The sequence below is a fragment of the Streptomyces sp. NPDC087428 genome, assembly GCF_044744085.1.
Lineage (GTDB): Bacteria > Actinomycetota > Actinomycetes > Streptomycetales > Streptomycetaceae > Streptomyces.
The window spans coordinates 1-194,841 of the sequence record NZ_JBIUXR010000018.1; the positions used below are offsets into that span (position 1 = coordinate 1).

The following is a 194,841-nucleotide window of genomic DNA, read 5'->3' on the forward strand; positions in this document are numbered from 1 at the left end:
TCCGTCAGGAGCGCGGCATGCGGGCGCCCGGTCTCGGCGGTGTCGACGGGCGCCTGGCCGCCGCAGTGGCCGGGCTGCTGTCGAACATGCCGTGGATCGCGATGTCCTGGTCGGAGTCCGGCACGTTCGCCCGAGAGATGCGCGAGCTCACGAAGTCGGTCCGCTCGATCATCGCCCCGGACCCCGCTGTCGACCGGGGCACGCGTATCGGGCACTGCCCGGCGATGGATTCGTCCGGAACGCTGTGCGGTGCGGTGTTGTGGCTGCCCCGTGGTGAGAAGGCGCTGCGGTGCGAGTGGTGCGACACCTGTTACCCGCCCTACGTCTGGGGCCAGTTGAAGGCGTGGATGGCCGAGGACGCCCAGGGGTGTGATGCAGCGTGACATGCGTGTCGCCACCCCCCTTGACGCTTGTCGCCACCCCTGGTTACAGTTGTGGAGCAGGGGCCGCTTCCGGTACTAGGAGGGACGTGACTACGTGGAGAGAGCGCCATGACGAAGCCGTCCGTAAGCAGGAAGCCGCACAGCAGGCCTACCGGGAAGCGACCGACGAACGGGCCCAAGCCCTGATCGACGGCGAAACCGAACTCGGCAGCCAGGCAGCTGTAGCGAGAGAACTCGGGGTCACCCGAGCCGGAATCAGCAGGGCAATCAACGCCCTGAAGCAGAAACGGGTGTAGCTACACCCCCACAACTGAATACGGCCCAAGGCTGGGACGGGAATCCCAGCCAAGGGCCTGACCGAACTCCCTGATTCGACCAAGGAGACGGCTATGGCCGAGTTTGCCATGCCCGCGGCCACCACCGCGATGACCCCCGCGCAGCAGCTCAACGAGCGCTTCGCCACCATCTACGCCACCCACCTGCCGCGCATCACCGCGCTCGTCGGCAGCCGCATCATCAACGCCGAGGACAAGCACCTCACCGACGACCTCACCGCCGAAGCATTCACCCAGGTGTGGCTCCACCTCCACAAATGCGAGGCCACCACCGACGCCAAGGTCTTCAGCTGGGTCGCCACCATCGCCCGCCGCACCGTGGCCCACCACTTCCGCACCAAGAAGAACCTCATGGAGCGGCCCACCGACCTCGGCACCTGGCAGTACGCCAACCGCCCCCTGGACGCCGCCGGCGCCTACTACACCCCGTCCGCCAGCGGCTTCCGCACCGCCGCCATCAGCAACGGCGACTCCGACCCGGACATGGACGAGGCCCTGCGCCGCGCCCGCCAGAACGGCGGCGCCCAGTGAACGACCTCCGCGCCCTCCTCGACGCCGTCCTCGACGCGATCGACATCCCCTCCCCGACGGACGCCGCCGACCTGAACCAGTTCCGAGCCCTCCTCGACCGGCGGGCTGGCCTGGCCGTCATCACCGCCCGCGCCGTACTCGCCGAGCCCCCGGCCGACATCCAGTGGAACGTCGACTACCTCCGCCGCGTGCTGGCCGAGCACCCGCCCACCGGATACCGGCACCACGGACACACGGGGGCCGGCCGATGAGTGACGACCGCCCGACCGTGGCCCCGGAGCCCCGCCGTAACGCGGACGGTACGACGACCGTCACCACCCTGGACGCTGGCGACATTCGGCTGGTCTGCCCGCCCTGGTGTGTGGTGCAGCACGGCTACCGGCACGCGCCGGCGAAGTCGGAGATCACCCACCGGGGCGACTCGGAGTGGGCCCTGGCCGACACCCCCGAGCACGGCCCGACAAGCCTCGTCGAGGTGAGCCTGGTGCAGTGGCCGTTCAGCGACCGTACCCAGGTGTTCCTGGAGGTCGAGACGGACGACGGGCATCAGGAATTCGGCCCGACCGGTTCACGCCGGATCGCCGCCGCCCTCCGCACCCACGCCAACCAGATCGATGCCATGGCCGACCGGCTCATCAACATCCGGGCCGGTGACGACCAGTGAAGAAGGACCCGCTCCTGTGGGGAGCCCTGATTGCTGTCCTCGTCGTCCTGGCCTCCGCCGAGTACGACCTGGCCCGCGCCTGCGGCTTCGGCACCTACGTCGCCGCCGGCGTCCCCGGCGCCCTCGACATCTATGCGGTCAAGGCGCTGCGGGCGAAGCGGGACGTGACCGCCGCAGTCATCGCCCTGATCCTGGTGAACGCCGCCAGCCACCTGGTGAGCTCCGGCATCCTCCCGGTGTCGTGGCCGCTCGTTGTCGCCGTGTCCGCGATTGCCCCGCTCGTCCTGTGGCGCGTCCACCGGCTCAGTGAGGCACCGACCGTGGCAGAGACGGCCACGGTTGGTGAGCCGGAGCCGACGTCGGCCGAGGTGGATGACTACCTGGCCGAGCCGCCCGCACCGCAGCGGTACGGCGACCCGGTGGTCATCCGACCGACACCCGAGGTGGTACCCGACGGGGCCGAATTCCTCCCGATCGTCGCCCCCGACGTGACCACCACGGTGACCATCGAACGCGTCCCGGACCCACCCGCACAGGTGGTCACCCGGCCCGCGATCGAGACCGACTGGAAGATGCTCGACTGGTCATCTCTCGACACCGTCGATGACCACCACCGCCCGGCCGAACTGACCAGCATCCTGGCCGCCGCCGAGCCCCGCCAGGTGGTCACCGTCCCGGTCACCATCACCCCCACTGAGCTGCGGCGACAGGCCCGCAAGCTCAACCGGGAAGTGGTCACCGCCACGAACAAGCCGGTGACCATCGAGAGGCTCCGCGAGGAATACGGGCTGTCCCGCCGCGAAGCGACCGAGCTCCGCCGCGACATCGTCGGAAGCGGGCGGGCATGAGCGACCTCGAAAAGGCTGCGCAGGACGCCATCAACGCCGCCGCGAACTCGGAGCAGCTGGCCCTCATCACCGCCGTCCTGAAAGCGCAGCAGCTGGCCCAGCAGCCGGTCACCCCGCCGGCGCCCGTCGCGGCATCCCCCGGGGGTGCCGCGAAGTGGATCGGGATCGGGATCGGCGGGTCCGCGCTCCTCCTGGCGGTCGCCGTGTCCGCCATCGCAATCGCGATCTCCGCAGTGGCCCTGACCGTCTGTGTGCTGGTCCTGCGCTCGGTGTGGCAGGACGTCCGCCGGAAGGGCTGAACGGCTGCCCGCGGCGCCCGGAGTGAGACCGGGCGCCAAGGAGAGCCGGGACAGCCCCGGCCACAACCGAGAGGAACCGCCGCCATGAGCGCCCCCACCCCGCAGGAGATCGGCATCCACGCCCTGGCCAAGGCCGTGGAGTACGCCGACAAGGCCGACCTCTACGCCAACGCCACCTACAGCAGCGTCCAGCAGAACGCCGCACACATCGCGATCTACGGAGACCTGGCCACGGTCTACGCCGACATCGCCAAGGCCGCCGCACTCACCGCCGACAACGCCTGACCCGAGAGGAGAACACGATGCACGTCTACACCCCGGCCGAGAAGCGCACCCGCCGCAAGCTGGTCCGCGACGGCTCCCGTATGGCGCTGGCCGGCCTGAACCCCGAGGCCTCCAAGGAACGCCGCATCGACCGCATCGACGCCGCGGCCGCCGAGCGTGGGCAGCGGGAGCTCAACGCCCTGTACTCGGTGCGGGAGACGGACCGCCAGGCGGTCGCCGCCGCCAAGGCCGCGATGCGCACCGCGGCCCAGGAGGACCGGGCCGCCGCACGGCAGCGGGTCCGCGACGCCGAGCAGCAGCTGCGCCGGTCCGAAAAGGCCGTCGACAAGGCCGACCGCCAGTAGCTACACCACGGGGCGGCCGCACACCGGCCAAGGAAGTCCGGCCGCCCCGTGCCACCCGCCACTCTTCGAGCAGCAGGAGACACCAGCATGACGGACAGCACCGTTCGGCCGCTCAACGGGCACACCCTCACCAAGCTGACCCCCATTCCACCAGAAGCCCTCGACACCCATACTGACCAGGCGTTTCCGTCGTTCACCGAAGAGGGCACCGGCGGCCCCGCCCCGATCGCCCCGGCCGGGGAGCAGGTCAAACCGCCCGTGCCGCGTCTTCATGTGCGGACCGGGCGGGCCATCGGACAGCTGGCCCAACACGACCGCACCATCGCTGCGGGGCGCCTGGCCGTCCGCCACGGCGGGTACCTCGTCGGTGGGGCCCGCATCGTCACCCGCCGGGCATGGGACGGGCGCAGCGCAGCCCGGTACGAGCGGATGATCCGCGCCGCTGAAGCCGCGGGGAACCTCGATGAGGCCAAGGAGTGGGAGGAGCGCGGCCAGCAGTTCCGTGCCCAACGGCACCGTCGCCGCATGGAGCTCCTGACGTCCCCGCAGCACATCGCGAAGAGCGCCCTGTCCGGTACCGCCGTTGGCGCTGGCCTGCTCCTCGGCACAGGGGCGGCCCTGGCCGTCGCCAACGGTGACGTCGGTGACGTCCTGGTCCCGACCCTGTTCCTCATCGACACGATCCGGTGGGCCGTCATCATCGGCACCGTGGTCTGGGGCGTGGCGTCCATGCTCCTGCCGTGGGCGGTCCTCGGTGCCCTGTGGAGCGTCGGCCGGCACTCCCGGACCGCCCCCGACTGGGCACTTCCCGCGCATCAGCGGAGCAGCGACGGAACCGCGATCACCCCGTCCATCGTGGTCACCGCCATGCGGGACCTCGGTGTCGCCCCGCTGAAGAAGGCCATCAAGGAGATGGGCGACGTCGGCGCGCAGATGCTGTCCCCGATCACGATCGCCGGATGCGGTGTCGAAGTCGACGTTCACCTGCCGTCCGGGGTGTCCACCGAGGAGATCCAGAACCGGCGCAGGAAGCTCGCCGAGAACCTCAACCGGCACGAGCACGAGGTGTTCATCACCATCCCGCCGTCGCCGCGGACCGTGCGCCTGTGGATTGCCGAATCGGGCGCCCTGGACGAGCCGATCGGCCCGTCGCCGCTGGTCACCGACCCGGACACCACCGCCAACTACAAGACCGGGCGGGCCCCGTGGGGGCAGGACCTGCGCGGCGACGCCGCCCTGGTCAGCCTCTACCAGCGGATGATGCTGATCACCGGCCTGTCCAACCAGGGCAAGACCGCCTCACTCCGAGCGCTCGCCCTGTGGCTTGCGTTCGATCCCACAGTCGAGTTCCGCATCGCGGACCTCAAGGGCATTGGTGACTGGGGGATGTTCGAGGACCTGGCCGCCGTCCTCATCGAGGGCCCGACCGACGAGCACGTCATCGCGGCCACCGAGATGGTTGAGGGCGCGGTGCGGGAGATGAACCTGCGTCTGACCAACCCCGGCGGGCCCTGGCGGCCCTTGGTCGTCGTCGTCGACGAAGCACAGGTCGCATACGGGTCCGCTGCAGTCGGCGAAGACAAGATCCCATATGGCGGCGCGAGGAACACCTCCCGCTACTTCCGTGCCATCAAGGCCATTCACGACCAGGGCCGCGCAGTCGACGTCACCACGTGGGAGGGCACCCAGGACCCGACGAACGAGAACCTGCCGAAGCGGACCCGAGAGGGCAACCACATCCGCGGCTCCCTCGTCCTGGGCACCGAGTCGCAGGCGCGTATGGCTGTGGGTGACGCAGCCGTTGACGGCGGGGCGGCCCCGCACAAGCTTCGGCAGGGCCTGGACAAGGGCACCCTGGTCATCGCCGGGGACGGGCTCAAGCTCGCGGCGGGCCAGTCGTCCATCACCGTGCGCACCCACTTCATCGACGGCGACGCGGCGCAGGACATCGCCGACCGGGCGAAGGCCCACCGGGCCGCGGTCACCACGCGCGGTGCGGTATTCGCGCCGGCCGCGCCGGTTGACTGCCTTACCGACATCGTCAGCGTCATTGGCGACGAGCCGCGCATGAGGACGCAGGAGGTTCTCCAGGGCCTGGCCGAGCTGAACCCGGAGGCGTACAAGGGCTGGTCGTTCACCGACCTCAAGCAGTATCTGGAGCCGCTCGGGGCCGAGCCGTACAAGACGGACGGCAAGATGCACGTGAGCAAGGAGCGCCTCCTGTCCGCCCTCCTGAAGCGCTCGGCGGACGCCGACGAGTAGAGGGAGGCCGCCTGAGGGAAGGGAGTTCTCCCTTCCGACCTCCCTGCCCCCTGGAACCGGCCTTGATCAGCGAAAACGCGATCTTAGGGAGGCAGGGAGGTGGTGTGCCCCCGACGCTGCCGAGAAGGCCCTCAGCGCCACTCTGGGGGCCCTCCGCATCCCTCCCTGCACTCGCGCGCGGCAGACTGGTTCCATGCAGCCTGAGCCGCTCCTCGTCGACATCTACGCCGCCGCCGCGTACACCGGCATCAAGCCTGGCACCCTCCGCGTCCGCCTCCACCGTGGGACGCTCACCCACCACGGCCACGACCGCGCCGGCCGCACCCTCATCGACCTCAACGAAGTCGCGCCACACCTCATGGTCAACGCAGCTTGACCAGCACGATCACCCGGTGTAACACTTCAGGGGCGTTCGGCATGCCCGCACGCACCAGACATACGTAGACCCCGACCTATCCCCTCCGGTCGGGGTCTTCGCCGTACAGCCACTCGGAGCGCGGGTGCGACAGCCTGATCTGCGAATCGGACACAAACGCGTCCAATAGGTTCCGGAAGTCATCCATGCGTTGATCTACCTCACGCTTCAACGCAGCGGCGTTCCCAGGCCCCCCAGCTCTTGCAACCGCCCAAGGCCACGAGGCATCCACGACCTTGGACAATGCGATGCGGACATCCGTCACCGCGTCCGCTTCCGAGGCCGAGACCCGCAGTCGAAGCACGTTCTCCTGAAAGACGCAGGCCTTCACTCCCTCGGTCAATGCGCCCATAGCTTCCTCTCGGGTGCCATACCCGAACTCGCGCAGATGCCGTGCCTCCCGACGGCCCGCATCAAGCAGGGCGACGAACTGCGCAATCAGCATGCGAGTCTGATTGAACTCCGCCACGACGGCTGCATACGCATCGACCTTGGCTTGCCAGATCGCCTCGTTCCGCTGCCCCGTCAACTGGAGCTTCACTCCGTCGACTGTGGCCTTCGCCTGCAGGCGGCCCGCCAGGTACCCCGCTGCCGCGCCAACCAACGCGCTGGCCGCTCCAATGCCTGCAGCCCAAACGGCTGCATCCCCCTGATCCATGCCGCCGCATTCTGCCAGTCTCAAGGCCCGTGACGGCGACCGGCATTCACTTGTTCCACATACGTGCCACACTTCCCCTTCACAGCCATCCTGGGGGGACCATGCGCACCACCACCACAGCCGTAATCGCGGCCGGCCTTCTCCTCACCACGCTCACCGCATGCAGCGGCAGCGACGACGACAAGGTCGCCAACAAACCCAGCAAGGTGCCCACCTTGTCCGCAGCAGACCGTGAAGCCGCGCGGGAAGCCGCTGGCCTCCCGCCGAAGCCCAACGCCACCGTGACCGCCGCGTACATCAAGGCCCTCGACGCCATCGACACGGACATCGTCCACGGCAAGACCGAGAAGGCCGTCGACCGCGGACTGAACACCTGCAGCTCGGTGAAGAGTTCACCCAAGGACCAGGCCAAGCTGATCGACCTGACGAACCAGCGGTTCACCAGCCCCACCCACCCGAACGGGCACGGCGCAGCAACGGCCGGGAAGATCCTGAAGGTCGTCCGCAAGAATCTCTGCCCCGACTTCTGACATGCGCATCCGGAGCGGCATAGCAGCAGTCGCTGTCACACTCGCGTTGGTCAGCTGCGGCGGCAACACCCCCGAAGAACCGGCGCCCCCCTACACGGTTTCTGAACGAACAGACTCAGATGCCTACGTGGACATTGAGGTGACCATCGACGTCAGGCGAAGGCTGCGCGATGTGTTCGACCAAGTCCTTGCCGACAACCCTGGCGAGGGTGGCTACTTCATCACCATGAAGTGCGGTGCTGACGGGCCGAACCACGGGCAGGCTCTTGCCTTTGGCCGGATGGCAGAGGACGCGGCGGGCGCCTCTGCGACAGGACTGCTGTCGGAAGGTATGTATCGCTTCGATCCGGTTCGTGGCGCAAGCTGCCCGTAACACGCCTCTCCCGAGCCCGGCCAGCACCAAGCAGGCCGGGCTCACGCATGCCCAGGAGGCGCACGTGAGCAGCACCTACCGCATCCTGTGCATGTCCCACGACCCGGCGACCGCCCACGGCGAGTGGAACAGGCCAGAGGATGCCGAAGCCGCCCTCGCAGCCGGTATTGACGGGCACCCGCACTGCGACCTTCTGGTCGGCCGCTACTCCTACCCCCTGGTAGAGGTTGGCTGCCCGCCTACCCGCGATCAGCCCGCCAAGCTCACCTGCGGCCACAACGCCACCATCTGGGTAGACGCTGGGTGGCTTCGCCTACTGGCCGTTGCCCAGCAGTCCAGTGATGCAGCAGTACAGGCTGCCACCAAGGGGCTGGGGTTGTGCTGGCCCATGAAGCGCATCCGCCGACTCGGTGATGAGCTCGGTGTCCCCAGGAGCTGACCATGCCCACACGTAAGGCCATGCAGGTCTGTCCAACGCCGGGGTGCCCCACCCTCATCCCCAGCGGCAGATGCCCCCCATGCCAGGCCCAGGCCACCCAGGCCCGCCCCGCATCCCGCAACGCAGGACGAGGCACACGCTGGATCAACGCCAGCACCACATACCTGCGCGATCACCCGTACTGCGAATGCGAACGGTGCGTCGCCCTGCCACCCCTGCAACGGGACCGGGCAACCGAGGTTGACCACATCGACGGGCTCGGACCGCTCGGACCACGCGGCTACGACCCGGCCAACTGGCAGGCGATGAGCAAACGGCATCACAGCGCGAAAACCGCACGAGAAACGTTCGGCCACTGACATCGACGTCACGCTGAGCGACACCGACCCAGGGGGGTGACCCCTCCGACCTGGGGGTTCCCAGACGCGGGGGAGGGCGCTCGAAGGTGCGCAGGGTTCAAAGGGTTCCAGTTGTCACGCAATGTGACGGCCGTCGGTGCTGCGCAACGCAGTGCGGAAGGAGATCGACATGCCCCGTGGTGGAGCTCGTGCAGTGTCCGGGCCGGCGCCGGATCCGCGGTCGCTGAAGAGCGCGGTGTCCATGGACAAGGGCGGATGGCGGACGCTGCCGGCCGAGGGCCGAGTCGGTGACCCGCCCGAGTGGCCGCTGACCGCACCGGCTGATCGTGAGCTGGACCTGTGGGACGACCTGTGGAAGAAGCCGCAGGCGGTGGTCTGGGAGGACATGGATCAGGCGTTGGAGGTGGCGCTGTTCGTGCGGACGTTGGCCGAGGCCGAGCGGGCGGACGCGCGCGTGGACGTGAAGAAGATGGTCCGGTCGTACCTGGACAGCCTCGGGTTGAGCGTGGCGGGCATGAACCGGAACCGGTGGAAGATCGCCCCGGCGATCGAGGAGCCAGCCGCCGCGGCGGCTCCTGCCGCGGCTCCGGTCCGGCGCCCGTCGGCCCGTGACCGGCTGAGGGTCGTGCCCAGTGGCGAAGGCGCCTGACGTCGGGGCCGAGTTCGTTGTCGACTTCCCCACCATGTGGATCGTGCCGGACTGGATCGAGGCGCATTGCCCGGTCCCGGACGGGTTCCGTGCCGGTGAGGACATGGAGCTGTACCCGTGGCAGTTGTGGTGCACGGTCAACCACTACCGCGTGAAGCCTGCGGCCACCGTCGGGCAGCTGGCGCCCGCGTTCCGGTACCGGCGGTCGCAGGTTGTGGCGCCGCAGAAGACGGGCAAGGGGCCGTGGTCGGCGACGATCGTTCTGGCAGAGGCGGCTGGCCCCGCCGTGTTCAACGGCTGGGCCAAGGGCGGGGAGCGGTACCGATGCTCTGACCACGGGTGCGGCTGCGGCTGGTGGTACGACTACCAGCCCGGCGAGCCGATGGGCGTCCCGTGGCCGACACCCCTGATCCAGCTGACCGCCACGTCCGAGGACCAGGTGGCGAACGTCTACCGGCCGCTGCGGTCGATGGTGAAGCGCGGCCCGCTGTCCGGGCTGATGCAGTCGGGCGAGGAGTTCACGCGGGTCGGTGACGACGGGCGTATCGACGTCGTCACGTCGTCGGCGCTGTCCCGTCTCGGTAACCCGATCGTCTTCGCCATGCAGGACGAGACTGGCCTGTACAACACGGCGAACAAGCTCCGGCGGGTGGCTGAGACACAGCGTCGTGGCGCGGCAGGCATGGGTGGCCGGTCGATGGAGACGACGAACGGGTGGGATCCGTCGGAGGATTCGGTGGCGCAGTCGACGTCCGAGGCGAAGGCGCGCGACATCTTCCGGTACCACCCGCAGGCTCCGCGGTCGCTGTCCTACGGCGACAAGCGGCAGCGCCGGAAGATCCACACCATCGTGTACGCCGGGTCGTCGCACGTCGACCTGGACGCGATCGAGGCCGAGGCCGCCGAGATCATGGAGAAGGACCCGGCGCAGGCCGAACGGTTCTTCGGGAACCGGTGCGTAGCGGGTAGCGCCGCGTGGCTGGACGGTGCGAAGTGGGCGGCCAAGGCGGCGCCGCGACGCATCAGGCCAGCGACACGGATTGTCCTCGGGTTCGACGGATCCGACTCGGATGACTGGACCGCGATCCGCGCAGAGACGATGGACGGTTACCAGTTCACGCCGCTGTACGGGCCGGATGATGCCCCGACGATCTGGAACCCGGCCGGCACCGGCGGACAGGTCCCGCGCGCCGAGGTGCGGGCAGCCATGGAGCAGGTGTTCCGCCGGTACGACGTGGTCCGCCTGTACGCGGATCCGCCGTACTGGGATACCGAGATCGACGACTGGGTCGACGAGTTCGGCGAGGAGCGGGTGATCCGGTGGCACACCCGGCGCATCGTCCAGATGCATGCCGCGTGCGAGCGCCTGAAGACCGACGTGATCAAGCAGGACGGAACGTTCCGGCACGACGGGTGCGAGATCACGCAGTCCCACATCGAGAACACCCGAGCGAAGGCACGCCCGATGGACCGGTACGTGCTGCGGAAGGCCAGCGACGTTCAGAAGATCGACGCCACGATCCCCAGCATCCTCGCCCATGAGGCGCTGGGCGACGTGATCGCGGCGGGCCTGGCCGAGCGCCAGGTGTCCTACTACTACGGCAGCTGAGGGAGGGCCCATGGCTACGGAGGGGCAGGCTCTCCAGCTGGTCGCGAAACTGGAGAACGAGCTGATCCGGCGGCGCGGCGACATCGACCGGCACAACAACTACTACCGCGGCGAGCAGCGGCTGAAGTTCGCGTCGGCCGAGTTCGCGAAGTTCCACGGCCACCGGTACAAGGACTTCTCCGACAACTGGACGCAGGTGGTGGCTGATTCCCCGGTGGAGCGGCTGACCGTCACTGGGTTCCAGGCCGACGGTGAACTGTCCGCTGACAGGGGCCTGTGGAAGGTGTGGCAGGTCAACGGCCTCGACGCCGATAGCCAGCTCGGGTTCCTCGGCGCAGTGACCGGGGCGCGCTCCTTCGTGCTGGTGTGGGGCAACCCTGACGACGAAGACACGCCGGTGGTCACGTTCGAGGACGCGTCCCAGTCGATTGTCGCCTACGAGCCCGGCTCTCGCCGTCTGCGCCGAGCAGCGCTGAAGCGGTGGCAGGACGGCAACCAGGACTACGCCACCCTCTACCTGAAGACCGAAGTGTGGAAGTTCTGCCGGCCGCTGGCGCAGCAGGACAAGTCCCCGCAGATGGCTGATGTCGATGAGGAGATGGACAGCTGGACGCCGCGGGATACGGGCGACGAGCCGAACCCGCAGCCGAACCCCATGGGCGTGGTGCCGATGGTGGAGCTCCCGAACAAGCCGATGCTGGTCGACGAGCCGATCTCGGACGTGGCCGGGGTGACGTCGATGCAGGACGCCATCAACCTGTTGTGGGCGCAGCTGTTCACCGCGTCCGACTACGCGTCGTTCCCGCAGCGTGTAGTCCTCGGCGCAGAGCGGCCGATGATCCCCAAGTTCAACTCGGACGGGGTGGTCGTCGGGCAGATTCCGATGGACCTCGACAAGTTCCAGGTCGACCGCACCGCGTGGATCACCGGCAAGGACGCCAAGATTGCCGAGTGGCAGGCCGCGAACCTGGCCGCGTACACCGAGATCATTGAGGTCGCCGTTGGTCACCTTGCCGCCCAGACCCGGACCCCACAGCACTACCTGATCGGGAAAATGGCGAACCTGTCCGCCGACGCGCTGCTTGCCGCGGAGACCGGGTTGGTGCAGCGGGTCGACGAAAAGAAATTGTGGTTCGGGCAGGGCCTGCGCGAGGTGGCTCGGCTGATTCTCCTGGCGCAGGGCAAGGAGGCAGAGGCCGACGCGATGCGGTCCGGCCGGGTGCTGTGGGCCGACTCGGAGTCGCGCTCGCACGCGCAGATGGCCGACGCGCTGCTGAAGCTCAAGCAGCTCGGGTTCCCGTTCGAGTGGCTGGCCCTGCGGTACGGGCTCACCCCGACCGAGGTCGGCGACGTCCTCAAGCAGCGCGAGCGGGAGATCGAGATGGACCCCGTCTCGGAGATCACCCGGCAACTCACGACCGGCGCCGCGCCCCTTCCCCAGCCCGGGGCCGAGGTGGAGCCCGAGCCTGAAGCCGAGGCTGCGGCGTGAGCCCGACCGCGTCCGCAGTCGCGCACGCCACCGCCCGCATCCGCCTCGCAGCGGCTGCCGCACGCGCGGCACGGGGTGCGTGGCGGAAGGTCGACCGGGACAACCCGGTGCCGTCCTGGGTCGCGCTCCTCGGCCCCGTCATCGCGGCGGTGGCCGGTGCGCAACTGGCGGCGGGGCAGGCTACCGAGCCGTGGCTGCTGCGGCTGCTCGGTCAGGACCCTGACCAGGCCGCGTCAGACCGCCTGGACCCGCTGTCGCTGGCCGGTATCACTGGGGACGGGACCCCGCTCGTTCAGGCGTTGCAGGTTCCGATGTGGACGGTGATGCGCCTCCTTGGCCAGGGCGTCCCGATTGCGCAGGCGATGGCGTCCGGGAACGCGCTCCTCGACCTCATGGTCCGTACCGCGGTCGCGGATGCGGGCCGTGCGGCGGACCAGGTCGGCATGGTCTCCCGCCCCGGGGTCACCTCGTACATCCGGGTGGTGGAGGCCGGGGCGTGCTCGCGGTGCATCGTCCTGGCGGGCAGGGAGTACGGAACGTCGTCCGGGTTCGCCCGGCATCCGCGCTGTCACTGCGGCATGGAGCCTGTGACGCGCGAGCACACACCGAAGGCGCAGGATCCGCAGCGGGTGTACGACGACATGTCGGCCGCCCAGCGGAAGAGCGCGTTCGGTGAGGCCGCGGTGAAAGCGATCGATGAGGGCGCCGACATCGGCATGGTCGTGAACGCCCGCCGCGGGATGGCCGCCGCCACCGTGTTCGGTCGGCAGGTGCAGGCCACGACCGAGAGCACCACGAAGCGCGGCCTCGCCGCCAAAGGGCTCCCCAAGGGATCACCCCGGCTGATGCCCGAGGAGATTTTCCGGCAGACCAGCGACCGCGACCACCAGATTCGGCTGTTGCGCCTGTACGGCTACCTGTTCTGACTGACCCGCTCGCGCGCAACGCGCGGGCCCGCCCCCGCAACGGGAGACACCCATGAACCGCAGCACCCTGCCTCGCCATGCCCGCGCACACACGTCCGGCTGGGCCCACCCCTACGCCGACCCGTTCACCCTGTACGCCGACGGTGGCGGCGAGGACGGGGACGAGGGCGACGAGCAGCCCGACGACAGCGGCGACGGGGATGACGCGGAGGAGAAGCCCGACGGCGAGGAGCCGGACGACGACGCAGGCGACGAACCGGATGGCGCCGACGCCCTCGGCGACAAGGGCAAGCGTGCCCTGGACTCCATGAAGGCCAAGCTGAAGACGGAGCGCGAGCGCCGTCGGACGGCCGAGGCCAAGCTGCAGGAGAAGCCGGCCGGGGACGGCGACGCTGACCAGATCCAGGCCAAGGCCGATGCCGCAGCAACTGCGCGCGCCAACACCCGGATCCTGCGGTCCGAGGTGCGGGCCGCGGCGGCCGGGAAGCTCATCAACCCCAAGGACGCCCTGGTCCACCTTGACCTCGATCAGTTCGAGGTCGACGAGGACGGCCAGGTCGACGAGGACGAGATCGCCGACGCGATCGAGGACCTCGTGAAGGAACGGCCCTACCTGGCAGCCGCAACGGCGAAGAGGTTCCAGGGCACTGGCGACGGCGGCGCAGCGCGCAAGGCGGGCCGGCCGAAGCAGCTCACCCGAGCAGACCTCAAAACCATGTCCGCCGAGGCGATCGACAAGGCCCGTGAAGACGGCCGGCTCGACGACCTCATGGACGGCAAGTAACCAGGAGGAATCCCCATGTCCGTGCGGAACTTCGTTCCCGAAATCTGGTCCTCGCGACTGCTCGTCGCGGTCCGGAAGAACCTCATCTACGCGGGCCCGACCGTCGTGAACCGCGACTACGAGGGCGACATCAGCGAAGCGGGTGACACCGTCCGCATCACTTCGGTGTCCCGGCCGGCCGTCGGTACCTACGTGCCCGGCACCACCGTCATCACGCCGGAGAAGCTCACCACCGGGCAGCGCACCCTCGTCGTCGACCAGTCGAAGTACTGGGCGTTCAGCATCGACGACGTGGACGCGCGGCAGGCCAAGGGCGGCCTGGTCCCGCAGGCGATGTCCGAGGCTGCCTACGCGCTCGCGGACACCGTCGACCAGTACGTGGCCGGGATGTACACGCAGATCCAGACCGGCAACTTCCTGAACGTGCAGGGCTCGCCCATCGACACGTACACCACGCCGACGGATGCCTACGACAAGGTCCTTGTGCCGCTGCGGACCCGGCTCACGCGGGCGAACGTTCCGACGGCGGGCCGGTACGCGATCGTGTCCGCCGAGTTCTACGCCTCGCTGCTCCTCGACTCCCGGTTCATCAAGGTGAACGAGTCGGGCACCAGCGACGGCCTGCGCAACGGCATGGTCGGCCGCGCGGCCGGGTTCGACATCTACGAGTCGAACAACATCCCCAACCCGACCGGCGACACGCAGGTGGTCACCGCCGGGACGAACGCCGCGATCACGTTCGCCGAGCAGATCAACAAGACCGAGGCCTACCGCCCCGAGTCCTCGTTCTCCGACGCGGTGAAGGGCCTCGCCCTGTACGGCGCGAAGCTCGTCCGCCCGGACCACATGGCCGCCGCGTTCATCAACCCGACCGCCTGACCGAGGAGCCTGACTCATGGCAACCACACAGATCCCCTACTCCAACCTCGTGCCGAACGGGAACCTTGCCCAGCCCGCCGGTACCACGACAGTCGCCGCTCCGACGAACAACATGCAGATCAGCAACGCATTCCCGGAACTCACGGTGCTCCGCGTTGTGAACACTGGCGCGGAGCAGGACATCACTATCAAGGCCGGGGACATGCCGCCCGCGCTCGCGGCCGGGCAGGGCGACCTCGTCGTCACTGTCGCCGCGACGACCGGCGTGCAGCTCATCGGCCCGTTCGAGTCGGGCCGGTTCGTCCAGTCCGACGGGTCGATGCTCATCGAGGCCGAGACGACCGGCGCCACGATCGCCGCACTCCGAGTTCCGAGGAACACCTGACATGGCCGAGACGATCCACGTCCGCGGCGAGGGCGGGCACATCTTCGCGATGGACCTGCCCCTGCCCGAAGGCATCACAGACCGGTACGAGCGGGGCCTGCTCGTCCGCGTAAACGCCGACGGCTCCCCATATGCGGGCGCTCCTGCGGGCGGCCAGGAAGAGGACGGCACCACGCCGTCGAACGGCTCCGCTCTGACGGACGGCCGAACACCGCGCCCTGCGGTGAACGACACCAAGGCCGAGTGGATCGCCTACGTCGTGGGGCGCGGCCTGCTGCCCGCCGAGGACGCGGGCGCGCTCACGAAGGCCGACCTGATCGATCTGGTAGGTGCCTGATGGCGCTGGGCCGCTACACCGAGGTGGCCCGCGCGGCGAACGGTGACCTCATCCGTGCGGGTGAGGTCACCGTGCACGCCGCGGGCACGACCGATCTGGCGGAGCTGTGGCAGGACGACGCAGGGACCGTGCCGGCCCCGAACCCGGGGCTCACAGATCTGGCGTCCGGGGCGTGGTCGGCGGTGGCCGAGGCCGGCCTCTACGACCTCACGTACCCGGGCGGGCGGACCGTCCACAACGTCCCGATCGCCGCTGCCGCGTCCGGCGGTGCGGTGGTCGCGTGGGACGACATCACCGACAAGCCCACCACCTTCGCCCCGACGATCGGCGCGACCGCGTCGACCGCGGTCGCGGGCAACGACGCAAGGCTGACGGCCGGCCCTGCGGGCACAGCCACGGTCCGGGCCATCGGCTCGACCGCGACCACCGCGGCGGCGGGCAACCACACCCACACCGGGCTCCTCACCGGGTCGGCGGCCGCGGTCAACAACTCCGTGGCCACGGACGCCGCCGGGGTCGTGACCGACTTCAACGCCTTGCTGGCGGCGCTGCGCACGCGCGGCATCATCACCGGGGCCTGACCAGAAGGGGGCACGCTGTGGCGCTCGATCCGCTCGCAACTTTGGCCGACCTGGCCGCGCTTGGCATGACCGTCGAAGGCGACGAGACCACGATCGCTGAGCGATGTCTCGCCGTCGCCTCGGCCGCGGTCCGGGAGGCGGCCGGGTCCCCGATCTCCGAGACGACATCCACCGTGATCCTGGAGGGCGAGGCGGACCAGCGGCTGCGGCTGCCCGGTCCACCGATCCAGTCCGTTGCCGCGGTCGCCATCGACGGCGCGACGGCCACGGACTGGCGGCTGCGCACGGAACGGCTGTGGCGGTTCGCCGGGTGGACCGCCGCCGACGGCCCGTCCGAGGTGGAAGTTACCTACACGCACGGCCTGCCCGAGGCGCCGGACGACATCGTCGACCTGGTGTGCAGGATGGTGGCCGCCGCCATGACCGCGTACCGGTCGGAGGACGACGGGGCGGGGCTCGCCGCGGGCAACGTCACCTCGGAGCGGATCGGTGACTACGCCGTCACCTACGGCAGCAACGGACTCATCACCGAGATGGAGCTGCCGGACTACCTGCGCGAGCGCCTGGCCGCCCGGTTCGGTGGCGGCGCCGGTCTGGTCCGGTCGCGGTGAGGGGCCCGGGGCGGTTCCTGAACCGGCGGCTGAAGGTGTGGCGGCCGACGACCGTGCCGGACGGGTACGGCGGGCAGGAGACCACTCTGGTGCAGCAGCCCGGCACCGTCCGCGCCAAGGTCGACCAGCCGTCCAACGCCGATCAGCTGCTCGCCCAGCAGGCCGGGAGCAGGCACGACCACACCGTGTACCTCCTGCCGTCCGCCGACGTGCGCCGCGGCGACGAGCTACGCGGCACGGACCGGCTCGGCCAGGCCCAGACGCTGCGGGTCCTGGCCGTGGTGCAGCCGTCCACTCCCGTGTACTCCAAGGCCCCGTGCCAACTCATTCAGAAGGAGGGCGGGGCATGAGCAATACCGTCCCGGAGCGGCGGCCCCTGCCGGCTGATGCGCTGGAGTGCAGACAGAACGCCGAGCAGGCACTGACCGAACCGGCGCCCCTGAGCGCTTGCGCGTGGGCGCTCCTCGCAATCGCTGCCGAGCTCGGAGAGATCCGACGCTCGGTCAAGAAGTAGTCGTGGCCCGCCGAAGCCCGCGCCGAGGCGGAACCCGTCGCAGCGGAATGCAGGTCAGCATCGAGGGCCTGGACGAACTGCGCGACCAGCTCAACAACCTCGGCACCGAGGCGCGTGCCGCGTGCTTTCGGGCGCTGAAGGCCTCGGCCGAGGCCATCGTCGACGACGTGCAGCGGCACGTCCGGGTCAACACCGGGAACCTGAAACGGGACATCAACGCCCGTTACCAGAACAACAAGCTGGTCGCCGAGATCGGGTGGTGGCAGCACGATGATGACTACGCCAAGGAGCAGGAGTTCGGGACCCGCCGCATCCCGGCGAACCCGACGTTGCTGCCCGCCCTGGAACGCGAACGCCGGCACCTGGCCGACCGGATCCGAGCCGAGGTGAGGAGGACCATGCCGTGAGCACACCGCCCGCCCCGATGCTTCCTGTGCAGGGCGCCATCGATGCGCGGCTGCGCGGGGACACCGAGCTGATGGGCATGGTCGACGGCCTGTACGACTACGTTCCCGAGACCTGCCAGTACCCGTTCATCGTGACGGGCGAGGCCCTGGAAACCCCCGACGACCGGCACGGCAGTTTCGGCCGGCAGACCGTGGTGACGCTGCACGTGTGGTCGCAGTACCGCGGCTACGCGCAGGCGCTGCGAATCGGCGCCCGCGTCACGGCCCTGCTCGATCACCAGCCGCTCACCGTGCCAGGGCTCGCCCACATCGTGACCCGTTACGAGTTCGCCCAGACGCTCACCGACCCCGAGCCGCCCGGCGACATTCGGCATCTGGTGCTGCGGTACCGGGTCGTCACCGAGAAGCCGTAACCCTTCCCCACCCCGCCCCGTGCCGCCATGGCCGGGGCCTCTTTCATGCCAGGAGGCAGTCATGGCCGGTATCGACGGCTTCGGAACAGTGCTCAAGCGCGGCGACGGCGAGGAGCCGGAGGTGTTCACCGCCATCGCGAACCTGACCAACGTGGATGACGGTGGCCGGACCCGGACCACGATCGACGTCACCGCGCATGACTCCCCGAACCAGTACATGGAGTTCGTGGGCGGGCTGATCGACCCGGGCGAGGTGACCGTCGATATCAACTACGACCCGGCGGTCCACGACGTGCTTGAGGCCGACCTCGAAGACACGGACCCGAGGAACTACCAGATCGTGTTCCCCGATACCGCCGAGACGACGTTCAGCTTCGCGGCCGTCATGACTGGGTTCTCCAAGTCGGCGCCCTACGACGACAAGCTGTCCGGCTCGCTGACCTTCAAGGTCTCCGGCAAGCCCACCATCGCCTAGAAACGGATCATCCATGGCACTGCTCAGCAAGGACCAGATCAACGCCGCGGACGACCGTTTGTGGGAAGACGTGCCCGTGCCCGAGTGGGGCGGGGACGTGCGGGTGCTCGGCATGTCCGGCACCGACCGCAACGCCTACCAGTCCAGCATGGTCGTCATCGGTACGAACGGGAAACCCCAGCGCGTCAACCTGAACGACCAACTCGCCAAGCTCGTCGGTAAGTGCCTGGTCGGTGAGGACTTCCAGCGCCTCTACTCCGACAAGGAGGTGGCCGCGCTCGGGCGGAAGAACGGCGCTGTCCTGGACCGCCTCGCGGACGTCGCCAAGCGCCTGTCCGGACTCAACGACAAGGCCGTAGAGGACGCAGCGGGAAACTCCGAAGCGCACCCGAGCGGCGCTTCTACTTCCGACTAGCGGCCCACCTCGGCGCCCGCTCGGTGCGCCACATGCTCGCGGACATCACCTCGGCCGAAATCACTGAGTGGATGGCCTACGAGCAGATCAGTGGCCCCCTCGGCCCCGAACGGTCCGACGTCCTGTCCTCGATCCTCGCGGCCACCGTCGCGAACACTGCCCGCGGCAAGGGGCAGCGCGCGAAAGAGCCCGGCGACTTCCTGCCCAAGTGGGACCAGGGCGCTGCGGCCAAGGGCGGGGACTGGGAACAGATGCTCACCACCGTCAAGTCGCTGACCCGGCGACTACACGGCAACGACCTGACGGAAGGGAGCAGCCGTGACGCTTGAGGAGCTCCTCGTCTCGGTCGGCATCAACACCGACGACCTGACCAGCGGCGCCCAAGGCGCCGCCGACGACGTCGAATCCAGCCTCGGCGGAATCAAGGGCGCGGCAGCCGGCGCGGCAGTCGGTGGCCTCTTCGCAATGGGGCTGTCCAACGCCGTGGATGCCACAGCTGCCAACACGAAGCTGAAGAATCAACTCGGCCTCACCGAAGCCGAGGCCGAGCGTGCCGGCGGTGTCGCTGGTGACGTGTTCAGCGCCGGGTTCGGTGACTCGATCGATGGCGTCAACGAGGCACTGGGTGCGGTGACGTCGAACATTGGCGGCCTCGGTGAAGCAACCGACGCCGAACTGGACCAGATGACCAAGAGCGCTCTGGCGCTGGCCGACACGTTCGAGTTCGACGTGGGCGAGTCGACGCAGGCGGTTGGCACGCTGATCAAGACCGGGATGGTCAAGGACGGTATGGAGGCGTTCGATCTCCTGACCGCGGCAGCGCAGAAGCTCCCGCCGAAGCTGCGCGAGGAAGTCCCCGCGATGATCTCGGAGTACGGAGAGTTCTTCGACCAGCTCGGGTTTACCGGTCCGGAGATGATGGGCCTGCTCGCCCAGGCGGCGCAGGACCCGACGTTTCAGCTCGACAAGCTCGGTGACGCGGTCAAGGAATTCACCCTCCAGATGGCCGACACAGCCAAGGTCAAGGACCCGCTGAAACAGCTTGGGTTGAATGTCAAGGACATTCAGAAGCTGATGAACACCGGTCACGGAACCAAGGCGTTCGACCAGGTCACCACCGCGCTCAAGGGCGTGGAGAGCCAGACCAAGCGCACCTCGATTCAGGCCGCCCTGTTCGGTGGGCCGGGCGAGGACATGGGGAACAGCCTGCTGAATCTGGACGCCACCGGGGCGGCTGCGGCCACCGGGCTGGACAAGGCGGCCGGTGCAGCGAAGGGCGTCACCGACAGTGTGGCCGCATCCAAGTCGATGGACAGCATCATGCGGACCCTGGCCACGACGATCGGCGAGATGCTCGCCCCCGCGCTGAAGATCCTGGCCGACTTCATGAAGGAGAACCCCGAGCTGATCAAGATCTTGGCGCCGATCCTGCTCGCGCTGGCCGCCGCGATCGGCATTGCGGTGGTCGCTCAGTGGGCGTGGAACACAGCCCTGTGGGCGTTCCCCGGCACGTGGATCATCGCCGGAATCATCGCCCTGATCGCCGTAATCGTGCTGATCATCGTCTACTGGGACGAGATCGCCACCGCCACCGGCGAGGCCTGGGACTGGATTACCGGCAAACTCGGCGACGCGTGGGGCTGGATCACCGATCACGTCAGCCAGACCTGGGGCTGGGTCACTGGCGTAACCGGCGACGCCTGGGACTGGGTGACCGGCAAGGTCTCCGATGGTGTGGACACCGTGATGGAGCAGATCTATCTCCTGAGCAGAATCCCCGGCCAGGTCGCGGGCTGGCTGGGCCAGCTCGTCACGTGGGTATCGGGGCTCCCTGGACGGATCGCCCGCGCCGCGTCGGGCATGTGGGACAGCATCGTCAGCAACTTCAAGGGCGCAATCAACTCCCTGATCAGCATGTGGAACGGGCTCTCGTTCACCCTCGGCGGCGGCAACTTCATGGGCGTCGACATCCCGCAGGTGACCCTCTCCACCCCCGATATTCCGTACCTCGCGGCCGGTGGCGTCACGACCGGCCCGACGCTCGCCATGATCGGTGAGGGCAATGAGGACGAAGTCGTGGCCCCGCTGTCGAAGCTGGACGGCATGCTGCGCGGCGTCGCGAACTCCGTCCGCAACACGGGCGGACAGTCACGCGAGCCCCTCGCGATCGAAGTGGTCGGCGCTGACTCAGAGTTCGTCGACTTCTTCAAGAGCATCGTCCGCAACAAGGCTGGCGGATCCGTCGTCCGCCTCGGAGAGGGGTAACCCATGCCGAGCCTGCCACCGCCACGCGTCACCGAGCTCTACTACAACGGGGCGTGGCACGACATCAGCAGCAGCATGCGGGAGTCGGACCCGGTCGCGATCACGCGGGGTGCCACCGCGCTCGGGACCCGGGCCGACCCCACCGCCGCCACCGCCACTCTCGACAACCGGTCCGGGAACTACAGCCCCCGCAACCCGCTCTCCAGCCTGTACGGCCTGATCGGGCGCAACACGCCGTGGCGGTTCTCCGTCATCGCGGGCGGCCCCTACCTGTACCTGCCGCCCACCGGCACGTACACCGTGGCCACCCCCGACACATCCGCCCTCGACATCCTCGGCGACATCGACGTCCGGATGGATGTTGCCCTCGATGTCTGGGACGACCCGCAGCTGCTGGCCGCCCGGTATGCCACCGGCGGGAATCTCGGCTGGGCGCTGGAACTCGGCCCCGACGGCAACCTGTTCCTCACGTGGTCCCCCACCGGGGCCGCCGCACAGCAGCGGTACACGAAGTCGACGTCAGTGGTGCCGGCCACGGCCGGGCAGCGGGTGCGGGTGCGGGCCGCCCTCGATGTAGACAACGGTGCGGGCGGGTGCACGACCACGTTCTACGTGGCGTTCGGCAACGGGCCCTGGGTCGTGCTCGGTACGCCCGTCGTGAGCTCCGGGACCACGTCGCTGTTCGCCGCGTCGGCGCCGCTGCAGCTGGGTGACAGCGACATCACACTGACCCCGGACGGGGCATCCGGACTTCCGCGAGCGAAGGGACGCGTCTACGGGCTGCAGGTGCACGCCGGAATCGGCGGGGTGCTCCGCACCAACGTCGTCCCCGCCCAGCAGGCCACAGCCGGGACCCGGACGTTCACGGACGGCACCGGCGCCCTCTGGACTCTGACCGGCGCAGCATCCCTGTCCAACCGGACGGTGCGGATGGAGGGCGAGATCCCGGCGTGGCCGCCCTCGCGGGACCTGTCCGGCGCGGATGCCACCGTGCAGATCGCCCCTGCCGGAATCATGCGCCGCCTCGGGTCCGGGAACCGGCCGCTCGACAGCGCGCTGCGCCGCTACATCATCGGCAACGCCCCGCTGGAGTGCTGGCCGCTCACGGACGGCGAGCAGGCCACCCAGGGCTCGCCCCTGCTCGCGTCGCCGCCGGCCATCTCGATCGGGGACCCCGCCCCGCAGTGGGCAAAGGGCACCGTCGCCTCCTGGATCGAACCGACCCTGCGGTTCCCCGCCGGGGCCAGCACTCAGATCGAAGCCCGCCCCCGGGTGCAGGGCGCTACGGCCAGCTGGTCAGTGGACTTCGTCCGATCCGGGCTCGGCGGATTCGAGGCCGTGACCGTCATCGACAGCGGCAGCGGCACCAACGCTGATCCGTCCACCCTGTGGCAGCTCGTCCTCCTGGCTGGCCTGAACCAGATCACCGTCGTGCGCACCGTCCAGCTGACTGACACGTCATCGGTCACCACGTTGGGGACGATCGCGGCGCCCGGCATCTTCGACGCCCAGCCGCACCACATCCGCCTGTCCACCGTGGCGGGCAGCAGCCTCACCGCGTGGACCGTCTACATCGACGGAGTGATAGCGGACGCCGGGGCCGAGTCCGGCATCGGACGACCCGTGGGGCTGATCGGCTACGCCTGCGACCTGGGCACCGACAACCCGTCCCCCGAAGTGTCCCTCGGCTACCTCACGTACTGGGGCGACACCGCCCCGAACGCGTCGGACATGTACACCGCCATGATGGGATTCCCGGGCGAGACTGCCGGCGCCCGCGCGCTGCGCCTGTCCGCCGAGAACGGTGTGCCTGTCTCGCTCATGGGGGTTGCCGGCGAGTCCACCGCACTCGGGACGCAGGAGCCGCAGCGGTACCTGGAGTCGCTCGACACAATCGCCGCTGCGGACCTCGGGCTGATGCTGGAGCAGCGGGACGCACGGGCGCTCGTCTACCGGGCCCGGACCACCCTGTACAACCAGGACCCCACCCTCACCCTCGACTTCGCGAACGGGGAGATCTCAGCTCCGTTCGCGCCGATCGACGACGACAAGCTGACCGAGAACGACGTCACGGTCACCAGGACGGGCGGGGCGTCCGCGAACGCGGTGTCCACGGACGGGCCTCTGTCCGTGGACGCGATCGGCCGGTACGACGTCGCCCCGGAACTGTCCCTCGCGGCGGACACCCAGACGACGCAACAGGCGTACTGGCGGATGCACGTCGGGACATACGACGGCCTGCGGTACACGAAGATCACCGTGGACCTGGGCAACCCCCGCGGTTACGCGCTCGTCAACGACGTCCTGGCCGTCGACGTCGGCGACCTGATCCGCCTGCAGAACCTGCCTGCGGACCAGCAGCCCGGCGACGTCGATCTCCTCGTCACCGGATACGACGAGGAGATCGGCGCCACCGCCTGGACGATCACGTACACGTGCGTCCCTGCCGGGCCGTGGACTGTCGGCGTGGTGGCAGACCGCGCCCTTGGGCGGGCCGATACAGCCGGGTCCGTTCTGGGGTCGGCCGTCACTTCGACAGCAACATCCCTGGCCGTGACCACAACCACGGGACCCCGCTGGATCAGCACGGCTGAATGGCCGGCCGACTTTCCATTCGACGTGACGTGCGGCGGGGAGGTCATGACCGTGACCGACGTGACCGGCCAGCGCGGCGACAGGTTCGAGCGCAGCGTCACGGGCGGGTGGGGAACCGCCACGTCCGGGCAGGCCTGGACAACCACCGGCGGGTCCAGCTCCGACTACTCGGTGCAGGGGGGCTGACCATGGCGGACCTCTACGCAAACTACGCCGCCTTGGCCGCCGTTGAGGTGGAAGGCGTCGGCTACTCCCGGACCGCAGTCGCCCCGGCCGGGGCCACGTGGTCGTCCATCGCGATCCACGGCGGCGGCATCGAGACCGGGTCCGGAGAAATGGCCCGCGAAGTTGCCCAGGCCGGGGCCCGGATGGCCTACTACGAATTCCAGGGCCTGAAGACGTCCGGGAACGGCGACCTACACATCACGAGTACGAACTTCGACGAGCCGACCGCGGTTGCCCTGGTCACCGCGACGAAGCGCTGCCTGTCCTTCCACGGCTTCGTCGGCACCGACGGCGTACCCGAGACGGCCCTCGGCGGCCTCGATACCGGGCTCGTCGCCTCGCTCACGGCCAGTCTCACCGCGGCCGGGTTCCGGGTCATCACGACCCCGTCAGAGATCGGCGGCACCGACCCGGCGAACATCTGCAACCGGACCAGCAGCGGCGCCGGCGTGCAGCTGGAGATGTCCCGAGCCCTGCGAGACAGCTTCTTCCCTGGGGCAAACACGCGCCCGATCCGGGACGCAGGCCTGCGCACCGAGGCGTTCCACAGGTACGCGGCCGCGGTCCGCGCCGCGTACCTGGGGCGCGGCCTGATGAGCATCGGCAGTACCAACGTGTCCCGCTGGGCGCTGCTCCCGTCCCCCGCGGCGAACGTCGACTTCACCGCGTCCGTCGCCACCGACCAGCTCGCCACCGGCGGCGGGCATTTCCCCTCGCTCGTCGCGCGGTGGGCCGACGCCTCCAACTGCTATCTGGCTCGGCTCGAATTCTCACCAACGCAGACGGTGATCCTGACCCTGCGCAAGAGGCTCGCGGGATCCGAGACGCTGCTGGCGCAGTACACGACGGGCCTAACACACGCCGCTGGCCGCCGCTTCCGCGTGCGGATGCAGCTGGCCGGAACCACGCTCCGGGCGAACGTCTGGCAGGACGGCACCGCCGAACCTGCGGGCTGGCAGCTGGAGACCACGGACACCTCGCTCACGGCGGCCGGATCGATCGGGATGCGCGGCATCCTCTCCACCGCGAACACCAACACCCCGCCCGTCACCGTGTCGTGGGGGGACTTCACCACCCGCGGCAACGCCCAGACGTTCACCACGACCCGGTCCGTCAACGGCACCACCAAACCGCATACGGCGGGCACGGCCGTGCGGCTCGCCCGCCCCAGCATCGTCGCCCTGTAGGAGGCACACATGCCCACTGCCTGGCTGGCAGGAATGATCATCAGCGCTGACCGGCTGCTCGGAGATTTCCGGGACTGGGAGAACCTGCCGATCAAATCGCCCGCATCCGACGGCACGCCCGGCCAGTCTCTGCACAGGATCAAGCGGCACCCGGACGGTCAGGTGGAAATCCAGCTCGACGTCTCGGTGAGCACGTCAACGAGCGCTTCGATTGCCACGCTCCCGACGTGGGCCCGGCCATCGAGCGGAACGCGCCGCAACGCCACGGCGCTGAACAGCAGCAACGCCGCCTTCAACGCGCACATCGACCTCACCGCGGCCGGTGACGTGAACCTGTTCGCCGTCACGACCAACATGTCGAGCATCACGTGGGTGGCCCTGCACACCACATACACCCCGTAACCCACCACCCCCCTGCCCCGCGCCGCCATGGCCGGGGCTTTCTCATGCCCTGGAGGGCTCGATGGCCACACCCCTATCCGCCGACACTTTTCTCGCTGCCCTGCTGGCCGAAGGGTGCACCGTTGCCCAGGTCGGTGACTGGCGCACCCACAACCGCAACCACACGGGCCCCTGGGGGCCGGTCAACGGCGTGATGATCCACCACACCGTCACCAAGGGCACAGCCGCCACCGTGCGCATCGTCCGCGACGGATACACCGCGCTGCCCGGCCCGCTGTGCCACGGCATGATCGCGAAGGACGGCCGGGTGCACCTCGTCGGCTACGGCCGGGCGAACCATGCCGGCCTCGGCGACCCCGACGTCCTGGCCGCAGTCGTCGCTGAACGGCCCGTACCCACGGACAACGAGGCCACTGTCGACGGCAACCGGCACTTCTACGGCTTCGAGTGCGAGAACCTCGGGGACGGCAAGGACCCCTGGCCCGAGGCGCAACTGCTCGCGATCGAGCAGGTCTCGGCTGCAATCTGCCGGGCGCACGGCTGGGACGCGGCCTCCGTGATCCGGCATCTCGACTGGCAGCCCGGGAAAGTCGACCCGCGCGGGATCGACTGGACGAAGATGCGCACCCGCATCGACACGCGCCTCGGCACGAAGACGCCGACCCGGCCGCCTGCCTCGGCGCCGAGTAAGCCGGTAGTCGACCTGTCCCAGCTCGTCGCCGCCGCCCGCTCCAACCCGAGCGCGGCCGGCACCCCAGTCACGTACTCCGGGGTCCGGACCGTGGAGGCCGCTCTCGTCAACGCCGGGCTGCTCTCCAAGAAGTTCAGCGACGGGCATTTCGGCACAACCACCGTTACCGCCTACGCCGCGTGGCAGCGGTCCAAGGCCGGCGGAAACTACCGGGGCCAGGCCGCCGACGGCATCCCCGGCAAGGCATCACTCACCGCCCTGGGCCGTGCCCACGGCTTCACCGTGAAGGACTGACCCATGACGAAGCAGCTGCTCCTCGACAGCGCCGAGCGCGCGGGCTGGACCGGCGTCCAGGCCGCGCTCGGCGTCGCCATCACCGACCTCGCCAACATCCCCGTGTGGTGGGCCGCACCCATCGGCCTCGCCCTCGCCGCCGCGAAGGGTTGGGCTGCCGGTCACCTCGGCCGGGCGGGCACCGCGTCCACGTTGCCCGCGGCCGCCGACCCGGCGTCGCACCCGACGGGTATCTGAGCTGCCCACCGAGCACCACGGGAGTACGTATGGACGCTGCCATGGCCGCCGCGCTGTCTGCTGTGCTGGCCGCGCTGTTCACTGCGACAGCGGCCGCATACGGCTCCCGAGGTGCGGCCAGGGCGACCCGGGAGGGCGGAGTCATCACCGGATACGACAGCCTCACCGAGCGGTTGGTGAAGGAGCGGGACAAGGCAGAGCTGGACCAGTCGACAGCTGAAGCGAAGGTCGCTGCGCTGGAGCTGGAAGTGTCACGGCTGAAGCTGCTCGTGACGCAGCTCGGGGGGACGCCATGACACGGACAGCACGTTTGCTGTACCGGCGCCGCCGCGGCCTCTGGGTCACGGCGGCGCTCCTGTTCCTGGGCGGCGGGCTCGCGATCGCGTTCCTGCAGATCGACAAGGCGGAGTCGCGCGGGGATCAGCTGGCTGCCGAGGCGGACCGGCGGGGTGCCGCGGTCACCACGCTGGCGACGGATGTGCGGACGCTGCGCGCGCAGGTCCAGGCGCGCGGCGGGACCCCGGCGGCCCCGGACCCGGGCGACGCGGTGGAGGATCTGCCGGCGCGGGCCGAGGTGCCGGTGCCGATCCCAGGCCCGCCGGGGCCGCGCGGGAAGACCGGTGCGCGGGGCGGCCGCGGCGCGACCGGTGCGGCGGCCACCCCGGGCCCGTCCGGCGCGAGCGGCCGCGCGGGAACGGACTCTTCAATTCCGGGGCCCGTTGGCCCCGCAGGTCCTGCGGGCGCGGCGGGCCCGGCGGGCGAGCAGGGCCCGGCCGGACAGCCCGGTACCGCGGGCAAGGACGGCGCGAACGGCCGCGACGGCGCGGATGGCCAGACGTGCCCGGCCGGGTACAGCCTCCAGCCGTCGCCGTCGGATCCGGATGCGCTGGTCTGCCGGCGCGACGGGGCACCGAGCGTTCCAGCCCCGACCACGTCCCCGGCCGCGTATGCCCTGCTCGACCGCCGCCGCACGTGACCCACAACGCCCCGCCCGGCTACGGCCGGGTGGGGCTACTTCTTTTTGCCCGCTCGGATGATCTGGTCCACGCGGGCGGTGGAGAGGCCTCCGAGCAGCTGGCCGACCTGGGCAAAGGTGCGGCCTTCCTTGAGGGTGGTGACGGCGTCGCTGCGGATGGCCGTGATGTCCTGGCTGAGGTCGGGTAGGGCGGCGAGGATCTGCCGGGCAGCTGCTTCGCGGGCGATCGGGTCGCTGATTGAGGCGAGCTCGGTGGTGAGGGCGTCGCGGGTGGCCGCGAGGAGCTGGGTGATGCGCTCGGGGTCGCTGGTCATGGGATCAGAGTAGGTCTCCGCGCCCTCATCACTGCCCCGGCTACGGCCGGCGGCAGGGGGCGCATTCGTGTGTACGGGGTACCCAGCGGATGCGCTCTTGACTGCGATCCGCGGCCGCGCGAGTGTCTGTGGAATCCTGTGCAATCCACGCGGAGGGAACGTCATGGCCCTGCACTTCCTAGGAATCGACCCCGACAGCCCGGTCGACGAATCGCCGACCATTTGGCTGGACGACGCGACCGGCGACCTGATCATTCAGTCCTACGTCGCCGACGGCAGCACCGTCGATCAGGCGAAAGAAGTCGGCTCGATCCCCGGGCACTCCACCGACATCCCGCCCGGCGAGACGATCATCCGGCTGCCCGCGAAGATGCGGCAGTTCCTCCCCCACTCGAACGGAGACAGCAGCGGTGCAACCCCCCGCACGTGAGGCGCTCGCGCGCGCACAACGGAGCGCCGTACACCTGGAGATGCGCGACGGCTATGCCCTCGACGACCCCGGGTTCATCGCGTGGCAGCGCGGGCAGAGGCTCGACCTCGCCGACCGGGCGTCGTGGTGGGGGCCGTGGCACGACCACGTGCAGGAGGCGACCGCCCGGGGCGTCACGGTCCGTCGGGCCCGGATCATCTCAGAGCCGGTCACTGACTATGTGCGGTACGAGCACGATCTGACGCCGACCAACATTGCCGCTGGCGAAGAGGTGCGATGGCTGCCGCGGAGGCAGACGACCGATCTCGCGCTGCCCGGTACGGACTTCTGGGTGTTCGACGACGAACTCGTACTGTTCCACCACTTTGGGGGTGCCGGCGCTCTCGCCGAGGACGGGCGCGAGTACACCGCGGATCCTGCTCGGGCGAAGCTCTGCACCGAGGCGTTCGAGTCCGTGTGGCGGCGGGCGATCCCGCATGCGGAGTACGACCCTGCCTGATGGCTGTCTCATCATCGAGCGTTCAGAACGCCCGACGGGTTCTCGCCGACCGGCTCGCCGAGATCCGTCGGGACGCTGAACTATCCGGCAAGGAACTCGCCGCGCGCCTTGGGTGGTATCCCTCGAAGGTCAGCCGGATTGAGCACGCCCGCACCGCCCCGTCTGCAGACGACGTCCGTGTGTGGTGCGAGGCATGCGACGCGGCCGACCAGGCCGGCGACTTGGTTCGCTCGCTGCGCGCGGTCGAGGGCATGTTCGTAGAGTGGCGCCGCGTGGAGCGCGACGGACTGCGGCAGGCGCAGGTCGCTGTCCGGCCGCTGTTCGAGCGCACGTCGCGGTTCCGCGCCTACTCATCATGGTTCGTGCCTGGCCTGATACAGAACCGCGCCTACACCGAGGCCGTACTGCGGGCGGTGCAGCAGCGCCGCGTCGCAGTCGATGATGTCGACGCGGCAGTCGCTGCTCGGGTCGAGCGACAGCGGGTGTTGCACGAGCCCGGCAAGGTGTTCGCGTTCCTCCTTGAAGAGTCCGTGCTGCGTTCGGGGATCGGCGGCCGCGACGTCATGGTCGGGCAGCTCGGCCACCTGATCGCCACGGGCGCGCAGCCGAACATCAGCCTCGGCGTCATCCCCGCACGGCCGGACCGTACCCGCATGCCCGTCGAGGGGTTTTGGATCTTCGACTCGTCGCAGGTGTCCGTCGAGCTCGTGTCAGGACACCTCACGATCTCGCAGGCGCACGAGGTGAGTCAGTACGCCGCGACCTTCGCCGAGCTGTCCGATCACGCTGTATACGGAGCCGAGGCGCGGTCGGTCATCATGGACGCTCTTCAGCAGCTCGGCTGAATCCGTAGAATCTCGCAGAATCGGCTACCCCCCGAGCAGCCCGGATTTCTATCGTCACCGACATGCCCACACGCGCACGAAACCCGGTCTCAGCGGGCGCCCGCTGGCTCGCGCGATGCTCGCAGTCGGAGAGCACCGTTCGCGCGGCCTGGATGTCCGGTGATTTCGCGATCATCCCGAGCGGAATCGCGTGGCTCGTTGCCGAGGTACCGCTGCCGCCGAGCGTGGACGCGATGCAGCGGATCCGTTCCGAAGAGCTCGGCCCCGTGCTCGCGCACCCGCTGCGCAACGTGGCGTGGTGGCTCGTGCCACTGGACGGCGCCGAGCTGCTGCATCACGTCAGGCAGTTGACGCTCTATCCGGCCGGGTGGCCGCTGTGCTGCCCGCCCGTTCAACGCCCCGCGGCGGGCAGGGTATGGCTGGAGAAGCCCGACGGATCCGGCCGACTCACGGATCCGACTGCGCTCGGCTTGGCCCTGGATCCGGGCGGCTCGCTGAAGTTGCCTGCCGAGGCGTTCTGTTGACCGCCATTGAGGCTCGCCGCGAGGTGCCTGCGTTCGATGAGCTGTCCGCACAGCAGCAGCGAGGTGTTCGGTGCGTCTGGTGCAACTGCCAGTTATCCAACGGATCTGCTGTCGACCTCGGCACACGCACGATCGATCTCGACGGATGCGCGGCCCGTTGGTTCCCCCGCTGCTGCCCAACCTGCTGGAGGACCCGCACGTGATCACGCTGACGAAGTGGCCATCCACCGCCGACACCGCCTACCGGACATGGCTCGGCCACACCCTTGCCTGTGCCGGGTGCCGGGCTGGCGCCGCCTGCCCCACCTCTGTTCGTCTCGGCCGGGCATGGCGGGAGACCCGCTGATGAGCCCCCGCTCGGTGATGCGGTTCGTGGAGTGGACGATCGGCGCCCCTCGCGGTGAGGCCCCGCAGACCACCATCGTGATCCGCTGCCTCGGCCCCGGCTGCGGCGAGGAGTCCGAGCCGAGCACCTCGCACATCACCCCGGACACCTGGGCGCTGAAGCACGCCGGGCGGACCGGCCACACCGAGTACGAAGAGGTGGCCCGCTGCCGCCTCGTCGCCACACCGAAGGAGGCCCGGTGATCTGCGACCGGTGCGGCCAGCTGATGCGTCCGAACGAAGCCGAAGGCATCGAAATCTACGCAGCCACAGGGGCCGGGGGCACGATCTACGTCCACCGCGAACTGTGCACCAAATCGCGGTCGCACCCGCCGTCGTACCCGGAGCGCCGTCCCGCCCGCTGATCTCCCGCTCGCACCCGGGGCCGGCGGCGGCCGGGGTGCGGGCGGGCAACTGCGCGTCGACCACCAGCGCGGTCGGCGCTCCCTCATGCCCGATTCGTCCGCCAGCCTTGGATTCAAAGGCTGCACCCACCCCGCACCTTCGCCCCTTTTCGGACCCGCAAACGTGCAGATCAGGGGCATGGGCGTGCGTCTCGCACGTCCACCTCAGCGCGGTTTCCAGTAGAGGTGTCCTAAGCCATGTTCCGGGTTCCCGGCTCCCGTGCCTCCGCTGATGAGATAGGAGACCCGGGCCTCCACCAGCGCCCGCAGCACCCGGTCACCACCTGGCGGTACGGTCCCCGCCGCAACCAGCTCGCCCAGCGAGAAGGCCTTGGGCCGGACCACCCGCAACGACAGGCAGGTCGATCCGACCGACACCGGTGGCAGCACGGCGTGCATCCGGGTCCCGTCCGGAAGCCGCGCGTCCACCCAGGGCCTGGCATCGTCCAGCCGCCGTCCCGCCACGGCGGCGAGCCGCTGCGCGAGCCTGCGCACCGCCGCCGCGTCGGCGAAGGTCACTCCGGTGAGTTCGAGTCCGCGGCCTCGGTCCACCCACACCCGGTCGGGCGCGGACACCAGAACGTCGGTGACCGCCGGGTCCGCGAGCAGCGGCTCCAGCACACCGGTCCCGATCAGTTCCCCACGCAACTCATCTGCGGCACACAGCACTTCGGCATCCCCGAGCAGTCGCCCCTGCGCCCGCAGCGCGGCCGCGACTCCGGCCGGGGTCGGCGCCGTTCCGCTCTGCGCCAGCCGCTGCCGGACGGCGTCGAGCAGCGCCTCGGTCATGAGACACCTCCGGCGGCCGGGCCTCCGGCGCCCTCACCGGCGAGCGCCCGGTCCCAGAAGGCCGAGCAGAACCTGGCAAGCGGTCCGCGAGCACTGCCACCGGGTGGCTCACCCGTGTCCTGCTCGGCCAGCAGGCCTAGATCCAAGGGGAGTTCACCGGCCAGCGGAAGCCCCATGGCATGCGCCACCCATTGTTCGTCGAGGCCGGACGCGTACGGCCCGCGCGCCACGACCCGCAGGTCGTCGAGCACCATCCCCGCCATCGACGCCACGCGTTTCGCGGCCGCGACCGCCCGCAGCTCCCCAGGTACCACCACAAGCCCGAGGTCCATCTGCGCAAGGGCCTCGGCCACCGCCTCGTCCACACGGCGCGGCAGATCGACGACCACTACGCCGCCGAGCCTCCGCGCGGCGGCCAGGACCGCCTGCATGGCCTGCGGCGGGATGACCACCCAGTCGTCACGGCCCCAGCTGAGCACGCGCAGCCCGTGCAGCGCGGGCAGCGACTCCTCCAGCGCGCCACCACCGACCCGCCCCTTGGAATGGGCGAAATCAGGCCACCTCATGCCCTCCGCCCGTTCGCCACCGAGCAGTACATCGATGCCGCCGCCCAGCGGGTCGCCGTCGATCAGCATCGTCCGCCGCCCGATCCGCGCGGCGGTCACCGCGAGTGCGCAGGCCAGCGTGGAAGCACCGGCGCCACCGCGGCCGCCGATCACTCCGACGGTGAGGGCCGGCCTACCGACGCCTTCCGTCGCGTTGGCGATCTGATCGACGAGCCAGTTCTCCGAGTCGGGCAGCCGCAGCACGTACTCGGCTCCGATCTCGACGGCCCGGCGCCAGACGTCGGGCGCGTCCTGGTCGCGCCCGACGAGCATCACGCCCCGCCTGCGAGCCGCTCCGCGGCACCTCGGCGCCGCATCGTCCCCGACGAGAACCATGGGTGCCCGCTCCCAGCCCCCTCGCCGGTCCGGCAGTGTGTGATGGACCTCGGGCTCCGCGCCGGCGGCCGCACACAGCCTCAGCAGATCGTCGAGCAGATCCACATCCTCGGTGACGATCAACGGCCCGCCCCGGTGCGGCCCGACGGCCTGCAAACGATCCCGTGCGCTGGATTCAGCCACGACCTCAGCCCCCTTCTTCACTCACCTTCACCGCGGATCGCGGCGATCTCGGAGCGATCCGAGAACGGTGATTCCGGAACCCGCAGACTTCACGGGTGGAATCACGGTGCAGTGCTTCAGGAAATCGTGTGGATCTTGCTCAAAAACTGTGGACAACTCCAGCGTTGTGAATATCCCCGTAGCTCAAACCGGCGACATTCGGAGAGCAGCCCTTCCGTCACGCACCGTGACGGGGCATGCTGAAGTGAGTTCAGCGCAGACATGGGCCATCACGGCCGAGAAGGAGGAGAAATGCGTGATCCCCGAGCGACAGGAACGCGTCCGGACATGCGACGACCCCCGCCGGGGGGGAGAGCGGGGGTCGTCCCCACGGCCGACTCGGGGGGGAGGAGCCGGACCGGGTTAGCACGGTCGCGAACGATCCGTGACTTCCATGGTGTACCCGAGCACCTTCTCAGGCAAACCCACGCGCCGGGGTTTACGCCGAATGGCGGGCCCCTATGCTCTGCCTTGTGGAAAACTGCTTCTTGCCGCGCACAGCAGCCTTCTTTGACCTGGACAAGACGGTCATTGCGAAGTCTTCGACACTGACCTTCAGCAAGTCCTTCTACCAAGGCGGTCTGATCAACCGCCGTGCCGTACTGCGCACCGCGTACGCACAGTTCGTGTTCCTTGCCGGGGGCGCAGATCACGACCAGATGGAGCGGATGCGCGAGTATCTCTCCGCGCTCTGCAAAGGCTGGAACGTCCAGCAGGTGAAGGAAATCGTCGCCGAGACCCTGCACGACCTGATCGACCCGATCATCTACGACGAAGCGGCGACGCTCATCGAGGAACATCACACCGCGGGACGCGACGTGGTCATCGTCTCGACCTCCGGCGCCGAAGTCGTCGAACCGATCGGCGAGCTGCTCGGCGCCGACCGTGTCGTCGCCACGCGCATGGTCGTCGGTGCCGACGGCTGCTTCACCGGCGAGGTGGAGTACTACGCGTACGGGCCGACGAAGGCGGAGGCCATCAAGGCTCTCGCCGTGTCCGAGGGCTACGACCTCGCACGCTGCTACGCCTACAGCGATTCCGCGACCGATGTGCCGATGCTGGAGGCCGTCGGCCATCCGCACGCGGTCAATCCGGACCGCGCCCTACGCCGCGAGGCGACTCTCAGGGAGTGGCCGATTCTCGTCTTCGACCGCCCCGTCCGACTCAAGCAGCGATTGCCCGCCTTCTCGCTGCCACCACGCCCGGCGCTCATGGCCGCGGCGGCGGTGGGAGCGGCCGCCCTCACCGCCGGACTCGTCTGGTACACCGCTCGCCGACGCACCGCCGCGACGTCCACGTGACACAGCCCTCCGCAGGCGCACCGCACCCCGAATTCCCGGCGCACCCAATTGAACCAACTCGTCCGTAATTGAACCCAAAAGTAAAGAAGTGCCGCCAGCACTACCGCTCACCCGACCCCTGGAGTACAAAGGACTCAACGGCCCGCGAGACCAAGGACATCCGTGAGGATGACCAGTAACGCAGAGAAGGCCCCACGGACCGCGCATGAAAGCCGGGCACCCACGCGACGTCGACCCGTCGATTACGGGCCAGCCGCACCAGGAACGGGCGAAGCACCCGACCTGATGGGCACATATCGAGGACGCTTGGTAACCGGGTGGACATGCCAGCGGCGGTACCGAGGACGGTACCGCCGCAACCCTTTTCACCAGGCACTACCACCCGGAGCCGGAACCACCGAGAACGTCCTGGCGTTCCGCTCGTTACGCGGCGCCGCGCTGGAGCGCCTCACAGACCGCCGTCGATTCCCTGGCACCGAGTTCGGCCGCGCGCCCGCAGTGTGCGATCCAGGCCGCCATACCTTCCGGCGTCCCCGACAGATATCCCTCGAAAGCCGCCACGTAAGCCGCCCGCCCCTGCTCGGCATGGCCGACCTCTGCCGGGCAGATCGACTTCGGGTCGAGCCCGCTCCCGATCAGCACGATCCGCTCGGCGGTCCGCGCGACCAGACCGTTGCACGAACCGAAGGGACGCAGGGCCAGCAGCTCGCCGTGCACGACCGCGGACGTCACCAGGGCGGGCGCCTCACTCCCCGAAAGAATGAGCCCGCTGAGCCCTTCCAGCCGCCCCGCCACCTCATCGGCGCCGGGCAGCGGCGCTTCGATCAGCGGCTCGTTCACCGGCTCACCCGCCAGCCGGGGCCGGCCGACGGCGTCCTCGGGCGCCGCACCGCCGGCCGCCACCAGATGCAGCCTCGCCAGCACACGCAACGGCGACTGCCGCCAGATGGAGAGCAGTTGACCCGCCTCGGCGGTCAACCGCAGCGCGGCCCCGACCGCACGCGCCTCGCTGTCCCCGGTGAAGTCGGTACGCCGGCGCACCTCTTCCAGGTTCCAATCGGCACCGGAGAGCGCGGCCGACCCACGAGCGCCCCGCAGGGCGGCCTCCGAGGTGACCTCGTTGCTGCGGCGCCGCATGACACGGTGACCGTAGACGCGGTCGACCGCCTTGCGCACGGAGTCCACCGCGTCCGTCACGCCCGGCAGGATACCCAGGGTGGCGAGCGGGTCCGAGGAAGTCGTACTCATAAGTAGCGAGGCTACGCGCCCCCCGCACGCCTACCGCCCCGGAGTGGTCTTCTTCACGAAGTCCGACGACGGATAGCGATCGTGCCACTACCCTAGGTGAACATGAAGATCGCTTTCGTAGGGAAGGGCGGCAGCGGCAAGACCACGTTGTCCTCGCTCTTCATCCGCCACCTGGCCGCCAATGAGGCCCACGTCGTCGCGGTGGACGCCGACATCAACCAGCACCTCGGGGCCGCGCTCGGCCTCGACGAGGAGGAGGCCGCGGCGCTGCCCGCCATGGGAGCGCACCTGCCTCTGATCAAGGAGTATCTGCGCGGCAGCAATCCCCGCATCGCTTCGGTCGAGACGATGATCAAGACAACGCCACCCGGCGAGGGCTCGCGACTGCTCCGCGTGTGCGAGGACAACCCGATCTACGACGCGTGCGCCCGCACGGTCGGGCTCGACGACGGGGACATCCGGCTGATGGCCACCGGGCCGTTCACCGAATCGGACCTGGGGGTGGCCTGCTACCACTCCAAGGTCGGCGCGGTAGAGCTCTGCCTCAACCATCTCGTCGACGGCCCCGAGGAGTACGTCGTGGTCGACATGACCGCCGGCTCGGACTCCTTCGCCTCGGGAATGTTCACCCGCTTCGACATGACGTTCCTGGTCGCGGAGCCGACCCGCAAGGGAGTGTCGGTCTACCGCCAGTACAAGGAGTACGCACGTGACTTCGGAGTCGCGCTGAAGGTCGTGGGCAACAAGGTGCAAGGGGAGGACGACCTGGAGTTCCTGCGCGCCGAGGTCGGCGACGACCTGCTGGTCACCGTCGGCCATTCCGACTGGGTGCGGGCCATGGAGAAGGGCCGCCCCGACCGCTTCGAGCTACTGGAAGCGGACAACCGGATGGCGCTGCAGGCCCTGCAGGACGCCGCGGAGGACTCGTACGGACAGCGTGACTGGGAGCGCTACACACGGCAGATGGTGCATTTCCATCTGAAGAACGCGGAGAGCTGGGGCAACGAGAAGACAGGGGCCGACCTGGCAGCGCAGGTGGACCCGGCCTTCGTGCTCGACGAGCGGTGCGCCCGGACCGGGGCGGCCCAGCCGGCCTGACCGGACGGCGCCTTGACCGAGTTCGGTACGGGCGCCCTCAGCCGCGCGCCGTCAGCGCGGCCGGCCGGTGTCGGGCGAACCGGGTGCCGACCCAGTCGGCACTGGCCGACCGCGGTCATCCGGGCGCCCGGTACCGGTCGTGTTCGGTCACCGGCCCCGTCCGATCCGACCCCGCCCGGGATCAGATCGGTCAGGGCCGGATCGGACACACACCGCACGGCAGCCCCACACCCAGGCGCACCCCACGCTCGTGCCCCTACCGCTGCCCCCACTTCTGCCGCTACTTCTCTCCCTTGACCTACTCTTTGCCTACTTCCTTCCCTTGACCGGACTGACGGCTCCGCCGAGGAAGGACGCCCAGCTCTTCTCGGGCGCCTCTCCGACCTTCAGCGTGCCGAGTTTCGCGAGCGTCGCCGGGTCCTGACCGTCCAGCCAGTCCGCCAGCTGCTTGAAGGACACGCAGCGCACACCCTGCTTGGTGCAGACGGTCTCGATCGTCTCCTCGATGGCGCGCATGTATGTGCCGCCGTTCCAGGACTCGAAGTGGTTGCCGATGATCAGCGGAGCGCGATTCCCGTCGTACGAGCGGTCGAAGGCCTGGAGCAGGCCGTCCCGCATCTGGTTGCCCCAGTACTCGTGCTGGTCCGGGTCGCCCTGGGTCGTACCGGACTGATTGAACATGAAGTTGTAGTCCATCGAGAGCGTCTCGAATTCGCGTCCCGGTACCGGGACGAGCTGCATCGAGAGGTCCCAGATGCCGCCCTTCTTCTTCGGCCAGACCTGGTCGTTGACGCCACTGGAGTCGTAGCGGAAGCCCATCGAGCGTGCGGCCGCCACCATGTTCTTCTGCCCCTCCAGGCAGGGGGTGCGGCCGCCGATGAGTTCCTTGTCGTAGTCGAAGGGCAGCGGCTTCAGGCCCTTGAGCTCGGGATCGTTCGACTTCCAGCCCTTCACGAAGGACTTCGCCTGGTTGATCTCGCTCTTCCACTCGGCGACGGACCAGGTGCCGACGCCACCATCCTTGCCGCAGAAGTGGCCGTTGAAGTGGGTGCCGATCTCGTTTCCGTCCAGCCAGGCACCGCGGACCTGGGCGAGGGTGTCCCGGATCCCCTTGGTGTCGTTGAAGCCGATGTCGGAACTTCCGGCGTTGTGCTTGGGCGGGTCGTAGAGCTTCTTCTTCGCGTCCGGCAGCAGGTACACGCCGCTGAGGAAGTACGACATGTTCGCGTCGTACTTCTTGCCCACCTCGCGGAAGTGCGAGAACAGCTGCTGGCTGTCCTCCCCGGCGCCGTCCCACGAGAACACCACGAACTGCGGGGGCTTCTGACCGGGGGCCAGCCGCTGGACCGCGGGCTGCTTCGGCTGAGCGCCGGTGAAGGCCGTGGAGCCGTCGCCGATGAGCCGGAACGCACTCTTGGGGGCTTCACCGACGGCCTTCTTCTTCGCCCCGGCCGCACCGTTCGCTGCTCCGCTCGCCGTACCGTTCACGACACGGGGCCCGGATACGCCCGAGCCGGAATCCGAGCCGGAGCAGCCGGCCACTCCCGCGACCAGCGCAACGGCCATGATGCCCAAGGCGATCCTCTTCGTGGCGGTCATCATCCGCCCACCCTCTTCCTTGCAGGTTTGATTGCGCTGAAGTGCCGACACGGCGCGGTCAAACTCGCACGCACTGCACACAAATTCGTGCGACAGGCCGAATGAAAAGCTGCCTATTCACTGGAATGGGTGGTTGGGTAGACCATTTGCCCTCAATCATGGACACAGATCTTTACTCTCCATTACGATCTGTTTACCAAGAGTTGAGATATCCCGCCGCTGCACGCCGTGACCCACGGCCGCGTCCCACATTCCGCGACCGCGCTGCCCCGGAGGAGACGGGAACACATGTCTGCCTGCGTCCCCACTCGTCATGACCGCTCATCCCGCAGTTCGCGACCTCCCCGGTCATCGGGGGTCAAGCGACCTCACAGCCCGCCACCGCCGCATCGCGGCGGACGATTCCGCATCGCGGGCGCCGACCTGTCCGCATCGATCACTGTCTTCCTTCTCGCCATCCCCATGTCGCTCGGCCTGGCCGTCGCCATGGACGCCCCGCTGGAAGCCGGTCTCATCTCCGCCGCAGTCGGCGGCATCGTGGCCGGCCTGCTCGGCGGCACTCCCCTCCAGGTCTCCGGGCCGTCCGCCGGGCTGACCGTGGTGACCGCCGACCTGATCCAGGTCTACGGCTGGCGCACCACCTGCGCGATCACCATCGGAGCGGGCCTGCTGCAGCTCCTGTTGGGTTCGCTGCGGGCCGCTCGCAGCGCCCTCGCCGTCAGCCCAGCCATCGTGCACGGCACGCTCGCAGGCATCGGTGTGGCCATCGCGCTCGCTCAGTTGCACATCGTGCTGGGCGGCTCACCGGAGAGCTCGGCCGTCTCCAACGCCCGTACTCTGCCTGCCCAGTTGTCACAGGTCGGCCCGGCCGCACCGCTGATCGGCGCTCTGACCATCGCGATCCTGGTGCTGTGGCCCCGGATTCCGGGGCAGCCCGGCCGCATGCTGCGGCGGATTCCGGCGGCCCTGGTGTCCGTGGCCGTCGCCACTGCCGTAGCGGCCTTCGCGGCACCGTCGATCGCGCGGGTCGATCTGCCGTCCTGGAGTTCGCACACCCTGCCCGAACTGCCGCAGGGACCCGTACTAGGCCTGGCCACAGCCGTGTTCACCATGATGCTGGTGGCGAGCCTGGAATCACTGCTCGCCGCTGTCGCCGTGGACAGGCTGGCCGCCGACCGGAGCAGCGAGCGGTCAGCCGGACCGGCCGTCGCACAGGCCGGTGATCAGCAAGACGGTGATCAAGGGGTCGAAGGCGCGTCCGCACACCCGGCCGAGCTCGCCGGGCCCGGCTCCGGCCCGGTCCCGCCCCCCGTCAGACGCGCCGACCTCGACCGGGAACTACGCGCACAAGGCATCGCCAACACGGTGTCGGGCCTGTTGGGCGGGCTGGCGGTCTCCGGTGGCGCGGTACGCAGTTCGGCGAACGTACGGGCCGGGGCGACCAGCCGTGCCTCCACCGTGCTGCATGGCGTCTGGGTACTGCTCGCCACCGGTCTGCTGGTCACCGTGCTGGAATGGATCCCACTGGCCGCCTTGGGCGCGCTCGTGATGGTGGTTGGCATCCAGATGGTGAGCTTCGCCCACATCCGCAACGTCCACAGGCATCGGGAATTCCTGGTGTACGGAGCGACGATCACCGGGGTACTGCTCTTCGGTGTCCTCAAGGGCGTGGCGATCGGGATCGCGGTGGCGGTGGTTGTCGCCCTGCACCGACTGGCGCGGACCAGGATAACCGTCACGGAACGGATCGGTCGGTATCTGGTCGTCGTGAGCGGCCAGTTGACGTTCCTGGCCGTGCCCCGGCTCAACCGGACGCTGGGCCAGCTGCCCCAGGACGCGGACGTGGTCGTCGAGCTGGACGGCTTCTTCATCGATCACGCGGCGTACGAGATGTTCCAGGACTGGAGCAACGCCCATACCGCCCAGGGCGGCCGGGTCGTCTTCGCCGGCCGGTCCGGCGGCAGGATCGCCGAGCCCGCCTCGGCAGCGCACTCCTGTTGCCGCCCCTGGACACCGTGGCGCAACCACCACTGCCACGACCGGCCCGAGCAGGTACCCCTCACCGACTTCAGCCGCGACCGCCGCGCCTCGGGCACCGCTTCCACGGTCATCCCCGCCGCAGCACACCCCACCGAGGCCACCGCATACGCCGAGCCCGCCGGATCCGCTGGAGCCGCCGAGCCCGCCGAAGACCCCCCAATCGCCGCGCCCACCGGAGCCACCGCGTCCTGCCAGGTCCCCGCCGGCCCCACCACCGCCCCCACAACGAAAACAACGGACGAGACCGACGCGACCGACGCAATGAGCCCGACCAACGCGACCACCGCGACGGGCACGACGGGCAGCCCAGCCCCAACCCCCCTCCGCCCCGCGCCCGCCCCCGCACCCTCGTCCGTTCCCGTCCTACCCGCACCCACACCCCCGGCAGGCGTCACCAGCACCCCCGGCAGCACCCCTGATGGGCTCGCCCCCACAGGCGCCCAGCAATCCCCCGGCCGTTCAGCCGACTACACGCCCGACCACGAGGCTGCTCCACCGCGCCGGACCGGTGGGCAGCGACTGGTCAGCGGGCTCAGCTCGTTCCAGCGCAATACGGCACCCCTGGTGCGTGAGGAGCTGGCAAGGCTGGCCAGGGAGGGGCAGCGCCCCTCGCAGTTGTTCATCACCTGCGCGGATTCCCGCCTGGTGACGAGCATGATCACGGCAAGTGGTCCGGGCGATCTGTTCACCGTCCGGAACATCGGGAATCTGGTGCCGCCACCGCAGTCCGAGCGAGGTGACGACTCGGTGGGGGCGGCGATCGAGTACGCGGTGGACGTGCTGGGGGTGGAGTCCATCACCATCTGCGGGCACTCCGGCTGCGATGCCATGAACGCACTGCTCGGCGCCGGACCCGACACCCCGGACACACCCCTGTGGCGCTGGCTGCGGCACGGGCTGCCGAGTCTGAAGCGCATGGCCTCCAAACGCCACGCCTGGGCCCGGATCTCCGGCCGGCTGCCCGCCGACGAGGTGGAACAGCTCTGCCTCACCAATGTGGTCCAGCAGCTGGACCACCTGCGGGCCCATGGATCGGTGGCGCGACGCCTCGCGGAAGGCACGCTCCAGCTGCACGGCATGTACTTCCACGTGGCTGAGGCCCAGTCGTATCTGCTGACCGAAGGCATCGGCGCCGGCCACGGGCTCGACGAGGTCTTCGACCGGGTCAGCCCCTCCGCCCCGTACGATCCCTATGAACCGGCCGAGTTGGCGCGTACTGGCGCCTGAACCGGGTACACCTCGGGTCCGTGAGACCGTGTGGGTCCCGCCTCCGCAGCGCCGTGCACCCTGCACCACCGCAGGGCGCCTCGGCACTCCGCTCCACCCCGCCGCGGGGGCGGGACCGTGCCTCCATACACGAAACACAGGTCTAAACCAATTCCCGGCAGACACTTGTCACCCGGCCTTTGGCCTGATGAGCTATGCCCCGGGACACAACGGACACCCTGGGAATGGGAGATGTCGTGAGCAACGAAAGCCTGGCCAACCTGCTCAAAGAGGAGCGGCGGTTCGCACCGCCTGCCGATCTGGCCGCGAACGCCAACGTCACAGCCGAGGCGTACGAACAGGCCGATGCGGACCGGCTGGGCTTCTGGGCCGAGCAGGCCCGCCGCCTGACTTGGGCCACGGAGCCGACCGAGACGCTCGACTGGAGCAATCCGCCCTTCGCGAAGTGGTTCGCGGACGGCAAGCTCAATGTCGCGTACAACTGCGTGGACCGCCACGTCGAGGCGGGCAATGGTGACCGGGTCGCCATCCACTTCGAGGGCGAGCCCGGCGACAGCCGTGCCATCACCTACGCGGAGCTGAAGGACGAGGTCTCCCGCGCCGCCAACGCCCTCACCGAGCTCGGTGTCGGCAAGGGCGACCGGGTCGCCGTCTATCTGCCGATGATCCCCGAGGCCGCCATCGCCATGCTGGCGTGTGCCCGGATCGGTGCGGCGCACTCCGTGGTCTTCGGCGGCTTCTCCGCCGATGCCATCGCCACCCGCATCCAGGATGCGGACGCGAAGGTCGTCATCACCTCCGACGGCGGATACCGCCGCGGCAAGCCCTCCGCGCTCAAGCCCGCGGTCGACGACGCCGTCGCCCGTATCAAGAGCGTCGAGCACGTCCTCGTCGTCCGGCGTACGGGGCAGGACACCGCGTGGAACGAGGGCCGGGACGTCTGGTGGCACGAGATCACGGGCCGCCAGTCCACCGAGCACACCCCTGAGGCGTTCGAGGCGGAGCAGCCGCTCTTCATCCTCTACACCTCGGGCACGACGGGGAAGCCGAAGGGCATCCTGCACACCTCCGGCGGCTACCTCACGCAGGCGGCGTACACCCACCACGCGGTCTTCGATCTCAAGCCGGAGACCGACGTCTACTGGTGCACCGCCGACATCGGCTGGGTGACCGGACACTCGTACATCGTCTACGGCCCGCTGGCCAACGGCGCGACGCAGGTCATGTACGAGGGCACGCCCGACTCCCCGCACCAGGGGCGCTTCTGGGAGATCGTCCAGAAGTACGGCGTGAGCATCCTCTACACCGCGCCGACCGCGATCCGGACGTTCATGAAGTGGGGAGACGACATCCCCGCCAAGTTCGACCTGAGCAGTCTCCGGGTCCTGGGCTCGGTCGGTGAGCCGATCAACCCCGAGGCATGGATGTGGTACCGCAAGCACATCGGCGCCGACAAGTGCCCGATCGTGGACACCTGGTGGCAGACCGAGACCGGCGCGATGATGATCTCGCCGCTTCCCGGTGTCACGGCGACCAAGCCGGGCAGCGCCCAGCGCGCGCTGCCGGGCATCTCCGCCACGGTCGTCGACGACGAGGCCCGTGAGGTCCCGGACGGCGGGGGCGGCTATCTCGTCCTCACCGAGCCGTGGCCGTCGATGCTCCGCACCATCTGGGGCGACGACCAGCGGTTCCTCGACACCTACTGGTCGCGCTTCGAGGGCAAGTACTTCGCGGGCGACGGTGCCAAGAAGGACGAGGACGGCGACATCTGGCTGCTCGGCCGGGTCGACGACGTGATGCTGGTGTCCGGGCACAACATCTCGACCACCGAGGTCGAATCGGCGCTGGTGTCGCACCCGTCGGTCGCCGAGGCGGCCGTGGTCGGTGCGGCCGACGAGACGACCGGTCAGGCCATCGTCGCGTTCGTGATCCTGCGCGGTACGGCGACCGCTTCCGACGAGCTGGTGGCGGAGCTGCGCAACCACGTCGGCACCACGCTCGGCCCCATCGCCAAGCCGAAGCGGGTCCTGCCCGTGGCCGAACTGCCGAAGACGCGATCCGGCAAGATCATGCGGCGTCTGCTGCGTGACGTCGCGGAGAACAGGGAGCTGGGGGACGTCACGACGCTGACCGACTCCTCGGTCATGGATCTTATCCAGACCCAGCTTCCGTCGTCCGCCTCCGAGGACTGAGCCCTCCTCCGAGGACTGAGCCCTCCTCCGAGGGCTGAGCCCTTCTCCGGGGCAACGGCAGCTGAGAGCGACAGCGACGACAGCCGAGAGCGGAGCAACGAGAACGACAGCAGCGAGAACGACAGCAGAGCTCAGCTCCCCGAAGGGCATCCGGTAGCGCGCCGGATGCCCTTCGGGCATTTAGGGTGAAGATCACCGCTCACGGCCCCGCACGCCCCGGGTACAGTGGCAGCTGGTCAATAACACGACAAGAAATCTCAAAGGGTGTGCCGGGAAGTCTGGTCGGCAAGTGCATCAGCCATGCCGTCGCTGCCGTACCCACCCGGAGGTTCTCTCTCGTGGTCGCGCCCACCCCCGCACCCCCTTCCCCCCGCCGCACATTCCTGGGACGCCAGTCGCTCCCGGAGCGGAACTTCCTCACCGACGCGCTGCGTACCGAGACCGTCGGCGGAGTCATCCTGCTGGCCGCCGCGGTGGCCGCGCTGATCTGGGCGAACACCTTCGGATCGAGCTACACGACCGTCAGCCGCTTCCACTTCGGCCCCGAGGCGCTCGGTCTGCATCTCTCCGTGGCGCACTGGGCGGCCGACGGACTGCTCGCGATCTTCTTCTTCGTCGCGGGGGTCGAGCTCAAACGCGAACTCGTCGCAGGTGAGCTGCGCGACCCGAAGGCCGCCGCTCTCCCGGTCGTCGCCGCCCTTTGCGGCATGGCCGTGCCCGCGGTCGTCTACACCCTGGTGACGGTGCTCGGAGACGGCTCCACCAGCGGCTGGGCCGTCCCCACGGCCACCGACATCGCCTTCGCGCTCGCCGTCCTCGCGGTCATCGGCACCTCGCTGCCGTCCGCGCTCCGTGCGTTCCTGCTGACCCTCGCCGTCGTCGACGACCTCTTCGCGATCCTGATCATCGCCGTCTTCTTCACCGAGAACATCGACTTCGTCGCGCTCATCGGCGCCTTCGTCGGCCTGGCCGTCTTCTACCTGCTGCTGCGCCTCAACGTCCGCGGCTGGTACATCTACGTACCGCTCGCCCTGGTCATCTGGGGGCTGATGTACAACAGCGGCATCCACGCCACCATCGCCGGCGTCGCGATGGGCCTGATGCTGCGCTGTACCCGGCGCGACGGCGAGGAGCGCTCCCCCGGCGAACGCGTCGAGCACCTGATCCGCCCGCTGTCGGCAGGCTTCGCCGTACCGCTGTTCGCGCTCTTCTCGGCCGGGGTCTCGCTCTCCGGCGGCGCGCTGGCCGGCGTGTTCACCCGGCCGGAGACACTCGGTGTCGTACTGGGACTGGTCGTCGGCAAGGCCCTGGGGATCTTCGGCGGTACGTGGCTGGCCACCCGGTTCACCAAGGCGGAGCTGAACAAGGAGCTGGCCTGGGCCGATGTCTTCGCGGTCGCCTCGCTCGCCGGCATCGGGTTCACCGTCTCGCTGCTGATCGGCGAGCTCGCCTTCACCGGCGACGACGACATGATCAACGAGATCAAGGCGTCGGTTCTGCTCGGCTCCCTGATTGCCGCCGTACTCTCCGGTGTACTGCTCAAACTCCGGGTACGCAGATACCGGGCGCTCACCGACGCGGAGGAGCTCGACGAGGACGAGTCCGGGGTACCCGACGTCTATGAACAGGACGATCCGGAGTACCACCTGCGGATGGCCGCGATCCACGAGAGGAAGGCGGCCGAGCATCGCCGCCTTGCCCAACTGGCGGGGGCAGCGAGCAACAAGCCGGACAGTCCGGCATGATCTGACATCGGATGTGTTGAACAGGAGAGGGAGTCAGGCATGAGCGACCCCGGCAATTACGCGGGCGGCGCCGACCGCAGTCTCGGCCAGCTGGTCGCCTCGGCGACGGCCGAACTGTCGGCACTGGTACACGACGAGATCGCCCTGGCCAAGGCCGAGGTGCGACAGGACGTCAAGCGTGGAGTCATCGGCAGCGTGGCGTTCATCGTCACGGGTGTGCTGATCCTGTTCGCGATCCCGGTGCTGAGCTTCGCGGCCGCGTACGGAATCCACAATCTGGGGCTGGGACTGGCCTGGTCGTTCCTGATCGTGGGCGGCGCGTTCATCCTGCTGGGGATCCTGCTCGCGCTGTTCGGCTACGCCAAGTTCAAGAAGGTCAAGCCGCCGGAGAAGTCCATCGCGTCGGCGAAGCGGACCGCCGCCGTCCTCCAGGGCGTCAAGCCGCACCCGCGTCCGGGCATCGGCGCGGACGCGATCCTTCCGGCGGGCGGCAGCACACTTGCGGACAAGGCCATCGAGAACCGTCCGGTTCAGGACAAGGCGTCAGCTGTGGCACGCTCATCCACATGACGGTCCCCGATTCCAGCGCATTCGGCCCAGTGGGCCCGGACGACCGGGCGGGCCACGAAGGACCGGCCGGCCCCCCGGCAGACCCTTCCGCCACACCGCCATCACTGCCACCGGAGCCGGCCCCGGCCTCAGCGCCTTTCACCGGCCCGCTGGGCCCCGCGGCCGGGTCCGGTGGACCCGTCCGTCTGGACGGCCCTTGGACGCACCGTGACGTCGCCGCCAACGGCGCCCGCTTCCACATCGCCGAAATGGGTGAGGGGCCGCTGGTCCTGCTCCTGCACGGCTTTCCGCAGTTCTGGTGGACCTGGCGCCACCAGTTGCCCGCGCTCGCCGACGCGGGGTTCCGCGCGGTGGCGATGGACCTGCGCGGCGTGGGCGGCAGCGACCGCACGCCCCGGGGTTACGACCCGGCCAACCTGGCGCTGGACATCACCGGCGTGATCCGCTCGCTCGGCGAGCCGGATGCCGCCCTGGTCGGCCACGACATGGGCGGCTACCTCGCCTGGACGGCCGCGGTGATGCGCCCGAAGCTGGTGCGCCGGCTGGTGGTCTCCTCGATGCCGCATCCTCGGCGGTGGCGCTCCTCGATGCTCTCCGACTTCGCGCAGTCCCGCGCGGGCTCGTACATCTGGGGCTTCCAGCGGCCGTGGGTGCCTGAGCGTCAGCTCGTGGCGGACGACGCGGCGTTGGTGGGGCGGCTGATCCATGACTGGGCGGGGCCGCGGACCGCGGACTTCCCGGACGACGCGACCGTGGACGTCTACCGGCGCGCCATGTCCATCCCGTCGACGGCGCACTGCGCGATCGAGCCGTACCGCTGGATGGTGCGCTCGCTGGCCCGCCCGGACGGCATCCAGTTCAACCGGCGCATGAAGCGGCCGGTACGGGTGCCCACGCTGCACCTGCACGGTTCACTCGATCCGGCGGTACGCACCCGGAGTTCCGCGGGGTCCGGCGAGTACGTCGAGGCACCGTACCGTTGGCGACTTTTCGACGGTCTGGGGCACTTCCCCCACGAGGAGGATCCGGCCGGGTTCTCGGCCGAACTCATCAGCTGGCTCAAGGATTCCGAACCCGACCGCTGACCGGTGGGCACACGAGTCCTACGAACAGCCACTTGCCTGACGCATAGGCCAATTGGCTGACGGATGGGCGGTTACCGACCATGAGCCACGGGCAGACGTCGGGGTATGGGCTGGACGCACGACTTCGGTGACGCAGCACGCAATCGTCGCTCGACCGCCACGGCGGGTCCGGGCACTCATGAGGGGGGCGGCCTCCAGGGCCGGGTGCACACTACGCATGTTCTGCATGATCCCCGGCTCGGCATTCCGCGCATCCTCCGCCGCCGGGCCCGCTGGGTCTCGGCGCGGCTGCGCCACCCGCGTGGATGACCTCCCGAGCTGAGCGGACGGCCACCCGGCCTCCGCGGACGGCCGCCCGGTCACCCACCGCCTACCTCACGCACTGAACCACTCGCTCGCACCCTGGCAGGCGGGTTCATGGCAGGCGGGTTCCTGGCTCGCGCGTCCATGGCTCGCGCGTTCCGCCGGGCAGGACGAGGCAATGCGGTACGCCTACAGCGCGCACGCCTGGCTGTCGACCTGCTGGTTGGCGGTGCGGCCCTGCGTGATGTCCTGGCGGATCTCGTCGGCCGTCAGCGCGTAGCCGGTGTTCGGGTCGTCGAGCGACTTGGCGAAGACGACTCCGTACACCTTGCCGTCGGGGGTCAGCAGCGGTCCGCCTGAGTTGCCCTGACGGACCGTGGTGAAGAGTGAGTACACATCGCGGCGGACGGTGCCCCGGTGGTAGATGTCCGGGCCGTTGGCGTCGATACGGGCACGGACCCGCGCGGCCCGTACGTCGTACGCGCCGTTCTCCGGGAAGCCCGCGACGATCGCGCTGTTGCCGGTCGCGGCGTCGTGGTCGGTGTCGGTGAAGCGGAGCGGCTTCGCGTCGAGATCCGGGACGTCGAGTACGGCGATGTCGCGCCGCCAGTCGTAGAGGACGACCTTCGCGTCGTACAGCCGTCCCTGGCCGCCGATCTGGACGGTCGGCTCCTCGACGCCGCCGACGACGTGGGCGTTGGTCATCACCCGGCGGTCGGAGAAGACGAAGCCGGTGCCTTCGAGGACCTTGCCGCAGCTCGGAGCCGTACCGACGACCTTGACGATGGACTTCTGGGCGCGGGCGGCGACCGGGCTGCCCACCAGGGCCGGGTCGGGGGCCCTGACTTCGGTGATCGGCTCATTGGCGAACGGGCTGAACACCTGCGGGAAGCCGTTCTGCGCGAGGACCGAGGAGAAGTCCGTGAACCAGGTGGAGGCCTGGGGCGGCATCACCCGGGAGATGCCGAGCAGCACCGAGGAGCTGCGCACCTCCTTGCCCAGCGTCGGCAGCGAGGTGCCGGCCAGTGCGGAGCCGATCAGCCAGGACACCAGCAGCATCGCCACGACGTTGACCAGCGCACCACCCGTCGCGTCGACGGCGCGCGCGGGCGACCAAGTGATGTGCCGACGGAGCTTGTTCCCGAGGTGGGTGGTGAAGGCCTGGCCCACCGAGGCGCACACGATCACGATGACGACCGCGACGACGGCGGCCGTCGACGAGACCTCGGAGCCGTCCGTCACCTGGTCCCACAGGACCGGCAGCAGATAGACGGCGACGAGACCGCCGCCCAGGAACCCGATCACCGACAGAATGCCGACGACGAACCCCTGGCGGTATCCGATGACCGCGAACCACACGGCGCCGGCCAGCAGCAGGATGTCCAGCACGTTCACCGTCTATAGCCTCACAGATTCGTCACCGGGCCCGTACGTCTCTCTGGGTCCGGGCGGACCCGGAGCAGTGGAGCACGGGAGTCAGCCTGTCATGCGCGCCAGTCGAGCGGCACCTGCTTGGCCCTGTCCCAGGGGCGCTCCCACCCCGCGAAGTGCAGAATCCGGTCGATCACGCCGGCCGTGAACCCCCATACGAGTGCGGATTCGACCAGGAACGCCGGGCCTCGGTGACCGCTGGGATGGACGGCCGTCGCCCGGTTGGCCGGGTCCGTGAGATCCGCCACGGGGACCGTGAAGACCCGCGCGGTCTCCCCCGGGTCCACGACTCCGACCGGGCTGGGCGAACGCCACCAGCCGAGGACCGGCGTCACCACGAAGCTGCTCACGGGGATGTACAGCCGGGGCAGCACGCCGAACAGCTGCACACCGTGCGGATCGAGGCCGGTCTCCTCCTCGGCCTCCCGCAGCGCGGCCCTGAGCGGACCCGTCGTCGCCTGGTCCCCGTCCTCCGCGTCCAGGGAGCCGCCGGGGAAGGAGGGCTGCCCGGGGTGCGACCGCAGGCTTCCGGCCCGCTCCATCAGGAGCAGCTCGGGCCCGCGAGCGCCCTCACCGAACAGGACGAGAACGGCCGACTGCCGCCCCGCTCCGCTCTCCGGCGGCAGGAACCGGCTGAGCTGCTGCGGCTCGACGGTGCGCGCGGCATGGGCGACGGGGTCCAGCCAGCCGGGCAGGCCCTCGGTGGTGACGGTGATCGAGGCCTCTTCGCCGGCACCCGCCCCGGTCGCGGCCGACGCGGCGCCGGTCGCCGCGTCCGTGCTGTGTTGATGCGTCTTCATGGGCACCCCTCGTCTCACAACGCCTGTCGTCACGCATTTCGTTCCGGAGCGGCGCTCCGGGTCAGCCGGCGCCCAGGGCGGGGGCGGGTGCGCCCGGGTACTCAGGGGGCGGGCTCAGCCGCTGTCCCGGCCGGCCCCCCATCTCGTACTTCAGAAGCTTCCGGGCCTTCTCGGGATCCGTCTCGCCCTCGCCGTACGAGGGACAGAGCGGGGCGATCGGACAGGCACCGCAGGCGGGCTTGCGGGCGTGGCAGATGCGGCGTCCGTGAAAGACGACGCGGTGCGAGAGCATCGTCCACTCGCTCTTGGGGAAGATCGCCGCGATGTCCGCCTCGACCTTCACCGGATCCTCCTGCTCGGTCCACTTCCAGCGGCGCACCAGCCGTCCGAAGTGGGTGTCGACCGTGATCCCGGGTACGCCGAAGGCGTTCCCCAGGACCACGTTGGCGGTCTTGCGCCCGACCCCCGGCAGCGTCACGAGGTCCTCCAGCCGTCCGGGCACCTCGCCGTCGAAGTTGTCCCGGAGGGCGGCGGAGAGGCCGAGCAGCGACTTGGTCTTGGCCCGGAAGAAGCCGGTCGGCCGAATGATCTCTTCCATTTCCTCCGGGACGGCCGCGGCCATGTCCTCGGGGGTGGGGTAGGCGGCGAAGAGCGCCGGGGTCGTCTGGTTGACCCTCAGATCGGTGGTCTGGGCGGAGAGGACCGTGGCGACGAGGAGCTCGAAGGCGTTCCTGAAGTCCAGCTCCGGGTGGGCATACGGGTAGAGCTCGGCGAGCTCACGGTTGATCCGGCGAGCCCTGCGGACCATGGCCAGGTGGGATTCCGGCTTGGCTTTGGCGCCGGCCTTCGGCACCGGCTTGGCCCGGGATTCGGAGCCGGCCTTGGTGTTGGCCTGGGATTTGAGGCCAGCCTTGGATGTGGCGTTGGCCTTGGATTTCGGCTTCGGTGCCGTCTTCGGTGCCGAGCCGGGATCTTCGTCGGATCCCACCCGTTTCATCCGCCCCGCCGGGCTTTTTGTCGCATTTTTCGGTTCGCTTGCAGCCTGTTCGCCCACAGCGGAATTACGGTCTTCCGGCACCCCATCAACCCCCTTGGCCTGCACTCTCACCGGCGTTCCGGACACCCGGCCAGCCTAGAGCCAGCGACTGACATCCGCCCCGGTCACTGCCGATCCACCCCCAATCGGCCCCCTGCCGTACGTTCCGGGACGTGCGTGCGTCAAACTGGTTTGTGATTGATCGCACTGTTTTACCGTCCGGCATGATGGGGACCACGGTTCCCTGAACAGGCCGACAAGGAGAGAACTCGTGGACGACGTTCTGCGGCGCGCCCCGCTTTTCGCGGCGCTCGATGACGAGCAGGCCGCGGAGCTCCGCGCCTCGATGAGTGAGGTGACCCTCGCGCGCGGCGACGCGCTGTTCCACGAGGGTGACCCGGGCGACCGCCTCTATGTGGTCACCGAGGGCAAGGTGAAGCTCCACCGCACCTCCCCCGACGGCCGCGAGAACATGCTGGCCGTCCTCGGTCCCGGCGAGCTGATCGGTGAGCTGTCGCTCTTCGACCCGGGCCCGCGCACCGCCACCGCGACCGCGCTGACCGAGGTGAAGCTCCTCGGCCTCGGCCACGGCGACCTGCAGCCCTGGCTGAACGTACGCCCGGAGGTGGCCACGGCCCTGCTGCGCGCCGTCGCCCGGCGCCTGCGCAAGACTAACGACCAGATGTCCGACCTGGTCTTCTCCGACGTGCCGGGCCGCGTGGCCCGTGCGCTCCTCGACCTGTCGCGCCGCTTCGGCGTGCAGTCCGAGGAAGGCATCCACGTCGTGCACGACCTGACGCAGGAAGAGCTGGCCCAGCTGGTCGGCGCCTCCCGCGAGACGGTCAACAAGGCCCTCGCCGACTTCGCCGGCCGCGGCTGGCTTCGGCTGGAGGCCCGTGCGGTGATCCTTCTCGACGTGGAGCGGCTGGCCAAGCGGTCCCGCTGACCCCGCCGTACCCAGCGCCCGAGGGGCCCCGCCGAACCGACGAACCGGCGGGGCCCCTCACGCGTGGGTACACACACGGGCCCCGCCCCGCCGGCGGGCCCCGCCCCGCCTGCCCGCCGGTCTCAGATCAGGCCGTGCTCGTCCAGGTACTCCAGCTGCGCCAGCACCGAGAGCTCCGCCGCAGGCCACAGCGACCGGTCCACGTCCGCGTACACGTGCGCCACCACCTCCGACGACGTCCGGTACCCCGCCTCCACTGCCGTCTCCACCTGGGCCAGCCGGTTCGCGCGGTGCGCCAGGTAGAACTCGACCGCGCCCTGCGCGTCGTCCAGCACCGGGCCGTGCCCCGGCAGCACCGTGTCCACCCCGTCGTCGACCGTCAGCGAGCGCAGCCGCCGCAGCGAGTCGAGGTAGTCCCCCAGCCGCCCGTCCGGATGCGCGACCAGCGTCGTACCGCGGCCCAGGATCGTGTCCCCCGTCAGCACCGCGCGGTCGGCGGGCAGATGGAACGAGAGCGAATCCGCGGTGTGGCCCGGGGTCGGCACCACGTACATCTCCAGCCCGCCGGTCGTGATCACGTCGCCCGTGCCCAGGCCCTCGTCACCGAGGCGCAGCCCGGGGTCGAGCGCGCGCACCTTCGTACGGGTCAGCTCGGCGAACCGTGCGGCGCCCTCGGCGTGGTCGGGGTGGCCGTGGGTGAGGAGCGTGAGCGCGATCCGGCGGCCCGCCCGCTCGGCGGTGTCGATGACGGCCCGCAGGTGGACGTCGTCCAGCGGTCCCGGGTCGATGACCACCGCGAGATCGGAGTCGGGCTCGGCGACGATCCAGGTGTTCGTGCCGTCCAGCGTCATCGGTGACGCGTTGGGCGCGAGGACGTTGACCGCACGGGTGGTGGCGGGGCCGGACAGCACCCCGCCGCGCGGCTGTCCGGGCAGCGCTGCCGCGTCGCTCATGCCGCACCACCGCCCGCGCCGCCCGCCGGTATGTGTTTGGTGAACTCCGCGTGCCCCGGCCAGCTCAGCACCAGCTCGTCGCCCTCCAGGCGCGCCTGTGCGAGTACGGGGGCGAGGTCCTGGGCCGATGCCGCCTCCAGCGCCTGCGCGGCGGTGGCGTGGGCCCTGAGCCCGCGCAGCGTCGAGACGGTCGGCGGCATCATCAGCAGCTCGCCGCGGTCGTAGCCGTCGGCCGCCTCTCCCGGGCGGATCCAGACCGTGCGGTCGGCCTCCGTGGAGGCGTTGCGGGTGCGCTGGCCGGCCGGGAGCGCGGCCACGAAGAACCAGGTGTCGTAGCGGCGCGGTTCGAATTCCGGAGTGATCCAGCGCGCCCACGCGCCGAGCAGGTCCGAACGCAGGACCAGCCCCCGGCGCTCCAGGAACCCGGCGAACGACAGCTCCCGCGCGACCAGCGCCTCGCGGTCGGCCTCCCAGTCAGCGCCGGTGGTGTCCGTGACGACGGTGTCCGCGGTCGGGCCGGCGAGCAGGACGCCCGCCTCCTCGTACGTCTCGCGGACCGCCGCGCAGACGATCGCCTGCGCCTCGGCGGCCGTGGCGACACCGAGCCGCAGCGCCCAGCTCTCCAGGGCGGGTCCGGCCCAGCCGACGAGCCGGTCGTCGTCGCGCGGGTCGACCCCGCCACCCGGATAGGCGTACGCCCCTCCGGCAAAGGCCATGGAGGCGCTCCGGCGCAGCATGTGGACAGTGGGTCCGCCCCCGGTACCCTCCGCGGCGTCCCGGAGCAGCATCACGGTGGCGGCGCGCCTGGGGGTCGCGGCCGTCAGTTCGCCGGTGGCGAGGGCCCGGATCCGGTCGGGCCATTCCGGTGGGTACCACTGACCATTGGACATGGCCGGAGGCTATCCGGAACCGTGCCGATGTTCGAGTGGGTCGGTGATCCGTACATGCCCTGTACACAGATGATCCGCCGCACGGACGGTCACAGCTGATCAGCCGCACACCCTCGATCCGCTCCGGCGCACAGAAGATCCCGCCCGGTCGTCGTGACCGGACGGGATCAGGAGGGGCGGCGGTTCAGGCCCCGGTCAGTTCGACCTGGACCTCGACCTCGACCGGTGCGTCCAGCGGCAGCACCGCGACGCCCACGGCACTGCGCGCGTGCACGCCCTTGTCGCCGAGCACCGCACCGAGCAGTTCGCTCGCTCCGTTGATCACGGCGGGCTGGCCGGTGAAGTCACCGGCCGAGGCGACGAAGCCGACGACCTTCACGACGCGTGCGATCCGGTCCAGGTCGCCCGCGACCGACTTCACCGCGGCGAGCGCGTTGAGCGCACAGGTCTTCGCCAGCTCCTTGGCCTCGTCGGGCGTGACCTCCGCGCCGACCTTGCCGGTGACGGCGAGCTTGCCGTCCACCATCGGCAGCTGGCCCGAGGTGTACACGTACACCCCACTCTGCACGGCCGGCTGGTACGAGGCCAGCGGCGGCACGACGTCCGGCAGGGCCAGACCGAGCTCGGCGAGCTTCGCCTCGACGGCGCCCGCCACTACTGCTTCTCCCGCTTCAGGTAGGCCACGAGCTGCTCGGGGTTGTTCGGGCCGGGAACGACCTGGACCAGCTCCCAGCCGTCCTCGCCCCAGGTGTCCAGAATCTGCTTGGTCGCGTGCACGAGAAGGGGCACGGTCGCGTATTCCCACTTGGTCATGGCCCGACTGTAATGCCTGTGCAATCCACGGGACGCGCAGCCTCGTGCGTAGCCTGCGGTACGACTGGTTAGGCTCGAATACGTGAGCAGGTTCCAGGTCGTCAGCGGCAAGGGCGGTACCGGTAAGACCACGGTTGCCGCCGCCCTCGCGCTCGCCCTCGCGACCGAGGGCAGGCGCACCCTCCTCGTCGAGGTCGAGGGCAGACAGGGCATCGCCCAGCTCTTCGAGGCGGAGTCACTCCCCTACGAGGAACGCAAGATCGCCGTCGCACCGGGCGGCGGGGAGGTGTACGCCCTCGCGATCGACGCCGAGCGCGCCCTCCTCGACTACCTCCAGATGTTCTACAAACTCGGCAGCGCGGGACGGGCGCTCAAGAAACTCGGCGCGATCGACTTCGCCACCACGATCGCGCCCGGCGTCCGGGACGTCCTGCTGACCGGCAAGGCGTGCGAAGCCGTGCGCCGCAAGGACAAGCAGAACCGGTTCGTCTACGACTACGTGATCATGGACGCCCCGCCGACCGGCCGCATCGCCCGCTTCCTCAACGTGAACGACGAGGTGGCCGGGCTGGCCCGGATAGGCCCGATACACAATCAGGCCCAGGCCGTGATGCGGGTGCTGAAGTCCCCGGAGACCGCGGTCCATCTGGTGACCCTGCTGGAGGAGATGCCGGTCCAGGAGACCGCCGACGGCATCGCCGAGCTCCAGGCGGCCGAACTGCCGGTGGGCCGCGTCATCGTGAACATGGTGCGCCCGCACCTGCTGGACGAGGACGCGCTGCGCACCGCGGCGGGCGGCCGCCGCAAGGAGATCGCCAAGACGCTGACCCGGGCGGGCGTGACCGGCGCCGCGGGCCTCGTGCGCCCGTTGCTCGAACAGGCCGCCGAGCACGCCCAGCGGGTCGAGCTGGAGCGGGAACAGCGCGCCGTGCTGGCAGGCCTCGGACTGCCGGGTTACGAGCTCCCGCTGATCGGCGAGGGCGTGGACCCGGCCGGGCTGTACGAACTGGCGATGGAGCTCCGTAAGCAAGGTGCGGGCGAAGGGCCGGCCGGACAAGGGATGGGTTCATGACAGCGGACAGAATCCGGAACACGGACGGGAACGGGGACAAGGACGCGCCCATGGACGCGGACGGGGCCACGGCCGGGACTGCCGACTCGGACGAGAACGCGGACGCGGACGCTGCCGCCATGGCAGACGCTGACGCTGTCCCCGCCCTGGACACCGACGCTCTCCTGGACGACCCGGACATCCGGATCATCGTGTGCTGCGGTTCGGGCGGCGTCGGCAAGACCACGACCGCCGCGGCGCTCGGCGTACGTGCGGCCGAGCGCGGGCGCAAGGTCGTCGTCCTCACCATCGACCCGGCCCGCAGACTCGCCCAGTCCATGGGCATCGAGACGCTGGACAACGTCCCCCGCCGGGTCGAGGGCATCGAGACACGGGGCAGCGGCGAGCTGCACGCCATGATGCTCGACATGAAGCGCACCTTCGACGAGATCGTCGAGGCACACGCGGACGGCGAGCGGGCCCGCGCGATTCTGGAGAACCCCTTCTACCAGTCCCTGTCGGCCGGCTTCGCGGGCACGCAGGAGTACATGGCGATGGAGAAGCTCGGTCAGCTCCGGGCACGCGAGGAGTGGGACCTGATCGTCGTCGACACCCCGCCGTCGCGGTCCGCGCTCGATTTCCTGGACGCGCCGAAGCGGCTCGGCTCGTTCCTGGACGGGAAGTTCATCAAGCTACTGATGGCCCCCGCGAAAATGGGCGGCCGGGCCGGGATGAAATTCCTCAACGTGGGCATGTCGATGATGACCGGGACGCTCGGCAAGCTGCTCGGCGGTCAGTTCCTGAGGGACGTACAGACCTTCGTCGCCGCGATGGACACCATGTTCGGGGGGTTCCGTACCCGCGCCGATGCCACGTACCAGCTTCTCCAGGCACCCGGCACGGCGTTCCTCGTCGTCGCGACGCCGGAGCGGGACGCGCTCCGCGAGGCGGCGTACTTCGTGGAGCGGCTGGCCGCTGAGGACATGCCGCTGGCGGGTCTGGTCCTCAACCGGGTGCACGGCAGCGAGGCCGCCCGGCTCTCGGCCGAGAGCGCGCTGGCCGCCGCAGAAAATCTTGATGCGACCGGCATTGTGGATCAGACGGCCGGGAAGGCTGGACTTCGTGAGCCCGCCGACTCCCCCGCGGCCGGGACCGCACAGACCACGGACACCACGGACACCTCGGACCTCGCTGGAGCCGCCACCGCCGACCCGTCCGCCGGGGTCGCCGCCGCCGATCCCTCGGAGCATGCCTCCGAATCGGAGCGCGCCTCGGAACACGCATCCGACCCGACCTTCGTAGAGCCGGCCTCCGTCGAGCAGCTGACTGCCGGTCTGCTGCATCTGCACGCCGAAAGGATGCAGGTGGTCGCGCGCGAACAGCACACGCGCGACCGGTTCACCGCGCTGCATCCCGAGGTGGCCGTCACCGCGGTGGCCGCGCTGCCCGGAGATGTCCATGACCTCGCGGGGCTACGAGCCATCGGGGACCGGCTCGCGACCGGTTCCGCCCCGGCCGGAGCTGCGTAGCCAGCCCGTCATCCGTCGTACGCCTCAGGACGTCCGTACCGCGTGGTCCACCCCCCGCGGACCGGTCGTCCACCGCCCGGGTCTACCCCACGGCGGCGAACGTCTCGTGCAGTTCGTCGTCCTCCAGCCCGATCGCCACGGGCAGGATGCCCGTGGACCGCTCGTACTCGCTGCGCGCGGTCTCCAGCAGCCGGCGCCAGGACGTGACGGTCGGGCGCCTGCGCAGCAATGCGCGGCGCTCCCGCTCCGTCATCCCGCCCCACACGCCGAACTCGACGCGATTGTCCAGCGCATCGGCCAGGCACTCGGTCCGCACCGGACATCCGGTGCACACCGCCTTGGCCCTGTTCTGCGCTGCCCCTTGTACGAACAGTTCATCCGGATCGGTAGTGCGGCAGGCTGCCTGCGCACTCCAGTCGGTTACCCAGCCCATCCCGGCGCCGTCCTCTCCCGAATCGAGGCTCCCCCACGGCGACAGCGGCATATTCACCGCTGCCAGTTGAGGACGTTACGGAAGGTGGCGACAGCACAACACCCCCTTCGGGCCCAATCTTGAATGGCCCGAACGGACTATGCGTATGCGGCAGATCACCCAGGGGAGTGAGGTGAGGACATGCACGACTATCCCGGCAGAATCGGGACAGACCATCTGAGTCACAACGGACGTTCGATGACACACGAGGCGATTTCGGGGGCGCCTGAATCGTGGCCGGGTGGTGCACGGGCTCATGCAGGGGGGTTGATACGAAACCGGACTGCTGTGACAGTTGAGAGCAGCTTAGGCCAAGGCATATACGTGTGTCCGGCGAATGAGAACGTAGGCTGCCCCCATGCCAAAGAAGCGCTCGGGCGGGGGTCTCACGACGACCCAGCAGGCCGCCAAGTTCCTCGGTGTCGCCGCACTCTCCGGAGTGGTCCTGGCGGGCATCGCGCTGCCGGCCGCCGGAGCACTGGGTCTCGCCGCCAAGGGAACGGTCGACGGATTCGACGAGATCCCGGCCAATCTGAAGACTCCGCCGCTGAGCCAGCGAACCACGATCCTGGACAACCAGGGCGGCCAGATCGCCACGGTCTACTCGCGTGACCGCACCGTGGTGCCGCTCAAGGACATCTCCCCGTACATGCAGAAGGCGATCATCGCGATCGAGGACGCCCGGTTCTACGAACACGGCGCGGTCGACCTCAAGGGCATCCTGCGCGCGATGAACCGGAACGTTCAGTCGGGCGGGACCGCGCAGGGCGCGTCGACCCTCACCCAGCAGTACGTGAAGAACGTCTTCGTCGAGGAGGCGGGCGACGACCCGGCCAAGGTCGCGGAGGCCACCCAGCAGACGCTCGGCCGCAAGGTCCAGGAGCTGAAGTACGCGATCCAGGTGGAGGAAGAGCTCGGCAAGAAGAAGATCCTGGAGAACTACCTCAACATCACCTTCTTCGGACAGCAGGCGTACGGGGTCGAGGCGGCCTCGCAGCGCTACTTCTCGAAGTCGGCGAAGGACCTGAAGGTGGAGGAGGCCGCGCTGCTGGCCGGCATCGTGCAGTCGCCCAGCCGCTACGACCCCGTCAACGACACGCAGGAGGCGACCAAGCGTCGCAACACCGTCCTCCAGCGGATGGCGGATGTCGGGGACATCTCGAAGGGCGAGGCTGCCAAGGCCCAGGCGACCCCCATCAAGCTGAAGGTCAAGCGGCCGCAGAACGGCTGCATCACCGCCGTCAGCGGCTCCGGTTTCTTCTGCGACTACGTACGGCAGATCGTCACGGGCGACCCCGCCTTCGGCAAGACCGCGAAGGACCGGGCCAAGCTCTGGGCGGTCGGCGGGCTCACCATCAAGACGACGCTGGACCCGCGCTCGCAGGCCGCCTCCAACGAGGCCGCCACGTCCCGGGTCAACAAGGACGACAAGATCGCCGACGCGGTCGTGCAGGTGAAGCCCGGCACGGGCCAGATCATGGCGATGGCCCAGTCCCGCCCGTACGGGCTGGACCAGTCCAAGCACCAGACGGTGCTGAACCTCAACGTCGACCACAAGATGGGCGGCAGCTACGCCGGCTTCCAGGTGGGGTCGACCTTCAAGCCGATCACCGCGGCGGCGGCGCTGGAGAAGGGCATCAGCCCGGCGCAGAGCTTCACCACGGACCACCAGATCTCCCTGCCCGGTGAGAGCTTCCGCACGTGCGACAACAAGCCGGCGGACAACCGCCCCTGGGACGTGTCGAACGAGCTGGAGGAGGAGAAGGGCACCTTCGACATGACCAGCGCGCTGGGCAAGTCGATCAACACCTACTTCGCGAAGCTGGAGCAGAAGGCCGGTCTCTGCGAGACCCTCTCGATGGCGGAGAAGGTCGGTTACATCCGCGGCAACAACAAGCCGCTCCAGGCGGTCGCCTCCACCACCCTCGGCGGCCAGGAGTCGACACCGCTGGCGATGGCCTCGGTGTACGCCACCTTCGCCAACCGCGGCAAGTACTGCTCCCCGATCGCGATCCTCTCGGTGACCAAGCCGGACGGCAAGCAGATGGCGGTACCGAAGTCGACGTGCACGCAGGCCATGAGCGAGCACACGGCGGACACCATCAACCAGATGCTCAAGGGCGTCGTGGCGGACGGAACCGGGCAGCGGGCCGGTCTGGACGACCGTGACAACGCGGGCAAGACCGGTACCACCGACGAGCGCAAGAACGCCTGGTTCGTCGGCTACACGCCGAACCTGTCGACGGCGGTCTGGGTCGGCAGCGACGGCGCCACGCAGCTCCCGATGAGCAACATCACCATCGGCGGCCAGTACTACGAGGACGTCTGCGGTGGCTGTCTGCCCGGTCCGATCTGGAAGACGGCGATGACCGGCTCCCTGAACGCCTCGGAGACCCCGGCCTTCAACGCGGTCGACGTACCGCGGTCCAAGCCGAAGGAAGACAAGAGCAAGAACAAGGACCGGGACAAGAACAAGCCGGGCGACGGCGACAACAAGCCCGGTGGCGACGACCCCTTCCCCGGCATCAGCATCCCGCCGGACCTGATCGGCGGGAACGACGGCCACGCCCGCGGTCAGGACAACGGCGGGTCGCAGGGTCCCTGATCCGCCGCTGCCGTAGACAGGAAGGTGGGGCGCACCCGGTCCGGGTGCGCCCCACCTTCCTGTCTACCGGCCTTCCGCGGCCGTACCGGATTCCGCTGCCCGTAACGGATTCCGCGGCGGCCGCCTCAGCCCGCGAGGAGCTTCTTGACGAGAGCGGCGACCCGGCCGCCCTCCGCGCGCCCCGCGACCTTCGGGTTCACGATCTTCATCACGGCACCCATCGCGCGGGACCCCTCGGCGCCGCCGGCCTTCGCCTCGTCGACGGCGGACGCCACGATCGCGGCCAGCTCGTCGTCGCTCAGCTGCTGCGGGAGGTAGGCGTCGAGCAGCTCGCCCTCCTTCTTCTCCCGCTCGGCCTGCTCGGTCCGGCCGCCCTGGGAAAAGGCCTCGGCCGCCTCGCGGCGCTTCTTCGCCTCCTTGGCGATCACCTTCTGCACCTCGTCGTCGGAGAGTTCGCGGGCCGACTTGCCGCTGACCTCCTCCTTCGTGATCGCGGTGAGGGTCAGCCGGAGCGTGGACGAGGTCAGCTCGTCACGCGCCTTCATGGCCGTGGTGAGGTCTTCCTTGAGCTTGGACTTGAGCGTGGTCATGGGGTGATTGTGGCAGGTGCGGGGCACCCACCGCCCTCCGGTTTTCCTGTCGGCACGCACTGTCTGAGACGATGGGCGTATGCGCGCACGCTACGGAGTACCCCTGAAAATCACGGCGGTCACCGCCGCGGCCGGCGCCGTCGGCCTCGCCTACGCGGCCGGGTTCGAGGCCCGCTCGTTCCGCCTGCGAAGGGTCACGATCCCCGTACTCCCGCACGGAGCACGTCCGTTGCGCGTGCTCCAGGTCTCCGACGTGCACATGGTGAGCGGCCAGCGCAAGAAGCGCGCCTGGCTGCAGTCCCTGGCCGGGCTGCGCCCGGACTTCGTCGTGAACACCGGCGACAACCTCTCCGACCCGGAGGCCGTACCGGAACTGCTCGACGCGCTCGGACCCCTGATGGAGCTCCCGGGTGTCTACGTGTTCGGCTCCAACGACTACTACGGCCCCAAGCTCCGCAACCCCGCCCGCTACCTCTTCGAGAAGACCGCGGGCAAGCACGGCCTCAACGGGAACGCCCCGGCGGTCGGCGTCGTCCACAACCCGTGGGAACCGATGCGGGACGCCTTCGACGAGGCGGGCTGGCTGAACCTGACCAACACGCGCGGCCGCCTCAAGCTCGACGGCCTGGAGCTGGCCTTCACCGGCCTGGACGACCCGCACATCAAGCGCGACCGCTACGCGGAGGTCTCGGGCGGCCCCGAGTCGGGCGCCGACCTCTCCATCGGCGTGGTCCACGCCCCCTACCTGCGATCCCTGGACGCCTTCACCTCGGACGGCTACCCGCTCATCCTGGCCGGCCACACCCACGGCGGCCAGCTCTGCATCCCCTTCTACGGAGCCCTGGTCACCAACTGCGACCTGGACACGGACCGGGTGAAGGGCCTCTCCTCCCACTCGGTCGACGGCAACCGCGCCTACCTCCACGTCTCGGCCGGCTGCGGCACCAACCGCTACACCCCGGTCCGCTTCGCCTGCCCCCCCGAGGCGACCCTGCTGACCCTGACGGCCCGGGACGCGTAGCCGCTCGTCCACCATCCCCTCGCCCGAGCCCTGGAAACGTACCCACGTACCCCACCCCGGTACCGCTCACCCCCACCCCCATCGGCACAAAAACCGGATTTCGTCTCCGGCCGCCGGTGGGCTAAAGTAATCGATGTCGCCGGGACACCGACGACGATCGGGGTGTAGCGCAGCTTGGCAGCGCGCTTCGTTCGGGACGAAGAGGTCGTGGGTTCAAATCCCGCCACCCCGACAGCCGTAAGACCAGGTCAGGGGCCTGATCCACTTGGTGGATCAGGCCCCTGAGTGGTTTCCGGGGGCGTCTTGGGCGCCGCTTGGGAGCCGATCTCAGAATCCGGCTCCCAGGGAGCCGCCATTGAGACTGCCGAGCAGAACCTCGACGAAACACTTACGGGACGGACGCCCGGCAGAGCCTCCCCGCGTTCAAGCAGCGGACTCCACCCCTGGGGCGGAATCCTCCGGCGGGTCGAGGAGCCTGAAAGCGCAGTCTCCCGGACGCCGCCCCAAGCGCTGGACCATGAGAGCGCCGAGGAGCGCTGTCCCCGGGCCACACACCGGTCCCGCATCCGTGCCGACATAGAACAAACCGTTCTCGTCCGGCTCCCGGCGCTCGTGCTCGGTGCCGGCGGCCAGCGCGAGGCAGAAGCCGAGGAGATCGACGCGCAGGCCGACGGCCAGGTCACCTCGAAGGAACACCAGCGGGTGTGCCAGCCCTTCACTGTCGTAGCCGGCGGAGACGACGGCACCCAGCCCGTCGGGTAGCGGGTACATCTCCTCAGGGATGTCCTCCACTACGCCCTTCATGTCGACGGCAGCAAGCTTCAGGAGCTCCGTGAGGACCTCTTCGTCGCTCCGCCACCCGTCCTTCGGCGCCCAGTTTCCATCCTTGTAGAGATGGAGGACATCGACCGTCGCGTCCGGCAGGTCTCCCAGCACCAAGTTCGCCAACACGTCGCTCGGCTCCTTCACCACTACACCGTGACCTTCTCGCTGTGGCCAGAGGACAAGGTGAGGGAAGGGACGGTGAATGTATCGAGCGAGAAGCGACCGGATGGCAACCGACAGTTCTTGCTCGCTGAGGCCGGGGCGCACCAGCACGCAGATCCGGTCTGGAAGGACGGCCAATGCAGCCTGCATGCCGTGCTGCCCGAGGTCGATCTCGACTGCCTGTGTGTTCATCGCATCCAGCAGTACCGGCAGTTCCAATGCCCAGGCGTCATGTGCTCGGATCCTGCCCTTCCCATGGGTTCCCTCGGGTGCGACTTGCACTGCTTGCTTCTGCATAAGGTTCCCTTCCTTCGTTTGAACCGGGTCACTCAGTCTTGGTCCGGTTCATAGCGAGGAAGGCGTAAAGTCGTGAAACGCCTTGTCGTGCGCATCGCGCCTGCCACGCTCACAAGCGCCAGGCCGCATTCAGGCGAATTGATCCCACAGGAACCCCTCGTAGGGAACCTGAGCGAATTTTTTGATACAGGTTGTGCTGACGCGAGCACACACGGTACGACCGTGCCATGCACCGTTGGTCGCCACTCAATGATCGCCAGCTGGTCCTGCTCACCCGCATTGGGGAGGGGACGGAACCTGTTACCTCAGACAGCCCGGAACTTGCCGCCACCGCTCACGCCCTCAAGGGGCGGGGCTTGATCATCATGCCGAAGCAGGGCGGGAGGTGGCAGGCGGACATCACCAACGACGGTCGTTTCTACTTGGAGCACGGGCACCACCCGGACCGGCCGGAGCGGACGACACGCAGGCAGCGTTCGGCGGCCCCCAAGCTGACACCACAGGCTGGCCCTCCCAGCCGACAGACAGCGCCCTCGTCTGCGGCTGCGAAGCCCTCGCGTCCCTCACCGGCCTTGATTGGCGCGGCCCTGATCACCCAAGTGCAGGAGGCCGGCCGCTTCCTCCGTATCCCGAACCCGAGCGACGGGGAGCGGGCCCGCTACCGGCGAGCATTCGATGCTGCGCGGCAATGCGCCCCCGAGGGGTACCACCTCAAGCACACGGGGCAGGAGAGGGGTGATTTCGTTCTCGGCCTGCTCAGGGTGACCGGCGAGGACGACACCGAGTGGAATCGGATTCGCCTGGCTCGTAGCCGCGTGATCACCGACGTTGAGGACGTGGTCGCGGCGGTCACCGCAGACCACAGTGCCTTTGAGAGGGCGGTTTGAGAGGTTTTGACCGCGACTTGCCCTGAAGGGCACTCCGCAGGGGTTGCTTCAAGGTGCTGTCCGTTGCTGTTCGCTGGGGCAACGGGCGATAATCGGCCTGTGGACTGGTTGGAGCGAGCTCGAGCTGCGGAGCAACTTCAGGATTGGGACGCAGCGATCACGCTGGTAAGCGCCCATGCCGAGTGCTTCTCCGATGATCCGGACAGGCACGACAATCATCTGTGGCACATGGATCTGTTGGTCCGAGCGGAACGGATTCCAGAACTTACGGAGCTCGCCCTCAGGGATCGCCACGCACTTCGGAGACTCAACAGGTCGCTTCGGGAGCGAGGTATGGAGTCCGCGCTGCGCGAGCGCGCCGAAGACGGTGACCGTGACGCCCTGTACGTCCTTGTCCGGCTGATGTGCGAGACGGAGCGGATGCATGAAGCCCTGAAGGTGATCCAAGACATCGACCCGGAGAACAAGTACGCACAGCAGATTGTGGCCAGTGATTGCTGGCCATAGGTGTCCGGCTATGGCCTTCTCGCGAAGATGCCGGTGTCGACCTCGGTGAGGATGTCGAGCTTGACCAGGCGTTTCAGCTTGGCGCGGGTGCCTTCGACGTTCTTCGGCAGCAGCTCGTGGCCGAGGGCTTGGCAGACGTCCCTCGCCCGTCGTGGTCCGGCCGCGTGGTTGAAGGCGTCGAGGATGCGGGGGTAGTCCGGGTGCTCGGGCAGGTCCGGTGGGGCAGCGGGAAGCCGGTCGGCGAGGCTGGTGACGGTGGTGCGGGTGATCGCGAGATGCTCCAGATGGGTCTCGGCCTCCCGCAGCCGGTTCTGCAGGCCGTCGATCTGTTCACGGAGGTCGTCGGCCAGAACCCGGGCAGCTTGTTCCTGCAGTTCCAGGGCTTCGAGCAAGGGCTGGATGTTCATGCTGCGACCGTCTGTGCCTCGCGCCAGGTGGGGGTGTTCGTGCCGGTGAGCCGGCGGGTCATGACGTGGGTCATGGCCCAGTAGACGCGTGAGGCGGAGGAGAAGGGATGGTGCTCGTAGTCGCGGACCAGGCGCTGGTGCAGTATCAGGGTTCCGTAGGTCTGCTCGACCCTCCAACGTTTCGGCTGCGGCACGAATCCCTTGATCTGCGGGTCGCGGGCGACGATCTCGACGTCGATGCCCAGGCCGGCGCCGTGCGCGACGACCTGATTCTTGAAGCCCTGGTCGACGAGAGCTTTGCGGACTGTTCCGCCGGTCTGTTCGGCGACCTGGTCCAGCAGGGCGATGCCCGCCGCGTTGTCGTGGGTGTTCGCGGCCAGGCCGACGACCGCGATGACCAGTCCGAGGACATCCACCGCCAATCCCCGCTTGCGGCCGGGCACCCGCTTGGCCGGGTCATGGCCGCTCGTGTCGGCGGGAACCCCGGCGGCCACATGGACACTCTGCGTGTCCAGAACCACCAGGGCCGGGTCCTCTAATCGCCGGGCGCGTTCGCGGACCTGGCACCGCAGGAGTTCGTGGATGACATGGTCGGTCCCGTCGTCCCGCCATGCGGCGAAGTAGTAGTAGGTCGCGCTCTTCTGCGGCAGGTCATGCGGTAGGTAGGCCCACTGGCAGCCGGTTCGTCCCTGGTACACGATCGCGTTCACGATCTCTCGCATGTCGTAGGCACCCTGATGCCCGCTGACCGACCGATGCCGGCCCTTCCACGCGGTGATCACCGGCTCGATCAACGACCACTGCTCGTCCGATACGTCACTCGGATACGGCTTGCGTTCACTCACCTGGTCACATCACCAGATCAACGACCGTGGGTCGGCAGGTTCCGCCCCACCACCACACCATCAGGCGACAGCAAAACCTCTCAAAGACTAACGAACCGCCCACTTAGGCATGAAGTGGTCGAGCTGGTAGACGGTTACCTGTCGGCACAGCGGGCACCGTTCGTAGGGTGGAGCAGCCATCAACTGCCCGCGGATCTTGGCGCCGGCGACAGTCTTCATGCCGTTTCCATAGACCCACTGCACGAAGTGCTCAGCGTCGATTCCAGGTACGGAGAAGTGCTTGTCGATCAGGTCGTGCAGAGACTTGCCGGAAGCGGCCTGCCGCAGCCTCTGGCCTGCATTCCGTACCGTGTCGGAGGCGTTCAGTAGGTTCTCGCGGCGGTCGCCCTCCGTAGTACTGGTGGCGACGCACGCCCTGTAGCTGTCCGCTGCCTTGATCAGCGGAATCTTCAGGGACCACATCACACGGCCCTGTTCGTCTTCTCCGCGAGGCGGATGCGGACCAGCCCCCTCGCTTCACTGCCCAGCTGTCCACCGAAGTGGGTCAGCACTTGTTCATAGGAATCCATTCGTGTGACGGCCTTGGTGATCTCCGCATAGAAGCCGGAATGCATCACCTCCAGCCCGAACACCTCGTGCGTCAGCGCACCCACGTTCTCCCCGTAAGTTTCAACCTGGGGTCGCTCAAAGCGGCTGGTTTCCCCGTGGCGGATCAGCTTGTAGACGCATGAACGCGGGGCTGTCTGCAGGACCACGGGCGAGTGAGTGGCCACGACGGCCACACCGTTGCGGTCGGTGAGCAGCTTCGACAGGGCCTGCATGAAGGAGGCCAGCAGTGGCGGATGGAGATGCGCTTCGGGCTCATCTAGGAGAACGAGCGACTGCTCGGCCACACTGTGGACGAGCTGCGTCATCGTCAGCGCCACGATCGCGTGCCCCGAACTCAGGCGCGAAAACTCAGAGGTCAGGTCCTCAACCTGGCTGGAGCGCAGTCTCATGCCAGCGCGTATGTCGCGGGCGAATGCTGCGATGCCGGATTCGGCGAATTGTGGATCCCGGCTCAGCAGCAGCATTGCTTCACGCCAGTCCGTCAGAGCGCGCGACGTGAAGATCTCGGTAAGGGACGCGTTGAAGTCTTGCCTCAGTCGATCGTGCAGGGTGGTGCGATCTTCGGCGGCGAAGTCGTGGACCACCCCACTTCGAAGTCCAACGTAGGCATATGACGCCGCCCGGGGCGAAGCGTTCTCAGCGTCAGGGGCAAGGGCTTCGATGTCGACGAACGGGTCGAAGGCGCTGAAGGTGACAGAGACGACGTTGGCGAACTGCTCACCGGCCTCCGAGGCAGGCGTGGGAGCATGTCAACGCTTCCGAAGCGGCCGTCCAGATCGGGGTGGGCGACTGCGCCGGCAAGGTTGCGCAGCAGCGTCGTCTTACCAACTCCGTTTCGACCGATAAGGACGTGGACATTGCTGGACGGACTGGACTCCGGGACTACCTGGAAGTCGACACCATTCGTGGCCTGCCCAGGTGCGTTGTATCGGAATCGGTATTCGGTCAGCCGGACTCCGCCCCGTGCGATGCGGTTGAACTGCGCCCTGACTGTCTGCTCCTCCACGCTTCGCAGGAGCGAGACCTCTGTCACCCGGTGTCGCTTCACATCCTGGAGCCGGTTGGGAAAGTAGGCCAGGTCGCAGAGGGCTTCAAGGATTTCGGCGCGCTTGCCACCACCGAGTTTGCTGATCTCGTCGTAGTAACTGTCGGACTGGCCGAGCGAGAAGAACTCGCCGGGCAGCCCATCGTCGAAGCGCCCGCGCTCGAAGGGGGCCGCGCCTGCCTTCTGTCTGGGCACCGCGATTTTCACAGGGCCCAGGTTCCAGGTGTCTGTCGGTGTCCGATACCAAAGGTGGTAGGAGGTGCGGTAGCCGAAATCGTCCCAGTCGTCGACCTCCAGCACCAAGGCTTCGGAGCCGCTGGGCACGGGACTGCCATAGTGCTGGACGATGACCTGCACGCGTCGGGCCTCCGTGGTTGGCGGCGGGTGTGCGCACATCAGCGGCGCTGGATGCGCACCCTACCGCGCCACTTGCGCAACGTCCCTTCCCAGCCCAAAGAGGGGACAAAGAGGTCCGTCGACCCCGGGGTGAGTGGGGCCGACTCCCAAGGTCACAGGCAGACCAGCGCGGTGGGATTCGAGAGGCCGCACCCCTTCTCAACTGACCTCGTGCAGCCGTGCCCTGATTCATCATTCGTGGGCCAACCTCGGAAGCCGGCTTTCAACGGTCGGTGAAGTGAGGATCCAACGACTGCCCATCGACGTGATGCGGCAGGTGAGTCATTCGAACGAGGGCCGTCGCAAAGACTGCCGAGATAGGCTCCGAGCGTGGCCTTCATCGTGAACTTGAGCTCGGACGAACTCGTCGCCAACCTTGAGAAGTTCAGGATCGAACAGCGGTTCACCAAGTCCCGCCCCAAGAGCCTGAGTATCGATGCGGCACTCGATGGGCCACCCATTGTTCTCCTGGTCGGCGAGGCCCTCTCCGAAACAGGCGGGGCGCGCTCACGGTGGCTTGCCTGGGTAGGGATAGCCGCTCGTCATGGCACCGTGGGGGCGGTCGATAAGAGCATCACCGTCGATCCGCTCCGCGAGTGCATGGCGGCTATCCCACTCGATGGTAGCGACGGCATACTCAGCGACATCCCGGAGCACCTACGCCGTGAGTTCGACCTCGCGGCTCCACTGGGCATGGTCGGCGCCTGCAGCAACGCCGTGTGGCAGGCCCTGGAGCGTGCGCTGCGCGCAAGGTTTCCAGAGCTGGGTAGCCTCCTTGACTGGCTGCTCGCCCAAGCCGATCCCCCTGTGTTCGAGGACAATTCGGCCGACCGCTCCTGGCAAGAGCAACGCGATGCCACAGGAAGCCTGCTGCGCATTGCCGACTTCCCCCTCTCCGCGCTCGCCGCCTGGCGCCGCCCACCATCAGGAGACGATCCATACACTGCGGGGCTGATTCCTCAGCCGGTCGAGCACAGCCTCATCGACTATGACGTGCGTGTCGCTGGAGATGCATTCGGCATGTTCAGCGAGTGGCAGCAAGGCAACGGCGTCCGATGCGACATCCATGTGCTCCACGACGCATCGGGTCGACGGCTCGAAGTGGTCAACGTCAACGCCACGCCGGTGGAGTCTCGCCTCGGCACTGACATGCTCTACTACCACGAGCCCACCAAGAGCTTCGTATTCGTCCAGTACAAGCGCCTCCATCCAGATACCCGATCCATCTACGTGGACGAGCGCTTGAGAGGTCAGCTTGACCGGCTGGAAGAGACGGCACAGCTGAGCAGCCCTCCAGCTCGACCGAGTGAATGGCGTCTTGGCGGCGACCCCTGTTTCCTGAAGCTGGCCTACTGGCCACGGAACACGGAGAAGCGCCCGGTCCAAGGTCTCACCCCAGGCATGTACCTACCTGTCTCGTACGTTCGGCTGCTACTCGAAGACGACTGCACACGGGGCAGGAAGGCAGGTAGCACGGCGCGGATCCTCGGCTACGACCAAGTGGAACGGCACCTCACGGGCACACAGTTCATTGACCTCGTCAAGCATGGCCTTGCTGGGACCGTAGGCACCACGAGGGAGCAGCTGTACGCACTGGTAAAGCGGCGCATCAGTACTGGTCACAGCGTCGTGCTGGCCACCGAGACCAGTGACGAATCGGTCCGTGCTCGTCAGACTCGCGTACGCGACCGAGGGGCCAAACGCCGGACCTACACCCATCGCACCTATGGGCAGGAACCGTCAGGAGGTTTGGATCTGTGACGTGTCAGGGGCCGCATGGGAGCTGACCGCCTGACCCAACACCCTTCGACGTCAACCAGACCCTTGGGAGACCGATGCTCTGACCAGCTGGAACAGGTTGATTCACACCGTCAGTCGGCGGCACGTGCTTCCTCACGCCGGCGATGTCCAGCACTCCCAGATCGACGGCAGCCGCCCTCGCATGCACCTCCCCAGAGTGGTGCCCATAACGCTCGATGATGACCTCCCCGCGACAGTGGACTGGATTGCCGCCTCTGCCACAAGCGCGGTTCCGAGCTGTGCCATCTCCGGGTTCGATGAGATGGGGGGCGAAGCGCGACCGCGTCGCCGCCCCGTTCGACCGCGGCCCGGGGAGGTTGGCGAACAGAGCAGACAGCGTCCCGATATCTGCCGAACCGCCTTCATGGTCACCATCCACCAGAGCGGCCCCTTTCGTAACACCTCGTAGAACAAGCCTACACAGCGCGTGTATCGCGCCATTCTCCCGGGAAGCGTTGCCCCTCCTGCCCCGCAACCTCATCCTGGAGCGTTCATCACCAGCCGAGGGGAAACGGGTGAACGTGCCGCGCCGTGTCGCAAACGATCCTGACGTCATTGGACAGACCACTGGTCTGATCGGATTCCTCAAGGAGGTCGTGCAGAGCAGCCACAACCGTCTGCGTGACGACCGCCGTTCCCGAGAGCGGCTATGGCTCGCCGACCTGCCCGTTTCCGTGCGCCGTCCCTCGGACCGGGGCGACGGACTGCTGCTCACGCTCGACCACGTACCCCAGACGGCGCCGCCGCCCCTGCCTGAGGTGCTGGAGGGGTGGGTGTCTACGGACGCGTGCCAGGACGCGGACGGCGGCGATCCGTCACTCGCTATCGAAGGGCCGGGGCGGGAGCTCGTGCGATCTGCGGACGGCCCTCAGCAGTGGGAAGAGGAAGCGGAGGACCACACCGTCCGCAGGGAGCAAGCAGCTGAAGTGCTGCGGGCCTACGGGCCTTGGCTCACCCGCTGGCGAGGCTGGGCGGAGCGGGAGCGTGCGGAACGGGGGCTCCGGGAGCTGTACGAACAGGTCTATCACTGGCACCAGAAGCTGACCCAGCAGGACGACCAACTCGAACTCGTCCTGGCCACCGGCCTCTTGACGTGGAGCGACCCGCGCGGAGACGCCGTCCACCGCCATTTGCTCACCCACCGGGTGGAGACGTCGGTGGACCGCAAGACTGCCAGGCTCGTGGTCCGGCTCACGGCCGAAGGGGCCGTACGACTTGAGGACCAGTCATTCCTCGACACCGATGACGGCTGGGCCCCCGAGCGTTCGGCCGCGCTCGCGGAAGAGATCGCCGCTCAGTCACTGCACTTGCTCGGCCAAGAAGTCCTGGAGCAGCTGACCCAGTGGCAGGACCGGGTACTACAGCGTCCGGTCTCATTCAGCGCCGAGTGGCAGCCGCCACGCGTGCCCGAAGCAGGCACGCGACTCACTTACGCTCCGGCGCTCGTACTACGTCCACGGGACCGCAATGCTCTGTTGAGCTTCTACGACCGGATCGCGGACAGCGTGGCCTCCGAAGGGCACGCGCCCTTGGGGCTGGCTCAGCTGGTGCTGCCCCTGAACTCCGAGCAGCGCTCGAACTGGGACGGTCGCGAGATCCCACCTTTGTTCGGAGACGACCCGCTCTTCCCCGGAAAGACAAACGAACGGCAGCGGAGTGTACTGCGGCGGCTGGAGCACGACACGGGGGTAGTGGTGCAGGGGCCACCTGGCACCGGCAAGACCCACACGATCGCCAACCTGGTCTCCGCCCTGCTGGCCCAAGGGCAGAGAGTCCTTGTGACCAGCGCCCGCGACCAAGCCTTGACGGTACTGCGAGACAAGCTCCCCCCTGCCGTGAGGGACTTGTGCGTCCTCCTGCTCAGCTCCGCGCGGCAGGACGGGGCGGACGAACTGGAACGCACGATCAACTCCTTGACCGACCAGGTCGCGACCAGCGACCCCGAACAGCTGCGGGACGAGATCCGTCGGCTCTCGGCACGCCGGGAAGAGGTGCGGGGCAGGATCAGCGCGCTCACCGAGCAGGTGATCGCGGTGCGGGAGGCAGAGGTCTATCGCCATCCGGAAGTCGCTCCCGGATACGCCGGCACCCTCGCCGCAATTGTCCAACGCGTCATCGATGGCACCAAGGGGTACTCCTGGATCGGCTTGGTTCCGGACCAAGGGCAGGCCGCCTCCGTTCCACCGCTGTCTCCCGCTCAGGCGGGAGAACTGCTCAGTCTGTTGCGCGACGGTGCCGCCGAGCTGCGTGCGGAGGGCACTCTGCCTGATCCGGACGCCCTTCCCTCCCCGCAAGACCTGGCCAGTGCACTCGCGACTAGCCGCGTCACTGACGATGGTCTGTCCGCCGAGGAGATTCTGATCCGCGACGGCCTCGCCCGGCTCGACACCTCCGTCACCGACGAACTCACCTCGCTGGCGGGTGACTGCCGCACGGCCCTTCACCACCTCGGCCTGCCGCCGTCGGCCAGACAGTGGGATACGGACAAGTGGATCACCAAAGCCCTCTCCGACATGCTCTCCCGCGACAACCTCGCACTATGGCAGCGAGTCTCCGACACCGAAGCTCAGCTCGACTCCATCACGCAACAGGTGGACGCGCAGGGCATGAAGCGCGTCCACCTGCCCGAGCAGCTCCCCGCCGACCAAGCCGATGGAATGCTCGCCAGAGGATTCACCCTGCGCGAGGGTCTCAGCTCGGGCGGCAAGTTGCGCCAACGCGGCAGCTTCTTCGCATCGAAGGCTCAGAAGGCTGCTCAGGACCTTCTGGACACGTGCACCGTCAGCGGGCACTCACCCGAAACCCTGGAGGACGTCGATGCCGTCCTCGCCCACCTGCGCGCTCACTCCACGGTTACTGCGCTCGCCGAGCGCTGGGCCCAGGCCGGAGCTCCCATTCCCGAAGGACGGCTTGAAATCCGTCTGGCCGCACTGGCCGAAGCCCACACCCGTCTGAAGCATGTAGGCGCGTTCGGCGCGTCCCGTGAGCACATCGACCGACTGCTCGTGCGTCATGGCCTCCATATCGCCCTCACATCACGCACGGCGTGGCAGGAGTTCACGAACGCGCTGTCCGCCCTCTCCAGCCGCCGGACCGCGGACGAGGCCACCGCCCGGCTTGCTGCTTGGGAGGAACGACTCCGTACCCCGGTTGAAGGCTCGCACGCCGCCCCAGAAGCACTGTCCGCCGCCCAGGCTGTCCGGGAACAGGACACCAACCGCTACGCCAAGGAACTCGACGCACTGCGGGAAGCCCATCGGCGTGAGTATCGCCGCCGCCGGTGCGGTGTGCTTCTGGAGGGCATTCGCGCGGCGCACCCTCTGCTCGCCGACCACCTGACGCAAAACCCCGACGATCCGGCATGGGAGGCTCGACTGGACTCACTGGCCGAGGCGTGGGCCTGGGGAGCCGCTTCCGCCTTCGTACGCCGCCAGCGATCGCAGGGGCGCGAGCGTCAGCTTGAAGGCGAACTGTCGCAGTGCGAGAGAAACCTGGAGTCACTGACCGGCGAACTTGCCGCTACTTGGGGTCGGTTGCATTGTCTTGAACGCATGACTCAGGAGCAGCGATCCGCCCTCCAGGCGTACCGCAACCATATGTCCTCGTATGGCAAGGGCAAAGGACGCAACGCGGGCCGCTACCGCGCTGCGGCGCACGACGCCATGAGGGCGGCTCAGGGAGCGGTACCCGCGTGGGTCATGCCCATCTCGCAGGTTGCCGAGACGGTGCTACCCAAACGGGACGCGTTCGACGTGGTCATCGTCGACGAAGCCAGCCAGGCGGGAATGGACGCTCTGTTCCTGCTGTGGCTCGCTCCGCGCGTGATCGTCGTCGGGGACGACAAGCAGTGTGCACCCCCGGTCAGCGGCATGGGACGCACCCAGGCGATCCATGACCGGCTCGTCTCTCACCTGCCGGATATGCCGCCGATGCTACGCACGCTCTACGGCCCCGCCACCAACCTCTACCAGTTGCTGTCCACATTCTTCCCGAAGGTGATCCGGCTGGAGGAGCACTTCCGGTGCATGCCCGAGATCATCGGCTGGTCCTCCCAAACCTTCTACAACAACAACCTTCAACCGCTGCGCCAGTACGGCGGCGAGCGTCTCGACCCCCTCGTGACGCACTTCGTCGAGGGAGCCGTCGCCCAGGGGCGCGACAGCCGGCTCCGCAACCCGAAGGAAGCCGAGGCCCTCGTCGACTGCCTGGCCCGGCTCGTGGAGGACCCCGCCTACCGGGACAAGACCATGGGGGTGATCACCCTCCAAGGACCGATCGGGCAGGTCAAGCTCCTGGAACAGCTCATCAACGCTCGCATTCCGGCGCCGGTACGCGAGCGCCACAAGATCCGTGTGGGCAACCCGGCGTCGTTCCAGGGAGACGAGCGGCACGTCATCCTGTTGTCGATGGTCGCCAGCGATCCACCGCGCATCGCGGGCGGGGCGCGCAGCGAGCGGCAGGCTTACAACGTCGCGGCGTCCCGAGCCCAGGACCAGATGTGGCTCTTCTACTCGGTTCCGCCCGATCGCCTCAAGCAGGGAGACCTGCGGCTCAACCTACTTGCCTACATGGAGAATCCGCCGGCCGCGCTGGCTGACACCGACGACATCGGAGAGGTGTCGAGCGAGGTACCCCAGAAGCCGTTCGAATCGCTCTTCGAGCAGCACGTCTACCTACGCCTGAAGGCTCGCGGGTATCACGTGATCCCTCAGTGCCCGGCAGGAAGCAAACGCATCGACCTCGTCGTCGTAGGCGCGCGCGGGCGTCTGGCCGTGGAGTGCGACGGTGACCGGTACCACTCGACACCTGAACAGATCCGGCACGACGAGCAACGTGATCGTGAACTCCAACGGGTGGGCTGGATTTTCTGGCGTATTCGCGAGAGCGAGTTCCGCTTCGATCCCGGCCAGGCCCTATCCGGTCTGTGGGATGAGCTGAACCGCCTGGGCATCCGTCCGGCTACCTACCGTGCCACCGATGACGCGTCCCCGTCGGCCCCTGCATCCTCCGGCAGGCAGTGGACTCCGCTCGACCTCTCCTCTGACGAAGGGCTGGCTGAGGACTCGGCGGAAGACCCCGACCATCCCGACGCAACCGATCCAGTAGCCGCCCTCGACACGACAGAAGTCGACGAGACCAACGACAGCATGGAAGGCACAGCATGACCCCGCAGCCCCCCATCGGCATCCTGGACGGCAACACCCTGGAGGAACTGGCTCGCGTCATCTGCGGCGACGAACACCTCTATTACCGGAAGGGCTTCGAGATCGCGCGCTTCCTGGAGCACGCTGGCTGGCAGAGCGTGCCGGAGTACGACGGTGAGTATCGCAGGGAGTGGACGCTCGCCCGGCTCTCCGAGCGTCGAGAGGACCCGACTGACCTGGAGAAGGTCCTGCTCCGGCTCGCCGACCCACGCGAATACTTCGACGAGCCTGAGCAGCTCCCTGCCGTGGTCTCTGCCGTCAATGCCTTCCTCGTCCACGAAGGAGCTCGCCTGGAGAACCCCGGCGGCCGGCCCCGTCTCGTCGCCTGCGACCCCTCTCTCAACTACCCGGGAAGTCAGGGGCCGGTCGAACTCAAAGCAACCATGACGGATCTGATCAAGAACGAGATCATGGCAAGTCTCCTCCAGCACCGCTTGGACGAGGCCCGCACCTGCTACGCCAACGGTGCTCACGTTGCTGCCATCATCATGCTCGGCAGCCTCCTCGAAGGTGTCCTCGTTCATGTGGTCCAGGAGCGCAACACCTCGCTGCTCGGCAGGACGTCTCCGGACAAGGTAAGCCTGGACACGCTGATCAAGACCTGCCACGACGCTGGCTGGATCGGCGCCGACGTCGAACGCTTCTGCCACGAGCTTCGCAAGTACCGCAACTTCGTCCATCCGCGCGCCGAAATCCGCGAAGCCCACGCCCCGGACCGGGACACGCTGGACATGTGCTGGCCGGTGGTCAACGCGGTCCTGAACGACCTTGCCGGATCACAGCCCGAAGCACCCTGACCCCACGCAGCCGTGACGTTGTCCTGCAGCACTCGTGCGATCGGTCAGGGGAAGCAAGTTGAAGAATGCAGCAGACGTACTGACGGAGCTGTCGCAGCCATCGAACGTCGCGACCCACTCCAGCATGGCGCTCATCGGCAGCGTGGAAGCGGCGGGCGCCGCAGAGGACGAGAAGAGGAAGGAGAAGGAACTCGACGCCCTGCGGCGCAAGCCGAAACTCCAGTCAATAGCCGCGAAGGAGGTTAGCTCTCTCCGTCTGACCCCCTGGGAAGTGCTCCACACGCTGGGGCGGGCCGTCGCTCTCGCCCGGCGAGGGGCAGGTCGCGGACTCGCTGAGCACTGGGGAAGCCTGAAGTACAGCCAAGCCCTGACCGGGGGTTCGGACGCCTACATGAAGCTCTCTGCCGAGGGACGCGAGACAGCGGACTACTACAAGGCGCTCCAGTCCGACGAACTCGGGATCGGCTTCGCTCTCGCGCTGGCCAAGCAGGTCTTGAGTCGTCGTTATCCCCAGCACATCGTTTCGATCATTCCGGCCGACACGGCCTTGCGAGCAGGCTGGGCTCTGACCAGCAGGGACAAGGGGCCCCGAGCTGGCTACCGGTACCGTCCGCGGTTCTTCGCCGAGGTCTGGAAACCCGGAGAGCCGTCGCGGGTTTTCCCGATCGAGTCCAAGGGCAACCACAGCAATGCCACCGTGTCTCACGACCAGCTCGCCTCCGCCTCAGCGCACGTGGAGGCGGTGCACATCGGATCGTGGAACGAGACGCCGAGCCTGGTATTCAGCACGGAGCTACCCGTGGAGGGTCCCCTCACCATCCACGCCCTGCATTCCACCGGAAGGGACGGCCGACTGAATCACTCGGCGGAACACAGCAACAGGAACCTGGATCATTTCATCCAGGACGCGAACTTCTTCCCTGGGATCCAGCAGCCAGCCGAGGACGACAGGACACCACAGGCGGAGCCCGGCTTCCACGTCACGCCTGATCGACGCGATTGGTTCCGGCATGTCCTCGCACGCACCGAAGCCGCTGGACTGACCGCCTTCGCCGGCGACGGCGAGGCCACAGTCCAGTACCTGACCAAGCGGCAGGGCAGTCGTCACTTCGCCGGCTTCGCGCACGCGGCGACAGGCAGTGTTCAGGATGCGCGAGAGAAGCTCCTCGGTATTCAGTTCGTCGGCACAGACCATGTCTTTCGGCTGAACAGAACACGTGTTGAGGCGTTCTCCGGGGTCGCTGAAGCCCTCTTCCGTCACCTCGAAGAAGGCAGGGTGGAGCAGTATCGCCGCGAGGTCTACGCCCGACGAAATGCCTGGCCCGTCGGCACATGGGACAGCAGGTGGCGCGGACCCGTCTCGATGAATCCTGACGGATCTGTGCTCGCCATGAGGGTGCTGACCTCCTGAGGAACCTGGGAGCCATTTGGGAGCCGACCCGCCCCCGAAGACCCCGCGACACCACGGCACACCGACCGGGGCCAAACCTCTGACCAGGCAAAACGCTGTCCGCCCAGGTGCTGGCCCCGCCCGACCCTCATTCGGGACGAAGAGGTCGTGGGTTCAAATCCCGCCACCCCGACAGCCGTAAGACCAGGTCAGGGGCCTGATCCACTTGGTGGATCAGGCCCCTGAGTGGTTTCCGGGGGCGTCTTGGGCGCCGAGCACAGGAGGCCCCCCGGGCGCCACTCAGCCCGACATCTCGGCCCACAGCTTTCGGCACTACCGCGCCGGGACCGACCGCAGGCGGCCGCACCTCTGACGGACACTGTTCCGGCAGGCGGCAGGAACAACCTTCCGCCGCCCACTGCGAGCCGATGATTCGTCGCCTTGGAGATGCCTTCCCCGAACGCCGAACCAAGTCCTCCACATGGCTGCGAATCCGAGGACCGGCACCGAACGGCACTGCTAATCGACCACTCCAGGACCCGCAACAGTCTCAGTGACCCTGTTGCCACCCAAGCGCTTAAGCCATACCATGCCATTCGCGATTGCGAACAGAGGTTCGCGCTGAGTTCGAGAATCATCGAACGGGGGGTGGGCCCATGGCCGTATTAATGGCCGCAGCGGCACTGTGGGGCGTGCTGCAACTGTTCACGCTTGCCTGGCCAACACGTTCGGTGCGGCTGTCGACGGTACTGCTCGCACTGATGGTCGGGATCTACGGATGCGGCATCGCAACGGCGTTGATCGAGGTGGCCTACACACGCCTGTACGCGGATCAGTCCGGCCACCCGCTGACCGAGGTCGTGAACTCCACCAGCTACACCGTGGCACCGTGGGTGGAGGAACTCCTCAAGCTGAGCCCGCTGTTGCTGTCCGGCCTGTATGCCAAGGTGCGCCGCCAGTGGGGACTGACCGACTTTGTGGTGCTCGGTTCCGCACTCGGTGCCGGGTTCGGACTACTGGAGGCGCTGCTGCGGTTCGGCGGGGAGGCCAAGCGGGCGATCCCGCGACCGGGGGGTGGCTGGGTGATTCCGGACGGCTTCTCCCCGCCCTATGTGCCGGGCCCGAACCAGGTGTTCACCAGTTGGCTACCCGCCCCGTTCACCAACGTCGAGATGGGGCAGGCATCGGCCTCGGCAACGTTCTCGCACCTGGTGTGGACAGCCATGGCCTCACTGGGCGTTGGTGTGCTGTTGCGCGGCCGTGGCCGGCAGCGCCTGCTGTCAGCCGTGCCGGTCGGGGGCGCTATCGCCTATCACACGCTCAACAACTACGCGGCCAAGCACAATGAATCCACCGACGCGCTGCACTGGCTGGAGACGCTGGACACCAAGGCATGGCTGATACCGCTGCTCTGTCTGGCCGCAGCGATGCTCGTGGACCTGCGCCGGCTTCGCCGCAGCAAACGCCTCATACCAGGTGTCCTGCTGGCCGCTGAACGCCGCGACGGCGACAGCGTCGCGGCACTGGTCCGTTACGCCGCCTGGCGACCGCCATGGACCCTGCTGATCGCGCTCCGCTTCATCCGCCTACGCCGCGCCCTCTGCTACGCCTCCACTCAGCCCCCACCCGCAGAAGACCCGCACCCAGCCTCCCACCAGGCTCCGCCGACAGCGCCCCTGCGCCACCCGACCGCCCAGCCGCCAGGCAGAGCCACCGAAGATCTGGGCCGTCTCACAGCGCGAATCGCGGTCCGCATCGACGCCTCCGACCATGCGGATGCCTGGAAGGACCTGGATATACGCGGCTTGCTGCGCCAAGCTCGGGCGCGCGCCGGGCGCCGCAGATGGCTGCTCCTCATCCCGTGCCTGCTCGCTCTCCCCTCCCTGGTCTTCCTCGGCATGGGTTCCTTCCACTCCCAAGCTGACCTCCAGCACTACATCTCCACCGGGCCGCGCCCGCGCATCCTGCTCTACTGCGCGACGGCAGCCCTGGCCTGGATTGCCTGGCAACTCGCTGCCCTCCTACGCACCTGGCGAGCTACGGCAGCCCAGCCCATCGGTGAGGCTCTGGCCCTCCACCGCTTCCGCGTCACCACTGCCCTCGGCTCCGCTACCACCGGCACATACCTCCTCTGCCGCGGCTTCGACAGCGCCGACCCCACCGGCGCCCTGACCCCCACCGCACACCTCCTGGAAGCCCTCGACCAAGCCCTCTTCTGGATCGGCCTCCTGCTCCTCCTCATATCCCTTGCTGCTCTCTTCCCGCCAGGCGCCGGCCTGGTCATGGCCGGCGGCGGCGCCATGGCCGGAGGCAGTGTTATGGCCGGGATCACCGCCGAAGCCGCCGTCAACGCCGCTCTGCTGGGCAGTGCCGGGATCGTCCTCATGGCGGCGGGGAATCAGGGAAGTGGCTGGAGCGAGACCACCCCATCCGGGCCCAGCGGAAAGGGTTCCGGATCAACCGGAAGAAGGGGGCAGTGGCGGGCCAGGGACGATATCGAAGGCCCTGCTGCAGGGAAAGAGATACGCTTTCCGCATTCTCGGCATACCGTTTCGGGTTCAGGCACCGGAAAGCCCAACGCCAAGAACAGCGTCATCATGCGCGGCCATGAAGGGGAAGTCGCACAGGACATCGAGGGTATCGCTGCTGGGCGAGCCAAGTGGGTGGCCGATCTGACCCGATACGAGATAAACGGCCGCACTTACGCGATAGAAGAGAACGGCACGGTATTTCCCGACAGCGGCCTAAACATAGTCAACCTTAACCGAGTTGAGTACGCGGCATTGAGGCAGATCGTCCGGGCTCGCGGCGATATTTCAGCAGCTCCACAGCTCGCGAGAGATCCGAAGTTTTTGCAGAACCCGGAAGCCATCGAAAAGGCTTTGAAGATCTACAATGGGATCATTCCATGATGTATAATCTGCTGATTGCCGGCCGAATGGAACCGCACGAGCTGGCAACCATCCTGTCATCGACCTTCCACTTGAGTGTGGAGGATGTAGATGTAGCCGACTACCTCGGCGATGCGGACCGGAGGAACTGGGAAGCCAGCGTCTCATGCGAGTACAGCGCCCTTCGGGGAGATCTCTCGTGGTCACTGGAAATCTACGCTCAGAAGTCCATTGCCGACCCTCCCTCGGAATCGGTATTGGCGCAGCGCGTCGCCACAGCAACCGGGGTGGTGGTGCTGTTCCCTGCCATGGAGCATCTACCGAGTGCCTACTGGGCGGCCACCCCTGAAGGAAATGTCACGCGGGTACGCCTCTACGAATCCGACGAAGAAGCCCCCGTCTATGTGGTTGATGCCGTGGAAATCCCGGTTCGACAGCTGCCGAACGCAAAGGTGATGAGGATCCCGGAGGTTGTCCGGGAGTTGAGGATCGCCACTCCGATCACGGACAGCTTCCGCGAGCAGATGCCTGCACACCTCCTGGCCCAGCGAGGCGCTGAGTGGAAGTTCTCGGACTGTCTGGCAGCGTGGGAAAAGCTCGTCGTCCACCTGGCATCGGGGTGGGCCGGTTCGGGCTGGTGCCCCCCAGACATGTACCGGGAGCGGCTGGCCGCACGGGACGGGCTGGCTACCGCCCCTGACCAGCTCCCCCCTGGCGCTGTGACGGTACTGCGACAAGGGCTTCAACAGTTGGACAGCACTTACGCCCACCTCACCAAGGAGGACCCGCGGGGCTCACTGATCGGACTGCTCCTGGGCGCGGAAGCGCGTGGCAGGCAACTGGGCTGGTGGTGGCACCGGCGGCCCGAGCCACTGCCCTGGTGACTCGAATCGGGTCCACTGCTCTTATACGCGAGCCCGGGGAATCCGCCGCCGTAGTCAGCGGAGTCGAGCGCGTGTGTTCGCACTGCGGAGCAGAGCAGGACAGGTCAAGGAGTGCAGGCAGGTTCACGCCCGTGAATGAACCCGGCGCATTGTTCCTCGCACCCGACATGAAAATGACGCCCCCTCACATAGTGGCTGGAACAGGGGAGGTGGGGGCCATCGATGCGCCGGAACCTCTCCGTGGCTCCACACAACGGCCTTAAGGTGTGCCAATCAGACACCACCCCCAAGGGAGCCTGACATGGACCCGATCACGGCAGCAGCCCTGACGGCACTGGCCGGAACCGTCGGTGGCGAAGCCGGCCGCCAGACGTGGCAAGGGCTCACCGCACTGGTGAGGCGTCCGTTCCGGCGCGGCGCGGCACCGGACGCGGCACCGGGCGGACCGCCCGCGGTCAGCTCGGGCGAGCTGGAGCTCGTGGACCTGGAGAACAGTCCCGCCGACCCGTTGCGCGCCCAGGCGCTGGCGACGGCGCTGGGCGTACGGGCGGCCCTGGACGACGAGTTCCGTGCGCTGCTCGAGGAGTGGTGGCAGCAGGCCCGGAGCGGCTCGGGCGGTGAAGTGCACAACAGCATCAGTGGAGGGACCCAGAACGCCCCGGTGCTTCAGGGCCGGGACTTCTTCAGTCCCACCTTCAACATGTCGCAGAACGACGACCACTGACGGCCGGGGCCGGGGCGGCGGTCCAGCAGGGCAGCCACCATAGGGCGCTTCACCGGGATTCCCAGGACCCACGCGTCCTCGGCGGTCTACTGTCGGACCCGCCGCACTGCCCACCGTGGGCGACCGAGGAGGAACCCTGTGTCATCGCCCTGCGACCCCAAGCACGCCCCCGCCGGCGATGTCGGCACGGCGCTCATGATGATCGACTCCCGGCTCAAGTGCATCCACGACGGCAAGTCCGGTTCCGACCCCGAGCAGCAGGAGTTGGTCGACCAGTTCGCCGCGTCCCTGGGGCCCCAGGGAACCAAGGACCTGCTGGACGGCGCCTGCACGCTCATCTTCATGTTCATGAAGTGGCTGCGGATGACCCATGAACAGCACGACAAGGACGTCATCGAGTACGTGGTGCCCACCCTTGTGGCCACGATGCGCATGATGCCCCGGAGCTGCCCCTCCGAGGTCATCCCCACCATGGCGGGCCTCGTCATCGCCGCGGGCACCGGCCTGAGCCCCAACCTGTGGCGCAAGCAGTACGGGCACTGGACCGACGAGGAGATGACTCCTCTCGAAGTCACCGCTTTCCTGCTCGCGGAACACATCAACCGCATCGCCGACGACCCCGACTTCGCCACCCGCATGATCACCGAGGCCCTGTCCGGCGTGGACGAGAGCTGACGTCGGGTTGCGGGTGGCGAAGTCGGGGTCGTCGTAGTGGCTACTTCGGGTCGTGGTTGAACTTCGCGGTCGACCAGAAGTAGCCGAGGGTCACCAGGCTGAGGCTCCAGGCGAGGGTGAGCCATCCGTTGTTGCCGATCTCGCTGCCGAGCAGCAGTCCTCGCAGGGTTTCGATGGCGGGGGTGAAGGGCTGGTACTCGGCGATCGGCTGGAACCAGCCGGGCATGGTGTCGACGGGGATGAAGGCGCTGGACAGGAGGGGCAGCAGGACCATGGGCAGTGCGTTGTTGCTGGCCGCCTCCGCGTTGGGGCTGACGAGACCCATGCCGACGGCGACCCAGGTGAGTGCGGTGGCAAAGAGTACGAGCAGTGCGAGTGCCGCCAGCCACTCCAGGGGGGTCGCGTCGGTGGAGCGGAAGCCGATGGCGACGGCTACGGCGCCGACGAGGATCACGCTCATCACCGCTTGCAGGACGCTCCCGACGACGTGTCCGACGAGTACGGAGCCGCGGTGGATTGCCATGGTGCGGAAGCGGGCGATGATGCCTTCGGTCATGTCGCTGGAGACGGACACGGCGGTTCCGACGACGGTGCTGCCGATGGTCATGAGGAGAATTCCCGGGACGATGTAGGCGATGTACGCGGAGCGGTCCGCGCCGCCGCCCCCGATGCCCGCGCTCATCACGTCGCCGAAGATGTAGACGAACAGCAGGAGCAGTACGACCGGGGTGAGCAGGAGGTTCAGGGTGAGGGAGGGGTAGCGCCGGGCGTGCAGGAGGTTACGGCGGAGCATGGTGCCGGAGTCGCGTGCGGCAAGGGTCAGGGCGCTCATCGGACTGTCTCCTTGGGCTGGTCGGGGATGCCTGCGGTGCTGGTCAGGGCGAAGAACACGTCGTCGAGGTCGGGGGTGTGCACGGTCAGTTCGTCGGCCTCGATGCCGGCGGAGTCGAGGCGGTCGAGGATGGCGCGCAGCTCGCGCTGGCTGCCGTCGCTCGGGATCTGGAGGGACAGCGCCTCGTCGTCGCTGGTGGCGTCGTGGAGGGTGGCGGCGGCGCCGCGGTGTGCGGCCGGGTCGGTGAAGCGGAGGCGGATGTGCCCGCCGGGGATGAGCTGCTTCAGTTCCTTGGCGGTGCCTTCGGCGGCGATCTTCCCGTTGTTGAGTACGGCGATGCGGTCGGCGAGTTCGTCGGCTTCTTCGAGGTACTGGGTGGTGAGGAGGACGGTCACGCCGTCGGCGACCAGCTCGCGGATGATGTTCCACATGTTGTGGCGGCTGCGGGGGTCGAGGCCGGTGGTGGGTTCGTCGAGGAAGATGATCCGCGGGTTGCCGACCAGGGTCATGGCGATGTCGAGCCGGCGTTTCATGCCGCCCGAGTAGGTGGAGGCGGGCTTCTTCGCGGCGTCGGTGAGGTCGAAGCGGGCCAGGAGTTCGGCGGCGACCCGCCGCCCCTCGCCGCGGGGGAGGTGGTGCAGGTCCGCCATGAGGAGCATGTTCTCCTCGCCGGTGATCAGGCCGTCCACGGCGGAGAACTGCCCCGTGACACCGATCGCGGCCCGCACCGCCTGGGGGTTCGTCGCGAGGTCGTGACCACCGACGCGGATGCCGCCGGGGGCGGGACCGGAGACGGGACCATCGGCGTCGGCGGCGATGAGAGTGGAGAGGATCTTGACGGCGGTGGTCTTGCCCGCGCCGTTCGGGCCGAGCAGCGCGAAGACCGTTCCTTCGGGGACGGCCAGGTCGATCCCGTCCAGGACGACCTTGTCACCGTACGACTTGCGCAGTCCGTTCGCCGCGATGGCCAGGTTGGTCATGACAGTTGCTCCTCAGAGACTGCGGGCGACGATGTCGCCGTGGGCGGTGGTCGCGCGGATCTTCAGGGCGGCGGCAGCGCCGTCGGTGTTCTTGAGCGCGTTCTCGATCCGGCCGTAGGTGGTGCCGGCGTCCAGGGACGCGGAGACTCCGTGTCCGGCGCCGACCGACACGTCGCCGGACACGGTGCGCAGGACGACCGCGCCGTGCAGGGCCTCGGTGACCCGGAGGTCGCCCTTCTGAGCGCTGATCTCCGCGGGGCCGCGCAGGAGGCCGACCGAGACGTCGCCGGCGAGGAGGGAGAGGCGGGCGCTCGCGGCCTCGTCGAGCTTGACCGAGCCCTGCGCGCCCTCGAAGGTGACGTCGCCGAGCCGTCCGACGCCCCGGAGTTCGGCGTCGGCCGCCTTCACCTCGATGCGGGAGTCGGCGGGCAACTGGACGGTCACCTCGACGGATCCCGAGCTGCCGAGGATCCGGTTCTTCGCCGGTGAGGCCGTGATCCGCAGGACGCCGTCGCCGTACTCGACCACGATCCGCTGCGCGGCCTGCACGTCGCGGCCCTTCGAGGCGTCCGCGGGCACGACCTCGACCGTGGTGTCGGCCCGGTCGGCGGCGATGAACCGGATGCGTCCCGCGGGGATGTCGAGGACGGCCGAGACGGGGGCGGGGGTGTCGAACTTCTGCATCGCGTTCTCCTTCTTCTCCATCGGGCGCTTCTCCCGCCCTCTGTTTCTGATAGTGGAAACGCTACGTTGTGTTCACAGACATGACAACACACTTGTTGCATAAGAATGGCATTACACCAGCTCATCGAAGTGCGATCGTTGCAATGGGCTTGAATTCAACGCAACAACACCACTCCAGTCGTTGCAATGAATTGGAAATGAACGCTATGCTGGGGGACACCGCAGACCACGAAGGAGATCCCGATGCCGGGAGGCAGGCTCACCCAGCAGGAACGTCAGCAGATCGCGCTGGGACTGGCCGACGGCCTGGCCTACGCGGAGATCGCCAGACGCCTCGACCGTCCGACCTCGACGGTCACGCGCGAGGTGATGCGCAACGGCGGCCCCACCGCGTACCGCGCCGAGCTCGCCCACCGCGCCACCGAACGCCGCACCCACCGGCGCAGGCAGGCCGCGCCCCGGGAGTCGGAGGCGCCCGCGCAGGCCCACGGGCGCGACGCCGAGGCGGTGCGCGCGTACGAGGAGATCTTCACCACCGCCCTCATACAGTCGGGCACGCCCAAGATGATGGCCCGGGTGATGACCTGCCTCTACACCGCGGACTCGGGCAGCCTCACCGCGTCCGAACTCGTCCAGCGCCTCCAGGTCAGCCCGGCGTCCATCTCCAAGGCGGTCGCGTTCCTCGACAGCCAGGGCCTCGTTCGCCGGGAGCGCGACGGACGCCGACGCGAGCGCTACGTCGTCGACGACGACATCTGGTACCAGTCGATGATCTCCAGCGCCCGGTCAACCGCCCAGATCGTCGAGACCGCACGGCAGGGCGTCGGCGTCCTCGGCCCCGACACCCCGGCCGGCGTCCGCCTCGAAAACATCGCCCGCTTCCTCGACTTCGTCACCGAGAGCCTCATCCGCTCCGCGGAGCAGGCCCGCGAAGTGCTCCACACGAAACCCGAAACCACCCCGGCCAGCACTGAGGCGGGCACGGCGAACAGTCCTGCGGACAGTCCTGCGGACAGCCCTGCGGACAGCCCTGCCTGACGGAGCGACAGGCACCACGGGCGCGAACGGCGCAGCCAGTCACCACCAGGCGCCGTCAGTCACCACCAGGCATCGTCAGCTGCCGTCAGGCGCCGTCGGTCACCACCAGGCATCGTCAGTTGCCGTCAGACATCGGCTCCGCCGAAGCGGTCGCGGTAGGCGGCCAGATCGTCCTCGGTGATCTTCGCGAAGAGCACCGGAGGCACGGTGAACGGCGTGCCGGCCGGGACAGCGTCCAGGGACCTGGCCGCTTCCGCGGTCACCCAGGTCGCGGTGTCGCTCCCCAGGGCGAAGGCCCCGCGCATCGCGGCGGCCGAGGCCGGGATCAGCGGTTCGGAGACGATCGCGTAGAGGTGGATGAGGTTCATCGCCGTACGCAGGGTCAGTGCCGCGCCCTCCGGGTCCGCCTTGATCTCCAGCCAGGGGGCCTTCTCCTCCAGGTAGGAGTTGCCCGCCGACCACAGGGCCCGCAGCGCGGCCGCGGCCTTGCGGTACTGGAGCGCCTCCATGTGCTCCTCGTACTCGGCCAGCAGCCGCGCGACCTCGCCGCCCAGCCGCGCTTCCGCCTCACCGGCGGCGCTGCCGGCCGGGACCTCGCCGCCGAACCGCTTGCGGGAGAAGGACAGCACGCGGTTGACGAAGTTGCCGAGGGTGTCGGCCAGGTCCTTGTTGACCGTGGCGGCGAAGTGCTCCCAGGTGAAGGAGGAGTCGTCGGACTCGGGGGCGTTGGCGATCAGGAAGTAGCGCCAGTAGTCGGCGGGGAGCGTCTCCAGGGCGGCGTCGGTGAAGATGCCGCGCTGCTGGGAGGTGGAGAACTTGCCGCCGTAGTACGTCAGCCAGTTGAAGCCCTTGACGACGTCGACCTTCTTCCACGGCTCGCGCACGCCCAGCTCGGTGGCGGGGAACATCACCGTGTGGAACGGGACGTTGTCCTTCGCCATGAACTGCGTGTAGCGGACGGTGTCGTCGGCCTCGTACCACCACGACTTCCAGTCCCGGGTCTCACCGTCCGGGGCGGCGTCGGCCCACTCCTTCGTCGCGCCGATGTACTCGATCGGGGCGTCGAACCAGACGTAGAAGACCTTGCCCTCGGCCGCGAGCTCCGGCCAGGTGTCGGCCGGGACCGGAACGCCCCAGTCCAGGTCGCGGGTGATGGCGCGGTCGTGGAGGCCCTCGGTCAGCCACTTGCGGGCGATGGACGAGGACAGCTGCGGCCACTGGTCCTCGTGCCGGGCCACCCACGCTGCCACCTCGTGCTGGAGCTTGGACTGCAACAGGAACAGGTGCGTGGTCTCGCGGGCCTCCAGCTCCGTGGAGCCGCTGACCGCCGAGCGCGGGTTGAGCAGGTCCGTCGGGTCGAGCACGCGGGTGCAGTTCTCGCACTGGTCACCGCGGGCCTTGTCGTAGCCGCAGTGCGGGCAGGTGCCCTCGACGTAACGGTCCGGCAGGAAGCGTCCGTCGACCGGCGAGTACACCTGGCGGATCGACCGTTCCTCGATGAAGCCGTTCTCGTACAGCTTCCGTGCGAAGTGCTGGGTGATCTCGGCGTTCTGCCGCGAGGAGCTGCGTCCGAAGTGGTCGAAGGCCAGCTGGAAGCCGTCGTAGACCGCCTTCTGCGCGTCGTGGGCCTGCGCGCAGAACTCCGCCACCGGCAGCCCCGCCGCCTTGGCCGCCAGCTCGGCCGGCGTCCCGTGCTCGTCGGTCGCGCAGATGTACAGGACGTCGTGACCGCGCCGGCGGAGATACCTGGAGTACACGTCCGCCGGAAGCATCGACCCGACCATGTTGCCCAGGTGCTTGATCCCGTTGATGTAGGGAAGCGCGCTGGTTACCAGGTGTCGAGCCATCCTCGGATGCTCCATTTCGTGCGTACGGCGCCGGTGACGGTGGCGCGGCGGGCCCCAGGTCGGGAGGGTGCGGCGGACTCGACCGCTCAGGCCACTCAACCGCGGCACGCGTCGTGACGGCCGGATCCGCGAGGCGCGGCAATCGTATGGCACCCGGCTGCCACCCCGGCGAGCATTTTTTGTCCGTTGACGGCTGTTCAGAGCTGCTGAGGAGGACGGCTCCGGGGGCAGCCGCAGCAGGAACTCGCGCGGCTCACCCGTCGGAGGCGATGCGGTCCAGCCACTCGCCCAGCAGGTGCTGCTCCGCACCGCTGAGAACCGTCCGTTCGGGCATCGCGGCGCGCAGGGCGCGGGCGGCACCGGCCGGGCCGGCGTCCTGCACGGCAGGCTCCTGGTTGGTCACCGCCGCGACCATGGACTCCCGGAGCGTCGTCAGCAGGGCCGGGTTGCGCCGGTCTTCGGGCAGGGACAGCCAGGTGAGCACCGCGCCGCGCGCCGTGGCGTGGATGAGCATCGCCGCGAGTTCCTCGTCGACGCGGAGCCAGCCCCCGGCGGCCAGGCGCCGGATGCGTCCCATGAGGATCTCCAGGCCGGCCCTGAAGGCCGCCGACGTGGGCCTGGTGGGCTCGCTGTACATCAGCGTGAACAACGCGGGGTTGGCCAGTCCGAACTCGACCGCCAGATCCCATCCGCCCCTCAGGTCCTCGATGAGGTCCGGCGGGTCGGGATCCACGTGCTTGGTCGCGAGGAACCTGGTGAAGCCGTACTCGGCCACCGCGTCGAGCAGCCCGCCCTTGTCACCGAACATGCGGTAGATGGCCGGCGGCTGTACGCCCGCCGCGACGGCGACCGCGCGGGTGGTCACGGCGTCGCGGCCCTCGCGCGCCAGCAGGTCGGCCGCGGCGTCGATGATCCGCTGCCGGGGCTCCGTCGAGGCAGCACTGCCGACAGCGGCCGCGGCTGCGGCCTCGCCCGTGTCGTTGTCGCGTGAACGTGGTGACATATATCGATGATACAGCTCAAACAGTTCCATCGATAATTCCAGTGTTACGGTAGTTGCGTTTCCACTGGAACCAGAGTGTTGGAGCACATCATGATCATCGTGACCGGAGCCACCGGAAAGCTCGGACGCCGGATCGTCGAGGGGCTGTTGACGCGCCTACCGGCCGAACAGGTCGGCATCAGCGTCCGCGACCCGGAGAAGGCAAAGGAGTTCGCCGACCGCGGCGTACGCGTGCGCCGGGGCAGCTTCACCGACGCCGCCGGCCTGGCCCACGCCTTCGAGGGCGCCTCCCAGGTGCTCATCGTCTCCGTCGACAAGATGGGGGACGAGTGCGTGCGGCAGCACCGCCTCGCGATCGACGGGGCCGTCGCGGCAGGCGCCCGGCGCATCCTCTACACCAGCCAGATGGGCGCGCGCCACGACTCGCACTTCCAGGCCTGCCGCGACCACGCCGCCACCGAGGACGCGCTGCGCGCATCCGGCGTGCCGTTCACCTCGCTGCGCAACGGCTTCTACGCCGCCAGCGCGCTGCAGTTCGCCGCCCACGGCATCGAGTCCGGCGAGATCGTGCTCCCCGCGGACGGGCCGGTCACCTGGACCACGCATGCCGACCTCGCCGACGCGGCCGCCGCCGTCCTGGCCGACGAGGGCCGCTTCGACGGGCCCACGCCGCCGCTCACCGCGGCGCAGGCGCTCACCTTCGACGACATCGCAGGGATCGCCGGCGACATCACGGGCCGCACCGTCACCAGGACCACCGCACCCGACGCCGAGTTCCGGGAGCAGCTGATGGGCCAGGGCGCCCCCGCCGAGACCGCGGACCAGTTGCTCGGCATCTTCGCGGCCGCCCGCGCCGGTGAATTCTCCGCCGTCGACCCGACACTGGCCGCCCTGATCGGGCGCGAACCCCTCTCCATGAGCAGCGTGCTGCACGAGCAGCTGTCCAGCGACAACGGCGGCCGGTAGGGAACGGACAACCCTGATACGCGGACGGTGGTGCCGCGGGCTCGATCCGCCTACGGGACGGGCGCAGAGGGCGGACCGGGGTGCCGGAACGGTCCGTCCAGGGCTGCCCACTGGAGCAGCATGATGGTCTTGGCATCGGCGATGTCCCCGCTGCGGATCATCGCGAGCGCCTCGTCGAAGGGCAGTTCCACGGTCGCGATGTCCTCGCCCTCCTCCGCGACCCCGTACCCGTCGGCCACCGTGGTCACCGTCGTCACGGGATCGTAGGGAGCGGCGTAGAAGTGCAGGCGCTCGGTGACCGACCCCGGGCTCATGTAGACGGTGAACACCGGCTCGGGGGCTCCGATGACGTGCCCGGTCTCCTCGGCCGCCTCCCTGCGGATGGCCTCCTCCGGGGCGTCACCGTCCAGCAGCCCGGCGGCTGCCTCGATCAGCATCCCGTCGGGGTGCCCGTTCACGTACGCGGGCAGCCGGAACTGGCGGGTCAGCAGCACGGTGCGGCGCTCGGCGTTGTGGAGCAGGACCGTGGCGCCGTCGCCCCGGTCGTACGTCTCGCGCTGCTCCCGGCTCCAGTGCCCGTCGCTGTGCTGGTAGTCGAAGGTCGTCCTGCGCAGGACGTACCAGTCGCAGGAGAGTACGTCCACGTCCCTGACGCGCACCCGCGGGTTCCCGGTCAGGTCCCGGCCGTGCCGGTCCAGGCCCGTGCGCCCGCGCCGGTCCGGGGTGTCCAGGCCGGCGGTCACCGCGCGGCCGGGATGTCGTCGATGCCGGTGTAGACGTCCAGGCCAAGGCCCTGGGCCGTCGTCACCATCCGGTCCGCGCCCTCGGAGGGGCCTCCGATGCGCAGTACGGCATCGCAGCGCGCCAGCAGGCGTTCGGCGACGGGGTGGAAGATCTCCTGGAAGACCGGGTCGCCGGGCCCCGTACTCCCCGCGGCCTCCACCAGCGGAAGGGCCAGGGCCTCGCCGGTGAGCGGCAGGTGGCCGGCGCGGAAGAGCGCCAGTGCGGTCAGGTTCATCGCGCGCACATGGGCGTCGAGCTTGGCGGGGTCGTCCCCGGTCCCCGCACGGTAGGGGCCGGCGACAAGGATCATCAGGGGGCGCGGGACGGCGGTCATGACAGGTGCTCCTCGCAGTGGGGTCTGAGTTCGGGGCCGGGGGCGGAGCTCGGGGTCGTGTCCGCAGTCCGGCTTCGGTCCTGACCGGGTGGGAACCGGGCTCGGCCGGGTCAGGCCAGGGTGGTGCGGACGCCCTCGTCGCGCAGGGCCGTGAGGGTCTGGGGGCCGTTGGGGTGGGTGGCCGGGTCCTCGGCCGCGGCGTCGGTGACGAAGTCGTCGACCGCGCCCAGCGGGGCGACCCGGCTGAACGCGCGCACCCCGAGCTTGGTCGCGTCCGCCACCGCGATGGTGCGTGTGGCTCCCGCGAGCGCGGCCTGCTTGACCGCCGCGTCGTCCAGCGAGAACTCCGACCACCCGTACTCGGCGTGCACACCGCCGATGGACAGCACGAAGCAGTCGAAGGCCAGCGCCTCCAGCGTGCGCAGGGCCAGCGGGCCGACGAGGGACCGCTCACCGGGACGGGACCGGCCGCCCACGACCAACAGGTCGATCCCGGGCCGGTCCGCCAGGCTCACCGCGGCCTGGAGGCTGAGGACCGCCACCGTGAGCGGGGCCCGTTCCGCGAGGTGCTCCGCGACGTGCACGGTGGTGGTGCCCGCGTCCAGCAGCACCCTGGAACCCGGCTCCACCATCGCGGCCACCGCCGCCCCGAGCCGGTCCTTGGTCGCGGCCTGCCACGGCTCGCGCGCCGAGAACCCCGCCCCTTCCTCGCGGGACCGCGTGGCGACGGCACCTCCGTGCACCCGGCGCACCAGCCCCTGGCGCTCAAGTGCGTCGAGGTCCCTGCGCACGGTCATTTCGGAGACCCCCAGGCGATGGGAGAGCTCCGACACGGAAACCCGGTCGGAGCCCTGCACCAGCCGCAGAGTCAGGTCCAGACGATGAGCGATACCCATGGCCCATTTCTAACACAGCCATGTTTGTTCGAACATCAGGGTGTGCGAGTTCTCGATCGGGCGCGGCCAAGGACCGGCTCGGGGCGGCGGTGGCCTCGGGCCGAGCGGGGCAGCACGGAGCCGAGCGGCACGGCGCGGCGCGGCGCGGACAGAGCTCTGGCCGATACTCGCCGCCTCCGCTGATGAGCATGCACCTGACCCCCGTGCGAGCACCTGCGAAGTGACGGCCGAGCAGCCGTAAACCCCTTGTTTCGGGTGGAGTTCGAGGATTATCTACGCGCGGAGCTACGGGTGACGAACGATCATTCGGGCAATTACGACAGGTTCCCGCCTGGCTATTACCGACTGGTACCGGATGCTGCTAGAACAGGTGACGCTCAATCAACCCCCCACCCACCCCCCACACTTCGGAGGGCTGACAGCTATGTCAGTACGGAGATTCTGGGCGTCCGCATCCACTCTGCTCCTCGCCGCCGCGGCTGCTCTGGGCATGGCCCAGCCGGCCTCGGCATCCTCTTCTGCCGCCGCCGGCGGGTACGTCGCCCTGGGCGACTCGTACTCGTCCGGTGTCGGCGCGGGAGACTACCTCTCCGACAGCGGTGACTGCCGGCGCAGCACCCACGCCTACGCCTACCTCTGGGCGGCGGCGAACTCGCCTTCCTCGTTCGACTTCGTCGCCTGTTCGGGCGCCACGTCAAGCTCGGTGGCGAGCAGCCAGCTCGGCCCGCTGAGCTCGTCCACCTCGCTGGTCAGCGTGACAGCGGGCGGCAATGACGTCGGGTTCGCCGGGGTCATGCAGGACTGTGTGCTGTCCGGCGAGGCGGCCTGCCTCGCCAGCGTGGGCTCCGCCGTCTCGCAGATGAACAGTTCACTGCCGGCCGGTCTGAGTTCGCTCTACGGGTCCATCCACTCCAAGGCCCCGCAGGCACATGTCGTGGTGCTCGGCTACCCGCGCTTCTACCAGATCGGCGGAAGCTGCATCGCCGGACTCACGGAGGCGGAGCGCACGGCCATCAACAACGCGTCCGACGTGTTGAACGGTGTCATCGCCAAGCAAGCCGCCAACGCCGGATTCACCTTCTCCGGCGTCGCGGACGAGTTCACCGGGCACGAGCTGTGCTCCGGCGACCCGTGGCTCCACAGCGTCTCGATCCCCATCGAGAACTCGTATCACCCCAAGGCCGAGGGACAGTCGGGCGGCTACCTGCCCGCCTTCAGCTCAGCCGCGTAGGACCACGGGAAGCAGCGGCGCGGCAACGGCTCAGGAGCCCCGGCTCCGAGGCCCTGCCGCGCCGCTGCCGTGCTCCCCGCCACTCCCCCGGCGCCCCTCCTCGCTCCGCCGCTGTGCTCAGTACCGCTCGACGAGATGCTCCCGGCCCGCCGGGGGCTCGTACGGCTCGGGCCAGAAGTCGGTGATCTCGCTGATCCGCCCCTCCGCGTCGAACGAGAAGAAGTGGATGGCGGGCAGCTCCTGCGCGCCGACCGTGAACCGCGTCCGGACCGCGACCTGCTGTCCGTCGCGGTCGGGCACTATCCGCTCGACCCGCACCCGCCACGCCCCCGGGTACTCCCGGTTGAAGCTGACGTACCGCTCCTTGCCGCGAACGCGCTCGCGGGTCTGCGGCAGGTCGTACAGCACCTCGTCGGCGAGTGTCGCCGCGAAGGTGTCCCAGTCGCGGAGGTCGGCAGCGGTCCAGTAGGTCTCGACCGTGGCGCGCAGATCAGCAGTCGTGGTCATGCCCCGAGTCTGAACCCCACCACTGACAATCGCCCTGACCTCGGACCATCGGCCCGCTCACCGCTCACCGCCCGCCGCTGCCCCGGGGAAGCCGTTCCGGCCGGGTCGCCTTGATCGAGTACATCAGCGGGATGCGCGGCCGCTCCGCCGGGAAGCGGTAGCAGCCGTCCGCCTGACGCTCCAGCGCGGGAAAGCGCGCGAAGAGCGAGGCGTCGTGCTCGTGCAGGAACTCGATCCGCAGCCCGGCCGCGGCCAGGGCCGAGACCACACTGCCCACCGGGTGCTGCCATTCGACGCTGCGGTTGTGGACGGTCGGCGCGTCGAAGTCCGCGTACGTGCCCGGCGTCTCGTCCACCCAGGCGTCGCGGCTGAAGTAGTCGTGGACGATCCGCGAGCCGGTCGCGTCGTCGAGGCAGTCGGTGAGCGGGTGGAACTCCGCCAGGTACAGGAAGCCCCCGGGCGCGACGAGCGAGGCCGCCGTCTCGGCCCAGCGGTCGATGTCGGGCAGCCAGTTCAGCGCGCCGACGCCGGTGTAGACGATGTCGTACGAGGAGTCCGGGACGGCCTCCGCCGCGTCGTGGACGTCGGCGGCGACGAACGCCGCCCGGTCCGGGGGCAGGCCGAGGTCCCGGGCGAGCGAACGGGCGGTCTCGACGGCCGGCTCGGAGAAGTCGAGGCCGACGACCTGGGCGGCGCCGTGCCGGGCCCAGGAGAGGGTGTCGAGCCCGATGTGGCACTGGAGGTGGAGCAGCGACCGGCCCGTCACGTCCCCGACCTCCGCCAGCTCGAAGGCGCGCAGGGAGTCCTTGCCCGCGCGGAAGGCGTCCAGGTCGTAGAAGTCACTGCCGGTATGGATGGGCACACGTTCATCCCACATCGCGCGGTTGGCTTCGCGCCAGTCGGCGGGTATCGGTGCATGCATGTCCGCGAGGTTATCCACAGGCTGCGGACGGAGCGAACGGATTGTCGGCGGCCCGGCGCAGAATGGGGGGCATGACTGAGACCACTGGTTCGACGACCGATTCCGTTCCGGAGTGGGAGCAGCGTTTCCGGGCTCCCCGGGTGTCCCTGCCCGACTGGGCGGAGGACGCGCCGGACCGCGCCCTGTTCGTCTCCAACGCGACGGGGACGTACGAGCTGTACTCCTGGGACCGGGCCACCGGTGAGCAGCGCCAGGTGACCGACCGGCCGAACGGGACGACGGACGGCGCGCTGACGCCGGACGGCGAGGCCATCTGGTGGTTCGACGACACCGACGGCGACGAGTTCGGGGTGTGGATGCGCCGGCCGTTCCCCGGCGGCGAGGGCGATGCAGGGGCCGCGGGCGACGAGCCGGCTACGCCCGGCCTGGAGCCTTCTTACCCGGCCGGGCTCGCGATCGGCCGGGACGGCACCGCGGTGGTGGGCCGTTCGACGGACGAGGACGGGACGACGGTCCACGTCGTACGGCCCGGGGAGGCGCCCGTCGAGATCTACCGCCACCGTGAGTCGGCCGGGGTGGGCGACCTGTCGCACGACGGGACGCTGATCGCGCTGGAGCACACCGAGCACGGTGACGCGATGCACTCCGCGCTGCGCGTGGTGCGGCCGGACGGCACCGCGGTCGCCGAGCTGGACGACACCGAGGGGGGCACGAAGGAGCTGGGCCTCGCCGTTCTCGGCTTCGCCCCGGTGGCGGGCGACACCCGGCTGCTGGTCGGCCATCAGCGGCGCGGCCGCTGGGAGCCGATGATCTGGGACCCGGTCGCGGGCACCGAGACGGACCTCGCCATCGAGCTGCCGGGCGATGTGGGCGCCGAGTGGTATCCGGACGGCTCCGCGCTGCTGATCGAGCACGGCTTCGAGGCCCGCAGCGAGCTGTGGCGGTACGAGCCGGTGGCGGGCGACGGCACCCTGGTGCGGGTGGAGACGCCCACCGGTTCGGTCTCCGGGGCCACCGCCCGCCCGGACGGCACGGTGGAGTACCTCTGGTCGTCGGCCGCGGAGCCGCCCGTCGTCCGGTCCACGACCGGTGCGGTGGTGCTCGATCCGCCGGGTGCGAAGGCTCCGCGGTCCGTGCCGGTCGAGGACGTGTGGGTGGAGGGGCCCGGGGGCCGGGTCCACGCGCTCGTCCAGCGTCCCGCCGCCCCGGCCGAGGGGCCGTTCCCGACCGTCTTCGAGATCCACGGCGGCCCGACCTGGCACGACAGCGACGCCTTCGCGGGCGGGCCCGCCGCCTGGGTGGACCACGGCTACGCGGTCGTCCGGGTCAACTACCGCGGCTCGACCGGCTACGGGCGGGCCTGGACGGACGCGCTCAAGCACCGGATCGGCCTGATCGAGCTGGAGGACATCGCGGCGGTGCGGGAGTGGGCGGTCAAGTCCGGCCTCGCGGACCCGGCGAGGCTGGTCCTGGCCGGCGGTTCATGGGGCGGCTATCTGACCCTGCTCGGCCTCGGTACGCAGCCCGGCGACTGGGCCGTGGGCCTGGCCGCCGTCCCGGTCGCGGACTACGTCACGGCGTACCACGACGAGATGGAGGCCCTGAAGGCGATGGACCGCACCCTGCTGGGCGGCACGCCGGAGGAGGTGCCCGAGCGCTTCGAGGCCTCGTCGCCCCTGACGTACGTCGACGCCGTGCGGGCCCCGGTCTACATCTCGGCGGGCGTCAACGACCCGCGCTGCCCGATCCGCCAGGTGGAGAACTACGTGGACCGGCTGAAGGACCGCGAAGCGGTGCACGAGGTCTACCGCTACGACGCGGGTCATGGCTCGCTCGTCGTGGAGGAGCGGATCAAGCAGGTACGCCTGGAGCTCGACTTCGCCGCCCGCCACTTGGGAACGCCGGGCCCGGCCAGGACGGATCAGACCACGTAGGGGCCGGATAAAGGGCCCCGCCACGGGTGCCCCCGCTCCGGACCGCCGGAGCGGGGACCGTACCGTGGAGGGGTGTACCGGTTCCTGCTGACCCCGCGATGGTGGGGGATCAACCTCTTCGTCGTGCTGGCCATCCCGTTCTGCGTGTTCATGGGTACGTGGCAGCTCGGCCGCTTCGAGGACCGCGTGCAGACGCACGAGGCCGCCGACAAGCAGCCCGCTCCGGGCACGAGGGTCGCCAAGCCGCTCGACGAGCTGCTGCCCGTCGACACGGTCACCTCCGGCCGTCCCGCCACCGCGACCGGCCGGTACGCCGACCAGTTCCTGGTGCCCGGCCGGAAGCTGGACGACCGGACCGGCTTCTACGTCGTGGGCATGCTGCGCACCGACAGCGGCAAGGCGCTGCCCGTGGTGCGGGGCTGGCTGCCCGGTAAGGCCGGACACACCTCGGTGCCGGCCGCGCCGACCGGCGACGTCACCGTGATCGGCGACCTCCAGGCCTCGGAGAGCTCTGGCACCGCGGGGGTCGACGCGACGGGCGGGCTTCCGGACGGCCAGGTCGGCATGATCAGCGCCGCGTCGCTCGTCAACCTCGTGCCGTACGACGTGTACGACGCGTGGGTGACGCTCCAGAAGACGGACGCCGACGCCGGCCCCGGCGACACGGGCGCGGGCACGGGCACGGGTGCGGGTGCGGCCTCCGGTGCCGGTGACGCCAAGGGCGCCGCTGTCCTGCGCCCCGTACCGGCTACCGCCGCGCAGGGCACCGGGCTCGATCTGAAGGCCTTCCAGAATCTGGGCTACCTGTGCGAGTGGTTCGTCTTCGCGGCGTTCGTGCTCTTCATGTGGTTCCGGCTGGTCCGGCGCGAGGCCGAGGCCGTCCGGGACCTGCGACTGGGCCTCGTCGCGGACACGGCCCCGACCCCGGACGCGACCCCCGACAAGGACGCGGCCCCGGACGCGGACGCAAGCTCGGACGACACCAACACCGACACCGACACCGGCTCCGGCTCCGGCTCCGGCTCCGACACGACCACCGCTACGACCACCGCCACCGCCACGGGCCGCTGAACGCCGGGCACCTGCGGCAGCACGTCACAACCGGGCCTGCTCAGGCCCGGGGCAAGGCCCGCACGCACGGCCCGCCCCGCTCCCGCCACCCGCGCCGCTCTTACGACGACGGCTCCAGCGCGCCCGTCCGGTAGATCGTGCCCGCACAGGCGTTGGCGATCTTCGTCTCGGCGACCGGCGCCCCCGGTTCCGGGGTGTGCTTCACGGAGACGCTGCCCTGCACCGTCACCGGGCCGTCCTCGCTGCCGAACTGCGTCTCCGTACCCGATTCGGTGTCCCCGGTCCCGCTGCCCGAGCTGGACCCGGACAAGCCCCCGGCGCTGCCGGCCGCGCCCTCCGTAGGGCTCGGGGAAGGTGAGCTGCCGGTGGTCGGGCAGGTGTCCCCGGGGACCCAGGCGAACTGCACCTCGTACGCCATCTCCGGCTTGAGGAGCATCGTCGCCTCCTCCTGGGCGGGATCGGGCAGTCCGGACGCCGCGTCCCCCTGGGTGTGCCGGACGACCACGATCTTGGCCGGGTCCGCCGCGCCCATCGCCTGGAAGCCCACCGTGCCGCCGCTGCTCACCGAGCAGTCCTTGCCGGAGACATTGGCGATCCGGAACGTTCCGTACACCGTGCCGTCGGCACCGGCCGCGCCCGTGCTGGCGGAGGCGACCCCGAGCTGGTCGGGCGAGCAGGTCGGCATACCGGCCGCCGCGCTGGCCCGGGGGTCGGCCGAACCGCCGGCCACCGTGCCCGCCACGCCCTGGCCGCTGCTGGCGGACGGGCTGGCCGACGTGTCGGGGACACCGTCGCCGGCGTCGTCCCGCCCTTCGCTCCCACCGCCGCCGTTCGCGCCGCCGGAGCCCGGACCGGGCTGCTCGCCGCTGCCGCCCTGCGCCTGCTCGCCGTGACCGGCGATCGCCGGGCTGGCGGTGTTCGATCCCTCGGAGTTCGCCACATGGACGAAGGCGGGGATCGCGGTGCCGATGAGCAGGGCCGCCGCCGCCGCGCCGACGAGCGCCTGCCGCCGCCGGGCCCGCCGGGCAGGCACCGCGCGGTAGAGGTGGTCGAGGCTGCCGTCACGGGGTTCAAGGCCCTGTACGGCGCCGCGCATCATCCGACGCAGCGCGTCCTCGTCGGCATCCGCACCGTCGTCGCGGGAGCCGAACCCTGATCCGAACCCCGATCCGAAGCCGCTGCCGCTGCCATTGCCGCTGCCACTGCCACTGCCACTGCCGAAGAGGTCGATCGGCCGACCGGCTCCGCCGGGCTCCGTACCCGGTTCCGTATCGCGGTCCGTGCCCGGGGTGCTGTCCGGCCCGTGATTCACAATTCCGTTTCCAGTCCGGTCAATCCGATGTCCGAATGAGGGCCCGTGCCGGTGTCCGCTCTCGCCTTCGCGCCCGTGCTCGTGGCCGTCGCGCCGGCTCATGCCTGCGCCTCCATCACCACGCGCAGCGCCGCGATTCCGCGGGAGCCGTACGCCTTCACCGAGCCCAGGGATATCCCGAGGGTCGTGGCGACCTGTGCCTCGGTCATGTCGGCGAAGTAGCGCAGCACGAGTACCTCCCGCTGGCGCCGTTGCAGCCCCCGCATCGCCTTGATCAGGGCGTCCCGCTCCAGTTGGTCGTACGCGCCCTCCTCCGCGCTCGCCATGTCCGGCATGGGCTTGGAGAGCAGCTTCAGCCCGAGGATGCGGCGACGCAGCGCGGAGCGGGAGAGGTTGACGACGGTCTGGCGCAGGTACGCCAGCGTCTTCTCGGGCTCCCGTACCCGGTTGCGCGCCGAGTGCACGCGTATGAACGCCTCTTGCACGACGTCCTCACAGGACGCCGTGTCGTCCAGCAGCAGGGCCGCGAGGCCGAGCAGCGAACGGTAGTGGGCGCGATAGGTTTCGGTGAGATGGTCAACTGTAGTTCCGGCTGCCACGCTGTCGTCAGCGCCCTCGCGCTGTGACGGCAGCCCTGTCGGGCGTGTAGCGGGCATGGGCGCGATCACCGGCATACCGCCGGGCGCGCGGGGCCGTCTGAGCGGTCGCACCGAAGCGCCGCGCAAGGGGCCCACCACTGTGATATCGAGTACCTCTGCCACGCCAGTTGGACACGTTTCCCCCCGTCAGGGTTGTACGCATACGGCACCGCGTTTGACACCCTGCGATATGCCTTCATACGTAACCGCTCTTCCCCAAATACCCCGAATGTGCGCCTCGCCGCGCAAGAAGTGACGGCTTAGACGCGCGCCGCCCGACCGGCGGTTGCAGCGGGCCGAAAGGTCATCGTCGGACACCGCGACACCCCAGCTCAAGAGGTTCAGACCAGCAAGTTGCTCACAGGGCATTCACAGAGCGTACAAAACAGGTTCGATCAGGACCTGGAAATTCAGGACGCGGGGAATTCGGCCGCCACCGATTCGGCGATCTGCGCCACGTTCAGCGCGGCGCCCTTGCGGAGGTTGTCGCCGCAGACGAAGAGTTCCAGCGCTCTCGGCTCGTCCATCGACCGGCGGACCCGGCCGACCCAGGTCGGATCGGTGCCCACCACGTCGGAGGGGGTCGGGAAGTCGCCCGCCCCGGGGCTGTCGTACAGCACCACGCCGGGTGCGGTCGCCAGGATCTCGTGCGCCCGGTCGACCGTGACCTCGTTCTCGAAGCGGGCGTGCACGGACAACGAGTGGGTGGCGATCACGGGGACGTACACGCAGGTCGCCGCCACCCGCAGGCTCGGCAGATCGAGGATCTTGCGGCACTCGTCGCGGATCGCCAGCTCTTCGGACGACCAGCCGTCCCCGGCGTCCGTACCGGCCCACGGCACGACGTTGAGGGCGACGGGTGCGGCGAACGGGCCGCCGTCGGCGTCCCCCACGACCCGGCGTACGTCGCCCGGCTTCATGCCCAGTTCGGTGCCGGCCACCATCGTCAGCTGTTCGCGCAGTGCGGCGACGCCGTCGCGCCCGACCCCGCTGACGGCCTGGTACGAGGACACGACGAGTTCCCGCAGGCCGAATTCGGCGTGCAGCGCACCGACCGCGACGATCAGTGCCAGCGTCGTGGAGTTCGGGCTCGCGACGATGCCGCGCGGTCTGATCCGGGCGGAGTGGGGGTTGATCTCGGGGACGACGAGCGGAACGTCGCCGTCCATCCGGAAGGCGGCGGAGTCGTCGATGACGACCGCGCCGCGGGACGCGGCGAGCGGCGCCCAGCGTGCGGCCACCTCGTCGGGCGCCAGGAACAGCGCGACGTCCACGTCGTCGAAGATGTCCTCGGAGAGTTCGAGGACCTCGGTCTCCTCACCGCGCACGACCAGCTTGCCGCCGGCCGAACGCGGCGAGGCGATCAGCTTCACCTCGCCCCAGACATCCGCGTGTTCCGAAAGGATCTGGAGCATGACGCCGCCGATCGCCCCGGTCGCGCCGACGACCGCGAGCGAAGGGCGGCGTGCGGTCATCGTCCGGTGCCCCCGTACACGACTGCCTCGTCGGAGTCGCTGTCGAGGCCGAAGGCGGAGTGCACGGCGCGCACGGCCTCGATGACGTCGTCGGCACGGGTGACCACTGAGATGCGGATCTCGGAGGTCGAGATCAGCTCGATGTTCACGCCCGCGTCGGACAGTGCCTCGAAGAAGCCCGCGGTGACGCCCGGGTTGGTCTTCATACCGGCGCCGACCAGGGAGATCTTGGCGATCTGGTCGTCGTAGCGCAGCGAGTCGAAGCCGATGGCACCGCGGCTGCGCTCCAGGGCGTCGATGGCCTTGCGGCCCTCGGACTTCGGGAGCGTGAACGAGATGTCGGTCAGACCGGTCGACGCGGCGGAGACGTTCTGCACCACCATGTCGATGTTGACCTCGGCGTTGGCGATCGTACGGAAGATCGCGGCGGCCTCGCCCGGCTTGTCGGGCACACCGACGACGGTGACCTTGGCCTCGGAGACGTCATGGGCGACTCCGGAGATGATCGCGTGCTCCACCTGCTGGTCCCCTAGCGGCTCGTTGCTGACCCAGGTTCCGCGCAGTCCTGAGAAGGACGAGCGTACGTGGATCGGAATGTTGTAGCGGCGTGCGTATTCCACGCACCGGTGCAGCAGCACCTTGGAGCCGGACGCCGCCAGCTCCAGCATGTCCTCGAAGGAGATCCAGTCGATCTTCCGGGCCTTCTTGACGACCCGCGGGTCGGCGGTGAAGACACCGTCCACATCGGTATAGATCTCACAGACCTCGGCGTCCAGCGCGGCGGCGAGGGCCACCGCGGTGGTGTCGGACCCGCCGCGACCCAGGGTGGTGATGTTCTTGCCCTCCTGGCTCACCCCCTGGAACCCGGCGACGATGGCGATGTTGCCCTCGTCGATCGAGGTCCGGATGCGGCCCGGCGTGACATCGATGATCCGCGCTTTGTTGTGGACCGAGTCGGTGATGACACCGGCCTGGCTACCGGTGAACGACTGGGCCTCGTGGCCCAGGTTCTTGATCGCCATGGCCAGCAGCGCCATGGAGATCCGCTCTCCGGCGGTCAGCAGCATGTCGAACTCGCGCCCGGCGGGCATCGGTGACACCTGCTCCGCGAGATCTATCAGCTCGTCCGTCGTGTCGCCCATCGCCGACACCACGACAACCACCTGGTTGCCGTTCTTCTTGGCATCGACGACTCGCTTGGCGACGCGCTTGATGCCCTCGGCATCGGCTACGGAGGAACCCCCGTACTTCTGCACGACAAGGCCCACGTGCGCTCCTCGCTCAATCCATTGCTGTCGGCTCAGTTTAACGAGCAGTCCGGAAACGCCTCGCCGATATCACATGCTGAGATGTCCCGCTCACCACGTGATCACCGGCGCGCCGTTCCGAACTGCTCGTACGAGGCTGCTGCCCGCCGATCGTCCGGGCACTCCCTTATGTGTCCCAGCCCACACGCCCGGCACCGGGATGTACGGCATGTGGGCTACGGGTTGCCGACCAGCTGGACGGGGCCCTTCAGGGCGTTCGGGGTGCAGCCGGGGCCCGACAGGGTCAGCCGCTCCTCCGTGCCGACCACGGAGAGCGGGCCCGTCAGCGACGTGCCGCAGATCTGAACCGTACGCGCGCCGACCGCCTGGACGGGCCCGGTGATCTCGGCGCCCCTCGCCACCAGGCTCGCGCCCGCGCCGACCACGACGGGGCCGGTCAGCTTCGTACCGTCCAGGCAGGTGACGCCGGAGGATATGACCAGCGGCCCGGTGTGCTTGCCGGTGACCGTCTTCGTGCAGGCGGGGGCGGCGGGGACACCGGCCCGGTAGTCGAGGGCGTACGCGAGCTTGCCGGGCTTCGCGTCGGAGATCGGGGCGCTGAGCTTCCCGAACTCGCCGCCGGTCGGCTTCTTGCCGTTGTTCCACTCCGCCATCCGGCCGAGCTCGTCGGCGGTGCGGCCGTCGGCGATGACGGTGTCGCCGGGCGTCGCCGACATCACCTCCGAGGCGGTGCGGATCGCGGAGAGGTACGGGGCGGGGGCGGTCAGGTCGTACGCGCCGAGGTCGACGCGCTCACGCAGCCAGGTGCCCCACTGGAACTCCAGGAACTCCGCGGCGCCGGCGGGCGCCTGGTAGCCGATGTCACGGGTGAAGTAGACGAGGCTGCGATAGCGGTCGTCGTGGAAGTAGGCGAGCCCGAGGCGCTGGGGGAGCTGGTCCGTGGTGATGGGCCGGTTGTTCTCGTCACGCAGCCAGACCCACTTCTTCTCCTGCATGGTCTTCCAGAACGCGGCGGTGGAGAGCCCGCTCAGGTTGTCCACGACGCGCAGCCTGATGTGCGTCCCCGGGCCGCCGTCGGGCGCCTCCAGGAACGACGTCAGGGAGTGGTGCCCGTCGGTGAGGTACAGGACACCGCCGGGCCCGACGACGACCGTCTTCATCGCGGCGCGGGTCTCTGCCGTCTCCTGGCCGAGGGGGACGGTGCAGGTGAAGCTCGACGCGTCGGAGAGCTTGGCGCCGGGCCGCACGCTCGCGGCCTTCTCCTGGCCGTTGGTCTCGCACCAGTCGTCGAACCGCTTGTTGAGGTCGCCGTTCGCCTCGTCCTTGGTACCGGTGTAGCGGCCCAGCTTGTAGTAGATCTGGTCGAAGCCCACGGTGGGCTGGGTGGGACGCAGTTGGTCCAGGGTGACATCGAGCAGTTCCCCGGCCCGGGGGCTCCCGGCCGTGGAGCCGGCCACGCCGCCCGCCGCCGTGGCCGGACCACCACCCGCGAGCACCCCGCCCAGCACCACCGCACCCGCGGCGAGCCCCGCCCCCAGACGGCGCAGGCGAGGGGCGAGGGGCTGAGGCTGGGTACGGACTGAGCCGGTCATACGGTCTCCACGTGTCTGCGGGGCGGGGCGGGGCGCTGCGTGGGGTGCGCCGAGGATCGCGCACATCTATTCATCCCTACCCGCCCCGACCGGTAACCCCCGGCCGTCGGGCGGGTGTCGGCAGGGTGAACGCCTGCGACGACGGCTCAGCCGCCCGTCCTCGGCCCCGGCACGACCGGGCGCCCCGCGGCCGCCCGCAGCCCGGCCACCCTCGCCGCGACGTCCGTACGCTGCCGGGGACGAGCCAGGAAGGTGTCCGGGATGTCGCCCTTCGCCCCGGTCGCCTCGTCCCGGTCGATGTCCGCGCGGCAGTCCACGCAGACTCCGTCCACGAGCGTGGTGGTGCTCTCGTCCTCGTCGCAGAAGGCGCACATCTCCAGCGCCGCCACGATGGTCTCTTCCACTTCCCGGAACTTGTTCTTCTTCGGCTGCGGTACGGGGGGCATCTTGTTCTCCAGTCGAGTACGGAGGAAGGCTCCGGCGGAATGCACGGAAGCCGGCAGTCCTGACACCAGCGCCTGGCTGACCTGCTCACGGCCCAGCCCGCGCGCCAGCCACTCCTGCACCAGCGGTTCCAGGGCGACGCATTCACCCTCGGAGAGCTGGAGCCTCGGCTCCCTGCTCCCGAGCCCGGCGAGCACGTCGTACGCCTCCGAGCGCGCGGCCGGAACGCCCGGCTCGGGCTCGGCGGAAGGCACCTCGTCCGGTGCCGGGGGCTGTCCCGGAGCGTCCACGCCCCGGATGTACCGGATGTACCGCGTCCACCAAGTGGCGTCGCGGGCCGTGCGGGCGAAGAACGTACGCGTCACCCAGCGCAGCCCGCTGCCCTCCACGGCGATCTGCACCTTGATCCGGCGCAGGTGCCCGGTCCTGGTCAGCCGGTCCAGCGCACTGCGGCACGCCTGCTGCCCGTAGTCGGGCAGCTCCTCGGCCAGCACCTTGTAGCCGATCGCGGCACCCTCGGGCAGCCGGTCGATGTACGCGGCGATGGCCGCTTCCCGCGTGGGCAGATGCGCGAAGTCGGCAGCGCCGCGCGGGGCTTCGTCGGGGACGTGCCGCTTGCCGTAACCGGCTTTGGCCATGCGGTGGGCGGGCGCGCGCAGGGCAGCACTAACATGGGCAGAAGTCATGTGGATCGAGTCGCTTTCGATCTATCAGGACAAGATCCCGGTTGGTGTTGGCTCACCGCCGGGATCGTCCGTTTTACGGACTGTTACATCGAACCTAGAGCGTGCACACGCTGTGACGCAAGCCGATCACCGAAAGTCATCCTCCCAGGTGATACGCGCGACTTGGGAGGGTGGGTGGGTTCAACCCCACCACCCATTCCTACAGAAAGAGGCTCGGACTTCGAGGCTCGCGGCTCGGGGCTCAAGCCTCGGGCCGACCTGCGGAGATGCGGCCTTACGCCACCGCGAAGGCGACGAACGCCACCCAGGGCCCGGCAGGGATGGTCAGTTCGGGGCCGCCGGTCGACAGCTTGGAGTCGCGGACGTGTATCACGGTGGGGCAGGGGGCGACCTGAACGCAGTTGCCGCCCTCGGAGTCGCTGTACGTGGACGTGCGCCAACTCAGGGCGGCTTCGACGCAGGCTCCGCCTTCGGAGTCGCTGTAGCTGGACTTGAACCACTGCCGGTCGCCGCTCATGACTCATCCACCATCCGCTCAATAAAATCGGCAGACCCCGCCGAACTCAGGGCCTCCATGCGGAGCATGCTAAGTCGCTCGGCCTGTGTACCGACCACTTCCGGGTCAGCAGTGAGCTGGCTCATCGACGGCCCCTCCGTGAAGGCAAGCCGTTCGTGGTCGCCGGTCTCCAGTAGCAGCATCGGCCCCAACAAGGAGGCCGCCTTGGCCTTCGCGTACGGCAGCACCTGAACCGACACGTTACGCAACTGCCCCACCTCCAGAAGATGGGCCAACTGCCCCTTGTCCACGTACGACCCGCGCAACGCCGCCTCATACAGAATGAAGCTCAAGGCTGCCGGCGGGGTACGACCAAGGATCGCTTGCCGCTCCAGCCGGGCCGTCACCCTTGTCTCAACCGTCTCCTCATCAAGAGGTGGCCAGTGGTCGCCGATCAGAGCTCGCGCGTACGCACCTGTCTGCAACAGCCCTGGGATAAGCACGGTTTCGTACCACCACATGCTCACCGCTTCGCGCTCTCGTCCCATGAAGTCGAGGGACTTGAACGAGTACTTCTCCCGCCGCACGAAGTGCTTCGCGGCGCTCAGGAGCCCCTCCGCCCGGAGCAGCTCATCCGCCGCATCCAGCAATTGCGGCGTCGGCATCCGTACGCCCTGCTCCATCGACTTGATCGTGTCCGGGGCGTACTTCGCCGCCGCGCCCAGCTCCTCGCGGCTGACGCCCGCCCGGGTGCGCCAGCGTTTCAGCTGGTCACCGCAGTAGCGCCACGTCGCGGGGGGCGGGTCCTGGGCTGACACAGCAGCCACCTCCAAGGGGTACACAGCACCGCGTATCGCAGTAGTCACTACCGAGCGTAGCCACTTAACTGCCACCGTGTAACCATGACGCGAGCAATTCACCAACCCGACTGGGTCCCCGCCTACGGGCACCAACTCCACATGAGCGGGGTCCACTTCGACACCCTGCGCATCCAGGGCATCCGCGCCGAGGAGGTCGCGGCCCGGCTGGGGCGACTCACGGGGGACGATGCGGGGCCGATCGTGTGGCAGGGGACCGGGCTGCGCTGGATGTACTTCCTGCTGCCGCCGCGCACCGCGGGCGACCGTTCCTGGCCGCTGGACGTCGAACGGTTCGGGACCCGGCACCAGGTCAGCTACGTCGGCGTACCGGCGCTGAACGGGCACACCTGGCCGCTGATGTGGCAGTCCTGGCCCACGCCGACGGCGCCCTTCGTGAACGCGGACCGGCTCTGGTCGGCCCTCGGCCGGGCCGATCGCCTCGGCCGGCCCCCTACGTGACCGGGCGCAGGCCCAGCGGGGCCGCGATCTCCTCAAGCATCACGCGGCCGGCCTCCTCGGCCAGGTCGTCGTCGCCGGCGTCCTGGTCGGTGTCCAGGCCGTCGAGTGCCTGGAGGGGCTGGTTGAGGCGAATGTGGGCGATGAGGGACTGGAGGGCGCGCAGGGCGGCGGAGGCGGTGGAGCCCCAGTTGGAGAAGTAGGAGAACTGCCACCACCACAGGGCCTCGGTGGTGCGGTCCTCCTCGTAGTGGGCCAGGCCGTGGCGCAGGTCCGTGACCAGGTCGGCCAGGTCGTCGGAGATGCGGGCCGGGACCGGGGCCTTGCGGGGCTCGTACGGGTCGAAGACCTCGGAGTAGACGTCGATCGGCTCCAGGAGGGCGGCGAAGCGCTCGCGCAGGCCGTCCGCGTCCGGTTCGGCGCCGAGGTCCGGCTCGTAGCGCTCGTCCGGGAGGATGTCCTCGTACGCGCCCAGCCGGCCGCCCGCCAGCAGGAGCTGGGAGACCTGGAGGAGCAGCACCGGAACGGCTTCTTCCGGCTCCTCGACCCTCGACACCTCCGTGACCGCGACGATGAACGTCTTGATCTGGTCGGCGATCTGGACCGCGAAGTCGTCGGGGTCCTGGGTGACAGTGTTCAGCGTGGCGTCAGACATCGCGGAGACCTCCCGTGGGCACTGTCGGAGACGGTGAGTAGAAGATAACTGCGCCGAACCTAAAGCCGCTGTGAGGCCGCGGGCAAGAGGCCGGAGCCGGGCCCGGGAGGTTGGCCGGAAGACGGGCGGGCAGTGGGTCAGACATCGAGCAGCCGCCTCCCCTCGAAGGCGCGGCCGAGCGTGACCTCGTCCGCGTACTCGAGGTCGCCGCCCACCGGCAGGCCGCTGGCCAGCCGGGTGACCCGCAGACCCATCGGCTTGACCATCCGCGCCAGGTACGTCGCGGTGGCCTCGCCCTCCAGGTTGGGGTCGGTCGCCAGGATCAGTTCCGTGATGGAGCCGTCCGCCAGCCGGGCCAGCAGCTCGCGGATGCGCAGATCGTCCGGACCGACGCCCTCGATGGGGCTGATCGCCCCGCCGAGTACGTGGTAACGCCCCCGGAACTCGCGGGTCCGCTCGATCGCGACGACGTCCTTCGGCTCCTCGACGACACAGATGACCGTCAGGTCGCGGCGCGGGTCGCGGCAGATCCCGCAGTGCTCCTGCTGCGCCACGTTGCCGCAGATCGCGCAGAAGCGGACCTTGTCCTTGACCTCAAGGAGGGCATGGGCGAGGCGGCGCACATCCGTGGGCTCCGCCTGGAGGATGTGGAAGGCGATCCGCTGCGCGCTCTTGGGACCGACGCCGGGCAGCCTGCCCAATTCGTCGATGAGGTCCTGAACCACGCCTTCGTACAACGGAGAGCCTTTCCTTGCGCCTGGTCGGCCGCGTAGTGGTACGTACCGTAGGGGGTGCGGGTGCGTACCGTCCTGGGTATGTCCTCGGACAGGCCCTCGGGCAGGTCCTCGGTCGGGGTCCTGTTCAGAAGGGGAGGCCGGGCATGCCGCCCAGGCCTTGGGCCAGCGGGCCCAGCTTCTGCTGCTGGAGCGCCTGGGCGTTCTCGTTCGCCGCCTGGACCGCCGCGACGACGAGGTCCGCGAGCGTCTCGGTGTCCTCCGGGTCCACCGCCTTCGGATCGATCACCAGGCCGCGCAGCTCCCCGGAGCCGTTGACGGTGGCCTTGACGAGACCGCCGCCCGCCTGGCCGTCGACCTCGGTCCTGGCCAGTTCCTCCTGGGCCTCCGCGAGGTCCTGCTGCATCTTCTGGGCCTGCTGCAGCAGCTGTTGCATATTGGGCTGACCACCACCGGGAATCACGGTCACTCCAGGCATTTCGACGACAAATGTTTCGGTACGCCGAGCCTACGTTGTCCCCGGGCGGCGCGCCCCACCCACTGACGAGCAACTCTTTCGGGTGAGATCGAGTCAGCGAAGGCAGGACTCCTATACCTGATCACAGGCTCTGCGCACCCGGGAATACCGCGATTTCGACCCCGCGGCCCACCATTCGGCGGTAGGAAGGGCATGCGTCCCGGTACGCGCACGTGCACCAACCGTCACGCAAGGTTACGCATGGGGTACTGCCGGTCGCAGCGAGCGTCAGTGAGCAGAGGGCAGGGATCCCGCCCATCGTCGAGGACGCGGTCGACATCACGCGTCGCAATGCAGCATGCAGAGGAGTACCCCGGTGAGTCAGCCGGAGATGCAGCCCGAAGGGCCGCCCCGCAACGATTCCGGTGTGCCCGGTCCGGCCGGTTCCGCCGCTCCTTCCGGTCCGGGCTCCGGTGCGCCGGACCGGGATCTGACCGGAACGCCCTTCCCGCTCGGCGACTGGGGAGAACCGGCCCAGCGGCTCGACGAGCTGTACCGCTGGGTCGAGGCCGACGCGCTGCGCACCGCCGACTGGTACCTGGCCGACCGGGTGTGGAAGCGGCGCGCGGCCAGGGTCCTGCGGATGGGGACCGCGGCCGGTGCGGTGGCGGGCGCCGCGCTGCCGCTGCTCGATTTGACGGGGGCGCTGCACGGCGCGGCGGGCTGGGGCTATCTGTCGCTGCTGCTGGGTGCCGCGTGCATGGCGTGCGACCGGTACTTCGGCCTGACCTCCGGCTGGATAAGGAATCTCGCGACGGCACAGGCCGTACAGCGACGGCTCCAGGTGCTCCAGTTCGACTGGGCCTCGGAGTCCGTGCGCGAGGTGCTCGGCCCGACCGAGGGGACGGCGAGCGAGGCGGCCGAACGGTGCCTCGGGGTGCTGCGGCGGTTCTCGGAGGACGTCACGGAGCTCGTGCGGTCGGAGACCGCGGACTGGATGGTGGAGTTCCGGGCCGGTCCCGCGCCGATGGGGATGCAGGCGCTGGTGTCCGGCGGCACGGGCGGCGGGCGCGCGGAGCAGGGTGCGCAGCCGGGGCGGTTCCCGCTGCAGTCGATGGGCCGGCCGAACATGCCGCGGCAGCGGCCGCCGGAGTCCCCGCGATGACCGTCGATGACCGTCGACGACCGGTCGGTGATCACCGGCCGTGATCACCGGTCGTCGATGGACGGGGAGGGATGCGGGGCTCCGGCGGAAGCCCTGGCCGTCGGCTTGGTCCTCGGATCGGCCGTCGGCTCATTCGTCAGCTCGTTCGTCAGCTCGTTCGTCAGCTGAAAATGATCATTGAGCCCTGGGCGAGGCTGCGGGTGACCGCCGCGTGCAGGCCGAGCCAGACATGGCGTTCCCGGGCGAACGGGTTGTCGTCGTACGGGATCGGGACCGCCGGTTCCTCCAGGTCGGTGGGTGCGGCGGGCGGCAGCGGGGCGGGCGGCGGGTTGGCCGGATCGATACCGATGGACGGGGCGACGAACTCCAGCTCCCTCAGCAGCCCGTGCGCGGAGCCGAGCGGGCCGCCGCCCGCCAGCAGGTCGTCCGTGGAGATCGGGTACGCGAAGTCCAGCGGGACGTACGCCCCGGCGTGGTCGTAGTGCCACACCAGGTGCGACTGCTGGGCCGTCGACTCGAACATCTCCAGCAACTGCTCGTAGTCGCCACCCAGTTCGTCCACGGGTGTGACGGCGAGGCCACTGATCTGGAGCAGATAGGCGCGGCGCAGGAAGTGCAGGGCGTCGTAGTCGAAGCCCGCGACCGGGGCCACGTCTCCGGTCAGGCCCGGCATGTAGGCGTAGACGGGTACGGGCGGCAGCCCTGCCTCACCCAGCGCCTTGTCGAAGACCGCTATCTCCTCGGCGAAGGGGTTGTCGGGGCTGTGGCACAGCACATCGACGAGGGGGACCAGCCACAGGTCACAGGCCACGAAGTCTCGCTCTCCAACTGGTGCGTGCGATGGTCAGGACAGCGTAATTCGGGACAGCGTAATGCGGTCGGCACGTCGCGGACAGTGGTCCCCCATGACCGGTTTCGGGGACCGGCGCCGCTCAGGCCCCCGGCCGCGCCGGGTCCGCGGACTCGTCCCCGTCGGGCGGCTGCGGTGCGTGACCGCGGCGGGCCGGGTCCCCGGCCGCAAGCCGGTCCGCCCAGCTCATCGCGTGGCGGTTGTACTTGTCGATCGCCACGCGCAGCGCCTCGCGGTCCCGGAGCGTGACCGCGGCGACGAGGTCGGGGTGGCCCTGCCAGAGCCAGTCCCGTGCGTCCGCGTCGCCGCGCAGGTACGGCACGGCGAACACCCAGGCCTGGACGCGCAGCCGGTGCAGGAAGTCGCTGATGTAGGTGTTGTCGGCGAGCGCGCCCAGCTCGCGCCAGAAGCGCAGGTCGTAGCCGATGAGGATGTCCAGGTCACCGCCGCGTGCCGCGCGGGCGGCCTCCTCGGCCCTGCGGCGCACGGAGACGAGCGCGTCCCGGTTCCTCTGCTGCCGTGCCGGGGACGGGGGCTGCTTACGGAAGACGTCCCGGATCACCCCGTCCATGACCAGAGTGCGGGCCTCCACCATCGACCGGTAGTCCGCGACGGAGAACTGGTGCACACGGAAGCCGCGGTGCTGATCGGATTCGAGCAGGCCCTGCGCGGAGAGATCGAACAGCGCTTCCCGGACAGGTGTCGCGGAGACGCCGTACTGCTCGGCGATCTGCTTGACGGTGAACTCCCGTCCCGGCTGAAGACGCCCCGCAAGCACCTCGTCACGCAGCGCGTCCGCGATCTGCTGCCGCAGCGTACTGCGCGTGACAGCCCCGCTCACGCGCATGGGCGCCCCTCCCCTGTTTCGGTTTCGGCCACCTTAGACCGAGCCGGACCGCCGGGCCCGACGAGCCGGTGGCGGGAGGGGAGGGGCGCTGTGCGCGGACGGTGCTACACGGTGTGCTCGTCGGCGACCGACAGCGCGATGTCCAGTGCCGCCAGCCCCTCCCTGGCCTCGGCCTCCGTGACGTTGCAGGCCGGTACGGCGTGGGTGCGGTTCATGTTGATGAAGGGCCACAGGCCGTTCTTCTTCGCCGCCGCTCCGAAGGCCGCCATGGGGGCGTTGGCCTCGCCCGTCGCGTTGTACGGGACCAGCGGTTCGCGGGTCTCCTTGTTCCGGACCAGCTCCAGCGCCCAGAACGCGCCGAGGCCGCGGACCTCGCCGACCGACGGGTGGTTCTCGGCCAGCGCGCGCAGACCGGGGCCGAGGACCGTCTCACCGATGTGGGCGGCGTTCTCGATGACCTTCTCGTCCTCCATCACGTGGATGGTGGCGATGGCGGCGGCGCAGGCCAGCGGGTGGCCGGAGTAGGTCAGCCCGCCCGGGTAGGGGCGGGTGTCGAAGGTGGCGGCGATCTCGGCGGAGATCGCGACGCCGCCGAGCGGTACGTAACCGGAGTTGACGCCCTTGGCGAACGTCATCAGGTCGGGGGTGACGTCGAAGTGGTCGGCGGCGAACCACTTGCCGGTACGGCCGAATCCGGCCATCACCTCGTCGAGGACGAAGACGATTCCGTACCGGTCGCAGATCTCACGGACACCGGCGAGGTAGCCGGGCGGCGGCGTCATGATGCCGGCCGTGCCCGGGATGGTCTCCAGGATGATCGCGGCGATGGTCGCGGGGCCCTCGTAGGCGAGGGTGTCCTCCAGGTGCTGGAGCGCGCGGGCGCACTCCTCCGCCTCGGTCTCGGCGTAGAACGGCGAGCGGTAGAGGAACGGGGCCCAGAACCGGACGACGCCCGCGGAGCCGTTGTCCGACGCCCAGCGGCGCGGGTCACCGGTCAGGTTGATCGCGGTGGAGGTGGCGCCGTGGTACGAGCGGTAGGCGGAGAGCACCTTCGTACGGCCGGTGTGCAGCCGGGCCATCCGGACGGCGTTCTCGACGGCCTCCGCGCCGCCGTTGGTGAAGAAGATCTTGTCCAGGTCACCGGGGGTGCGCTCGGCGATGAGGCGGGCCGCCTCGGAGCGCGACTCGATCGCGAAGGCGGGCGCGAAGGTCGTCATCCTCCCCGCCTGCTCCTGGATCGCGGCGACGACGGTGGGGTGCTGGTAGCCGATGTTGGTGTAGACGAGACCGCTGGTGAAGTCCAGGTAGCGGTTGCCGTCGTAGTCCCAGAAGTACGCCCCCTCTGCGCCGGCGACGGCGAGCGGGTCGATCAGGCCCTGGGCGGACCAGGAGTGGAACACGTGCGCGCGGTCGGCGGCCTTCACGGCCGCGCCGGCGGCGGGGTCAGCGGCGTCGGCATGACGGGGATGAGGGGTCATACGGCGAGCGTAGGCCGCGGTGGGCGCGGCTCGGTATGGCCACCTTGTATGGAGTGGGGCGTGTGGTTCGGCAGGGTGTCGGGTCGGCGCGCGCGGTGCCGAATGGACAGCATGTTGTCGTGATGACAGCATGTTGTCATAGATGCTGTTCCTGTCCGAGTGCTCCCCCTCGATGAGCGCTCTTCCGTCAAGGAGGCCGTCATGACCCGCAGGACCGTCCATCTGGCCGTGTACGACACCTACGCCGACTGGGAGACCGGGCACGCCACCGCCCACCTCGCCCAGAACGGCTTCACCGTCCGGACGGTGGGCCCGACGGCCGACCCCGTCACCAGCATGGGCGGGCTGACCGTGCTCCCCGATCTGACGCTCGCGGACCTGCGCCCCGACGACGGTGCGCTGCTGATCCTGCCGGGCGCCGGGCTGTGGGACACCGGTGACAAGCTGGCCCCCTTCGCCCGCGCCGCCCGGACCTTCCTGGACGCGGGCGTGCCGGTCGCCGCGATCTGCGGGGCGACGGCGGGGCTGGCCCGCGAGGGGCTGCTCGACGAGCGGGCGCACACGAGTGCGGTGTCCTTCTACCTGGCGGCCACCGGCTACGGGGGCGGCGAGCACTACATCGACACGGACGCCGTCACCGACGACGGCGGTGCGGGTGCCGGTGGGGCCCTGGTCACCGCCGGGCCGACCGAGCCGGTCGCGTTCGCCCGCGAGATCCTCGCCCTTCTCGGGGTGTTCGAGGGCGAGAAGCTCGACGCCTGGTACCGCCTCTTCCACGACTCGGACGCGAGCGCGTACGAAGTGCTCCAGGGATGAGCGGTACGGAACAGGACCTGCTGAGCCGGACCGCGCTCGGTGTCTTCCGGCTGAACGGCCAGTTCCTCGCCACGTCGGAGGAGCTGGCCCGCCCTGCCGGGCTGACCGCCGCGTGGTGGCAGGTGCTCGGAGCCGTGCTGGCCGAACCGCTGCCGGTCTCCGGGATCGCCCGGGTCATGGGCATAACCCGGCAGGCGGTGCAGCGGATCGCCGATCTGCTGGTGGGCAAGGGGCTCGCGGAGTACGTACCGAACCCGGCCCACCGCCGCTCGAAGCTCCTGCGCCCCACGGAGGAGGGCCGTACGGCGATCTCCCGGATCGGCCCCGGGCACGAGGAGTTCGCGGCGCGGCTGTCCCGGGAGCTGGGCCCGGAGGAGTTCGCGGAAACGGTACGCGTGCTGGAACGCCTGGCACGGGCCATGGACGCGCTGCACCACCCCGGCCCGGCCGATACCCCGGGCACGGCCGGCGCCCCCGGCCCGTCCGGGGACTGAGGGCGGGGTCCGGCCACGGACCGGCCACCACCCCCCGCCGGGGCGCAACCGCGCCGCTATTCTCGACCCGTTCGGCGTGTCGCCGCACGGGGGAGGACTGCACACCATGGAAAAGCTCGGCTCCGTAGATCCGCAACGCATCGGCGCCTACCGACTGCTGGGCAGACTCGGCGCGGGCGGCATGGGTCAGGTGTACCTGGCCCGCTCGGACCGCGGCCGCACCGTCGCGATCAAGCTGGTGCGCGAGGAGCTCGCCGAGCAGCAGGAGTTCCGCGACCGGTTCAGGCGGGAGGTGATGGCCGCACGCCGCCTGGGATCCACCTGGACCGCCCTCGTGCTGGACGCGGACACCGACGCCGACGTGCCCTGGGTCGCCACCGGTTACATCGCCGGCCCGTCCCTCCAGGCCACCGTCTCGGGCCGTACGTTCACCTCGGCGGGCCCCGCCCCCGGTGCGTACGGACCGCTGCCCGAGCGCTCGGTCCACATTCTGGGCAACGGTCTCGCGCACGCCCTGCGGGCCATCCACACCGCCGGGCTCATCCACCGCGACCTCAAGCCGTCCAACATCCTGCTGACGATCGACGGTCCCCGGGTCATCGACTTCGGCATAGCCCGCGCCCTGGACACCGTCACCGACGGCGGTCTCACCCGCACCGGCGCGCTGGTCGGCTCCGCCGGCTTCATGTCGCCCGAGCAGGTGCGGGGCGAGCGGGTGACCACGGCGTGCGACGTGTTCTGTCTGGGCTCCGTGCTGGCGTACGCCTCGACCGGACGGCTGCCGTTCGGCGGGACGGCCAGTGGGGTGCACGCGCTGATGTTCCGGATCGCGGAGGAGGACCCGGACCTGACCGGGGTCCCGGTGGGCCTCGTGGAGCTGATCCGGCACTGCCTCCAGAAGGACCCGGAGGCCAGACCGACGACCGAGGAAATCCTGGACCTGCTGGCCGAGGACACCGTCTCGGAGCCCTGGCTCCCCGGGGCGCTCATCGCCCAACTCGGCCGCCACGCGGTGGAACTGCTCGACTCCGAGGACCCGGAGGAGCCGGCGGACACGGCGGTGCCGAGGGACGCGGCGGTGCCGAGGGACGCGGAACCCTCTGAGCACGGGGTGGGCCCTGAGGAGGCGGAGACCCCCGGGAAGAAGACAGCGAACCTCGGGAAGACAGCGAACCTCGGGAAGGCGGGAAACTCCGCGAACGCGGCGGTCCCCGCGGACACGACCGCGCGGGACACACCGCCCCCGCCCACCTCCGTTTCTTCGCCCGCCGGTTCACCCCCCGTCGGCCCGCCGCCCGCCGAGCCGTCCACGCCGTCGGAGCCCCCCGCACCGGGCAGCACCCGTCCCTTCCCCACCCCAGTCGGCTCCCAGCAGCCCGGCACCCCGGCGGCCGGACCGCCGTCACCCGGGACGCCGCCTCCCGGGTACGGGTATCCGCAGCAGCCCGCGCAGCCGTACGCGGCCGGATACCCGGCCGCCTACCCGAGCGCGACCCCGACCCCGACTCCGACGCCTGCCCAGGCCCCTTCCCCTGTCCCTGGCCCTGGATACGGCTATCCCCAGCAGCAGAGCCCCAACCAGGGCTACGCGTACGGCTATCCGCAGCAGCCCGGTTTCGGCTCCACGCCCCCGTACGACCCGCTGTACCCCACCGGAACCCAGCCGCCCGCCCCCGAACCGGCCGGTCGGAGAACCGGCTGGACCGTCGCTCTCGTCGCGATCGCGGTACTCGTCGCGATAGGCGCCGGCGGCTCCGTCTACGCGCTGATGAACGGCAGCGGCGACCCCAGCGCCTCCCCGAAGCACTCCACCACCCCGTCCCCCAAGGACGACTCGTCCGACAACGATTCCGACGCCGACTCCGGGTCCTCCGGGTCCGACTCCGGTTCTCCTTCCCCCGGCGACGGGGAGAACGGCGTCCCCGAGGCCTACCTCGGCACCTGGTCCGGCGGCATCGACAACGCCGCCGGCCACTCCACCCGCGAACTCGTCATCGAGCAGGGCGGGGCCGGCGACACCGTCCTCAGCCTCACCGCGGAAGGTCCGACCGACGTCGGCGGCACCTACCGCTGCGTCTTCGAGGCCGAACTGACGGACGCGGTCACCGGCGAGGGACCGCTCAGGATCGGCCCCTCCACCGTGGCGCTCGGCGAGCCCATGTCGTCCTGCACACCGGGCGGTCCGACCACGCTCACCCTGCTCCCCGACGGCACCCTGATCCGCGAGAACACGGACACCGGCGAGAAGCTCACGTACACGAAGTCCGGTTGATCAGGGCAGGCCGCGCGGGACGGGACCACGGGACGGCCGGACATCTGCCGACCATATTGTGTACGCGCCGTGAAGGTCATGCCATACCCTGCGTTCCTGTGCCGCGCCCCTTTCTCGACCACGGGTGGCAAGCGGCCCTCTTTTACCGTGGGGGTAGAGATCAACAACTTCCGTATGCGCAGAGTCTCCACCGCGACCTCGATCGCGGTTCTGTTCAGCTCAGTGGTGCTGGTCGGCGGTGCGGCGAACCCGGCCGCCGCCGACTCCAGCAGAATCCTTCCTGCCAAGTCCGTCGGCGACATCGTCGCGGACGGCGTGCACAAGCACGTGTTCATCAGTGATCCGGCCGGCGGCAAGGTCCTCGTCGCCGACTACAGCGGTGCGGTCGTCGCGACGATCGCGTCGCTGCCCGGAGTGACCGGGCTCGACCTGTCCGCCGACTCCGGCACGCTCTACGCAGCCGTACCGGGCGCCGACGCCATCGTCACGATCGACACGGCGGCGCTCAAGGAGTCCGCCCGGTACGCCACCGGCGACGGCACTGACCCCAAGTACCCGGCCCTGGCGGGCGGCAAGCTCTGGTTCGGGTACGGCTCGGCCGGCGGGGGCCAGATCGGCTCGCTCGACCTGACCGGCGCAGAGCCGGTCGTCAGCCTGGACCAGGAGACGAGCGGCACCTCCTGGTCCGCGGCGCCGACCCTGGCCTCCGCTCCCGGCGCGCCGAACGTGCTGGCCGCCGGTATCGAGAGCCAGAGCCCGACCGAACTGGCCACGTACGACGTCGGCTCGGGCACGGCCACGCGGACCGCGTACAGCCGGTTGGACGGGAGCAATCTGCATGACCTCGCGGTCAGCCCGGACGGCACACAGGTCGTGGTGGCCAGCGGCGCTCCGTACAACCACCAGTCCTACCGGACCTCCGACCTCACGCCCGGGGTCGCGTACGCGTCCGACTCGTACCCCAACGCCATCGACATCGCCCCGAACGGTACGGTCGCCGCCGGCATCGACGGCTGGTACTCCCCCGACGTGTACGTGTACAAGCCGGGCGGCTCCACCACCAAGCCGGTGCGGACGTACGACTTCCCCAACACCGGGGACTCCAGCGGTTCGGACACCCTGGACCCCGCCGGGCTGGCCTGGGCGCCGGACACCAGCCGGCTGTTCGCCGTCACGGTGAACAGCAGGGGCGTCCGCTCGCTGCGGGTGCTCACCGACGCGGTCAGGTCCGTGACCACGGTCAAGGTCACCGCCCCGGCGAAGGCGACGCGGGGCAAGAAGCTCACCGTCACCGGCCGGGCCACGTCGAACGGCGCGTTCGCGGCGGGCGCCAAGGCCACCGTGACGCGGACCGACATCGAGTCGCCCAAGGGCAAGGCCCTCCCCTCGGTGGCGCTGAAGCCGGACGGCACCTTCTCCTTCAGCGACACCCCGCCCGCGGGCGGCACGGTCACCTACAAGGTGTCGTACGCGGGTGACACCCTCCACTCCCCGGGCTCGGGCTCCGGCAAGGTCGCCGTCTCCCGCGCGGCAGCCTCGCTGACCCTGAACCACAACAAGGCGCTCTACGCGTACGGCGCCGACGTGTCGTTCACCGCGCACCTCGGCACGACGTACAAGAACCGCACCGTCGAGCTGTGGGTGGACCCGTACGGCCCGGACAAGCCGAAGAAGCTGGCGAAGACCGGCAAGGTCAACTCCAAGGGCAACCTGTCGACCACGGTCGACATGACCCGGGACACCACCGTCACCGCCGTCTTCAAGGGCGACGGCCGCTACGCCTCCAAGACGGTCACGTCCGTGGCGTACGCCAAGGTGAAGGTCTCGACCACCGTCTCCAAGCAGTACCGGACGGCCAAGATCGGCTCCACGTCGTACGCGTACTTCCACAAGAAGACCAACCCGGCCTTCACCACGACGATGAGCTACTACAAGAACCGCTCGTTCAAGCTGTCCCTGGAGCTGTACTACCAGGGCAAGTGGTACGACGCGGGCTGGCAGTACTTCAAGCTGGGCACCAACGGCAAGACGGTCGTGACGCTCTCCGGCACGCACGAGACGGGCTACCGGATGCGGGCCCGCGCCTCGTACGTGGACGGCTCCTCGGGCGACATCGTGAACTCGACGACCCACGGCGCCTGGAAGTACTTCATCTTCACCAAGTAGCCGGAGAACCGGGCGGAGCCGGTCCGGGGAGCCTGGTCCGGCTCCCGGGCCCGTCAGGTCCTAGATCAGCGGCTTCACCGACATCAGCAGATGCTGGTGCGCCGGCTGCCCGGTCCCTTCCGCCGTGGTCACCTGTCCCGTCGCCTCCTCCGGGGCGGCGTGGCCGGTGACCATGGCGCGCTGTCCCGGGCCCATCAGCCGGAACCGGACGACCGGGGTGTCGAACGAGGCCAGCGCGTCCATCAGGTACGAGGGGTTGAAGGCGACGGTCATCTCCTCCGTCCCCGTCAGTTCGGCCGGAAGCCGCTGGGACGCCACGTCGTCCTCGTAACCCGCCTGGAGCAGCACCGAGTCCTTACGGAACGCGAGTTGGAGCGGGCTGTCGTTGTCCGCCACCACCGAGACCCGCTTCACCGCCTCGACCAGGGGCTCGCGCTCCGTGACCGCCGTGGCCGGGGCCGCCATCGCGAACAGCTTGTCGTGGCCCGGCAGTCGGCCGTCCAGCAGCCGGACCGTGGTCCGCATCCCGGCCAGTTCGAAACCGGCGGAGCCGTTGTCCAGGGCGAGGCTGACCGTGCCCGCGCGGCCGAAGGAGCGGGCGATCTCGGTGAGCCGGCGGGCCGAGACCACGACATCCGCCGAGACGTCCGCCGCCGCGGGCTTCCAGCCGAGCGTGCGGACCGCGAAGCGGTACCGGTCCGTCGCCGCCAGGGTCATCCGGTCGCCGTCGAGCCCCAGCCGGATGCCGGTGAGCGTCGGCAGGGTGTCGTCCCGGCCGGCCGCCACCGCCACATCCGCGACGGCCGCCGCGAACTCCTCGCAGTCCACCGCCCCGAGGACCTCCGGCAGCGGCGGCAGCGACGGATAGTCGTCGAGCGGCAGCACCGAGAGGCCGAATCCGGCGCCGCTGCCCGTCACCGTGAAGCGGGAACCCTCCACCGCGCACTCCACCGCGCCCTCGGGCAGCACCCGGCACACGTCGAGCAGCCGGCGGCCCATGACGAGCACCTTGCCGGGCCGCGAGGTCTCGGCGTCCACCTCGATCCGGGCGGACGCCTCGTAGTCGAGGCCGGAGATGCACAGCCGGCCGTCCGCCGCCTCCAGCAGCAGACCGCCCAGTACGGGAACGGGTGACCTGGTGGGCAGCACCCGGGCCGCCCAGGTGACGGCGTCGGCCAGTGCGCCGCGCTCGATCCGGAACTCCATGGTGGTGAACTCTCCTCGTGCGTCGACGACCGTCTCCGGTCTCCGACGCTACGGGTCACCACTGACAACGAGGCGAGAGCGCGGTTGCGCCGACGACAGCGGCCACCCCCGTGAGCCGCTGCCGTCGTCCCCCGTGCCTCTCCCCCGAAAGGCCCGCAACCGCGTTCGGACTTTAGGCCGCGGGGTAGGAGCGGGTAAAGATTCAGTTCGCACTGTGTGGCCGGTGAGCGGTATCAGTCCGCACAGCCAGACCAGTAGCCTTCACTCCGGTCTCCGGCGGGAGCAGGACAGGAGCGTGGGAAGAGTGCACGCGCGCGGTCGCGCCGACGACGTGGTACGGATGCACGGGCTCGCCAGGTCCGGCGGCTCGCGGGAGCTGCTGCGCTGGGTGTCCGGCCGCGCCGACGGCTGGGCGGGGCTGCTCGGCGCCGACGGCACCGTCCTGCACGGCGTCGCCCGGGACCCCGATGCCGCGAGCGCCGGTTCGGCCGCACTCGCGTCCGAGGGTGCGCGGGAGCTGACGGCGCTCGGGGCCCGCTCCCTGTCGTTCGACAGGGGGCCGCACACCGCGCTGCTGTTCGCCCTGGAAGGCCCGCCGGACACCGCCGCACCGGTTCTCGCCGTGATCGGCCGCCGGCCGCTGCCGGACCGGCTGGCGGTGCTCCTCGCCGATGTGGCCCTGCCGCTCACCATGTGCTGGGCGGCCGAGACCGTCGAACGCAAGCGGCGCCGCGTCGATCTGGCGGAGTCCCGCGGCCGCGAGGCGGTGCTGCATCTGCTCATGACCGGGCAGCTGTCGATCGCGCACCAGGTGGCCGGCGCGCTGAAGCCCGCGCTGCCCGACCCCGTCCGGGTCTGTGTCGTCGAGTGCTCGGGCGGCAGCAGGGACGAGGTGGCCCGGATCTGCACGGACCTCTCCGGCGGCCGGTCCTGGATCGTGCGGTGCCCGGTGTACGCGCGCCATCTGATCCTCGTCGTGCCGGCTGGGCCGGAACCGGCGGACGGACGGCTCGGCCCGGAGGTGGCCGCGGTGGTGGACGACTGCGTCGTGGGCATCAGCGAGGACGTACCGCTGTCCGACACGGCGACCGCGTACCGCCAGGCCTTCCACGCGCTGGCCGTCGCCCGCGGGCTGCCCGGCCGGCACGCCGGCTTCGGCGCGGCGCCCGAGCCCGCGCTGGTGGTCGGCGCGGCGGGGGCGCGGTGGGCCGACGCCCTGCTGGCCCCGCTGCTCGGGCACCTGCCGCGGCGCGGCCAGGATCCGGGCAGTCAGGAACTCGCGGCGACTCTCGCGTCCTGGCTCGCGTTCTCCTCGCACGCGACCTCGCACCTGAAGATCCACCGCAACACCCTGGCCGCACGGCTGCGGCTGATCGGCGAGCTGCTCGGCCTGGATCTGAACCGGGTCGCCGACCAGGCCGCCCTCGACCTGGCCCTGGCCGTCCGCGCCACACCCGCCCTGCCCAGGACCGCCCGCCCGGCGGGGGGCGCGGCGGCGCCCGTCCCGTCGCTGGACGAGATCCTGCGCGCCCCGGCGGTCCGTTCCTGGGCGGCCCAGCAGGTGCGCCCGCTCGGCGACCCCGGAGCGGCCGGCGGCAGCGCCGACCCGTACACCACACTGCGCACCTGGCTGGAGTGCGAGGCCCAGCTCGGCGCGACGGCGGACGCGTTGTCCCTCTCCGTACCCGGTGTGCGCAAGCGCCTCATCCGGCTGGAGACCGTACTCAGGCGCTCGCTCCTGCGGACGCCGAGCGCCCGTTACGACCTGTGGCTGGCGTTCCGGGCGCTGGACCTCGCCGACGGCGGACAGCCGGACGGGGGGCGCCCCCGGCCGTGAGGCCGGACGCACCCCCCGTCACAGGGAGCTCGTGGGTCAGCAGCTCAGGTTCGACCCGGGCGTCGTGCCGAGGATCGACACGAAGGCCTGGTACTTGTCGATCCGGCTCTGCACCTGGGCGGGGTTGCCGCCGTTGCACTCGATGGAGCCGTTGATGGACCGGATCGTCTCACCGAATCCGGCACCGTTCACCATGGCGTTGTGGGCGGTCATGGTGCCGGGGCCGTTCTGGGTATTCCAGTACCAGAGGCCGGTCTTCCAGGCCACGGCGGCGTCCTGCTCGACCAGGTAGGGGTTGCCCAGCAGGTCGATGCCGAGGGCGTCACCGGCGGCCTTGTAGTTGAAGTTCCAGCTGAGCTGGATCGGCCCACGGCCGTAGTACGCGGCCGTGCCGGCGGGACAGCCGTAGGACTGGCTCGTGTCGCAGTAGTGGGGGTAGTTGGCCGTGTTCTGCTCGACCACGTACACCAGGCCGCCCGTCTCATGACTGACGTTGGCGAGGAAGGCGGCGGCCTCCTGCTTCTTCACCGTGTCGCTGCCGGTGTTGGCGAAGCCCGGGTAGGCGCTCAGGGCGGCGGTCAGACCGCTGTACGTGTAGAAGGAACTGCGGCCCGGGAACATCTGGTTGAACTGCGCCTCGCTGACGACGAACCCGTCGGAGGAGCCCGGGTCACCCGGATCCGTACCGCCGCTTCCGCAGCTGCCCTGGTCGGCCCAGACGTCGGAGCTGCCCGGCGTCTCGTTCTGGGTCCACCACTTGGCGCTCCAGTTGTGCCCGTTGTACGAGGCGGAGCCGCCGCCCGTGTAGACGGACGAGGAGTTCCAGGCGGCCGCGCAGTCGGCGGCGGATGCGGTGGTGGCGGGGAGGATTACCAGCGTCGCGACGACCGCGCCGAGCGCGGCGAGCACGCCCATGATGCGTCTGATCATGTGAACACTCCTTCGGCGCGGCGCACCGAGCTCATCGGTGCGCCGCCATGGGGGGTCCCGACACTCAAGCGCTGCTGGTCTGAACCTGTCAAGGTCTAGACCAACATGAGGAACCTTCCCGCCCCGCCGCACCCACCCGGAGAAACCACCGTCCACTCGCCCCGCAGGTACCCCCAACAGGGCCGATTCCGGAGGGAGTCGCTCCGGACACACCCAGGAACGGCGACGGGCCCGAAGGTAAAACCTTCGGGCCCGTCCAGCATGCGGGACGCCGTACTGTCCGGCCGGTCAGCCCCGCATCCCGCGCACATGCGACTGCCGCACCGTCAGCAGGTGAGCCCGGAACCCGGGTTCGTACCGATGATGCCGGTGATCCGCTCGTACGCGGCGACCCGCGCCCGCACCGATCCGGGGTTGCCGCCGTCGCACTCCAGCGCCCCGTTGAGCGAGCGGATCGTCTCACCGAATCCGGCGCCGCCGACCATGGCCTCGTGCGAGGTCATGGTGCCGGGGCCGTTCTGGGTGTTCCAGTACCAGAGCGCGGTCTGCCAGGCGACCGACGGATCCCGCTCGACCTGCCACGGGTCGTTCAGCAGGTCGAGGCCGAGCGCGTCACCGGCGGCCTTGTAGTTGAAGTTCCAGCTGAACATGATCGGGCCGCGGCCGTAGTACGCGGACTGACCGGCCGGGCAGCCGAAGGGCCGGCTGTAGTCGCACTTGATCCAGTAGTTGGCCTCGTTGATCTCCTTCACGTACTGGAGACCCACCGACTCGAAGTCGGCGTGCGTCAGGAACGCCGCCGCCTCCCGGCTCCGCATCGCCTCGGTCCCGGTGTTGGCGAAGCGCGGGTAGGCGTGCAGGGCGTCGATCAGCCCCTGGTAGGTGTAGAAGGAGTCGCGGTCCGGGAAGATCCTGTCGAACTCCGCCTCGCTGATGACGAAGTCGGAGACCCCGCCCGTACAGGCCCCGCCGTCCTGCCAGACGGTGGTGGCGCCCGGGTTCTCGTTCCGCGTCCACCACTTGGCCGTCCAGTTGCGGCCGTGGTGCGAGACGGCGCCGCCGGCCGTATAGGCGGTCGAGGAACTCCAGAGCGGCGCGCACCGCTCCGTGGTGGCGGGCGCCGCGGTGGCGGCGCTGGGGAGGAAGGCCGCCGTCGCGATGACGGCACTCAGGACGGTCAGGACGCTCTTGATGCGGTTCAGCGCTGCTCACTCCTTCGGCAGGGGCACGCCGACGGGCTCCGGCATGCGTCCGGGCATCCCGACACCCAACCCCCGCTGGTCTGGACCTGTCAAGGTCTAGACCAGCACCCGGCGCGCGAGAGGGCCGGGGCGATTCCGCCGCCCCGGCCCTCTCGTGTACCGCTTCCGTGCGCCTACAGGAACGAGTTGATCTCGATCGTCTCGGTCCGGCCGGGGCCGACACCGATCGCGGAGATCGGGGCGCCGGACATCTCCTCCAGCGCCTTCACGTAACCCTGCGCGTTCTTCGGCAGGTCGGCGAAGGTCTTCGCCTTGGTGATGTCCTCGGACCAGCCCGGCAGCATCTCGTAGATCGGCTTCGCGTGGTGGAAGTCCGTCTGGTTGTACGGGAGCTCCTCGACGCGCTTGCCGTCGATCTCGTACGCCACGCACACCGGGATCTGCTCCCAGCCGGTGAGGACGTCGAGCTTGGTGAGGAAGAAGTCGGTCAGGCCGTTGACCCGGGTCGCGTACCGCGCGATCGGGGCGTCGAACCAGCCGCAACGACGGTCACGGCCGGTGGTGACACCGCGCTCGCCACCGATCCGGCGCAGCGCCTCACCGTCCTCGTCGAGCAGCTCCGTCGGGAACGGACCGGCGCCGACACGCGTCGTATAGGCCTTGAGGATGCCGATGACCCGGCTGATCTTCGTCGGGCCCACGCCGGAACCGGTGCAGGCGCCGCCCGCGGTCGGGTTCGACGAGGTGACGAAGGGATACGTGCCGTGGTCGACGTCGAGCAGCGTGCCCTGACCGCCCTCGAAGAGGACGACCTTGCCCGCGTCGATGGCGTCGTTCAGGATCAGCGTGGTGTCGGCGACGAAGGGCTTGATCTGCTCCGCGTACTGGAGCATGTCCTCGACGACCTTGCCGGCCTCGATCGCGCGCCGGTTGAAGACCTTGGCCAGCAGCTGGTTCTTCTGCTCCAGGGCCGCCTCGACCTTCTGCTCCAGGATCGACTCGTCGTAGAGGTCCTGGACGCGGATGCCGACCCGGTTGATCTTGTCGGCGTACGTCGGGCCGATACCGCGCCCGGTCGTGCCGATCTTCCGCTTGCCGAGGAACCGTTCCGTCACCTTGTCGACGGTGACGTTGTACGGGGTGATCAAATGAGCATTACCGCTGATCAACAGCTTGGACGTGTCCACGCCGCGGTCGTTCAGCCCACTCAGCTCGGAGAGCAGGACGGCCGGGTCGACCACGACACCGTTTCCGATGACCGGGGTACACCCCGGTGACAGGATTCCGGAGGGGAGGAGATGCAGTGCGTACTTCTGGTCGCCGACGACCACCGTGTGGCCGGCATTGTTGCCGCCTTGGTATCGCACCACATAGTCCACGGATCCACCGAGGAGGTCGGTGGCCTTCCCCTTGCCCTCGTCACCCCACTGAGCACCGAGCAGCACAAGTGCGGGCACAGGCGTACACCCCTTCCGGGCGGGGCATGTCCAAGGTCAGGGGGCGTACGTAAACGTCGTACATGCCGTACGACGTTGTACGACAAGGCCTGAACCGTCGAACCGGGTGCCCCGGAATAGACCAAGCCCCTGGCGCAATAGCGCAAGGGGCTCTTGCACCAAGATGCTACCCGAGGAAGGACCGAGGTGTCGGCTGCCCAGCCCCCCGGTAACGGTGCGCCCCATCTGCTGGTGGTGATCGATCCGGTCGCCCGCCGGACGGACGGCGAGTCCGTCCGGATCGCCAAGGACGTGCTGAGCGCCGGTTCGCACGCCAAGATCTGCCTCCCTGACGGGCCCGAGGAGTTCGCTCGGGCCCTCTCCCGCAGGGGCGGCCGACGGCCGGTGGTGGTCGGGGACGACCGGGCGCTGAGGCGGGCGGTGGCCCAGCTGCACCGGGAGCGGGAACCGGCCGGGAGCGCCCTCTCGCTGATCCCGGTCGGCACCGCGGCGGCGCTGGAACTCGCCCGTTCGCTCGGCGTGCCGACGAGTGCGGTGGCGGCCGCCCGCACCGCGCTCGACGGCGTGGTGCGACGGCTCGACCTGCTGGTCGACGACAGCGACGGCGTGGTCCTGGGCGCGCTGCGCATCCCGGCCCTGAGCAGCGCACCGGGCACGGAGGCCCCCCACTCGGGCGTCACCGCGGTCTGGGACACCTGCCGCTCGCTGGTCCGGACGCTGGTGCATCCGGCGCCCTCGGTCCTGCCCGCCCCGCTGCGCACGCACCGGCTGCGGATCGAGGCGGACGGTGTCCTGCTGAACGATCTGGACCGCCCGGTCGCATCGGTGACGGTGGCCTCGGGGTGCGGCGACGGCCTCGCGGAGGTGACGATCCACCCGCCGGAGGGCGTCCCGGTCACCACGGAGGCCAAGGCCGTCACGGTCTCCGGCCCCGACTTCCGCTACCGCGCGGACATACAGGTCGGCGGGCCGGTGAGGACGCGCACCTGGACGGTGCGGGCAAGCGCGTGGGGGCTGATGCTGCCGGTGGCGGACGCGTAGTCGGCGGGCCGCGCCGCGGGGCCTTCGGGCGCCCGCGCGCCCGTCGGCCGCCGGGCCGTGCGGGCGTCGATGTGACGGATCGTTCTCAGGCGCCCGCGCGCCCGTCGGCCGTCGGCAGGTCGAGGGTCTTGCGGTGGTCCTCCCAGCGGCCCATCAGGCTCTCCAGCTCGGACTGGAGGAACTCGAAGAACGCCGCCGTCTCGGCGATCCGGGCACCGGCCGGGGTGTGCTCGCCGAGCGTGCGCGCACCGTCCTTGAGGGTCTGCTCCCACCGGGTGAGCACCCGGTCGCGGCTGGCGAAGGTGGTGTACCAGATCTCGTTGTGCAGGCGGTAGCGGTCGCGGCGCGAGCCCGGTTCGCGCTCGCGGCCGATCATGCTGACCTGGGTGAGGTAGTTCACCGCGCCGGACACGGCGGCCGGGCTGATCCGGAGCGCCAGGGCGAGCTCGGCCGAGGTCATCGAGGCGTCGTCGTCGGCGAGCAGGGCGGCGAAGACACGGGACGCCATCCGCTGCATCCCCGCCTCGGTCATCTCGGACGCGAACCGCTCGACGAAGCGCGAGACCGCCTCCGCGTCCCGCTCCCCGGACGCCGCGCCCGTGTCCTGCCGCTCCCGTGCGTTCTCCGCGGATTCGCTGCTCATCGCCCCATCGTCTCCTCTGCGCCCCCGGCTGATCACCGGTCCCGTCACCCTTTCGGAGTTTATACGTTTCCTTAACTTCACAAGTTTGTGAAAGTCGCGTACGTTCAAAATCATGACGAAGGCAATCACCGTGGCCGGACTGCACAAGTCGTTCGGCCGGACGCACGCACTGGACGGGCTCGACCTGGCCGTCGAGTCCGGTGAGGTCCACGGCTTCCTCGGGCCCAACGGGTCCGGGAAGTCCACCACCATCCGGGTCCTGCTCGGCCTGTTGCGGGCCGACGCCGGCGCAGCCCAGCTGCTCGGCCGCGATCCCTGGCACGACGCGGTGGAACTGCACCGGCGGGTGGCCTACGTCCCCGGTGACGTCACGCTGTGGCGCAACCTCTCCGGCGGCGAGGTGATCGATCTGTACGGGCGGCTGCGCGGCGGCCTGGACGACACCCGCCGTGCCGACCTGGTGGAGCGGTTCGAGCTCGACCCGACCAAGAAGGGGCGTACGTACTCCAAGGGCAACCGGCAGAAGGTGGCCCTGGTCGCCGCGTTCGCCTCCGAGGTGGACCTGCTGATCCTGGACGAACCGACCAGCGGGCTCGACCCGTTGATGGAGGAGGTCTTCCAGCGCTGCGTCGCAGAGGAGCGCGACCGCGGGCGGACGATCCTGCTGTCCAGCCACATCCTCAGCGAGGTCGAGTCGCTCTGCGACCGGGTCAGCATCATCCGCCAGGGGCGGACGGTGGAGACCGGCTCGCTGGCCGGCATGCGCCATCTGACGCGCACCAACATCAGCGCCGAGCTGGCCGGCGAGCCCAGCGGGCTGGCGGGACTGCCCGGGGTGCACGATCTCGACATCCAGGGGCGCCGGGTCACGCTCCAGGTCGACACGGACAAGCTGGACGCCGTCCTCAGATCGCTCACCGCGTCCGGGGTCCGGTCACTGAGCAGCACCCCGCCCACGCTGGAGGAGCTCTTCCTGCGGCACTACGCGGCGGACACCGGCCCGGTCGCGGAGGTGGCGGCGCGATGACTGCCGTGACCATGACCGCACCGGCCGGCGCCGGACGCCGCACCGGGGCCGGGACGGGACAGCTCGCGGGCACCTGGCCCCTGCTGAGACTCGCCCTGCGGCGCGACCGGATCATCATGCCGCTCTGGGTGATCGTGCTCGGCGGCTCGTTCTCCTCCGTCGCGAAGTCCATCTCCTCGCTCTACGGGACGGACGCCCAGCGCGCCGAGCTCGCCGCGTCGATGAACGGCAACAGCTCCCTGCGGGCGATGTACGGGCCGGTGTTCAGCGACTCCGTGGGCGGGCTCGTCAGCTGGCGCATGATCGCCTTCGGCTCCGCGCTCGCCGCGGTGATGAGCCTGGTCGTCGTCGTGCGGCACACCCGCGAGGAGGAGGAGACCGGCCGTCAGGAGATGCTCTCCTCCGCCATGGTCGGGCGCCGCGCCCCGCTGACCGCGGCACTGCTCGCCGCGGTGATCGCCAATGCCGCGCTGGCCCTGGTGATCGTGGCGGGGATGGCCGGGTCCGGGGCGGGCGGCGCCGGTGCGGTGGCGATCGCGTCGGCCGTCGCCGGGGTCGGTGTGCTGTTCGCCTGCACCGCCGCGATCGCCGCCCAGTTCACCGAGAGCGCCCGGCTCGCGAAGGGGCTGACGGCCGCGGTGATCGGCGCCGCGTTCGTCCTGAAGGCGGCGGGCGACTCCGCGGTGGACGACGGCTCGTCCGTGTTCACCTGGCTCTCCCCCGTCGGCTGGGCGGAGAACGTCCGGCCGTACGCGGACGAGCGGTGGTGGGTGCTCCTCGTGATCGCCGGCGCCGTGGCGGTGCAGTGCGCCGCGGCGTACGCGCTGGCCGGGCGGCGCGATGTCGGCATGAGCTTCCTGGCGGCCCGGCCGGGGCCCGCCCGGGGCCGGATCTCCACCGCGTTCGGGCTCGCCGTGCGGCTCCAGCGCGGTGCGCTGCTGGGCTGGACGGTGTCGTTCGCCGCGGTCGGTGTCGTCTTCGGCGGGCTGACCGGCGCGGCGGCCGATCTCGTCGGGGACAACGAGAAGACCCGGGAGATCTTCGAGCGGATGGGCGGACAGGCCGGTCTGACCGACGCGTTCCTCGCCTCGATGGTCTCCGTGCTGGGCACGGTGGCGGCGCTGTACATCGTCTCCTCCGTGCTGCGGCCGCACGGCGAGGAGACCGCCGGGCTGGCCGAACCGGTGCTGGCGGGCGGAGTCGGCCGGATCGGCTGGGCGGCCGGCCATCTGCTCATCGCCTTCGGCGGCGCGGCCCTGATCATGGTGGCCGGCGGCCTCGGCCTCGCCACCGGATACGGGCACGAACTGCCCGCCGTGCTCGGCGCCTCGCTGGTGCAGCTGCCGGCAATCTGGCTGCTGGGCGGGGTGACGGTCCTGCTGTACGGGGCACTGCCGAGGGCCGCCACCGCGGCCTGGGGAGCGGTGGGGATCTGCCTGGCGCTGGGCTGGATAGGCCCGGCCCTGGATCTGCCGCAGCCGGTGATGGACCTGTCTCCGTTCACGCACCTGCCGAAGCTGCCGGGGGCGGGGATGGAGTGGGGTCCGGTGGCGCTGCTCACCGCGCTCGCGGTGGCGCTGACGGCCGGCGGTCTGGCGGCGCTGCGGCGGCGGGACATGCTGAACTGAGCCGGAGCGGGGCGGCCCGCAACCCGCGGGCGTCCGGCGGGCGTCACCCCCGGTATGGACAACGGAACGGGCACAGGTACGGACAACGGGACGGACAACGGGACGGACACCAGCAGGGACAGTCGGCGGGAGGCCCTCGCCGGAGCCGCCGGATGCGCCGTGGCAGGGGCCGGGGCCGCCGCCGGGATGCTCGTCTGGGCGCCCTACGCACGGCGCGGCATCCTCGGCGGCTTCGAGGGCGAGGCCGAGTGGGACGTGCTCTGGCAGGGCCTGCCGGTCATGACCCTCGGCGGCGTCGCGGCCGCGCTGGGCGGCCTGTACCTCGTACGGGGAAAGTGGCGGCGAGCTCTCGGGTTCGCGGCGCTCCTCGCGGCCGTGGCCGTCCTCGGGGTGACGTTCCAGGTGCTCGAAGGGCCGCCGTCCCCCTGTGGGCCCAGCTGCTGAGGACCCGGCTGGACGCCCGGACACCCGGGGCGCCCGCGCACCCGGCCGCCCCCGCCGCTCACAGCTCGACGCGCAGCTCCTTCACGCCCCGGATCACGTACCCCGGGTTCCACTCCGGCTCCGCGACCAGTCGCATGTCCGGCGCCCGGCGCAGCAGCTCACCGAAGGAGGCGGCCAGTTCCACCCGGGCCAGCGGGGCGCCCAGACAGAAGTGAATGCCGGCGCCGAAGGTGATGTGCGGGTTGTCCTGCCGGGCGAGGTCCAGCGTGTCCGGGTCGGAGAAGCGGGCCGGGTCGCGGTTGGCCGAGCCGAAGAGGAGTGCCACCTCGGAACCGCGCGGAATGACCGTGCCGCCGATCTCGATGTCGTCGAGCACCCAGCGCTCGAACATCTGGAGCGGGGTGTCGTACCGCATCAGCTCCTCGATCGCGGACGGCAGCAGCCCGTGGTCGGCCCGCAGCGCGGCCAGTTGCCCGGGGTTGCGCAGCAGGGTCCACCAGCCGTTCACGGTGGTGTTGACGGTCGCCTCGTGCCCCGCGTTCAGCAGCAGCACACAGGTGGAGATCATTTCCTGCTCGGTGAGCCGCTCGCCCTCGTCGTGGGCGGCGATGAGCGCGGAGATCAGATCCGTGCCGGGGTTCCCGCGCCGCTCGGCGATCAGCTCGCGCAGATACGTGGAGAAGTCGACCGAGGCGCGGACGGCGGCGCGGGCGGTCTCCTCGGACGGGTTCAGCTCGTACATCCCGCAGATCGCCGCCGACCAGGGCCGCAGCGGCGCCCGGTCGGACTCCGGGATGCCGAGCATCTCGGCGATCACGGCGACGGGCAGCGGCTCGGCCACCGCCGTGAGCAGGTCGCCGCCGCCCTGCGCGACGAAGTCGTCGACGAGCCCGGCGGCCAGCCGGTGCACGGTCGGGGCGAGCCGCTCGACGGTACGCGGGGTGAACGCCTTGGAGACCAGCCGCCGGATCCGCGTGTGGTCCGGCGGCTCCAGGTCCAGCATCCCCTGCCCGTTGAGCGTCTCGAACGGCTCGTGCTCCGGGGGCGGAGGGGTCCGGCCGAACTCCTCGTGCGTGAACCGGTGCAGATACGTCCGGCCCAGCCGGCGGTCACGCAGCAGCGCGGACACATCGGCGTGGTGCGGGACGAGCCACTGGTCGGTGGGCTCGAAGTAGTGCGCCCGGCCGGTGGCACGCAGTTCGGCGTAGGCGGGGTACGGATCGGCGACGAACGCCGCCGACCACGGGTCGAAGAGGGCGGCGGAGCCGGAGGCGGCGGGCGTGGGCTGGTTCATGAACCGACGCTAACGGCCTGACCCGCGATTGTCAGCGGGAGAAGGAGCGGCGCCCGGCGCCTTCGGGTCCGAGGCGGAGGCCCCGGGCGCCGTGGCGCCGCTGCCCGTCGTGGGTCAGGCCGTGAGGCCGCCCGCCACCCGGCCGGCCCCTCAGGACGGTGTGACCAGCCGGGCCTCGTACGCGAAGACGGCCGCCTGGGTGCGGTCGCGCAGGCCCAGCTTGACCAGGATGCGGCTCACATGGGTCTTGATGGTGGACTCGGCGACCACCAGGTGCGAGGCGATCTCCGCGTTCGACAGGCCCTGGGCGATGAGGACGAGCACCTCCGTCTCGCGCTCGGTGAGGTCCCCGACGCGGGCCAGTGCGGGTGGGCGCGGCGCCGCCGCGAGCTTGGAGAACTCGTTGATCAGCCGCTTGGTGACGGTGGGGGCGAGCAGCGCCTCGCCTGAGGCCACCACCCGTACGCCGTCTGCGAGTTGGCGGGCGGAGGCGTCCTTGAGGAGGAAGCCGGAGGCACCGGCGCGCAGCGCCTGGTAGACGTACTCGTCGAGGTCGAAGGTGGTCAGCACCAGCACCTTGGCGTCTCCGTCGGCGGCGACGATCTCGCGGGTCGCCTCGATGCCGTTGAGCTCCGGCATCCGGATGTCCATCAGCACCACGTCGGGGCGGAGCGCCGCGACCTGCGAGACGGCCTCGCGGCCGTTCACCGCCTCGCCGGCGACCTCGATGCCCGGCATCGCGTTGAGCAGTACCGAGAATCCCTCGCGGACCATCATCTGGTCGTCGACGATCAGTACCCGGATCGGCGCGTCTGTTCCCGGGGTCGTCACGCCTGCTCCACGGGGGCGTCGGAGGGGGCCTGTTGGACGGGGATGAACGCGGTGACCTCGTAGCCGCCGTCGGCGGTCGTCTCGGCGGTCATCTCACCGTTCAGCATCCCGACCCGCTCCCGCATCCCGGTTATTCCGTGCCCGGCTCCCGGCGAGGGTTTCACCGGGCCGGTCGGCGGGCCGTTGACGACGCGCAGTCCGAGCCCGCCGAGCACATAGCCGATCTCGACCCTCGCGGTGGCACCCGGGGCGTGCCGCAGGGTGTTGCTGAGGGCCTCCTGAATGATCCGGTACGCCGACAGCTCGACGCCCTGCGGCAGTTCACGCACCGCACCGGTCACCGCCTTCTCCGCCGTCAGGCCCGCCTCGCCGACGTTGGCGAGGAGGCCGTCCAGCTCGGCCAGGGTGGGCTGCGGCGCGTCCGGCACCTCGTAGCCCTCGGTCCGTACGACGCCGAGCACCCGGCGCAGTTCGGTGAGCGCCGCGACGGCGTTCTCCCGGATCGTGCGGAAGGCCTGCTCCAGCTCGGGCGGCGGATTCTCCACCCGGTACGGGGCGGCCTCGGCCTGGATCGCGACGACCGACATGTGGTGGGCGACCACGTCGTGCAGTTCGCGGGCGATGGTGGTGCGCTCCTCCAGCAGGGTGCGCCGGTCGCGTTCGACGGCGGTGACGGTGCGCTGCACGGTGACTTCGCGCTCCGCCTCCCGGCGGATCTGCACCAGGCTCACCAGGAGCAGGGCGAACGCGGAGGAGACGGCCATGGCGGCGGTGTTCGACGAGGTGTCCCAGCCGGCGACGTTCTCCACGAGCGTGCCGAGCAGCAGGGTCAGTGCCCACATCCAGGCGGCGGTGCGCGGCCGGGTCCGGGTCGCGACGACGTTCAGCACGACCAGGTGGGCGAAGAAGGCGCTCGCCCCCCACGGCCCGTCCACGTCACCGAAGAGCACGGACACCGGGACCATCGCCATCGACATCCAGAACGCCCCGACCGGCCTGATCAGCGTCATCGCGATGCAGGCGGCCGGCAGCAGCCCGGACACCAGGACGCCGGCGTTGCCGGTGCCGGCGAAACCCTCCATGAACGCGATCAGCGCGGCCGCCAGCACCACCGCGTGCGGGATCCACCGGGCACGGGCCCGGAGCCGCTCCGGCAGCCGCCGGGTCAGCGGCCCGTCGGTCCGCATGGGCGGCAGCGGACGGTAGGCGAACGCGTCACGGATCAGGTCCTGCCGCAGGCCGGCCATCGCTCCCGCTGCGGCCCGGAGCTCAGGGCTTCTGGTCTTGGTCTCGGTCACGCTTCCACGGTAGGCGGCGCGGCCACCGGGGTCGTCAGCACGGATACGGATCCTGGGCCGTCCGTCGCAAGTACTACCCGGGTCCGCCCCGTCCCCGTAGCGCGGCTCTCACCAGGCCAGTTGGGCGATCTCCTCGGCCACCACCGCGCAGGCGTCGGCCGCCGGATCGATCAGCGGGAAGTGCCCGACGCCGGGCAGCAGGGTCAGCCCCACGGTCTCCCCCTCCTTCGCCGCCGCGTCGACGAACGCCTCCACGACGGCCTGCGGCACCGTGAGGTCCATGGTGCCCTGCACCACGGCGGTCGCGATGCCGGTGGGCAGCAGCAGCGCCGGGTCGGCGTGCGCGCTCCGGGCGGCGAAGTCCTCGGCGGTTCCCAGGAGCTGCCCGATCGCGCCGGAGCACACATCCAGTCCGACCGCGGTGGTGAAGTCCGCGATCGGCGCGAGGGCCACCACGCCGCGCAGCGCGGGCGGGCGCGGCAGCCGCCACGGCGAGCCCTCCGGCAGTACGTGCCGGGCGGCGGCCCACAGCGCGAGCTGCCCGCCCGCCGAGTGCCCGGTGACGACGACCCGCCGGGCGTCCGCCGCGGGGAGCTCCCGCGCGAGCAGCTCAGGCAGCGCGTCCATCGCCGCGGCGACGTCGTCGAAGGTCTCCGGCCAGCGGCCGGCGACCGGGCCCGAGCCGCGCTGCTGCGGGATCTCGCTGCCCCGCCGGTACTCGACACTGGCGACGGCGAACCCGCGCCGGGCCAGGAATCCCGCGAACGGGGACATGTGGAGCCGGTCGTACGGGGCCCGCCACGCCCCGCCGTGCAGGACGACCACGACGGGCGCGCCGGTGCGTCCGTCGTGCGGGGCGTAGAAGTCGATCGTCTGGTCCGGGTGGCTGCCGTAGGCGGCGGAGGCATCGGGGGCGATCACCGGATGCGAGAACGCGGACTCGGTCTCGGCTGCGTCCTGATCACGCGCGGCAGAATCCGACATGCTGCTCCAACCGTCCCCTGACAATGCCCAACTGGGCTGACCTGCGGGGACGGTATCAGTATGGAGGCGTTCCCTGCCCCGGTGGCGGTCGGCCCGGCCTCCCGCCCCGCCCACCCGCGCTTCGCCGACGGGGTGAGGAACGAGTACGACGGTGTCGGCCCACTGGTCCCTCACCCCGTCGGCGAAGCGCGTGAGTTCGGCGTACGGCCGGTCCCTCGCCGTCTGCTGTCGTCGCACCCGTTCCGCCCGCTCCTCCGGGCGTCCGGCGACCGGGGCGAGCCGGTCGCCGGACTGACCCGGGAGCCTACGCCGCCGGAGCGGCCAGTACGTCCGCGAGCGCCCGCGCCGCACGTTCGGCGTCGGCGAACCCCACGTACAGCGGTGTGAATCCGAACCGCAGTACGTCCGGACGGCGCAGGTCCCCGACGACTCCGCGTGCGATGAGCGCGGCCATCACCGGTTCGGCGTCCTCGCAGCGCAGCGCGACCTGGCTGCCGCGTTCCGCGTGGGCGGCCGGGGTGGCCGAGGTGACGCGCCCCTCGGGGACGTACGCCGCGACGCACTCCAGGAAGAAGTCCGTCAGCGCCAGGGACTTGGCCCGCACCGCCTCGACCCCGACCCCGTCCCACACGTCGAGGGACGCCTCCAGGGCCAGCATGGACAGGATGTCGGGGGTACCGACCCGGCCCCGTACGGCGCCGTCGGCGGGCGTGTATCCGGGGGTCATCGCGAACGGGTCGGCGTGCGACGTCCACCCCGGCAGGGGCGAGTCGAAGGCCGCCTGGTGCCGCGCGGCGACGTACAGGTACGCGGGCGAACCGGGCCCGCCATTCAGGTACTTGTACGTGCAGCCGACCGCCAGGTCCACTCCGTGCGCGTCCAGCCCGACGGGCAGCGCGCCCGCGCTGTGGCACAGGTCCCAGACCGCGATCCCGCCCGCCGCGTGCACGGCGGCGGTGAGTCCGGGCAGGTCGTGGAGCCTGCCGGAGCGGTAGTCGACGTGGTTGAGCAGGGCGGCCGCGGTACGCGGACCGAGGGCGGCCGGCACGTCGGCGGGGGCGACCGGGACGATCCGGTGACCGGTCATCCGGGCGGCCGACGCCGCGAGGTAGCCGTCGGTGGGGAAGGTGTCCGCGTCGACGAGGATCTCGTCGCGGCCCTCCGGCGCCAGCCGGGTCGCGGCGACGACGGCCTTGAAGACGTTCACGCTCGTCGAGTCACCGACGACGACCTGTCCCGCGGCGGCGCCGACGAGCGGGGCGATCCGGTCCCCGATCCGCTCCGGCGCGGTCCACCAGCCGCTCTCGTCCCAGGACCGGATGCGCAGCTCGCCCCACTCGCGGGTGAGGACCTCCTGGAGCCGGGCGGGCACGTGGCGGGGCAGTGCGCCCAGCGAGTTGCCGTCCAGGTAGACGGTGTCGTCGAGCGTGAACAGCTCGCGCAGCGGCGCCAGTTCGTCGGCGGTGTCGAGCGCCTGGGCGCGCTCCTGGAGGTCAGACATGGCTGCGGGCCGTCCAGAGCTCGGGGAACACGTTCTTGGTGGCGCGCTTCTCCAGCCAGGCGACCCCGGCCGAACCGCCGGTCCCGGTCTTGGAGCCCATGGCCCGCCGGGTGGCGACGAGGTGGTCGTTGCGCCATCGCCACACCAGTTCGCCGACATCGGTGAGCGCCTCGCCCAGCCGGACCAGCTCGTCGTGCTGATCGGGGTTGGCGTAGATCTCCGCCCAGACGGCCTCGACCTCGGGCGACGGCTCGTGCTTCTGGGACAGGTCACGGTCGAGCACGGCCTCCGGGACGGCGTGGCCGCGCCGGGCGAGGAGCGCGAGGGTCTCGTCGTACAGGCTCGGCTCCCCGAGCGCCTTCTCCAGCTCGGCGTGCACGCGGGGCGCGCCCCGGTGCGGCACGAGCATGGACGCGGACTTGTCCCCGAGCAGGAACTCCATCCGCCGGTACATCGCCGACTGGAAGCCGGAGCCCTCGCCGAGCGCGGACCGGTAGGAGTTGAACTGGGCGGGGGTGAGCTGGGCGAGCGGCGTCCAGGAGGCGTTCAGCGCCTCCAGCTCCCGCACCGAGCGCTTCAGCGCGTCGCGTGCCACCGGCAGCCGGTCCTCGCGCAGGGCGTGCGCGGCGGTCTCCCACTCATGGACGATGACGGTGAACCACAGCTCCATGACCTGGGTGGTGACCAGGAAGACCATCTCGCCCGGGTCGTCGGAGCGCAGGTGCTGGAGGTGGGTGAGGACGTCCGCCTGGACGTAGTCCTCGTACGGAGTCGTTCCCGCGAAGTCGAGGTGCGGGGTCTGCGCACCGGTGGCTTCGGGGTCGGGGTGATTCGTCGACATTGCTGTCTCCTCGACACGAGCTTCCGGGTAGCGGTCCGCCCCTTCCGTGAGGTGGTGGAGCTCCGGTCCCCTGCTCGCATCCTAAACGCCACTCCGGGGGACGCGCAGGCCCCGCGGGCGGTGGTGCCTGCGGGGCCTGCGGGTCAGGTACGACAGGTGTTGCCTAGCCGAGCGTCTCGGCGGCGGTCGGCGAGGAGTCGCGGAGGAACGACGAGCAGCGCTCGTACTCCTCCTGCTCACCGATCGACTGCGCGGCGCGCGCCAGCGCGTGCAGGGCGCGCAGGAAACCGCGGTTCGGCTCGTGCTCGAACGGTACGGGGCCGTGGCCCTTCCAGCCGGCCCGGCGCAGTGCGTCCAGGCCGCGGTGGTAGCCGGTGCGGGCGTACGCGTACGACTCGATGACCCGGCCGCCCTCGAACGCCTCGTCGGCGAGCTGCGCCCAGGCCAGGGAGGAGGTCGGGTACTTCGCGGCGACATCGGCGGGCGCGACGTCCGCCGCGAGCAGTTCGCGCGGCCCCGGGTCGTCGGGCAGGTGGGTCGGGGCGGGGCCCCCGAGCAGGTTCTCGTGGATCGACATGGGTCCAAGTGTGCCTGGCACCGGCGCCGCCGGGGCACCAAGGGCGCACAATGCCCGTCGGAACGCTCAGGGGTCGTCCGCCTGGCGTGCCGCTTCCGGGGCCGGCTCCAGTGGCGGGGCGGCAACGCCGCAGTTCACCGTGCACTCGGGCCGTGCCGTGTCCCGTACGGCCGAGGGGGGCGTACGTACGGTCGACCAGGCGATGAGTGCGCCCACCACCAGCAGTCCGGCACACATCGGCATGGCGCGCCGGAAGGTCGCGGCGAACTCCCCGGCGTCCCGGTAGGCCTCCGGCCCCATTCCGGCGAGCAGCGGCAGCGCGGCCACCGCGATCAGCCCGGCGGCGCGGGCCGCGGCGTTGTTGATCCCGCTGGCGAGGCCGGCCCGGCCGGTGTCCACGGAGGCCAGGACGGTCGCGGTGAGCGGGGCCACCAGGGTGACCAGCCCGACGCCGAGGACGGCCACGGCCGGGAGCACCTCGGTCAGGTACCCCCGGACGGAGCTCGATCCCGGCCCGACGCGCAGCATCAGCAGCATGCCGGTGGCGGCGATCAGCGGCCCCGCGGTGAGCGGGACACGGGGGCCGATGCGCTGGCCCAGCTCGCCGGACCTGGCCGAGAACAGCAGCATCAGGACGGTCGTCGGCAGCAGCGCGGTGCCCGCGCCGAGCGCCGAGTACCCCGCGACGACCTGGAGCTGGATCGCGGAGAGGAAGAAGTAGCCGCCGAGCGCCGCGTACACGCAGAGGGTGACGATGTTGACGGTGGTGAACTGCCGGGAGGCGAACACCGACGGCGGCAGCATCGGGTACGTCCGCCGCCGCTCGACCCGGACGAACGCGACACCGAGCAGCACCCCGCCCACCGCCGCCCCGATCACGACCGGGGACGCGCCCAGCCCCGGCGCCTCGATCAGCGCGTACGTCACCAGCGCGAGGGCGAGCGCGCCGAGCGCCGCCCCGAGCACGTCGAAGCGGCCGTGCGCGTACGGGTCCCGGGACTCCGGCACGTGGCGCAGGGCGACGGGCACGCAGACGGCGGCGAGCGGCAGGTTCAGCAGGAACACCCACCGCCAGCCGGGCCCGTCGACGAGCCACCCGCCCACGAACGGTCCGACGGCGGCCCCGACCCCGCCGAACCCGGACCACAGCCCGACCGCGCGGGCCCGGTCGTCCGGATGGAAGCTCGCCTGGATCAGGGCCAGCGACCCGGGGGTGAGGAGCGCCCCGCCGACGCCCTGGAGGGCGCGGGCGGCGATGAGCACGAAGGCGTTGGGCGCGATGCCGCAGAGCAGCGAGGCGAGGGCGAACCACACGACCCCGATGACGAAGACCCTCCGCCGCCCGTACCGGTCACCGAGCGCCCCGCCGAGCAGGATCAGCCCGGCGAGCGTCAGCATGTAGGCGTTGACGGTCCACTGGAGCGCGGCCAGGTCGGTGCCGAGGTCCTTGCCGATACGGGGCAGGGCGACGTTGATGACGGTGGAGTCCAGCATGGCCATGCTGGACCCGAGCACGGTCGTGAGGACGACCCAGCGCCCGGCGGCGGAGGCGACCCGGATCCCGGGCCCGTCCGCCTCGCTCTTCTCCATGTCCCCAGCATCGACGCCGACCGCCCCGACGGCCAGTCCAAGCCCCTCCGGGGACTGAGGAACGGGGGTCCGGGGCAGCGCCCCCGAAAGGCCCCCTGCCCCGCCGCTACGCGGCGACCCGTACGGTCTCCACCGCCCGGATCAGCGCCTCCACCCCCGCCACCACCTTGCTCCGCGCGCACCCCACGTTCAGCCGCACGAAGCCCTCCGCCCCGTACACGCTCCCCGGCATCACCGCGACCCGCTCCCGCTCGATCAGCACCCGCTGGAGCGCCTCGTCGTCCTCGACGCCCGCCTTGCGCAGGTCGATCCAGGCGAGGTAGCCGGCTTGCGGCGGCTCCCACTCCAGCTCGGGGAAGGCCGCGTTCAGCCGTTCCGCGACCAGCTCCAGGTTCCCGGTGACATACGCGCGGACCGCGTCCAGCCACGCCGCGCCCTGCCGGTAGGCGGCGATGTGCGCGGTCAGCGAGAGCACCGCCGGCGAAGCCAGCCCCTCCGCGGTCTCCATCCGGCGCAGGAACTCCGTCCGGTCGGCCGGCCGGCCGACGAGCCCGTACGAACCCGTCAGCGCCGGGAAGTTGAACGACTTCGACGCCGAGGTGATGAGCGCCCAGCGGCCGTCGCCCGCCACCCGGGTCCACGGCACGTGCGGGCGTCCGCCGTGCACGAAGTCCGCGTGGATCTCGTCGCTGATCACCGCGACCCCGTGCCGCGCGGCGAGCAGGGCCAGCTCCGCGAGCTCCGCCTCCGTCCACACCCGCCCCGTGGGGTTGTGGGGCGAACACACCAGCAGGACCTTGCTGTCCGCGCGGGCGAGCTCCCGCTCCAGCGCGGCCGTGTCCCCCAGCGGCACCCCGCGCAGCTCCCGCCCGAGCCCGGTGATCGCCTTGCGGAACCCGTCGTACGTGGGGGTGTGGACGACGACGCCGTCCCCCTGCGACGTCCACATCTGGAGCAGCTGCGACAGCTGGCTCAGCACGGAGGGCGCGTACACCAGCAGGCCGGTGTCGACCGTGGTGCCGTACCGGGTGGCGTACCAGTGGGCGATCGCCGAGGTGAATTCCTCGTGCTGCCAGTCGGTGTAGCCGAACACGCCGTGGTCGAGCCGGGCCCGCAGCGCTGTCAGCACCTCGGGGGCCGTCGCGAAGTCCATGTCCGAGATGGTGAACGGCAGCAGCCCGTCCACCCCGAACCGGTCCGCGACCCCGTCCCACTGGACGCACCAGGTGCCGCGGCGGTCGATGACGGTGTCGAAGTCGTAGGACGTGCTCACAGCTGTTCCCTCATATCGTTCCTGCCGGGTCTGTCCGCCGGTCTGCCGGGCGCGGACATGCCGTGGGCCCGGCACCCCAAGGGATACCGGGCCCACGCACACATCCGTACGGGACTACTTCAGCTTGGTGCCGGTGGACCGCAGGTTGGCGCAGGCCTCCGTGACGCGCTTGGCCATGCCCGCCTCGGCGGCCTTGCCCCAGGTCCGCGGGTCGTAGACCTTCTTGTTGCCGACCTCGCCGTCGACCTTCAGCACGCCGTCGTAGTTGCGGAACATGTGGTCCGCGACCGGGCGGGTGAAGGCGTACTGGGTGTCGGTGTCGAGGTTCATCTTCACGACGCCGTTCTCCAGCGCGGTGGCGATCTCCTCGGCGGTGGAGCCGGAGCCGCCGTGGAAGACGAAGTCGAACGGCTGGCTGCCGGCCGGCTTGCCGTACTTGTCGGCGACACCCACCTGGAGGTCCTTCAGGAGCTCGGGGCGGAGCACGACGTTGCCCGGCTTGTAGACACCGTGCACGTTGCCGAAGGACGCGGCCAGCAGGTAGCGGCCCTTCTCGCCCAGACCGAGCGCCTCGGCGGTACGCAGCGCGTCGTCGACGGTCGTGTACAGCTCGTCGTTGATCTCGTGCGTGACGCCGTCCTCCTCACCGCCGGTCGGGGTGATCTCGACCTCAAGGATGATCTTGGCGGCGGCGGCCTTGGCCAGCAGCTCCTGGCCGATGGCGAGGTTGTCGGCCAGCGTCTCGGCCGAACCGTCCCACATGTGAGACTGGAACAGCGGGTTCAGACCCTTGGCGACGCGCTCCGCGGAGATATCGAGCAGCGGACGGACGTACGTGTCCAGCTTGTCCTTGGGGCAGTGGTCGGTGTGCAGCGCGACCGTGATGTCGTACTTGGCGGCGACGATGTGCGCGAACTCGGCCAGGGCGACAGCGCCCGTGACCATGTCCTTGTTGTACTGGCCGCCCAGGAACTCCGCCCCACCGGTGGACATCTGGATGATGCCGTCGCTCTCGGCCTCCGCGAAACCGCGCAGCGCAGCGTGCAGGGTCTGGGTCGAGGTCACGTTGATGGCCGGGTAGGCGAACTTGCCTGCCTTCGCCCGGTCGAGCATCTCGGCGTAGACCTCGGGGGTTGCGATGGGCATCTGTCCGCTCCTTGGGATGTGCGGGTGTGCGTTGCTGGTTCCCTGACCTGGGGGCGACGTCATCGTCGCCCCCATCTTCCCAGACTCTGGCTTCGGCTCCACCCGGCGCACTCCCCCAGCGTTCGGGGCCACCGGCCGCGGACTCACGACAAGGGCGGCCGGTTTCACGTGAAACCGGCCGCCCTTGAAGAAAATCGCAGGTCAGGACAGGCCGAGGTCCGCGACCGAGTACACATGGACATACGGGAGACCGGCCTCGGCGATGGCCGGAGCCGCACCCCGCTCCACGATCACGGCGACGGCGACGACCTCGCCACCCGCCTCACGCACCGCCTCGACGGCGGTCAGCGGCGAGCCGCCCGTCGTCGAGGTGTCCTCGACGACCAGGCAGCGACGGCCCTTGACCTCGGCGCCCTCGATCCGGCGCTGCATCCCGTGGGCCTTCTGCGCCTTGCGGACGACGAACGCGTCCAGTTCCTGACCGCGAGCGGCGGAGGCGTGCAGCATCGAGGTGGCGACCGGGTCGGCCCCCAGCGTCAGCCCGCCCACGCAGTCGTAGTCCAGCTCGGCGGTCGCGTCGAGCATGACCTGACCGACCATCGGAGCAGCCTTGCCGTCCAGCGTGATGCGACGCAGGTCGATGTACCAGTCGGCCTCCAGGCCGGAGGAGAGCGTCACCTTGCCGTGTACAACGGCCTTGTCCTTGATCTGCTGCAGCAGGTCAGCGCGTACGTCTGTCATGGCTACGAGGATAAGGCGCCCGCCGACGACCCGTTCGCACGGCAGCGGCCCGTCCACGGCGCCCGCACCGGCCCCGGGGCGCCCTCACGCGGCCCCGTGACCGAGGAGGTTCCGTGCCGTGAACCCCAGCAGCCTGTGCGCGGCCGAGGTGTCGACCGGCGCCGTCCGGCCGGGCAGCGGACGTCGCAGCACGGTGGTGGGGTGGTAGCGGCTCAGCAGTTCCTCCGTCGGGTACGGCACGATGATCTCCGGGGCGCAGAGGTGGACCGCGTGCGCCGCACGGCCGGGTACGTCCAGGGCCAGCAGCGCGGCCCTCGCCGCGTCGTGAACCTCCAGGTACGTCCACAGGTCCCTCGCTCCCGCGGCCGGGTCCTCCGTGAGGCGGGCGGCGTGCGCGAGCAGCCGTTCCTCGAAGCCGCCCACGTACGGATAGCGCAGGCACACCACGCTCATCCCGTGCCGCCGCGCCATCATCCGCGCGGTCAGTTCGTCGGCCTGTTTGGAGAGGCCGTAGGGGTCGGCCACCTGGGAGGCCATCGACTCGTCGACCGGCGCGTACGGCGGGTGCGGATCCTCGGCGTGTGTCCAGGGCAGGCCCGTGACACCCCAGGAGCTCGCCACCGCCACCTGCCGGACCCCCGCCAGGCCGGCCTCCTCCAGCACGGTGAAGGTGGCGAGGCTGTTGCCCGCGAAGACCTCGAACGCGGTGTTGCGCTCGGGAGTCGGGATCGCGGCCAGGTGGATGACCGCGTCGGCGCCCTCCAGCGCCGCCCGGACGGTCTCCGCGTCGGCGGCGTCACCCGTCACCACCAGGCGGGCCGCGAGGTCGCCGGGGTCGTCGAGGACCAGGGCGTTCGCCTCGATACCGCGCTCGGCGAGCAGCGCGAGGACCGCCCGCCCGATCCGCCCGGCGGCCCCGGTGACCAATGCCCTGCTGACCATCCGGTCACTCCCCTGCGTCGGTGCTTCTGCTGGCGGGCGCGGACGGCTCGTAGGCGCGTACGGCGACGACGTGCGCCGCCGCCGCCCCGTTGGTGGCTTCGACGACCACCCGGATCGCCGAGGTGACGAGCGGTTCCGTCGGCGTGTGCGCCGCGCGGCGCCGCCGGTTCTGCGCCGCGTGGCCGACGACGCGCCAGGTGCCGTCATGATCCAGCGCCTCGACGCGGTAGTCACGCAGGAGGGTGGGCAGGGTGTCGAAGGGCGTGCGGTGGTGGTGCAGATTGATCAGGTCCTCGTTGACGTCGTCGTCGGCGATGACCTCGATCCGGCCCAGTGTGACCGGCTCGGGCCAGGCCAGTTCGAGCCAGGGGGCGGGTGCGTCCGCCAGGGGTGCGGAGACCCACATGTGCGGTCCCGCGTACGGGCGGGCGTAGCCGTCGGTGACCTTGGCGGGGGTGTAGGCCGCGGTCTCTCCCGTACGGAGGCAGAAGGTGCGGCGCAGCAGACCCGCGTCCGTCCACTCGCGCAGCGGCTGCGGCGATTCGTCCACCGGTCGCAGCGGGACGCGCGTGAAGCACAGGACGCCGGGGGTCGGGCGGTCGGAGCGGTGCAGGGCGACGGCGTCGTTGGCGCGGACGACCAGGAAGGCGTTGCGCGGGGTTTCGGGAGACCAGTCCAGGCCTGTCTTGAGCCACTGCCGGGCGCCGGCGGTGACGGTCAGGGTGGTGGAGGCGACGAGGCGGCGCGGAACGTAGTTCTGGCCGAGTTCGGGGTCGTACAGGTCGATCACGATCTCGGCGTCGCGGTCGGCGTCGACCAGCAGTTCCACCCCCGAGAGGCCCGGGTCCGCGGGGACGACGATCCCGGCGTCCGCCGCGAGCGGCCATCGCTCGTCGGGCTCCTCGACCGCCAGGGCGCTCAGGGTGGACGAGGCCGTGACCGTCGCCCGCAGGGCCAGGTCCTCCGGGTCCGTCGAGGCGAGTCCGATGAGCGAGGCGTCCTGGCGCAGCAGCGCCCGGTGCAGCTCGGGTACCGGGAGTTCGCGCGGGGTGACGTCCCCGGCCGCGCAGAGCGCCGCGGCCGTGCCGGCCGCCTGGCCGATCGTGGCGCAGGTCGCCATGACACGGGTCGAGCCGAAGGCGACGTGGCTGGCGGAGATGTTGCGCCCGGCGAAGAGGAGGTTCGCGGTGTTCACCGAGTAGAGGCTGCGGTACGGAATGTGGTAAATGCCGTCCGCGTAGCGCTGTTTGGCGGCGGCCTCGGTCGCGAACATCCCCTGCGGCGGGTGCAGGTCGATCGACCAGCCGCCGAATGCCACCCGGTCGGCGAACTCGGTCTGGCCCAGGATGTCGCCCTGGTGCAGGACGTAGTCGCCGAGGAAGCGCCGGTACTCCCGTTTCCCGGGAACCGAGCCCACCCACTCCAGGGTCATGTTCGCCGCGTCGAACTCGCCGGAGTTCTTGATGTGGTCCCAGATGCCGTGGATGACGGACCAGAGCTCGTCGCGGATGCGTTCGTTGTCGTGGACGGTGTCGAGTTCGCCGCCGAACTCGATCCACCAGTACGCACAGCCGTTGTCGCCCGCCTTGATGATGCGGCGCTGCGGGATGGAGGTCAGGGAGATGTCCTTGGCGAAGTCCGGCGGCACGAACTTGACCGGGTGGCCGGCGTCCTTCGTGTAGAAGAGGAGCGTCGATCCCAGGGTGATGGCGTCGGCCGTCTCCGGCGCCCAGGGCTCCTGGTACTCGGCGCGCGATTCCCGGCCGATGCGGTGGTGGGCGCCCGCCAGGTGGCCGATCAGTCCGTCCCCCGTGCAGTCGAGGAAGAGGGAGCTCTCGAACCGTATCCGCCGCTCCGAGCCCATCATCCAGCCGGTGACCGACGTGATCCGCCGGGCCTCGTCCGGGCCCTCGGCCTCGAGCTCGCGCACGTCGGTGTTGAGGTAGAGCGTGATGCCGGGCTCGGCGCGCACGGCGTCCAGGACCACGGCGTCCCAGTAGTACGGGTTCCCGTCCGGGTTGCGGAACTGGTTCTCCACGAGCAGCTCGCCCATGATGCCGCCCTCACGGGCATGGTGGTTCTTGCCGTGGCCGGTCGCGCCGCACACCCAGACCCGGACCTCGCTGCTCGCGTTGCCGCCGAGCACCGGCCGGTTGTTGATCAGTGCGACGCTCCGGCCGAGCCGGGCCGCGGCGATCGCCGCGCAGACCCCGGCCAGGCCGCCGCCGACGACGGTGATGTCGTGCCGTGCGGTTTCGTTCCTCATGTCGTACACCACTTACTTCCAGTCGGGATTGGCGGCGAGGCCGTAGTAGACGCGCGGGGCGCCGTCGAGGGTGAGGGTGATCTTGCCGCCGGAGGCCTTCAGCGTGCGTTCCTGGCCGATGCAGTTGAGCTCCCGCACCGTGCCCTCGGCCGTCCCCGAGTGGGCGACGACCGCGGTCCTGGTCGTCCAGGTGTCGACCCAGGGCTCGGGCGACGCGTACCAGGGGTCCTCGCCGTGCCCGGGGTTGAGGAGGTAGCCGTCCTTGCGGCTCCAGATGACCGACACCGGTCCGGCGGGAGTGGTGAAGAGGAGCCCCTTGATGTCCTGGTCCGGGAAGGCGAGGTGCCGCACGAACGCGGCCTCGTCCAGGACCCGGGCGGCGGTCGCGAAGGCGAGGAGCGAGGGCTTGGCGCTGGTGTCGCGGTTCATCAGGCCGTAGTGGTACTCGGGGTTCGCCGGGTCGGCCTCCTGGGGGTGGTAGAGGACCGAGTCGTGGAGCTGGTACCAGTTGACGGCGCGCACGTTCTCGGACTTGGCGAGGGCGAGCGTGAGCAGCGTGTTCTCCGCGGCGTGCCGGTAGGTGTCGCTCCACCAGGCGTTGGGCCGGGTCGGGGCGTACGCCTCGGTGAGCCACAGCTCCTTGTCGCCGCCGTACTCCGCCAGGACCTGGTTCGCCTTGCGCAGTGCGCCGAGGAAGTTCCAGTACGAGCCGGACGCCCCCTGGGTCCATTCCTCGGGCGGCGGCGCGAAGTCGGGCGTGAAGTTGCCGCGTCCGGGGTGGAAGGCGAAGGCGTCGATGAGGTCCCAGCCGCCCGCGGCACGGAAGTTCTCGGTCCACACGTAGTCCATGCCGCCGAGGCCGGCGTTCATGACCTTCATCCGCGAGCCCGCCGCGTCCAGGCGTGTGGTGACCTGGCGCAGACCGTCCCGGACGTAGGCATCGGCGCCGCGGCCCGACATCCAGGGCTGGTTGACCTCGTTGCTCACCTCGAAGTACGCGGCCTCCGCGTCCAGTGCCTTGGCGACGTTCCTGTCGGCCCAGGCCGCGATCTGCTCCGCGCTGCCGCCCACGGGGATGCCGCTCAGCTCCACGTTGTGCCCGATGCCGTTCGCGTCCAGGGTCGCGGTGTCGATGCCGGGGGCGCCCGCGTAGGCGATGCGGATCCACTTGATGCCGAGTGTCCTGACCAGCCCGAGTACGGCCTCCTTGCCGGGCCGGAGCAGCCAGGGGTAGTTGGCGAGGCCGAACATCGACTCCTTGCCCGCCTTGTACGTGAACTCCGGGAGCACGCTCAGATTCGTGCGGGCCAGCGCCTTGTCGCTGCCGCTGACCACCTCCACCTCGGTGAACACGATGTTCTGCGACGGCGAGGTGAGCGGGAAGGAGGGGTTCCAGGCGGCGCCCGCCGCGAGGTTCCTGGAGAGTGTGCCGCCGGCGATCCTCTCGCCGCCGAAGTCCCGCGCCCACCAGGTGAGCCGCACCGTCCTGGTGGCGGCGGAGCCGTTGACGACCTGCGCCTTGAGCGTCATCGTCTGCCCGGCCGCCTTGTAGAGGTTGAACGGCTGGTCGGTCCACACCTCCACGCCGAGGGGCCTCCCGGCGGCGAGCGCTCCCGCCCCGCGCGGCCGCAGATCGCCGAGGACCACGTCGGCCTCGGTGACCGCGGTGCTCGCGCCGGTCGAGGTGCCGGGAGCGTGGACCCAGGTGGCATCGGTGTTGGCGGGGGTGGTGGACGAGAGGCAGAGGAAGCCCTTCGATCCGGCCCATGTCTCCACGTACGCGCCGCCCGCGTTCACCTCGTACGGGATGCCGCCCCGGGCGTCCCGTTCCCAGACGGTCAGCGGCTCGTACGACTCCGCCTCGCTCGCGCCGTACACCGTGCGGGAGAACATGAAGCCGGCCGGTGCGAGCGTGGCGGAGCCGCTCACCTCCCACTTCAGGTGGGCCCGGTGCGGGGTGACGTCGAAGGTGGCGCGCACCGCGACTCCGGAGGCGCCGCTCGCCATCGTGTACGTGACCTGGATCGCGGGCCGCCCGTCGGGGAGGGTGATCCGGGCGGGCGTACCGCCGAAGGTGCGCTGCTGACCGAGCGCGGTGTCCTTGATCATGAAGTGGCTGAGCAGGATGCGGTCGGCGCCCGCACCGTCCTGGAGGAGGACGCTGCCGTCGCTCCGGCCGGTCAGGGTGATGCCTTCTGCGTCGATGGTGACCGGGTCCGCGGCGTACGCGGGAACGGCCGGCAGCAGCGCGGCGCCGGTCGCGACGGCCGTGCCCTCGATGAATCTGCGGCGGGCGACTGACATGGAGGTGCCCTTCTCTTGTCCTGGGTGTGGTGAAGTGCCTCGAATATTCGACGGAGTCCGCAGGGGCGCGGTGGAGCTCAGCCCTTGACCCCGGTGAAGCCGAGCCCGGCGACGATGTACTTCTGGCAGACGACGAAGACGAGCACCGGCGGGGCGACGGCGAGCACCATCGCGGCGATCAGCTGGTCCTGCGGCGCCTGTGTGGCGAGCTGGGCGAGGGCGACGCTGATCGGCTGCTTCTCGGGGTCGGTGATGGCCACCAGCGGCCAGATGAAGTCCTTCCACGAGTGCATCACCGCGAGGAGACTGATCACGGCGAGCACCGGCTTGCTCATGGGCAGCACGATCTTGGTGAGCAGTTGCCGGGTACTCGCCCCGTCCACCCGGGCCGCGTCGAACAGTTCCTTCGGCAGGGCGTCGAAGAACTGTTTGGCGAGCAGCACCGTGAAGGCGTTGGTGCCGGCGGGCAGCCAGATCGCCCAGTAGGTGTCGCCCAGGTTGAGGTGCAGGAGGGGGACGTCGATCACGGTCATGAAGAGGCTGACCATGTTCACCGTGTACGGCACGAACATCGTGGCGAGGATCGCCCCGTAGACGAGCTTGCCGAACTTCGGCCTGAGCACCGAAAGGGCGAAGCCTGCCGTGGCCGAGACGAAGAGCTGGACGAACCACGACCCGCCGACCACCAGGAAGGTGTTCATCAGATAGCGGCCGACACCCAGGTCGGTGTACGCCGTGGCGAAGTTGCCCGGGGCCGGCCGGTCCGGCCAGAGCGCCAGGGGCTGCGTGGTGAGCTCGGTGGGCGGTGAGACCGCGCCCTTGATCATCCAGTAGAGCGGTCCGATGCCGATGAGCAGCAGCAGGATCAGGGTGAACACCTGGATGGAGCGCACCGCGGCGCGTACGCCGGGGCGTTGGCGGTCGTTGGCGGAGACGAAGGTGACGGGTGTGGTCATGACGTGCTCCAGCTGCGGGTGGCCCGCAGATAGACCGCGGAGAGCAGGGCGAGGGCGGCCACCATCAGGAAGGAGAGCGCGGCGGCCTGCCCGTAGTCGCCGTCCTGGAAGGCGTACCGGAAGATCAGCAGCAGGACCGTGAGGGTGGAGTTCTCGGGGCCGCCGCCGGTGAAGATGTACGGCTCGGTGAAGACCTGGACCGTGTTGATCAGCTGGACGAGCAGCAGCAGGCCGATGACCGAGCGGAGTTGCGGCAGCATCACATGCCAGATCCGTCGCCAGATACCGGCGCCGTCCACCTCGGTGGCCTCGTAGAGTTCGCCGGGGATGCCGACCATCGCCGCGAGGTAGATCAGCACGGCACCGCCCATGCCCGCCCAGGTGGACTCCAGGACCAGCGAGAGCATGGCGCTGTCGGAGGACTCCAGCCAGGAGTAGGGGCCGAGCCCGACCTTGCCGAGGACGTTGTTGAAGAGCCCGCTGCCGGGATCGTAGAACCATTTCCAGAGCAGGATCGCCACGACCGGCGGGATCACCACGGGCAGGTACACCAGGAAGCGGTAGACGCCCGCGCCGCGCCGCACCGTCGACATGACGGCGGCCAGGATCAGCGGCGCGGGGAAGCCGATCAGCAGGCCGAGCCCCACGAAGATCAGGGTGTTGCCGACGGCGGTGCCGAGCAGTGGATCGTCGAAGAGAGCGCGGAAGTTGTCCAGGCCGACCCAGACCGCGGGCTCGACCAGGTTGGTCTTCTGGAAGCTGATCAGCAGGCCGCGCACGATCGGCCACCAGGCGAAGAGCCCGAAGACCAGCAGTGTGGGGACGAGGAACAACCAGGCCGTGAGCTGTCTGCGGGCGCCGGTGCCACGCCGCGGCGGCTGGAGGACTCGCGGCGCGTGCTCCTTGGACACATCGGCCGGGCGCCGGGGCGGAGTGAGCAGGGCCATGCGCCGGCTACTTCTGGTCCGCGGCGAGCTTGGCATTGACGTCCTTGTCGGCCGAGGCCAGCAGGGCGTCGATGTCGGCGTCGCGCTTGGTGAGCACCGCCTGCACCACGGGGTCGAGCGCGGTGTAGAGCTTCTGGGCCTGGTACAGCGGCTCCGGCTTCAGCTCCAGGGCGGAGAGACCGTCGATGTACGGCTTGAAGTTCCGCAGCTTCACATTGACGTACGGCTCGACCGCGGCGTCGATCTCCTTCTGCCGCTTCTCGTCGAAGACCGGCAGCGTCGGCACGCCCACCGCGGACTTCGGGTCGGCGGAGAGCGTCTTGGCCTGCTGGGCGGCGGTGTCGGTGCTGTACTGCGGCTCGGCGTAGGCGAAGGTCAGCCACTTGACGGCGGCCGCCGCGTGCTTCTTGTCGACGGATCTCGGGACCAGGTAGATATCGCCGCCGGTCAGGGTCGCGTCGCCGCCGGACTGCGGCATCGGGGCGGCTCCGAAGGCGTCGGGGTTCTCCATGCCGAACTGCATCTTCGCCAGCCGGTACGTCCCGGGGCTGCCCATGAACATGCCGACCTGCCCGGCCGCGAACTGCTTGATCACGTCGTTCTGGTTGTTGAGCAGGGTCTTGCCGAGCGAGTCGTCCTTCCAGCGCATGTCCTTGAGCAGCCGCAGCGCCTTCTTCGTCGGCTCCCCGGCGAGCGTGGCGGTGTACGTGCCGCCCTGCTCCTTCTCCAGCTCGCCGCCGAAGGCGTACGAGAGCATCGTCAGCTGCCAGCCGCCCTGGTTGTCCTTGGACTCGTGGACGAAGCCGGCCTTCCCGGTCCGGTCGCTGATCCGCTTGGCAGCGGTGCGCACCTGCGCCCAGGTGGCCGGCGGCTTGTCGGGGTCGAGCCCGGCCTTCTCGAAGAGCTCGCGGTTGTAGACCAGGCCCTGGGCGTACGGGTTCTGCGGCACCCCGTACACGTCGCCGGCGCTGTCGGTCAGCGGCTGGAGGACCTGCGGGTTGAACTCCTTGAAGTGCTGCCACTCCTTGAGCTGCCCGGTGATCGGCTGCACCTGCTTCTGCTGGATGAGCCGTTGCGGTTCGGTCAGCGGCACCCTGATGACGTCCTCGACATTGCCGCCGGACAGCTTCGCGGAGAACGTCAGTGGGTCGAACACCGTGGTCGAGCCCTTGACCCTGACGCCCGGGTTGGCCTTCTCGAAGTCGGCCACCTGCCTCTTGAAGAGGGCGATCCCCGGCTTGTCGGTGGCCGGCGGCATGCCCTGTACCCGCAGCACGAGATCGCCGTCCCCGGCGGCGCTGCTGGGGGTGAGGGAGGAACAGCCCGCGAGGGTCGCGGTCAGCGTCATGCAGCCAACTATGGCCGCACAACGGGTGTTTCTGGGCATAACGTCTCCAAGAAGGGCAGGGTGGGGCTCGGCGCGGTGCCTTGTTCGTTGTGGTGGTGTGCGTCGTGGATCAGCGGGCGGGGGCGCGTCCCGTCGAGGCCCGCGGGATCAGGCGGGAGCCGATCTCCACGAAGGGCGTATCGGCTTCGGTGACCTGTCCGGTACGGCCCCGGGTGCTCGCGATCGTCTCGATGAGGAGGTCCCCCGCACGCGTGGCGATCTCCTCGGGGTCGATCCTGATCGTGGTGAGGCTGGGAGTGGAGACGGAGGCGAGCAGCGTGTCGTCGATGCCGATGACGCTGACGTCGCGCGGCACACCGACGCCGAGGTTGGCCATCTGGTGCAGCACCCCGAGGGCGACCAGATCGTTGTGGGCGATCACCGCCGTCGCGTCATGGGCGGCGACCAGGGTGGCGGCGTGCACCCCCGTCTCGAACCGCGGCTCGTAAGGGCCGAGTTCCGTCAGGGAGAGGTCGAGCGCCTCGAAGGACTCCTGGATGGACTTGCCGCGGCTCAGCTCGACGCGGGACGCGTTGATGAAGACACAGCGCCGATGTCCGTACGCCTTCAACTGCTCCGCGGCCTGCGCGATGCCGGCCGACAGGGAGATCCGGACCTCGGGAATGCCCGGCACGTGCCGGTTCACCACCACCAGCGGCATCTGGCCGGCGAGTTCGTGGAGCCGGCCCTCGGTGAGGGTGGAGGCCCAGAGGATCAGGCCGTCGACCCGCTTCGACACGGCGGCGATGGCGGCCAGCTCGTCCGCCTCGCGCTCGTCGCTGTCGGCGACCAGGACGGTGTAGCCCAGGCGCCGGGCGCGGGCCTGCATCGCCTTGATGATCGGCGGGAAGAACGGGTTGGCGATGTCCGGGACGATCAGGCCGAGCGTTCCGGTCCCGCCGCCGCGCAGCGAACGGGCCGCCGGGTTGGCGGAGTAGCCCAGCCCGGCCGCGGCGTCGAGGATGCGCTGCCGGGTCGCCGGCTGCACCTGGTCGGGCGCGGTGAACGCACGGGACACCGTCGACACCGAAACACCCGCGGCGCTCGCCACCTCCCGGATCGTGACTGCCACGGACGGGCCTCCTCATCGTCTGCGGCCGGGGACACCGGTCTTGCCACCCGAACCTGCGGATGCGGCTGATGCTTGCGAACGTTCCCATCGCCTGTCAAGACACGCGTCGGGACTGTTACGTCGAGGAAAACCTGCTGGATACAGGGTCTTGCGCTGCACTTCGACTGCTGTTGATGATGTGCTCTCACGAACAGCACTGAAATTGCGGGAACGTTTTCATAGAGGAGCGCCATGAAGATCACCGGCCTGGAAGTGCTGACTCTTCCCGACCACGGCGACAGCATGATGCTGGTCGTCGTCGACACCGACGAGGGCATCCACGGCCTGGGCGAGGTCGGCATCAGGTCGCGCCAGCGAGCGGTCGCGGGCGGTCTCGAACACCTCGCGGAGCTGATCGTCGGCGAGGATCCCCGACGGATCGAGCACCTCTGGCAAGTGATGTTCCGGCGCGGGTTCTTTCCCGCCGACCGGATACTCGCCGCCGCCATCGCGGCGGTGGACGTGGCCCTGTGGGACATCCGCGGCAAGGCGCTCGGCGTCCCCGTGCACGAGCTGCTCGGGGGCCGGGTGCGTGATCACGTACCCGCCTATGTCCATGTCGGTGACGGCTACCACGACCGCGCGGGCTTCCTGGACCGCTGTCGCGATCTGGTCGCCCAGGGCTGGGGCCATCTGCGGTTCGCCTCGCCGCACGACGCCGACGGGACGCTCGACGCCCGCCGGTGCCTGCGCGACTCGGTCGACCTCTTCCACCAGGTGCGGGACGCGGTCGGCGACGAGGTGGAGCTGATCCTCGACGTCCACACGCGCCTGGATCCGCCGGAGGCGCTGACCCTGTGCCGGGAGATCGAGGCAGCCCGCCCGTACTTCGTCGAGGACCCGCTGCGCTGCGAGAACGCGGACAGCTACCGGATGCTCCGGGCCCGCACCGGCGTACCGCTCGCCGCGGGCGAACAGTACGGCTCCAAATGGGAGTTCAGGTCGCTCATCGAGGGCGAGCTCATCGACTACGCACGCGTGGACGTCGGGGTCGCGGCGGGCCTCACCGAGGCGAAGAAGATCGCGGCGATGGCGGAGGCCCACCACATCAAGCTCGCCACACACAATCCGCTCGGCCCGGTCACCGCCGCCTCCTCACTCCAACTCAACCTGGCCTGCCCCAATGTGGCGATCCAGGAGCACCAGACCGACCCCGAGCCGGCCATCGCCGCGCTCTTCACCGCACGGCCGACGGTCCTGCCGGGCCGGGTCGAGCTGAGCGAACTGCCCGGTATCGGCGTCGACATCGACCGGGAGGCGGCGCGCCGGTTCCGGGCAAAGGCGGCCGAGCGTCCCCACCTGCGCACGTCGGACGGGGCGTTCACCAACTGGTAGCCGGGCAGGACCGCTCACCCGCTCACCCGCTCACCCGCTCACCCGCTCACCCGCTCACCGAGCACGATCCCCGACCCCAAGAAAGCGAGGCGAGCTCCGTCGTGTTGTTCACAGGAGCCGCGAGACCGGTGCGACTGGGTCTCGCCGGTATGGCGTTCATCAGCGTGCTGGCCGGTGTGACGGCGACGCCGGCCGGCAGCCAGGAGGCCGAGAAACTGACGGTGACGGCCGTGTCGTCGCGGCCCGGCACGGTGTCGGGAGGCGACGCCCTGATCCGCGTCGAGGTACCCGCCTCCGTGCCGCCCGGCGGAGTCCGGGTCGAGGCGGACGGCCGGGACCTGACGTCGAGCTTCCGGCCCTTCGGCGACCACGCGCTGATGGGCCTGGTGAAGGACCTGACCGAGGGTGCCAACAAGGTCACGGCCAGAGCCCCCGGCGCGGGCGCCGGACAACTGACCCTGAAGAACCATCCCGTCACGGGGCCGATGTTCGCCGGACCGCACGAGCAGCCGTTCGTCTGTGACACCGCCGCGTTCAAGACGGTCACCGGCGCCACCCTCGGACAGCCGACCGACCAGGACTGCTCGGTCGGGACCCGTATCGATTACATGTACCGCACCACGGCGGGCGCGTTCGTTCCGCTGCCCGACGAGAACACCCGCCCCGCCGACCTGGCGACCGCCACGACGAGCGAGGGCAAGGCGGTGCCCTACATCGTCCGCGTCGAGACCGGCACCATCAACCGCGGCATCTACGAGACGGCCGTGCTGCTCGACCCGGAGTCCGGCACCCCCGACCCGCTGGAACGCGGGCCGGGCTGGAACGGGCGCCTCGTGTACGGCTTCGGCGGCGGCTGCGACAACGGCTGGTACGTCCAGGGCAGAAAGACCGTCGGCATCATGAACGACGCGTATCTCAGCAAGGGTTACGGCGTCGCGTCGTCCACGCTGAACGTCTTCGGCAACAACTGCAACGACCTGCTGGCCGCCGAGACCATGAGCATGGTCAAGGAACGCTTCGTCGAGACGTACGGCGAGCCCGCCTTCACCATTGGGAACGGCTGCTCCGGCGGCTCGTACCAGACCCACCAGATCGCCGACAACTACCCGGGCCTGCTGGACGGCATCCTCTCCGGGTGCAGCTTCCCCGATGTCGGCTTCGGGACGATCCAGACGCTCAGCGACGCGCTGCTCCTGAACCGGTACTTCAAGAACGTCGCGCCGGACACGTTCACCCAGGAGCAGCAGCGGGCGGTCTCCGGATTCGGGAAGTGGGAGAGCATCGGCAGCCTGGCACGGGCCGCCGGCCGTATCGACCCCACGGGATTCTGCCCGGCCCAGCTGCCACAGGCGCAGCGCTACGACCCCGCCACCAACCCGGACGGTGCCCGCTGTGACGTCTACAGCCACACCGTGAACGTCTACGGCAAGGACCCGGCGACCGGAAAGCCGCGCAGACCGCTCGACAACACCGGGATCCAGTACGGACTGGAGGCCCTGAACAAGAGCACCATCAGCGTGGACCAGTTCATCGACCTGAACCGGCGCATCGGCGGCCTGGACGACGACGCCCGGCCCGCCGCGCAGCGCACCGCCGCCGATCTCAAGGCAGTACGGACGGCCTACCGCACGGGACGCCTGCTGAACGGCGGTGGCGGCCTCGCCGACGTGCCGGTCATCGACTACCGCGACTACACGGACGACTCCGCGACCGGCGACATGCACATGCGCTTCCAGTCCTTCTCCACCCGGGCGCGCCTGGACAAGGCCAACGGCACCCACGCCAACCAGGTCATGCTGACCCGCGCCGCCGGGCACGGATTCACGCTCGCCGGAATGGTGGCCGACATGGACCACTGGCTCACCGGCATCAAGGGGGACACCGGCGACGACGCCCCCATCGAGAAGATCGTCCGCCACCGGCCGGAGGGCCTCGCGGACGCCTGCTGGACCCGTGGCATCGGCGCGAAGAAGATCACCGAGCCCCAGGTCGAGGGCATCGGCACCACCGAGTGCAACACCCTGTACCCGGTGTGGACATCGCCGCGGATGGTCGCGGGAGCCGATGTGGCGAACGACATCGTCAAGTGCCGCAAGCGTCCGGTGGACCGTTCCGACTACCAGGTGCCGGTGACCGACGCCCAGCTCGACGACCTCGAGGCGGTCTTCCGCGACGGTGTCTGCGACTGGTCCACACCCGGGGCGGGTCAACAGGGCCTCGCCGGCACCTGGCTCTCCTTCGACCAGAACTGACGGGGCTGCGGCAGGGGGCGGAACGAGGGAGTGCCGGACGATCGTTCAGCACTCCCTCGTTCCGCCCCCTGCCGCCGCCGCCCCCTCAGAGCGTGCGCCAGCTCCAGGTCGTCGCGATCTCCAGGGGCTCGATCGGGGTGACGTAGCGGGGCTCGGTGTTCAGCCCGTTCGGCGGGCCCGACTGCGGCTCCACGCAGACCGCCTCGGCCTGCTCGTCGTAGACCACGACCCACTCGGTCCGGCTCTTCACCGTCAGCTCCAGCTGCTCCGGCCAGGTGAGGGTCACCTCGACGCCGTCGGGCATCCCGAAGGCGTCGTCCCACGGTCCGCCCAGGGGCGGGATCCGGCGGCCGGTCGGCAGATGGTCCTCGCCCCGCTCCTCCTGCCAGGCGGCGTCGAAGTCGATCCGGACGTCCTCGCCGCCGAGGTTGCGCCGGAACCAGGGGTGCCAGCCGGCCTGCGCCGGGAAGGAGTCCCCGTACGTCTCGATGCCGAACGCCAGCGTGAGGGAGTCCTCGGCCAGTTCGAAGGTCTGCGTCACCCGGCCCGGGTACGGCCAGGGCTCGGCCAGGTCGTAGTAGAACGAGGCCTCCGTCCCGGTCTCCCTGGCGGTCCGCCAGGCCGTGTCGCGTCCCGTGCCGTGGATGGCGTGCGGCGGGGCGGTCAGCGGCATCCGGTGCAGGACGCCGCCGTTGCGGAACTGCCCGTTCTCCATGCGCCCGCACCACGGCACCATCGGGAAGCAGCCGTACCGCTCCCCCTGCCGCAACAGTTCGGTACCACCGATCCGCAGGCTGCTGATACGGCAGCCATGGGCGGGGCTCACGGTCAACTCTGCGTCGCCGACGGACAGCCGGACGTCCTTCTCGCTGCTGCTCACCCGACCGACCCTACTGGCCGCGGCTACCTCCGGCGCCGCAGCGCCCGGCCCACCACCACGGCGGAGGCGATGGCGAGGGCCGCCGCCGGGGCCACCCAGCGGAGCGTGGCGCCCGCGCCGGTCGAGTCGGGCGACGGCACGGGGGCGTACCGGCCGCGTGGCGGGGCGTGGTCGACCTCTTCCGCGCTGCGCCCGATCATGGTGCGCCGGGCATGTGCGGCCTCGGCCGGCGGCCCGTCCGGGACGGTGAACTCGATCCCGGCCACCGCGTCCATCGAGGACGGCGGCACCGGGGTGTCGAAGACCGAGGGCCTGTCCGGCGACTGCTCCCCGGCCGGGGCCTCGTCGGCGGCGGCGTCATGCGTGGTCGGGGCCTCCTCGGCACCGGTGCCGTCCGCCTCCTCCGCGGCCTCCTCGATGGCCTTCTCCACGGCGTCCCCGACGGACTGCTCCTCGGAACGGGCCCCGGAGTCGGCCGGCTCGTCGGCCGCCTGATCACCCGCTCCCCCACCCGGTTCCTGGTGCGCGGCGAGCGCCTCCGTCACCAGTTGCTGCGCGAAGCGGTCCAGCAGGCGGTGGGCGGCCGCGAGCGCTGCCGCCGGATCCAGCTCCACCAGGCGGCCGTCGCCGCCGACCGTGCCGTCGAACGCGATCGCGGTGCCGCCGTCCCGTTCGGTCAGGCGGACGGTCAGGGCCAGCTTCGCCGAGCCGGTGCCGCGCGCCTCCACTCCCTCGCCCGCGACGGAGACGCCGTACGCGGTCTCCCCTGCCGGGCCGTCCGTCAGCGCGGTGAGCCGCAGCGCGCCCCGGTAGGTGATGGTGTGGCCGCCGACCCGCACCTTGAGCCGGCCGGCCAGCGGGCCCGCGGCCGCGTCCCGCTGAAGGCCGGGCACACAGCGTGCGACCCGGGCAGGATCGCTCAGCGTGCGCCGAAGGACAGGGACCGGAACCGGAACGTGCACCTCATGCTCCATGGAAACCGAGCCTACTCAGCCCCGGCCATCACGTCAGCGCTTCCGCCCCTCCGGAACCACCGCCCCTCCGGAGCCGCTGCCGCCGCCCCGCCCACTTACGCCCCACCGGCGGCGCGGGCTCACGACTCGTCCCAGTACCTCGGGTGCACCAGCGTCGAGGGCGCCAGCCCCGGCAGCCGGCCGGCCTGCGCCCGCCTGCCCGCCTCCCGGAGCGCGGGTTCCGTCAGGTCCTTCAGCTCCGGCGCCTCCGGGTCCAGAGCGAGCTCCGGGGCCCGGCCGAGTCCGGCCAGCACGAACCCCCAGCCGTGCGGCTGCGCCGCCCCGCCCGACGCACGGTCCGGGCCCGCCGCGAAACCGGCGTACCGGCCGTCGACCCGGTAGGGGCGGGTCCGCAGTCCCGCCGCCCTCATCGACGCCTCGACCGTCCAGTACGTGTGCGGCCGGCTGGCCGGCGGCCCCCCGTGCACCACCAGCCGGCCGCCCGGCGCGAGGGCCTCGGCGACCAGGCCGTAGAACTCCGCCGAGTAGAGCTTCGTACTGGCCGAGATCCCCGGGTCCGGCAGGTCCGAGATCACCGCGTCGTAGCGGCCGTGCGCCGCCCGCAGCCAGCTGAACGCGTCCCCGGTGACGGCCGTCAGCCGCGGGTCCCGGAACGCGTGCGCGTTCAGCGCGGAGAGCGCGCGGTCGGTACGGGCCAACCGGGTGACGGCCGGGTCCAGCTCCACCAGCGTGACGCTCCGCACGCCGGGGTAGCGCAGCACCTCGCGGGCCGCCAGGCCGTCGCCGCCGCCCAGGATCAGCACCCGCGCGTGCGGCCCGTTCATCACGGGGTGCACCAGCGCCTCGTGGTACTGGTACTCGTCGCGCGAGCTGACCCGCAGCCGCCCGTCCAGATAGAGGTCCAGGGAGCTGCGGCCCGCCCCGGTCAGCACCACCTCCTGGACGTCGGTCTGCATCGCGACCCGCACCCGGTCCCCGTACACCGCGCGCCTCGCCGCCCGCTCGAAGTCGTCGGCCAGCACCGCGGCCGTGGCGAGCAGGGCGATCACCGCCACGTTGACGGCGATGAGCAGCCACCGGGACCGGCCGGTGAGATCCCGCCGGAACACCCACATCACCAGCGCCCCGCCCGCCGCCGCGTTGACCGCACCGGTGAACAGCGCCCCGGTGAGCTGTCCGAGCAGCGGCAGCAGCAGGAACGGGAACGCCAGCCCGCCGACCAGCGCCCCCACGTAGTCCGCGGCGAACAGGTCGGCGACGGCCCCGCCCGCGTCCTGCCGGTCGACGCGCTGGATCAGTGTCATCAGCAGCGGGATCTCCGCGCCGATCAGGACGCCGATCGCCAGCGAGAAGCCGACCAGGGCGTACCGCGACTCGCCGATCCAGGCGAACGTCGCGTAGAGCACCAGCGCGGAGGAGCCGCCGACCAGGGCGAGCAGGGCCTCGATCAGTCCGAAGCCGACCGCGGCCCGGCTGCATAAACGTTTCGCGAGCAACGAGCCGATCCCCATGGCGAACACCATCACGGAGAGCACGACGGACGCCTGGGTGACGGAGTCACCGATCAGATAGGAGGCGAGCGCGACCAGTTCGAGCTCGTACACCAGACCGCACGCGGCGCAGACGAAGACCGCGGCGAGCACGAGGAACCGGCCGGTCCTGGGCCGTACGGGAAGCCGCGCCGCGCCCCCTCGCAGCGACACCTGCTGGTCGATCATGCCGCGAACGCTACGTCACTGGAACGTCGCCGCTTGTCACCCACAAGGGTGTAAGTGATTCAACCGCAACGGAGTGGGCCCCTGTCACAGCACGGCCGCCGGCATCCGCACTCCCACGCGGGTGCGCGTCACCACCAGTTGACCCTCCTGCGGGTACGCGTGCCAGGTACGCCACCGCACCTGCCCCTCGGTCCGCTGGGCGAGCATGGCGGTGAAGGCGTGCGGGCTGCCCGGGAACGTCCCGGCCAGGCCGTGGGGATGGTCGGCGACGAGCGCCAGGAGCTCCTGCGCACGTCCCGCGAACGAGCCCGCGCCGAGCGTCTCGACGCGGGCCGCGAACTCGTACTCCCAGTCCCCGAGTCGCTTGGAGACGCCGAGAGGGAGTGGGGTGCTGCTGCCCGGCATGCAGGCGACGGTTTCGGAACAGCTGCCGCGGTCCTCCTCCAGGAGGACCTGGTGGGAGGCGCCGAGCAGGCGTAACTGGAGTTGGGCACCGGCGAGATGGAGATCGAGCACGGCGAGCGCCGGGAGCGGTTCACGCCCCAGCGCCCAGGCCAGATCGGCGGCACGGGTGTCGGAATAGGCCGTATGGAGGGTCGTGAGCATGGGTCGGCTCCGCAAAACACACATGGACACATGGACAGGGGGACGCCCCCGAGCGTGATGCACGTGGGAGGTGGGAAGCGCCCGATCAGGTCCAACTGGGGTCCGAGGGCTGAATGTTCTCTCCACCGAGGGAATCACGAACTAAGCCGCACTCGCAGTGTTTTTACCCAACTTGACGTGGTTTCCATCCCCTCGGGGGCCTTCCGGTTCACCTGTTCACCGGCGACTCGCCGCAGGGCCCAGGAAAAAGGTGTCCGGCGGGACTCGGGGCGGCTCCGAAGCCCCGCCCCGACTCCCGCCGGACACCTCCTACGGCACCGGGCCGTCGTGAATCCGCCCGGTCACGGACCAGCTGCCCCGTGTCAGCTGCCTCCGCCGCATCCGCCCCCGCCGCCGCACGACGAACCCCCGCCGCACGAATGACCACCGCCGCAGGAGTGACCACCCGAGTGGCCTCCCGAGTGACCGCCGCTGCTGCTGCCGCCGCACGACGAGCCACCCCCGCCGCCGCCCGCCCACCAGCTGCCGCCGGCCGCACCGCCACCGACCGCACCACGCCGGCCCTTGCTCCGGGCCAGCGGCTTGCCGCGGCTTCCCGCGCTCGCCATCGACGAGACGAGCACCGCCACCGCCACGATCACGAGCACCGCGATGAGTACCACCTTCACGGACCTCACGTCCTTCCGTCCCCCGAAGCGAGTCCCCCGCTTCTCACCGGATTCCTGCGTGCAGGAGGGGGATGCCCCCGCCCCCGTTCGGCCAAAGCAGACTTGAGCAACTCCAGAGCTTCCCCGCAGGATGGCGGTCATGACACAGGGACGACCGCTGCTCAACCGCCGCCTCGCCGAGTTCGGCACGACGATCTTCGCGGAGATGTCCGCGCTGGCCGTCCGCACCGGCGCCATCAACCTCGGCCAGGGGTTCCCGGACACCGACGGCCCGGAGGAGGTCCGCGAGGCCGCCGTCCGCGCCCTGCGCGCCGGGCACGGCAACCAGTACCCGCCGGGGCCCGGGGTCCCCGAGCTGCGCACCGCGATCGCCGCTCACCAGCAGCGGCGCTACGCCCTGACGTACGACCCCGACACCGAGGTCCTCGTCACCGCCGGCGCCACCGAGGCCATCGCGGCCTCGATGCTGGCGCTCCTGGAGCCCGGCGACGAGGTCATCGCGCTGGAGCCGTACTACGACTCGTACGCCGCCTGCATCGCCATGGCGGGCGCCTCCCGCGTCCCCGTCACCCTGCACCCCGAGCCCTCGACCGGCACCTACCGGCTGGACCTCGACGAACTGCGCGCCGCCGTCACCCCCCGCACCCGGCTGCTGCTGCTCAACACCCCGCACAACCCCACCGGCACCGTCCTGACCCGCGAGGAACTCGCCGCGATCGCCGAACTGGCCTGCGAGCGCGATCTCCTCGTCGTCACCGACGAGGTCTACGAGCACCTCGTGTTCGAGGGCGAGCACCTGCCGCTCGCCTCGTTCCCCGGTATGCGCGAGCGGACGGTCACCATCAGCTCGGCCGGAAAGACGTTCTCCTTCACCGGCTGGAAGGTCGGCTGGATCACCGCGAGCCCCGAACTGGTGACGGCGGTCCGCTCCGCGAAGCAGTTCCTGACGTACGTCTCCGCCGGGCCCTTCCAGTACGCGGTCGCCGAGGCGCTCGCCCTCCCCGACAGCTACTTCACCGCCTTGCGCGAGGACATGCGGGCCAAGCGTGACCTGCTGGCAGCGGGCCTGGCGGACGCCGGCTTCAAAGTCTTCAAGCCGGCCGGCACGTACTTCGTCACCGCCGACATCCGCCCCCTCGGCGAGAGCGACGGCTTCGCCTTCTGCCGCGCCCTGCCAGAGCGCTGCGGGGTGGTCGCGATCCCCAACGCCGTCTTCTACGACCACCGCGAGGCGGGTGCCCCATTCGTGCGGTTCGCGTTCTGCAAGAAACCGGAGGTTCTGGAAGCGGCAGTCACCCGCCTCGCCCGGCTCCGCTGACGTCAGCGCTTCCGGCCCCCGTCAAGACACGTGAAGAGGTCGGTGAAGGACTCGTCCGTAACGCGAAGCTGCCGCTCCCATTGCCGTTCGCGACGCCGGAACTCGTCACGTGTCTCTCGGGTGCGAGGGATGGAGCTGTCAACGAGTGCTGCGAATCTCTGGGCGAGGTCCTGCAGCGCCTTGCCCATGTCGGGGTCCCAGGCCGCCCGTCGGGCCGCTGCAGCCAGCTTCGGCTGGTGCTGTCGGGCCTCCTTGAGGAGCGACGCGTCGAGCGGCAAACCACTGTGCTCCATGATCATGAACGTTTCCTGGGCACACGTGGCGGGGACGCGGAACTCATCAGTCCTGACCCGGCGCTTGTTCCACAGGACCACCCGGTACCCCGCAACACCCACCACAAGGGCGAGCACCGAAATCAGGACGCTTACCCACACTTTAACCCCCTAGGCCGGACGAACACAGCAAGACCTGCGCCGACCGAGGTTGCGAATGCGGTTCCGAGCGGCAATCGCAGACGCTACCGGAACTACGGGGAACCACCAAAAACAGCGGGGGCGGATCAGCGGAGATTTGCCCGCGCTCACCAGATCAGTCAGCCCTGCACGCCGGGCTGGCCGTGCCTGATCCACGAATAGCGCTCAGACTCCGTATCCTCCAGCGCCGTAGCAGTCCGCGAACCGGAATCTTTGACTCCGCCTGCCAGGGAGAATGTGCCCCTGGCCGTCTCCTTTCCGACGATTCCACCCCAATAGCGAGCATCTCTAGACCAATTGACATCGGACAGCAGCTCGCCAAACCCATCCAGGCTGCGCCGGGGTTCCGCACCCCACGGCATCGAGCGGTGCGCCACGGCCCCCAGAGCCGCAAAGACCGCCGGCGCCGCAATCACGGTGCGCAGCCGGTCCTGGAAGGCTGACCCAAAGCGCGTGAAGAGCAAAGACAGCGCATCGGCGATCGCCACCTCAGCAGCGTCCTTGGTGCAGCCTTCGGGCAACTCAGGGATGGGACCACTCGTCTTGTCGAATCCAGACCTCCCAAAGATGGCCGTAATAACGAATGACCTGAGCGTGGAGAGCGTCATCCATTCTTTGTCCACGGCTTTCAGTTGTCGCTGCCGCATAGAAACGTGCTGTTCCAGTGGCGCCGCCTCACCGGAACCCGGCAGCGGCACCATGACCTGCTTGAGCAGAGCAATCGTGATGCTCGTGGCGACATTGACCGAATCGGATGTAAGCGCAACGTTCTTGTTCGGGATGACACCCAGAAGATTTCGGTCGTGGAAAATCTGACGCGCAGAGACGAGACCGAGATTGTGATAGATCTCCACACCGACGAGTCGCCTGTTCACCTGATCCGCTGTGACGCCGTGGACCTCAGGGGCATCGAGGAGGAGGTAGTGGGCGAGGTGCTGCGTCTCGGCGTCCACCAACACCCCGCTGGTGCCGAACGGCAGGTATGCGACCTTGTCCGCCTCGAAAACGGTATTCAACCTGACCGTCTTGACAGGCTTCTCAATCCACAGCGCGAACGGCGGAGTCGCCCAATTCTCATCACGCCTACCACTAATGACGTCGGCGAGATAGCGGGCATACCCCTTGGCGTTATCCCACTTCTTCGTCGTCTTGATGGTGCGCTGGACTTCGTTCCGGATTTCTGCCTGTCGCTGCTCGTCAGCCGACAGATACTTGAACCCCTTGGGATCCTCAGCCCGTCGGGGGTCGGGAACAATCCGCGCCAACTGCCCCCACGGCATGGTGGTCAGAAGTCGAGTGGGGCTCAACTCCAGGACACGGAACGGATCGCCATTCCCCCGATCGACCTCCGCCACGAATTCAGAACTCGTCTGACCGGTCATGCACACCCCTTGTCCACCCGTTGAACTTCGGGGCGTATGCCGTCCCGAAGCCCGTACACATCCCTTGCACGTGCAAGGGTAACAATCTGCGGGAGACCTACCGAAACTGCGGGGTGTGAGGTTTGGCCAGGCCGTGGGTATCGCTGGTCGGAGGCCCTTCGCCCCTCTTGCAGCAGCTTGGAGCGCCGGGGGCTACTCGGTGTCCTTCGGGTGTCGCGGGGAGGCGTACACCAGGATCACAGTCGAGGTGTCCGGGCTGGCCAGATAGCGGACCCGGCCGCCACTGGTGATCTCGTACTCCCACTGCTCCAGCTCGGAGCCCTTCCATTCCCTGGTGGCATGCCTGCCGCGGAGCTGGTGCTGTCGGTTCCAGTTGGCGCGCGACAGCGGGTCCGTGCGAAGGGCTTCCAGGCAGCGATGCGCGTTCGGCAACGCCACCCGGCACAGCTCCTCCCAACCGGTCGCGGCCTCCGTGGTCCCGTGAATGACGTTCCAGCCGCTCAGCGGGGGAACACTGACCCGATCGCCCTTCTTCGGACTCACTCGTGCACCTCGACCGGGCCGAGGTCGACGTCACCAAGCGGACGGGCTGCTTCCCTGAGCTGGTCAGGGTCGGCGTTGATGCGGGCGGTTGCCCGCCACGAGACGATCGCTCGGTGCACAGCCTCCCTGGCGCCCAGCTCAGCGGCGTCGGACAGCGCATCCAGGAGCTCGACGGTGAATTCCCGGACTTCCTCGTCGTCCAGGTGGCGTACCCACGGGAACACCTCGGGCAGCGCGAGCAGAAGCGACCTGACACCACCGTCCTGCTTCATCAGAGCAAGGAACAGTCGGGACGCGGTAGTCAGGTTCTCCTCGCTGCGCTCCGCGTGTATGGCCGTGGTCAGCACCATGTCGGGAGCGTCTCGGTGCGTGACACGCAGACATCCCAGGGCGGCGGCCCTCGCAGCGACGGCCTTCGGGTTCCGGGACAGATCGGTGAACGTGACGGATTCCGATTCGGGTGCCATGTGCGCAATGCTCATACTCAGACCGTACTCTGATGGCAATCTGATTGCGAGTGCGGAGGTGAGACAGTGAATGAAGGAGCCTTCCTGCGACGATCTGGCTCCTCCAGCGCCGACGTCAGCGCCGGGCCTGGTGGGTCGCCTTCAAATGAGTGCATGAACGAGGCGTCGGCTGGATCACCGCGAGCCCCGAACTGGTGACGGCGGTCCGCTCCGCGAAGCAGTTCCTGACGTACGTCGCCTCCGGGCCCTTCCAGTACGCGGTCGCCGAGGCGCTGCGGCTGCCCGACAGCTACTTCGACACGCTGCGCGCGGATCTGCGGGCCAAGCGCGACCTGCTGAGCGAGGGACTCGCCGAGGCCGGTTTCGCGGTCTACCGCCCGGCCGGCACGTACTTCGTCACCACCGACATCCGCCCGCTGGACAGCACCGGCGACGGCTTCGCCTTCTGCCGCTCACTGCCGGAGCGGTGCGGGGTGGTGGCCGTGCCGAACGCGGTCTTCTACGACCACCGGGAACAGGGCGCCCCCTTCGTCCGCTTCGCGTTCTGCAAGCGCACGGAGGTGCTGGCGGAGGCGGTGACCCGGCTGAAGAGCCTGTGAGAAAGCCCGGCGAGGCGAGCGGTCCGATGGGACCGCTCGCCTCGCCGGGCTGTCACTGCGCGGTGGCTCAGGCCTCCGGAGCGTCCTGCTCCGCGCCTTCCGCCTTGTCCTCGGCCGGGGCCAGGCCGAGGCGCTCCAGCAGCCACTTGTCGAACTCGATCGAGGCGCGCACCCAGCTGACCGTCGAGGAGACGAAGTGCTCCAGGGCGACGCCGGTGCCGATGAGCATCTGCGCCTCACCGATCAGCCGGACCGAGGTGCCGGTGTCCTCGGCGCCCTCCTCGGGCTCGTGCGTGTGCGTGTAGACCTTGGGCCACAGGGTGCGGCGGTTCCAGTCGTCGATCGCGTCGAGCAGGACCGGGCGCTGGTCCGCGTCGTGCGGGCGGTCGTAGAACGTGCGGACCGAGAAGACCTGCTGCTCGCCCTCGCCACGGAACATGAAGTACGTGCGGAAGTCTTCCCACGGCGCCGCGAGGTCGCCCTCGTCGTCGACGACGTACTTCAGCTCCATCTGCTCCAGGAGCTGCTTGACGAGGTCCTGGTCAGGGACGACGGGGCCCTCCGGTCCTGCCGCCTGCGGTTCGGGCTGGCCCCCGAAGTTAGGAATCGAGGACGGATCGATGCTCACCGTAATTTCCCTTCGTGCGGTTGGCTGCCATCCTCCCCCATGCCGGGCGGGGCATGGCAAGCGGGAACGGCCCCGATCCGCCACAAGCTGATATCCAGCCAGTGGGGACCGGGGCCGCCACACGTTCCGGTTACGCGAGCGCGCCGCTGTTACGACGCCGCGCCGACGGTCAGGGCGTCGCCCTCGCGGTCCACCCGGACCGTGTCGCCGTCCGTGATCCCGCCCGAGAGGATCTCCTTCGCGAGCCGGTCGCCGATCGCCGTCTGGATGAGCCGGCGCAGCGGCCGGGCGCCGTACGCCGGGTCGTTGCCCTCCTCGGCCAGCCAGGCCAGGGCGGCCGGGGTGACGTCGAGGGTGAGGCGGCGGTCGGCCAGCCGCTTGGCGAGGCGGTCGATCTGGAGGCCCGCGATATGGGCGAGCTCGTCGCCGGACAGCGCGGAGAAGACCACCAGGTCGTCCAGCCGGTTGAGGAACTCCGGCTTGAACGAGGCCCGCACCACGTCCATGACCTGCTTCTTCTTCTCCTCGGGCTTGGTCAGGGGGTCGACCAGGTACTGGCTGCCGAGGTTGGAGGTCAGGATCAGGATGGTGTTGCGGAAGTCCACCGTCCGGCCCTGTCCGTCGGTGAGCCGCCCGTCGTCGAGGACCTGGAGCAGGATGTCGAAGACCTCGGGGTGGGCCTTCTCGACCTCGTCCAGCAGGACGACGCTGTACGGGCGGCGGCGGACCGCCTCGGTGAGCTGGCCGCCCTCCTCGTAGCCGACGTAGCCGGGCGGGGCGCCGACCAGCCGGGCCACGCTGTGCTTCTCGCTGTACTCGCTCATGTCGATGCGGACCATGGCCCGCTCGTCGTCGAAGAGGAAGTCCGCGAGGGCCTTGGCCAGTTCGGTCTTGCCGACGCCGGTCGGGCCGAGGAAGAGGAAGGAGCCGGTGGGCCGGTCGGGGTCGGCGATTCCGGCCCGGGTGCGGCGTACCGCGTCCGAGACGGCCTGCACGGCCTGGGTCTGCCCGATGAGGCGCCTGCCCAGCTCCTCCTCCATGCGCAGCAGTTTCTGGGTCTCGCCCTCCAGCAGCCGTCCGGCCGGAATGCCGGTCCAGGCGCCGACGACATCGGCGATGTCGTCCGGACCGACCTCCTCCTTGACCAGCGTCTCCTTGGGCTCCTTCGCGGCCTCCTGCTCGGCCTCTGCGGCCTCGGCCAGCTCCCGCTCCAGGCCCGGGATCTCCCCGTACAGCAGCTTGGAGGCGCTGTCGAAGTCGCCGTCGCGCTGGGCCCGTTCGGCCTGTCCGCGCAGATCGTCGAGGCGCTCCTTCAGCTCACCGACCCGGTTGAGGCCCTGCTTCTCCTTCTCCCAGCGGGCGTTGAGCCCGCGCAGCTCCTCCTCCTTGTCGGCGAGGTCGCGGCGGAGCTTCTCCAGCCGCTGCTTGGAGGCGGCGTCGGACTCGTTCTTGAGGGCCAGCTCCTCCATGTGCAACCGGTCGACGGCGCGCTGGAGTTCGTCGATCTCGACGGGCGAGGAGTCGATCTCCATGCGGAGCCTGGAGGCCGCCTCGTCGACGAGGTCGATGGCCTTGTCGGGAAGGAAGCGGGAGGTGATGTAGCGATCGGAGAGGGTCGCGGCGGCGACCAGCGAGGAGTCCGCGATCTGCACCTTGTGGTGGGCCTCGTAACGGCCCTTGAGCCCGCGCAGGATCGCGATGGTGTCCTCGACGGACGGCTCCGCCACCAGCACCTGCTGGAAGCGGCGTTCCAGGGCGGGGTCCTTCTCGATCCGCTCGCGGTACTCGTCGAGGGTGGTGGCACCGACCATCCGCAGCTCGCCGCGGGCCAGCATGGGCTTGAGCATGTTGCCCGCGTCCATGGCGGAGTCGCCGCCCGCGCCGGCGCCGACGACGGTGTGGAGCTCGTCGATGAACGTGATGATCTGGCCGCCGCTCTCCTTGATCTCGGAGAGGACGGTCTTCAGCCGCTCCTCGAACTCGCCGCGGTACTTCGCGCCCGCGACCATCGCGCCGAGGTCCAGCGAGACGAGCCGCTTGTTCTTGAGGGACTCGGGGACGTCCCCCTTGACGATGCGCTGGGCGAGCCCCTCGACGACGGCCGTCTTGCCGACGCCGGGCTCCCCGATGAGCACGGGGTTGTTCTTGGTGCGGCGCGAGAGCACCTGGACGACGCGGCGGATCTCCTGGTCACGGCCGATGACCGGGTCGAGCTTCCCCTCGCGTGCGGCCGCGGTGAAGTCCGTACCGAATTTCTCCAGGGCCTTGTACTGGCCCTCCGGGTCGGGTGTGGTCACCCGGCGCCCTCCCCTGCTCTTCTCGAACGCGGCCAGCAGCTTCTTCGCGCCGGCCCCCTGGCCGTCGAGGATCTCACCGGCGCGGCCGCCCTTGGCCGCGACCCCGATCAGCAGATGCTCGGTGGAGATGTAGTCGTCGCCGAGCTCCTTGGCCCGCTGCGCCGCGTCGGAGATCACGGCGAGCAGCTCGCGGTTGGGCTGCGGCGGTGCGACGGTCGACCCGGTCACGCTGGGCTGGGCGGCCAGCAGCCGCTCGGTCTCGGTGCGCACGGCGACCTGGTCCGCCTCGACGGCGGCGAGCAGATCGACGATGTTCTCGTTGTCCTCGCCCGCGAGCAGCGCAAGCAGCAGATGTCCCGGGGTCAGATCGGGGTGCCCGTCCTTCACGGCCCTGCTGGTGGCCGCGTTGATGGCGTCCCGGCTCCTGTTGGTCAGCTCGGCGTCCACGTGCGCTCTCTCCTCCTTGCGACGACTGGCCCGTACTCACTTCTGACACGCTGAACGTGCACAAAGTTGAGTCTATTCCACTCAACGCAGAAAACGGTCCACTCCCGCATCGCTCCGCACCGTTGCGCGCTGCCGCGCACCTCATGTCCGAGTGAACCGGCCGCCCGGTCCGCCCGCCACCGCAGGGCGGACCGGGGCTGCCTACCCTGGGCCCATGGCAGTCGACGTACGCGATCCCGGCCCCGAGTACCTGGCCTTCTGGCGCGAGCCCCATGTATGCACCCTCACGACACTGCGCCCCGACGGCACCCCGCACGTCGTCCCGGTGTGCGTGACGTACGACCCGGAGGCCGGCCTCGCCCGCATCATCACCGGCAGGAACAGCCGCAAGGTCGCCAACATCCTGGCCGCGGGCCCGGACGGCGCACGGGTCGCGGTCTGCCAGGCCGAAGGACGCCGCTGGGCGACCCTGGAGGGCGTCGCCAGGGTGCGTACGGAGCAGGACAGGGTCGACGACGCGGTACGCCGCAAGACGGCCCGCTACGGGCGCGCGCCGAAGCCCAACCCGGACCGCGTCGCCATCGAGATCACCCTGGACCGGGCACTGGGCCGCGGCTGACCGAAAGCCGCGGCTGACCGGAAGCGGACAGCACAACGGCGCCACCGTGTTCAGGTCACGGTGACGCCGTTGTGTGGGGGAGTGTCTGAGCGACGTGGAACGACGGGGGATCGCTCAGGCACTGCGGGGGGTGGCGGAGATGGCTTCAGGTTCGAACAGCTGGTGGTCACGCTGTGCGAGGTTCACAAAAATCATGTCGTACCGAATAGCGCAGCGCACGGGCTGCGGCGCTCCACGCGGCTTGCGGAGGCACCGGTAGGCGCGGACCTCCCCGTCGTCCTCACGGGCGACGACGACCGGGTCGCCGAACAGAGTGACCATCAACGAATCACCACGGTGGGGGAGTGCCGTGACGAGGTCGATGAAATGCCACCCTGAGCGGTAGGCGGTTGCCATCTCACGCCGGAAGGTCCGGTCGTCCGGTGGAGTGGTCACAAGTCCGCCCTGTTCTCCACGGAGTTCCCCCAGCCGACGTCGGACTGGTGAAGGTCACCGGCGGCAGCGGGCTGTACGTTGCCCCAGCCGACATCGCCCTGGTAATGGTCGACGGCAGCGCTTGCCTGCGCATTGCCCCATCCAACGTCCGGAGTAGAGCCATGCGTCACGAGCAGCAGTGCAGCAGCCGCGAACGCAGTGCCAAGCACTGACCGAAGCATTCTCTTGTACATAGTCGGCTTCGTCCTCACTTGATGGATCCTCTCCCCCGCTCTCCAAGAGACGATGGCTCATTCGGACGCGTCAATGCCACAGGAGCGATGCATCATGTTCCTGAATGTTCAGGACCCTGGGGGGTGGAGTTTTGCCTATAATGGACACGAAACCGACACATACTCATGCGGTCACGAATCTGTGCACCGAGGGTGCCAGGCTGTATGCGGCCGCGCTCAGCGTGGGCCGCCTCGCCCGCGCCGAGGTCAGGCCCGCACCCTGCCTCGTCCAATTCGGCCTACTGCTGCCCGATCCGGACGACGCCTCGTGGCTTCGTCCGGTTCCGCCGACGGCCGCACTGGCTCAGCGTCTCTACCCGCTGGAACGCGAGATCCTGGATCGCAGGCGGACGTCCGTCGAGCTGGCCGAAGCCTTCGAACCGTTCCTGGCCATCAGCGCCCAGAGCCCCGCGCCCACGCACGCGATCACGGTGCTGGAGGGCATGGACCGGATCAACGGAGCGCTCGACCTGGCCATCGCGGAGAGCCGGACGGAAGTGCTGACCGTCCAGCCCGGAGGCAAACGCAGCGAGGAGGTCCTCGGCGAGGCCCTGACCCGCAGCAAACCTCTCATAGATTCCGGCATCAGCGTCCGTACCCTCTACCAGCACACGGTCCGGCACAGTCAGCGCACGTTCGCCTACGTCGACCTCATGGCCGGCGCCAGGATGGAGATCCGCACGCTGGAGGAGCTCATCGAGCGCCTCATCATCTGCGACGACACCGTAGCCTTCATCCCGGTCCAGGACGACCTGCCCGTCGCCCTGGAACTACGGCACCCCGCGCTGGTCGCCTATCTGACGAAGGTCTTCGAACAACTCTGGCGCCGTGCCGTCCCGTTGGACGAGGCGGCACCGTACGACCCGGCCAGGGACGGCATCACCGGCGTCCAGCGCGCCATCGCCACGCTGCTGATCGAGGGGCACGTCGACGAGGCGATAGCCCGCCGCCTCGGCATGAACGTCCGCACCTGCCGCGCCCATGTCGCCAAGCTGTCCGCCGTGCTGGGAAGCACGAGCCGCGCCCAGCTCGGCTACCTGATCGCCCAGTCGGGAATCCTCGATCAGGATTCCTGACCGGCCGGCACTCCAGAGCCCCCCACCCCGGGCCGGAGACATGGCCACGCGCCTTGGAGAGACATGGCCACGGCCCCGATCGGCCGGGAGAGTTCCCGGCTCCCCCGACAACACCCACAGTGGCCCGCGAACTACGCTGCCACCACCGTCATCTTGCTGCACTGCCAAAAGTGGGGGGTCACGAATGGGCAGGGATGAGGACACAACGGCGCACGCCCACGAGGGCCGTTCGCTGTGCGACACCGCGGTCAGGATCTACACCGAGGCGCTGAGCGCGGGACGGATACCCCGGACCGCCATCCAGCCGGCGCCCTGCCTCACCGAGTTGGCGCTGGTCCACCCCGACCCGCAGGACGACGCCTGGGTGCGTCCCGTGCCGCCGTCCGCCGCCCTGGCCCATCTGCTGCAGCCCGTCGTCCGGGAGATCCACGAACGCGTCAGCCTCTCGGCCGCGCTGGTCGACTCGCTGGCACCGCTGGCCGGCGTGGCCAGTACGGACCCCAACCTCGCCATCACCGTCCTCGAAGGCATGCCCCTGATCGACGCCACCATCCAGAACGCGACGGAGAGCGCCACCGAGGAGATCCGGACGCTGCAACCGGGCAGCACGCGGCCGCCCGACCACCTCGAAAGGGCCCTGTCCCGGGCCCGGCTCACCCTGGAGCGGGGCACCCCGCTCCGGCACATCTACCAGCACCCCATCCGCTACAACCAGACCTTCAAGGCCTATCTGAACCAGATGCCGCCGGGCCTCATCCAGATCCGCACGCTGGAGCAGACGGTCGAGCGGCTGCTCGTCTTCGACCGGACCGTGGCCTTCATCCCCGCCAACGCGGCGCGCGACGTCGCGCTGGAGATCCGCCACCCCGCGCTGGTCCGCTATCTGATCCAGATGTACGAAGTCCTCTGGGCGCAGGCCACCCCGCTCAGCGATCCGGTGCCGGCCGCCCCGGCCAGCACCTCGGTCACCGCCGTCCAGCTCAGCGTCGCCCGCCTGCTGGTCGAGGGCCACACCGACCAGGTCGTGGCCGGAAAGCTCGGCATCAGCGTCCGCACCTGCCGCGCCCACGTCTCCAGGCTCATGCACACGCTCAACGCCACCAGCCGCACCCAGCTCGGCGCCCTCCTCGTCGGCTCCGGGATCGCCGGTCCCCGGCCGGGGCAACACGAAGGCCCGCCGCCCCGCACGAGCGGGGCGACGGGCCTCGGGGAGCGCTGAGGTACTACTCCTTGGGCCGCTTGGGCCGCCAGACCACCAGGGCGCTGGTGTGCTGCACGTCCTGGTACGGCACCAGATCGCGCCGGTACGACGCGTGCACCTGCGCCTCGCGCTGCTGCAACGTCGCCGCCGCCCCGTCCACGGCCGCCGAGAGCTCGGCGACGCGCTGCTGGAGGGCCGCGACCTGGTTCTCCAGCTCGATGATGCGCTTGATGCCGGCGAGGTTGATGCCCTCGTCCTGCGACAACTGCTGCACGGTGCGCAGCAGCTCGATGTCGCGGGCCGAGTAGCGCCTGCCGCGCCCGGCCGTGCGGTCGGGAGAGACCAGGCCGAGGCGGTCGTACTGGCGCAGCGTCTGGGGATGGAGACCAGAGAGCTGGGCCGCGATCGAGATCACGTACACCGGGGATTCTTCGGTCAGTTCGTACGGATTACGCCGGCGGCCGTCCATCTCAAGCTCCCTTCGCTGCCTGGAACAGCTCCGCCCGCGGGTCCTGGTCCGCGGTCGCCTTGCGATAGGCCTCCAGGGCGTCCCGGGCGTCCGTGCCCAGGTCCTTGGGAACCACCACCTCCACGGTGACCAGCAGGTCGCCGCGGCTGCCGTCCTTGCGGACCGCGCCCTTGCCGCGGGCGCGCATGGTGCGCCCGTTGGGCGTGCCGGCCGGGAGCTTCAGGGTGACCGGCGGTCCGCCGAGCGTGGGCACCCTCACCTCGCCGCCGAGCGCCGCCTCCGTGAAGGTGACGGGCACGGTGACCGTGAGGTTGTCGCCCTTGCGGCCGAAGACCGGGTGGGTGTCGACGTGGACGACGACGTAGAGGTCGCCGGCCGGTCCGCCGCGCTCGCCGGGGCTGCCCTTGCCGCGCAGCCGGATCCGCTGGCCGTCGGAGACGCCCGCCGGAATCCTGACCTGCATGGTGCGGGACGACTTCGCCCGGCCGCTGCCCTTGCAGACGTCGCAGGGGTCCTGGGCGATGAGGCCCCGGCCCTTGCAGTCCACGCAGGGGTCGGTGAGCGAGAACCCGCCGCCGGTGCCGCGCGAGACCTGGCCGGTGCCGACGCAGGTCGGGCAGACCCTGGGGGTGCCGTTCTTGTCGCCGGTGCCGGAGCACGCCTTGCAGGGCGCCTGGCTGGACATCCGCAGCGGGACCGTGGCCCCGTCGACCGCCTCGGTGAAGCTGAGCGTCACCTCGGACTCGATGTCCTGGCCGCGGCGCGGCTGCACCCGGGTGCCGGTGCCGCCGCCCCGGTTGAAGAGGCCGCCGAAGACATCGCCCAGGCCGCCGCCGCCACCGCCGCCGAAGCCGCCGGCTCCGCCGCCCTGGCCACCGCCCGGGGCGCCTCCGAAGAGGTCCCCCAGGTCGAAGTTGAAGTTGCCGCCGCCGCTGCCGGGTCCGGGGCGGAAGCCGCCGTTGCCGAAGAGGGCGCGGGCCTCGTCGTACTCCTTGCGCTTCTTGGTGTCACCGAGGATGTCGTTGGCCTCGGAGATCTCCTTGAAGCGCTCCTCCGCCTTGTTGTCACCCTTGTTGGCGTCCGGGTGGAACTCGCGGGCGAGCTTCCGGTACGCCTTCTTGATCTCGGCGTCCGTGGCGTCCTTCGGGACGCCGAGAACCTTGTAGTAGTCCTTCTCGACGAAGTCCTTCGTACTCATCGACGTCCCTCCTTCCGGACGACCGGCCCAGGGCCTTCAGTCGGGATCCTGCCGGGCTCGTGGAGCCCCGCCCGATCCCGACCGAAGGCCCTGCGGGCCGGGCGGTGTGCCGCCAAGTGGTCGGACAGAATGTCAGACCTCCTCGCCGCCACCGCTCTCCTCGTCGGCTGCCTGCTCTTCTTTCGCGTCCTTCGCGGCCGCGGGCGTCGCCCCGGGCTGGGGTTCGGCCACCGCCACCCGTGCGGGACGGATGGTGCGCTCGCCGATCCGGTACCCGGGCTGCAGGATCGCCACGCAGGTCGTCTCGGTGACGTCCGGCGCGTACGAGTGCATCAGGGCCTCGTGGATCGTCGGGTCGAAGGGCTCGCCCTCCTTGCCGAACTGTTGCAGGCCGAGCTTGGCGACGACCGTCTCCAGCGATTCGGCCACCGACTTGAACCCGCCCAGGAGCTCGCCGTGCTCGCGGGCCCGGCCGACGTCGTCGAGCACGGGCAGGAGCTCGGACAGGAGACCCGCGACTGCGATCTCCTTGACCGTGACCCGGTCCCGCTCCACGCGGCGGCGGTAGTTCTGGTACTCGGCCTGGAGCCGCTGGAGGTCTGCCGTGCGCTCGGAGAGCGCGGTGCGGACCTGGTCCAGCTGCGCGGTCAGACCGGCTGTCTGGTTCGCGTCCCCGGCGGGGGCCGCCGCCTCCTCCGAAGAGGGGGTGGCGGCCTCCGTCCCGGCGTCGTCAGAGGTGGCGCCGGAGGGGACGTCGGGCTTCTCCTCGAAGCCCGGAGTCTCCTCGGTCACGCCGCACCGCCCTTGGTGTCCTTCTCGTCGTCGACGATCTCGGCGTCGACGACATCGTCCTGACCGTCGCCCTGGGCCTGCTCGGCACCCGGCTGCGCGCCCTGCGGGCCGCCCTCGGCCTGGGCGTTGGCGTACATCGCCTGGCCCAGCTTCTGGGAGACGGCCGCGACCTTCTCGGTGGCGGTACGGATCTCGGCGGTGTCCTCGCCCTTGAGCTTCTCCTTCAGCTCGGTGAGCGCGGTCTCCACCTCCGTCTTCACGTCACCGGGGACCTTGTCCTCGTTGTCCTTGAGGAACTTCTCCGTCTGGTAGACGAGCTGCTCGCCCTGGTTGCGCGACTCGGCGGCCTCGCGGCGGCGGTGGTCCTCGTCCGCGTACTGCTCGGCCTCTTCGCGCATCCGGTTGACCTCGTCCTTCGGCAGCGAGGAGCCACCGGTGACGGTCATCTTCTGCTCCTTGCCGGTGCCGAGGTCCTTGGCGGCGACGTGCATGATGCCGTTGGCGTCGATGTCGAACGCGACCTCGATCTGCGGCACGCCCCGCGGGGCCGGCGGCAGGCCGGTCAGCTCGAACATTCCGAGCTTCTTGTTGTACGCCGCGATCTCGCGCTCGCCCTGGTAGACCTGGATCTGCACGGACGGCTGGTTGTCCTCGGCCGTCGTGAAGATCTCGGAGCGCTTGGTCGGGATCGTGGTGTTGCGCTCGATGAGCTTCGTCATGATCCCTCCCTTGGTCTCGATACCGAGGGACAGCGGGGTCACGTCGAGGAGCAGGACGTCCTTGACCTCGCCCTTGAGGACACCGGCCTGGAGCGAGGCGCCGATGGCGACGACCTCGTCCGGGTTCACACCCTTGTTGGCGTCCTGGCCGCCCGTGAGCTCCTTGACGAGCTCGGCGACGGCCGGCATACGGGTCGAGCCACCGACGAGAACGACGTGGTCGATCTCGGAGAGCTGGATGCCCGCGTCCTTGATGACGTTGTGGAACGGGTTCTTGCAGCGGTCCAGGAGGTCCGCGGTGAGCTGCTGGAACTGCGAGCGCGTGAGCTTCTCGTCCAGGTGCAGCGGGCCCTCGGCCGACGCCGTGATGTAGGGCAGGTTGATCGTGGTCTCCGTCGAGGACGACAGCTCGATCTTCGCCTTCTCCGCGGCCTCGCGGAGACGCTGGAGAGCCATCTTGTCCTTGGACAGGTCCACGCCGTGCCCGTTGGCGAACTGCTTCACCAGGTAGTCGACGACGCGCTGGTCCCAGTCGTCACCACCGAGGTTGTTGTCACCGTTGGTGGCCTTCACCTCGACGACGCCGTCACCGATCTCCAGGAGGGACACGTCGAACGTGCCGCCACCGAGGTCGAAGACGAGGATCGTCTGGTCGTCCTTGTCGAGCCCGTACGCCAGCGCGGCGGCCGTCGGCTCGTTGACGATGCGCAGGACGTTCAGGCCCGCGATCTCGCCGGCCTCCTTCGTCGCCTGACGCTCGGAGTCGTTGAAGTACGCCGGGACGGTGATCACCGCGTCGGCGACCTTCTCACCCAGGTACGACTCGGCGTCACGCTTCAGCTTCTGCAGGATGAAGGCGCTCATCTGCTGCGGGTTGAAGCTCTTGCCGTCCAGGTCGATCTTCCAGTCAGTGCCCATGTGGCGCTTGACGGAGCGGATGGTCCTGTCGACGTTCGTCACTGCCTGGCGCTTGGCGACCTCGCCGACCAGAACCTCGCCGTTCTTCGCGAAGGCGACGACGGACGGCGTGGTCCTGGCGCCTTCGGCGTTGGTGATGACGGTGGGCTCGCCGCCTTCGAGAACGCTGACGACGGAGTTAGTCGTGCCCAGGTCGATGCCGACCGCACGTGCCATTTCAATTCCTCCAACTGACTACTTGAGTGGATCTGGCTCAAGGATGCATGACATCGCTCCCGGAGTCAACAGACCTGAGTCGAGGCGACTCAACTATCGTGCACACGCTCCGCGCCATCAGCGAATTGCTCACTTTTGTGACGACGGACACACATCACATATGACTCACGCGGGGACGGATTTGAGCCGACCGCCGGGCGACACCTGCCCACCCGGCGGGCCACACACCCCTCACCATCATCGCGCCATGGGATCGTTCTGTCACAAAATGGCGCGAGCCGCACAAACCAGACAGCCAACCGGTGGCAGGCGAGCAACCCGCCCGGCAGCCGGCCCGCCAGACACCCACCCCGGGCGGGCGGCCCCGGCAGCCAACCCCCGCAGCCGATCCCAGGCAGGTGCGAACGATGCAGACGCAGAGGCCGAGGCCGAGACAGAGGCAGGCGCCGAGGCGCAGCCCGGTGCGGCATCCGTGGCGGACGGCACGGCATTCGTGGCAGCCGCCGAGGCCGTCCCGCGCGGCGAGCGCCCTCACGGCCCTGCGGGCACTGACCCCGGCAGCCCCGCCGCGCCCCACCGCCAAGCGCACCCTGGACCTGCTCCTCGGCTCCGCACTCCTGCTCCTGGCCACCCCGGTCCTCGCCACGGCCGCCCTCGTCCTCGCCGTGCGGCGGCGCCCCGGCGGCGTACTGACGCGCTCCCCCCGCACCGGGCTGGCCGGCAGGCCCTTCGTGCTGCGGTCCCTGCGCACCCGGCGGCTGCGGCTGGACGTGCTCTCCCGGCTGCCCCACGTCGTACGGGGCGAGCTCTCCCTGGTGGGCCCCGAACCGCTCGCACCGGGCGACGGACGGGGCGCCGCCGCCGGTGCGCGGGACTGGCGGCGGGAGCTGAAGCCCGGACTGACCGGCCTGGCCCAGGTGCGCCGCCGCTCCGCGATGCCGTGGGACGAGGCGGACCTCCTCGACCAGCACTACGCCGGGCACCACGGGCTCGCACTGGACCTGGCGATCCTCGCCGAGGCCGCGTACACGCCCCTGCGCGAGGCAGCCCGCGGCCTCACCCGGCGCGGCCAGGCATGCCTGAGCGACACAGATCACCGCCTGCCCAACTACAGCGCGGCGGAATAAGTGGATAGTGTCAGCACAGACTGATTAAGTTACTGCTTAGTAATCCCCAGTACGTGCCAGTAGGTGCTGGAACCCACCCTCGCAGGCCCGAGGAGCCCCCAATGCAACTCGCCGCGATCATCGTGTCGCTGGTGCTGACCGTGGTCGGCGTTGCGCTCATCGCCCGAGCCGTCGCGCAGATCTACCGGTCCGTCACGCTCGGACAGCCGGTCCCGGCCGGCAGCCGCACCGACAACCCGAAACAGCGCACGATCACCCTGGTCAAGGAGTTCCTCGGCCACACCCGGATGAACCGGTGGGGGATCGTCGGCTTCGCGCACTGGTTCGTCGCCATCGGCTTCCTGACGCTGCCCCCGACGCTGCTCCAGGCGTACGGACAGCTCTTCAAGGCGGACTGGGTCCTCCCGATCATCGGTGAATGGCTGCCGTTCGAGCTGTACATCGAGTTCATCGGCCTGATGACGACGGTCGGCATCCTCGTGCTGATCGCCATCCGGCTGCTGAACCTGCCCTCCCGGGCCGGCCGCAAGTCGCGGTTCGCGGGCTCGAAGGCCTGGCAGGCGTACTTCGTCGAGTACGTCATCCTCGTCATCGGCCTGGCGATCCTGACCCTGCGCGGCCTCGAGGGCGCGATCCACCACGTCGGCGGCTACGAGGCCGCGTACTTCGTCTCGTACCCGCTGGTCCTCGCGTTCAAGGGACTCGCGCTCGGCACGCTGCAGAACCTCATCTACCTCACCGCGATGATCAAGATCGGCGTCTCGCTGATCTGGATGATCACGGTCTCGCTCAACACCAACATGGGTGTCGCCTGGCACCGCTTCCTCGCCTTCCCGAACATCTGGTTCAAGCGGAACGCCGACGGCGAGGTCGCACTCGGCGCGCTCCAGCCGATGACCTCGGGCGGCAAGGAGATCGACTGGGAGGACCCGGGCGAGGACGACACCTTCGGTGTCTCCCAGGTCGAGCAGTTCTCCTGGAAGGGCATCCTCGACTTCTCCACGTGCACCGAGTGCGGCCGCTGCCAGTCGCAGTGCCCCGCCTGGAACACCGGCAAGCCGCTCTCCCCGAAGCTCCTGATCATGTCCCTGCGCGACCACGCGCACGCCAAGGCCCCGTACCTGCTGGCCGGCGGCGGCAAGGACATGGAGGGCAACGAGAAGGCGACGGAGGAGCAGCTCAAGGACGTCCCCGCGGCCGCCCTCGCGGAGGCCGAGCGCCCCCTCATCGGTACCGCCGAGGAGAACGGCGTCATCGACCCGGACGTGCTCTGGTCCTGCACCACCTGCGGTGCGTGCGTGGAGCAGTGCCCGGTCGACATCGAGCACATCGACCACATCGTCGACATGCGCCGCTACCAGGTGATGATCGAGTCCGCGTTCCCGTCGGAGGCGGGCACGATGCTCAAGAACCTGGAGAAGAAGGGCAACCCCTGGGGGCTCGCCAAGAAGCAGCGCGTCGAGTGGACCAAGGAGGTCGACTTCGAGGTCCCGATCGTCGGCAAGGACGTCGAGGACCTCTCCGAGATCGACTACCTGTACTGGGTCGGCTGCGCCGGCGCCCTGGAGGACCGCGCCAAGAAGACCACGAAGGCCTTCGCGGAGCTGCTCCACATCGCGGGCGTCAAGTTCGCGATCATGGGCGGCGACGAGAAGTGCACGGGCGACTCGGCCCGCCGCCTGGGCAACGAGCCGCTGTTCCAGCAGCTCGGCCAGGAGAACGTCGCGATGCTGAACATGGCGTTCGGCGAGGATGACGACGACGACTCGACGAAGAAGGCCAAGGCGACCAAGAAGATCGTCGCGACCTGCCCGCACTGCTTCAACACCATCGCGAACGAGTACCCGCAGCTCGGCGGCGAGTACGAGGTCATCCACCACACGCAGCTGCTCCAGCACCTCATCGACGAGGGCCGTCTGGTCCCGGTGACGCCGGTCGAGGGCCTGATCACGTACCACGACCCCTGCTACCTGGGCCGTCACAACAAGATCTACACGCCCCCGCGCGAGATCATCGCGAAGGTCCCGGGCCTGCGGAACGAGGAGATGCACCGCCACAAGGAGCGCGGCTTCTGCTGCGGCGCCGGCGGTGCCCGGATGTGGATGGAGGAGCGGATCGGCAAGCGCATCAACAACGAGCGCGTCGACGAGGCCCTCGCCCTCAACCCCGACATCGTCTCCACGGCCTGCCCGTTCTGTCTCGTCATGCTGACCGACTCGGTCAACGGCAAGAAGAACGACGGCAAGGCGAAGGAGTCGATCCAGGTGGTCGACGTCTCGCAGCTGCTGCTCGACTCCGTGAGGACCCCGGCCGATCCGGCGGGCGAGCCGGAAACGGCGGACGCGCCGGAGCCGGAACCGGTGAAGTAACCGGTACCGCGCCACCGCGGTGCACAAGCGGCCGGACCTGCCTCGGGGGCAGGACCGGCCGCTTCTGCTTTCCCGCCCCGGTGACGCATCATGTGGGACGGCCACCGGGGCGTACGAGACGTACGGGACAGACAGGCGAGACACCCGAGGCACACGAAACGGACGAGGTGCTCCAGTGCGGATACGCAGCGCAAGGGCGACGGCCACCGTCGCGGCCGGCTGCGCCTGTGCGCTCCTGCTGACGGCGTGCACGAGCTCCCCGGCCGCCGGACCGGGCAAGAACGGCGACGCCCCGCCCACCGCCCTGTCCGGCCTCGCGGGCGCCGAGCGCCACCCCGTACCGCGCGGCGGCGGCAGCCACACCCCCGACGACTTCAACGGCGACGGCCACCGCGACCTCGTCCTCAACAACCTGGTGAAGCCCGCGGCCGACAGGCACGGCGACGACGCGGGCATCGGCATCGTGTACGGCTCCGCCTCCCAGGGCCTCGACCCGTCCGTACGCCAGCTGCTGAGCGCGCACGCGAACGCCGCCAGGACCGGCGGCACCCTCCCCTCGGCCTTCGACGCCGAGGCCTCGTGCGATCTGGACCAGGACGGCTTCACCGATCTGATCGTGGCCACCGACCCCCCGTACAACGGCATCGGCCGCCCGCCCGTGCCGCTCCAGATCCTGTTCGGCTCCCCCGCGGGCCTCACCGGCAGGGCGGTCGCGCTCCGCATCCCGGACCGGGCCCGCTTCGGCAACGAGTGGCCCGACCACCCCGTCTGCGGCGACTTCGACGGCGACGGGAAGCCCGATCTGGCCGTGACGGCGAGCGCGGGCCGGCTCAGCTTCCTGCGCGGCCCCTTCACCCGCGACGGCCGCCCGCACGCCGCCGGGGGCACCGTCCCGGGCGCCGGCCCGGCCCTGTCGGCCCCCGAGCCCCGGGCGGACACGAACGGCGACGGCTACGACGACCTGGTGTACGCCGCCCGCCCGCACGAGCCCGGCACCGCCGGCAAGGGGACGCTGCTGCTGGGCAGCCCCGACGGACCGGGCCGGCCGGGCGGCACGTACCGCTTCAAGGCCCCGGCCGGCGAACTCCCTGCGGCACCCCTGCGCCGGAAGACGCCCCCAACACCTCCCGCGGCCACCACCACCACCGGCTCCGACAACCCGCCGGCCTCCGCGGTCTCCGCAGCCTCCGCATCTTCCGCAGAAACGACCCTCCTCATCCGCTACGCGGACTTCGACGGCGACAAGAAGCCGGACACGGTGGTGCGCACCCACCGCGGCGAGACGGCGGACCTGATCGCGCTGTACCCGGCGGCCACCCCGGACCGCCCGCTGATCACGTTCACCAGCGCCCTGTTCAACGCGCGCTGACCACCACCGGCTCGCCTGCGGACAACCCCCCAGGGTTCCCTTAGGGGATGTCACAGCTAGGCCGCAAAGGCGGGCCAGTTCCCCCGCCCCTCCCTCCCGCCCCGGACGGACCAGGTACGTTCGATTACGTGGCTGGATTCAGGATCGGACGCGGCCGGGACAACCGCACCCCGCAGCAAGCGCAGCAGCAGCCGTACGGCAATCAGGCACCACCGCCGTACGGACAGCAGCAATGGCCGCCGACAGGAGGAAACGGCGCCCCGCACAACAGCGGCGGCTACAACGGCGGCGGCCCGCACAACGGCGGTGGGGGCCAGAACAACGGCGGCTACCACCCGGGCGGCGGTTACCAGGGCAGCGGTTACCAGGGCGGCGGAGTGGACGAGCCGGAGTACTTCGCCGACCCGTACCCCCAGCCCCACCAACCGCAGCACCCCCAGCAACCGCACCACGGCGATCCGTACGCCAACAACCCGGGCCACACACAGGCCTTCAGCATCAACGAGGACCCCTACGGCGACGGGAACACCTACCGCGCCGGCCAGGCCCCCGTCCAGCCCGCGGGCCCGCGCCTGCACTGGAAGCAGCTGCTGAGCGGCATCGTGATGCGCCCCGCCCCGACGTTCTGGCAGATGCGCGACTACCCCGTCTGGGGCCCGGCGCTCATCGTCACGTTCCTCTACGGCCTGCTGGCGCTCTTCGGCTTCGACCAGGCCCGCAACGACGCGATCCACGCCCCGGTCGGCGAGGCCATCCCCTACGTCATCATCACGGGCATCGGCTTCGTGATCGGCGGCCTGGTGCTCGGCGCGGTCACCCACACACTCGCCCGCCAGCTGGGCGGCGACGGCGCCTGGCAGCCGACGGTGGGCCTCTCCATGCTGATCACGTCGATCACGGACGCCCCCCGCCTGATCTTCGCGCTGTTCCTGGGCGGCGAGAACTCTCTGGTCCAGATCCTCGGCTGGGTGACCTGGCTGGCGGCGGCGGCCCTGCTCACCTCCATGGTGAGCAAGTCCCACGACCTGCCGTGGCCGAAGGCGCTGGGCGCGAGCGCGATCCAGCTGATCGCGCTCGTGTCGATCCTCAAACTGGGCACGATCTGACCCGACCCGAAAAGACCCCCGGAGCCAGAGGCCCGGGGGTCTTTCACATCCACATCCACAACCGCGTCCGCACCCGCGTCGGAGGGACGGCTCAGGCGTCCAGCACCTGCCCGCCGCGGCGCACGACGGGCTTCTCCACGCTCCAGGGGAAGTTGATCCAGCGATCGGTCTTCTTCCACACGTACTCGCACTTCACGAGTGAATGCGACTTCTCGTAGATGACGGCGGACCGCACCTCGGCGACGTGATCGATGCAGAAATCGCGCACCAGCTTCAGCGTCTTGCCGGTATCGGCGACATCGTCGGCGATCAGGACCTTCTTGTCCGAGAAGTCGATGGCGTTGGGCACGGGCGCCAGCATGACGGGCATCTCCAGCGTGGTGCCCACCCCGGTGTAGAACTCCACATTCACCAGGTGGATGTTCTTGCAGTCCAGCGCGTACGCCAGCCCGCCCGCGACGAAGACCCCGCCACGCGCGATGCTCAGCACCACATCCGGCTCGTACCCGTCGTCGGCCACGGCCTGCGCCAGCTCCCGCACGGCATGCCCGAAGCCGTCGTACGTCAGGTTCTCCCGCACGTCATCGCCCATCGGACATCACACCTGGGTCCGGTGGAAGTTCATGTACGAACGCGACGCGGTCGGACCGCGCTGCCCCTGATACCGCGACCCGTACCGCTCGGAGCCGTACGGGAACTCCGACGGAGACGTCAGCCGGAACAGGCACAACTGGCCGATCTTCATCCCCGGCCAGAGCTTTATCGGCAGCGTCGCCAGATTCGACAGCTCCAGGGTCACGTGCCCGGAGAACCCCGGATCGATGAACCCGGCCGTCGAATGCGTCACCAGCCCGAGCCGGCCGAGCGAGCTCTTGCCCTCCAGCCGCGACGCGAGATCGTCGGGCAGCGAGATGACCTCGTACGTCGACGCGAGCACGAACTCACCGGGGTGGAGGATGAACGCCTCGTCCCCCTCCGGCTCGACCGTGCGGGTCAGATCGACCTGCTCCACGGCGGGATCGATATGCGGATAGCGGTGGTTCTCGAACACCCGGAAGTAGCGGTCGAGCCGCACATCGATGCTCGACGGCTGCACCATCGACGTATCGAAAGGATCAATACGTACGCGTCCGGCGTCGATCTCGGCCCGGATGTCCTTGTCTGAGAGAAGCACTCACCGAGGATACGCAGAACGCGCGGACCCACCCACATCGGGCCGCCCCGCGCGCCTGTCGCCACCTTCCCGGAAGCTCTCTACCGCTCCTCGAACACCACGGGCACGGCATGCCGCAACCGGGCGCAACGAGGACAGCGGATAAGCCGCCCGGGACCGATCCGCCCGGACCCGAGCTGCTGCATCGGGAACGAGGCGGTAGCGAAAACGTGCCCTTCGGCACAGCGGACGACGGTGCGCTCCAAGGAGTCCATCAAGTCCCTTCCCCATCAAGCCGTGGACGAGAAAGCCACATTAGGGGATGAACGGGACGCCACTCCACGCGGCACTCCGAGAACCCACGCTACGCCCCCAACTCCCGCCCCACCCACCCGCATCCACCCCTCAACACGACACACCCCCACCCCGCCCCACGCCTGGGCCCACCCATCGGGGAGCCAGCGATGGGGTACAGTGTGGAGCGATACGTCGCTGGTCAGCCAGTGCGTCACGCGGGTGTAGTTTAATGGTAGAACATGAGCTTCCCAAGCTCAGAGCGCGAGTTCGATTCTCGTCACCCGCTCCATGAAAAAGCCCCAGGCCAGCGGCCGGGGGCTTCTTTGTTGTCTGGACCACTTCAGGGGTCGCGCACCAGATCCGCACCAGAAGGCCCCTGATCAGCTTTCTTACGGGCGGACCGCACGAGGTCATCCAGCCCGCTCGCCACTTCCTGCTGTCGCTCAAGGTCCGAGTGCTGGTAGATCAACGCGGCCTTCTCCGACGACTGGCCGGCGCGAACCATCGTGTCCTTGAGGGTGGCCCCGGACCGGGTGGCCAGGGTGTGCCCGGTGTGACGAAGATCGTAGAAGCGAAAGCCGTTCGGCATGCCGACGAGCACGCGAGCCCTGCGCCACTTCCGCCCGAATGTGGAACGCCGGAACGGCTTGCCCTTCTCCCCCACGAACAGAAGTCCGTCCGGGCCCTTCTCGGCGTACCAGTCGAGGTGTCGGCGGAGGTCGGTCCGCAGCAAGGCCGGCAGGACCACGACCCGCTTGCCCGCATCCGACTTGGTGTCGCCAGGAGCGCGGCGACCGGTGGTCAACTCGGGAGCCGCCATGCGGACCCGGATGGTCATCCCGTCCAGGTCGACGTCCTTGCGCCGGAGCTCCGCCTGTTCCTCCGGGCGCATCGGACCGTATGCGCCGAGGTAGACCATCAGCCGCCAGCGGGCCCCGAGAGCATCCGCGAGCGCGTCGACCTGGGCGACGGTGGCGATCTGGCGTTCGGCGGACGACTCCTTCCCAGCGCCCCGGATGCGGCAGGGGTTGCGGCGGATCAACTCGTCATCGACCGCGGTTTCCATGATGGCCTTGAGCAGCCGGTAGGCCTTGGCCACGGTCGTGGCTGCTCCGGTGGACGACAGCCGCTCAGTTCGCCAGGTTCGAACACGGGGTGCGGTGATCTCGTCGAGGTCCAGGCCCTCGTAAGTGGGCAGGAGGTGGAGCCTCAGGAGGCGCCGGTACAGCTCATCGGTAGTGGCGGAGAGACCGCGCTCATCCACCCATTGGAGGGCGTACTCCTTGAAGTTCACCGCCCCGGCGTCCGGGTCCTGCCAGTTGCCGCGCGTGAGGTCCGCTTCGACCTGGGAGAGCCAGACCTCGGCGTCCTTCTTGGTGTCGAAGGTCTCGGGTGCTCGGAAGTCCTGTCCGTCCGGGCCCAGGTAGCTCGCAGTCCAGCGGCCGGACCTGTACTGACGCACGGCACCGAAGCGCCGGCGGCTTCCCTTGGCGTTCCCCATCAGGCAGCCCTCCCGTAGCGGGAGCGACGGCGGCGGATCGGCTGGACGGTGTTGCCCTCGATGTACGCCTCAAGGACGCTCGCCTTGATGCGCACGTGACTGCCGACCTTGACGAAGGCGATGCGCCGCTCGGCGACGAGGCGGCGCGGAAAGCGTGTGGTGGTGCCGAGGCGTTCGGCGGCTTGGTCGACGGTGAGCAGGGGGTCAGTCACGACCGGTCTCCTTCCAGGGCGAGGGCAGCGCGTGCCGTTTCTCGGTTGTGTTGCAGGTCTCTGGCGATCGAAGCCGCGAGGAGGGATTCGCCGGGGCTGTGGCCTTGTCCGGCGTACTGCCAGTCGGTGAGGACGAGGACGGTTGGGTCCTGGTCCGGGTCGGGCAGGCCGAGTTCTTCGCGCTGTTGGGCGGCGCGGTAGTCGGCGCGAATCTGGCGGAGTGCGCCGAGGGTGGTGGAGTAGCGGCGGGACTTGGTGGAGAAGTGGCCGCGGAAGCCGAGCATGTGTGCCCAGGCCCTCAGTCGCCGGTCCGGGTAGAGCGCATCGAGATCGAAGCAGGCTTCGATGAGGCGGCGCGGGTGGTCGGGTACGTCGAGGAGGGCCAGGGCCTCGCGGTTGCCGACGCGGCGGTCGACGGTGCCGGTCGTCTCGGCTGCTTTGGTCGCGTACTTGGCGACGTAGGAGGCGACAGCCTGTTCGGTGATGTCGGTCCCGACGTCGAAGGCGCGGATGGGGCGGATGTCGAGCTGGGTGCCCCAGCGCAGTGGGCGGGCGGGTTGGCCGGCGGCGGCCGGGACGGTGATAGTCGTGTACGAGTGCACGGCGGCGGCGCGGATGGAGTCGCTGAGCAGCTGCACGGAAGCCCAGGAGGGCGGCGGGCTGTCGGGTCCGTCGGGGCCGTCGAGGCGAATGACGGCATGGAAGTGGACGGCGCCGCGCTTCTGGAACTCGGCGACCTTGCCGTACGAGACCCGTACCGCTTCTTTGAGTTCGCGTTGGGTGAGGCCGGCGCGGGCGGCGATCTCGCGGCGGAGGCGGTTGGCGAAGCGTTGCCAGAGGTCCCCGGCGTGGTTGTTGAAGAGGACCGCGCCCGCGTAGTCGTACGTGTCGGGGTCGAGCGGGGTGCCGAGGGCATCGTCATCCGGCCTGTGGGTGGTGCCGCAGCGGCAGCGGCCGGAGTCGGGACGGTTGTGGACCGGGCCGAAAGACGGGGCGGTGAGCGTGGCGAAGACGCGGGGATGGTCGCGGACGGTGGCAGGGACGTCTTTGTCCTGGTCGCCCGCGAGTCCGGCGCGGATCAGGTGGTAGGTGTCGGCGGAGTAGGTCCAGGCGCAGGCAGGGCAACGTGAGGCGCGGCGGTTGCCGCAGGCGATGCGGAGCCGTCCTCCGGGCTCGGTGCTGGTGGAGTAGCGGTGCATGGTCTGGCCGGTGGTCCTGTCCTTGGTGAGGGTCCAGCCGGAGAGGTGGATGGGGTTGGAGCAGCCGCCGGTGCGGCGGATCTGGTCCTGCCAGCGGTCGAAGCCGGTGGACCCGGCCACCCGCAGCAGATCGCCGAGGGTGGCCGGGTCCAGGCTCGCGAGGATCGAGTCCGTCACGCGTGCTCCCGCTGGACGACCGGGGCGGGAGTCGCGGTGATGGTCGAGCCGGTGCCGCGGCAGAGGTGGCAGGCGACCAGGAGGATGGCGCGGGTGCCGTTGTCGAGGAGCGTGCCGGTGTCGATGGCGACGACGGGGAAGCCGTTGCAGTCCGGGCAGAGACGCGGCGGAGCAAGGCTGTGCTGGGCCATGATGGCGGTCCTTTCGGCTGCGGTTGGAAGGGGCCGGGCTGTCCGGGCGGCGGCGATGCTTGGCGGCTTGTGCGCCGTCCGGGGGCCGGTCAGCGGCGCTGGTCTGCGGAAGTGATGAGCGAGCGGATGACCAGGGCGCAGATAGCGATGGATGCGCCGGTGACGGCGACCGCGAGGAGCATCGAGACCAAGACCGCGCCGACGACCAGGACGACGGCCGTCCCACCACCCACAAGTGCGACGACGGCGCCGGGCGTGAGCTGGACGGTGGGCCTGGCCGCAGCGATCGGGACAGTCAGCGGGGCAGGGCTCGGCGGGGTGTGCTGGACCACGGCAGTCGGCTCGACGACGGTCGGTCGGGTGATGAGGCCGGTGGGCTGGGGCATGGTCGGAACCTTCGGCTTGAACATGGTGGATCTCCCTTCGCGGGTGGTTACTTGACGGCGGTGTCGATGGCGGGGGCAAGGAGGCTGTCGGCGAGGAGGTAGCCGCCGAGCAGGAGGACGGCGACGAGCCACAGGGGCGGGCGGATGAGCTTGATGCCGAGCCAGCCGACGATGATCAGGGCGAACCAGAGCGGGACATCCACGGGGCCGTTCTCCTATCGGGCGGTGCAGCGGTGGGTGCGGGCGGCGAGCTGGGCGGCGCTCTGGCTGGAGTAGTCGGCGGACCAGCCGCAGCGGTCAGCGGTGCAGACGGCGGCGTGCTTGGTCTGGCCGCGGCGGTCGCGGTGGGTGCCGATCTGTACGGGGCCGATCCGCATCACGGAGTGGAAGTGGTCACGAGCGGGCATAGCGGTGGTTCTCCCGTCTGGTCAGGCGAGTTGGGCGGCGATGGTCTCGGCGAGCTGTGGCGGGACGCCGAGCCGGGCGCGCAAGGTGTCGGTGTCGATCGGGGCGCCGGTGCGGGCGTGGTGGTCGGCGGCGAGCTTGCGGGCGTGGTCGACCAGCGCGGCCGGGACCGACGGACCGGCGGGGGCGAGTGCCGGGGTGTTCTCGGCAGCTGCGGCGATCGGCTCGGGCTCGGGTGCCGGATCGGGGGCGGGTTCCCGCTCTACTTCTGTCGTGGGATGCGGGACTGCGGGTGCTGGCGGAACGGGCTCCGGCTCCTCGGTGGTGTGCGAGTGGGCAAGGAGCGTGCCGCCGAGGAAGGCGAGCGCGGGCCATCCCGCGATGCCGAACCGCAGCCAGGCCGGCGGGTGGGCGAGGTCGAGGAATCCGGCGGTCGCGACGTTGGCACCCAGCGAGGCGAACAGCGCGATCAGGAACCAGCACCAGGCCAGCCGAGACGGACCCTCGCTGCGCAGGCGTCGCCACGCGGCGACCAGGAGCAGGTCCACCGAGATCGGGTAGGCCCAGGCCTTCCAGCCGTCCTGCCCAGCGGCGTCGGCGAGGTCGTGCAGGTGGGCGAAGGAGAGGGCACCGGCGATGACGGCCTGGACCAGGACGGCGTCCACGCGGAACGCGGGGCGGGCCATCAGACGCCCCCGGGGTGGTCGGTGCCGCCGATGGGGTCGTAGCCGGGCGGGAACATTCCCGGCGGCGGCTCAGGAAGCGACACGGCCAGGGACGGACCAATGGAGTCGATGAACGCGTCGTCGGCACCCGGCATTTCCGCGTACAGGGCCAGAGCGCCGAGCATCAGGACGGTGCGGTGGAAGTCCTCGATGTGCTCACACATGGGAGTCGGTCTCCCTTCCTTCAGGCATGGAGCGGGTAGGGACCTGGCGCGATGCGGTCGCGCCGACCGGGGGTGCGGGAGGACTCAGGCCGTGGCGGGGGTGGCCTTGGCGAGCGGCTCGGAGGCCGGGGCCAGGGAACCGACCATGGGGCGGAAGGCCGCGAGGACGGGCAGGGCCGGGGTGCGGTCGGCGTGCCGGTTGCAGATGTTCACGGCCTGGCGCAGCGAGGTGTGCGGGGCGCGGATGCGGGCCCAGCCGCCGGAGGAGTCGCCGGTGACGGCGATGCCGGGTGTCTCGGTGGGAATCTGGATTGCGGCCAGGACGGCGTCCGGAGCGATGTCGCCGAAGGCCATGTTGGCGGAGGACTCGTCATTGACGCGGTGGGCGGTGCGGCCGGTGAGCTGGGCGCGGAGCATGGTGATGCCCTTGCCGAGTTCGGAGCCGAAGCGCTGTCCGCAGATCTCCAGGTAGATCCCGGCAGCGCGGCCGAGCTGGGCGAGGCGGACCAGGGCGGTGATGATCCGGTCGCGGCGCTTCTCTTCGTCCTTGGACGCGAACAGGGCGAGTTCGGCGACCTCGTCCACCAGGACCACGACCGGCACCGGGCGCAGGTGTTCGGGCAGGTCCCAGATGTCAGCTGCTATCTCCGCGTCCGGCACGTTCACCGTGATCCGCTGTTCAGCCCGGATCAGTTGGTAGACGTCCCCCATGTGCGTCACGAGGGCTTCGAGGAGCTCCAGGGCAGTGTCGGGGTTATCGGCGAGGGCGGAGAACCGGCGGGCCAGCGGGAAGAGTTCGACGCCCTGCTTGCAGTCGATTCCGACCAGTGCGACGTCCATGGGCGCGAGGCCGGCCACCAGGTTGCGCTGGTAGACAGACTTCCCTGACTCGGTGGCGCCGAGGGTGAGTCCGTGCGGCACGGCGCGGTAGTCGCGGTAGTGGACTGCCCCGTCCTCGCGTAGGGCGACCGGTACCCGCATCGGTGCAGGGTCGGTCTTGGCGGGCATCTGCACCCGCTTGAGTACGTCGTAGCCGGTCATCCGTACTTCGACGACGCCGGAGCGCAGTTCGCGTGAGGTCACGCCGTACATGCCGAATGAGTGGCGCAGCCGGTCCGAGGCGGCGGAGACGTCGAACGCGTCTTGTCCGGGGCGGAGCTTGAGGCGTAGCACCAGGCCGGTTCGGGTGGGGTGGACGCGCAGGATGCGTGGGGCGCGGGATTCCGGCACGGGCCGGTTCGCGATCCGGGCGAGGGTCAGGCGCCAGCGGGAGGGCGGGACGGTCAGTCCGCACGCGTCCATCACAGAGACGTAGCGGACCAAGACCCGTAGAGCGGCTAAGACAGCGCCGAAGGCCAGCCAGTACCAGGCGGGGCGCCGCCACCGCAGGATCACTGCGGTAGCGACAACCAGCACCAGGGCGACCGTGAAGCCGGTCATGATCAGGCCGCCTTCGACTGCGATGCAGCGGCGGCGAGCGAGGTGACAGCGACCGCGCGGAATGCGATCCCGTGCTTCTTCTGTCCGTTGAACTCGTTCTCCCACGCCGAGGCGACCAGGCCGGTCAGCGCGACCGGGGTGCCCATGGCCAGGTCCTCGGAGACGCCGGGCTGGGGAACGGTGAGTTTGAGGATCTCCACCTCGTCGGGCGTGGAGAACATGACCTCGACCGTCATCAGCGTCACGCCGTCCTTGTCGAGGGCGATCTCACCGGTACGGCGGTCCTTGACCTTGGGCTGGGGGGCCTTGGCGACCATCACGGTCGCGTTCGTGGTGTCGACGGGAATCTGACGCACAGCAGATCACTCCTCTGTAGGTGCTGAACTCCGTCACTCATGTATATGAGTGACATGAAGAAGAGTGCATCACTCCTGTACATGAGTCAACCCGCTACGAAGAGGAAATCGCAGCGGGCTGGGGTGAGTTGAGCGGACGTCAGTCGGTGGCGGGAATCCTGTAGCTGAAGACGAACTGGTCAGCGGCCATGAGGGTGTCGCAGACCTCGACCACACGACCCTCCTCGGTCACGGCATCTCGGATGAGGTGAATGACCGGGGCGCCGGGGCTCAGCGCGAGTTCGGAGGACTCCGCCTTCGAGGCCGGCCGCGCCTGCAGGGTCTCGACGAACTCGGCGAAGACGTGGCCGTCGTCCTCAAGTCGGGCGTAGATCCCACCGGGGCCGGGGTTCTCGGAGAACAGCTCCGGGATGTCCTTCACAACGTCCCACGGCAGGTACGACGTTGCAGTCTCGACCGGAGTGCCGTTGCGGAAGTAGAGGCGGCGGCGAGCCAGCACCTTGGCTCCGGGGTCCACACCGAGACGCTCCGCGATGTCAGCGGGTGCATCGGCGGGGCCGATGAACAGCACGCTCACCTTGGCGGTCGCGCCGGCCTGCTCCGACTCCGCGAGGTAAGCGGCTTTGCCACCCTTGCGATGCGAGCGCCGGAACCGATCGGAGGACCGATGACGCACCGGGGGCCGAGCCTTCACCAAGGACCCCTTGCCGTGTCGGGTCTCCACCAGGCCGCTCGCACGGACCTCCACCATGGCCTTACGGATCGTCCCGCCGGATACGCCGTAGCGGTCCACCAACTCGGACTCACTGGGCACCATGTCGCCGGGCTTGAGGACACCGGCCCGGATCTGTTGAACGATCTCCTCGGCGATCTGAACGTACCGAGGTACGGCCCTGTCACCTCCTACTGCTGTTCCCATCGACCTACTCACTCTCCTATGCTCCTGTACATGAGTAACAGCGCCCAGGAAGCTCCGTCAACGCCGAAGCACAGTGTGTCCGTGGCGGGGGCTGTCGTGCGCGAGGACGGCCGACTCCTGGCGATCCGCCGCGCGGACAACGGGACATGGGAGCTGCCGGGCGGAGTGCTGGAGCTGGAGGAGTCCCCGGAGCAGGGCGTCAGCCGCGAGGTCTGGGAAGAGACCGGCATCCGCGTCGAGGTCGACGAGCTCACGGGCGTCTACAAGAACACGGCTAGAGGCATCGTTGCCATGGTCTTCCGGTGCAAGCCTTCCGGGGGCACCGAGCGCACGTCAGTCGAATCAACCGCGGTCGACTGGCTCACCCCGGAGCAGATCACCGAGCGCATGTCCGAGGTCTACGCAATCCGTCTGCTCGACGCCCTGGACGGGGCCGGCCCGCACGTGCGGAGCCACGACGGTCGTCGGCTGAACAAGACACAGTGACGGCTCCAGGCCCTTACGAGAGGATGAGCCGTGACGAAGCCCTGCCCCTCGTCCAGCGCCTCCTGGGCGGCGACGTCACCAGCGAAGCCGAAGGCAACGAGATCCTGGACGCCCTGTGCCGCGGACTCGCATGCCCTCACCTCAGCGACTACATCTACTGGGACTTCGAGCCCGACCTAAGCGCCGCCAAGGTCGTCGATCGAGCGTTGGCCTACAAGCCGATCGCGCTCTGACCCAAGCAGCGCGGTAAGAGTTTCTCTACTTCATCAAGACCCGCGCACGGCGCGGGCGCGCGCCGCCTCAGCGGCACGGCCTGCCTCCTGTCTCCGCCCCGGCTGGCCGCGCCCGGCGGCGCGCTCGTGCTGCGGGCGGAAGCGAAGAAGCCATCCGCGGCTCGAGGACATGCCTCCGGCGGGGGCGCTCAGACTCCGGGATGGGAGGGGCGCCGTTCGCGAGTGCCGGCGGGTTCGTGGTGAGCGTCGTGGGTGATCCCATCCCGTCCGCCTTCGACCCAGGCAGAGCCGAGCAGTCGCGGCCCAGGGCGTCAAGGTCGTTCGTACAGTAGCGCGCTCCACCTTGACGCCCTGAACCACGCCCGCTCCACGGTGTGTGGGTCGAAGGCGGACGGGATGGGAGCTGGGGAGAGTGTGGGTCGGATAGTGGCGCTGGCGGGTCCCCAGAGCTCAACTGAATCACCCAGAAACAGGGTCATCGAGGTCGAAACGCCCTAGACTGCGGATCTTAGACGCGGCCGCAGCCGCGTAAATAATCTTGCACCCTCAGGGATGGCTGATGACCGTTAGTGAAGGAACTGAACTTTCAGTTAAGGGTGAAGGCCTGCAGCAGCTCTATACTGACTACATCCAAAACAGATTCCTCATCAATCGCCGTTATCAGCGCAAACTTGTTTGGGCGGTGGAGGAAAAGCAGCGCCTCATTGATTCGGCATTGAAAAAGCTCCCGATTCCGCTCATCCTTTTGGCGGAAAGCCAGTACGAAGGAAATGCTCGACTGGAAGTTATTGACGGACTGCAACGCTTGGATGCTATTTTCTCGTTCATTGAAAATAAATACCCGGTCGACGGTCGATACTTCGATCTGGAAACACTGGCAGACACGAAGTTCTTCGCGGACAGTGGAGCGCTGAAGCAAAAAACTCCCGTTTGGGACCGGGTTACGTGTCGTGATTTCACTAACTATCACTTGCCTGTTTCTACCTACCGCTCAGCGAGTGAATCATCTGTCGATGAGGTATTTCGGAGAATTAACTCATCAGGTAGACATCTGAGCCTTCAAGAGATTCGGCAGGCTGGATCAACCGCAGAGATTGCAAGTCTGGTGCGGCGCCTCAGCGCCGCCATCCGCGGAGACTCTTCGTTGACCGATTATGTAAATCTGCAAGACATGCCGAAAATCAGCATCACCAACAAGGATCTCGATTACGGTATTTATGATGGGGACATCTTTTGGGTGAAGCAAGGGATCCTGTCTCGCGATGCTGTGCGGGAATCACGGGATGAGGAGCTGGTCTTGGATCTTCTCCTTGATCTGATCCTTCGCCCCTTTGCATCTAGCGGAACCGAGTACCGAAATGCCGCATACAGCGAAGAGCGTGTGACGCATTCTACCTCCGCGCTTTCCATTCGGGCGCGTCTCCTGACAATCGGAAAGGATGAAATTGAGCGGCGCTTCATGGCAACGCTTGATTTGATCACAGAAACTCTCGATGTCGCCCATGCACCCTACTTCACCTGGACAGTTACCCAGCAGAACCCGCGCGGTGTTCCGCGTCATTTTCATGCCTTGTTCGTCGCTCTAGAGCAGCTTCTGCATGAGGAGAATCTAGTCCCTAAGAGCAAGAATGAGTTGGCTAAAGCTCTAAAGGGATTTTGGGACAAGGACTTGAGCGTTCCCGGGGGTGGAAACTGGGGAAGCGCGCGGAAGGGCGAGCTTGTTGAAGCCGTGAAGGGTTCCCTGAGGCGCGTATTTGAGCCCACGGAGGACGAGAATACCCTGCGGCTACAGGAACACGCCCTAAGGTTTGAATCGACGCTTCGCATGGCCTTGACCGAGGACGCTCTGTTTGAACTCAAGCAAGGGTTCTGTCAGGTAAACAAATCATCGAATTTCGACGATGGAAGCTTCGAGAAAATTCTCAAAATCGCCTCCGCCATGGCGAATGTTCATTCCAAGGCCAAGGGAATAATCTTCATTGGCGTGGCAGACGACGATGGCGATGCAGAATCCATCAAGCGTTTCAATGGCGTTGAAGGTTATAAGGTGGACCGGTTCTGTGTCACAGGAACTCAACACGAGCTCGACGCTATGGGTAAATCAATTGATGAGCACTTTCGCTGGCTGATAGACAGGATCAAGTCATCGAAACTTGAGCCGAAATTTGCGCGTTCTCTCGCTGGGACTCTTTCTCCATTTCGGTACCGAGGTTACTTGCTATGGAAGCTTGAGCCGCAGGCTAGCGAATCTCCCGTGATGCATGATGGTCGGTTTTATGTCCGCAATGGACCTTCGACAGACGAGGTAACCGGAGCGGACCTCATCGACCTTATCCGAAAGTTTCCTACGCAATGAGGTGAGCGGAAGAGAGCCGCGAGCGGAGCGAACTTGCGGACGGATGTTGGCGACTCTGCGTGTGCCATATCCATGCCAGATCGAGCAGTCAGTCGCGGTCAACCGGGGTATCAGGCGGTACAGGTGCGCATTGGCAGGCTTGGTGATGCTGTACGGCTGTTGACCGGCTAACAACGGCTAACACAATGAGGTGATCTGTCGGTGGGTGATGAGGCAGCAGGCGAGTTTGAGGAAGGCTTCGTGGATGTCTGCTCGTCGTTCC

General features: G+C 69.5%; 193 protein-coding genes, 2 tRNA genes and 4 pseudogenes. 100 read left to right on the forward strand and 99 right to left on the reverse strand.

The annotated features are described in order from the left end of the window. The 11 genes and pseudogenes from ACIO3R_RS32195 to ACIO3R_RS32245 all read left to right on the forward strand — a co-directional run. A pseudogene (locus ACIO3R_RS32195) lies at nt 1–383 on the forward strand (hypothetical protein); the annotation flags it as partial. 86 nt (nt 384–469) lie between these two features. Then, nucleotides 470–679, forward strand: coding sequence for a hypothetical protein (locus ACIO3R_RS32200; protein ID WP_402110544.1), 210 nt, complete (start codon nt 470–472; stop codon nt 677–679). Nucleotides 680–772: 93 nt separating this feature from the next. Continuing rightward, nucleotides 773–1,249, forward strand: coding sequence for an RNA polymerase sigma factor (locus ACIO3R_RS32205; RefSeq protein WP_402110545.1), 477 nt, complete (start codon nt 773–775; stop codon nt 1,247–1,249). Beyond that, complete coding sequence (locus tag ACIO3R_RS32210; RefSeq protein ID WP_402110546.1) at nt 1,246–1,500, forward strand: hypothetical protein; 255 nt, start codon at nt 1,246–1,248, stop codon at nt 1,498–1,500. The genes ACIO3R_RS32205 and ACIO3R_RS32210 overlap by 4 nt, the downstream gene beginning before the upstream one ends. Beyond that, nucleotides 1,497–1,913, forward strand: a complete 417-nt coding sequence (locus ACIO3R_RS32215) for a DUF6907 domain-containing protein (protein ID WP_402110547.1) — start codon at nt 1,497–1,499, stop codon at nt 1,911–1,913. Before ACIO3R_RS32210 ends, ACIO3R_RS32215 begins: the two co-directional genes overlap by 4 nt. After that, on the forward strand, nt 1,910–2,761 hold the full coding sequence (locus ACIO3R_RS32220) for a hypothetical protein (RefSeq protein ID WP_402110548.1): 852 nt from the start codon (nt 1,910–1,912) through the stop codon (nt 2,759–2,761). Before ACIO3R_RS32215 ends, ACIO3R_RS32220 begins: the two co-directional genes overlap by 4 nt. After that, nucleotides 2,758–3,060 carry a hypothetical protein gene (locus ACIO3R_RS32225; RefSeq protein WP_402110549.1) on the forward strand — a complete coding sequence of 101 codons (303 nt, stop codon included), beginning with the start codon at nt 2,758–2,760 and terminating at the stop codon, nt 3,058–3,060. The genes ACIO3R_RS32220 and ACIO3R_RS32225 overlap by 4 nt, the downstream gene beginning before the upstream one ends. Before the next feature lie 84 nt (nt 3,061–3,144). Then, complete coding sequence (locus tag ACIO3R_RS32230) at nt 3,145–3,345, forward strand: hypothetical protein (protein WP_402110550.1); 201 nt, start codon at nt 3,145–3,147, stop codon at nt 3,343–3,345. A gap of 17 nt (nt 3,346–3,362) precedes the next feature. After that, nucleotides 3,363–3,689 (forward strand): hypothetical protein, encoded by a 327-nt coding sequence (locus ACIO3R_RS32235; RefSeq protein ID WP_402110551.1) that lies wholly within the window; start codon nt 3,363–3,365, stop codon nt 3,687–3,689. A gap of 87 nt (nt 3,690–3,776) precedes the next feature. Further along, nucleotides 3,777–5,951 carry an ATP-binding protein gene (locus tag ACIO3R_RS32240; RefSeq protein ID WP_402110552.1) on the forward strand — a complete coding sequence of 725 codons (2,175 nt, stop codon included), beginning with the start codon at nt 3,777–3,779 and terminating at the stop codon, nt 5,949–5,951. A gap of 193 nt (nt 5,952–6,144) precedes the next feature. Continuing rightward, nucleotides 6,145–6,327 (forward strand): hypothetical protein, encoded by a 183-nt coding sequence (locus ACIO3R_RS32245; protein WP_402110554.1) that lies wholly within the window; start codon nt 6,145–6,147, stop codon nt 6,325–6,327. A 76-nt stretch (nt 6,328–6,403) separates the two neighbouring features. On the opposite strand, the gene ACIO3R_RS32250 is transcribed toward ACIO3R_RS32245, so the two are convergent. Continuing rightward, the gene (locus ACIO3R_RS32250; RefSeq protein ID WP_402110556.1) at nt 6,404–7,024 is read right to left on the reverse strand and encodes a hypothetical protein; all 621 of its coding nucleotides are present in this window, start codon (nt 7,022–7,024) and stop codon (nt 6,404–6,406) included. A 101-nt stretch (nt 7,025–7,125) separates the two neighbouring features. Here ACIO3R_RS32250 and ACIO3R_RS32255 point away from each other — a divergent pair, with 101 nt between their 5' ends. From ACIO3R_RS32255 to ACIO3R_RS32390, 28 genes are all read left to right on the forward strand, one after another. Then, on the forward strand, nt 7,126–7,554 hold the full coding sequence (locus ACIO3R_RS32255; RefSeq protein ID WP_402110558.1) for a hypothetical protein: 429 nt from the start codon (nt 7,126–7,128) through the stop codon (nt 7,552–7,554). A 127-nt stretch (nt 7,555–7,681) separates the two neighbouring features. Further along, the gene (locus ACIO3R_RS32260; protein ID WP_402110560.1) at nt 7,682–7,927 is read left to right on the forward strand and encodes a hypothetical protein; all 246 of its coding nucleotides are present in this window, start codon (nt 7,682–7,684) and stop codon (nt 7,925–7,927) included. Nucleotides 7,928–7,991: 64 nt separating this feature from the next. After that, nucleotides 7,992–8,366: a hypothetical protein gene (locus tag ACIO3R_RS32265; RefSeq protein WP_402110561.1), complete on the forward strand. Its 375-nt coding sequence runs from the start codon at nt 7,992–7,994 to the stop codon at nt 8,364–8,366. A gap of 552 nt (nt 8,367–8,918) precedes the next feature. After that, nucleotides 8,919–9,374 (forward strand): hypothetical protein, encoded by a 456-nt coding sequence (locus ACIO3R_RS32270; protein ID WP_402110563.1) that lies wholly within the window; start codon nt 8,919–8,921, stop codon nt 9,372–9,374. Further along, nucleotides 9,358–10,983 carry a hypothetical protein gene (locus ACIO3R_RS32275; protein ID WP_402110564.1) on the forward strand — a complete coding sequence of 542 codons (1,626 nt, stop codon included), beginning with the start codon at nt 9,358–9,360 and terminating at the stop codon, nt 10,981–10,983. The genes ACIO3R_RS32270 and ACIO3R_RS32275 overlap by 17 nt, the downstream gene beginning before the upstream one ends. A 10-nt stretch (nt 10,984–10,993) precedes the next feature. Next, complete coding sequence (locus ACIO3R_RS32280) at nt 10,994–12,472, forward strand: phage portal protein (protein ID WP_402110566.1); 1,479 nt, start codon at nt 10,994–10,996, stop codon at nt 12,470–12,472. Beyond that, nucleotides 12,469–13,398, forward strand: coding sequence for a hypothetical protein (locus tag ACIO3R_RS32285; protein ID WP_402110568.1), 930 nt, complete (start codon nt 12,469–12,471; stop codon nt 13,396–13,398). Before ACIO3R_RS32280 ends, ACIO3R_RS32285 begins: the two co-directional genes overlap by 4 nt. 52 nt (nt 13,399–13,450) lie before the next feature. Then, nucleotides 13,451–14,182, forward strand: coding sequence for a hypothetical protein (locus ACIO3R_RS32290; RefSeq protein WP_402110569.1), 732 nt, complete (start codon nt 13,451–13,453; stop codon nt 14,180–14,182). A 15-nt stretch (nt 14,183–14,197) separates the two neighbouring features. Continuing rightward, nucleotides 14,198–15,061, forward strand: a complete 864-nt coding sequence (locus ACIO3R_RS32295) for a P22 phage major capsid protein family protein (RefSeq protein WP_402110571.1) — start codon at nt 14,198–14,200, stop codon at nt 15,059–15,061. Nucleotides 15,062–15,077: 16 nt separating this feature from the next. Further along, nucleotides 15,078–15,446: a hypothetical protein gene (locus ACIO3R_RS32300; protein WP_393332502.1), complete on the forward strand. Its 369-nt coding sequence runs from the start codon at nt 15,078–15,080 to the stop codon at nt 15,444–15,446. A gap of 1 nt (nt 15,447) precedes the next feature. After that, entirely contained in the window at nt 15,448–15,783 is a 336-nt protein-coding gene (locus tag ACIO3R_RS32305; RefSeq protein WP_402110573.1) for a hypothetical protein, read from the forward strand. Then, nucleotides 15,783–16,364: a hypothetical protein gene (locus tag ACIO3R_RS32310; RefSeq protein WP_402110574.1), complete on the forward strand. Its 582-nt coding sequence runs from the start codon at nt 15,783–15,785 to the stop codon at nt 16,362–16,364. The genes ACIO3R_RS32305 and ACIO3R_RS32310 overlap by 1 nt, the downstream gene beginning before the upstream one ends. Before the next feature lie 17 nt (nt 16,365–16,381). Further along, nucleotides 16,382–16,975 (forward strand): hypothetical protein, encoded by a 594-nt coding sequence (locus ACIO3R_RS32315; protein ID WP_402110575.1) that lies wholly within the window; start codon nt 16,382–16,384, stop codon nt 16,973–16,975. Next, a complete protein-coding gene (locus ACIO3R_RS32320; protein ID WP_402110576.1) occupies nt 16,972–17,325 on the forward strand; it encodes a head-tail adaptor protein in 354 nt (117 codons plus the stop codon). The genes ACIO3R_RS32315 and ACIO3R_RS32320 overlap by 4 nt, the downstream gene beginning before the upstream one ends. After that, nucleotides 17,322–17,489: a hypothetical protein gene (locus tag ACIO3R_RS32325; protein WP_402110578.1), complete on the forward strand. Its 168-nt coding sequence runs from the start codon at nt 17,322–17,324 to the stop codon at nt 17,487–17,489. The genes ACIO3R_RS32320 and ACIO3R_RS32325 overlap by 4 nt, the downstream gene beginning before the upstream one ends. Nucleotides 17,490–17,491: 2 nt before the next feature. Further along, a complete protein-coding gene (locus ACIO3R_RS32330; RefSeq protein WP_402110579.1) occupies nt 17,492–17,896 on the forward strand; it encodes an HK97-gp10 family putative phage morphogenesis protein in 405 nt (134 codons plus the stop codon). Next, complete coding sequence (locus ACIO3R_RS32335; protein WP_402110581.1) at nt 17,893–18,309, forward strand: DUF3168 domain-containing protein; 417 nt, start codon at nt 17,893–17,895, stop codon at nt 18,307–18,309. Before ACIO3R_RS32330 ends, ACIO3R_RS32335 begins: the two co-directional genes overlap by 4 nt. Before the next feature lie 61 nt (nt 18,310–18,370). Continuing rightward, complete coding sequence (locus tag ACIO3R_RS32340) at nt 18,371–18,784, forward strand: phage tail tube protein (RefSeq protein ID WP_402110583.1); 414 nt, start codon at nt 18,371–18,373, stop codon at nt 18,782–18,784. A gap of 13 nt (nt 18,785–18,797) precedes the next feature. Continuing rightward, complete coding sequence (locus tag ACIO3R_RS32345) at nt 18,798–19,199, forward strand: hypothetical protein (RefSeq protein WP_402110584.1); 402 nt, start codon at nt 18,798–18,800, stop codon at nt 19,197–19,199. Between the two features lie 32 nt (nt 19,200–19,231). Beyond that, a complete protein-coding gene (locus ACIO3R_RS32350) occupies nt 19,232–19,528 on the forward strand; it encodes a hypothetical protein (protein WP_402110586.1) in 297 nt (98 codons plus the stop codon). Continuing rightward, nucleotides 19,518–21,464, forward strand: coding sequence for a hypothetical protein (locus tag ACIO3R_RS32355; RefSeq protein ID WP_402110587.1), 1,947 nt, complete (start codon nt 19,518–19,520; stop codon nt 21,462–21,464). The genes ACIO3R_RS32350 and ACIO3R_RS32355 overlap by 11 nt, the downstream gene beginning before the upstream one ends. 3 nt (nt 21,465–21,467) lie before the next feature. Then, nucleotides 21,468–24,245 carry a hypothetical protein gene (locus tag ACIO3R_RS32360; RefSeq protein WP_402110589.1) on the forward strand — a complete coding sequence of 926 codons (2,778 nt, stop codon included), beginning with the start codon at nt 21,468–21,470 and terminating at the stop codon, nt 24,243–24,245. A 2-nt stretch (nt 24,246–24,247) separates the two neighbouring features. Beyond that, the gene (locus tag ACIO3R_RS32365; protein ID WP_402110591.1) at nt 24,248–25,471 is read left to right on the forward strand and encodes a poly-gamma-glutamate hydrolase family protein; all 1,224 of its coding nucleotides are present in this window, start codon (nt 24,248–24,250) and stop codon (nt 25,469–25,471) included. Between the two features lie 9 nt (nt 25,472–25,480). After that, on the forward strand, nt 25,481–25,873 hold the full coding sequence (locus tag ACIO3R_RS32370) for a hypothetical protein (RefSeq protein ID WP_402110593.1): 393 nt from the start codon (nt 25,481–25,483) through the stop codon (nt 25,871–25,873). A 61-nt stretch (nt 25,874–25,934) separates the two neighbouring features. Next, nucleotides 25,935–26,858 carry an N-acetylmuramoyl-L-alanine amidase gene (locus ACIO3R_RS32375; RefSeq protein ID WP_402110595.1) on the forward strand — a complete coding sequence of 308 codons (924 nt, stop codon included), beginning with the start codon at nt 25,935–25,937 and terminating at the stop codon, nt 26,856–26,858. 3 nt (nt 26,859–26,861) lie between these two features. Continuing rightward, complete coding sequence (locus tag ACIO3R_RS32380) at nt 26,862–27,095, forward strand: hypothetical protein (RefSeq protein ID WP_402110596.1); 234 nt, start codon at nt 26,862–26,864, stop codon at nt 27,093–27,095. Nucleotides 27,096–27,124: 29 nt separating this feature from the next. After that, entirely contained in the window at nt 27,125–27,391 is a 267-nt protein-coding gene (locus ACIO3R_RS32385; RefSeq protein WP_402110598.1) for a hypothetical protein, read from the forward strand. Beyond that, on the forward strand, nt 27,388–28,071 hold the full coding sequence (locus tag ACIO3R_RS32390) for a collagen-like protein (RefSeq protein ID WP_402110600.1): 684 nt from the start codon (nt 27,388–27,390) through the stop codon (nt 28,069–28,071). Before ACIO3R_RS32385 ends, ACIO3R_RS32390 begins: the two co-directional genes overlap by 4 nt. A gap of 35 nt (nt 28,072–28,106) precedes the next feature. Here the strand turns inward: ACIO3R_RS32390 and ACIO3R_RS32395 are convergent, their stop codons facing one another. Beyond that, on the reverse strand, nt 28,107–28,385 hold the full coding sequence (locus ACIO3R_RS32395; RefSeq protein WP_402110601.1) for a hypothetical protein: 279 nt from the start codon (nt 28,383–28,385) through the stop codon (nt 28,107–28,109). 163 nt (nt 28,386–28,548) lie between these two features. Between ACIO3R_RS32395 and ACIO3R_RS32400 the strand changes: the two genes are divergently transcribed. From ACIO3R_RS32400 to ACIO3R_RS32420, 5 genes are all read left to right on the forward strand, one after another. Beyond that, nucleotides 28,549–28,815: a hypothetical protein gene (locus ACIO3R_RS32400; RefSeq protein WP_402110602.1), complete on the forward strand. Its 267-nt coding sequence runs from the start codon at nt 28,549–28,551 to the stop codon at nt 28,813–28,815. Then, nucleotides 28,796–29,314: a DUF6879 family protein gene (locus ACIO3R_RS32405; RefSeq protein WP_402110604.1), complete on the forward strand. Its 519-nt coding sequence runs from the start codon at nt 28,796–28,798 to the stop codon at nt 29,312–29,314. The genes ACIO3R_RS32400 and ACIO3R_RS32405 overlap by 20 nt, the downstream gene beginning before the upstream one ends. Then, the gene (locus ACIO3R_RS32410) at nt 29,314–30,159 is read left to right on the forward strand and encodes a helix-turn-helix domain-containing protein (protein ID WP_402110606.1); all 846 of its coding nucleotides are present in this window, start codon (nt 29,314–29,316) and stop codon (nt 30,157–30,159) included. Before ACIO3R_RS32405 ends, ACIO3R_RS32410 begins: the two co-directional genes overlap by 1 nt. A 62-nt stretch (nt 30,160–30,221) precedes the next feature. Then, nucleotides 30,222–30,683, forward strand: coding sequence for a hypothetical protein (locus tag ACIO3R_RS32415; RefSeq protein ID WP_402110607.1), 462 nt, complete (start codon nt 30,222–30,224; stop codon nt 30,681–30,683). Nucleotides 30,684–31,028: 345 nt separating this feature from the next. Continuing rightward, nucleotides 31,029–31,271 (forward strand): hypothetical protein, encoded by a 243-nt coding sequence (locus tag ACIO3R_RS32420; protein ID WP_402110609.1) that lies wholly within the window; start codon nt 31,029–31,031, stop codon nt 31,269–31,271. A gap of 410 nt (nt 31,272–31,681) precedes the next feature. On the opposite strand, the pseudogene ACIO3R_RS32425 reads toward ACIO3R_RS32420, so the two are convergent. After that, nucleotides 31,682–32,260: pseudogene (locus ACIO3R_RS32425) on the reverse strand (ATPase, T2SS/T4P/T4SS family); the annotation flags it as partial. Further along, complete coding sequence (gene ssd / locus ACIO3R_RS32430; protein ID WP_385034647.1) at nt 32,257–33,357, reverse strand: septum site-determining protein Ssd; 1,101 nt, start codon at nt 33,355–33,357, stop codon at nt 32,257–32,259. The gene ssd and the pseudogene ACIO3R_RS32425, both read right to left, overlap by 4 nt. Before the next feature lie 527 nt (nt 33,358–33,884). Between ssd and ACIO3R_RS32435 the strand changes: the two genes are divergently transcribed. After that, nucleotides 33,885–34,724, forward strand: coding sequence for an HAD family hydrolase (locus ACIO3R_RS32435; protein WP_402110611.1), 840 nt, complete (start codon nt 33,885–33,887; stop codon nt 34,722–34,724). A 423-nt stretch (nt 34,725–35,147) separates the two neighbouring features. Here the strand turns inward: ACIO3R_RS32435 and ACIO3R_RS32440 are convergent, their stop codons facing one another. Continuing rightward, entirely contained in the window at nt 35,148–35,972 is an 825-nt protein-coding gene (locus tag ACIO3R_RS32440; RefSeq protein ID WP_402110613.1) for an oxidoreductase, read from the reverse strand. 102 nt (nt 35,973–36,074) lie between these two features. On the opposite strand from ACIO3R_RS32440, the gene ACIO3R_RS32445 reads away from it, so the two are divergent. Continuing rightward, the gene (locus ACIO3R_RS32445) at nt 36,075–37,070 is read left to right on the forward strand and encodes an ATP-binding protein (RefSeq protein ID WP_385034627.1); all 996 of its coding nucleotides are present in this window, start codon (nt 36,075–36,077) and stop codon (nt 37,068–37,070) included. A gap of 309 nt (nt 37,071–37,379) precedes the next feature. On the opposite strand, the gene ACIO3R_RS32450 is transcribed toward ACIO3R_RS32445, so the two are convergent. After that, nucleotides 37,380–38,672, reverse strand: coding sequence for a hypothetical protein (locus ACIO3R_RS32450; RefSeq protein ID WP_402110615.1), 1,293 nt, complete (start codon nt 38,670–38,672; stop codon nt 37,380–37,382). A 285-nt stretch (nt 38,673–38,957) separates the two neighbouring features. Between ACIO3R_RS32450 and ACIO3R_RS32455 the strand changes: the two genes are divergently transcribed. The 6 genes from ACIO3R_RS32455 (at nt 38,958) to ACIO3R_RS32480 (ending at nt 47,837) form a co-directional block, all read left to right on the forward strand. Next, the gene (locus ACIO3R_RS32455; RefSeq protein WP_402110617.1) at nt 38,958–41,936 is read left to right on the forward strand and encodes a SulP family inorganic anion transporter; all 2,979 of its coding nucleotides are present in this window, start codon (nt 38,958–38,960) and stop codon (nt 41,934–41,936) included. A gap of 194 nt (nt 41,937–42,130) precedes the next feature. Beyond that, nucleotides 42,131–44,128, forward strand: coding sequence for an acetate--CoA ligase (gene acs / locus ACIO3R_RS32460; protein WP_402110619.1), 1,998 nt, complete (start codon nt 42,131–42,133; stop codon nt 44,126–44,128). A 338-nt stretch (nt 44,129–44,466) separates the two neighbouring features. Then, on the forward strand, nt 44,467–45,873 hold the full coding sequence (gene nhaA / locus ACIO3R_RS32465; protein WP_385034621.1) for a Na+/H+ antiporter NhaA: 1,407 nt from the start codon (nt 44,467–44,469) through the stop codon (nt 45,871–45,873). A gap of 39 nt (nt 45,874–45,912) precedes the next feature. Continuing rightward, nucleotides 45,913–46,443, forward strand: coding sequence for a phage holin family protein (locus tag ACIO3R_RS32470; protein ID WP_385034619.1), 531 nt, complete (start codon nt 45,913–45,915; stop codon nt 46,441–46,443). Further along, nucleotides 46,440–47,528: an alpha/beta fold hydrolase gene (locus ACIO3R_RS32475; protein ID WP_402110621.1), complete on the forward strand. Its 1,089-nt coding sequence runs from the start codon at nt 46,440–46,442 to the stop codon at nt 47,526–47,528. Before ACIO3R_RS32470 ends, ACIO3R_RS32475 begins: the two co-directional genes overlap by 4 nt. 105 nt (nt 47,529–47,633) lie before the next feature. Next, entirely contained in the window at nt 47,634–47,837 is a 204-nt protein-coding gene (locus tag ACIO3R_RS32480) for a hypothetical protein (protein ID WP_402110623.1), read from the forward strand. Nucleotides 47,838–48,020: 183 nt separating this feature from the next. On the opposite strand, the gene ACIO3R_RS32485 is transcribed toward ACIO3R_RS32480, so the two are convergent. The 3 genes from ACIO3R_RS32485 to nth form a co-directional block, all read right to left on the reverse strand. Beyond that, nucleotides 48,021–49,226 carry a MarP family serine protease gene (locus ACIO3R_RS32485; RefSeq protein ID WP_363031285.1) on the reverse strand — a complete coding sequence of 402 codons (1,206 nt, stop codon included), beginning with the start codon at nt 49,224–49,226 and terminating at the stop codon, nt 48,021–48,023. Nucleotides 49,227–49,315: 89 nt separating this feature from the next. Continuing rightward, nucleotides 49,316–50,062, reverse strand: coding sequence for an NUDIX hydrolase (locus tag ACIO3R_RS32490; protein ID WP_385034613.1), 747 nt, complete (start codon nt 50,060–50,062; stop codon nt 49,316–49,318). A gap of 61 nt (nt 50,063–50,123) precedes the next feature. Then, on the reverse strand, nt 50,124–51,116 hold the full coding sequence (gene nth, locus ACIO3R_RS32495; protein ID WP_402110625.1) for an endonuclease III: 993 nt from the start codon (nt 51,114–51,116) through the stop codon (nt 50,124–50,126). A gap of 253 nt (nt 51,117–51,369) precedes the next feature. On the opposite strand from nth, the gene ACIO3R_RS32500 reads away from it, so the two are divergent. Then, nucleotides 51,370–52,044: a Crp/Fnr family transcriptional regulator gene (locus tag ACIO3R_RS32500; RefSeq protein ID WP_123460131.1), complete on the forward strand. Its 675-nt coding sequence runs from the start codon at nt 51,370–51,372 to the stop codon at nt 52,042–52,044. A 122-nt stretch (nt 52,045–52,166) separates the two neighbouring features. Here the strand turns inward: ACIO3R_RS32500 and ACIO3R_RS32505 are convergent, their stop codons facing one another. From ACIO3R_RS32505 to ACIO3R_RS32520, 4 genes are all read right to left on the reverse strand, one after another. Continuing rightward, nucleotides 52,167–52,997, reverse strand: coding sequence for an MBL fold metallo-hydrolase (locus ACIO3R_RS32505; protein WP_385034608.1), 831 nt, complete (start codon nt 52,995–52,997; stop codon nt 52,167–52,169). Beyond that, a complete protein-coding gene (locus tag ACIO3R_RS32510) occupies nt 52,994–53,887 on the reverse strand; it encodes an NUDIX hydrolase (RefSeq protein WP_402110628.1) in 894 nt (297 codons plus the stop codon). Before ACIO3R_RS32510 ends, ACIO3R_RS32505 begins: the two co-directional genes overlap by 4 nt. Before the next feature lie 184 nt (nt 53,888–54,071). Next, a complete protein-coding gene (locus ACIO3R_RS32515; protein ID WP_385034604.1) occupies nt 54,072–54,542 on the reverse strand; it encodes a RidA family protein in 471 nt (156 codons plus the stop codon). Continuing rightward, a complete protein-coding gene (locus tag ACIO3R_RS32520; protein WP_003991873.1) occupies nt 54,542–54,700 on the reverse strand; it encodes a DUF4177 domain-containing protein in 159 nt (52 codons plus the stop codon). Before ACIO3R_RS32520 ends, ACIO3R_RS32515 begins: the two co-directional genes overlap by 1 nt. 82 nt (nt 54,701–54,782) lie before the next feature. On the opposite strand from ACIO3R_RS32520, the gene ACIO3R_RS32525 reads away from it, so the two are divergent. After that, nucleotides 54,783–55,772 carry an ArsA family ATPase gene (locus ACIO3R_RS32525; protein ID WP_385034602.1) on the forward strand — a complete coding sequence of 330 codons (990 nt, stop codon included), beginning with the start codon at nt 54,783–54,785 and terminating at the stop codon, nt 55,770–55,772. A gap of 119 nt (nt 55,773–55,891) precedes the next feature. Continuing rightward, nucleotides 55,892–57,280, forward strand: coding sequence for an ArsA family ATPase (locus ACIO3R_RS32530; protein WP_402110747.1), 1,389 nt, complete (start codon nt 55,892–55,894; stop codon nt 57,278–57,280). A gap of 82 nt (nt 57,281–57,362) precedes the next feature. On the opposite strand, the gene ACIO3R_RS32535 is transcribed toward ACIO3R_RS32530, so the two are convergent. Beyond that, entirely contained in the window at nt 57,363–57,713 is a 351-nt protein-coding gene (locus ACIO3R_RS32535; RefSeq protein ID WP_018551136.1) for a WhiB family transcriptional regulator, read from the reverse strand. A gap of 397 nt (nt 57,714–58,110) precedes the next feature. Between ACIO3R_RS32535 and ACIO3R_RS32540 the strand changes: the two genes are divergently transcribed. Then, nucleotides 58,111–60,357, forward strand: a complete 2,247-nt coding sequence (locus ACIO3R_RS32540; RefSeq protein WP_402110630.1) for a transglycosylase domain-containing protein — start codon at nt 58,111–58,113, stop codon at nt 60,355–60,357. A gap of 125 nt (nt 60,358–60,482) precedes the next feature. Here ACIO3R_RS32540 and ACIO3R_RS32545 read toward each other — a convergent pair whose 3' ends face one another. Next, nucleotides 60,483–60,947 carry a GatB/YqeY domain-containing protein gene (locus ACIO3R_RS32545; protein WP_402110632.1) on the reverse strand — a complete coding sequence of 155 codons (465 nt, stop codon included), beginning with the start codon at nt 60,945–60,947 and terminating at the stop codon, nt 60,483–60,485. A 79-nt stretch (nt 60,948–61,026) separates the two neighbouring features. On the opposite strand from ACIO3R_RS32545, the gene ACIO3R_RS32550 reads away from it, so the two are divergent. Beyond that, the gene (locus ACIO3R_RS32550; RefSeq protein WP_385039249.1) at nt 61,027–61,968 is read left to right on the forward strand and encodes a metallophosphoesterase; all 942 of its coding nucleotides are present in this window, start codon (nt 61,027–61,029) and stop codon (nt 61,966–61,968) included. A gap of 158 nt (nt 61,969–62,126) precedes the next feature. Then, nucleotides 62,127–62,200: transfer RNA gene (locus ACIO3R_RS32555), tRNA-Pro, on the forward strand. A 191-nt stretch (nt 62,201–62,391) separates the two neighbouring features. Here the strand turns inward: ACIO3R_RS32555 and ACIO3R_RS32560 are convergent. Next, complete coding sequence (locus ACIO3R_RS32560; protein WP_402110634.1) at nt 62,392–63,174, reverse strand: hypothetical protein; 783 nt, start codon at nt 63,172–63,174, stop codon at nt 62,392–62,394. A gap of 305 nt (nt 63,175–63,479) precedes the next feature. Between ACIO3R_RS32560 and ACIO3R_RS32565 the strand changes: the two genes are divergently transcribed. Then, nucleotides 63,480–64,139: a hypothetical protein gene (locus ACIO3R_RS32565; RefSeq protein ID WP_402110636.1), complete on the forward strand. Its 660-nt coding sequence runs from the start codon at nt 63,480–63,482 to the stop codon at nt 64,137–64,139. A gap of 333 nt (nt 64,140–64,472) precedes the next feature. Then, nucleotides 64,473–64,646, forward strand: a complete 174-nt coding sequence (locus ACIO3R_RS32570; RefSeq protein ID WP_402110637.1) for a hypothetical protein — start codon at nt 64,473–64,475, stop codon at nt 64,644–64,646. A gap of 8 nt (nt 64,647–64,654) precedes the next feature. On the opposite strand, the gene ACIO3R_RS32575 is transcribed toward ACIO3R_RS32570, so the two are convergent. The 5 genes from ACIO3R_RS32575 to ACIO3R_RS32595 form a co-directional block, all read right to left on the reverse strand. Continuing rightward, nucleotides 64,655–65,053 (reverse strand): hypothetical protein, encoded by a 399-nt coding sequence (locus ACIO3R_RS32575; RefSeq protein WP_402110638.1) that lies wholly within the window; start codon nt 65,051–65,053, stop codon nt 64,655–64,657. Further along, entirely contained in the window at nt 65,050–65,898 is an 849-nt protein-coding gene (locus ACIO3R_RS32580) for an IS5 family transposase (RefSeq protein ID WP_402110639.1), read from the reverse strand. The genes ACIO3R_RS32575 and ACIO3R_RS32580 overlap by 4 nt, the downstream gene beginning before the upstream one ends. Before the next feature lie 87 nt (nt 65,899–65,985). After that, nucleotides 65,986–66,360, reverse strand: coding sequence for a hypothetical protein (locus tag ACIO3R_RS32585; RefSeq protein WP_402110641.1), 375 nt, complete (start codon nt 66,358–66,360; stop codon nt 65,986–65,988). Then, nucleotides 66,360–67,091 (reverse strand): AAA family ATPase, encoded by a 732-nt coding sequence (locus tag ACIO3R_RS32590; protein ID WP_402110643.1) that lies wholly within the window; start codon nt 67,089–67,091, stop codon nt 66,360–66,362. Before ACIO3R_RS32590 ends, ACIO3R_RS32585 begins: the two co-directional genes overlap by 1 nt. Then, the gene (locus ACIO3R_RS32595) at nt 67,040–67,909 is read right to left on the reverse strand and encodes a hypothetical protein (RefSeq protein WP_402110644.1); all 870 of its coding nucleotides are present in this window, start codon (nt 67,907–67,909) and stop codon (nt 67,040–67,042) included. Before ACIO3R_RS32595 ends, ACIO3R_RS32590 begins: the two co-directional genes overlap by 52 nt. A gap of 369 nt (nt 67,910–68,278) precedes the next feature. On the opposite strand from ACIO3R_RS32595, the gene ACIO3R_RS32600 reads away from it, so the two are divergent. The 8 genes from ACIO3R_RS32600 to ACIO3R_RS32635 all read left to right on the forward strand — a co-directional run bounded on the left by ACIO3R_RS32600 (nt 68,279) and on the right by ACIO3R_RS32635 (nt 82,313). Next, nucleotides 68,279–69,709, forward strand: coding sequence for a hypothetical protein (locus tag ACIO3R_RS32600; protein ID WP_402110646.1), 1,431 nt, complete (start codon nt 68,279–68,281; stop codon nt 69,707–69,709). Nucleotides 69,710–70,263: 554 nt separating this feature from the next. After that, nucleotides 70,264–74,913: an AAA domain-containing protein gene (locus ACIO3R_RS32605; RefSeq protein WP_402110648.1), complete on the forward strand. Its 4,650-nt coding sequence runs from the start codon at nt 70,264–70,266 to the stop codon at nt 74,911–74,913. Continuing rightward, nucleotides 74,910–75,749 carry a hypothetical protein gene (locus ACIO3R_RS32610; RefSeq protein ID WP_402110650.1) on the forward strand — a complete coding sequence of 280 codons (840 nt, stop codon included), beginning with the start codon at nt 74,910–74,912 and terminating at the stop codon, nt 75,747–75,749. Before ACIO3R_RS32605 ends, ACIO3R_RS32610 begins: the two co-directional genes overlap by 4 nt. Before the next feature lie 58 nt (nt 75,750–75,807). Next, nucleotides 75,808–77,160, forward strand: coding sequence for a hypothetical protein (locus tag ACIO3R_RS32615; protein WP_402110651.1), 1,353 nt, complete (start codon nt 75,808–75,810; stop codon nt 77,158–77,160). Nucleotides 77,161–77,807: 647 nt separating this feature from the next. After that, the gene (locus tag ACIO3R_RS32620; RefSeq protein WP_402110653.1) at nt 77,808–80,051 is read left to right on the forward strand and encodes a PrsW family glutamic-type intramembrane protease; all 2,244 of its coding nucleotides are present in this window, start codon (nt 77,808–77,810) and stop codon (nt 80,049–80,051) included. Beyond that, nucleotides 80,048–80,914, forward strand: coding sequence for a hypothetical protein (locus ACIO3R_RS32625; RefSeq protein WP_402110654.1), 867 nt, complete (start codon nt 80,048–80,050; stop codon nt 80,912–80,914). Before ACIO3R_RS32620 ends, ACIO3R_RS32625 begins: the two co-directional genes overlap by 4 nt. Nucleotides 80,915–81,215: 301 nt before the next feature. Next, nucleotides 81,216–81,638: a hypothetical protein gene (locus ACIO3R_RS32630; protein ID WP_402110656.1), complete on the forward strand. Its 423-nt coding sequence runs from the start codon at nt 81,216–81,218 to the stop codon at nt 81,636–81,638. Nucleotides 81,639–81,776: 138 nt separating this feature from the next. Beyond that, on the forward strand, nt 81,777–82,313 hold the full coding sequence (locus ACIO3R_RS32635) for a hypothetical protein (protein ID WP_385039203.1): 537 nt from the start codon (nt 81,777–81,779) through the stop codon (nt 82,311–82,313). A 40-nt stretch (nt 82,314–82,353) separates the two neighbouring features. Here ACIO3R_RS32635 and ACIO3R_RS32640 read toward each other — a convergent pair whose 3' ends face one another. The 3 genes from ACIO3R_RS32640 to ACIO3R_RS32650 are packed head-to-tail and all read right to left on the reverse strand — an operon-like array spanning nt 82,354 to nt 84,809. Beyond that, a complete protein-coding gene (locus ACIO3R_RS32640) occupies nt 82,354–83,145 on the reverse strand; it encodes an ABC transporter permease (RefSeq protein ID WP_402110658.1) in 792 nt (263 codons plus the stop codon). Continuing rightward, entirely contained in the window at nt 83,142–84,125 is a 984-nt protein-coding gene (locus ACIO3R_RS32645; RefSeq protein WP_402110660.1) for an ATP-binding cassette domain-containing protein, read from the reverse strand. The genes ACIO3R_RS32640 and ACIO3R_RS32645 overlap by 4 nt, the downstream gene beginning before the upstream one ends. A 12-nt stretch (nt 84,126–84,137) precedes the next feature. After that, on the reverse strand, nt 84,138–84,809 hold the full coding sequence (locus tag ACIO3R_RS32650) for a DUF4097 family beta strand repeat-containing protein (RefSeq protein WP_385031567.1): 672 nt from the start codon (nt 84,807–84,809) through the stop codon (nt 84,138–84,140). 243 nt (nt 84,810–85,052) lie between these two features. On the opposite strand from ACIO3R_RS32650, the gene ACIO3R_RS32655 reads away from it, so the two are divergent. Then, nucleotides 85,053–85,847, forward strand: a complete 795-nt coding sequence (locus tag ACIO3R_RS32655) for a helix-turn-helix domain-containing protein (RefSeq protein ID WP_402110662.1) — start codon at nt 85,053–85,055, stop codon at nt 85,845–85,847. Nucleotides 85,848–85,972: 125 nt separating this feature from the next. On the opposite strand, the gene metG is transcribed toward ACIO3R_RS32655, so the two are convergent. Next, nucleotides 85,973–87,694 carry a methionine--tRNA ligase gene (metG, locus tag ACIO3R_RS32660; protein WP_402110664.1) on the reverse strand — a complete coding sequence of 574 codons (1,722 nt, stop codon included), beginning with the start codon at nt 87,692–87,694 and terminating at the stop codon, nt 85,973–85,975. 253 nt (nt 87,695–87,947) lie between these two features. Further along, nucleotides 87,948–88,697, reverse strand: a complete 750-nt coding sequence (locus ACIO3R_RS32665; RefSeq protein WP_402110665.1) for a TetR/AcrR family transcriptional regulator — start codon at nt 88,695–88,697, stop codon at nt 87,948–87,950. A gap of 90 nt (nt 88,698–88,787) precedes the next feature. Here ACIO3R_RS32665 and ACIO3R_RS32670 point away from each other — a divergent pair, with 90 nt between their 5' ends. Beyond that, on the forward strand, nt 88,788–89,663 hold the full coding sequence (locus tag ACIO3R_RS32670; RefSeq protein WP_402110667.1) for an NAD(P)H-binding protein: 876 nt from the start codon (nt 88,788–88,790) through the stop codon (nt 89,661–89,663). Between the two features lie 50 nt (nt 89,664–89,713). Here the strand turns inward: ACIO3R_RS32670 and ACIO3R_RS32675 are convergent, their stop codons facing one another. From ACIO3R_RS32675 to ACIO3R_RS32685, 3 genes are all read right to left on the reverse strand, one after another. Next, on the reverse strand, nt 89,714–90,406 hold the full coding sequence (locus tag ACIO3R_RS32675; RefSeq protein ID WP_402110669.1) for an NUDIX domain-containing protein: 693 nt from the start codon (nt 90,404–90,406) through the stop codon (nt 89,714–89,716). Beyond that, nucleotides 90,403–90,780 (reverse strand): DUF4406 domain-containing protein, encoded by a 378-nt coding sequence (locus ACIO3R_RS32680; RefSeq protein ID WP_402110671.1) that lies wholly within the window; start codon nt 90,778–90,780, stop codon nt 90,403–90,405. The genes ACIO3R_RS32675 and ACIO3R_RS32680 overlap by 4 nt, the downstream gene beginning before the upstream one ends. A 110-nt stretch (nt 90,781–90,890) precedes the next feature. Further along, nucleotides 90,891–91,676, reverse strand: coding sequence for a DeoR/GlpR family DNA-binding transcription regulator (locus ACIO3R_RS32685; RefSeq protein ID WP_385352204.1), 786 nt, complete (start codon nt 91,674–91,676; stop codon nt 90,891–90,893). A gap of 424 nt (nt 91,677–92,100) precedes the next feature. Between ACIO3R_RS32685 and ACIO3R_RS32690 the strand changes: the two genes are divergently transcribed. Then, on the forward strand, nt 92,101–92,907 hold the full coding sequence (locus ACIO3R_RS32690) for an SGNH/GDSL hydrolase family protein (protein ID WP_385031527.1): 807 nt from the start codon (nt 92,101–92,103) through the stop codon (nt 92,905–92,907). Nucleotides 92,908–93,024: 117 nt separating this feature from the next. Here ACIO3R_RS32690 and ACIO3R_RS32695 read toward each other — a convergent pair whose 3' ends face one another. Then, complete coding sequence (locus ACIO3R_RS32695; protein WP_402110672.1) at nt 93,025–93,414, reverse strand: nuclear transport factor 2 family protein; 390 nt, start codon at nt 93,412–93,414, stop codon at nt 93,025–93,027. A 64-nt stretch (nt 93,415–93,478) separates the two neighbouring features. Then, nucleotides 93,479–94,336: a class I SAM-dependent methyltransferase gene (locus tag ACIO3R_RS32700; protein WP_402110674.1), complete on the reverse strand. Its 858-nt coding sequence runs from the start codon at nt 94,334–94,336 to the stop codon at nt 93,479–93,481. 71 nt (nt 94,337–94,407) lie between these two features. On the opposite strand from ACIO3R_RS32700, the gene ACIO3R_RS32705 reads away from it, so the two are divergent. Continuing rightward, complete coding sequence (locus ACIO3R_RS32705) at nt 94,408–96,270, forward strand: S9 family peptidase (protein ID WP_402110675.1); 1,863 nt, start codon at nt 94,408–94,410, stop codon at nt 96,268–96,270. A gap of 72 nt (nt 96,271–96,342) precedes the next feature. Beyond that, nucleotides 96,343–97,341 (forward strand): SURF1 family protein, encoded by a 999-nt coding sequence (locus tag ACIO3R_RS32710; protein ID WP_402110676.1) that lies wholly within the window; start codon nt 96,343–96,345, stop codon nt 97,339–97,341. Between the two features lie 100 nt (nt 97,342–97,441). Here the strand turns inward: ACIO3R_RS32710 and ACIO3R_RS32715 are convergent, their stop codons facing one another. The 8 genes from ACIO3R_RS32715 to ACIO3R_RS32750 form a co-directional block, all read right to left on the reverse strand. Next, nucleotides 97,442–98,653 (reverse strand): hypothetical protein, encoded by a 1,212-nt coding sequence (locus tag ACIO3R_RS32715; protein WP_402110678.1) that lies wholly within the window; start codon nt 98,651–98,653, stop codon nt 97,442–97,444. A gap of 98 nt (nt 98,654–98,751) precedes the next feature. Continuing rightward, nucleotides 98,752–99,327: a SigE family RNA polymerase sigma factor gene (locus ACIO3R_RS32720; RefSeq protein WP_207319729.1), complete on the reverse strand. Its 576-nt coding sequence runs from the start codon at nt 99,325–99,327 to the stop codon at nt 98,752–98,754. A gap of 374 nt (nt 99,328–99,701) precedes the next feature. Then, on the reverse strand, nt 99,702–100,766 hold the full coding sequence (locus ACIO3R_RS32725; RefSeq protein WP_402110679.1) for an aspartate-semialdehyde dehydrogenase: 1,065 nt from the start codon (nt 100,764–100,766) through the stop codon (nt 99,702–99,704). Beyond that, nucleotides 100,763–102,034 carry an aspartate kinase gene (locus tag ACIO3R_RS32730; RefSeq protein ID WP_385352215.1) on the reverse strand — a complete coding sequence of 424 codons (1,272 nt, stop codon included), beginning with the start codon at nt 102,032–102,034 and terminating at the stop codon, nt 100,763–100,765. Before ACIO3R_RS32730 ends, ACIO3R_RS32725 begins: the two co-directional genes overlap by 4 nt. 215 nt (nt 102,035–102,249) lie before the next feature. After that, a complete protein-coding gene (locus tag ACIO3R_RS32735; protein WP_402110680.1) occupies nt 102,250–103,626 on the reverse strand; it encodes a ParB/Srx family N-terminal domain-containing protein in 1,377 nt (458 codons plus the stop codon). Nucleotides 103,627–103,772: 146 nt separating this feature from the next. Beyond that, nucleotides 103,773–104,708 carry a hypothetical protein gene (locus ACIO3R_RS32740; protein ID WP_402110682.1) on the reverse strand — a complete coding sequence of 312 codons (936 nt, stop codon included), beginning with the start codon at nt 104,706–104,708 and terminating at the stop codon, nt 103,773–103,775. Nucleotides 104,709–105,030: 322 nt separating this feature from the next. Continuing rightward, nucleotides 105,031–105,273, reverse strand: a complete 243-nt coding sequence (locus ACIO3R_RS32745; protein ID WP_402110684.1) for a DUF397 domain-containing protein — start codon at nt 105,271–105,273, stop codon at nt 105,031–105,033. Further along, nucleotides 105,270–106,070: a helix-turn-helix domain-containing protein gene (locus ACIO3R_RS32750; protein ID WP_385031494.1), complete on the reverse strand. Its 801-nt coding sequence runs from the start codon at nt 106,068–106,070 to the stop codon at nt 105,270–105,272. Before ACIO3R_RS32750 ends, ACIO3R_RS32745 begins: the two co-directional genes overlap by 4 nt. Before the next feature lie 84 nt (nt 106,071–106,154). Here ACIO3R_RS32750 and ACIO3R_RS32755 point away from each other — a divergent pair, with 84 nt between their 5' ends. After that, a complete protein-coding gene (locus tag ACIO3R_RS32755; protein ID WP_385031491.1) occupies nt 106,155–106,571 on the forward strand; it encodes a hypothetical protein in 417 nt (138 codons plus the stop codon). On the opposite strand, the gene ACIO3R_RS32760 is transcribed toward ACIO3R_RS32755, so the two are convergent. The 3 genes from ACIO3R_RS32760 to ACIO3R_RS32770 all read right to left on the reverse strand — a co-directional run bounded on the left by ACIO3R_RS32760 (nt 106,564) and on the right by ACIO3R_RS32770 (nt 108,420). Next, nucleotides 106,564–107,223, reverse strand: a complete 660-nt coding sequence (locus tag ACIO3R_RS32760) for a DUF5063 domain-containing protein (RefSeq protein ID WP_363031120.1) — start codon at nt 107,221–107,223, stop codon at nt 106,564–106,566. The genes ACIO3R_RS32755 and ACIO3R_RS32760 overlap by 8 nt on opposite strands. Nucleotides 107,224–107,360: 137 nt before the next feature. Further along, nucleotides 107,361–107,960 (reverse strand): recombination mediator RecR, encoded by a 600-nt coding sequence (recR, locus tag ACIO3R_RS32765; protein ID WP_362961245.1) that lies wholly within the window; start codon nt 107,958–107,960, stop codon nt 107,361–107,363. Between the two features lie 124 nt (nt 107,961–108,084). Beyond that, a complete protein-coding gene (locus ACIO3R_RS32770) occupies nt 108,085–108,420 on the reverse strand; it encodes a YbaB/EbfC family nucleoid-associated protein (protein ID WP_311307800.1) in 336 nt (111 codons plus the stop codon). Between the two features lie 370 nt (nt 108,421–108,790). Here ACIO3R_RS32770 and ACIO3R_RS32775 point away from each other — a divergent pair, with 370 nt between their 5' ends. Beyond that, the gene (locus ACIO3R_RS32775; RefSeq protein WP_363031121.1) at nt 108,791–109,579 is read left to right on the forward strand and encodes an SLATT domain-containing protein; all 789 of its coding nucleotides are present in this window, start codon (nt 108,791–108,793) and stop codon (nt 109,577–109,579) included. A 6-nt stretch (nt 109,580–109,585) separates the two neighbouring features. Continuing rightward, nucleotides 109,586–109,747, forward strand: coding sequence for a hypothetical protein (locus ACIO3R_RS32780; RefSeq protein WP_385031487.1), 162 nt, complete (start codon nt 109,586–109,588; stop codon nt 109,745–109,747). Here ACIO3R_RS32780 and ACIO3R_RS32785 read toward each other — a convergent pair. The 3 genes from ACIO3R_RS32785 to ACIO3R_RS32795 form a co-directional block, all read right to left on the reverse strand. Then, nucleotides 109,740–110,390, reverse strand: coding sequence for a hypothetical protein (locus ACIO3R_RS32785; RefSeq protein ID WP_385031484.1), 651 nt, complete (start codon nt 110,388–110,390; stop codon nt 109,740–109,742). The two genes, ACIO3R_RS32780 and ACIO3R_RS32785, sit on opposite strands and share 8 nt — an antisense overlap. Nucleotides 110,391–110,511: 121 nt before the next feature. Continuing rightward, entirely contained in the window at nt 110,512–111,276 is a 765-nt protein-coding gene (locus tag ACIO3R_RS32790; protein WP_385031481.1) for a GntR family transcriptional regulator, read from the reverse strand. 104 nt (nt 111,277–111,380) lie between these two features. Continuing rightward, nucleotides 111,381–112,754 carry an aspartate aminotransferase family protein gene (locus ACIO3R_RS32795; protein ID WP_385031478.1) on the reverse strand — a complete coding sequence of 458 codons (1,374 nt, stop codon included), beginning with the start codon at nt 112,752–112,754 and terminating at the stop codon, nt 111,381–111,383. Nucleotides 112,755–112,955: 201 nt separating this feature from the next. Between ACIO3R_RS32795 and ACIO3R_RS32800 the strand changes: the two genes are divergently transcribed. The 4 genes from ACIO3R_RS32800 to ACIO3R_RS32815 all read left to right on the forward strand — a co-directional run bounded on the left by ACIO3R_RS32800 (nt 112,956) and on the right by ACIO3R_RS32815 (nt 118,502). Beyond that, on the forward strand, nt 112,956–113,570 hold the full coding sequence (locus tag ACIO3R_RS32800; protein WP_385031475.1) for a DJ-1/PfpI family protein: 615 nt from the start codon (nt 112,956–112,958) through the stop codon (nt 113,568–113,570). Next, on the forward strand, nt 113,567–114,064 hold the full coding sequence (locus tag ACIO3R_RS32805; RefSeq protein ID WP_385031473.1) for a MarR family winged helix-turn-helix transcriptional regulator: 498 nt from the start codon (nt 113,567–113,569) through the stop codon (nt 114,062–114,064). The genes ACIO3R_RS32800 and ACIO3R_RS32805 overlap by 4 nt, the downstream gene beginning before the upstream one ends. A gap of 106 nt (nt 114,065–114,170) precedes the next feature. Beyond that, a complete protein-coding gene (locus ACIO3R_RS32810) occupies nt 114,171–116,336 on the forward strand; it encodes a protein kinase (RefSeq protein ID WP_402110687.1) in 2,166 nt (721 codons plus the stop codon). A gap of 174 nt (nt 116,337–116,510) precedes the next feature. Continuing rightward, nucleotides 116,511–118,502: an Ig-like domain repeat protein gene (locus ACIO3R_RS32815; protein WP_385352297.1), complete on the forward strand. Its 1,992-nt coding sequence runs from the start codon at nt 116,511–116,513 to the stop codon at nt 118,500–118,502. Nucleotides 118,503–118,562: 60 nt separating this feature from the next. Here the strand turns inward: ACIO3R_RS32815 and dnaN are convergent, their stop codons facing one another. Then, nucleotides 118,563–119,708, reverse strand: coding sequence for a DNA polymerase III subunit beta (dnaN, locus tag ACIO3R_RS32820; protein ID WP_402110688.1), 1,146 nt, complete (start codon nt 119,706–119,708; stop codon nt 118,563–118,565). A 340-nt stretch (nt 119,709–120,048) separates the two neighbouring features. Between dnaN and ACIO3R_RS32825 the strand changes: the two genes are divergently transcribed. Beyond that, nucleotides 120,049–121,545: a helix-turn-helix domain-containing protein gene (locus ACIO3R_RS32825; RefSeq protein ID WP_402110748.1), complete on the forward strand. Its 1,497-nt coding sequence runs from the start codon at nt 120,049–120,051 to the stop codon at nt 121,543–121,545. Nucleotides 121,546–121,581: 36 nt separating this feature from the next. On the opposite strand, the gene ACIO3R_RS32830 is transcribed toward ACIO3R_RS32825, so the two are convergent. The 3 genes from ACIO3R_RS32830 to ACIO3R_RS32840 all read right to left on the reverse strand — a co-directional run bounded on the left by ACIO3R_RS32830 (nt 121,582) and on the right by ACIO3R_RS32840 (nt 125,134). Then, nucleotides 121,582–122,475 carry a glycoside hydrolase family 19 protein gene (locus ACIO3R_RS32830; RefSeq protein WP_402110689.1) on the reverse strand — a complete coding sequence of 298 codons (894 nt, stop codon included), beginning with the start codon at nt 122,473–122,475 and terminating at the stop codon, nt 121,582–121,584. Between the two features lie 326 nt (nt 122,476–122,801). After that, on the reverse strand, nt 122,802–123,647 hold the full coding sequence (locus ACIO3R_RS32835) for a glycoside hydrolase family 19 protein (RefSeq protein WP_402110750.1): 846 nt from the start codon (nt 123,645–123,647) through the stop codon (nt 122,802–122,804). Nucleotides 123,648–123,850: 203 nt separating this feature from the next. Then, entirely contained in the window at nt 123,851–125,134 is a 1,284-nt protein-coding gene (locus tag ACIO3R_RS32840; protein WP_363021281.1) for an adenylosuccinate synthase, read from the reverse strand. A 186-nt stretch (nt 125,135–125,320) separates the two neighbouring features. Here ACIO3R_RS32840 and ACIO3R_RS32845 point away from each other — a divergent pair, with 186 nt between their 5' ends. Continuing rightward, entirely contained in the window at nt 125,321–126,175 is an 855-nt protein-coding gene (locus ACIO3R_RS32845) for a diacylglycerol kinase family protein (RefSeq protein ID WP_402110691.1), read from the forward strand. Between the two features lie 85 nt (nt 126,176–126,260). On the opposite strand, the gene ACIO3R_RS32850 is transcribed toward ACIO3R_RS32845, so the two are convergent. After that, on the reverse strand, nt 126,261–126,818 hold the full coding sequence (locus ACIO3R_RS32850) for a GbsR/MarR family transcriptional regulator (protein WP_402110692.1): 558 nt from the start codon (nt 126,816–126,818) through the stop codon (nt 126,261–126,263). Nucleotides 126,819–126,930: 112 nt separating this feature from the next. Here ACIO3R_RS32850 and ACIO3R_RS32855 point away from each other — a divergent pair, with 112 nt between their 5' ends. From ACIO3R_RS32855 to ACIO3R_RS32865, 3 genes are read left to right on the forward strand one after another with little or no spacing between them, the layout of a single operon-like run. Further along, nucleotides 126,931–127,845 carry an ATP-binding cassette domain-containing protein gene (locus ACIO3R_RS32855; protein WP_385031449.1) on the forward strand — a complete coding sequence of 305 codons (915 nt, stop codon included), beginning with the start codon at nt 126,931–126,933 and terminating at the stop codon, nt 127,843–127,845. Continuing rightward, the gene (locus ACIO3R_RS32860; protein ID WP_402110693.1) at nt 127,842–129,473 is read left to right on the forward strand and encodes an ABC transporter permease; all 1,632 of its coding nucleotides are present in this window, start codon (nt 127,842–127,844) and stop codon (nt 129,471–129,473) included. Before ACIO3R_RS32855 ends, ACIO3R_RS32860 begins: the two co-directional genes overlap by 4 nt. 54 nt (nt 129,474–129,527) lie before the next feature. Beyond that, nucleotides 129,528–129,917, forward strand: a complete 390-nt coding sequence (locus ACIO3R_RS32865) for a hypothetical protein (protein ID WP_402110695.1) — start codon at nt 129,528–129,530, stop codon at nt 129,915–129,917. A 58-nt stretch (nt 129,918–129,975) separates the two neighbouring features. Here ACIO3R_RS32865 and ACIO3R_RS32870 read toward each other — a convergent pair whose 3' ends face one another. From ACIO3R_RS32870 to ACIO3R_RS32955, 18 genes are all read right to left on the reverse strand, one after another. Beyond that, nucleotides 129,976–131,211, reverse strand: coding sequence for a cytochrome P450 (locus ACIO3R_RS32870; protein ID WP_402110696.1), 1,236 nt, complete (start codon nt 131,209–131,211; stop codon nt 129,976–129,978). A 150-nt stretch (nt 131,212–131,361) separates the two neighbouring features. Beyond that, the gene (locus ACIO3R_RS32875) at nt 131,362–132,042 is read right to left on the reverse strand and encodes a response regulator (RefSeq protein WP_385031437.1); all 681 of its coding nucleotides are present in this window, start codon (nt 132,040–132,042) and stop codon (nt 131,362–131,364) included. Further along, the gene (locus ACIO3R_RS32880) at nt 132,039–133,289 is read right to left on the reverse strand and encodes a sensor histidine kinase (RefSeq protein ID WP_385031554.1); all 1,251 of its coding nucleotides are present in this window, start codon (nt 133,287–133,289) and stop codon (nt 132,039–132,041) included. Before ACIO3R_RS32880 ends, ACIO3R_RS32875 begins: the two co-directional genes overlap by 4 nt. Before the next feature lie 159 nt (nt 133,290–133,448). Beyond that, a complete protein-coding gene (locus tag ACIO3R_RS32885) occupies nt 133,449–134,324 on the reverse strand; it encodes an alpha/beta hydrolase family protein (RefSeq protein WP_385031434.1) in 876 nt (291 codons plus the stop codon). 304 nt (nt 134,325–134,628) lie between these two features. Next, nucleotides 134,629–135,825, reverse strand: a complete 1,197-nt coding sequence (gene kynU / locus ACIO3R_RS32890; protein WP_402110699.1) for a kynureninase — start codon at nt 135,823–135,825, stop codon at nt 134,629–134,631. Continuing rightward, on the reverse strand, nt 135,818–136,666 hold the full coding sequence (locus ACIO3R_RS32895) for a tryptophan 2,3-dioxygenase family protein (protein WP_385037305.1): 849 nt from the start codon (nt 136,664–136,666) through the stop codon (nt 135,818–135,820). Before ACIO3R_RS32895 ends, kynU begins: the two co-directional genes overlap by 8 nt. A 163-nt stretch (nt 136,667–136,829) precedes the next feature. Continuing rightward, nucleotides 136,830–137,243, reverse strand: coding sequence for a DUF3151 domain-containing protein (locus ACIO3R_RS32900; RefSeq protein WP_207319555.1), 414 nt, complete (start codon nt 137,241–137,243; stop codon nt 136,830–136,832). A gap of 66 nt (nt 137,244–137,309) precedes the next feature. After that, complete coding sequence (locus ACIO3R_RS32905; RefSeq protein ID WP_385037308.1) at nt 137,310–138,833, reverse strand: MFS transporter; 1,524 nt, start codon at nt 138,831–138,833, stop codon at nt 137,310–137,312. Nucleotides 138,834–138,939: 106 nt separating this feature from the next. Beyond that, nucleotides 138,940–140,106, reverse strand: a complete 1,167-nt coding sequence (locus tag ACIO3R_RS32910; protein WP_402110701.1) for a MalY/PatB family protein — start codon at nt 140,104–140,106, stop codon at nt 138,940–138,942. Between the two features lie 114 nt (nt 140,107–140,220). Next, nucleotides 140,221–141,252, reverse strand: a complete 1,032-nt coding sequence (fbaA, locus tag ACIO3R_RS32915; RefSeq protein WP_363021268.1) for a class II fructose-bisphosphate aldolase — start codon at nt 141,250–141,252, stop codon at nt 140,221–140,223. A gap of 201 nt (nt 141,253–141,453) precedes the next feature. After that, on the reverse strand, nt 141,454–141,993 hold the full coding sequence (gene pyrE / locus ACIO3R_RS32920) for an orotate phosphoribosyltransferase (protein WP_311304687.1): 540 nt from the start codon (nt 141,991–141,993) through the stop codon (nt 141,454–141,456). 84 nt (nt 141,994–142,077) lie between these two features. Beyond that, entirely contained in the window at nt 142,078–142,935 is an 858-nt protein-coding gene (locus ACIO3R_RS32925; RefSeq protein WP_402110702.1) for an NAD-dependent epimerase/dehydratase family protein, read from the reverse strand. Between the two features lie 4 nt (nt 142,936–142,939). Next, the gene (locus ACIO3R_RS32930; protein WP_402110703.1) at nt 142,940–145,201 is read right to left on the reverse strand and encodes an FAD-dependent oxidoreductase; all 2,262 of its coding nucleotides are present in this window, start codon (nt 145,199–145,201) and stop codon (nt 142,940–142,942) included. Between the two features lie 12 nt (nt 145,202–145,213). After that, complete coding sequence (locus ACIO3R_RS32935) at nt 145,214–147,505, reverse strand: hypothetical protein (protein ID WP_402110705.1); 2,292 nt, start codon at nt 147,503–147,505, stop codon at nt 145,214–145,216. Between the two features lie 77 nt (nt 147,506–147,582). Continuing rightward, nucleotides 147,583–148,461, reverse strand: a complete 879-nt coding sequence (locus ACIO3R_RS32940; protein WP_385037325.1) for a carbohydrate ABC transporter permease — start codon at nt 148,459–148,461, stop codon at nt 147,583–147,585. Next, nucleotides 148,458–149,408 (reverse strand): carbohydrate ABC transporter permease, encoded by a 951-nt coding sequence (locus ACIO3R_RS32945; protein WP_402110707.1) that lies wholly within the window; start codon nt 149,406–149,408, stop codon nt 148,458–148,460. Before ACIO3R_RS32945 ends, ACIO3R_RS32940 begins: the two co-directional genes overlap by 4 nt. A gap of 7 nt (nt 149,409–149,415) precedes the next feature. After that, nucleotides 149,416–150,756: an ABC transporter substrate-binding protein gene (locus ACIO3R_RS32950; RefSeq protein WP_385037331.1), complete on the reverse strand. Its 1,341-nt coding sequence runs from the start codon at nt 150,754–150,756 to the stop codon at nt 149,416–149,418. Between the two features lie 109 nt (nt 150,757–150,865). Continuing rightward, on the reverse strand, nt 150,866–151,867 hold the full coding sequence (locus tag ACIO3R_RS32955; RefSeq protein ID WP_385037333.1) for a LacI family DNA-binding transcriptional regulator: 1,002 nt from the start codon (nt 151,865–151,867) through the stop codon (nt 150,866–150,868). A gap of 231 nt (nt 151,868–152,098) precedes the next feature. Here ACIO3R_RS32955 and ACIO3R_RS32960 point away from each other — a divergent pair, with 231 nt between their 5' ends. Together ACIO3R_RS32960 and ACIO3R_RS32965 are read left to right on the forward strand one after the other, a co-directional pair. Next, nucleotides 152,099–153,241 carry a mandelate racemase/muconate lactonizing enzyme family protein gene (locus ACIO3R_RS32960; RefSeq protein ID WP_385037336.1) on the forward strand — a complete coding sequence of 381 codons (1,143 nt, stop codon included), beginning with the start codon at nt 152,099–152,101 and terminating at the stop codon, nt 153,239–153,241. 128 nt (nt 153,242–153,369) lie between these two features. Further along, nucleotides 153,370–155,493, forward strand: coding sequence for a DUF6351 family protein (locus ACIO3R_RS32965; protein WP_402110710.1), 2,124 nt, complete (start codon nt 153,370–153,372; stop codon nt 155,491–155,493). Nucleotides 155,494–155,578: 85 nt separating this feature from the next. Here the strand turns inward: ACIO3R_RS32965 and ACIO3R_RS32970 are convergent, their stop codons facing one another. The 5 genes from ACIO3R_RS32970 to ACIO3R_RS32990 form a co-directional block, all read right to left on the reverse strand. Then, nucleotides 155,579–156,373, reverse strand: a complete 795-nt coding sequence (locus tag ACIO3R_RS32970; protein WP_402110712.1) for an aldose 1-epimerase — start codon at nt 156,371–156,373, stop codon at nt 155,579–155,581. Nucleotides 156,374–156,396: 23 nt separating this feature from the next. Continuing rightward, nucleotides 156,397–157,347, reverse strand: coding sequence for an SRPBCC domain-containing protein (locus tag ACIO3R_RS32975; protein WP_402110714.1), 951 nt, complete (start codon nt 157,345–157,347; stop codon nt 156,397–156,399). A gap of 119 nt (nt 157,348–157,466) precedes the next feature. Next, nucleotides 157,467–159,065: a polyamine aminopropyltransferase gene (locus ACIO3R_RS32980; RefSeq protein ID WP_402110716.1), complete on the reverse strand. Its 1,599-nt coding sequence runs from the start codon at nt 159,063–159,065 to the stop codon at nt 157,467–157,469. An 84-nt stretch (nt 159,066–159,149) separates the two neighbouring features. Then, nucleotides 159,150–159,671, reverse strand: a complete 522-nt coding sequence (locus ACIO3R_RS32985) for a DUF2617 family protein (protein ID WP_362961153.1) — start codon at nt 159,669–159,671, stop codon at nt 159,150–159,152. Between the two features lie 362 nt (nt 159,672–160,033). After that, complete coding sequence (locus ACIO3R_RS32990) at nt 160,034–160,339, reverse strand: hypothetical protein (RefSeq protein ID WP_385041633.1); 306 nt, start codon at nt 160,337–160,339, stop codon at nt 160,034–160,036. A gap of 139 nt (nt 160,340–160,478) precedes the next feature. On the opposite strand from ACIO3R_RS32990, the gene ACIO3R_RS32995 reads away from it, so the two are divergent. Further along, nucleotides 160,479–161,657, forward strand: coding sequence for a pyridoxal phosphate-dependent aminotransferase (locus ACIO3R_RS32995; protein WP_402110718.1), 1,179 nt, complete (start codon nt 160,479–160,481; stop codon nt 161,655–161,657). A gap of 2 nt (nt 161,658–161,659) precedes the next feature. Here ACIO3R_RS32995 and ACIO3R_RS33000 read toward each other — a convergent pair whose 3' ends face one another. The 4 genes from ACIO3R_RS33000 to ACIO3R_RS33015 form a co-directional block, all read right to left on the reverse strand. After that, nucleotides 161,660–162,091: a hypothetical protein gene (locus ACIO3R_RS33000; protein WP_402110719.1), complete on the reverse strand. Its 432-nt coding sequence runs from the start codon at nt 162,089–162,091 to the stop codon at nt 161,660–161,662. Nucleotides 162,092–162,249: 158 nt separating this feature from the next. Next, nucleotides 162,250–163,512: a DNA sulfur modification protein DndB gene (locus tag ACIO3R_RS33005; RefSeq protein ID WP_385041642.1), complete on the reverse strand. Its 1,263-nt coding sequence runs from the start codon at nt 163,510–163,512 to the stop codon at nt 162,250–162,252. A 192-nt stretch (nt 163,513–163,704) separates the two neighbouring features. Next, entirely contained in the window at nt 163,705–164,055 is a 351-nt protein-coding gene (locus tag ACIO3R_RS33010) for a hypothetical protein (RefSeq protein WP_385041645.1), read from the reverse strand. Beyond that, nucleotides 164,052–164,537 carry a prevent-host-death family protein gene (locus ACIO3R_RS33015; protein WP_385041648.1) on the reverse strand — a complete coding sequence of 162 codons (486 nt, stop codon included), beginning with the start codon at nt 164,535–164,537 and terminating at the stop codon, nt 164,052–164,054. Before ACIO3R_RS33015 ends, ACIO3R_RS33010 begins: the two co-directional genes overlap by 4 nt. Before the next feature lie 149 nt (nt 164,538–164,686). On the opposite strand from ACIO3R_RS33015, the pseudogene ACIO3R_RS33020 reads away from it, so the two are divergent. Further along, nucleotides 164,687–165,121 (forward strand): annotated as a pseudogene (locus ACIO3R_RS33020) (aminotransferase class I/II-fold pyridoxal phosphate-dependent enzyme); the annotation flags it as partial. Nucleotides 165,122–165,188: 67 nt separating this feature from the next. Here the strand turns inward: ACIO3R_RS33020 and ACIO3R_RS33025 are convergent. Both ACIO3R_RS33025 and clpB read right to left on the reverse strand, forming a co-directional pair. Next, entirely contained in the window at nt 165,189–165,749 is a 561-nt protein-coding gene (locus tag ACIO3R_RS33025) for a YbjN domain-containing protein (RefSeq protein WP_385030472.1), read from the reverse strand. A 149-nt stretch (nt 165,750–165,898) separates the two neighbouring features. Then, nucleotides 165,899–168,493 (reverse strand): ATP-dependent chaperone ClpB, encoded by a 2,595-nt coding sequence (gene clpB / locus ACIO3R_RS33030; protein WP_385030469.1) that lies wholly within the window; start codon nt 168,491–168,493, stop codon nt 165,899–165,901. 214 nt (nt 168,494–168,707) lie between these two features. Here clpB and ACIO3R_RS33035 point away from each other — a divergent pair, with 214 nt between their 5' ends. Then, a complete protein-coding gene (locus ACIO3R_RS33035) occupies nt 168,708–169,112 on the forward strand; it encodes a TIGR03618 family F420-dependent PPOX class oxidoreductase (protein ID WP_363021247.1) in 405 nt (134 codons plus the stop codon). Between the two features lie 114 nt (nt 169,113–169,226). Here the strand turns inward: ACIO3R_RS33035 and ACIO3R_RS33040 are convergent, their stop codons facing one another. After that, nucleotides 169,227–169,547, reverse strand: coding sequence for a hypothetical protein (locus ACIO3R_RS33040; RefSeq protein WP_018522262.1), 321 nt, complete (start codon nt 169,545–169,547; stop codon nt 169,227–169,229). 373 nt (nt 169,548–169,920) lie between these two features. On the opposite strand from ACIO3R_RS33040, the gene ACIO3R_RS33045 reads away from it, so the two are divergent. Next, nucleotides 169,921–170,895: a helix-turn-helix transcriptional regulator gene (locus tag ACIO3R_RS33045; RefSeq protein ID WP_385352268.1), complete on the forward strand. Its 975-nt coding sequence runs from the start codon at nt 169,921–169,923 to the stop codon at nt 170,893–170,895. Nucleotides 170,896–171,079: 184 nt separating this feature from the next. Further along, complete coding sequence (locus tag ACIO3R_RS33050; protein WP_402110723.1) at nt 171,080–172,114, forward strand: LuxR C-terminal-related transcriptional regulator; 1,035 nt, start codon at nt 171,080–171,082, stop codon at nt 172,112–172,114. Between the two features lie 4 nt (nt 172,115–172,118). On the opposite strand, the gene ACIO3R_RS33055 is transcribed toward ACIO3R_RS33050, so the two are convergent. The 4 genes from ACIO3R_RS33055 to dnaK form a co-directional block, all read right to left on the reverse strand. Beyond that, entirely contained in the window at nt 172,119–172,565 is a 447-nt protein-coding gene (locus ACIO3R_RS33055) for a heat shock protein transcriptional repressor HspR (protein ID WP_362961125.1), read from the reverse strand. 1 nt (nt 172,566) lies between these two features. Continuing rightward, entirely contained in the window at nt 172,567–173,763 is a 1,197-nt protein-coding gene (gene dnaJ, locus ACIO3R_RS33060; protein WP_385030458.1) for a molecular chaperone DnaJ, read from the reverse strand. A 132-nt stretch (nt 173,764–173,895) separates the two neighbouring features. Then, nucleotides 173,896–174,555: a nucleotide exchange factor GrpE gene (gene grpE / locus ACIO3R_RS33065; RefSeq protein ID WP_363021242.1), complete on the reverse strand. Its 660-nt coding sequence runs from the start codon at nt 174,553–174,555 to the stop codon at nt 173,896–173,898. Further along, nucleotides 174,552–176,408 carry a molecular chaperone DnaK gene (dnaK, locus tag ACIO3R_RS33070; RefSeq protein WP_402110725.1) on the reverse strand — a complete coding sequence of 619 codons (1,857 nt, stop codon included), beginning with the start codon at nt 176,406–176,408 and terminating at the stop codon, nt 174,552–174,554. Before dnaK ends, grpE begins: the two co-directional genes overlap by 4 nt. Nucleotides 176,409–176,869: 461 nt before the next feature. On the opposite strand from dnaK, the gene ACIO3R_RS33075 reads away from it, so the two are divergent. The 4 genes from ACIO3R_RS33075 (at nt 176,870) to ACIO3R_RS33090 (ending at nt 182,379) form a co-directional block, all read left to right on the forward strand. Then, nucleotides 176,870–177,535 (forward strand): sugar transferase, encoded by a 666-nt coding sequence (locus ACIO3R_RS33075; protein WP_402110727.1) that lies wholly within the window; start codon nt 176,870–176,872, stop codon nt 177,533–177,535. Between the two features lie 101 nt (nt 177,536–177,636). Beyond that, nucleotides 177,637–179,904: a (Fe-S)-binding protein gene (locus ACIO3R_RS33080; RefSeq protein WP_385030448.1), complete on the forward strand. Its 2,268-nt coding sequence runs from the start codon at nt 177,637–177,639 to the stop codon at nt 179,902–179,904. 175 nt (nt 179,905–180,079) lie between these two features. Beyond that, nucleotides 180,080–181,273, forward strand: coding sequence for an FG-GAP repeat domain-containing protein (locus ACIO3R_RS33085; RefSeq protein ID WP_402110729.1), 1,194 nt, complete (start codon nt 180,080–180,082; stop codon nt 181,271–181,273). 128 nt (nt 181,274–181,401) lie between these two features. Further along, on the forward strand, nt 181,402–182,379 hold the full coding sequence (locus ACIO3R_RS33090) for a Yip1 family protein (protein WP_402110731.1): 978 nt from the start codon (nt 181,402–181,404) through the stop codon (nt 182,377–182,379). A gap of 91 nt (nt 182,380–182,470) precedes the next feature. On the opposite strand, the gene ACIO3R_RS33095 is transcribed toward ACIO3R_RS33090, so the two are convergent. Both ACIO3R_RS33095 and dcd read right to left on the reverse strand, forming a co-directional pair. Then, nucleotides 182,471–182,971: a phosphoribosyltransferase gene (locus ACIO3R_RS33095; RefSeq protein ID WP_385030439.1), complete on the reverse strand. Its 501-nt coding sequence runs from the start codon at nt 182,969–182,971 to the stop codon at nt 182,471–182,473. A 6-nt stretch (nt 182,972–182,977) separates the two neighbouring features. Next, the gene (dcd, locus tag ACIO3R_RS33100) at nt 182,978–183,553 is read right to left on the reverse strand and encodes a dCTP deaminase (protein ID WP_363021235.1); all 576 of its coding nucleotides are present in this window, start codon (nt 183,551–183,553) and stop codon (nt 182,978–182,980) included. A 491-nt stretch (nt 183,554–184,044) separates the two neighbouring features. Here dcd and ACIO3R_RS33105 point away from each other — a divergent pair. Further along, nucleotides 184,045–184,118: transfer RNA gene (locus ACIO3R_RS33105), tRNA-Gly, on the forward strand. A gap of 51 nt (nt 184,119–184,169) precedes the next feature. Here ACIO3R_RS33105 and ACIO3R_RS33110 read toward each other — a convergent pair. The 12 genes from ACIO3R_RS33110 to ACIO3R_RS33165 all read right to left on the reverse strand — a co-directional run bounded on the left by ACIO3R_RS33110 (nt 184,170) and on the right by ACIO3R_RS33165 (nt 191,504). Then, nucleotides 184,170–185,330: a tyrosine-type recombinase/integrase gene (locus ACIO3R_RS33110; RefSeq protein WP_402110733.1), complete on the reverse strand. Its 1,161-nt coding sequence runs from the start codon at nt 185,328–185,330 to the stop codon at nt 184,170–184,172. Next, complete coding sequence (locus ACIO3R_RS33115) at nt 185,330–185,542, reverse strand: helix-turn-helix domain-containing protein (protein ID WP_219572936.1); 213 nt, start codon at nt 185,540–185,542, stop codon at nt 185,330–185,332. The genes ACIO3R_RS33110 and ACIO3R_RS33115 overlap by 1 nt, the downstream gene beginning before the upstream one ends. Continuing rightward, nucleotides 185,539–186,918, reverse strand: a complete 1,380-nt coding sequence (repSA, locus tag ACIO3R_RS33120) for a replication initiator protein RepSA (RefSeq protein ID WP_402110734.1) — start codon at nt 186,916–186,918, stop codon at nt 185,539–185,541. Before repSA ends, ACIO3R_RS33115 begins: the two co-directional genes overlap by 4 nt. Then, nucleotides 186,915–187,109 carry a hypothetical protein gene (locus ACIO3R_RS33125; protein ID WP_402110735.1) on the reverse strand — a complete coding sequence of 65 codons (195 nt, stop codon included), beginning with the start codon at nt 187,107–187,109 and terminating at the stop codon, nt 186,915–186,917. The genes repSA and ACIO3R_RS33125 overlap by 4 nt, the downstream gene beginning before the upstream one ends. Nucleotides 187,110–187,198: 89 nt before the next feature. Further along, a complete protein-coding gene (locus ACIO3R_RS33130) occupies nt 187,199–187,519 on the reverse strand; it encodes a SpdD-like protein (protein ID WP_402110736.1) in 321 nt (106 codons plus the stop codon). 23 nt (nt 187,520–187,542) lie between these two features. Further along, complete coding sequence (locus ACIO3R_RS33135; RefSeq protein WP_123526237.1) at nt 187,543–187,698, reverse strand: hypothetical protein; 156 nt, start codon at nt 187,696–187,698, stop codon at nt 187,543–187,545. Between the two features lie 12 nt (nt 187,699–187,710). After that, nucleotides 187,711–187,902 carry a mobile element transfer protein gene (locus tag ACIO3R_RS33140; RefSeq protein ID WP_190874583.1) on the reverse strand — a complete coding sequence of 64 codons (192 nt, stop codon included), beginning with the start codon at nt 187,900–187,902 and terminating at the stop codon, nt 187,711–187,713. A 21-nt stretch (nt 187,903–187,923) separates the two neighbouring features. Beyond that, nucleotides 187,924–188,586: a DUF2637 domain-containing protein gene (locus tag ACIO3R_RS33145; protein WP_402110738.1), complete on the reverse strand. Its 663-nt coding sequence runs from the start codon at nt 188,584–188,586 to the stop codon at nt 187,924–187,926. After that, complete coding sequence (locus tag ACIO3R_RS33150; RefSeq protein ID WP_124281822.1) at nt 188,586–188,789, reverse strand: hypothetical protein; 204 nt, start codon at nt 188,787–188,789, stop codon at nt 188,586–188,588. Before ACIO3R_RS33150 ends, ACIO3R_RS33145 begins: the two co-directional genes overlap by 1 nt. An 84-nt stretch (nt 188,790–188,873) precedes the next feature. Beyond that, nucleotides 188,874–190,229, reverse strand: a complete 1,356-nt coding sequence (locus ACIO3R_RS33155; protein WP_402110740.1) for an FtsK/SpoIIIE domain-containing protein — start codon at nt 190,227–190,229, stop codon at nt 188,874–188,876. A gap of 2 nt (nt 190,230–190,231) precedes the next feature. Then, nucleotides 190,232–190,585 carry a hypothetical protein gene (locus ACIO3R_RS33160; protein ID WP_123526242.1) on the reverse strand — a complete coding sequence of 118 codons (354 nt, stop codon included), beginning with the start codon at nt 190,583–190,585 and terminating at the stop codon, nt 190,232–190,234. Between the two features lie 139 nt (nt 190,586–190,724). After that, on the reverse strand, nt 190,725–191,504 hold the full coding sequence (locus ACIO3R_RS33165) for a GntR family transcriptional regulator (RefSeq protein ID WP_363069834.1): 780 nt from the start codon (nt 191,502–191,504) through the stop codon (nt 190,725–190,727). 18 nt (nt 191,505–191,522) lie between these two features. Between ACIO3R_RS33165 and ACIO3R_RS33170 the strand changes: the two genes are divergently transcribed. The 3 genes from ACIO3R_RS33170 to ACIO3R_RS33180 all read left to right on the forward strand — a co-directional run bounded on the left by ACIO3R_RS33170 (nt 191,523) and on the right by ACIO3R_RS33180 (nt 194,579). After that, nucleotides 191,523–191,990, forward strand: a complete 468-nt coding sequence (locus tag ACIO3R_RS33170; protein ID WP_402110743.1) for an NUDIX hydrolase — start codon at nt 191,523–191,525, stop codon at nt 191,988–191,990. Nucleotides 191,991–192,013: 23 nt separating this feature from the next. Next, nucleotides 192,014–192,223, forward strand: a complete 210-nt coding sequence (locus ACIO3R_RS33175) for an e9imm peptide (protein ID WP_402110744.1) — start codon at nt 192,014–192,016, stop codon at nt 192,221–192,223. 559 nt (nt 192,224–192,782) lie between these two features. Beyond that, the gene (locus ACIO3R_RS33180) at nt 192,783–194,579 is read left to right on the forward strand and encodes a DUF262 domain-containing protein (RefSeq protein WP_402110745.1); all 1,797 of its coding nucleotides are present in this window, start codon (nt 192,783–192,785) and stop codon (nt 194,577–194,579) included. 177 nt (nt 194,580–194,756) lie between these two features. Here ACIO3R_RS33180 and ACIO3R_RS33185 read toward each other — a convergent pair. Then, nucleotides 194,757–194,841 (reverse strand): annotated as a pseudogene (locus ACIO3R_RS33185) (IS5/IS1182 family transposase); the annotation flags it as partial.

Bases quoted from the DNA above. Each gene is read 5' to 3' on its own strand.
- ACIO3R_RS32205 (WP_402110545.1), top strand. From the start codon at position 773: ATGGCCGAGTTTGCCATGCCCGCGGCCACCACCGCGATGACCCCCGCG.
- ACIO3R_RS32215 (WP_402110547.1), top strand. From the start codon at position 1,497: ATGAGTGACGACCGCCCGACCGTGGCCCCGGAGCCCCGCCGTAACGCG.
- ACIO3R_RS32225 (WP_402110549.1), top strand. From the start codon at position 2,758: ATGAGCGACCTCGAAAAGGCTGCGCAGGACGCCATCAACGCCGCCGCG.
- ACIO3R_RS32230 (WP_402110550.1), top strand. From the start codon at position 3,145: ATGAGCGCCCCCACCCCGCAGGAGATCGGCATCCACGCCCTGGCCAAG.
- ACIO3R_RS32235 (WP_402110551.1), top strand. From the start codon at position 3,363: ATGCACGTCTACACCCCGGCCGAGAAGCGCACCCGCCGCAAGCTGGTC.
- ACIO3R_RS32240 (WP_402110552.1), top strand. From the start codon at position 3,777: ATGACGGACAGCACCGTTCGGCCGCTCAACGGGCACACCCTCACCAAG.
- ACIO3R_RS32245 (WP_402110554.1), top strand. From the start codon at position 6,145: ATGCAGCCTGAGCCGCTCCTCGTCGACATCTACGCCGCCGCCGCGTAC.
- ACIO3R_RS32250 (WP_402110556.1), bottom strand. From the start codon at position 7,024: ATGGATCAGGGGGATGCAGCCGTTTGGGCTGCAGGCATTGGAGCGGCC.
- ACIO3R_RS32255 (WP_402110558.1), top strand. From the start codon at position 7,126: ATGCGCACCACCACCACAGCCGTAATCGCGGCCGGCCTTCTCCTCACC.
- ACIO3R_RS32280 (WP_402110566.1), top strand. From the start codon at position 10,994: ATGGCTACGGAGGGGCAGGCTCTCCAGCTGGTCGCGAAACTGGAGAAC.
- ACIO3R_RS32290 (WP_402110569.1), top strand. From the start codon at position 13,451: ATGAACCGCAGCACCCTGCCTCGCCATGCCCGCGCACACACGTCCGGC.
- ACIO3R_RS32295 (WP_402110571.1), top strand. From the start codon at position 14,198: ATGTCCGTGCGGAACTTCGTTCCCGAAATCTGGTCCTCGCGACTGCTC.
- ACIO3R_RS32300 (WP_393332502.1), top strand. From the start codon at position 15,078: ATGGCAACCACACAGATCCCCTACTCCAACCTCGTGCCGAACGGGAAC.
- ACIO3R_RS32305 (WP_402110573.1), top strand. From the start codon at position 15,448: ATGGCCGAGACGATCCACGTCCGCGGCGAGGGCGGGCACATCTTCGCG.
- ACIO3R_RS32310 (WP_402110574.1), top strand. From the start codon at position 15,783: ATGGCGCTGGGCCGCTACACCGAGGTGGCCCGCGCGGCGAACGGTGAC.
- ACIO3R_RS32325 (WP_402110578.1), top strand. From the start codon at position 17,322: ATGAGCAATACCGTCCCGGAGCGGCGGCCCCTGCCGGCTGATGCGCTG.
- ACIO3R_RS32340 (WP_402110583.1), top strand. From the start codon at position 18,371: ATGGCCGGTATCGACGGCTTCGGAACAGTGCTCAAGCGCGGCGACGGC.
- ACIO3R_RS32345 (WP_402110584.1), top strand. From the start codon at position 18,798: ATGGCACTGCTCAGCAAGGACCAGATCAACGCCGCGGACGACCGTTTG.
- ACIO3R_RS32350 (WP_402110586.1), top strand. From the start codon at position 19,232: ATGCTCGCGGACATCACCTCGGCCGAAATCACTGAGTGGATGGCCTAC.
- ACIO3R_RS32360 (WP_402110589.1), top strand. From the start codon at position 21,468: ATGCCGAGCCTGCCACCGCCACGCGTCACCGAGCTCTACTACAACGGG.
- ACIO3R_RS32365 (WP_402110591.1), top strand. From the start codon at position 24,248: ATGGCGGACCTCTACGCAAACTACGCCGCCTTGGCCGCCGTTGAGGTG.
- ACIO3R_RS32370 (WP_402110593.1), top strand. From the start codon at position 25,481: ATGCCCACTGCCTGGCTGGCAGGAATGATCATCAGCGCTGACCGGCTG.
- ACIO3R_RS32375 (WP_402110595.1), top strand. From the start codon at position 25,935: ATGGCCACACCCCTATCCGCCGACACTTTTCTCGCTGCCCTGCTGGCC.
- ACIO3R_RS32380 (WP_402110596.1), top strand. From the start codon at position 26,862: ATGACGAAGCAGCTGCTCCTCGACAGCGCCGAGCGCGCGGGCTGGACC.
- ACIO3R_RS32385 (WP_402110598.1), top strand. From the start codon at position 27,125: ATGGACGCTGCCATGGCCGCCGCGCTGTCTGCTGTGCTGGCCGCGCTG.
- ACIO3R_RS32390 (WP_402110600.1), top strand. From the start codon at position 27,388: ATGACACGGACAGCACGTTTGCTGTACCGGCGCCGCCGCGGCCTCTGG.
- ACIO3R_RS32395 (WP_402110601.1), bottom strand. From the start codon at position 28,385: ATGACCAGCGACCCCGAGCGCATCACCCAGCTCCTCGCGGCCACCCGC.
- ACIO3R_RS32400 (WP_402110602.1), top strand. From the start codon at position 28,549: ATGGCCCTGCACTTCCTAGGAATCGACCCCGACAGCCCGGTCGACGAA.
- ACIO3R_RS32410 (WP_402110606.1), top strand. From the start codon at position 29,314: ATGGCTGTCTCATCATCGAGCGTTCAGAACGCCCGACGGGTTCTCGCC.
- ACIO3R_RS32415 (WP_402110607.1), top strand. From the start codon at position 30,222: ATGCCCACACGCGCACGAAACCCGGTCTCAGCGGGCGCCCGCTGGCTC.
- ACIO3R_RS32420 (WP_402110609.1), top strand. From the start codon at position 31,029: ATGAGCCCCCGCTCGGTGATGCGGTTCGTGGAGTGGACGATCGGCGCC.
- ACIO3R_RS32435 (WP_402110611.1), top strand. From the start codon at position 33,885: ATGCTCTGCCTTGTGGAAAACTGCTTCTTGCCGCGCACAGCAGCCTTC.
- ACIO3R_RS32440 (WP_402110613.1), bottom strand. From the start codon at position 35,972: ATGAGTACGACTTCCTCGGACCCGCTCGCCACCCTGGGTATCCTGCCG.
- ACIO3R_RS32445 (WP_385034627.1), top strand. From the start codon at position 36,075: ATGAAGATCGCTTTCGTAGGGAAGGGCGGCAGCGGCAAGACCACGTTG.
- ACIO3R_RS32450 (WP_402110615.1), bottom strand. From the start codon at position 38,672: ATGATGACCGCCACGAAGAGGATCGCCTTGGGCATCATGGCCGTTGCG.
- ACIO3R_RS32455 (WP_402110617.1), top strand. From the start codon at position 38,958: ATGTCTGCCTGCGTCCCCACTCGTCATGACCGCTCATCCCGCAGTTCG.
- acs (WP_402110619.1), top strand. From the start codon at position 42,131: ATGCCCCGGGACACAACGGACACCCTGGGAATGGGAGATGTCGTGAGC.
- ACIO3R_RS32470 (WP_385034619.1), top strand. From the start codon at position 45,913: ATGAGCGACCCCGGCAATTACGCGGGCGGCGCCGACCGCAGTCTCGGC.
- ACIO3R_RS32475 (WP_402110621.1), top strand. From the start codon at position 46,440: ATGACGGTCCCCGATTCCAGCGCATTCGGCCCAGTGGGCCCGGACGAC.
- ACIO3R_RS32480 (WP_402110623.1), top strand. From the start codon at position 47,634: ATGGGCTGGACGCACGACTTCGGTGACGCAGCACGCAATCGTCGCTCG.
- ACIO3R_RS32490 (WP_385034613.1), bottom strand. From the start codon at position 50,062: ATGAAGACGCATCAACACAGCACGGACGCGGCGACCGGCGCCGCGTCG.
- ACIO3R_RS32505 (WP_385034608.1), bottom strand. From the start codon at position 52,997: ATGAGCGACGCGGCAGCGCTGCCCGGACAGCCGCGCGGCGGGGTGCTG.
- ACIO3R_RS32510 (WP_402110628.1), bottom strand. From the start codon at position 53,887: ATGTCCAATGGTCAGTGGTACCCACCGGAATGGCCCGACCGGATCCGG.
- ACIO3R_RS32520 (WP_003991873.1), bottom strand. From the start codon at position 54,700: ATGACCAAGTGGGAATACGCGACCGTGCCCCTTCTCGTGCACGCGACC.
- ACIO3R_RS32530 (WP_402110747.1), top strand. From the start codon at position 55,892: ATGGCAGACGCTGACGCTGTCCCCGCCCTGGACACCGACGCTCTCCTG.
- ACIO3R_RS32535 (WP_018551136.1), bottom strand. From the start codon at position 57,713: ATGGGCTGGGTAACCGACTGGAGTGCGCAGGCAGCCTGCCGCACTACC.
- ACIO3R_RS32540 (WP_402110630.1), top strand. From the start codon at position 58,111: ATGCCAAAGAAGCGCTCGGGCGGGGGTCTCACGACGACCCAGCAGGCC.
- ACIO3R_RS32545 (WP_402110632.1), bottom strand. From the start codon at position 60,947: ATGACCACGCTCAAGTCCAAGCTCAAGGAAGACCTCACCACGGCCATG.
- ACIO3R_RS32550 (WP_385039249.1), top strand. From the start codon at position 61,027: ATGCGCGCACGCTACGGAGTACCCCTGAAAATCACGGCGGTCACCGCC.
- ACIO3R_RS32565 (WP_402110636.1), top strand. From the start codon at position 63,480: ATGCACCGTTGGTCGCCACTCAATGATCGCCAGCTGGTCCTGCTCACC.
- ACIO3R_RS32570 (WP_402110637.1), top strand. From the start codon at position 64,473: ATGGAGTCCGCGCTGCGCGAGCGCGCCGAAGACGGTGACCGTGACGCC.
- ACIO3R_RS32575 (WP_402110638.1), bottom strand. From the start codon at position 65,053: ATGAACATCCAGCCCTTGCTCGAAGCCCTGGAACTGCAGGAACAAGCT.
- ACIO3R_RS32585 (WP_402110641.1), bottom strand. From the start codon at position 66,360: ATGTGGTCCCTGAAGATTCCGCTGATCAAGGCAGCGGACAGCTACAGG.
- ACIO3R_RS32610 (WP_402110650.1), top strand. From the start codon at position 74,910: ATGACCCCGCAGCCCCCCATCGGCATCCTGGACGGCAACACCCTGGAG.
- ACIO3R_RS32620 (WP_402110653.1), top strand. From the start codon at position 77,808: ATGGCCGCAGCGGCACTGTGGGGCGTGCTGCAACTGTTCACGCTTGCC.
- ACIO3R_RS32625 (WP_402110654.1), top strand. From the start codon at position 80,048: ATGATGTATAATCTGCTGATTGCCGGCCGAATGGAACCGCACGAGCTG.
- ACIO3R_RS32630 (WP_402110656.1), top strand. From the start codon at position 81,216: ATGGACCCGATCACGGCAGCAGCCCTGACGGCACTGGCCGGAACCGTC.
- ACIO3R_RS32640 (WP_402110658.1), bottom strand. From the start codon at position 83,145: ATGAGCGCCCTGACCCTTGCCGCACGCGACTCCGGCACCATGCTCCGC.
- ACIO3R_RS32645 (WP_402110660.1), bottom strand. From the start codon at position 84,125: ATGACCAACCTGGCCATCGCGGCGAACGGACTGCGCAAGTCGTACGGT.
- ACIO3R_RS32650 (WP_385031567.1), bottom strand. From the start codon at position 84,809: ATGCAGAAGTTCGACACCCCCGCCCCCGTCTCGGCCGTCCTCGACATC.
- ACIO3R_RS32655 (WP_402110662.1), top strand. From the start codon at position 85,053: ATGCCGGGAGGCAGGCTCACCCAGCAGGAACGTCAGCAGATCGCGCTG.
- metG (WP_402110664.1), bottom strand. From the start codon at position 87,694: ATGGCTCGACACCTGGTAACCAGCGCGCTTCCCTACATCAACGGGATC.
- ACIO3R_RS32665 (WP_402110665.1), bottom strand. From the start codon at position 88,697: ATGTCACCACGTTCACGCGACAACGACACGGGCGAGGCCGCAGCCGCG.
- ACIO3R_RS32670 (WP_402110667.1), top strand. From the start codon at position 88,788: ATGATCATCGTGACCGGAGCCACCGGAAAGCTCGGACGCCGGATCGTC.
- ACIO3R_RS32680 (WP_402110671.1), bottom strand. From the start codon at position 90,780: ATGACCGCCGTCCCGCGCCCCCTGATGATCCTTGTCGCCGGCCCCTAC.
- ACIO3R_RS32685 (WP_385352204.1), bottom strand. From the start codon at position 91,676: ATGGGTATCGCTCATCGTCTGGACCTGACTCTGCGGCTGGTGCAGGGC.
- ACIO3R_RS32690 (WP_385031527.1), top strand. From the start codon at position 92,101: ATGTCAGTACGGAGATTCTGGGCGTCCGCATCCACTCTGCTCCTCGCC.
- ACIO3R_RS32695 (WP_402110672.1), bottom strand. From the start codon at position 93,414: ATGACCACGACTGCTGATCTGCGCGCCACGGTCGAGACCTACTGGACC.
- ACIO3R_RS32700 (WP_402110674.1), bottom strand. From the start codon at position 94,336: ATGCATGCACCGATACCCGCCGACTGGCGCGAAGCCAACCGCGCGATG.
- ACIO3R_RS32705 (WP_402110675.1), top strand. From the start codon at position 94,408: ATGACTGAGACCACTGGTTCGACGACCGATTCCGTTCCGGAGTGGGAG.
- ACIO3R_RS32720 (WP_207319729.1), bottom strand. From the start codon at position 99,327: ATGCCGGTGATCGCGCCCATGCCCGCTACACGCCCGACAGGGCTGCCG.
- ACIO3R_RS32725 (WP_402110679.1), bottom strand. From the start codon at position 100,766: ATGACCGCACGCCGCCCTTCGCTCGCGGTCGTCGGCGCGACCGGGGCG.
- ACIO3R_RS32735 (WP_402110680.1), bottom strand. From the start codon at position 103,626: ATGACCGGCTCAGTCCGTACCCAGCCTCAGCCCCTCGCCCCTCGCCTG.
- ACIO3R_RS32740 (WP_402110682.1), bottom strand. From the start codon at position 104,708: ATGGCCAAAGCCGGTTACGGCAAGCGGCACGTCCCCGACGAAGCCCCG.
- ACIO3R_RS32745 (WP_402110684.1), bottom strand. From the start codon at position 105,273: ATGAGCGGCGACCGGCAGTGGTTCAAGTCCAGCTACAGCGACTCCGAA.
- ACIO3R_RS32755 (WP_385031491.1), top strand. From the start codon at position 106,155: ATGACGCGAGCAATTCACCAACCCGACTGGGTCCCCGCCTACGGGCAC.
- ACIO3R_RS32760 (WP_363031120.1), bottom strand. From the start codon at position 107,223: ATGTCTGACGCCACGCTGAACACTGTCACCCAGGACCCCGACGACTTC.
- ACIO3R_RS32780 (WP_385031487.1), top strand. From the start codon at position 109,586: ATGACCGTCGACGACCGGTCGGTGATCACCGGCCGTGATCACCGGTCG.
- ACIO3R_RS32790 (WP_385031481.1), bottom strand. From the start codon at position 111,276: ATGCGCGTGAGCGGGGCTGTCACGCGCAGTACGCTGCGGCAGCAGATC.
- ACIO3R_RS32795 (WP_385031478.1), bottom strand. From the start codon at position 112,754: ATGACCCCTCATCCCCGTCATGCCGACGCCGCTGACCCCGCCGCCGGC.
- ACIO3R_RS32800 (WP_385031475.1), top strand. From the start codon at position 112,956: ATGACCCGCAGGACCGTCCATCTGGCCGTGTACGACACCTACGCCGAC.
- ACIO3R_RS32805 (WP_385031473.1), top strand. From the start codon at position 113,567: ATGAGCGGTACGGAACAGGACCTGCTGAGCCGGACCGCGCTCGGTGTC.
- ACIO3R_RS32810 (WP_402110687.1), top strand. From the start codon at position 114,171: ATGGAAAAGCTCGGCTCCGTAGATCCGCAACGCATCGGCGCCTACCGA.
- ACIO3R_RS32815 (WP_385352297.1), top strand. From the start codon at position 116,511: ATGCGCAGAGTCTCCACCGCGACCTCGATCGCGGTTCTGTTCAGCTCA.
- dnaN (WP_402110688.1), bottom strand. From the start codon at position 119,708: ATGGAGTTCCGGATCGAGCGCGGCGCACTGGCCGACGCCGTCACCTGG.
- ACIO3R_RS32825 (WP_402110748.1), top strand. From the start codon at position 120,049: ATGCACGGGCTCGCCAGGTCCGGCGGCTCGCGGGAGCTGCTGCGCTGG.
- ACIO3R_RS32830 (WP_402110689.1), bottom strand. From the start codon at position 122,475: ATGATCAGACGCATCATGGGCGTGCTCGCCGCGCTCGGCGCGGTCGTC.
- ACIO3R_RS32850 (WP_402110692.1), bottom strand. From the start codon at position 126,818: ATGAGCAGCGAATCCGCGGAGAACGCACGGGAGCGGCAGGACACGGGC.
- ACIO3R_RS32855 (WP_385031449.1), top strand. From the start codon at position 126,931: ATGACGAAGGCAATCACCGTGGCCGGACTGCACAAGTCGTTCGGCCGG.
- ACIO3R_RS32860 (WP_402110693.1), top strand. From the start codon at position 127,842: ATGACTGCCGTGACCATGACCGCACCGGCCGGCGCCGGACGCCGCACC.
- ACIO3R_RS32865 (WP_402110695.1), top strand. From the start codon at position 129,528: ATGGACAACGGAACGGGCACAGGTACGGACAACGGGACGGACAACGGG.
- ACIO3R_RS32870 (WP_402110696.1), bottom strand. From the start codon at position 131,211: ATGAACCAGCCCACGCCCGCCGCCTCCGGCTCCGCCGCCCTCTTCGAC.
- ACIO3R_RS32880 (WP_385031554.1), bottom strand. From the start codon at position 133,289: ATGGCCGGCCTGCGGCAGGACCTGATCCGTGACGCGTTCGCCTACCGT.
- ACIO3R_RS32885 (WP_385031434.1), bottom strand. From the start codon at position 134,324: ATGTCGGATTCTGCCGCGCGTGATCAGGACGCAGCCGAGACCGAGTCC.
- kynU (WP_402110699.1), bottom strand. From the start codon at position 135,825: ATGTCTGACCTCCAGGAGCGCGCCCAGGCGCTCGACACCGCCGACGAA.
- ACIO3R_RS32895 (WP_385037305.1), bottom strand. From the start codon at position 136,666: ATGTCGACGAATCACCCCGACCCCGAAGCCACCGGTGCGCAGACCCCG.
- ACIO3R_RS32900 (WP_207319555.1), bottom strand. From the start codon at position 137,243: ATGTCGATCCACGAGAACCTGCTCGGGGGCCCCGCCCCGACCCACCTG.
- ACIO3R_RS32905 (WP_385037308.1), bottom strand. From the start codon at position 138,833: ATGGAGAAGAGCGAGGCGGACGGGCCCGGGATCCGGGTCGCCTCCGCC.
- fbaA (WP_363021268.1), bottom strand. From the start codon at position 141,252: ATGCCCATCGCAACCCCCGAGGTCTACGCCGAGATGCTCGACCGGGCG.
- pyrE (WP_311304687.1), bottom strand. From the start codon at position 141,993: ATGACAGACGTACGCGCTGACCTGCTGCAGCAGATCAAGGACAAGGCC.
- ACIO3R_RS32925 (WP_402110702.1), bottom strand. From the start codon at position 142,935: ATGGTCAGCAGGGCATTGGTCACCGGGGCCGCCGGGCGGATCGGGCGG.
- ACIO3R_RS32930 (WP_402110703.1), bottom strand. From the start codon at position 145,201: ATGAGGAACGAAACCGCACGGCACGACATCACCGTCGTCGGCGGCGGC.
- ACIO3R_RS32935 (WP_402110705.1), bottom strand. From the start codon at position 147,505: ATGTCAGTCGCCCGCCGCAGATTCATCGAGGGCACGGCCGTCGCGACC.
- ACIO3R_RS32940 (WP_385037325.1), bottom strand. From the start codon at position 148,461: ATGACCACACCCGTCACCTTCGTCTCCGCCAACGACCGCCAACGCCCC.
- ACIO3R_RS32945 (WP_402110707.1), bottom strand. From the start codon at position 149,408: ATGGCCCTGCTCACTCCGCCCCGGCGCCCGGCCGATGTGTCCAAGGAG.
- ACIO3R_RS32950 (WP_385037331.1), bottom strand. From the start codon at position 150,756: ATGACGCTGACCGCGACCCTCGCGGGCTGTTCCTCCCTCACCCCCAGC.
- ACIO3R_RS32960 (WP_385037336.1), top strand. From the start codon at position 152,099: ATGAAGATCACCGGCCTGGAAGTGCTGACTCTTCCCGACCACGGCGAC.
- ACIO3R_RS32975 (WP_402110714.1), bottom strand. From the start codon at position 157,347: ATGGAGCATGAGGTGCACGTTCCGGTTCCGGTCCCTGTCCTTCGGCGC.
- ACIO3R_RS32980 (WP_402110716.1), bottom strand. From the start codon at position 159,065: ATGATCGACCAGCAGGTGTCGCTGCGAGGGGGCGCGGCGCGGCTTCCC.
- ACIO3R_RS32985 (WP_362961153.1), bottom strand. From the start codon at position 159,671: ATGCTCACGACCCTCCATACGGCCTATTCCGACACCCGTGCCGCCGAT.
- ACIO3R_RS32995 (WP_402110718.1), top strand. From the start codon at position 160,479: ATGACACAGGGACGACCGCTGCTCAACCGCCGCCTCGCCGAGTTCGGC.
- ACIO3R_RS33005 (WP_385041642.1), bottom strand. From the start codon at position 163,512: ATGACCGGTCAGACGAGTTCTGAATTCGTGGCGGAGGTCGATCGGGGG.
- ACIO3R_RS33015 (WP_385041648.1), bottom strand. From the start codon at position 164,537: ATGAGCATTGCGCACATGGCACCCGAATCGGAATCCGTCACGTTCACC.
- ACIO3R_RS33035 (WP_363021247.1), top strand. From the start codon at position 168,708: ATGGCAGTCGACGTACGCGATCCCGGCCCCGAGTACCTGGCCTTCTGG.
- ACIO3R_RS33045 (WP_385352268.1), top strand. From the start codon at position 169,921: ATGGACACGAAACCGACACATACTCATGCGGTCACGAATCTGTGCACC.
- ACIO3R_RS33050 (WP_402110723.1), top strand. From the start codon at position 171,080: ATGGGCAGGGATGAGGACACAACGGCGCACGCCCACGAGGGCCGTTCG.
- ACIO3R_RS33055 (WP_362961125.1), bottom strand. From the start codon at position 172,565: ATGGACGGCCGCCGGCGTAATCCGTACGAACTGACCGAAGAATCCCCG.
- dnaJ (WP_385030458.1), bottom strand. From the start codon at position 173,763: ATGAGTACGAAGGACTTCGTCGAGAAGGACTACTACAAGGTTCTCGGC.
- dnaK (WP_402110725.1), bottom strand. From the start codon at position 176,408: ATGGCACGTGCGGTCGGCATCGACCTGGGCACGACTAACTCCGTCGTC.
- ACIO3R_RS33080 (WP_385030448.1), top strand. From the start codon at position 177,637: ATGCAACTCGCCGCGATCATCGTGTCGCTGGTGCTGACCGTGGTCGGC.
- ACIO3R_RS33095 (WP_385030439.1), bottom strand. From the start codon at position 182,971: ATGGGCGATGACGTGCGGGAGAACCTGACGTACGACGGCTTCGGGCAT.
- ACIO3R_RS33110 (WP_402110733.1), bottom strand. From the start codon at position 185,330: ATGGGGAACGCCAAGGGAAGCCGCCGGCGCTTCGGTGCCGTGCGTCAG.
- ACIO3R_RS33125 (WP_402110735.1), bottom strand. From the start codon at position 187,109: ATGGCCCAGCACAGCCTTGCTCCGCCGCGTCTCTGCCCGGACTGCAAC.
- ACIO3R_RS33130 (WP_402110736.1), bottom strand. From the start codon at position 187,519: ATGTTCAAGCCGAAGGTTCCGACCATGCCCCAGCCCACCGGCCTCATC.
- ACIO3R_RS33140 (WP_190874583.1), bottom strand. From the start codon at position 187,902: ATGCCCGCTCGTGACCACTTCCACTCCGTGATGCGGATCGGCCCCGTA.
- ACIO3R_RS33145 (WP_402110738.1), bottom strand. From the start codon at position 188,586: ATGGCCCGCCCCGCGTTCCGCGTGGACGCCGTCCTGGTCCAGGCCGTC.
- ACIO3R_RS33150 (WP_124281822.1), bottom strand. From the start codon at position 188,789: ATGTGTGAGCACATCGAGGACTTCCACCGCACCGTCCTGATGCTCGGC.
- ACIO3R_RS33155 (WP_402110740.1), bottom strand. From the start codon at position 190,229: ATGACCGGCTTCACGGTCGCCCTGGTGCTGGTTGTCGCTACCGCAGTG.
- ACIO3R_RS33165 (WP_363069834.1), bottom strand. From the start codon at position 191,504: ATGGGAACAGCAGTAGGAGGTGACAGGGCCGTACCTCGGTACGTTCAG.
- ACIO3R_RS33170 (WP_402110743.1), top strand. From the start codon at position 191,523: ATGCTCCTGTACATGAGTAACAGCGCCCAGGAAGCTCCGTCAACGCCG.
- ACIO3R_RS33175 (WP_402110744.1), top strand. From the start codon at position 192,014: ATGAGCCGTGACGAAGCCCTGCCCCTCGTCCAGCGCCTCCTGGGCGGC.
- ACIO3R_RS33180 (WP_402110745.1), top strand. From the start codon at position 192,783: ATGACCGTTAGTGAAGGAACTGAACTTTCAGTTAAGGGTGAAGGCCTG.